Annotated in this window: 217 protein-coding genes, 2 tRNA genes and 5 pseudogenes (1 of these 224 only partly in view); 127 read left to right on the top strand and 97 right to left on the bottom strand. The window is 59.2% G+C overall.

Annotation, left to right across the window (positions count from 1 at the left end):
• The 3 genes in view from ATI14_RS23140 to ATI14_RS23130 are tightly spaced (at most 23 nt apart) and all read right to left on the bottom strand, a layout consistent with a single transcriptional unit that may run on beyond the window.
• A protein-coding gene (locus ATI14_RS23140) for an efflux RND transporter permease subunit (protein WP_016973995.1) crosses the window boundary here: on the bottom strand, positions 1–1,374 show its start. The gene continues 1,692 nt to the left of window position 1, outside the view; 1,374 of the gene's 3,066 nt are visible here — the first part of the coding sequence; its start codon is at positions 1,372–1,374; its stop codon lies off the left edge, out of view.
• Positions 1,375–1,383: 9 nt separating this feature from the next.
• Positions 1,384–2,553, bottom strand: a complete 1,170-nt coding sequence (locus tag ATI14_RS23135; RefSeq protein WP_016973996.1) for an efflux RND transporter periplasmic adaptor subunit — start codon at positions 2,551–2,553, stop codon at positions 1,384–1,386.
• Positions 2,554–2,576: 23 nt separating this feature from the next.
• Complete coding sequence (locus tag ATI14_RS23130; RefSeq protein WP_016973997.1) at positions 2,577–4,175, bottom strand: efflux transporter outer membrane subunit; 1,599 nt, start codon at positions 4,173–4,175, stop codon at positions 2,577–2,579.
• A 316-nt stretch (positions 4,176–4,491) separates the two neighbouring features.
• Here ATI14_RS23130 and ATI14_RS23125 point away from each other — a divergent pair, with 316 nt between their 5' ends.
• Complete coding sequence (locus ATI14_RS23125; RefSeq protein WP_016973998.1) at positions 4,492–5,448, top strand: ABC transporter substrate-binding protein; 957 nt, start codon at positions 4,492–4,494, stop codon at positions 5,446–5,448.
• A gap of 23 nt (positions 5,449–5,471) precedes the next feature.
• Positions 5,472–6,800 (top strand): LLM class flavin-dependent oxidoreductase, encoded by a 1,329-nt coding sequence (locus ATI14_RS23120; RefSeq protein WP_016973999.1) that lies wholly within the window; start codon positions 5,472–5,474, stop codon positions 6,798–6,800.
• Between the two features lie 58 nt (positions 6,801–6,858).
• On the opposite strand, the gene ATI14_RS23115 is transcribed toward ATI14_RS23120, so the two are convergent.
• Complete coding sequence (locus ATI14_RS23115; RefSeq protein ID WP_080520548.1) at positions 6,859–12,315, bottom strand: WGR domain-containing protein; 5,457 nt, start codon at positions 12,313–12,315, stop codon at positions 6,859–6,861.
• Positions 12,303–13,505, bottom strand: coding sequence for a M48 family metalloprotease (locus ATI14_RS23110; protein ID WP_016974353.1), 1,203 nt, complete (start codon positions 13,503–13,505; stop codon positions 12,303–12,305). Before ATI14_RS23110 ends, ATI14_RS23115 begins: the two co-directional genes overlap by 13 nt.
• Positions 13,506–13,757: 252 nt before the next feature.
• Between ATI14_RS23110 and ATI14_RS23105 the strand changes: the two genes are divergently transcribed.
• A complete protein-coding gene (locus ATI14_RS23105) occupies positions 13,758–14,690 on the top strand; it encodes a cupin domain-containing protein (protein ID WP_016974354.1) in 933 nt (310 codons plus the stop codon).
• A 1-nt stretch (position 14,691) separates the two neighbouring features.
• Here ATI14_RS23105 and ATI14_RS23100 read toward each other — a convergent pair whose 3' ends face one another.
• The 3 genes from ATI14_RS23100 to ATI14_RS23090 form a co-directional block, all read right to left on the bottom strand.
• Positions 14,692–15,597: a LysR family transcriptional regulator gene (locus ATI14_RS23100; protein ID WP_016974355.1), complete on the bottom strand. Its 906-nt coding sequence runs from the start codon at positions 15,595–15,597 to the stop codon at positions 14,692–14,694.
• A gap of 63 nt (positions 15,598–15,660) precedes the next feature.
• Complete coding sequence (locus ATI14_RS23095; RefSeq protein ID WP_016974356.1) at positions 15,661–16,791, bottom strand: alpha/beta fold hydrolase; 1,131 nt, start codon at positions 16,789–16,791, stop codon at positions 15,661–15,663.
• A gap of 48 nt (positions 16,792–16,839) precedes the next feature.
• On the bottom strand, positions 16,840–17,421 hold the full coding sequence (locus tag ATI14_RS23090; RefSeq protein WP_016974357.1) for an HD domain-containing protein: 582 nt from the start codon (positions 17,419–17,421) through the stop codon (positions 16,840–16,842).
• Between the two features lie 215 nt (positions 17,422–17,636).
• Between ATI14_RS23090 and gcvA the strand changes: the two genes are divergently transcribed.
• Positions 17,637–18,545, top strand: a complete 909-nt coding sequence (gene gcvA, locus ATI14_RS23085; protein ID WP_080520547.1) for a transcriptional regulator GcvA — start codon at positions 17,637–17,639, stop codon at positions 18,543–18,545.
• Between the two features lie 60 nt (positions 18,546–18,605).
• Here gcvA and ATI14_RS23080 read toward each other — a convergent pair whose 3' ends face one another.
• Positions 18,606–20,036 (bottom strand): aldehyde dehydrogenase family protein, encoded by a 1,431-nt coding sequence (locus ATI14_RS23080; protein ID WP_016971743.1) that lies wholly within the window; start codon positions 20,034–20,036, stop codon positions 18,606–18,608.
• 163 nt (positions 20,037–20,199) lie between these two features.
• Here ATI14_RS23080 and ATI14_RS23075 point away from each other — a divergent pair, with 163 nt between their 5' ends.
• Positions 20,200–20,814: a TetR/AcrR family transcriptional regulator gene (locus ATI14_RS23075; RefSeq protein ID WP_016971744.1), complete on the top strand. Its 615-nt coding sequence runs from the start codon at positions 20,200–20,202 to the stop codon at positions 20,812–20,814.
• Positions 20,815–20,841: 27 nt separating this feature from the next.
• On the opposite strand, the gene ATI14_RS23070 is transcribed toward ATI14_RS23075, so the two are convergent.
• Together ATI14_RS23070 and ATI14_RS23065 are read right to left on the bottom strand one after the other, a co-directional pair.
• Positions 20,842–21,501: a GntR family transcriptional regulator gene (locus ATI14_RS23070; protein WP_218166665.1), complete on the bottom strand. Its 660-nt coding sequence runs from the start codon at positions 21,499–21,501 to the stop codon at positions 20,842–20,844.
• A 69-nt stretch (positions 21,502–21,570) separates the two neighbouring features.
• Positions 21,571–23,154, bottom strand: coding sequence for an aldehyde dehydrogenase (NADP(+)) (locus ATI14_RS23065; RefSeq protein ID WP_016971746.1), 1,584 nt, complete (start codon positions 23,152–23,154; stop codon positions 21,571–21,573).
• A 352-nt stretch (positions 23,155–23,506) separates the two neighbouring features.
• On the opposite strand from ATI14_RS23065, the gene ATI14_RS23060 reads away from it, so the two are divergent.
• From ATI14_RS23060 to ATI14_RS23020, 8 genes are all read left to right on the top strand, one after another.
• Positions 23,507–24,265: an ABC transporter substrate-binding protein gene (locus ATI14_RS23060; protein WP_016971747.1), complete on the top strand. Its 759-nt coding sequence runs from the start codon at positions 23,507–23,509 to the stop codon at positions 24,263–24,265.
• A 300-nt stretch (positions 24,266–24,565) separates the two neighbouring features.
• Positions 24,566–25,231 carry an amino acid ABC transporter permease gene (locus tag ATI14_RS23055; RefSeq protein ID WP_016971748.1) on the top strand — a complete coding sequence of 222 codons (666 nt, stop codon included), beginning with the start codon at positions 24,566–24,568 and terminating at the stop codon, positions 25,229–25,231.
• Positions 25,232–25,241: 10 nt separating this feature from the next.
• The gene (locus ATI14_RS23050; RefSeq protein ID WP_016971749.1) at positions 25,242–25,892 is read left to right on the top strand and encodes an amino acid ABC transporter permease; all 651 of its coding nucleotides are present in this window, start codon (positions 25,242–25,244) and stop codon (positions 25,890–25,892) included.
• Positions 25,885–26,607: an amino acid ABC transporter ATP-binding protein gene (locus ATI14_RS23045; RefSeq protein ID WP_016971750.1), complete on the top strand. Its 723-nt coding sequence runs from the start codon at positions 25,885–25,887 to the stop codon at positions 26,605–26,607. Before ATI14_RS23050 ends, ATI14_RS23045 begins: the two co-directional genes overlap by 8 nt.
• A 115-nt stretch (positions 26,608–26,722) precedes the next feature.
• Complete coding sequence (locus tag ATI14_RS23040; RefSeq protein WP_080520546.1) at positions 26,723–27,658, top strand: dihydrodipicolinate synthase family protein; 936 nt, start codon at positions 26,723–26,725, stop codon at positions 27,656–27,658.
• 76 nt (positions 27,659–27,734) lie between these two features.
• Positions 27,735–28,772, top strand: a complete 1,038-nt coding sequence (locus ATI14_RS23035) for a trans-3-hydroxy-L-proline dehydratase (RefSeq protein WP_026083111.1) — start codon at positions 27,735–27,737, stop codon at positions 28,770–28,772.
• A 9-nt stretch (positions 28,773–28,781) separates the two neighbouring features.
• On the top strand, positions 28,782–28,976 hold the full coding sequence (locus ATI14_RS23030) for a tautomerase family protein (RefSeq protein WP_016971846.1): 195 nt from the start codon (positions 28,782–28,784) through the stop codon (positions 28,974–28,976).
• A 371-nt stretch (positions 28,977–29,347) separates the two neighbouring features.
• Entirely contained in the window at positions 29,348–30,004 is a 657-nt protein-coding gene (locus tag ATI14_RS23020) for a DUF3841 domain-containing protein (protein ID WP_016971847.1), read from the top strand.
• A gap of 186 nt (positions 30,005–30,190) precedes the next feature.
• Here ATI14_RS23020 and ATI14_RS23015 read toward each other — a convergent pair whose 3' ends face one another.
• On the bottom strand, positions 30,191–30,670 hold the full coding sequence (locus ATI14_RS23015) for a hypothetical protein (protein WP_080520545.1): 480 nt from the start codon (positions 30,668–30,670) through the stop codon (positions 30,191–30,193).
• Positions 30,671–30,897: 227 nt separating this feature from the next.
• On the opposite strand from ATI14_RS23015, the gene ATI14_RS23010 reads away from it, so the two are divergent.
• Entirely contained in the window at positions 30,898–31,146 is a 249-nt protein-coding gene (locus tag ATI14_RS23010) for a hypothetical protein (RefSeq protein WP_080520544.1), read from the top strand.
• Between the two features lie 99 nt (positions 31,147–31,245).
• On the opposite strand, the gene ATI14_RS23005 is transcribed toward ATI14_RS23010, so the two are convergent.
• The 8 genes from ATI14_RS23005 to ATI14_RS22975 all read right to left on the bottom strand — a co-directional run bounded on the left by ATI14_RS23005 (position 31,246) and on the right by ATI14_RS22975 (position 37,294).
• Positions 31,246–32,487: a type IV pilus secretin PilQ gene (locus ATI14_RS23005; RefSeq protein WP_080520543.1), complete on the bottom strand. Its 1,242-nt coding sequence runs from the start codon at positions 32,485–32,487 to the stop codon at positions 31,246–31,248.
• Between the two features lie 52 nt (positions 32,488–32,539).
• A complete protein-coding gene (locus tag ATI14_RS23000) occupies positions 32,540–33,577 on the bottom strand; it encodes a zonular occludens toxin domain-containing protein (protein WP_080520542.1) in 1,038 nt (345 codons plus the stop codon).
• A gap of 3 nt (positions 33,578–33,580) precedes the next feature.
• A complete protein-coding gene (locus tag ATI14_RS22995) occupies positions 33,581–33,868 on the bottom strand; it encodes a DUF2523 family protein (RefSeq protein ID WP_080520541.1) in 288 nt (95 codons plus the stop codon).
• Positions 33,869–33,877: 9 nt separating this feature from the next.
• Positions 33,878–34,948 carry a hypothetical protein gene (locus ATI14_RS31250; RefSeq protein ID WP_130886702.1) on the bottom strand — a complete coding sequence of 357 codons (1,071 nt, stop codon included), beginning with the start codon at positions 34,946–34,948 and terminating at the stop codon, positions 33,878–33,880.
• Positions 34,949–35,103: 155 nt separating this feature from the next.
• Positions 35,104–35,331: a hypothetical protein gene (locus ATI14_RS22985; protein ID WP_080520539.1), complete on the bottom strand. Its 228-nt coding sequence runs from the start codon at positions 35,329–35,331 to the stop codon at positions 35,104–35,106.
• A gap of 10 nt (positions 35,332–35,341) precedes the next feature.
• Positions 35,342–35,566, bottom strand: coding sequence for a hypothetical protein (locus ATI14_RS31245; protein ID WP_130886701.1), 225 nt, complete (start codon positions 35,564–35,566; stop codon positions 35,342–35,344).
• A 14-nt stretch (positions 35,567–35,580) separates the two neighbouring features.
• Positions 35,581–35,910 carry a DNA-binding protein gene (locus ATI14_RS22980; RefSeq protein WP_080520538.1) on the bottom strand — a complete coding sequence of 110 codons (330 nt, stop codon included), beginning with the start codon at positions 35,908–35,910 and terminating at the stop codon, positions 35,581–35,583.
• 94 nt (positions 35,911–36,004) lie between these two features.
• Positions 36,005–37,294, bottom strand: coding sequence for a phage/plasmid replication protein, II/X family (locus tag ATI14_RS22975; protein WP_080520537.1), 1,290 nt, complete (start codon positions 37,292–37,294; stop codon positions 36,005–36,007).
• A 138-nt stretch (positions 37,295–37,432) separates the two neighbouring features.
• On the opposite strand from ATI14_RS22975, the gene ATI14_RS22970 reads away from it, so the two are divergent.
• The gene (locus ATI14_RS22970; RefSeq protein WP_080520536.1) at positions 37,433–37,636 is read left to right on the top strand and encodes a hypothetical protein; all 204 of its coding nucleotides are present in this window, start codon (positions 37,433–37,435) and stop codon (positions 37,634–37,636) included.
• 840 nt (positions 37,637–38,476) lie between these two features.
• On the opposite strand, the gene ATI14_RS22960 is transcribed toward ATI14_RS22970, so the two are convergent.
• Entirely contained in the window at positions 38,477–38,956 is a 480-nt protein-coding gene (locus ATI14_RS22960) for a hypothetical protein (RefSeq protein ID WP_080520545.1), read from the bottom strand.
• A 227-nt stretch (positions 38,957–39,183) separates the two neighbouring features.
• Here ATI14_RS22960 and ATI14_RS22955 point away from each other — a divergent pair, with 227 nt between their 5' ends.
• Entirely contained in the window at positions 39,184–39,432 is a 249-nt protein-coding gene (locus ATI14_RS22955; RefSeq protein WP_080520544.1) for a hypothetical protein, read from the top strand.
• A 99-nt stretch (positions 39,433–39,531) separates the two neighbouring features.
• Here the strand turns inward: ATI14_RS22955 and ATI14_RS22950 are convergent, their stop codons facing one another.
• From ATI14_RS22950 to ATI14_RS22920, 8 genes and pseudogenes are all read right to left on the bottom strand, one after another.
• Positions 39,532–40,773 (bottom strand): type IV pilus secretin PilQ, encoded by a 1,242-nt coding sequence (locus ATI14_RS22950; RefSeq protein WP_080520543.1) that lies wholly within the window; start codon positions 40,771–40,773, stop codon positions 39,532–39,534.
• A 52-nt stretch (positions 40,774–40,825) separates the two neighbouring features.
• Positions 40,826–41,863 carry a zonular occludens toxin domain-containing protein gene (locus ATI14_RS22945; protein WP_080520542.1) on the bottom strand — a complete coding sequence of 346 codons (1,038 nt, stop codon included), beginning with the start codon at positions 41,861–41,863 and terminating at the stop codon, positions 40,826–40,828.
• A gap of 3 nt (positions 41,864–41,866) precedes the next feature.
• Complete coding sequence (locus ATI14_RS22940; RefSeq protein WP_080520541.1) at positions 41,867–42,154, bottom strand: DUF2523 family protein; 288 nt, start codon at positions 42,152–42,154, stop codon at positions 41,867–41,869.
• Between the two features lie 9 nt (positions 42,155–42,163).
• Entirely contained in the window at positions 42,164–43,234 is a 1,071-nt protein-coding gene (locus ATI14_RS31240) for a hypothetical protein (protein ID WP_130886702.1), read from the bottom strand.
• Positions 43,235–43,389: 155 nt separating this feature from the next.
• Positions 43,390–43,617: a hypothetical protein gene (locus ATI14_RS22930; RefSeq protein ID WP_080520539.1), complete on the bottom strand. Its 228-nt coding sequence runs from the start codon at positions 43,615–43,617 to the stop codon at positions 43,390–43,392.
• Positions 43,618–43,627: 10 nt separating this feature from the next.
• Positions 43,628–43,852, bottom strand: a complete 225-nt coding sequence (locus tag ATI14_RS31235) for a hypothetical protein (protein WP_130886701.1) — start codon at positions 43,850–43,852, stop codon at positions 43,628–43,630.
• A gap of 14 nt (positions 43,853–43,866) precedes the next feature.
• Entirely contained in the window at positions 43,867–44,196 is a 330-nt protein-coding gene (locus ATI14_RS22925; RefSeq protein WP_080520538.1) for a DNA-binding protein, read from the bottom strand.
• A 94-nt stretch (positions 44,197–44,290) separates the two neighbouring features.
• Positions 44,291–45,579: pseudogene (locus tag ATI14_RS22920) on the bottom strand (phage/plasmid replication protein, II/X family).
• A 138-nt stretch (positions 45,580–45,717) separates the two neighbouring features.
• Between ATI14_RS22920 and ATI14_RS22915 the strand changes: the two are divergent.
• From ATI14_RS22915 to ATI14_RS22895, 3 genes are all read left to right on the top strand, one after another.
• Positions 45,718–45,921: a hypothetical protein gene (locus ATI14_RS22915; RefSeq protein ID WP_080520536.1), complete on the top strand. Its 204-nt coding sequence runs from the start codon at positions 45,718–45,720 to the stop codon at positions 45,919–45,921.
• 871 nt (positions 45,922–46,792) lie between these two features.
• On the top strand, positions 46,793–48,001 hold the full coding sequence (locus ATI14_RS22905) for a tyrosine-type recombinase/integrase (protein ID WP_080520534.1): 1,209 nt from the start codon (positions 46,793–46,795) through the stop codon (positions 47,999–48,001).
• Between the two features lie 299 nt (positions 48,002–48,300).
• Positions 48,301–49,451 (top strand): IS3 family transposase gene (locus tag ATI14_RS22895; protein WP_086004055.1). Its coding sequence is split into 2 segments (ribosomal slippage): positions 48,301–48,535 and positions 48,535–49,451, totalling 1,152 coding nucleotides; the frame shifts between segments, so codons are not numbered across the junction.
• A gap of 15 nt (positions 49,452–49,466) precedes the next feature.
• Here the strand turns inward: ATI14_RS22895 and ATI14_RS22890 are convergent.
• On the bottom strand, positions 49,467–50,126 hold the full coding sequence (locus tag ATI14_RS22890; RefSeq protein ID WP_231124362.1) for an SDR family NAD(P)-dependent oxidoreductase: 660 nt from the start codon (positions 50,124–50,126) through the stop codon (positions 49,467–49,469).
• 104 nt (positions 50,127–50,230) lie between these two features.
• Here ATI14_RS22890 and ATI14_RS22885 point away from each other — a divergent pair, with 104 nt between their 5' ends.
• From ATI14_RS22885 to ATI14_RS22870, 4 genes are all read left to right on the top strand, one after another.
• The gene (locus ATI14_RS22885; RefSeq protein WP_080520443.1) at positions 50,231–50,590 is read left to right on the top strand and encodes a winged helix-turn-helix transcriptional regulator; all 360 of its coding nucleotides are present in this window, start codon (positions 50,231–50,233) and stop codon (positions 50,588–50,590) included.
• Positions 50,591–50,746: 156 nt separating this feature from the next.
• Positions 50,747–52,393, top strand: a complete 1,647-nt coding sequence (locus ATI14_RS22880) for an ATP-dependent nuclease (protein WP_080520444.1) — start codon at positions 50,747–50,749, stop codon at positions 52,391–52,393.
• A gap of 104 nt (positions 52,394–52,497) precedes the next feature.
• Positions 52,498–53,718 (top strand): multidrug effflux MFS transporter, encoded by a 1,221-nt coding sequence (locus tag ATI14_RS22875; protein ID WP_080520445.1) that lies wholly within the window; start codon positions 52,498–52,500, stop codon positions 53,716–53,718.
• 119 nt (positions 53,719–53,837) lie between these two features.
• Positions 53,838–54,116: a DUF2790 domain-containing protein gene (locus tag ATI14_RS22870; RefSeq protein WP_016974462.1), complete on the top strand. Its 279-nt coding sequence runs from the start codon at positions 53,838–53,840 to the stop codon at positions 54,114–54,116.
• Positions 54,117–54,122: 6 nt separating this feature from the next.
• Here ATI14_RS22870 and ATI14_RS22865 read toward each other — a convergent pair whose 3' ends face one another.
• Positions 54,123–55,037, bottom strand: coding sequence for a site-specific integrase (locus tag ATI14_RS22865; RefSeq protein WP_016974461.1), 915 nt, complete (start codon positions 55,035–55,037; stop codon positions 54,123–54,125).
• Between the two features lie 118 nt (positions 55,038–55,155).
• Positions 55,156–55,959 (bottom strand): M949_RS01915 family surface polysaccharide biosynthesis protein, encoded by an 804-nt coding sequence (locus ATI14_RS22860; RefSeq protein ID WP_016974460.1) that lies wholly within the window; start codon positions 55,957–55,959, stop codon positions 55,156–55,158.
• 473 nt (positions 55,960–56,432) lie between these two features.
• Between ATI14_RS22860 and arnC the strand changes: the two genes are divergently transcribed.
• The 11 genes from arnC (at position 56,433) to ATI14_RS22805 (ending at position 69,127) form a co-directional block, all read left to right on the top strand.
• On the top strand, positions 56,433–57,467 hold the full coding sequence (arnC, locus tag ATI14_RS22855) for an undecaprenyl-phosphate 4-deoxy-4-formamido-L-arabinose transferase (RefSeq protein ID WP_016974459.1): 1,035 nt from the start codon (positions 56,433–56,435) through the stop codon (positions 57,465–57,467).
• Entirely contained in the window at positions 57,464–59,455 is a 1,992-nt protein-coding gene (arnA, locus tag ATI14_RS22850) for a bifunctional UDP-4-amino-4-deoxy-L-arabinose formyltransferase/UDP-glucuronic acid oxidase ArnA (protein WP_016974458.1), read from the top strand. Before arnC ends, arnA begins: the two co-directional genes overlap by 4 nt.
• Complete coding sequence (gene arnD, locus ATI14_RS22845; protein WP_016974457.1) at positions 59,455–60,339, top strand: 4-deoxy-4-formamido-L-arabinose-phosphoundecaprenol deformylase; 885 nt, start codon at positions 59,455–59,457, stop codon at positions 60,337–60,339. Before arnA ends, arnD begins: the two co-directional genes overlap by 1 nt.
• On the top strand, positions 60,336–61,991 hold the full coding sequence (gene arnT, locus ATI14_RS22840) for a lipid IV(A) 4-amino-4-deoxy-L-arabinosyltransferase (protein ID WP_016974456.1): 1,656 nt from the start codon (positions 60,336–60,338) through the stop codon (positions 61,989–61,991). The genes arnD and arnT overlap by 4 nt, the downstream gene beginning before the upstream one ends.
• Positions 61,988–62,335, top strand: coding sequence for a 4-amino-4-deoxy-L-arabinose-phosphoundecaprenol flippase subunit ArnE (gene arnE / locus ATI14_RS22835; RefSeq protein WP_016974455.1), 348 nt, complete (start codon positions 61,988–61,990; stop codon positions 62,333–62,335). Before arnT ends, arnE begins: the two co-directional genes overlap by 4 nt.
• Positions 62,332–62,745, top strand: coding sequence for a 4-amino-4-deoxy-L-arabinose-phosphoundecaprenol flippase subunit ArnF (gene arnF, locus ATI14_RS22830; RefSeq protein WP_016974454.1), 414 nt, complete (start codon positions 62,332–62,334; stop codon positions 62,743–62,745). Before arnE ends, arnF begins: the two co-directional genes overlap by 4 nt.
• The gene (locus ATI14_RS22825) at positions 62,742–64,121 is read left to right on the top strand and encodes a UDP-glucose dehydrogenase family protein (protein WP_016974453.1); all 1,380 of its coding nucleotides are present in this window, start codon (positions 62,742–62,744) and stop codon (positions 64,119–64,121) included. Before arnF ends, ATI14_RS22825 begins: the two co-directional genes overlap by 4 nt.
• Before the next feature lie 3 nt (positions 64,122–64,124).
• Positions 64,125–65,747, top strand: coding sequence for an ArnT family glycosyltransferase (locus ATI14_RS22820; protein WP_016974452.1), 1,623 nt, complete (start codon positions 64,125–64,127; stop codon positions 65,745–65,747).
• 279 nt (positions 65,748–66,026) lie between these two features.
• On the top strand, positions 66,027–66,737 hold the full coding sequence (locus ATI14_RS22815) for an HPP family protein (RefSeq protein ID WP_031320457.1): 711 nt from the start codon (positions 66,027–66,029) through the stop codon (positions 66,735–66,737).
• A 131-nt stretch (positions 66,738–66,868) separates the two neighbouring features.
• A complete protein-coding gene (locus ATI14_RS22810) occupies positions 66,869–67,972 on the top strand; it encodes an enoyl-CoA hydratase/isomerase family protein (protein ID WP_016974451.1) in 1,104 nt (367 codons plus the stop codon).
• 3 nt (positions 67,973–67,975) lie between these two features.
• Positions 67,976–69,127, top strand: coding sequence for an acyl-CoA dehydrogenase family protein (locus ATI14_RS22805; RefSeq protein WP_031320456.1), 1,152 nt, complete (start codon positions 67,976–67,978; stop codon positions 69,125–69,127).
• A gap of 78 nt (positions 69,128–69,205) precedes the next feature.
• Here the strand turns inward: ATI14_RS22805 and ATI14_RS22800 are convergent, their stop codons facing one another.
• From ATI14_RS22800 to ATI14_RS22780, 5 genes are read right to left on the bottom strand one after another with little or no spacing between them, the layout of a single operon-like run.
• Entirely contained in the window at positions 69,206–69,979 is a 774-nt protein-coding gene (locus ATI14_RS22800) for an enoyl-CoA hydratase (protein ID WP_016974449.1), read from the bottom strand.
• A gap of 11 nt (positions 69,980–69,990) precedes the next feature.
• Positions 69,991–71,118: an acyl-CoA dehydrogenase gene (locus ATI14_RS22795; protein WP_016974448.1), complete on the bottom strand. Its 1,128-nt coding sequence runs from the start codon at positions 71,116–71,118 to the stop codon at positions 69,991–69,993.
• A 9-nt stretch (positions 71,119–71,127) separates the two neighbouring features.
• Complete coding sequence (locus tag ATI14_RS22790; RefSeq protein WP_165448255.1) at positions 71,128–72,318, bottom strand: acetyl-CoA C-acyltransferase; 1,191 nt, start codon at positions 72,316–72,318, stop codon at positions 71,128–71,130.
• Between the two features lie 6 nt (positions 72,319–72,324).
• Positions 72,325–73,092, bottom strand: coding sequence for an SDR family NAD(P)-dependent oxidoreductase (locus tag ATI14_RS22785; protein ID WP_016974446.1), 768 nt, complete (start codon positions 73,090–73,092; stop codon positions 72,325–72,327).
• 21 nt (positions 73,093–73,113) lie between these two features.
• Positions 73,114–74,757: an AMP-binding protein gene (locus ATI14_RS22780; RefSeq protein WP_016974445.1), complete on the bottom strand. Its 1,644-nt coding sequence runs from the start codon at positions 74,755–74,757 to the stop codon at positions 73,114–73,116.
• Between the two features lie 216 nt (positions 74,758–74,973).
• Here ATI14_RS22780 and ATI14_RS22775 point away from each other — a divergent pair, with 216 nt between their 5' ends.
• From ATI14_RS22775 to ATI14_RS22760, 4 genes are all read left to right on the top strand, one after another.
• Positions 74,974–75,867 carry a bestrophin family protein gene (locus tag ATI14_RS22775; protein ID WP_016974444.1) on the top strand — a complete coding sequence of 298 codons (894 nt, stop codon included), beginning with the start codon at positions 74,974–74,976 and terminating at the stop codon, positions 75,865–75,867.
• A 76-nt stretch (positions 75,868–75,943) separates the two neighbouring features.
• Positions 75,944–77,002, top strand: coding sequence for a HEAT repeat domain-containing protein (locus tag ATI14_RS22770; RefSeq protein ID WP_016974443.1), 1,059 nt, complete (start codon positions 75,944–75,946; stop codon positions 77,000–77,002).
• A gap of 145 nt (positions 77,003–77,147) precedes the next feature.
• Entirely contained in the window at positions 77,148–78,647 is a 1,500-nt protein-coding gene (locus ATI14_RS22765) for an ATPase domain-containing protein (protein ID WP_016974442.1), read from the top strand.
• On the top strand, positions 78,647–80,317 hold the full coding sequence (locus ATI14_RS22760; protein ID WP_016974441.1) for an ATP-binding protein: 1,671 nt from the start codon (positions 78,647–78,649) through the stop codon (positions 80,315–80,317). The genes ATI14_RS22765 and ATI14_RS22760 overlap by 1 nt, the downstream gene beginning before the upstream one ends.
• 25 nt (positions 80,318–80,342) lie before the next feature.
• Here ATI14_RS22760 and ATI14_RS22755 read toward each other — a convergent pair whose 3' ends face one another.
• The 5 genes from ATI14_RS22755 to ATI14_RS22735 all read right to left on the bottom strand — a co-directional run bounded on the left by ATI14_RS22755 (position 80,343) and on the right by ATI14_RS22735 (position 86,910).
• Positions 80,343–80,720: a response regulator gene (locus ATI14_RS22755; RefSeq protein WP_003217591.1), complete on the bottom strand. Its 378-nt coding sequence runs from the start codon at positions 80,718–80,720 to the stop codon at positions 80,343–80,345.
• Between the two features lie 78 nt (positions 80,721–80,798).
• Entirely contained in the window at positions 80,799–81,992 is a 1,194-nt protein-coding gene (locus ATI14_RS22750) for a hybrid sensor histidine kinase/response regulator (RefSeq protein WP_080520446.1), read from the bottom strand.
• Positions 81,986–82,585 (bottom strand): chemotaxis protein CheB, encoded by a 600-nt coding sequence (locus ATI14_RS22745; protein ID WP_016974440.1) that lies wholly within the window; start codon positions 82,583–82,585, stop codon positions 81,986–81,988. Before ATI14_RS22745 ends, ATI14_RS22750 begins: the two co-directional genes overlap by 7 nt.
• Positions 82,582–83,412 carry a CheR family methyltransferase gene (locus tag ATI14_RS22740; protein ID WP_016974439.1) on the bottom strand — a complete coding sequence of 277 codons (831 nt, stop codon included), beginning with the start codon at positions 83,410–83,412 and terminating at the stop codon, positions 82,582–82,584. The genes ATI14_RS22745 and ATI14_RS22740 overlap by 4 nt, the downstream gene beginning before the upstream one ends.
• Positions 83,413–86,910 carry a response regulator gene (locus ATI14_RS22735; RefSeq protein ID WP_016974438.1) on the bottom strand — a complete coding sequence of 1,166 codons (3,498 nt, stop codon included), beginning with the start codon at positions 86,908–86,910 and terminating at the stop codon, positions 83,413–83,415.
• A gap of 276 nt (positions 86,911–87,186) precedes the next feature.
• Here ATI14_RS22735 and ATI14_RS22730 point away from each other — a divergent pair, with 276 nt between their 5' ends.
• From ATI14_RS22730 to ATI14_RS22720, 3 genes are all read left to right on the top strand, one after another.
• Positions 87,187–91,002, top strand: coding sequence for a hypothetical protein (locus ATI14_RS22730; RefSeq protein ID WP_016974437.1), 3,816 nt, complete (start codon positions 87,187–87,189; stop codon positions 91,000–91,002).
• A gap of 278 nt (positions 91,003–91,280) precedes the next feature.
• Complete coding sequence (locus ATI14_RS22725; RefSeq protein ID WP_016974436.1) at positions 91,281–91,646, top strand: response regulator; 366 nt, start codon at positions 91,281–91,283, stop codon at positions 91,644–91,646.
• Between the two features lie 242 nt (positions 91,647–91,888).
• Positions 91,889–93,289: a DUF1254 domain-containing protein gene (locus ATI14_RS22720; protein ID WP_016974435.1), complete on the top strand. Its 1,401-nt coding sequence runs from the start codon at positions 91,889–91,891 to the stop codon at positions 93,287–93,289.
• Positions 93,290–93,341: 52 nt separating this feature from the next.
• Here ATI14_RS22720 and ATI14_RS22715 read toward each other — a convergent pair whose 3' ends face one another.
• On the bottom strand, positions 93,342–94,013 hold the full coding sequence (locus tag ATI14_RS22715; RefSeq protein WP_016974434.1) for a DUF3313 domain-containing protein: 672 nt from the start codon (positions 94,011–94,013) through the stop codon (positions 93,342–93,344).
• A 189-nt stretch (positions 94,014–94,202) separates the two neighbouring features.
• Here ATI14_RS22715 and ATI14_RS22710 point away from each other — a divergent pair, with 189 nt between their 5' ends.
• Positions 94,203–94,895 (top strand): aspartate/glutamate racemase family protein, encoded by a 693-nt coding sequence (locus ATI14_RS22710; RefSeq protein ID WP_016974433.1) that lies wholly within the window; start codon positions 94,203–94,205, stop codon positions 94,893–94,895.
• Here the strand turns inward: ATI14_RS22710 and ATI14_RS22705 are convergent.
• Positions 94,892–94,984 (bottom strand): annotated as a pseudogene (locus tag ATI14_RS22705) (GNAT family N-acetyltransferase); the annotation flags it as partial. The gene ATI14_RS22710 and the pseudogene ATI14_RS22705 sit on opposite strands and share 4 nt — an antisense overlap.
• A gap of 329 nt (positions 94,985–95,313) precedes the next feature.
• Between ATI14_RS22705 and ATI14_RS22700 the strand changes: the two are divergent.
• Positions 95,314–96,870 (top strand): alpha/beta fold hydrolase, encoded by a 1,557-nt coding sequence (locus tag ATI14_RS22700; protein ID WP_170290406.1) that lies wholly within the window; start codon positions 95,314–95,316, stop codon positions 96,868–96,870.
• On the opposite strand, the gene ATI14_RS22695 is transcribed toward ATI14_RS22700, so the two are convergent.
• Entirely contained in the window at positions 96,864–98,021 is a 1,158-nt protein-coding gene (locus ATI14_RS22695; RefSeq protein WP_016969618.1) for a glycerate kinase, read from the bottom strand. The two genes, ATI14_RS22700 and ATI14_RS22695, sit on opposite strands and share 7 nt — an antisense overlap.
• A 91-nt stretch (positions 98,022–98,112) precedes the next feature.
• Positions 98,113–99,219 (bottom strand): sugar diacid recognition domain-containing protein, encoded by a 1,107-nt coding sequence (locus ATI14_RS22690; protein ID WP_016969617.1) that lies wholly within the window; start codon positions 99,217–99,219, stop codon positions 98,113–98,115.
• Positions 99,220–99,380: 161 nt separating this feature from the next.
• Between ATI14_RS22690 and ATI14_RS22685 the strand changes: the two genes are divergently transcribed.
• The gene (locus tag ATI14_RS22685; protein ID WP_016969616.1) at positions 99,381–100,691 is read left to right on the top strand and encodes an MFS transporter; all 1,311 of its coding nucleotides are present in this window, start codon (positions 99,381–99,383) and stop codon (positions 100,689–100,691) included.
• Positions 100,692–100,942: 251 nt separating this feature from the next.
• Here ATI14_RS22685 and ATI14_RS22680 read toward each other — a convergent pair whose 3' ends face one another.
• Positions 100,943–101,647, bottom strand: coding sequence for an SDR family oxidoreductase (locus ATI14_RS22680; RefSeq protein WP_016969615.1), 705 nt, complete (start codon positions 101,645–101,647; stop codon positions 100,943–100,945).
• Positions 101,648–101,746: 99 nt separating this feature from the next.
• Here ATI14_RS22680 and ATI14_RS22675 point away from each other — a divergent pair, with 99 nt between their 5' ends.
• The 3 genes from ATI14_RS22675 (at position 101,747) to rarD (ending at position 104,827) form a co-directional block, all read left to right on the top strand.
• Positions 101,747–102,649, top strand: coding sequence for a LysR family transcriptional regulator (locus ATI14_RS22675; protein ID WP_016969614.1), 903 nt, complete (start codon positions 101,747–101,749; stop codon positions 102,647–102,649).
• Positions 102,650–102,730: 81 nt separating this feature from the next.
• Positions 102,731–103,741 (top strand): aldo/keto reductase, encoded by a 1,011-nt coding sequence (locus ATI14_RS22670; RefSeq protein WP_016969613.1) that lies wholly within the window; start codon positions 102,731–102,733, stop codon positions 103,739–103,741.
• Between the two features lie 204 nt (positions 103,742–103,945).
• Positions 103,946–104,827: an EamA family transporter RarD gene (gene rarD / locus ATI14_RS22665; protein WP_016969612.1), complete on the top strand. Its 882-nt coding sequence runs from the start codon at positions 103,946–103,948 to the stop codon at positions 104,825–104,827.
• A 45-nt stretch (positions 104,828–104,872) separates the two neighbouring features.
• On the opposite strand, the gene hppD is transcribed toward rarD, so the two are convergent.
• Together hppD and ATI14_RS22655 are read right to left on the bottom strand one after the other, a co-directional pair.
• Positions 104,873–105,949: a 4-hydroxyphenylpyruvate dioxygenase gene (gene hppD, locus ATI14_RS22660; protein WP_016969611.1), complete on the bottom strand. Its 1,077-nt coding sequence runs from the start codon at positions 105,947–105,949 to the stop codon at positions 104,873–104,875.
• Between the two features lie 242 nt (positions 105,950–106,191).
• Positions 106,192–107,115 carry a DMT family transporter gene (locus ATI14_RS22655; protein ID WP_016969610.1) on the bottom strand — a complete coding sequence of 308 codons (924 nt, stop codon included), beginning with the start codon at positions 107,113–107,115 and terminating at the stop codon, positions 106,192–106,194.
• A 75-nt stretch (positions 107,116–107,190) separates the two neighbouring features.
• On the opposite strand from ATI14_RS22655, the pseudogene ATI14_RS22650 reads away from it, so the two are divergent.
• The 3 genes and pseudogenes from ATI14_RS22650 (at position 107,191) to ATI14_RS22640 (ending at position 110,283) form a co-directional block, all read left to right on the top strand.
• Positions 107,191–108,059: pseudogene (locus tag ATI14_RS22650) on the top strand (LysR family transcriptional regulator).
• Positions 108,060–108,177: 118 nt separating this feature from the next.
• On the top strand, positions 108,178–109,719 hold the full coding sequence (locus ATI14_RS22645) for an EAL domain-containing protein (RefSeq protein ID WP_080520447.1): 1,542 nt from the start codon (positions 108,178–108,180) through the stop codon (positions 109,717–109,719).
• Positions 109,720–109,917: 198 nt separating this feature from the next.
• On the top strand, positions 109,918–110,283 hold the full coding sequence (locus tag ATI14_RS22640; protein ID WP_016969607.1) for a histone-like nucleoid-structuring protein, MvaT/MvaU family: 366 nt from the start codon (positions 109,918–109,920) through the stop codon (positions 110,281–110,283).
• Between the two features lie 111 nt (positions 110,284–110,394).
• Here ATI14_RS22640 and ATI14_RS22635 read toward each other — a convergent pair whose 3' ends face one another.
• The gene (locus ATI14_RS22635; protein WP_016969606.1) at positions 110,395–110,931 is read right to left on the bottom strand and encodes a DUF4946 domain-containing protein; all 537 of its coding nucleotides are present in this window, start codon (positions 110,929–110,931) and stop codon (positions 110,395–110,397) included.
• A 198-nt stretch (positions 110,932–111,129) separates the two neighbouring features.
• On the opposite strand from ATI14_RS22635, the gene gloA reads away from it, so the two are divergent.
• Positions 111,130–111,651, top strand: a complete 522-nt coding sequence (gloA, locus tag ATI14_RS22630; RefSeq protein WP_016969604.1) for a lactoylglutathione lyase — start codon at positions 111,130–111,132, stop codon at positions 111,649–111,651.
• A 50-nt stretch (positions 111,652–111,701) separates the two neighbouring features.
• On the opposite strand, the gene ahpF is transcribed toward gloA, so the two are convergent.
• The 3 genes from ahpF to ATI14_RS22615 all read right to left on the bottom strand — a co-directional run bounded on the left by ahpF (position 111,702) and on the right by ATI14_RS22615 (position 115,024).
• The gene (gene ahpF / locus ATI14_RS22625) at positions 111,702–113,267 is read right to left on the bottom strand and encodes an alkyl hydroperoxide reductase subunit F (protein ID WP_016969603.1); all 1,566 of its coding nucleotides are present in this window, start codon (positions 113,265–113,267) and stop codon (positions 111,702–111,704) included.
• A gap of 128 nt (positions 113,268–113,395) precedes the next feature.
• On the bottom strand, positions 113,396–113,959 hold the full coding sequence (ahpC, locus tag ATI14_RS22620; RefSeq protein WP_010210361.1) for an alkyl hydroperoxide reductase subunit C: 564 nt from the start codon (positions 113,957–113,959) through the stop codon (positions 113,396–113,398).
• Positions 113,960–114,091: 132 nt separating this feature from the next.
• Complete coding sequence (locus tag ATI14_RS22615; protein WP_016969602.1) at positions 114,092–115,024, bottom strand: site-specific integrase; 933 nt, start codon at positions 115,022–115,024, stop codon at positions 114,092–114,094.
• A 171-nt stretch (positions 115,025–115,195) separates the two neighbouring features.
• Between ATI14_RS22615 and ATI14_RS22610 the strand changes: the two genes are divergently transcribed.
• On the top strand, positions 115,196–116,203 hold the full coding sequence (locus ATI14_RS22610) for a DNA-binding protein (RefSeq protein WP_080520449.1): 1,008 nt from the start codon (positions 115,196–115,198) through the stop codon (positions 116,201–116,203).
• Here ATI14_RS22610 and gorA read toward each other — a convergent pair whose 3' ends face one another.
• Positions 116,204–117,562: a glutathione-disulfide reductase gene (gene gorA / locus ATI14_RS22605; protein WP_016969600.1), complete on the bottom strand. Its 1,359-nt coding sequence runs from the start codon at positions 117,560–117,562 to the stop codon at positions 116,204–116,206. It abuts the gene before it with no gap.
• Between the two features lie 100 nt (positions 117,563–117,662).
• Positions 117,663–118,502, bottom strand: coding sequence for a UTP--glucose-1-phosphate uridylyltransferase GalU (gene galU, locus ATI14_RS22600; protein WP_003173830.1), 840 nt, complete (start codon positions 118,500–118,502; stop codon positions 117,663–117,665).
• A gap of 306 nt (positions 118,503–118,808) precedes the next feature.
• Between galU and ATI14_RS22595 the strand changes: the two genes are divergently transcribed.
• From ATI14_RS22595 to ATI14_RS22540, 12 genes are all read left to right on the top strand, one after another.
• Positions 118,809–118,994, top strand: coding sequence for a hypothetical protein (locus ATI14_RS22595; protein WP_016969599.1), 186 nt, complete (start codon positions 118,809–118,811; stop codon positions 118,992–118,994).
• 512 nt (positions 118,995–119,506) lie between these two features.
• Entirely contained in the window at positions 119,507–120,016 is a 510-nt protein-coding gene (locus ATI14_RS22590; RefSeq protein WP_016969598.1) for a fimbrial protein, read from the top strand.
• Positions 120,017–120,065: 49 nt separating this feature from the next.
• A complete protein-coding gene (locus ATI14_RS22585; protein WP_016969597.1) occupies positions 120,066–120,620 on the top strand; it encodes a fimbrial protein in 555 nt (184 codons plus the stop codon).
• 19 nt (positions 120,621–120,639) lie between these two features.
• Positions 120,640–123,246: an outer membrane usher protein gene (locus ATI14_RS22580; RefSeq protein WP_151148662.1), complete on the top strand. Its 2,607-nt coding sequence runs from the start codon at positions 120,640–120,642 to the stop codon at positions 123,244–123,246.
• Positions 123,243–124,004 carry a fimbria/pilus periplasmic chaperone gene (locus ATI14_RS22575; protein WP_080520450.1) on the top strand — a complete coding sequence of 254 codons (762 nt, stop codon included), beginning with the start codon at positions 123,243–123,245 and terminating at the stop codon, positions 124,002–124,004. Before ATI14_RS22580 ends, ATI14_RS22575 begins: the two co-directional genes overlap by 4 nt.
• Positions 124,005–124,025: 21 nt before the next feature.
• The gene (locus ATI14_RS22570; protein WP_016969594.1) at positions 124,026–124,604 is read left to right on the top strand and encodes a fimbrial protein; all 579 of its coding nucleotides are present in this window, start codon (positions 124,026–124,028) and stop codon (positions 124,602–124,604) included.
• 10 nt (positions 124,605–124,614) lie between these two features.
• Positions 124,615–125,109: a fimbrial protein gene (locus tag ATI14_RS22565; protein WP_016969593.1), complete on the top strand. Its 495-nt coding sequence runs from the start codon at positions 124,615–124,617 to the stop codon at positions 125,107–125,109.
• 13 nt (positions 125,110–125,122) lie between these two features.
• On the top strand, positions 125,123–125,602 hold the full coding sequence (locus ATI14_RS22560) for a fimbrial protein (protein WP_016969592.1): 480 nt from the start codon (positions 125,123–125,125) through the stop codon (positions 125,600–125,602).
• A gap of 11 nt (positions 125,603–125,613) precedes the next feature.
• Positions 125,614–126,162: a fimbrial protein gene (locus ATI14_RS22555; RefSeq protein WP_016969591.1), complete on the top strand. Its 549-nt coding sequence runs from the start codon at positions 125,614–125,616 to the stop codon at positions 126,160–126,162.
• A gap of 74 nt (positions 126,163–126,236) precedes the next feature.
• The gene (locus ATI14_RS22550) at positions 126,237–127,193 is read left to right on the top strand and encodes a fimbrial protein (RefSeq protein ID WP_080520451.1); all 957 of its coding nucleotides are present in this window, start codon (positions 126,237–126,239) and stop codon (positions 127,191–127,193) included.
• 138 nt (positions 127,194–127,331) lie between these two features.
• Positions 127,332–128,288: a fimbrial protein gene (locus ATI14_RS22545; protein WP_026083018.1), complete on the top strand. Its 957-nt coding sequence runs from the start codon at positions 127,332–127,334 to the stop codon at positions 128,286–128,288.
• Positions 128,289–128,425: 137 nt separating this feature from the next.
• Positions 128,426–128,710 carry a hypothetical protein gene (locus ATI14_RS22540; protein WP_016969759.1) on the top strand — a complete coding sequence of 95 codons (285 nt, stop codon included), beginning with the start codon at positions 128,426–128,428 and terminating at the stop codon, positions 128,708–128,710.
• Positions 128,711–128,719: 9 nt separating this feature from the next.
• Here ATI14_RS22540 and ATI14_RS22535 read toward each other — a convergent pair whose 3' ends face one another.
• The gene (locus tag ATI14_RS22535; RefSeq protein WP_016969760.1) at positions 128,720–128,950 is read right to left on the bottom strand and encodes a hypothetical protein; all 231 of its coding nucleotides are present in this window, start codon (positions 128,948–128,950) and stop codon (positions 128,720–128,722) included.
• A 160-nt stretch (positions 128,951–129,110) separates the two neighbouring features.
• Positions 129,111–129,461: a hypothetical protein gene (locus ATI14_RS22530; protein ID WP_016969761.1), complete on the bottom strand. Its 351-nt coding sequence runs from the start codon at positions 129,459–129,461 to the stop codon at positions 129,111–129,113.
• A 214-nt stretch (positions 129,462–129,675) separates the two neighbouring features.
• Between ATI14_RS22530 and ATI14_RS22525 the strand changes: the two genes are divergently transcribed.
• From ATI14_RS22525 to ada, 4 genes are all read left to right on the top strand, one after another.
• The gene (locus tag ATI14_RS22525) at positions 129,676–129,978 is read left to right on the top strand and encodes a DUF1883 domain-containing protein (RefSeq protein WP_003191319.1); all 303 of its coding nucleotides are present in this window, start codon (positions 129,676–129,678) and stop codon (positions 129,976–129,978) included.
• A 26-nt stretch (positions 129,979–130,004) separates the two neighbouring features.
• The gene (locus tag ATI14_RS31470; RefSeq protein ID WP_016969762.1) at positions 130,005–130,172 is read left to right on the top strand and encodes a hypothetical protein; all 168 of its coding nucleotides are present in this window, start codon (positions 130,005–130,007) and stop codon (positions 130,170–130,172) included.
• 3 nt (positions 130,173–130,175) lie between these two features.
• Positions 130,176–130,841 carry a DNA oxidative demethylase AlkB gene (gene alkB / locus ATI14_RS22520; RefSeq protein WP_016969763.1) on the top strand — a complete coding sequence of 222 codons (666 nt, stop codon included), beginning with the start codon at positions 130,176–130,178 and terminating at the stop codon, positions 130,839–130,841.
• A 75-nt stretch (positions 130,842–130,916) separates the two neighbouring features.
• Positions 130,917–131,963 (top strand): bifunctional DNA-binding transcriptional regulator/O6-methylguanine-DNA methyltransferase Ada, encoded by a 1,047-nt coding sequence (gene ada / locus ATI14_RS22515; protein ID WP_016969764.1) that lies wholly within the window; start codon positions 130,917–130,919, stop codon positions 131,961–131,963.
• Here the strand turns inward: ada and ATI14_RS22510 are convergent.
• The gene (locus tag ATI14_RS22510) at positions 131,960–132,421 is read right to left on the bottom strand and encodes a GyrI-like domain-containing protein (RefSeq protein ID WP_016969765.1); all 462 of its coding nucleotides are present in this window, start codon (positions 132,419–132,421) and stop codon (positions 131,960–131,962) included. The two genes, ada and ATI14_RS22510, sit on opposite strands and share 4 nt — an antisense overlap.
• Before the next feature lie 13 nt (positions 132,422–132,434).
• Positions 132,435–133,028, bottom strand: coding sequence for a CGNR zinc finger domain-containing protein (locus ATI14_RS22505; protein WP_016969766.1), 594 nt, complete (start codon positions 133,026–133,028; stop codon positions 132,435–132,437).
• Positions 133,029–133,203: 175 nt separating this feature from the next.
• On the opposite strand from ATI14_RS22505, the gene ATI14_RS22500 reads away from it, so the two are divergent.
• From ATI14_RS22500 to ATI14_RS22475, 6 genes are all read left to right on the top strand, one after another.
• Positions 133,204–134,082: an alpha/beta fold hydrolase gene (locus ATI14_RS22500; protein WP_020372577.1), complete on the top strand. Its 879-nt coding sequence runs from the start codon at positions 133,204–133,206 to the stop codon at positions 134,080–134,082.
• 109 nt (positions 134,083–134,191) lie between these two features.
• Complete coding sequence (locus ATI14_RS22495; protein WP_016969768.1) at positions 134,192–135,256, top strand: NAD(P)H-dependent flavin oxidoreductase; 1,065 nt, start codon at positions 134,192–134,194, stop codon at positions 135,254–135,256.
• 120 nt (positions 135,257–135,376) lie between these two features.
• Entirely contained in the window at positions 135,377–136,135 is a 759-nt protein-coding gene (gene modA / locus ATI14_RS22490; protein WP_016969769.1) for a molybdate ABC transporter substrate-binding protein, read from the top strand.
• Complete coding sequence (gene modB / locus ATI14_RS22485) at positions 136,136–136,816, top strand: molybdate ABC transporter permease subunit (protein ID WP_016969770.1); 681 nt, start codon at positions 136,136–136,138, stop codon at positions 136,814–136,816.
• A 5-nt stretch (positions 136,817–136,821) separates the two neighbouring features.
• Entirely contained in the window at positions 136,822–137,901 is a 1,080-nt protein-coding gene (gene modC / locus ATI14_RS22480) for a molybdenum ABC transporter ATP-binding protein (protein WP_016969771.1), read from the top strand.
• Positions 137,902–137,978: 77 nt separating this feature from the next.
• A complete protein-coding gene (locus tag ATI14_RS22475) occupies positions 137,979–139,016 on the top strand; it encodes a DNA topoisomerase IB (RefSeq protein ID WP_016969772.1) in 1,038 nt (345 codons plus the stop codon).
• Between the two features lie 306 nt (positions 139,017–139,322).
• Here the strand turns inward: ATI14_RS22475 and ATI14_RS22465 are convergent, their stop codons facing one another.
• From ATI14_RS22465 to ATI14_RS22450, 4 genes are all read right to left on the bottom strand, one after another.
• A complete protein-coding gene (locus ATI14_RS22465) occupies positions 139,323–139,676 on the bottom strand; it encodes a hypothetical protein (protein WP_016969773.1) in 354 nt (117 codons plus the stop codon).
• Positions 139,677–139,848: 172 nt separating this feature from the next.
• Positions 139,849–140,160 (bottom strand): AzlD domain-containing protein, encoded by a 312-nt coding sequence (locus ATI14_RS22460; protein WP_016969774.1) that lies wholly within the window; start codon positions 140,158–140,160, stop codon positions 139,849–139,851.
• Complete coding sequence (locus ATI14_RS22455; RefSeq protein WP_016969775.1) at positions 140,157–140,852, bottom strand: AzlC family ABC transporter permease; 696 nt, start codon at positions 140,850–140,852, stop codon at positions 140,157–140,159. The genes ATI14_RS22460 and ATI14_RS22455 overlap by 4 nt, the downstream gene beginning before the upstream one ends.
• 71 nt (positions 140,853–140,923) lie before the next feature.
• The gene (locus ATI14_RS22450; RefSeq protein ID WP_016969776.1) at positions 140,924–141,139 is read right to left on the bottom strand and encodes a hypothetical protein; all 216 of its coding nucleotides are present in this window, start codon (positions 141,137–141,139) and stop codon (positions 140,924–140,926) included.
• 177 nt (positions 141,140–141,316) lie between these two features.
• On the opposite strand from ATI14_RS22450, the gene ATI14_RS22445 reads away from it, so the two are divergent.
• From ATI14_RS22445 to ATI14_RS22410, 8 genes are all read left to right on the top strand, one after another.
• Positions 141,317–141,673, top strand: a complete 357-nt coding sequence (locus ATI14_RS22445; RefSeq protein WP_016969777.1) for a metalloregulator ArsR/SmtB family transcription factor — start codon at positions 141,317–141,319, stop codon at positions 141,671–141,673.
• 19 nt (positions 141,674–141,692) lie between these two features.
• Positions 141,693–142,976, top strand: a complete 1,284-nt coding sequence (locus tag ATI14_RS22440) for an arsenic transporter (protein WP_080520453.1) — start codon at positions 141,693–141,695, stop codon at positions 142,974–142,976.
• 13 nt (positions 142,977–142,989) lie between these two features.
• Entirely contained in the window at positions 142,990–143,460 is a 471-nt protein-coding gene (locus ATI14_RS22435) for an arsenate reductase ArsC (protein ID WP_016969779.1), read from the top strand.
• A 73-nt stretch (positions 143,461–143,533) separates the two neighbouring features.
• Complete coding sequence (locus tag ATI14_RS22430; RefSeq protein ID WP_016969780.1) at positions 143,534–144,145, top strand: LysE family transporter; 612 nt, start codon at positions 143,534–143,536, stop codon at positions 144,143–144,145.
• Between the two features lie 320 nt (positions 144,146–144,465).
• Complete coding sequence (locus ATI14_RS22425) at positions 144,466–144,759, top strand: hypothetical protein (protein ID WP_016969781.1); 294 nt, start codon at positions 144,466–144,468, stop codon at positions 144,757–144,759.
• 235 nt (positions 144,760–144,994) lie between these two features.
• On the top strand, positions 144,995–147,709 hold the full coding sequence (mgtA, locus tag ATI14_RS22420; protein WP_031319579.1) for a magnesium-translocating P-type ATPase: 2,715 nt from the start codon (positions 144,995–144,997) through the stop codon (positions 147,707–147,709).
• Between the two features lie 63 nt (positions 147,710–147,772).
• A complete protein-coding gene (locus ATI14_RS22415) occupies positions 147,773–148,120 on the top strand; it encodes a DUF2493 domain-containing protein (protein ID WP_031319580.1) in 348 nt (115 codons plus the stop codon).
• Between the two features lie 18 nt (positions 148,121–148,138).
• Positions 148,139–148,960 (top strand): hypothetical protein, encoded by an 822-nt coding sequence (locus ATI14_RS22410; RefSeq protein ID WP_016969783.1) that lies wholly within the window; start codon positions 148,139–148,141, stop codon positions 148,958–148,960.
• Here the strand turns inward: ATI14_RS22410 and ATI14_RS22405 are convergent.
• Positions 148,957–149,649: a tellurite resistance TerB family protein gene (locus ATI14_RS22405; protein ID WP_080520454.1), complete on the bottom strand. Its 693-nt coding sequence runs from the start codon at positions 149,647–149,649 to the stop codon at positions 148,957–148,959. The two genes, ATI14_RS22410 and ATI14_RS22405, sit on opposite strands and share 4 nt — an antisense overlap.
• A gap of 124 nt (positions 149,650–149,773) precedes the next feature.
• On the opposite strand from ATI14_RS22405, the gene ATI14_RS22400 reads away from it, so the two are divergent.
• Complete coding sequence (locus ATI14_RS22400) at positions 149,774–150,301, top strand: DinB family protein (protein ID WP_016969785.1); 528 nt, start codon at positions 149,774–149,776, stop codon at positions 150,299–150,301.
• Positions 150,302–150,303: 2 nt separating this feature from the next.
• On the opposite strand, the gene ATI14_RS22395 is transcribed toward ATI14_RS22400, so the two are convergent.
• On the bottom strand, positions 150,304–150,762 hold the full coding sequence (locus tag ATI14_RS22395; protein ID WP_016969786.1) for a GFA family protein: 459 nt from the start codon (positions 150,760–150,762) through the stop codon (positions 150,304–150,306).
• A 184-nt stretch (positions 150,763–150,946) separates the two neighbouring features.
• Here ATI14_RS22395 and ATI14_RS22390 point away from each other — a divergent pair, with 184 nt between their 5' ends.
• On the top strand, positions 150,947–151,228 hold the full coding sequence (locus ATI14_RS22390) for a hypothetical protein (protein ID WP_017255126.1): 282 nt from the start codon (positions 150,947–150,949) through the stop codon (positions 151,226–151,228).
• Positions 151,229–151,236: 8 nt separating this feature from the next.
• Here ATI14_RS22390 and ATI14_RS22385 read toward each other — a convergent pair whose 3' ends face one another.
• Positions 151,237–151,602 (bottom strand): VOC family protein, encoded by a 366-nt coding sequence (locus ATI14_RS22385; protein WP_016970882.1) that lies wholly within the window; start codon positions 151,600–151,602, stop codon positions 151,237–151,239.
• 229 nt (positions 151,603–151,831) lie between these two features.
• Here ATI14_RS22385 and ATI14_RS22380 point away from each other — a divergent pair.
• Positions 151,832–151,918: transfer RNA gene (locus ATI14_RS22380), tRNA-Leu, on the top strand.
• Between the two features lie 124 nt (positions 151,919–152,042).
• Here ATI14_RS22380 and ATI14_RS22375 read toward each other — a convergent pair.
• The 3 genes from ATI14_RS22375 to ATI14_RS22365 all read right to left on the bottom strand — a co-directional run bounded on the left by ATI14_RS22375 (position 152,043) and on the right by ATI14_RS22365 (position 153,993).
• Positions 152,043–152,834, bottom strand: coding sequence for a pirin family protein (locus tag ATI14_RS22375; protein ID WP_016970883.1), 792 nt, complete (start codon positions 152,832–152,834; stop codon positions 152,043–152,045).
• Between the two features lie 114 nt (positions 152,835–152,948).
• Positions 152,949–153,359 carry a DoxX family protein gene (locus ATI14_RS22370; protein ID WP_016970884.1) on the bottom strand — a complete coding sequence of 137 codons (411 nt, stop codon included), beginning with the start codon at positions 153,357–153,359 and terminating at the stop codon, positions 152,949–152,951.
• A gap of 37 nt (positions 153,360–153,396) precedes the next feature.
• On the bottom strand, positions 153,397–153,993 hold the full coding sequence (locus tag ATI14_RS22365) for an FMN-dependent NADH-azoreductase (RefSeq protein ID WP_016970885.1): 597 nt from the start codon (positions 153,991–153,993) through the stop codon (positions 153,397–153,399).
• Between the two features lie 97 nt (positions 153,994–154,090).
• Between ATI14_RS22365 and ATI14_RS22360 the strand changes: the two genes are divergently transcribed.
• From ATI14_RS22360 to ATI14_RS22335, 5 genes are all read left to right on the top strand, one after another.
• Positions 154,091–154,489, top strand: coding sequence for a winged helix-turn-helix transcriptional regulator (locus tag ATI14_RS22360; RefSeq protein ID WP_016970886.1), 399 nt, complete (start codon positions 154,091–154,093; stop codon positions 154,487–154,489).
• A gap of 728 nt (positions 154,490–155,217) precedes the next feature.
• Entirely contained in the window at positions 155,218–156,102 is an 885-nt protein-coding gene (locus tag ATI14_RS22350) for a fumarylacetoacetate hydrolase family protein (protein WP_080520455.1), read from the top strand.
• A 28-nt stretch (positions 156,103–156,130) separates the two neighbouring features.
• Positions 156,131–157,126, top strand: coding sequence for an aldo/keto reductase (locus tag ATI14_RS22345; protein WP_016970888.1), 996 nt, complete (start codon positions 156,131–156,133; stop codon positions 157,124–157,126).
• Position 157,127: 1 nt separating this feature from the next.
• The gene (locus tag ATI14_RS22340; RefSeq protein ID WP_016970889.1) at positions 157,128–157,418 is read left to right on the top strand and encodes a DUF1330 domain-containing protein; all 291 of its coding nucleotides are present in this window, start codon (positions 157,128–157,130) and stop codon (positions 157,416–157,418) included.
• A 21-nt stretch (positions 157,419–157,439) separates the two neighbouring features.
• Positions 157,440–158,045, top strand: coding sequence for a cysteine hydrolase family protein (locus ATI14_RS22335; RefSeq protein ID WP_016970890.1), 606 nt, complete (start codon positions 157,440–157,442; stop codon positions 158,043–158,045).
• Positions 158,046–158,092: 47 nt separating this feature from the next.
• On the opposite strand, the gene ATI14_RS22330 is transcribed toward ATI14_RS22335, so the two are convergent.
• Entirely contained in the window at positions 158,093–158,485 is a 393-nt protein-coding gene (locus ATI14_RS22330; protein ID WP_016970891.1) for a tautomerase family protein, read from the bottom strand.
• Positions 158,486–158,601: 116 nt separating this feature from the next.
• Between ATI14_RS22330 and ATI14_RS22325 the strand changes: the two genes are divergently transcribed.
• From ATI14_RS22325 to ATI14_RS22315, 3 genes are all read left to right on the top strand, one after another.
• Positions 158,602–159,492 (top strand): LysR family transcriptional regulator, encoded by an 891-nt coding sequence (locus ATI14_RS22325; RefSeq protein WP_231124363.1) that lies wholly within the window; start codon positions 158,602–158,604, stop codon positions 159,490–159,492.
• A gap of 104 nt (positions 159,493–159,596) precedes the next feature.
• Positions 159,597–160,103: a lipocalin-like domain-containing protein gene (locus ATI14_RS22320; protein ID WP_016970893.1), complete on the top strand. Its 507-nt coding sequence runs from the start codon at positions 159,597–159,599 to the stop codon at positions 160,101–160,103.
• A 50-nt stretch (positions 160,104–160,153) separates the two neighbouring features.
• Entirely contained in the window at positions 160,154–161,026 is an 873-nt protein-coding gene (locus tag ATI14_RS22315; RefSeq protein ID WP_016970894.1) for a LysR substrate-binding domain-containing protein, read from the top strand.
• Here ATI14_RS22315 and ATI14_RS22310 read toward each other — a convergent pair.
• The 12 genes from ATI14_RS22310 to ATI14_RS22255 all read right to left on the bottom strand — a co-directional run bounded on the left by ATI14_RS22310 (position 160,999) and on the right by ATI14_RS22255 (position 176,260).
• Positions 160,999–161,859: an intradiol ring-cleavage dioxygenase gene (locus ATI14_RS22310; protein ID WP_016970895.1), complete on the bottom strand. Its 861-nt coding sequence runs from the start codon at positions 161,857–161,859 to the stop codon at positions 160,999–161,001. The two genes, ATI14_RS22315 and ATI14_RS22310, sit on opposite strands and share 28 nt — an antisense overlap.
• A 181-nt stretch (positions 161,860–162,040) precedes the next feature.
• The gene (gene treS, locus ATI14_RS22305; RefSeq protein ID WP_016970896.1) at positions 162,041–164,107 is read right to left on the bottom strand and encodes a maltose alpha-D-glucosyltransferase; all 2,067 of its coding nucleotides are present in this window, start codon (positions 164,105–164,107) and stop codon (positions 162,041–162,043) included.
• A gap of 294 nt (positions 164,108–164,401) precedes the next feature.
• Entirely contained in the window at positions 164,402–165,385 is a 984-nt protein-coding gene (locus tag ATI14_RS22300; protein ID WP_026083109.1) for a GlxA family transcriptional regulator, read from the bottom strand.
• Positions 165,386–165,455: 70 nt separating this feature from the next.
• A complete protein-coding gene (gene lepB, locus ATI14_RS22295; protein ID WP_016970488.1) occupies positions 165,456–166,124 on the bottom strand; it encodes a signal peptidase I in 669 nt (222 codons plus the stop codon).
• Between the two features lie 386 nt (positions 166,125–166,510).
• Entirely contained in the window at positions 166,511–167,533 is a 1,023-nt protein-coding gene (locus ATI14_RS22290) for a hypothetical protein (RefSeq protein ID WP_080520568.1), read from the bottom strand.
• Positions 167,534–167,742: 209 nt separating this feature from the next.
• Entirely contained in the window at positions 167,743–168,687 is a 945-nt protein-coding gene (locus ATI14_RS22285; protein ID WP_016970486.1) for an alpha/beta fold hydrolase, read from the bottom strand.
• 187 nt (positions 168,688–168,874) lie between these two features.
• Positions 168,875–169,339: a hypothetical protein gene (locus ATI14_RS22280; protein WP_016970485.1), complete on the bottom strand. Its 465-nt coding sequence runs from the start codon at positions 169,337–169,339 to the stop codon at positions 168,875–168,877.
• A 131-nt stretch (positions 169,340–169,470) separates the two neighbouring features.
• Positions 169,471–171,303: an ABC transporter ATP-binding protein gene (locus ATI14_RS22275; RefSeq protein ID WP_016970484.1), complete on the bottom strand. Its 1,833-nt coding sequence runs from the start codon at positions 171,301–171,303 to the stop codon at positions 169,471–169,473.
• A gap of 12 nt (positions 171,304–171,315) precedes the next feature.
• Positions 171,316–172,821 carry an argininosuccinate lyase gene (gene argH / locus ATI14_RS22270; protein WP_100217150.1) on the bottom strand — a complete coding sequence of 502 codons (1,506 nt, stop codon included), beginning with the start codon at positions 172,819–172,821 and terminating at the stop codon, positions 171,316–171,318.
• A gap of 6 nt (positions 172,822–172,827) precedes the next feature.
• On the bottom strand, positions 172,828–174,384 hold the full coding sequence (locus tag ATI14_RS22265; RefSeq protein WP_016970482.1) for an ABC transporter substrate-binding protein: 1,557 nt from the start codon (positions 174,382–174,384) through the stop codon (positions 172,828–172,830).
• 84 nt (positions 174,385–174,468) lie between these two features.
• The gene (locus ATI14_RS22260) at positions 174,469–175,236 is read right to left on the bottom strand and encodes an ABC transporter permease (RefSeq protein ID WP_231124374.1); all 768 of its coding nucleotides are present in this window, start codon (positions 175,234–175,236) and stop codon (positions 174,469–174,471) included.
• Between the two features lie 103 nt (positions 175,237–175,339).
• Positions 175,340–176,260, bottom strand: a complete 921-nt coding sequence (locus ATI14_RS22255) for an ABC transporter permease (protein WP_080520567.1) — start codon at positions 176,258–176,260, stop codon at positions 175,340–175,342.
• Between the two features lie 187 nt (positions 176,261–176,447).
• On the opposite strand from ATI14_RS22255, the gene ATI14_RS22250 reads away from it, so the two are divergent.
• Positions 176,448–177,371 (top strand): LysR substrate-binding domain-containing protein, encoded by a 924-nt coding sequence (locus ATI14_RS22250; protein WP_016970479.1) that lies wholly within the window; start codon positions 176,448–176,450, stop codon positions 177,369–177,371.
• Between the two features lie 46 nt (positions 177,372–177,417).
• Here ATI14_RS22250 and ATI14_RS22245 read toward each other — a convergent pair whose 3' ends face one another.
• Positions 177,418–178,119 (bottom strand): CerR family C-terminal domain-containing protein, encoded by a 702-nt coding sequence (locus ATI14_RS22245; RefSeq protein WP_016970478.1) that lies wholly within the window; start codon positions 178,117–178,119, stop codon positions 177,418–177,420.
• A gap of 99 nt (positions 178,120–178,218) precedes the next feature.
• Here ATI14_RS22245 and ATI14_RS22240 point away from each other — a divergent pair, with 99 nt between their 5' ends.
• From ATI14_RS22240 to ATI14_RS22225, 4 genes are read left to right on the top strand one after another with little or no spacing between them, the layout of a single operon-like run.
• Positions 178,219–179,328: an HlyD family secretion protein gene (locus tag ATI14_RS22240; protein WP_016970477.1), complete on the top strand. Its 1,110-nt coding sequence runs from the start codon at positions 178,219–178,221 to the stop codon at positions 179,326–179,328.
• Positions 179,321–180,883, top strand: coding sequence for a DHA2 family efflux MFS transporter permease subunit (locus ATI14_RS22235; protein ID WP_016970476.1), 1,563 nt, complete (start codon positions 179,321–179,323; stop codon positions 180,881–180,883). Before ATI14_RS22240 ends, ATI14_RS22235 begins: the two co-directional genes overlap by 8 nt.
• 2 nt (positions 180,884–180,885) lie before the next feature.
• The gene (locus ATI14_RS22230) at positions 180,886–182,310 is read left to right on the top strand and encodes an efflux transporter outer membrane subunit (RefSeq protein ID WP_016970475.1); all 1,425 of its coding nucleotides are present in this window, start codon (positions 180,886–180,888) and stop codon (positions 182,308–182,310) included.
• Complete coding sequence (locus ATI14_RS22225; protein ID WP_016970474.1) at positions 182,298–182,555, top strand: hypothetical protein; 258 nt, start codon at positions 182,298–182,300, stop codon at positions 182,553–182,555. The genes ATI14_RS22230 and ATI14_RS22225 overlap by 13 nt, the downstream gene beginning before the upstream one ends.
• Before the next feature lie 29 nt (positions 182,556–182,584).
• Here ATI14_RS22225 and ATI14_RS22220 read toward each other — a convergent pair whose 3' ends face one another.
• The 4 genes from ATI14_RS22220 to pvdQ all read right to left on the bottom strand — a co-directional run bounded on the left by ATI14_RS22220 (position 182,585) and on the right by pvdQ (position 186,018).
• Positions 182,585–182,878, bottom strand: coding sequence for a hypothetical protein (locus ATI14_RS22220; protein ID WP_016970473.1), 294 nt, complete (start codon positions 182,876–182,878; stop codon positions 182,585–182,587).
• A gap of 97 nt (positions 182,879–182,975) precedes the next feature.
• Positions 182,976–183,317 (bottom strand): hypothetical protein, encoded by a 342-nt coding sequence (locus tag ATI14_RS31230; protein WP_155773663.1) that lies wholly within the window; start codon positions 183,315–183,317, stop codon positions 182,976–182,978.
• Between the two features lie 135 nt (positions 183,318–183,452).
• Positions 183,453–183,526 (bottom strand) — tRNA-Cys (locus ATI14_RS22210).
• Positions 183,527–183,738: 212 nt separating this feature from the next.
• The gene (gene pvdQ, locus ATI14_RS22205; protein ID WP_016970470.1) at positions 183,739–186,018 is read right to left on the bottom strand and encodes a bifunctional acylase PvdQ; all 2,280 of its coding nucleotides are present in this window, start codon (positions 186,016–186,018) and stop codon (positions 183,739–183,741) included.
• Positions 186,019–186,255: 237 nt separating this feature from the next.
• On the opposite strand from pvdQ, the gene ATI14_RS22200 reads away from it, so the two are divergent.
• Positions 186,256–186,636: a fe2+ zn2+ uptake regulation protein gene (locus ATI14_RS22200; RefSeq protein WP_016970469.1), complete on the top strand. Its 381-nt coding sequence runs from the start codon at positions 186,256–186,258 to the stop codon at positions 186,634–186,636.
• Between the two features lie 7 nt (positions 186,637–186,643).
• Here ATI14_RS22200 and ATI14_RS22195 read toward each other — a convergent pair whose 3' ends face one another.
• Positions 186,644–186,838 carry a hypothetical protein gene (locus ATI14_RS22195; RefSeq protein WP_016970468.1) on the bottom strand — a complete coding sequence of 65 codons (195 nt, stop codon included), beginning with the start codon at positions 186,836–186,838 and terminating at the stop codon, positions 186,644–186,646.
• 325 nt (positions 186,839–187,163) lie between these two features.
• On the opposite strand from ATI14_RS22195, the gene ATI14_RS22190 reads away from it, so the two are divergent.
• Positions 187,164–190,670, top strand: coding sequence for a membrane-targeted effector domain-containing toxin (locus ATI14_RS22190; RefSeq protein ID WP_016970467.1), 3,507 nt, complete (start codon positions 187,164–187,166; stop codon positions 190,668–190,670).
• 10 nt (positions 190,671–190,680) lie between these two features.
• Here ATI14_RS22190 and ATI14_RS22185 read toward each other — a convergent pair whose 3' ends face one another.
• Genes ATI14_RS22185 through ATI14_RS22165 form a run of 5 tightly spaced genes read right to left on the bottom strand, consistent with a single transcriptional unit; the run spans position 190,681 to position 195,090 of the window.
• Positions 190,681–191,430 (bottom strand): ABC transporter permease, encoded by a 750-nt coding sequence (locus ATI14_RS22185; RefSeq protein WP_177007944.1) that lies wholly within the window; start codon positions 191,428–191,430, stop codon positions 190,681–190,683.
• A gap of 11 nt (positions 191,431–191,441) precedes the next feature.
• Complete coding sequence (locus ATI14_RS22180; RefSeq protein WP_016970465.1) at positions 191,442–192,641, bottom strand: ABC transporter substrate-binding protein; 1,200 nt, start codon at positions 192,639–192,641, stop codon at positions 191,442–191,444.
• Complete coding sequence (locus ATI14_RS22175) at positions 192,628–193,431, bottom strand: ABC transporter ATP-binding protein (RefSeq protein WP_016970464.1); 804 nt, start codon at positions 193,429–193,431, stop codon at positions 192,628–192,630. The genes ATI14_RS22180 and ATI14_RS22175 overlap by 14 nt, the downstream gene beginning before the upstream one ends.
• A complete protein-coding gene (locus tag ATI14_RS22170) occupies positions 193,428–194,489 on the bottom strand; it encodes an acyl-CoA dehydrogenase family protein (protein ID WP_016970463.1) in 1,062 nt (353 codons plus the stop codon). The genes ATI14_RS22175 and ATI14_RS22170 overlap by 4 nt, the downstream gene beginning before the upstream one ends.
• A gap of 40 nt (positions 194,490–194,529) precedes the next feature.
• Positions 194,530–195,090, bottom strand: coding sequence for a carboxymuconolactone decarboxylase family protein (locus ATI14_RS22165; RefSeq protein ID WP_016970462.1), 561 nt, complete (start codon positions 195,088–195,090; stop codon positions 194,530–194,532).
• Positions 195,091–195,192: 102 nt separating this feature from the next.
• Between ATI14_RS22165 and ATI14_RS22160 the strand changes: the two genes are divergently transcribed.
• The 21 genes and pseudogenes from ATI14_RS22160 to ATI14_RS31870 all read left to right on the top strand — a co-directional run bounded on the left by ATI14_RS22160 (position 195,193) and on the right by ATI14_RS31870 (position 219,923).
• Positions 195,193–196,098 carry an AraC family transcriptional regulator gene (locus ATI14_RS22160; RefSeq protein ID WP_016970461.1) on the top strand — a complete coding sequence of 302 codons (906 nt, stop codon included), beginning with the start codon at positions 195,193–195,195 and terminating at the stop codon, positions 196,096–196,098.
• Between the two features lie 106 nt (positions 196,099–196,204).
• Positions 196,205–197,338, top strand: a pseudogene (locus tag ATI14_RS32025) (HAMP domain-containing protein); the annotation flags it as partial.
• A 312-nt stretch (positions 197,339–197,650) separates the two neighbouring features.
• Positions 197,651–198,199: pseudogene (locus ATI14_RS32110) on the top strand (methyl-accepting chemotaxis protein); the annotation flags it as partial.
• 90 nt (positions 198,200–198,289) lie between these two features.
• On the top strand, positions 198,290–198,748 hold the full coding sequence (locus ATI14_RS22150) for an SRPBCC family protein (RefSeq protein WP_016970460.1): 459 nt from the start codon (positions 198,290–198,292) through the stop codon (positions 198,746–198,748).
• 101 nt (positions 198,749–198,849) lie between these two features.
• A complete protein-coding gene (locus ATI14_RS22145) occupies positions 198,850–199,296 on the top strand; it encodes a DUF411 domain-containing protein (protein WP_016970459.1) in 447 nt (148 codons plus the stop codon).
• Between the two features lie 4 nt (positions 199,297–199,300).
• On the top strand, positions 199,301–199,744 hold the full coding sequence (locus tag ATI14_RS22140; RefSeq protein WP_016970458.1) for a YqaA family protein: 444 nt from the start codon (positions 199,301–199,303) through the stop codon (positions 199,742–199,744).
• Positions 199,745–199,787: 43 nt separating this feature from the next.
• On the top strand, positions 199,788–200,789 hold the full coding sequence (locus ATI14_RS22135) for an alpha/beta fold hydrolase (protein ID WP_016970457.1): 1,002 nt from the start codon (positions 199,788–199,790) through the stop codon (positions 200,787–200,789).
• A 26-nt stretch (positions 200,790–200,815) separates the two neighbouring features.
• Entirely contained in the window at positions 200,816–201,769 is a 954-nt protein-coding gene (locus ATI14_RS22130; RefSeq protein ID WP_016970456.1) for a D-2-hydroxyacid dehydrogenase family protein, read from the top strand.
• Between the two features lie 544 nt (positions 201,770–202,313).
• Positions 202,314–203,870 (top strand): glycogen synthase GlgA, encoded by a 1,557-nt coding sequence (gene glgA, locus ATI14_RS22125; RefSeq protein ID WP_026083284.1) that lies wholly within the window; start codon positions 202,314–202,316, stop codon positions 203,868–203,870.
• 19 nt (positions 203,871–203,889) lie between these two features.
• A complete protein-coding gene (gene treZ, locus ATI14_RS22120) occupies positions 203,890–205,635 on the top strand; it encodes a malto-oligosyltrehalose trehalohydrolase (RefSeq protein WP_016970454.1) in 1,746 nt (581 codons plus the stop codon).
• The gene (gene malQ, locus ATI14_RS22115) at positions 205,632–207,716 is read left to right on the top strand and encodes a 4-alpha-glucanotransferase (RefSeq protein WP_016970453.1); all 2,085 of its coding nucleotides are present in this window, start codon (positions 205,632–205,634) and stop codon (positions 207,714–207,716) included. Before treZ ends, malQ begins: the two co-directional genes overlap by 4 nt.
• The gene (locus ATI14_RS22110) at positions 207,713–210,457 is read left to right on the top strand and encodes a malto-oligosyltrehalose synthase (protein ID WP_016970452.1); all 2,745 of its coding nucleotides are present in this window, start codon (positions 207,713–207,715) and stop codon (positions 210,455–210,457) included. The genes malQ and ATI14_RS22110 overlap by 4 nt, the downstream gene beginning before the upstream one ends.
• A gap of 23 nt (positions 210,458–210,480) precedes the next feature.
• On the top strand, positions 210,481–210,735 hold the full coding sequence (locus ATI14_RS22105; protein ID WP_016970451.1) for a DUF2934 domain-containing protein: 255 nt from the start codon (positions 210,481–210,483) through the stop codon (positions 210,733–210,735).
• A gap of 177 nt (positions 210,736–210,912) precedes the next feature.
• Positions 210,913–213,072: a glycogen debranching protein GlgX gene (gene glgX / locus ATI14_RS22100; RefSeq protein ID WP_080520565.1), complete on the top strand. Its 2,160-nt coding sequence runs from the start codon at positions 210,913–210,915 to the stop codon at positions 213,070–213,072.
• Between the two features lies 1 nt (position 213,073).
• On the top strand, positions 213,074–214,072 hold the full coding sequence (locus tag ATI14_RS22095; protein ID WP_031319867.1) for an acyl-CoA dehydrogenase family protein: 999 nt from the start codon (positions 213,074–213,076) through the stop codon (positions 214,070–214,072).
• Positions 214,069–214,827, top strand: a complete 759-nt coding sequence (locus tag ATI14_RS22090; protein ID WP_080520564.1) for a PIG-L deacetylase family protein — start codon at positions 214,069–214,071, stop codon at positions 214,825–214,827. The genes ATI14_RS22095 and ATI14_RS22090 overlap by 4 nt, the downstream gene beginning before the upstream one ends.
• A complete protein-coding gene (locus tag ATI14_RS22085; protein ID WP_080520563.1) occupies positions 214,824–215,423 on the top strand; it encodes an SAM-dependent methyltransferase in 600 nt (199 codons plus the stop codon). Before ATI14_RS22090 ends, ATI14_RS22085 begins: the two co-directional genes overlap by 4 nt.
• A complete protein-coding gene (locus ATI14_RS22080; RefSeq protein WP_016971799.1) occupies positions 215,420–216,079 on the top strand; it encodes a glycosyltransferase family 2 protein in 660 nt (219 codons plus the stop codon). The genes ATI14_RS22085 and ATI14_RS22080 overlap by 4 nt, the downstream gene beginning before the upstream one ends.
• Before the next feature lie 179 nt (positions 216,080–216,258).
• The gene (locus ATI14_RS22075) at positions 216,259–217,020 is read left to right on the top strand and encodes a PIG-L deacetylase family protein (protein WP_016971800.1); all 762 of its coding nucleotides are present in this window, start codon (positions 216,259–216,261) and stop codon (positions 217,018–217,020) included.
• Between the two features lie 141 nt (positions 217,021–217,161).
• Complete coding sequence (locus tag ATI14_RS22070; protein ID WP_016971801.1) at positions 217,162–218,181, top strand: alpha/beta fold hydrolase; 1,020 nt, start codon at positions 217,162–217,164, stop codon at positions 218,179–218,181.
• 248 nt (positions 218,182–218,429) lie between these two features.
• Positions 218,430–219,923, top strand: coding sequence for a methyl-accepting chemotaxis protein (locus tag ATI14_RS31870; RefSeq protein ID WP_016971802.1), 1,494 nt, complete (start codon positions 218,430–218,432; stop codon positions 219,921–219,923).
• A 137-nt stretch (positions 219,924–220,060) separates the two neighbouring features.
• Here the strand turns inward: ATI14_RS31870 and ATI14_RS31225 are convergent, their stop codons facing one another.
• Complete coding sequence (locus ATI14_RS31225) at positions 220,061–220,294, bottom strand: hypothetical protein (protein ID WP_130886727.1); 234 nt, start codon at positions 220,292–220,294, stop codon at positions 220,061–220,063.
• 297 nt (positions 220,295–220,591) lie between these two features.
• Here ATI14_RS31225 and ATI14_RS22055 point away from each other — a divergent pair, with 297 nt between their 5' ends.
• The 4 genes from ATI14_RS22055 (at position 220,592) to ATI14_RS22040 (ending at position 224,536) form a co-directional block, all read left to right on the top strand.
• A complete protein-coding gene (locus ATI14_RS22055) occupies positions 220,592–222,703 on the top strand; it encodes a TonB-dependent siderophore receptor (protein WP_016971803.1) in 2,112 nt (703 codons plus the stop codon).
• A gap of 360 nt (positions 222,704–223,063) precedes the next feature.
• Positions 223,064–223,459, top strand: a complete 396-nt coding sequence (locus ATI14_RS22050) for a hypothetical protein (protein ID WP_016971804.1) — start codon at positions 223,064–223,066, stop codon at positions 223,457–223,459.
• A 62-nt stretch (positions 223,460–223,521) separates the two neighbouring features.
• Positions 223,522–224,142, top strand: coding sequence for a LysE family translocator (locus tag ATI14_RS22045; protein WP_016971805.1), 621 nt, complete (start codon positions 223,522–223,524; stop codon positions 224,140–224,142).
• Between the two features lies 1 nt (position 224,143).
• Positions 224,144–224,536: a hypothetical protein gene (locus ATI14_RS22040; RefSeq protein ID WP_016971806.1), complete on the top strand. Its 393-nt coding sequence runs from the start codon at positions 224,144–224,146 to the stop codon at positions 224,534–224,536.
• Here the strand turns inward: ATI14_RS22040 and ATI14_RS22035 are convergent.
• A complete protein-coding gene (locus tag ATI14_RS22035) occupies positions 224,502–225,740 on the bottom strand; it encodes an MFS transporter (protein WP_080520562.1) in 1,239 nt (412 codons plus the stop codon). The genes ATI14_RS22040 and ATI14_RS22035 overlap by 35 nt on opposite strands.
• Before the next feature lie 98 nt (positions 225,741–225,838).
• Here ATI14_RS22035 and ATI14_RS22030 point away from each other — a divergent pair, with 98 nt between their 5' ends.
• Entirely contained in the window at positions 225,839–226,789 is a 951-nt protein-coding gene (locus tag ATI14_RS22030) for a LysR family transcriptional regulator (RefSeq protein ID WP_016971808.1), read from the top strand.
• Positions 226,790–226,867: 78 nt separating this feature from the next.
• On the opposite strand, the gene ATI14_RS22025 is transcribed toward ATI14_RS22030, so the two are convergent.
• Positions 226,868–227,497 (bottom strand): helix-turn-helix transcriptional regulator, encoded by a 630-nt coding sequence (locus ATI14_RS22025; protein WP_016971809.1) that lies wholly within the window; start codon positions 227,495–227,497, stop codon positions 226,868–226,870.
• A gap of 128 nt (positions 227,498–227,625) precedes the next feature.
• On the opposite strand from ATI14_RS22025, the gene ATI14_RS22020 reads away from it, so the two are divergent.
• Positions 227,626–229,053: an MFS transporter gene (locus ATI14_RS22020; RefSeq protein ID WP_016971810.1), complete on the top strand. Its 1,428-nt coding sequence runs from the start codon at positions 227,626–227,628 to the stop codon at positions 229,051–229,053.
• Positions 229,054–229,061: 8 nt separating this feature from the next.
• Here the strand turns inward: ATI14_RS22020 and ATI14_RS22015 are convergent, their stop codons facing one another.
• A complete protein-coding gene (locus tag ATI14_RS22015; protein WP_016971811.1) occupies positions 229,062–229,841 on the bottom strand; it encodes a helix-turn-helix transcriptional regulator in 780 nt (259 codons plus the stop codon).
• Positions 229,842–229,904 lie beyond the last annotated feature (63 nt).

The raw sequence follows: 229,904 nt of genomic DNA, 5'->3' as shown, positions 1-229,904 counted from the left end.
CGCGCCGGTCAGGCCGCTGCGCAGGCCGATGGGCACATAAGCGGCAATCAGCACCACGGTCATCGCCAGGATCGGCCCGCCCAGTTCCCGCGCCGCCACCAGCGCGGCTTCCAGCACGCCTTTGCCTTCCTCCTTGATATGCCGGTCGACGTTTTCCACCACAATGATCGCGTCGTCCACCACCAGCCCGATGGCCAGCACCAGTGCGAGCAACGTCAGCAGGTTGATGGAGTAGCCCAGCAAGTACATGACGAAGAAAGTGCCGACCAGCGACAGCGGGATCGCCACCAGCGGCACGATCACCGCGCGGAACGAGCCGAGGAACAGATAAATCACCACCGACACAATGATCATGGCCTCGACCAGCGTTTTCACCACCTCATAGATCGAGGTGTTAATGAACGCGGTGGAGTCATACACGATATCGCCGCGCACGCCGCTGGGCAGTTGGGACTGCAACTCGGGGAAGGCCTCGCGCACGCTGTCCGCGACGGTGAGGATATTCGCCGTGGGCGCGACCTTGATGCCGATGAACACCGAGCGCTTGCCGGAAAACGCCACGCTGCTGTCGTAGCTTTCGGCGCCGAGGGTCACATTGGCCACGTCTTCGAGGTACACCAGCGCGTCGTCTTTCTGTTTGATGACCAGGCGTTTGAACTCGTCCACCGTGTGCAGATCAGTGCCTGCGGTCAGGTCGACCGTCACGGTTTGGCCACGGGTCGAACCGACGGCCGACAGATAGTTGTTATTGGCCAGCGCCGTGGCCACGTCCTGCGCCGTGACGTTGTGCGCCGCCAGCTTGTCCGGGTCCAGCCAGGCACGCAGGGCGAACTGGCGCCCGCCGAGGATTTCGGCGGTTTGCACGCCTTGCAGCGAATCCAGCTTGGGCTTGACCACGCGCACCAGGTAGTCGGTGATGTTGTTGGTGGGCAGGGTGTCGCTGTAGAAACCCAGGTACATGGCGTCGGTGGTCTGGCCGACGGCAATGGTCAGTACCGGCTCCTGGGATTGCGCCGGCAGTTGGTTCTTCACCGAGTTCACCTGGGTATTGATCTCGGTCAGCGCCTTGCTCGCGTCGTAATTGAGGCGCAGCGTGGCGGTAATCGTCGACACGCCGGTGATGCTGGTCGAAGACAGGTAATCGATGCCCTGGGCCTGGGCGATTGCCGACTCAAGCGGCTGGGTGATAAACCCGGCGACGGTGGACGCATCCGCGCCGTAATAGGCGGTGGTGATGGTGACCACGGTATTTTCGGTGCGCGGCCACTGGTTCACCGGCAATTCGAAGATCGAGCGCAGCCCCAGAATCAGGATGAACAGCGAGACGACAATCGCCCAGACCGGCCGCTGGATAAAGGTATCGGTAAGCTTCATGGGCCACCCTTAATGTTCTTGCGGCGTCGGGGCGGGGTCGTTCAGCGGCGCGGCGCTGTTGTCGATTTTCACCGGCGAGCCATTTTTGAGCTTCATCTGGCCGCTGGTAATCAACAGGTCGCCTTCTTTCACGCCGTCAACAATGGCCACCTGGTCGCCACGGGTAGGGCCGGTCTTGATGAAGGTCTGCTGCGCCGTGAGCACTTCCTCGCCCTTGTCGTTTTTGCTCGATGTGGCGATAAACACCGTGGTGCCGTAGGGGTTGTAGGTGACCGCCGTTTGCGGAACCGTGAGGTAGCGTTGCGGGCTGCCGGCACTCACCACCGCGCGGGCAAACATGCCGGGCACCAGGGTTTGCTTGGGGTTTTCGACGGTGGCTTCGACGGTGACGTTGCGCGTGGTGGCGTCGAACTGGGTATCGACGGTGCTGATGCGGCCCTTGAAGGTTTGATGGGACAGGCCGTCAGCTGTCACCGCGACGGTCTGGCCGATGGCGATGGCTTCCAGTTGGGTTTGCGGCACGCTGAAGTCGATGTAGATCGGGTCGAAGGTTTGCAAGGTGGCGATTTTGTCGCCGGGGTTGAGGTATTGGCCCGGGTTGACGCCGGTAATGCCGATGCGCCCGGCAAATGGCGCGCGAATCGATTTTTTCTCCACCAGCGCGCGTTGCTGCTCGGCGGCGGCGAGTTTGGCCTTGAGGTCGGCGGTGTCGGTATCGACCTGTGCCTGGGACACGGCATTGACCGCAAACTGTGCCTTGTCACGCTTGAGCACAATGGCGGCCAGGTCTGCCGTGGCTTCCAGCGAATGCAGTTGGGCGATGTCCGAGTCGGCATTCAGTTGCACGAGGAGCGCCTGGGCGGCCACTTCCTGCCCGGGCTTGAACCCGATCGTGCGCACGATGCCGCCCACTTCCGTGGTCACGTCCACGCCCCTGACCGCTTTCATCGACCCCACCGCGGAGACATTGGGCTGCCAATCCGCATACGGCACGTGCAAGGCCGTGACCACGGCAGCAGGCAGCGGCATTTTTGATTGGGCGATCAGCGCCGAAATCTGCACGAACTTAACCCCGGCGATGATCGCAACGATCACCAGCACCACCACGACCATGATGAGCATGGGCCGCCACAGCCGGCGCTTGCGCGGAGCACTCTGTTCAGTCTTGACGTCAGCCATGCTGTTCTCGCTGTTTCAATGGGTCAGTTCAGTCGCGTCGCCTGTTTGGGCGGCATGATTTCTTGCCACGACGGCAAGCCGAAGCGGTCCGGCGCACCTCTGGTGGCGGGGTCTACGTCCGCGCGGTTCCACCAGCCGCCACCCAAGGCCTGGAACAGCGCCGTGGTGTCGCTGTAGCGCGCGGCCTGCGCCCTGACCCGCGTGACCACGGTGTTCTGGTAGGTTTGCTGGGCGGTGAGCAGGTTGATGTACGCCACGGCCCCGAGCTTGAACTGCGCCTGCACCAGGTCCAGGCTGGCTTGCGCCGAGCGCTCGGCCACGACTTGCTGGTTGAGCGCATCGGCATCGGCTTGCAGCGCTCGCAGCGCGTTGGCGACGTCCTGAAACGCCGTGATCACCGTGCCGCGATACAGCGCCGCCGATTGGTCGTAGGCCGCCACGGCCGCACGTTTGCGATGCTCCAAGGCGCCGGCGTCAAAAATCGGCTGTGCGATGGCCCCGGCGAGGCTCCAAACCCCGGTGCCGGCAGAAAACAGGCGGGTGCCGCTTAACGCCGTGGAACCCAGTGACCCGGTAATGCTGAACTGAGGCAACTGATTGGCGACCGCCACACCTATATTGGCGCTCGCCTGGTGCAATTGGGCTTGCGCCGAACGCACATCCGGCCGCTGCCCGACCAACGCGGAAGGCAGGCTGACCGGCAGTTCTTCCGGCAGGTGCAGGGACGCCAGACTGAACGCTTCGCCCCGGTCCTGATTGGGAAAGCGCCCCAGGTAGGCCATCAATTGGTTGCGGGTCTGCGCCAGCTGTTTTTGCAGCGGCGGCAGGCTGGCACGGGTTTGCGCCAGTGCGGTCTGCTGGGTCAGCACGTCGGTGTCGGCGATGGCGCCCAACCGCCGCTGCGCTTGCAGCAAATCGAGCTGGCCGCTCTGCAGGCGGATGATTTCCTCGGTGGCGGCGATTTGATCGCGCACGGAGGCCAGGCTGATCGCGGTGTTGACCACGTTGGCGGTCAGGGTGAGGTAAGTCGCCTCCAGTTGAAACCGTTCGTACTCGGCTTGTTGCGTGGAGGATTCGATCTGCCGGCGCGTGCCACCGAACACGTCCGGGGCGTACGAAACGCTCAGTGATGCGGAACTGACGGTGAGAATCGGCGATGACGGCAGGCCGGTCTGCGCCCCGGATATTTTCTCGCGGGTTTTCGAAGCATTGGCGTTCACCGACGGGAACAACGAAGCCTGATCGGCGTAAACCAGCTCATTGGCCTGACGCAATGCGGCTTGAGCGGCGGTGACGTCGGGGTTGGCGCGCAAGGCCTCTTCGACCAGCGCGTTCAGTGGGGGCGAGCGGAACAGCGTCCACCATTGCCCCGGAATGTCCATGCCGGCCACCAGGCGTTGTGCCGCGCCGCCGGCGGGAATATCGGCGCTGGCAGTTTTGGTCAGGCTTTCTTTTGTGTAATCGGTATGCGTCGGCGCGTCTGGGCGCACAAAATCCGGCCCCACGGTGCACCCGGCCAGCGCGATGTACAGCCAGCCCAGGCGCGCAAGCGCTCGAAGAGGGGTAGGGGTGTGGACCACCCGATCGGGCGTTGAAGCACGCTGGCGAGACTGCTCTTTCATATTGCCCCTGATTCATCAGCGGGTTAACGGCATTTCGTGTGGAGCCATACGCGCGGGTGCCAACGCCCGGGCCGCTTTGGCGGCGGGGTTCAAATCAGTGTAGGTGGTGCTTGCAAGCGCGCAATGTACGCCGTGGTGCCGGAATAGGACGGTCAGTCAGTAAAAATGCATGGCGCGCATTATTGAAGAATTACGATATGCATTTTAGGTATTTTACTTGTGACAGCTCGGCCTTCATCGTGGCCAACCTGAGAAAATGCCGAGACCGCGCGTGCGGATCGACTTGCAATGCTTGAGAAGGCATCTGGAGACGAACGTGCGTTACCTGACAAAACTGGCGGCCGGTGTGGCCGCCACCGTGCTGAGCCTGGCCGTGCACGCGCAAACCCTGGTGGTGGGCGACCAAAGCTATAACGCCCAGGCCGTGATGGAAGCTGCCGGCGTATTGAACGATCTGCCCTACACGCTGGAATGGAAGCAATTCACTGCCGGCTCCCCGGTGGCTGAGGCACTCAACGTCAACAGCCTGGATATCGGCCTGCTCGGCGATGCGCCGGTGCTGTTTCTCGGCGCATTGGGCGCGCCGATCAAGGTGATTGCCATCAGCCGGCAAAACCTTGAGGGCGTGGCGATTCTGGTCAGCAAAGACTCGCCTATTCACAGCCTTGCAGACCTGAAGGGCAAACGTGCCGCCATCTGGAAGGGCTCGTGGAGCCAGCAATTGCTGCTCACTGCGCTGGATAAAGCCGGCGTCCCCAAGGATTCGCTGGAGCTGCGTTACCTCAGCGCGCTTGACGCTTCCCATGCATTGGAAGGCGGCTCGGTTGACGTAATCGCCACTTGGGAACCTTACGTGACGCAACAGGAACGCCAGGGCGCACGCGTGCTGGCGACAGCTGAAGGGCTGATCCCGGCCCAGAGCTTCGTGGCGGCCAGCAATACAGCGGTCGAGACCAAGCGCGCGCAGATCAGCGACTTCCTCCAGCGCCTGAAAAAAGCCCGTGACTGGACACGCCAAAGCCCGGCCAACACGGATGCCTACGCCGATGCGTGGGCCAAACGCACCCGCGCCGACGCCGGTATCGCCCGCGCCTGGTTTGCCCGGGCGCGCGCCACGGTTGAGCCGGTGACGGACCAATCGCCGCTGGAGGCGCAGAAGACCGTGGACTTTTTCGCCAGCCAGGGGCTGGTCAAGTCTTACCGCGCCGCCACGCTGTTTGATCCTTCATTCGCGGCGTCCTTGCAACCTGCCGTCGCCAAAAACCAGCCCTGAACGCGCCAAGGAACCCTATAGACATGACCCAAAGACAGCTCAAACTCGGCGCCCTGACCATGGGCTGCGGCGGCCCGGGTCGCCATAACCTGTGGCTCGACCCTGAATTGCCGGCCGACGCCAGCGTCAATGTGGACTGGTACATCGACATTGCACGCCAGGCCGAAGCGGCGCTGTTCGACCTGATATTTATCGTCGACAGCCAGTTCATCACGCCGGGTTCGCCTTCCCACTATCTGAACCGGCTGGAGCCGTTGACGCTGCTCTCGGCGCTGGCCGTGAGCACGCGGCATCTGGGGCTGGTCGGCACGCTGACCACTTCCTACAACTCGCCTTACAACGTAGCCCGCCGCCTGGCCTCACTCGACCTGATCAGCAAGGGCCGCGCCGGCTGGAACGTGGTCACCAGCGGCGACGCCGGCACGGCCGGCAATTACAGCCGCGATGAGCATTACGACTACGACACTCGCTATGGCCGCGCAGCCGAGCACGTCGAGGTGGTGCAAGGGCTGTGGCATTCCTACGAGGATGACGCCTTCGTGCGCGACCGCGCCACGGGCGAGTTTCTTGACCCGAGCAAGCTGCACAGCCTGAATCACAAGGGCGAGCATTTTTCGGTGGTCGGCCCGCTGAATATCCAGCGCTCGCCCCAGGGCCAGCCAGTGATCTTCCAGGCCGGTGACTCGGAGCAAGGCCGTGACCTGGGCGCCGCCACCGCAGACGTCATCTTCACCCACGCGGCGAGCATCGAGCAGGGCCAGGCGTTCTACCGCGATATAAAGGGCAGGGCCGCGCAACATGGCCGCAACCCGGAGCAACTGCTGGTGATGCCCGGTGCGGAAATCTACGTGGGCGACACCGACGAGCACGCCCGCGAAATCGAGCAGCATTACCACCAGGCCGACCATAGTTTTGAGCTGGCGCTGAAGGAATTCGGGCGCAATTTCGGTTGGCATGATTTCAGCCAGTACGACCTCGACGCGCCGTTTCCGCAGCAGAGCCTGGAAGCCGCGCGCAGCAGCTTTTTCACCAATGCCAAGCGCATTGCCGATCAGGCGCGGGACAAAGGATTTACTTTGCGCCAAGCGGTGGAGTTTGGACGCCAGTTAAGGCCGGGGGCATTTGTCGGTACGGCCGACACGGTGGCACAGAAAATGGCCGATTGGTTCGAGGCGCGGGCGGTGGACGGCTTCAATATCTACATCGGGCATCCGAGCCAGTTCAAGCGGTTTACCCAGGAAGTCATTCCGTTGTTGCAAGAGCGTGGCGTGTACCGCACGCGCTATGAAGGCACCACGTTGCGCGAGAGTCTGGGGTTGGATATTCCGAAGTTTGAGCGGCAAGGGCGATGAATCAAACGCCTGCCCTGATGGTTGTTGGCATCAGGGCAGGCAAGCGGGCGCAGCCTACTCAATCGGCTTGGCGTTGCCCCGTTTGTTCTTGATACCCCTTGCGAACTTTCTCCGCGATCAGTTTTTCCGCTTCACGCGCAGCCCGTTCGGGGCTTTCCAGGGCCTTGATCAGGGTCTGGCCTTTGGTACCGATGCGGCCGAAGTTCACCACCACCTCCGCGTCGGTGACCGCGATTCGCCAGAACTTGTTGGAGTTGCCTTCACCAAACGTGAACTCGCGCATCGCAAGCGTTGCTTCGGACGTTGGCGGCGGTGCGTCTTCAACCGGTTCCGGCTCCACTGCCGGCTCGGGCTCTGGCAGCACGGCGGTTTCCTCACCCCTTAGCAGCGCTTCGATGCGATTGAGCACATCTTGCGGTGCGCGCAGCCAGTCATGGCTGAGCACGTCGATGATTTTCCAGCCGAAGCTGCGCAGCACCGTCGGACGGAAGATATAGCGCTCACGCACGTCCGTGGCGATGGCGGCGTCACCGTCCAGCAAGATGCCGAGGTTGAAGTAGTCGCCGCTGGCATCGCTGATCGCCAGGTCGCAGCGGAACTGCGAGCGGCCGACGTATTCCTGCACCGTATGCCCGCGCTTGCGCAACTCGGCAGCCAGGGCGCTGCGCAGGCTGTCTTTGGGCAGGCTGACGGCAAAGGATTGCTTGGCGCCAGGGTTGAGGTTGGCGAGGATGCCCTGGGAGCGGGGCGCGTCGCCACCGGCGCTGGCCTGGGCGAATTGCAGGAACGCGCGCAGTGCGGCGGCGCCGTCGTTGTGGGTGTTGGTGATGGCTTCGGCTTCGATGCTGGAGACGATCGCCATGCGCTTGCGCGCGCGACTGAAGATCACGTTCAGGCGTTTTTCCCCGCCACGCTGGTTGATCGGGCCGAAGTTCATCAGCATTTTGCCGTTCGGGCCTGGGGCATAGCAGATGCTGAGGATGATCACGTCGCGCTCATCCCCCTGGACGTTTTCCAGGTTCTTCACGAACAGGCCGTTGAACTGCCCGGCATCTTCACGCACGTATTCGCGCTCAAGGCGAGTGGCAAACGCCGAATCACTGGCGGCCAGGTCTTCGAGAGCCTGCTCGATGGCACCCTGCTGGGCTTCGGAGAACGCCACGATGCCCAGGCTCAGCCCGGTCTCACGCTGCAGCAGTTCACGTATCAGTTGAGCGATGTAGCGCGCTTCGGCCAGGTTGCTGCGCGCCAGGTAGACGCCGTCGCTCATTTTCAGAAAGCTGATCGGGCTGTCGAGCAGCGTGTCGGCGCCTTGTGTCACCGCCTGGGCATCTGCAGAGTTCAGGGGCTCTTGAGCCGGCGCGGGGCGCTCGATCCGACGGTCTGGGATCGTGATCAAGCGGCCTTCGTAGAACGCCGCATTGGAGAAGCTGATCAACGCTTCATGGCGACTGCGGTAGTGCCAGGCCAACAGGGTCGCGGGCAGGTTGCGCGCAGCCTGGCTGAGCAGGCTGTCGGCATCGAGGTTGATCGCAATCTGTTCGCCGTCTTCCATGGCAATCAGTTCGTTATCTTCCTGGTCGCCTGCGCTGGAGAAGAAGTTGGTCGGCGGCAGTTGCATCTCGTCGCCCACCACGATGACCTGCTGCGCGCGGCTCAGGGCCGGTACGGCTTCTTCGCTGGGGATCTGGCTGGCCTCGTCGAAAATCACGACGTCGAACAGGTCCGGGGTCAGTGGCAGGGTGTCCGACACCGACAGCGGGCTCATCAGCCAGATGGGCTTGAGGTCGTTGATCACCCGGCCGCTGTCGCCACTGGCCATTTCCCGGATGGAGCGATAACGCATGGTCTTGCCCAGTTCATGTTCCAGCTCGCGGCGGCCCTTGGCGTAGGCTTTCTTGAACTCCCGGGCCTGGGCGTCCAGTTGGGTCACCGACATCGCCGATTGCTTCACGTGTTCCTGAAAGCGCTGATGCAGGGTGGCGCTGAGAACATGGGCGTTGTGTTTGAGCAGGCTGCTTTCTGCCGCGCTGACCTGATGAGCGGCCAGGCTCAGGGCCACGCCGTCGAAGCGCGCCAGTGGCGGGTTGGCGCGATACAGCCGAGTGAGGTTTTCCTGGGCGATCAGCCCTTCCAGCGCACGTTGGGGCAGCGCGTGCTGCTGCACGGCCAGCAAACAGGCGGGGTCGGCGTGATGAAGTTCATTGAGCAGGGGCAGGGTGTCCGGCAACTCGTCGAGTTCTTCACGCAGGTCGCGCAGGTACTCGGCCAACTGCCCCAGGCTCAGTGTCGGCTCGAACACACAACACTGAGCGACTTGCTCGGCCAGGCGTGCAACCGGCTGGCGCAGGCTGGCTTCGCGACGCACGCCGGGCAGTGCGTCCGGGTTGCCGCGCAGACCTTCGACCCATTGGCGCAGCAACGGTGAGGTGCCAAGTTGCTGCAGCAGGGCTTGCAGGTGTTGCACGAACAGGCCGATATCCTGGGTGCCGTAACGGGCTTGCAGGCGTTGCTGCTCGGCCTGCAGCGCGGCAGTGGCGGTATGTTCACGGGCCAGGTTGTCGAGCACGCTGAGGTAGCTGGGGCGAATGGCATGCTGGCTGAAGTCGTAGCGCCGCTGCAGTTCGCCACGCAGTCGCCACCAGGCGGGTTGCAACCAACGCAACGGCGAGCTTTCCAGGCGTTGCGCCAAGCCTTGTGCGGCCTGGGTGTCTTGAAGGCCAAGTTTGTTGCGCCAATGGCGGGTGGTTTCGCTGGCGCTATGCTGCTGCACGGCCAGCGCCTGCAGCGCAGCTTGTTCGGTGTGCAGCGCCTGGGAACCTGCAGAACCGGGCTCCAACAGGTCGAGGTGTTCTGCCAGATTGGCGCTGCTCAGTTCTTCGGCGGCCTGGGTCAACAGGCGCGCATCGGCCAGGCGGGTGTCAGTGGACAGCAGGCCTGACTCCGACTCCAGCAGCGCCTCGACACGGTCCATCAACCCACCGGCCTCATCCACAAAGGCCTTGAGCTGGCCATAGGCGTGTTCGTGGGTGATGAGGCTCGAGGCGAGATGGCTGAAAGGGTGACGCGCAAAGCTGTCGAGGCCGAAACGCTCGTTGACTGCCTGATACAGGCGCTGGGTCAGGTCGGTTTGCGCTTGCCAATGGCGCCATTCGGGCAGGCGTTCCAAAGCTTCGGGCGGCAGCGTGGCGGCCACCGCCGGGAGTTCGACAAGATGGCGCACCAGTTCGCGTACCGAGCAGGCCAAGGTGTCCGGCACACCGGCCATGGCTTGCTCAAAGTGTTCGATCAGGCCCAGTTGCTGGCCCAGGGTTGCCAGTGTGGCGCTGCGTCGGGTTTGCAATCGGGTCGATTGTGCATCGTCGGCGATCCAGCGTTCGTAACACTCACGCAGGTCTGCGACAAACGCTTTCTTGTCGGTCTGGGAGTCGTGGATCAGGCAGCACAAATCGCCCAGCTCACTCTGTTGCAGCCGGTGAAATACCACGTCCAGCGCGGCGCGCTTTTCGCATACAAACAGCACGCGCAGACCACGGGCGGCATAGTCCGCAATCAGGTTGGTGATGGTCTGGGATTTGCCGGTACCGGGCGGCCCCTGGATGATGAAGTTGCGCCCGGTGCGCGCCAGGCTCACGGCAGCATTTTGCGTCGCGTCGCCGGCGACCACGTTCCACTGTTGCGGCAGCGGAATCGGGTCCGGAGCCTGCACTTCGACGTCCCGCGGTTCGATGGAGAACATCCGGTCGAACGCTTCGTTTTGTGCCGGTTCGTCGATTAACTGTGCGTAGTCACGTACCAGCGACATCTTGCGGTAGTTGAAGTTGGCCAGGGTGACCTGGGTCAGGTCGATGTCCCAGGCATAGCGATGCCCCTGGTTCTCGGGCAAGGCATAGGTGCTGTTTTCGGCACTGCGGGCGACCATTTGCGGGTGTTGATCGCGCAGCGAAGGTTTGGCGCCGACCGCCAGTCGCAGCGGCAGCGCGCTGGGGAGAACCTTTTGCTGGAACAACTGCAGGCCCAGTGGACGGTAATCTTCGCGGTCGTAACTGAAGTCCGGCCTCACCAATGGCGAGGCCGAGCGCTGGCGCGCACGCCGGCGCTGAAAATGGTGCAGGTGCTGCACCGCTTTTTGATGGATCAGTTCGATTTGCGGTTTGCTTTGCAGGCGCAGTTCAACGCCGGGCTCGGTCAGTTTGATCTGGCGTGCAATATCAGCGTGGATGTCTTCCAGCGAGACCTTTTGCAGGTCGACGGTTTCCGGCAATTGAATATCGTAAAGCTGGCGCAGTTGATGGCGCAGCACCGGGTTGAATTCGGCCTCGGTTTCGTCGCACTGCAACATGAATTGGTCGCGTACACCCTTTTTACGGCTCAACTCAACCGGCAGCCACAGCAGCGGGGTGGCGATGCGCTCTTCAGGCGTGTCTTTCAGGTTGTGCCAGCGCATGAAGGCCACGACCAGCCGCAGATTGCTGAAGCCGAACTCGGCGCGGTCGCGACGGGTTTCCTGGATGATGCGTTCCAGTGATGCCTGCAGCCAGGTCTGGTCTTCAAACCTTAGCCATTGCTGCAACCCCACGGGCTTGCCGCTGAGGACCTGCTCGGAAAAACCGCCGAACGTCGGCTGCCAGGTGCACAGGGCTTCAGGGCGGATGCTTTCGACGCGCATCACCAACGGCACGCTGGCAACGGTCAGGTTGACGTTAGCCTGGGTCGGGCGGAAATACAGCAGACGATTACGCCGTGACAAGTCGAACAACCGGTTACGCAGGTGTTCCAGCACCACGGTACGTCGCGAAGCCGGGCCTTCGGCCTGGGCCAGCACGCGCTCGACGTCCAGGCTGGCCGGTTGCTCACGCCAGGATTCCAGGCGCCGCGCGAGTGAGCCGACGTCAGTAGCGCGCTCATGGCGGTTGAGCTCGGTCATCTCCACGATCAGGTTGGCCAGCACCGGGTTGAGCCGGCCATTGAGCTGGAACAGGTTGCGCCGGTGTCGGGCAAACGCCTTGAGGTCATTGATATCGGCAAAATCCAGCCCGCACGCCAGGCAGGCCAGCAACTGGCCAAGCTGGAAAATATCGGTGATTTCGTCGTGATGCCCCAGCGCGTGCTCCCAGCTGTGCAACTCCGTCAGGAATACCGGGTGGTCGATGGCCTGCTGCCGATCTTCCTGGACTTGCAGGTCGGTAATCGCTACACCCGTTTCCGAGTCCCGAGTCAGCCGCACCGTGCCAACGATATTCAGCGCCGACTCCGGGTTGGGCTGAACGCGCTTGATCGCTTCCAGCGCCAGGCGCGGCGTAACCCCGTCGGGGTGGCGTAATTGCAGGGTGCGCTCCGGTCCCTGGAGAACGTCGAGGTAGCTGATCTGAGCGACAAGCCCGCGCTCATGCAACTGCGCCACCTGACGCAGCAGCGGCAGCGCGAGGAACAACACGTCATCAATGGGTACGGCAGCGCCATCGTGGCTGTGCAGTAACTGAGTGAACGTGACGGGTTGGGTTATTGGGTCCATGTGTCGACCTCCGCTTTGAGCGCGCGAACGAGCGGGTCGAGCTCACGTTTGGGTAGTTTGATGTCGCGTTTGAGTACGCTGATAAAATCGTCGGCGCTGCCGAGCTTTCTCGCCATTCGCGCAGCATGCAGCAAGGCTTCATCACGCACGTCGCGATCCACCAGGGACAGATCGAGCATGATGAAGTGCAGGTATTCGTGAATGCTTGCGTCGATACGCTCGGCATTCAGCGTGCCCAGCTCCAGCGGCGTTTCGTTGCCCTGCCAGTCTGGGAAGAAGCCGCGCACCTGATTGAGGACCGCTTCGGACTTCAAGATATCGGTGTCGATAAAGCTGGCCATAAAGCCGCGGGTGAGGGCGGTCAGCTCCACTTGGTCCGTCACATCCAGGCGACTGAGCGACAACGGGCCGCGCAACCGCTTGTGCAGCCACGCATCCGTCTGCGGCAGTTGCTGCCACCAGCTGTCAACTGCCTGGGAGCGTAGAAACGTCTCGGGATGGGACACGCCCTGGGACAGTTGTGCGTTCTCGACGTCCAGCTCGCGGGCCTGCTGCAGATAATTGCCCGCGTCGACACTGACGATTCCGGTGTGAACCTTGACCAGCGAGGTGATCGACGCTTCAGGGCCGCCCGCCACCAGAGCAGCGCCGCGATCGGCATAAATTTCGGTGTGCAGGCTGTAGAGACGCGCGGTCTGCTCCAGGCTTGGCGGCGTATTCATGTCGGCCATGGCGTGGTTGAGAATACGTTCGGCCGTGAGGTAGTCGCCTTCGTGCTCCGACCACAAGCGGTAATGGGCCAGTTCGTGCCCCAGTAACGCCAGCAACTCCTGACTGTCGAGCCGTTCAAGGATCGGCCCGTAAAACACCACATGCACTTCACCAGCGAGGTAATAGAGGCTCGCATTCATCGCGCCGTCTGCGGCCTGATAAAGCGTGGCGGGTGCCCGAATCTGCAAGCGCTGCAAGGCCGTTTCACACGCCTGATAGGCTTGCGGGTGAGTCTCGGGGCTGAGGCGATAGGTGTCCCTGAGCAATTGCGCCCGAACATCCTGGGCGTGTTCTTGCTGAACCCCCAGGGATGAGGCCCAACTCCACACGGCAGGCTCATTGGCTTTGAGGTGATTGACCACCTGCTGGTGGTAGGGCAGTGGCGTCAGGCTGCTGATATCCAGCACGGGGGTACTCATGTTCAAACGTCCTTGAGGATACGGCTCCTGGGCGGCAGGGGCTCGGGCTGGCATCCCGGTGTCAGTGGTCGGTAGTGAACGCGGAGCATACCTAGGCGGCGGGGAAATTACTTGTGAAAGTGCGCTTCCCCGTTTCGCATAACTGCTGTGCAGGCCAGGGGCTTAATCCACTCACGCTGGCTGCCTATAGTCGACTCACAGTGCGGCGCTCAAGGGCGTTGCGCCATCCTCCCAAAGACTGAGGCAAGCCTGATGAACCGTGAATTCAACGCAGCACCGACCGACATCCTCCAATTAGACGCCGAGTATTTCGAATACAGCAAAGCAGCCAACCCCATCAGCGCGAACCTGATCTCGCGCATTCCTTATCACAGCTTCCCGGCCTCGCTGTACAGCAGCGGGCCTTCGCGCCTCGTGCCGCTGGATCTCAGCGACGCCCTGGGGTGTGAAGGGCCGGCGACCGGGCCGGGGCTGTGCGCGAACTTCATGCGCCTGAATGCGGGCGACACCCTCAGCCTGCAACCCAATGCCACGTCTCAAGTGTTCTACGTGATCGCCGGGGAGGGCGCGGTGGTTCAGGGCGAGCAGGAGATTCAATGGTCGAGGGGCTGTTTTATCGCGCTGCCGGGTTTGCAGGCGGCCCACTTCGAGGCCACGCAGGATGCGCGTCTTTACTATGTGCACGATGAGCCGCTGCTGCGATATCTGGGGGTGAAACCCGATGCCGACCGTTTTACCGCGACGCTTTACCCGGCGGAGCTTGCCAATTCAAAGCTGCGTGAGGCCGCCGATGATCCCCGCGCGCAAGACCGCAGTCGCATCAGCATCCTGCTGGGCAATCGCAACTTCCCGCAGACGCGCACCGTGACCCATGTGTTGTGGGCCATGTACGGGATATTGCCGGCGGGGTCGGTGCAGAAACCCCACCGGCATCAGTCGATCGCGCTGGATTTCATCATTGACTGCCCGGCGGGATGTTACTCACTGGTTGGCACGGAGCTGGACGCGGACGGGCAAATACGCAACCCGGTGCGGGTGGACTGGGCGCCCGGCCTGGCCTTCGTGACGCCGCCAGGGTATTGGCATGCGCACTTCAATGAATCGGACACCGAGGCATTCCTGATTCCGATCCAGGATGCCGGGCTGCAGACTTACCTGCGCTCACTGGATATTCGCTTCAGTTGATTCATTTCCAGCCAGGCGCCTCGCCCAGGCGTTCAACGATAAAGTCGATAAAACAGCGGACTTTGGACGACACAATGCGCTTGGGCGGGTAGACGAACCACACGGCAAACGCCCGCTCCGCGCTGTGGATGCGCCATTGCGGCAGCCAGACCACAAGGTCGCCGGCGTCGATACTGCGCGCCACCAGCCAATCCGGCAGCAACGCGAAGCCCAACCCCTGGCGCGCCGCGATCAACTGCGCGTCGAGGTCATTGATGCGGATGCAGCTGCCGTGTGCCTGCGGGTACACATGATCGGCGGATACGAAGGTCATGTCGCCAGTGCCTTGCGTACCGAGTATCGCTGGCAAGGCGGCCAGGTCTTGCGGTGAAGTCGGCGCCGGGTGCACGGTGCAAAATGCCGGGCTGACGACCAGGCGGTATTGGCTGTCGCAGAGCTTGCGTGCCTTTAAAGTGGAGTCGGCCAGTGTGCCAATGCGGATGGCCAGATCGACGCCGGCGTGGATGAGGTTGACCTGGTTGTTGTCCAGCACCAGTTCGACGCTGATTTGCGGGTAGCGCAGCAGAAAGTCGTTCAAGGCCGGGAGAATATGGTGGCGGGCAAAGGCGGGCGGCAGGTTGAGTTTCAGCACTCCGCGGGGGTGCTGGTTCAGCGCTGAGGTGGCTGCCTTGGCTTGCTCAAGCTCGTCCAGCACGCGGCGGGCGTGTATCAGGAACGTCTGGCCGCCTTCAGTCAGGTGCAGCGTGCGGGTGGAACGGTTGAACAGCGCAATGCCCAGGTCTTGCTCCAGGTCTTTCACGTAGCGTGAAACCGTGGACGCCTTGATGCCGAGCCGCTCGGCGGCGCGGGAGAAGTTATTGCCTTCGGCGGCCTCGACGAACGCGGTGAGGGCGGTGAAGTAATCCAAATGCAGTCTCCGTAGCCGAGCCAATGTTGGGTTGACGAGCGCGTCCGCAGCGTCGCGGCTTGCTCACGGGCTGCGAACCTTTCCCTTGAAAAACTTCAGGATGTGCCGCACGACCTCAGACGCTTTTTCTTGCTGAACCCAGTGACCGGCGCCGCAAATGGATTCGACACGCGGCATCGCCGAACACGCCGAGTCTTGCATTTTTTGCAGCGCGCCGGGAAGTTGAAAGGCCCCCCAGTCTTTCTCCCCGTAAATAAAGCATGAGGGCACATCTATCGTTCGCCCGGCAAACAGGCTCAGTTCACGTGCGTGATCGGCGAGGACGCTGCAGCGATACCAGTTCAAGCCGCCCTGAAACCCGGTTCGTTGAAACTCCCGGGCAAAGAAGTTCAGGTCTTCGGCTGACAGCCATTCACAATCAGCGGTGGGCGCGTAAGGCCTGACGGCCTCGGGCATGCTTTCCTGCAGCCCCATGATGTAGTACGACGGCATCCTGGCCAGTTCGTCGGGCGTCCACGCGCTCAACGCAGAGGGGGCGTTCCCCGGCCAGTCGCCACTTTTGACATGAAAATACGCGCGAAGGAAGGCGGGCAACCCTTCGGGGGCATTGACCAGGTCACCGTTGGCCTCGCGTGTGCAAAAGTAGTGTTGATAGTGTTTTTTGGGGGGCGAGAGGGCGGCAAGACGTTCAGCCATGACGGGTTCATCGACCGGGCCACTCACCAGCGGTGGCGGCCCATCGAATGGGGCACTCATCAACACGACCGAATGGAAAATATCGGGGCGCACCAGCGCACAGTACGCCGCCACGGGCGAACCGAAATCGTGGCCGACAACGGCCGCGATCGAGCGCCGGCCAAGGGCATTCACCAGGGCCATCACGTCCCGGACCAGGTTCAAGAGGTAGAAGGATCGCAGGTCGGCGTCATAAGACGTGCTCCATCCCGTGGTACGTCCATAGCCCCTCTGGTCGGGTGCAATGACGTGGAAGCCCTGTTCGGACAAGCCAATTAGGACATTGCGCCAGCTGTAGGCAAGCTCCGGAAAACCATGCAGCAGCACGATGCAAGGGCGATCAGGCGCCGAAAACCCCGCCTCGAGGACATGCATCGTTAAGCCGTTGACGCCTTCGATGTATCGGGCGCGAATGCCTGGCGGCAATGGGATTTCTTCCTGCACACCCACATGAGTCATGACACGCAATCTCCTGAACCAGGGCGCGTTCCTGCGCGGGAACGAACGCTATGCAAAGGCTTTTACACCACCAAAAGACGGGCGCCCGAAAATCCGCCGCACCATGGGCTCGAAGTGTTCCAGCGGTAATGTGTCGTAGTCGGGGTCGAAGGCGGTTTGATCCCAACGCTCGCAAAACCTGGCCGTGCGCTCGAAGGCAGGGTGGTCCCGGTACTTGTCCCGCTCGTTCCGGTCGCGCCCGATGTGGTGGAAATAGTAGTACCCCTGAAAAATCGCGTGTTTGCACAGCATCCAGTGGTTCTCGGGTGAGATATAGGGTTTGAGAATGGCGGCGACCAACTCGCCGTGGTTATAAGGCGCGATGTCATCACCAATGTCATGCAGCAGTACACAGACCACGGTTTCCTCATCGGCACCGTCGCGAAACGCCCGGGTTGCCGCTTGCAGGGAGTGCTCATAACGGTCCACCGGGAAGCCGAGGGTGCTGCCCTTGAGTGTTTGCAGGTTATTCAGCACCCGGTCTGCCAGGCCGCGTTCATACGCGTCGCACAGTTTCTCGATCCTGTGCCAATCCTGTGCAGTCGATTCGGCAAAAGAAGTGAAGGTGGGTAGGGATTGATTGCGCTGCATGTTGAAAGTGGCTCGCTGTGGGTTGTGAGGACGCGTTTGGGGTCACTGGCGCGAACGTTTGTATAACGTCTGCTAATCCATCAAGGACGGGAACCCTGCCTGATGGTTGTTTTCAGGCGGGTTGCATTGAGTTAGTTTCAAGCTCATGCACCGCGGCTGACAAACAACCAATTTTCATTCGATGCATCATCTGACCTTATTCATGGAGCTGCGCCATGCCCCCGCGTCTTCCTCCGCTTAATCTGTTGCGTGGTTTCGAGGCCGCAGCCCGGCATTTGAGCTTCACCCGTGCGGCCGATGAGCTGCATATCACGCAGGCAGCCATCAGCCACCAGATCAAGTTACTGGAGGAGCATCTGGGGGTACTGCTGTTCGAACGCATGATTCGCAAGTTGCGGCTGACAGAGGAGGGCCGCCTGCTATTGCCGGTTATCCAGACAGCCTTCGAGCAGATCGGCGAAACGGTCACGGCCCTGCGTGCGAAACAGAGCAGCCATGCCTTGACGGTAGGCCTGGAGTCTTCTTTTGGTGCCAACTGGATGTCACCCCGGCTGGGGCGGTTCTGGGCGCAGCATCCCGGCGTGGATCTGCGCCTGCACCACTCGGTGCAAAAGACTCAGTTCGCCCATGAAACGGTCGACCTGGCGGTGCGCTGGGGAGATGGTGACTGGCCGAACCTGAACGCCGAGCGCCTGATGGGGCTGGCCTTCACGCCCGTTTGCAGCCCCGAGCTGCTGGCCAGACTGCCTGCCTTGCTGACGCCCACCGATCTGGGCCGCCACACATTGCTGCACGACTACGACCACGAAGGCTGGCGGGAATGGCTCGCCAGTTCGGGGGCCGTGGGGGTCAAGCCGGAAAGCGGAATGGTCATAGACGACACCAATGTGTTGACCCAGGCTGCCATTGACGGCCAAGGGGTCGCCTTGTGCGGTCTTGCGTTGGTGGCGGGCCACCTGGCGGCCGGGCGTTTGGTCAGGCCTTTCAAACACACGATTGCCACGCAGTCGGCCTATTACGTGATTTACCCTCCCGCGGCGATCAAGCGTGCGCACATCGCGACATTCATTCGTTGGCTTCATGAAGAGGCGGCACGGGATGAGATAGCCAGTCAGTACGCTTAAGGCGCGACGGGGAAGGCGTGAAACCGGGAGCGCATTCATTGGGCTCCCGGCCTGCGTGCCTCACGCCGACAGAGGAGCACCGACGATGGTTTTGACTTCCATGAAGTCGGTGATGCCGTATTTGCCGCCTTCCCGGCCGTTGCCCGACTGTTTGTAACCGCCGAACGGCGCAGCCCCGACACCTCGCCACGTGTTGATCGTCACCAGGCCTGCACGCAGATGCGGCGCCACTCTGGCCGCTTCGGCAGGGTCACCCGAAATTACCGCTGAAAGGCCGTAGACCGTGTCGTTGGCCATTTCGATCGGGTCATCGGTGTCGGTGTATTGGGTGAGGGTGGCCACCGGGCCAAACGTTTCCTCCCGGTAGATGTGCATGTCTGGCGTGACGCCTGCGAGCACCGTTGGTTTTACAAAATAGCCGACGGTGTGGCCATCAGGGCGGCCCACACCACCTGTGACAAGCGTCGCGCCTTCATCGAGCGCCGACTGGATCAGGCCCTGGATCTTTTCAAACTGGGCTTTGTTGACGACGGGGCCAATCTGGTTGCCCGGCTGCGCCGGGTCAGCCACGGGCGTCGACTCCATGATGTTCTTTACCGCTGCAATGGCGTCGCCGAGCTGGCTTTCATGCACGAGCAGGCGCGTCGGTGCGATGCAGCTTTGGCCGCTGTTAACCAGAATTCCCGCGACCGTTGGCGGCAGCACCTCATCGAGATTGGCGCCCTTGAGCACCAGGTTGGGGGCCTTTCCGCCGAGTTCCTGGTGAACCCTTTTGACCGTCAGCGCGGCCGCCTGCGCCACGGCGATGCCTGCGCGGGTTGAGCCGGTGAAGCTGACCATGTCCACATCCTTGTGGCTGCTGATGGCCGCGCCCACGCCAGGGCCGTCACCGTTGACCAGGTTGAACACCCCGGCGGGCACGCCGGCGGCGTCGAGAATCTCGGCAAGGATCACCGCACAGCCCGGCGCTTCTTCGGAGGGCTTGAGCACGATCGTATCGCCGGCGGCCAATGCAGGCCCGACCTTGGCGCAGATCTGATTGAGCGGCCAGTTCCAGGGCGTGATCATGCCGACGACGCCGAGGGGTTCGTGCACCACGCGGCTGTCACCGATGCGCTCTTCGAACGCGTATTCCTTCAGCGCCGCCAGCGTGTTGACGAAGTGCCCGAGCCCGACCGGCACCTGAGCCAGGTTGGCAAAAACAATCGGCGCGCCCATCTCTTCGCTAAGGGCCGCGGCGATGTCTGCCGACCTTGCCTTGTATCCCTCGATAATGCGCTCAAGCAGCGCAATGCGGTCGCTCACGCTGCTCTGGCGGTAGCTGCGAAAGGCTTTTTTTGCGGCTGCGACGGCTTTGTCGACGTCTACCTGGCTTCCCAGGGTGATCTCGCTGACGGGCTGCTCGTTCGCCGGGTTGATGACGGCGTGGCGCTTGCCACCCTCACTCTCGACCCATTTACCGTCGATATAGTGCTTCAGATAGCGCTTCATCTTTGAACCTCTGCTTCAGTCTGTTGGGGTGGTCAAAACGGTTATTCGGGTTGTGAGTCGAGTGACTCACTTTACGCTATCAGCGTGTCCGAACGGATGTCAAGTTGAGTGACTTATCATTTATCGCTCGCTAGACTTCGGGCAGCACGGAGCCCGAGACGATATGAACGACCACGGTTATCACCAGACCCTGAAAGAAACGAAGCGCAAGGCAATTGTCTGCGCCGCGATGGAGCTGTTCCTGGAACAGGGCTATGAACGCACCTCGTTACAGCAGATAGGCAAACGGGCGGATGTGTCGACCGCCACGCTGTTCAAGCGATTCCCGACCAAGGCAGCTTTGTTTGAAGCGATGATCGAAGACTTCTGGGCCGTACCGCCGCCGTGTCCGGAAAAAGCGCTGAGCGAGGATCCTGCCATTGGCTTGCGATTTATGGGCGTGGGCTATGCAATGTTGTTGCGAAGCCCGGACATGCAGGCCGTGTACCGCCTGATCATCGCCGAAGCGCCGCGTTTTCCGGACCTGGGGCACATGGTTTACGGGAAAGCCAAGGGCCCATTCCTGGCACGCCTGGAGGAGTACCTGCGCATTCAAGCGGACGCCGGGCGAGTAAAAATCGACGACTTTGCGAAGGTGGCCAACCAGTTTCTGGCTGTTATTACCGGCCAGGTTTTTTGGCCGGAACTGATCGGCGTCGGCTGTGGCGGAAGGGATGAAGACGTCGGTGAAATTGTCGAAGAGGCGGTGAGCCTGATCCTCGCAAAATATGCCACCTGAGGTGGCATGTCTTGCGGTCTCCAGGCGTCAACGTGACTTGGGCAGGTGCTCGAACAGCGTGGAACACACGCCATGGATGTGTTCTTCAATGAGCTTGACCGCCAATTCCACATCCCTCGCCTGGCAGGCTTTGACGATGGCGCGATGCTCGGCATCGGCGGTGGCCTTGCCGTCGGACAGCACGATTTGCATGCGCAAGTAACGTTCGATCTTGTCGTGGATCGAGCGAATCAGGTTGAACATAAACGGCCGCTGCGCCGCTTCGTAAATGCACGCGTGAAACGCCCAGTTCATTTCTGCCCACCGGCCCGCATCTTCACCTGTCAGAAAGTCATCGAGGATGGCATAGGCACGGGTGAAATGTTCTTCCGTGAGATTGGGAATTGCGTAGCGGGTGATTTCTGCCTCAAGCAACACCCGAACTTCGAAAATCTGCGCCAGTTCCGCCTCGCTGATACGCGTGACCATGGCCCCGCGATTGCGTTGGAACTCCACCAGGCCTTCGGCTTCCAGGCGCTTGAGGGCTTCGCGCACCGGGATCTTGCTGACGTTGAAGGATTTGGCAATGTCGTCCTGACGAATCGGATCATCTTCGGCAATTTCCCCGGAGATGATCGCGTTTCGCAGGTATTTGGCGATGACTTCCGACGTCGAGGGCGCCACACCGAGGTTCGGGGCATTGGACAGGGATAGTGACACGGTGGCTCTCCTGAGCAGGCGAATACGTATATGTTATACGAATGTTTACAGGCGCCGCTATTGCTCCGCCAAAGCACCCTCGGTGAAGTGCCCGTCCACCAGCCGTCGAATGTTCAACGGGTTCGCATTCTTGAGTGCATCCGGCAGGGCGAAATCCGGAAAGTTCTGGAAACACACCGGGCGCAAAAACCGCTCGATGGCCAATGTACCCACCGACGTCCCGCGGGCATCGGAGGTGGCGGGGTAGGGGCCGCCATGAACCATGGTGTCGGTGACTTCCACTCCCGTGGGGTAGCCATTGACCAGCAGGCGACCGGCTTTGGTCTGCAGCAGCGTGACCAGGTGCAAGAAGTCCTGAAGGTCTTCGGGCTCGGCCAGCAGCGTGATGGTCAGTTGGCCCTGCAGGTTTTCTAGCGCCTCAACCAAACGCAAGGTGCTGGAGGCGGTCACCACGATGCTGGCAGGGCCGAAGACTTCTTCCTGCAAAATGGCTTCCCCGCCGATCAACAGCTCTTCATCGGCGCTGAACAGTTGCGGTTCGGCGAGGGTGGTAAGCGCGCGCCCGCACAGGTGGGTTAAACCAAAGCTGTTGTGCAGGCGCTCCACCCCCGCGCGATAGCTGGCGAAAGTGCCCGCGTTGAGCATCGCCTGCGCCGGTTTTTGCGCCATGTGCAGCGTGAGTGCCGCCGTCAGTTCGGAGAACGCCGGGCTGGCCAGGCCGATGATCAGGCCGGGATTGGTGCAAAACTGCCCGCAGCCGAGCACCACCGAATTGGCCAGCTCTTCGGCGATCTTCTGCCCGCGCAACCTGGCCGCGTGCGGCAGGATGATCACCGGGTTGATGCTCGACATCTCGGCAAACACCGGGATCGGTTCGGGCCGCGTCGCCGCCAGGTCACACAGCGCGCGCCCGCCTTTGAGCGATCCGGTAAAGCCCACTGCCTTGATCGCCGGGTGTTTGACCAACTGCGCGCCTACGCCGCCGCCGTAAATCATGCTGAATACGCCGGCAGGCAGAGCGGACTTTTCCACGGCGCGGCTGATGGCGCCGGCCATGAGTTCGCTGGTGCCCATGTGGCCGCTGTGCGCCTTGAACACCACCGGGCAACCGGCGGCCAGTGCCGAGGCTGTGTCGCCGCCGGCAGTGGAAAACGCCAGCGGGAAGTTGCTCGCGCCGAACACTGCCACGGGGCCAAGGCCGATTTTCATCTGTCGCAGATCGGGACGCGGCGCGGGCTGGCGCTCCGGCAACGCGGTATCGATGCGCGCGCCATAAAAGTCGCCACGACGAAGCACGGTCGCGAACAGCCTCAGTTGATGCGTTACTCGCCCGCGTTCGCCCTGGATGCGGGCGCTGGGCAGAGCGGTTTCGGTGCACACCCACTCAATGAAGTCCGGGCCCAGGGCATCGATTTCCTGCGCAATGGCGTCGAGGAAGTCGGCTCTTTGGGCGCTGGAGGTATCGCGAAACACTTGAGCGGCGTTCTGCGCCGCCAGACAGGCGGCGTCCACTTCAGCCTCGGTGGCCTGGAAAAACGTGTAGGGCAGGGCGTCCCCGGTACTGGCGTTGTAGCTCAGCAAAGACGTGCTCCCCAGCGCACTGCGCTGACCGGCAATAAAGTTGTGACCGAGGATGTTCATGGCTGGAGCTCCGGGCGCGGTGACGAAAAGTTACTCAAAGTATTTCGTATACCATATAGCACGACTTATTTTTCTGTCGACGGTTTTGTGTGCTTACCTGCAATGACATGAAACCGCCCGAATTTGGGTCGTTTACGGCTTTTGCGCTCCATTTCGTAACACCTCGAGCGCAACCCGGAAATATCTTAACGTCGAGGAAACCCGTTCCAGAGCGGTGTGCCAGTGATTTGAAATCACGGCATGCTTAATGCTTATACCGTATACGAAATCCCAACCACGTAACGTTCCGAGGTTTTCCGTGAATAAATCCGCCTTAACGATCGCTTTGCTGGGCTGCCTTGCCGCTGGGTTCATGAGTGCCGCCCAAGCTGACAAGCTCGATGACATTATTGATTCCGGCAAACTGCGTTGCGCCGTCACCCTCGACTTTCCACCGATGGGCATGCGTGACGAAGCCAATAACCCGGTGGGCTTTGACGTTGACTACTGCAACGACTTGGCGAAGGTCTTGGGTGTGACCGCGGAAATCGTCGAAACGCCTTTCCCCGACCGCATTCCGGCGCTGGTCTCCAACCGCGCAGACATCATTGTGGCGTCCACCTCCGACACGCTGGAACGTGCCAAAACCGTGGCGATGACCATTCCGTACTTCGTGTTCTCGGTGCAGGTGATGACCCACGAAGGCACCAACATCAATAAGTTCGAAGATCTCAAAGGCCACACGCTGGCGGCCACCACCGGCTCTTATGAAGCCAACGCCCTGGGCAAAACGCTCAAGGAGTGGGGCACCGGAACAGTGCAAACGTACCAGTCGCAGAACGACACCCTGTTAGCCGTTTCTCAAGGTCACGTCGACGCAACCATCGTGACCAGTGCCGTGGGCGCCTCGGCGATCAAGTCCGGCAAATATAAAGGCCTGAAACTGGCCGGTAACGCGCCGTACACCCCCGACTATGTGTCGCTGGCGGTCAAGCGCAGCGAGCTGGGACTGCGCGACTACCTGAACCTGTTCATCAACCAGCAAGTGCGCAGCGGCCGTTATGCCGAGCTGTACAAGAAGTGGCTGGGCGGCGAGCCGCAATCGCTGACCGTACCGGGCGTGTATTACTAAGCTTTGCTTCAACACGCGAACCGGAACGCCCGCTGATGCGGGCGTTTTTGTAAGCAACGCATGGTTATTGCAAAGGCAGGTAACGCTACATTTTGGGGATCGGCCCCAAAAAATGTTCCCGAATGTAGCAGCGCCCAGCGTCGCGACTGCCGAGCTACAGGGCTGCAACCCTGCGCGGCACCTTGCGGGACAGGGCTTGGTAGCAGTTTGGCGCCCCTACGCACAATGTGGCATCGCTATTGCTTTGTATAACGTATACGAAATCTGATAAGCCTGATTTAGTCTGATGAGGTGCCCTTGATGCTCGACTACACCTTCCACTGGAGGAGCGCCTTCAACGCGCTGCCCGACATGCTAGCAGGGGCTTGGGTCACGTTGCAGACGGCCGTGCTCGCCATGGTGCTGGGCATGCTGCTGGCGTTTCTGCTCACGGCCATGCGCGGCATGAAAAACCCGCTGTTGCGCGGGTTTGCCGAGGGCTGGGTCTCGATTGCGCGCAACACGCCGTCGCTGTTTCAGATCTACATCCTGTATTTCGGCCTGGGCTCTTTCAACATTCAGGTGAGTTCCTGGGCTGCACTGGTGTTTGGCATCACCTTTAACAACGCAGGTTACCTGGCCGAGATCTTTCGCGGCGGCCTCAAGGCCATCCCGCACACCCAGGTGCGCGCCGCGCGCTCACTGGGCATGAGTGCCTTCCAGGCCTACCGCCTCATTGTTGTACCGCAACTGTTGCGCGTGGTGTTCCACCCGTTGAGTAACCAGATGGTCTGGTCTGTGCTGATGACCTCGGCAGGCGTGGTGGTGGGCCTCAACAATGACCTCACCGGCGTCACCCAGGAGCTGAATGTGCGCACGTTCAGAACATTCGAGTTCTTCGCCATGGCGGCGGCGCTCTATTACCTCATCGCCAAAGCCATCGTGATCGGCGCCCGCATCGTCGGCTGGCGCCTGTTCCGCTATTAAGGGTGCACCCATGTTCAACACAAGCTTGACGCAAAACGACCTGCTGTACCTGCTGCAAGGTGCCTGGACCACCCTGGAGTTGACCTTTGCGGCCATCGCCGTGGGCACGCTGGTGGGGGGGATCTTTGGCTGGCTGCGCGCGATGGCCCCGCGCATCACCTTGCCGCTGGCGCTGATCCTGGATGTGTTCAAAAGCGTGCCGCTGCTGATTCAGTTCGTGCTGTTCAACTCGATGAAAAGCATGGTTGGCCTCAACTGGAGCGTGTTCACCATTGGCTGCCTGGTGCTGGGCATCTACGCCGCTGCGTACTGCACCGAGATCGTCCGCGCCGGCATCCTCGCCGTGCCGCCACAGGTACGCCGCGCCAGCCGTTCGCTGGGCATGAGCTACTGGCAGGATTTGCGCTGCATCGTGATACCGCTGGCCAGTCGCGTGGCGTTCCCGGGTTGGTTGAACCTGCTGCTGAGTTTGATGAAAGACACCTCGCTGGTCATGTGGATCGGCATCGTCGAACTGCTTCGCGCCTCCCAAAGCATCGTGACCCGCATTCAGGAGCCGCTGCTGGTGCTCTGCATCGTGGGCCTCATTTACTACGTCATGAGCTGGGTGATTTCCCGTATGGGCGCACAGCTGGAAAAAAGGTGGCAGGAAAATGATTGAGATCAGCAACGTTCATAAATCCTTTGGCGACCTTGAAGTGGTCAAGGGCGTCAGCCTGACGGTGCAGAAGGGTGAGGTGGTGTCCATCATCGGTGGCTCGGGCTCGGGCAAGTCCACCTTGCTGATGTGCATCAACGGCCTGGAACCCATCCACAAAGGCAGCATCCGCGTGGACGGCATCGAGGTGCACGACAAGCGCACCGACCTGAACAAGCTGCGGCAAAAGGTCGGTATCGTGTTCCAGCAGTGGAATGCTTTCCCGCACCTGACCGTGCTGGAAAACGTGATGCTGGCGCCACGCAAAGTGCTGGGCCTCAGCAAGGCAGAAGCTGAAGCGATTGCAGTGCAGCAGTTGCGCCATGTGGGCCTGGGCGAAAAGCTCAAGGTGTTCCCCGGCAAGCTTTCGGGCGGCCAGCAACAGCGCATGGCCATTGCCCGCGCTCTGGCAATGTCACCCGATTACATGTTGTTTGACGAAGCCACTTCAGCCCTGGACCCGCAACTGGTAGGCGAGGTGCTGGACACCATGCGCATGCTCGCCGAAGACGGCATGACCATGGTGCTGGTGACCCACGAGATCCGTTTTGCGCGGGATGTTTCCGACCGCGTGGCGTTCTTTCGCAACGGCATCGTGCATGAAATCGGCACGCCGGAGCAGGTGATTGGCAATCCGCAAAAGCCCGAGACGATTGAGTTCCTCAAGTCTGTGGTGTAAGCCCATGCAACGGGCCGGCATGCCGGCCTGTATGGCGCGGGCTCACGCTTGAATTTCACCGTATACCATATCCAATAAACCGTTTGATTCCACACTGCATCCTGTAGGAGCCCACATGAGCGACAACATTTTTTCCGGCTGCATGCCAGCCCTGATGACCCCGTGCACCGCCGACCGTCAGCCGGATTTTGACGCGCTGGTGGCCAAGGCCCGCGAGCTGATCGACATCGGCATGAGCGCCGTTGTCTATTGCGGCTCCATGGGCGACTGGCCGCTGCTCACCGAAACCCAGCGCCAGGAGGGCGTTGCACGTCTGGTGGCCGCGGGCATCCCGACCATTGTCGGCACCGGTGCGGTGAACTCGCGTGAGGCGGTTTCCCACGCGGCGCATGCGGCGAAAGTGGGCGCGAGCGGTTTGATGGTGATTCCACGCGTATTGTCGCGCGGTGCCTCGGCTTCCGCGCAAAAAGCCCATTTCGCGGCTATTTTGAACGCAGCTCCGCAGTTGCCGGCGGTGATCTACAACAGCCCGTACTACGGTTTTGCCACACGTGCCGACCTGTTCTTTGAACTGCGTCGCGAGTTCCCGAACCTCATCGGCTTCAAGGAGTTCGGCGGCGCGGCAGATCTGCGCTACGCGGCGGAATTCATCACCTCCAAGGATGATGCCGTGACCCTGATGGTGGGCGTGGACACCCAAGTGGTGCACGGCTTCGTCAACTGCAACGCCACCGGCGCCATCACCGGCATCGGCAACGCCTTGCCGCGTGAAGTGTTGCATTTGGTGCAATTGAGCAAGGCCGCCGCCAAAGGCGATGCCAAGGCGCGTCAACAGGCCAAAGAGCTGGAAGCGGCGTTGGCGGTGTTGTCTTCCTTCGATGAAGGCACCGACCTTGTGCTGTATTACAAGTACCTGATGGTGCTCAACGGCGATCTGGAATACACCTTGCATTTCTACGACACCGACGCGCTGAGCGACTCGCAGCGCCGTTACGCCGAGACCCAGTACGCCTTGTTCCGCGCGTGGTACGCGCAGTGGTCCGCAGCTTAGGGCGGGCAGGGCGGCGCACCGGCGCCGCCCCAACGCGCCATTTACCCAGCCAGCTGAATCGAGAGGGAAACATCCCGTGAGATCGACAAAAATTGTGCACGTTGTAGGCTGCCACGCCGAGGGCGAAGTAGGCGATGTGATCGTCGGCGGGGTCATGCCGCCGCCGGGCGATACCTTGTGGGAGCAGTCGCGGTTTATCGAGCGCGACAACGTGCTGCGCAACTTCGTGCTGAACGAACCCCGTGGCGGCGTGTTCCGCCACGTCAACCTGCTGGTGCCGGCCAAAGACCCGCGCGCGCAAATGGGCTTCATCATCATGGAACCGGCCGACGTGCCGCCCATGTCCGGCTCCAACTCGCTGTGCGTGGCCACCGTGCTGCTCGATAGCGGCATTGTGCCGATGGTCGAGCCCATCACCCGTTTAGTGCTTGAAGCACCGGGCGGTGTCATTGAAGCCACCGCGCATTGTCGCGACGGCAAGGTGCAGCGCGTGGAAGTGAAAAACCACCCCTCATTTGCCGACAAGCTGGGTGCGTGGATCGAAGTGGAAGGGCTGGGCTCGATTCAAGTCGACACGGCCTACGGCGGCGACAGCTTTGCCATTTGCGACTCGACAAAGCTGGGCTTTGCGCTCACCTCCGACGAGGCGGCGGACCTGGTCGCCACGGGGCTCAAAATCACCAAGGCGGCCAACGACCAATTGGGCTTCACCCACCCGCTGAACAAAGACTGGAACCACATTTCGTTCTGCCAGATTGCCGCGCCGCTGTCCCGTGAAGGCGGCGTGGCCAACGCGGCGAATGCGGTGGTCATCCGCCCGGGCAAAATCGATCGTTCGCCCTGTGGCACCGGCTGCTCGGCGCGCATGGCCGTGCTGCATGCAAAGGGTGAACTGGCAGTGGGCGAAACCTTTATCGGCCGCTCCATCATCGGGTCGGAATTTCATTGCCGCATCGACAGCGCCACCGACCTGGCTGGACGCCCGGCCATCGTGCCGATCATCTCCGGCCGCGCGTGGATTACCGGTACCGCTCAATTGATGCTGGACCCGAGCGACCCTTACCCCGAGGGTTACCAGCTTTCCGATACCTGGCCGCGCGGCCTGGTGCTGTGAGGAGGGCGTATGCCTATCGTGAAAATCGAGTTGTTTGCCGGGCGTAGCGACGAACAAAAAGCCCGGTTGGCCAAGGCGATTACTCAGCAGTTCGTGGAACAACTGGCGTCGAGACCTGAGGAGGTGACCGTGCTGTTCCAGGACGTGCCACCGACAGACTGGTTTGTTGCCGGGTGCTCGCTGGAGAAGCCGGTGGTGGATTAAACGGAGCGGACACAGTCTGTGACGCCCGGGACGACTACGCCCGTGCCATTGTTGCACTCTCGCTGTTCATTTTTGGACGGGATTGAGCATGGGCTGGAGTGATAGGCGAGTTTTCCTGGCGATTGCACGCCAATCTGTTGGGCGTAAGCCATCCGACGGTGGGGCGGCGCTAGGCGCCTTGCAAGGGAGAGCGCACAGTCCGAAGGGCTGTTGCGCATTTCTTCGGCCGACTGGTTCGCCTGCTATGTACTGGGCCCGGTTATGGGTCGTCTACAGCCTCGGTTTAGATACATTGGCGATTCAAATGTCAAAAATCCCGCTTGGTGTCTGTCATAGTTGATCGCTCCTCGTCGGTTCATGAGTTAACACAGATGCTGCATTCGTCACTGACATTCGACATTCAAAAATGGCAAATGAAGCTCTCCAAAAAGGGGCGAGTAACATGCTGGACACTAATGGAACGTTCGACTTGGCAACTGCTGGAGACTGAAGGCGTGCTCACATGCCCCATCAGTGCAGCCAACGACGACCCGATCTTCCAGGACGCATATGCCTGGATGAAGGACTCGATGGCCAGTGCCGGCATACTCGCACCGGAGCCGGGCTTATCTCCTTGGTGGTGCTGGGTAAGGTCTGGTGAGAATCATCCTGAACCTTACATTGAGGACGCAGAAGGATTGCATGATCCGGTCGTGCTTCAGCTTTCTGTTCCCGCAGAACAAATTGTGTTGTCGTGCTTCGATCTTTGGCATTTTGTACTCAACAAATGCTATGTCTGGACATCGGAGCTTGATGAGCAAGATTTTGATCGAGCTATGGAGAATGCTGAGGAGGGTTCAGATACTGCGCTGCAGCTCCAACGGAGGATGCAAAAGTCCTGGTCGGCGATATTTGAACTTGATCAAACTGCCGTGGACATGGGCCCATTTGAAGCCAAGAGTATCCAAGGATGTTTTTGGACGCTGAGATTGGCCGACGTCACAGCCGTAATCGAGCGGGATGCTCTGACGTCCCACCACCAAGCTTGAAAGTCGCAACGCACCCAAATTACGTTCACCAAAATGGGGCTAATGCGAATTCAGCGGCTTACGTGGCTTATGAACATTTCTGACATGGCACCTCGTTTAACATAATATACATTATGCGAACCGTCCTATACGGGACTGGGGGGCTCTGGCGGCCAGATTTGAAGCCAGTGCCCCGCAAAATTGCTGCTATGAAAATGACGATACATTCTCTGAACCAAAATCCCCGTCCCTGAGAATTGGCTCAAGAAAATTCTGATACTCCTGCCACGTACCGAAAACCTTAACGTCAGCTGATGGAGCATCTTGCTCCCCCATGAGCGTGAGCAGAAAAACACCGCCGCCGTCAGTCAAAATCTGCCGTGCTTTTGCACCGAAAGAATGACGATAAATTAGATAACTGAGGGACGCCAAGCCTAAAACAGAACCCTTTTGTGCAGCGGATGCTTTGAGCAACGGATCTTCAGGCACGTCTGACAAAAGCAACATTAACGCAGCCAAATGCTGACTATCATCATCAAAACCATCGGTGATTTGTTTACCCATTTTCAAAGCTTCAGCTGCACGAGCCTTAGGCATTTCGTTTTCGTGAGCAAGAGATCCGTAAGACGTCAGCAGAATGGTGCCAACTTTTGGAGGGTTTTTTGGATAGTGCCGGCTGATTTGCATTATGAGATTCCTAGGGTTTTGATGATCCATCAGAGAGTTGAGATTTTACCGAATCTGCACCAATGCTGGTCGGAAAAAGCTACCTGGTGAGAGTTCTTCATCACGGCCGGCGCTGGGAGTTCTTCATCACCAGGCGATGCCTGGGAGTTGTTCATCACACCGGCGCTGGGAGTTCTTCATCACCAGGTGCTGCTTGGGAGTTGTTCATCACACACTGAGGACGTTTTGTGAAAGACAGAAACTGGACAGAGTTGACGCAGGTTGAATGGCTGCTTGAAATGCAAATAGCTCGGTTTGCAGAGCTGATCAGTGCAGAGAGAAAACGGGAAATTCCCGACCAGGAAAAAATTGACACTTGGCTAAAAACCCAGGCAGGTGCAGACGATTTGCACAACCAGGTTAGTTTGATGAGCACAGAAAAAGTAGCTGAGCTGCTGGAGCATTTGAAGCTCAAGAAGGATGAAAATGGATTTTGAGCACCCTCTCACCTATCACGACGATAATAACCAAAAGTAATAACTATACTAAATATCTATTTAGTATAGTTATATGTGGAATTGACCTAGAAATGGTGCTCAAAGCTTGTCGACCATAACAGGAGTCAGAAAAAGGACAAGCTCAGTGCTATTCGAAACCGTGGATGTACTTGTGAAAAGCCATTTTAGGCCGGGGATGCTGCCAAAAAAAGGAACGCTTTTTGTGACAGTGGTATCAACGTTTGAATAAACGCCGCCCAGGGCAACGGTCTGTCCAAAACCAGAGAAAACCCGGGAGGTCAAAGACGTTGTGTTAATTGGTGGAACACCATTCATTGCATTGGAATAGTCGGGCTCATCTTTAGAAAGAATTACATCAAGCAAAACGCCTTTCTCATTTACAAAAGGTGTGACATCTAAGGACAAAGCCGCCTCTTTAAAAGAAATTGATGTTGCACCCTCCCCCGCAGATTGCTGGTAAGGAACCTGTGACCCCTTAATGATCTTGGCCTGATGACGATCAGAGGTATAGACGCGGGGCCGCGAAATAACCCTTCCTTTTCCACGCTGCTCCATGGCATCGAGCGCGGCATCAAGGTTGACTGCCTTTGAGACTATGCCCAAACCAGCAGCTGCAGAAGCTGGAAGGCCGAGAGGAACAGAGCCAGCGAGAGTTATAGCACCGCTGCCAGCAGATCCGGCCCAGTTGACTCCGAGAGATTTGGAATACGAGCGATCGACCTCAACAATACGCGCCTCGATCATGACCTGCTTGCGAGAATAATCAACAGCAGCCAGGTAAGCGCGAAATTCAGAGAGACGAGGGTCAGCCATTCTGGCGACAATAACAGATGAGCCATCTTCAAAATTAAGGCTCTCACCTTGATCCAGGGGAAACGCCTTAATAGCCTCAGACGACAAGATGTTATGAACTTTAAAGATAGTTACTTTAAACGAAGATTTAACAATAGATTGAGCCAAGTCAGATTGAATAAATGATCCATACGCCTGAGAGGTATGCTCGCTTTGGCGATCCAAAGAACTAACACGAAGGAAATTCCCTTCAACAGTATAAAGAAGGCCTTTAGAAGAACTGACGTACTCAATAGCCTCTTCCCAGGTAACATTCTTCATTCGCATTGAGAGCGAGCCAGGAATGGTTTCATTCATTACAAGGTTCAAGCCGCGATAATCAGCAAGAAGTTGCAAGGCCGAAGAAACCTGTATGGTCTGAAAATCAAAGTTTAACGTTTGAGTGCTGTCATCAGCATGAGCGATAGAGAAAAAGACAGAAAGAAAGAAAACAGCAAATAGGCGATTCAAGTTATTAAAGGCATGCATAGAGTAATTCCAAATAGTTGGTGAATTGATTAGGCGCGTCGTTCTCGCTACGCTAAACGCCGCTCCCAATCAACCCACCTACAATCGGGATAGGTTTTTTGAGCGACCAATTAGTAATCTTGAAACCGTCTACTATGCAGAACGCCTCAGTGCGATCAGGAAAATAGCGACAGTGAGTGAAAGATATATATCTGCTATTACCATTATTATCAGAGATTAGGGCCAAAGCTTCTGAAACAAAATTGGAAGAAGGATCTGGCTTAGCAGGATGAATGAACCCAACCAGACGCCAAGTAGTAGAAATAGGAGGCTCAGGGGCCTTCACAGGGGCAATAGAAACAGAGGAAGTAGATGAATCATGCTTAACAGCTGGATTACTGCTAGCAAAAAACCGTTTAACACCAAAAATGCCTAGCGAAATGCATACAACAAAGAAAATGATAAGCGACCAAAGGCCAAAAGAACGAAAAATACTAGCCCTGCCATCTGCAGCTGACTCATCACCAACAGAGCCAGAAACTGACTGAGTAGCAGACTTATAAAATGAGTAGACATCTCTTTTAAAGGTTCCTGCAGTAGTCCTGACCAACTTGGTTTTTGAAGGAGAGTCTCCAGTGACGGCACCAGTATAGATATCAACCTTAAATGTTTTCTTGCTAAGCTTTCTAATTCTGTAAGTTGTCTCGATTAATACGCGAACCCAAGAAGATATTTGGGCAAGGTCCTGGGTGACAAGAACAACACGCATTGAGTTGTTTTTATCATCAACACGGTGACGATGCTCTGCCAAGAGTTTCTGATCAATCTTGTTTGCATGATTTGAGTTCTGCCCTGACGGCCATCGTCTCCAACACTCGTCTATTATCGCTACAGAGCCTGGTGGAATAATTGAGGAAAGGTCGTCGAGTTCATACCAGTCAGAGGGCAGCTGCGTAACTTTACCACCATAAGTAGAAAGAAGATCATCAATAGAGAGCGGGATGTTAGTAACAACATGCCTGTCTTGCTTCAAAGAAGGGATGACAACATGCTCAACGACACCATAACTTTTGCCATGCCCGGGCTTGCCAACGTAAGCATGAATAGCCATATATCACCCGACGATAGGAAGGCGGCGAATAAGGAATCGAATCAGATAACCGCTAAGAACAAAAGTGATACCTAGAGGGATCTGAAAAACATTCATGAAATACCAAACAGAAGCAGGAATAGCAGAGAACAAGGATGAAGCTTGAGTAACCGTGCTGGCAATTGGAAGAGTATCTAAGAGGCCAATGAAAGCTGACCAAATCCAATCAAGGATATTGAGGAACATATCAATGAAAAATTGGGCAATATCGCTTATTACATCACGCAGCCAAAAAGCAAAATCACTAAGCATATCTATCACCTATGCAGAAAGAATTATAAGTACAGCCAGGAGAGCCCATGCAGCCATAAACACGAAAGACAACGTAGGAGCTATTGACTGAAAAATAACGCAGTGAGAATCAAAGGTTATATTTGTACCCAATATGTCAATAGTGGCGACAGGACAAGCCGCTGATGGATCACCAATGTTTTGAAACGCAGTGCTAATAGTTGTATACGTATTAGATTGCTGAAGAGTTGAATAAAAACCTAAATACTGTCCAGAAATACGAGCTTTTCGCTGCCCTTCGCGGGGGTCAAGGTCAGGTTTTCCGGGTGTTGAGAAGCCTTCGCCAGAGCCCGAGCCAGAGCCGTCACCACTACCCTCCCCCGTGCCATCACCACCACTACCATTGCCACCACCACCACCAGGAACGTCACATGTGTTTCCAGGAACTGTCTTATCGCAAGGTTCATCACCACCTGAGCCAGAACCGTTAAGACTGGAGCCAGTTTCATACGGGACAGAATTATTTAAATCGCAGCTTGTGCCGTCAGCATTTTCATCAGTAACAAGAGTGAAAGCGTAATTACAAAAACCAGTTTGAGCATCTGTGGCAAGAACAAAGCAATCCTTAGTATTGGCAGTCTCAGGCTTTTCATACAGGCAGTTGTTAGAACAAACAGAAACGGGAGACGTACCTACCACATAGTTATTTCCATCACTGCGAACTACAGCAGTGTAAGGGCCACGACTAACAATGGCAGAGGGAGCAGACGAGCAAGCATTGGGAACATGCGGGAGATCAGCCTGGCCTTTTCTATAAATAGGTGTTGGATGTCTTTTTATAGAGACCTGATCCCATTTATCTGTACGGTTGTAAAAACAAAAGCCAGTTCCGCTAATAGTAGCGTCACCATCTGTTGCAGTAGCCCAATGACTGAACGTAAGGTTTTTGTAGCCAAGATCGGTGTAAGTAGAAAGGAGTAGTGAACAAGCTGAATCAGGCGAAGAGTACTGCACACTACCGTCTGAAATAGTGTAATAGTAAGCAGCTGATACATGCGAACTGAGAAGCAAGGAAAACAAAGTAAAAAGTATGGCTCTCATATCACCACCCCGTAAAGGTAGCAAAAGAGCAACCACAACCAATACAAAACATAGCAAAGTAATAAAGCTGATCCATGTAGAGAGCCTCAGTACGAGTAATTAAATTCCAAAAAAAAGGGCGCCCGAAGACGCCCAGGACAACAGTGTCGGGAGGCTTAGCCGCGCAAGAAGCCCAGGACGATCTTGGCACCCTTGATACCGGCGTAAACAGCAGCGAGGATGCCAGCGACAGCGAGAACACCGACAGAGATCGTGCTGAAGTCGATAGAGGAAGTGAGCCCAGTATAATCCCAGCCGCCAGTTGCATCAGCTGCAAAAACGGAAGGGGCAGAAGCAGCTACAAAACCAGCGAAACCAACGGTAGCAACAGTTTTTTTGAACATTGATAAATCCTCAGGATTGTTTGATGAAGTTTAAAAACGCACGAATACCCATAGAACCGACCATAAAGAAAGCTACCAGGGTAAATCCGGCCCCAAATGCCTGAGCCAAAATTGTTGGATCAAGCTGAGATGGATCAAAAGGAGGTTTATAAGGAACAACCTCCCAAGTTGAAGAGCAAACCGGCACGCCACTATCAGTTGAAATTTCAGATGAACAGTAAAGAATGCCGGTCATGGAGTTAACAGCCATTAAGCCTTGGGCAGAGTAACTTCGAGATTTTGAGGCTTACCATCACCAGAAAGGTAGAAATCAAAACCGGCATTGCCAGCTTTCGAAGCCCAGGCAGCTACGAAGACAGGAACAGCCACAGCCTTACCTTTGCACTGGTTCCAGACGTTATTAAGCCCCTGCTCCATATTCTTCTTGGAGAGTTTGACCTTGAGCGTTTTCACTTCTGGCAGGCCGTACTGATTAACGTCCTGAACTTCAAGCAAAATAAGGTTCTCAGTGAACGTGTTCTGGCCAACGGTACGATTGTCAGTGTGAAAGCCGTGGCACAGGCCAGTCAGAGTAAGCATGGTTTACCTCACAGGATCATAATTTGGGCGACTGCCCGGTTCTAGAAATGGCCAGCTAAAGGAAGCGGCGTTAAACTGCGATATGGACAATGCATTAGGCGGCCTCGACGGATGGTTCGATGTACCAGCCAGGACGCTGTGCATTGAAATCGACCTGCACAAACCGAAGAATCGGTACGACGTTATTTTGCTGGTCCGACACTTTGAGTTTCTGTAAAGCGGCCTTTGAAATTCCACATTCACAGATGTCTCTAATGTGGTTGTAAAAACTGGCCCGATTCATCGACGCCTGGGTTTCTTCCCAGCCGTAATCTTTCAAGCTACGGTACGTACGAAACAGGCTACGAGCGTAAGCGTCAGAGGTTTTACCAGGGACAAAGATCGGCGGAACCAGAACTCCAGCAACAATTTTTTCCTTGGTATGACGACCTTTGCCTTGTTTAGTGTGTTTTTCAAGAAGTGCGGCCAGCACTTTTTCATCGTTAATAATTCGCATCTGGATTCCCTCAAAGGCCGCAAAAAGGTCTTTAGTAACTTGCTCCCAACACCACTGAATAAAACAAATGCCCTGCTCTGACAGCGCTTGCTGATGACGAATCAGGTCATTAAGTAAATTTGAAATTCCGCGACGATTGAGCCATCGCTTGGCAACTGTTACTTCAAGACGAAGTAGATTTTCTGACCATGCTTGCAAGTGCGGGTTACTGAGAATTTTCACAGTCCTTGCAGCGGACAGATCGCCGCGACCAGCTTTCTTTGCCTCATCCAATTGCTTCATAAACTCTGGATGCTTGAGGTAAATCTTAAGCCGTCTTAGGCGAGAATCTTTGGCTCCGAAATAGGCCGTAGTTTCATAATCGTCTCCCCTACCCTTCATTTGGCCGTTGGAAACACCACGAATGGCCTGAATAGCCTGTCTTGCCGTGCGTTCATCAGGGAGCCTGCTGGAGTACGTACAGTCAATGTCGTAAACCTCGCAGCAGTCCACGGCGAGCATTTCAAAAAGCTTTGGATACGTGCCTGCAAGCCACTTGAGCATGGTCAACGCACCCTTCTCGATGCAGGTCGGACCAAAAACGTTGTGCCCTTGCAGCAGCTTTGCGGGAGAAGCTTTCAGCTCAACACCTGGCATCAGGCGTTTGCCCATGCTTTCGTGGAAAACTTTCATGGCCATCGGGGTGAAACCAGTCCCTAAAGACTCCCAAGGATGACGCAGGTAATCAGCGTGTTCCTTGCCCTCTTCATCCACGGTAATTTGAGCTGCAAGTGGAACGCCTAGCGACTTGATATCAACCAGGTGCACGGGATCAACTCGACCATCAACACCCAGTAAGGTGATGTGCTCAAGCTTGAACGGCACAAAGAGGTGAATTCTATCGAGCATTTGTATACACGCAACAAATCACAATTCAGGCAATCGTATGCGAGTGACAAGTAACGTGTCAATACGCAACTTGTATACATGCAACTGTTGAGCAAGAATCAGTGCTTACGTGATTGGCACCGGCATACAGGAAACGCGATGAGCACCGTCAGAATCGATCAGGAACGCTGGGAGCGGCTGGAGAAGAAGGAAGTAGAATTCACCCTGAAACGCAAGAAACTGACCAAAAAGTCAGAGATAATTAACATCTTGTTGGACAGGGTTTTGGACAAGGTAAAAATGAATGCCGATGGAGAAATCTACATCGAGCAGGATGATGGGAAGCCACCAGTAAAAGTCTAACCGTTAGACAAGAGTCCACCATTAGAGATAGTGGACCCTGCTGCGCAGGGAGAGCGAATTCCGCACCGCCACCTCCGCCTAAAAGGTCGCTAAAAAATCGGACCTACCGGGACCTGACCGGCGACAGCGCTGGCCGTCACGGGACCGTGTAGAGGCAGTAGCAGACGGGGAAAAAGGAAGCAGAGGAACAGGGCGCGAAGTGACGGAAAGGCGCTCAGACAAGCCTTGAACGCGACAGAGACCCCCGGTGATTTCAGGATCGCCGGGGGTTTTTTGTTAGGCGGAAAACCGGCCGGCCTTGCCGGGTATCGGCGCTGATGCTGATGAGCCTGGCTGATGATCTGCGAGGCGCCTAATGCCCTTCGGGCAGGTCAAGGTATGACCAAGATATTTTCGCGCGCGAGAAAATAAGTAACCTGATCGAACGCTAAAAGCCGGTTTTTTCGCGCGCGCGAAAATAATCAAAGGTCCAAGATTGAGCGGCAAGCGTCCTGCAGGACAGCCAATCGAACATCGAGGTCAGCCGATTCAGCATCGAGCTGCTGCAGCCTGGATCGCGCCTTGCGAAGCTCGGAAACGACCTTTGGATAGTCATCCAAAACGTAGCAGACAGCATCGAGCGGATCACGAGAAGGCGCATAAAGGGTGGCCATTTTGACCAGGTGCGTAGGCAGATCGAGGGGGCTTCGCATAATCGACGTTACATTAAACCAGCCGCGGGGCCAGGGCCAGTATCCGCAGCAGGCTCAACGTAACGTCAGTCCATTATGCGAACCGTCCTATACGGGACTGGGGGGCTCTGGCGGCCAGATTTGAAGCCAGTGCCCCGCAAAATTGCTGCTATGAAAATGACGATACATTCTCTGAACCAAAATCCCCGTCCCTGAGAATTGGCTCAAGAAAATTCTGATACTCCTGCCACGTACCGAAAACCTTAACGTCAGCTGATGGAGCATCTTGCTCCCCCATGAGCGTGAGCAGAAAAACACCGCCGCCGTCAGTCAAAATCTGCCGTGCTTTTGCACCGAAAGAATGACGATAAATTAGATAACTGAGGGACGCCAAGCCTAAAACAGAACCCTTTTGTGCAGCGGATGCTTTGAGCAACGGATCTTCAGGCACGTCTGACAAAAGCAACATTAACGCAGCCAAATGCTGACTATCATCATCAAAACCATCGGTGATTTGTTTACCCATTTTCAAAGCTTCAGCTGCACGAGCCTTAGGCATTTCGTTTTCGTGAGCAAGAGATCCGTAAGACGTCAGCAGAATGGTGCCAACTTTTGGAGGGTTTTTTGGATAGTGCCGGCTGATTTGCATTATGAGATTCCTAGGGTTTTGATGATCCATCAGAGAGTTGAGATTTTACCGAATCTGCACCAATGCTGGTCGGAAAAAGCTACCTGGTGAGAGTTCTTCATCACGGCCGGCGCTGGGAGTTCTTCATCACCAGGCGATGCCTGGGAGTTGTTCATCACACCGGCGCTGGGAGTTCTTCATCACCAGGTGCTGCTTGGGAGTTGTTCATCACACACTGAGGACGTTTTGTGAAAGACAGAAACTGGACAGAGTTGACGCAGGTTGAATGGCTGCTTGAAATGCAAATAGCTCGGTTTGCAGAGCTGATCAGTGCAGAGAGAAAACGGGAAATTCCCGACCAGGAAAAAATTGACACTTGGCTAAAAACCCAGGCAGGTGCAGACGATTTGCACAACCAGGTTAGTTTGATGAGCACAGAAAAAGTAGCTGAGCTGCTGGAGCATTTGAAGCTCAAGAAGGATGAAAATGGATTTTGAGCACCCTCTCACCTATCACGACGATAATAACCAAAAGTAATAACTATACTAAATATCTATTTAGTATAGTTATATGTGGAATTGACCTAGAAATGGTGCTCAAAGCTTGTCGACCATAACAGGAGTCAGAAAAAGGACAAGCTCAGTGCTATTCGAAACCGTGGATGTACTTGTGAAAAGCCATTTTAGGCCGGGGATGCTGCCAAAAAAAGGAACGCTTTTTGTGACAGTGGTATCAACGTTTGAATAAACGCCGCCCAGGGCAACGGTCTGTCCAAAACCAGAGAAAACCCGGGAGGTCAAAGACGTTGTGTTAATTGGTGGAACACCATTCATTGCATTGGAATAGTCGGGCTCATCTTTAGAAAGAATTACATCAAGCAAAACGCCTTTCTCATTTACAAAAGGTGTGACATCTAAGGACAAAGCCGCCTCTTTAAAAGAAATTGATGTTGCACCCTCCCCCGCAGATTGCTGGTAAGGAACCTGTGACCCCTTAATGATCTTGGCCTGATGACGATCAGAGGTATAGACGCGGGGCCGCGAAATAACCCTTCCTTTTCCACGCTGCTCCATGGCATCGAGCGCGGCATCAAGGTTGACTGCCTTTGAGACTATGCCCAAACCAGCAGCTGCAGAAGCTGGAAGGCCGAGAGGAACAGAGCCAGCGAGAGTTATAGCACCGCTGCCAGCAGATCCGGCCCAGTTGACTCCGAGAGATTTGGAATACGAGCGATCGACCTCAACAATACGCGCCTCGATCATGACCTGCTTGCGAGAATAATCAACAGCAGCCAGGTAAGCGCGAAATTCAGAGAGACGAGGGTCAGCCATTCTGGCGACAATAACAGATGAGCCATCTTCAAAATTAAGGCTCTCACCTTGATCCAGGGGAAACGCCTTAATAGCCTCAGACGACAAGATGTTATGAACTTTAAAGATAGTTACTTTAAACGAAGATTTAACAATAGATTGAGCCAAGTCAGATTGAATAAATGATCCATACGCCTGAGAGGTATGCTCGCTTTGGCGATCCAAAGAACTAACACGAAGGAAATTCCCTTCAACAGTATAAAGAAGGCCTTTAGAAGAACTGACGTACTCAATAGCCTCTTCCCAGGTAACATTCTTCATTCGCATTGAGAGCGAGCCAGGAATGGTTTCATTCATTACAAGGTTCAAGCCGCGATAATCAGCAAGAAGTTGCAAGGCCGAAGAAACCTGTATGGTCTGAAAATCAAAGTTTAACGTTTGAGTGCTGTCATCAGCATGAGCGATAGAGAAAAAGACAGAAAGAAAGAAAACAGCAAATAGGCGATTCAAGTTATTAAAGGCATGCATAGAGTAATTCCAAATAGTTGGTGAATTGATTAGGCGCGTCGTTCTCGCTACGCTAAACGCCGCTCCCAATCAACCCACCTACAATCGGGATAGGTTTTTTGAGCGACCAATTAGTAATCTTGAAACCGTCTACTATGCAGAACGCCTCAGTGCGATCAGGAAAATAGCGACAGTGAGTGAAAGATATATATCTGCTATTACCATTATTATCAGAGATTAGGGCCAAAGCTTCTGAAACAAAATTGGAAGAAGGATCTGGCTTAGCAGGATGAATGAACCCAACCAGACGCCAAGTAGTAGAAATAGGAGGCTCAGGGGCCTTCACAGGGGCAATAGAAACAGAGGAAGTAGATGAATCATGCTTAACAGCTGGATTACTGCTAGCAAAAAACCGTTTAACACCAAAAATGCCTAGCGAAATGCATACAACAAAGAAAATGATAAGCGACCAAAGGCCAAAAGAACGAAAAATACTAGCCCTGCCATCTGCAGCTGACTCATCACCAACAGAGCCAGAAACTGACTGAGTAGCAGACTTATAAAATGAGTAGACATCTCTTTTAAAGGTTCCTGCAGTAGTCCTGACCAACTTGGTTTTTGAAGGAGAGTCTCCAGTGACGGCACCAGTATAGATATCAACCTTAAATGTTTTCTTGCTAAGCTTTCTAATTCTGTAAGTTGTCTCGATTAATACGCGAACCCAAGAAGATATTTGGGCAAGGTCCTGGGTGACAAGAACAACACGCATTGAGTTGTTTTTATCATCAACACGGTGACGATGCTCTGCCAAGAGTTTCTGATCAATCTTGTTTGCATGATTTGAGTTCTGCCCTGACGGCCATCGTCTCCAACACTCGTCTATTATCGCTACAGAGCCTGGTGGAATAATTGAGGAAAGGTCGTCGAGTTCATACCAGTCAGAGGGCAGCTGCGTAACTTTACCACCATAAGTAGAAAGAAGATCATCAATAGAGAGCGGGATGTTAGTAACAACATGCCTGTCTTGCTTCAAAGAAGGGATGACAACATGCTCAACGACACCATAACTTTTGCCATGCCCGGGCTTGCCAACGTAAGCATGAATAGCCATATATCACCCGACGATAGGAAGGCGGCGAATAAGGAATCGAATCAGATAACCGCTAAGAACAAAAGTGATACCTAGAGGGATCTGAAAAACATTCATGAAATACCAAACAGAAGCAGGAATAGCAGAGAACAAGGATGAAGCTTGAGTAACCGTGCTGGCAATTGGAAGAGTATCTAAGAGGCCAATGAAAGCTGACCAAATCCAATCAAGGATATTGAGGAACATATCAATGAAAAATTGGGCAATATCGCTTATTACATCACGCAGCCAAAAAGCAAAATCACTAAGCATATCTATCACCTATGCAGAAAGAATTATAAGTACAGCCAGGAGAGCCCATGCAGCCATAAACACGAAAGACAACGTAGGAGCTATTGACTGAAAAATAACGCAGTGAGAATCAAAGGTTATATTTGTACCCAATATGTCAATAGTGGCGACAGGACAAGCCGCTGATGGATCACCAATGTTTTGAAACGCAGTGCTAATAGTTGTATACGTATTAGATTGCTGAAGAGTTGAATAAAAACCTAAATACTGTCCAGAAATACGAGCTTTTCGCTGCCCTTCGCGGGGGTCAAGGTCAGGTTTTCCGGGTGTTGAGAAGCCTTCGCCAGAGCCCGAGCCAGAGCCGTCACCACTACCCTCCCCCGTGCCATCACCACCACTACCATTGCCACCACCACCACCAGGAACGTCACATGTGTTTCCAGGAACTGTCTTATCGCAAGGTTCATCACCACCTGAGCCAGAACCGTTAAGACTGGAGCCAGTTTCATACGGGACAGAATTATTTAAATCGCAGCTTGTGCCGTCAGCATTTTCATCAGTAACAAGAGTGAAAGCGTAATTACAAAAACCAGTTTGAGCATCTGTGGCAAGAACAAAGCAATCCTTAGTATTGGCAGTCTCAGGCTTTTCATACAGGCAGTTGTTAGAACAAACAGAAACGGGAGACGTACCTACCACATAGTTATTTCCATCACTGCGAACTACAGCAGTGTAAGGGCCACGACTAACAATGGCAGAGGGAGCAGACGAGCAAGCATTGGGAACATGCGGGAGATCAGCCTGGCCTTTTCTATAAATAGGTGTTGGATGTCTTTTTATAGAGACCTGATCCCATTTATCTGTACGGTTGTAAAAACAAAAGCCAGTTCCGCTAATAGTAGCGTCACCATCTGTTGCAGTAGCCCAATGACTGAACGTAAGGTTTTTGTAGCCAAGATCGGTGTAAGTAGAAAGGAGTAGTGAACAAGCTGAATCAGGCGAAGAGTACTGCACACTACCGTCTGAAATAGTGTAATAGTAAGCAGCTGATACATGCGAACTGAGAAGCAAGGAAAACAAAGTAAAAAGTATGGCTCTCATATCACCACCCCGTAAAGGTAGCAAAAGAGCAACCACAACCAATACAAAACATAGCAAAGTAATAAAGCTGATCCATGTAGAGAGCCTCAGTACGAGTAATTAAATTCCAAAAAAAAGGGCGCCCGAAGACGCCCAGGACAACAGTGTCGGGAGGCTTAGCCGCGCAAGAAGCCCAGGACGATCTTGGCACCCTTGATACCGGCGTAAACAGCAGCGAGGATGCCAGCGACAGCGAGAACACCGACAGAGATCGTGCTGAAGTCGATAGAGGAAGTGAGCCCAGTATAATCCCAGCCGCCAGTTGCATCAGCTGCAAAAACGGAAGGGGCAGAAGCAGCTACAAAACCAGCGAAACCAACGGTAGCAACAGTTTTTTTGAACATTGATAAATCCTCAGGATTGTTTGATGAAGTTTAAAAACGCACGAATACCCATAGAACCGACCATAAAGAAAGCTACCAGGGTAAATCCGGCCCCAAATGCCTGAGCCAAAATTGTTGGATCAAGCTGAGATGGATCAAAAGGAGGTTTATAAGGAACAACCTCCCAAGTTGAAGAGCAAACCGGCACGCCACTATCAGTTGAAATTTCAGATGAACAGTAAAGAATGCCGGTCATGGAGTTAACAGCCATTAAGCCTTGGGCAGAGTAACTTCGAGATTTTGAGGCTTACCATCACCAGAAAGGTAGAAATCAAAACCGGCATTGCCAGCTTTCGAAGCCCAGGCAGCTACGAAGACAGGAACAGCCACAGCCTTACCTTTGCACTGGTTCCAGACGTTATTAAGCCCCTGCTCCATATTCTTCTTGGAGAGTTTGACCTTGAGCGTTTTCACTTCTGGCAGGCCGTACTGATTAACGTCCTGAACTTCAAGCAAAATAAGGTTCTCAGTGAACGTGTTCTGGCCAACGGTACGATTGTCAGTGTGAAAGCCGTGGCACAGGCCAGTCAGAGTAAGCATGGTTTACCTCACAGGATCATAATTTGGGCGACTGCCCGGTTCTAGAAATGGCCAGCTAAAGGAAGCGGCGTTAAACTGCGATATGGACAATGCATTAGGCGGCCTCGACGGATGGTTCGATGTACCAGCCAGGACGCTGTGCATTGAAATCGACCTGCACAAACCGAAGAATCGGTACGACGTTATTTTGCTGGTCCGACACTTTGAGTTTCTGTAAAGCGGCCTTTGAAATTCCACATTCACAGATGTCTCTAATGTGGTTGTAAAAACTGGCCCGATTCATCGACGCCTGGGTTTCTTCCCAGCCGTAATCTTTCAAGCTACGGTACGTACGAAACAGGCTACGAGCGTAAGCGTCAGAGGTTTTACCAGGGACAAAGATCGGCGGAACCAGAACTCCAGCAACAATTTTTCCTTGGTATGACGACCTTTGCCTTGTTTAGTGTGTTTTTCAAGAAGTGCGGCCAGCACTTTTTCATCGTTAATAATTCGCATCTGGATTCCCTCAAAGGCCGCAAAAAGGTCTTTAGTAACTTGCTCCCAACACCACTGAATAAAACAAATGCCCTGCTCTGACAGCGCTTGCTGATGACGAATCAGGTCATTAAGTAAATTTGAAATTCCGCGACGATTGAGCCATCGCTTGGCAACTGTTACTTCAAGACGAAGTAGATTTTCTGACCATGCTTGCAAGTGCGGGTTACTGAGAATTTTCACAGTCCTTGCAGCGGACAGATCGCCGCGACCAGCTTTCTTTGCCTCATCCAATTGCTTCATAAACTCTGGATGCTTGAGGTAAATCTTAAGCCGTCTTAGGCGAGAATCTTTGGCTCCGAAATAGGCCGTAGTTTCATAATCGTCTCCCCTACCCTTCATTTGGCCGTTGGAAACACCACGAATGGCCTGAATAGCCTGTCTTGCCGTGCGTTCATCAGGGAGCCTGCTGGAGTACGTACAGTCAATGTCGTAAACCTCGCAGCAGTCCACGGCGAGCATTTCAAAAAGCTTTGGATACGTGCCTGCAAGCCACTTGAGCATGGTCAACGCACCCTTCTCGATGCAGGTCGGACCAAAAACGTTGTGCCCTTGCAGCAGCTTTGCGGGAGAAGCTTTCAGCTCAACACCTGGCATCAGGCGTTTGCCCATGCTTTCGTGGAAAACTTTCATGGCCATCGGGGTGAAACCAGTCCCTAAAGACTCCCAAGGATGACGCAGGTAATCAGCGTGTTCCTTGCCCTCTTCATCCACGGTAATTTGAGCTGCAAGTGGAACGCCTAGCGACTTGATATCAACCAGGTGCACGGGATCAACTCGACCATCAACACCCAGTAAGGTGATGTGCTCAAGCTTGAACGGCACAAAGAGGTGAATTCTATCGAGCATTTGTATACACGCAACAAATCACAATTCAGGCAATCGTATGCGAGTGACAAGTAACGTGTCAATACGCAACTTGTATACATGCAACTGTTGAGCAAGAATCAGTGCTTACGTGATTGGCACCGGCATACAGGAAACGCGATGAGCACCGTCAGAATCGATCAGGAACGCTGGGAGCGGCTGGAGAAGAAGGAAGTAGAATTCACCCTGAAACGCAAGAAACTGACCAAAAAGTCAGAGATAATTAACATCTTGTTGGACAGGGTTTTGGACAAGGTAAAAATGAATGCCGATGGAGAAATCTACATCGAGCAGGATGATGGGAAGCCACCAGTAAAAGTCTAACCGTTAGACAAGAGTCCACCATTAGAGATAGTGGACCCTGCTGCGCAGGGAGAGCGAATTCCGCACCGCCACCTCCGCCTAAAAGGTCGCTAAAAAATCGGACCTACCGGGACCTGACCGGCGACAGCGCTGGCCGTCACGGGACCGTGTAGAGGCAGTAGCAGACGGGGAAAAAGGAAGCAGAGGAACAGGGCGCGAAGTGACGGAAAGGCGCTCAGACAAGCCTTGAACGCGACAGAGACCCCCGGTGATTTCAGGATCGCCGGGGGTTTTTTGTTAGGCGGAAAACCGGCCGGCCTTGCCGGGTATCGGCGCTGATGCTGATGAGCCTGGCTGATGATCTGCGAGGCGCCTAATGCCCTTCGGGCAGGTCAAGGTATGACCAAGATATTTTCGCGCGCGAGAAAATAAGTAACCTGATCGAACGCTAAAAGCCGGTTTTTTCGCGCGCGCGAAAATAATCAAAGGTCCAAGATTGAGCGGCAAGCGTCCTGCAGGACAGCCAATCGAACATCGAGGTCAGCCGATTCAGCATCGAGCTGCTGCAGCCTGGATCGCGCCTTGCGAAGCTCGGAAACGACCTTTGGATAGTCATCCAAAACGTAGCAGACAGCATCGAGCGGATCACGAGAAGGCGCATAAAGGGTGGCCATTTTGACCAGGTGCGTAGGCAGATCGAGGGGGCTTCGCATAATCGACGTTACATTAAACCAGCCGCGGGGCCAGGGCCAGTATCCGCAGCAGGCTCAACGTAACGTCAGTCCATTATGCGTATGACGAGCATGTTCGTGAGTGTTGCGTTACACAGGAAATTACCTAGGCTCAACTGCAACGCGTCCTACCATAAGGAGCAACTTCAGCTGTTACGCTTATGCCCATTGTTCGTTTGAAAGACAATTCCGTGCCATCCGGACTCATTGGTTGGTTGCTGACCGATGACCGTGGACGACCGCGCTATTGGTCGACAGTCTGGTCTTCACTGGACGGTGCCAGCTTGGCGCCGTCCACACTACGAACCCAGCTGTCCGTCATCGAACAGCTGTACCAGTCTGCCAAACGGCTGTACCAGGCTGACTGCCTTGATCGCTTGATTGCGGAGCTCAAATTCGATGAGCTTGAAGCCTGTCTTGAGACGTTTTTCATCACGGCAAGGAATCATGGCGCCCAGACTGCGGCCAACTACCATCCCAACTGGCGTGTGGCCTACGTTTTCGTCAAAAGTTGTGTTCAACGCCTGGTGAAGAGTCATGCCGATCCCGACATGCTTTGGCGGCTGAGCATGCGTCTGGAGCGCCTGGAGAAGCTGTTTGACTCGCTGGGGATGGCGCCCGCACCGCCGGCTGAGATTGTCCGAGCCTTGCCAAGCCCGGTACTGGACGAGTTTTACCAGATCATTGATCCGTACTCGGCGCGTAATCCTTTTAGAAACAACACGTTACGCTGGCGTAACTACGTATTATGTCTACTCATGTTGCATCTTGGATTACGTCGCGGTGAAACCCTGGTGCTGCCGATGGATGCATTAAAAAGTGAAAAGCGCTTCACCCCAACTGTGGGAACCGTGAACTGGTTGAATGTCGGCGACAATCCGTATCAGCGAGATCCACGCCCGGAACAACCTAGCCTAAAAAACAACAATGCCGCCCGGCAGCTACCCGTACCGCCAGCGTTGGCCAGCCTGATCAGGACCTTTGTCGAAAGCTACCGACCCTCGACCCGACACAGTTACTTATTTTCCTCACTGGAAGGCAATCCACTATCATTACGCCAGGTCAATGGTATTTTTGTCACGATCACACGTGAGCTCACCGCCGAGGCACGCCAAACACTTCAGCAGTATCGCGGGGCCGGTTGTATTACACCGCACGACATGCGGCATACGTGTGCGACCATTAGGCTTCATCAATTTGTAGAAAATGGCGATGACCTCGAGATGGCAATCCAGAGACTGCGAGCTTTTTTTGGCTGGGCCCGCACCTCGGATATGCCACGACGGTACGCACGAGCTTTTTTTGAGGATCGCTTAGCCACCGTTTGGAATCATGCATTTGACGTCCATGTCAGCCATCTGCGCTCCTAAAAAGGGCAGATGAAGGAGCAGCGCATGCAGCGGAGTCAGTCGGGCTTTCCTGGACACGCGAGACTGTTAGAGGCGTTGGCCTCCCTGCCTCCCCTGCCCTCCGTAATCCGTTATTGGGATGATTTTGCAGACTGCTGGAAAACCATCAGAAATCCCGAGGAAAACGCATGGTCCTTTGAAGTTAATGGTGAGTTCCTAGAGTTTGATTTCAATTCCTTTGACGTAGAATTGATACACTGAATCGCCCCGGGTTTCCTAGACACCTCTTTGCCTTAAACTGAGGCCAATTAGGAGGTGCCATGAGCAACCCGCGTTACCCCGAAGAATTCAAAATACAAGCGGTCAATCAAGTGACCGAAAAGAAGCTGCCTGTCGCTGATGTGGCGGCCCGTCTCGGCGTGTCGACGCACAGCCTCTATGCCTGGATAAAGCGCTACAGCAAACCTCAAGAAGAACGGCAGCAAGACGATGATCAGCACGCTGAATTGCGTCGTCTGCGAGCCGAACTAAAGCGTGTTACTGAAGAGCGAGACATCTTAAAAAAGGCCGCCGCGTACTTTGCCAAGGAGTGCGGTTGAAGTACGCCTTTATCAAGCAGCGAGCCGGCGACTATTCCATTCGACGGCTTTGCCTGACGCTGAAAGTCCATCCCAGCGGCTATTACGCCTGGTTGTCTGAGCCGCAATCTGCGCGCGCTAAAGACGACCAGCGACTGCTGGGTTTGATCAAGCATTCCTGGCTGGAGAGCGGCGGCGTTTATGGCTATCGCAAAATCCATGACGATCTGCGCGAGGTCGGTGAAGTTTGCGGGCGCCATCGTGTGGCAAGGCTGATGCGTCTTGAAGGGCTGCGCTCTCAGACAGGTTATCGACGCCGCCCTGGAAAGTACGGCGGTAAGCCAGCGGTCGCCTCACCCAATTTGCTGAAGCGCCAGTTCGATGTCGTAGAACCCAACAAGGTTTGGGTCACCGACATCACCTACATTCGTACGTATGAAGGCTGGTTGTATTTGGCGGTGGTGCTGGATCTGTTTTCTCGTCAGGTCGTTGGCTGGTCAATGAAGGCGCAGATGACCAGTGATTTGGCTATTGATGCGTTGTTGATGGCGGTTTGGAGGCGTAAACCGAAGCAAGAGGTGATGGTTCATTCCGACCAGGGCAGCCAGTACAGCAGCTCCGATTTGCGCAGTTTTTTGAAGGCAAACAATTTGGTTGCAAGCATGAGTCGTCGAGGCAACTGTCATGACAACGCCGTGGCCGAGAGCTTTTTCCAGCTTCTGAAACGAGAACGGATCAAGCGGAAAATTTACACCAGACGGGAAGATGCTCGTAGCGATGTGTTCGATTACATCGAAATGTTCTACAACTCAAAACGTCGACATGGTTTCAACAATCAGCTGTCACCGGTAGAGTTTGAAAAGCGTCACGCAATGAGCTTGCAAGGTGTCTAGAGAACCCGGGGCGATTCATTCTTCCGGCTTGCCAATGCGACTCAGCGGAACCTGCGCAGTCATGTCATCGATGATCGCTTCCTTTTGACCTGTGCCCGATAACGCCAGGTCCAGACCCGGTGTCGAAATCGGGCCTGGTGAAAGTACGTTGACGCGAATGCCGGTGCCTTTCAGATCCAGCGCCCAGCTTCTGGCGAAATTACGCAGTGCGGCCTTGGTGGCGCTGTACACGCTGAACGCCGGCGTGCCCATGGTGCCTGTCGTCGAACCGGTCAGAATCACCGAGCTGCCACCACTCATCAATGGCAAAGCCTTTTGCACGGTGAACAGCGTGCCTTTCACGTTGATGCCGAAGGTGCGATCAAACGATTCTTCCGTAATCGCCCCGAGTGGCTGGAAATCTCCGAGACCTGCGTTGGCGAACAGCACGTCCACTCGACCTGTATCGGTTTTGATTTGAGTGAAAATGCGCTCCAGATCGTCCAGATTTGAAATGTCCCCCTGGATAGCAACGGCTTCAGGGCCTATCAACCGCAGCGCCTTGTCGAGTTCTTCCTGCCGACGTCCCACGATGACAACATGTGCGCCTTCAGCCGCAAAGCGGATGGCGGTTGCCAAGCCGATGCCACTGTTGCCGCCGGTAACCACTGCAATTTTTCCGTTGAGCCTGCTCATGATGAACTCCGAAGAATAACGTTGAGCCTCAACTGTAGATCTACGCTATTCTTTTAAATAGTATGCACCTTTTAGTAAGTACCCTAAGTGGAGCTGACACAATCATGGCCAACAACTCATTCAATTGCGGGCTCGAGGCCGCCCTGGCGGTGATTGGTGGCAAATGGAAGCCTTTGGTATTGTTCAATCTGGCGCAAAATACCCATCGCTATGGTGAATTACGGCGCGCGATTGGCGGCGTGACTGACAAGGTGCTGATCCAGCAACTCAAGGAGCTGGAGCGCGACGAGATCATCTTCCGCGTGGATTTTCAGGAGATCCCCCCCAAGGTCGAGTACTCGCTGACGCCTTTTGGACGATCCTTGGCATCGGCGTTGGGCGCGTTGTGTCAATGGGGCACGGAGCATATGCAAACGGTTGAGCGCATCGCGGAGAGACGTACGTCTGCCCTCTCCCTACCCTGATCCATTGTTCTGGATTCCAACTCAACTAAATGACTATTTAGTTGAGTTATATATTGATTTTCTACATGGATAAACATTTAGAATCAAGGGTCGATGTTTGACTGGGTGCCCTCCCCAGCAGCACTCACAAGGCTCTAACGTATAAGGTCATCTTTCATGAAACTTAAAAGTATTCGTTATCGCGGTATTCGTGCACTCAATGCCAGCATCCACCCTTATAAAGCCGATATTCCAAAAGGCACCACCGACTTCGTGATCCCTTTTGCCGAGTTTGACGTTGGCGATGTTAATCTAATCATTGGCGAAAATGGTTCTGGAAAGTCCTCTGTCATTGATATGGTCCGGGCTTGCGCCTTTCCCGAGATACTCGCTACCCTCGTTAGAGAAAATCCGATTGGATATTGCCCGCCCGCCTACAGCTTGAACTTCCAAAATGGCCACCGCGCCACTTATAGCTTTCCGTATGTTCCGTTCGACTTGGATCTGAGTATCGACTTCGCTGGTTGCGAGACCTCTTTTTTTCGAGGGGGGGCAATTGAGCAAACCGAACAGGATTTGCACAAATATGATTCCGCCAAACACAGGAAACTTCCCCCTCCTTTTCTGCGCGCGGACCAACTGCACTATCGACACTGTGGGCACGTGGCACCGGTTATCGACACGCAATGCGTAGAAGAGCTCAATCGAGTCCGGGCCGACCTTGCGGGGCTCGCAGACCGAAGCAAAGATTTCAAGGATTCCGAACTGCGTTATGTGGATGGAAATTCTTTGATCGACTGTGGTGACGGCTCTGTAAAGATATGTCTGGGTGACGATAGCGATGTTTTCAATCGTATCCCGGCACAATCTTTCCCGTCGGGATGGCAATCGTACGCCGCAACGGCAGCTTGGCTGGTTACGCGCCCCAAGTACTCCATATGCTTGATTGAAGAACCAGAGGTTCACCTGCACCCCAAACTGCAGCGCCTGCTTTTACGTCGTCTTTTGGCCATTGCCGAGGAAAACGGGCTTCAACTGTTTATCAGCACCCATTCCGCGGCGCTTATTAATAGTCTTGGCAATGACGTGCATCACAAGATGAGCGTGAAGTTATTTAAAACTACAAATGGTTTCGTTGTGACGGCACTTGATTTGGCATCTACGCTCGACGCGTTAGGCTATAAGGCTTCGGACATTCTGCAGAGCAACTGTGTCATTTGGGTTGAAGGTCCTTCCGACAGGATTTACCTCAACTATTGGATAAAGGGACACAACGGTGACCTGGTGGAAGGTGTCCACTATACGATCATGTTCTTCGGCGGGCGGTTGTTCCGCCACATCTCCGGGGCTGAGTTTGTTGAGGGCGCACAAGAAGATGCGGAATCAGTCGACGATCTCATTTCGCTTATACGTATCAACCGGAATTCCGCTATTGTTTTTGATAGTGACAAATCTAGCGCCAATGCGACTCTGTATAAAACAAAGCGCCGATTGCAGAACGAGTTCGGAAGCCAGGCGTGGGTCACCCAAGGACGAGAAATAGAAAATTATCTGGATGAACGGTTACTGTTCAATAGCATCAAAGCTACTCACAAGCACGCAATGAACATGCTTCAGACGGGCCAATGGGCAAATCTGCTTGAATATGAAATTGCAGCAGTACCGAATCAAACCAGTCAGAACATACGCACTGCCAGCAAAGTAAAAGTTGCCCGGGACTACGTTAAAACCCATACACGGGTAGACTTTTCTGCACTCGACTTACGTGAGCGCATCACCCACCTCTGTGATTTTATCGTTAGGTCCAATCATTACGACTTATAAAAACTGGCGCTTGGAGGCTGATCCACGGGGCACTGAAATCTGCCTTGTATCCCCGCACACCACTCTCTAAGCTGGCCGATCTTTCGTCGTGTTCCGGAATACCCATGTCTCGAAGTATCGCCCACCTCGCCCTGTTGCTGGGGTTGATCACCGCCATCGGCCCATTCGCCATCGACAGCTATCTGCCCGCCCTCCCCACCCTTGGCGCCAGCCTGCAGGCATCGCCGGCGGCAGTGCAGATGAGCCTCACGGTGTTTTTCATGATCATCGGTGTGTGCCAGTTGTTTTATGGGCCAATCAGCGACGTGTTCGGGCGCAAGCCGCCGATCTACGCGGGCCTGGTGATTTTTGCCGTGGCCAGCATCGGTTGTGCGCTGGCACCGACGATTGAGGTGTTGATCGGCTTTCGGGCCTTGCAGGCCTTTGGTGCCTGCGCGGGTATGGTGATTCCCCGCGCCGTTGTGCGCGACCTGTACACCGGCCATGAAGCCGCGCGTCTGATGGCCTTGCTCATGCTGGTGATGAGCGTGTCGCCCATCCTCGCGCCGTTGGCCGGCAGCGTGATCATTTCAATCTGGAGCTGGCGCGAAGTGTTCGCCGCCCTGGCGATCGTGGCGTTGCTGTGCCTGGTAATGACCGCCGTACAACTGCCGGAAACCCATCCCGCCGAACGCCGTCTGGGCAAGACGATCGGGTCGGCGATCGGCAGCTACGGCACCTTGCTGCGTGACCCGGTCTTCATCGGCCTGGCTGTCGTCAGCGGATTTGGCCTGGCGACATTTTTTGTTTTTATTGGCAGCGCGCCGTTTGTGTACATCGAATACTTTGGCCTGACACCCACCCAGTTCAGCCTCTGTTTCGCCCTGAATGCCGCCTCGTTCTTCACCATGAACCAACTGACCGCGCGCCTGAGCCGGCGGTACGGGTTGGCGCGGGTCATTCTCGGGTCGGTGATCGCTACGGCAAGCGTGATGACCGTGCTAGGGGTGACCACCTTCTGGGGCAGCCATCTGGCGGTGATGATGACATTGCTGTTTATCGGTTTTGGCTTTCTCGGTCTGCTGCTGCCGGCTGTCGGGGTGCTGTCCCTGGAGGACCATGGCGCCGTGGCCGGCTCCGCCTCGGCGTTGCTGGGCGCCATTCAAATGATCACCGCCGCGCTGTCCATGAGCCTAGTCGGCGTGTTTGCCGACCACACACCCGCGCCGATGTTGATCGGGATCGCGCTATGCGCCGTCGCGGCGATGCTGATCAGCCTGTGGACACTGCACCGGTTACAGGCTCGTCCGTCCTCCGGCACCCCGAACACGCCTCCAGCCGACTGAAACCTGCCCATTGTTTTCGCTGATATCGGCTATTGGCCGTAATACCTTCTGGCCCAGGGCACGGCTTTATAAGATGACGACCACATTCAAACCATTGCCCAAAGGTGCTGGAGGTCGTCATGCGTTACTTGCTTATTGCCATGCTGAGCCTGTTCAGCACCTTGGCCGCCGCCCAGGGTGAGCCAAACCCAGGCGTGAGCGCGCCCGTGACTCAAACCGATGATTACACCGAAGACCTCGACATTGCCAAGGCCGTGCGCAATACCGCCACGCAGGATACCAAGGCCGCGTCGAATGCCTGCGGGCCGGTCAAAGGGCATGTGGTTTATGTCGACAGTCAGGGCGTGCGCCACGAACTGGATTACGTGCAAGTGGGCGATCCCTGCTCGCACAGTTGACCTTTCCTACAAATCAAACCGGTCTACCGCCTTCCGGCGCTCATTGTCGTCGCGCACGTCGTAACTGGCAGTCGTTTGGATGTTGGTGTGGTGCGCCAGTTTCTGCGCAATCGACAGGTCATGCTCCTCAATCACCCGTGTGATGAAAGACCGGCGGAAGTCATGGGGCATGATCTTCACCCCCACCTGTTCACCGCGCTGACGGGCGATGTAATAAATCGCATGTTTGGTGATGCGTTCACGGGTGATGTGACTGCCGCGTCGAATACGGTTGAACAAAAACGCGTCGTCCTGCTCACCTTCCTTTAACTGCTCCCGGCGAAAATCCAGCCACGCTTGCAGCTTGGCAAATGCCCAGGCCGGGGCATATTTGATCAGTTCCTTGTTGCCCTTGCCGATCACCCGCAAGCTGCGCTCGTGGAAATTGACCTGTGCGAGATCGAGGTTGACCGATTCCGACTTGCGCATGCCCGAGCCATACAGAATGCCAATTACCGCCGCGTCCCGCAGGCCCTGGGGGCGCGGGTCGGCAGCACAGACTTCCATCATTTCGCGAATCAGCGTGCGACGCAGATTACGACCATTGCCCAACCGCGCGCCGGACGCCGCCTTGACCGAACGCATCTTGAGCAAGTGATCCTGGCTGATCAGGCTCAAGCGCCAGGCCTCGTTCATCACGCCACGCACAGCGTTGACATACAGCGACGAGGTATTCGGTGCGTAGCCGTCTTTGCGCAGCGCCGCCACCAGCGCAATCACCTGTTCGGGCTGCAACAGGTGCCAGTCGATTTCTTCGAGGTTGATGTCTTCAAAGCCCAGGCGGTCGGCAGCATCTTGCAGCACATAGCGCATGGTCAGTTGGCTGGATGGAGCCAGGCGGGTCAGGTAGAGGGTCAGCGGGTTGCGAATAGACTCAGTCAAGGTAGATCAGCCTTTGGATTAAATACCTCTAGCAACTCATTGTTTAGTCGAGGTATTTAGTGAATTGGCAAGGCCGAGTCTAACCCAGGATCGGCCTTGGCACAAAATCACTGGCCATCTATTCTTCGTCGTCGACCGGATCCTGCGGCTGGGTTTGAGTCTGGCTCCAGTCGCTGTCCTGCTTCTGCATCAGGGCGAACCAGTGCTGGCGCATGAACGCCAGGTAGCTGTCCGGCGCCTTGGCAAAGTCATCCTCATCACGATAACAACCGGGCAGCGGCAGCTCGGTGCCCTGCTCCTTGTATTGGCTGACCAGCGCCTGTTGCGCCGCAACGCTGCAATCCTTCGGCAACGGCATGCCGCGCAGCGCGCCGGCCTCTTCATCCCACCAGCTGGCGCCGACACGGTCTACGCCGCGCAGGCGGAACTTGCGGGATTTGCCCGCGTGCATGATCAGTTTGAATTCATTGGGGCTGACATCGCTGGTGCAGGTGCGCGAATACCCCACGGTTGCCTGGGTAACGCCGTCGCCGGCCAGGTCGGTGACTTTGGTCGCCGCCATGTCAAAGCGCAGCGCAGCGTCGAACTGGCAATGCTGAACGTCGTCGTACAGCATCCATACGCGTTTGGGGTGATCACCGTCCAGCAGGTACTGAGCGGCGTAGACGAAGGCTGACTGAGTGCCGTCATCGTCCCGTTCGCTGACTTGTTCAGCCAATACCAGCAGGTTTTTGCCCTGGTGGTCGTCCCAGGTGTAGGCCGCCACCTGTTTGCCGCGTACTTCCACGCCTTCCGGCACCTGCTCGATGCTCGTGAGCGCGACGCCGTCGTCGGCGCGTACAGTGGTCACACAGGCCACCGCCATCAACAATCCCATCAAAGCAGGCCGTATCTGGCCGCGTAAAAGCTGCACGCTGTTCATCCGAGTACCCTGGCAAGAGATGGCTTACTTTACCGGCACTTGAGAGGCAATGCAGAGAAGATTGTTGAATAAAATCGGTGGCTGGTGGCACTCTCGAAAAAAACGCGAGGATTTTCCCGGATTTGGGTATCCCTCGGCAGGTCAGTCACTTAGCTGAACCCTAGCTGTCTACCTGTCAAATAAACGAGTTTTTCATCAGCCTTTCATATTCGTTCAACATTTTTCCGCTTAATCTTGGCCGCAGGACCTGAGAACAAACCGCGTGTTCTACGACTAACCTGTTGATTACGCTTTACCTTTCACACTTTTCGGCTTTACTACGATCAACCATGGAAGAAACCATTGCCCGTCCCAGGAACGTCGAATGAATATCGCAAACCCACGCTGTGTTTAATCAGTGTTACTGAACCTTCAGCCGCTGATTACTGCTGTTTTCACGCTCCAACCTGCTCTTGCCCCGAGGTCATGAATCTTTGAAACCCTACCCTATTCATTGCGTGTCGATCGTCATCCCGGTCTACAACGAACAAGAGAGCCTGCCTGAATTGCTGCGTCGCACGACGGCAGCGTGCAAGCAACTGGCCTACGAATACGAAATCATCCTGGTGGATGACGGTAGTCGCGACAATTCGGCCCAATTGCTGGAAGACGCCGCCGCTGAAGCAGGCAGCCACGTAGTTGCGGTGATCCTGAACCGTAACTACGGCCAGCATGCGGCGATCATGGCCGGCTTCGAGCAGTCCCGTGGCGAAGTGGTAATCACCCTGGACGCCGACCTGCAAAACCCGCCGGAAGAAATCCCGCGCCTGGTCGAACAAGCCGCCCTGGGCTACGACGTGGTTGCCACCGTGCGCAACAACCGCCAGGACTCGGCTTTCCGCCGCTGGCCGTCGCGCCTGATCAACCTGGCCGTGCAACGCTCCACCGGCGTGGCCATGAGCGACTACGGCTGCATGCTGCGTGCCTACCGCCGCACCATCGTCGACGCCATGCTCGCCTGCCGCGAGCGCAGCACGTTCATCCCGATACTGGCCAACGGCTTTGCCCGCCACACCACCGAGATCCTGGTGCATCACGCCGAGCGTGAACACGGCGAATCCAAATACAGCGCCATGCGCCTGATCAGCCTGATGTTCGACCTGCTGACCTGCATGACCACCACCCCGCTGCGCCTGCTGTCCATTGTCGGTTTCAGCCTGGCCGCCCTGGGTGTGATATTCGCCCTGGCGCTGATCGTGCTGCGCCTGGCGTTCGGCGCCCAATGGGCCGGCGACGGTATGTTTGTGTTGTTCGCGGTGCTGTTCATGTTCACCGGTGGCCAGTTCATCGGCATGGGGCTGCTGGGTGAATACCTGGGCCGCATGTACAGTGACGTGCGCGCCCGCCCGCGCTTCTTTATTGAAAAAGTGCTGCGCAACCAACCCGCAGCACCGGCACCGGTCGTCGTCGTTGACGGCCTGCCAACGTCTCACTCTTCCACTTCTCCTTCCGATCAGGTTTCGTCATGAATTCAAAAGCTGTTGTCTTCGCTTACCACGATATTGGCTGTGCAGGCATTGAAGCCCTGCTGACCGCCGGCTACGACATTGCTGCCGTGTTCACCCATGCCGACGACCCCAAGGAAAACAATTTCTACGGTTCCGTCGCCCAACTGTGCGCACGCAACGGCATTCCGGTCCACGCGCCGGAAGACGCCAACCACCCGCTGTGGGTCGAGCGCATCGCCAAGCTGAACCCGGACTACATCTTCTCCTTCTATTACCGCAACCTGCTGAGCGAACCCCTGCTGGCCACCGCGAGCAAAGGCGCGTTCAACCTGCACGGCTCCCTGTTGCCGAAATACCGTGGCCGCGCACCGGCCAACTGGGTCCTGGTCAACGGCGAAACCGAAACCGGCGTGACCCTGCACCGCATGGTCAAGCGTGCCGACGCCGGCGCCATTCTCGCCCAGCAAAAAGTCATCATCGACCGCACCGACACCGGCCTGACCCTGCACGCCAAACTGCGTGACGCCGCTGCCAACCTGCTGCGCGACGCACTGCCGCAACTGGCTCAAGGCAAACTGGCCGAGCACGCTCAGGACGAAAGTCAGGCCACCTATTTTGGCCGACGCACCGCTGCCGATGGCAAGCTCGACTGGAACAAGCCGGCTGAAGAGCTGTTCAACCTGGTTCGCGCCGTCACCCAACCTTACCCGGGCGCCTTCTGCGCCGTGGGCGAGCACAAACTGATCGTGTGGCAAGCCGAGGTGGTCAAGGGCAACGAAGGCCTGGCGCCGGGCCGCGTGATCAGCGTCAACCCGCTGCGCATCGCATGCGGTGAAGACTCCCTGGTGGTCAAGTTTGGCCAACGCAACGCCGATGGCCTGTTCCTGGCCGGCCCTGCCCTGGCAGATGTACTGGGCCTGGTAGACGGCTCCGTGCTGCGCGGCGCCGAGTCCGGCCGCAAGCCACGCCGTACCCGCGTGCTGATCCTGGGTGTGAACGGCTTCATCGGTAACCACCTGTCCGAGCGCCTGCTGCGTGACGACCGCTACGAAATCTACGGCCTGGACATCGGTTCCGACGCCATCGAGCGCCTGCGCAGCCACCCGAACTTCCACTACGTGGAAGGCGACATCAGCATCCACACCGAGTGGATCGAGTACCACATCAAAAAATGTGACGTGGTCCTGCCGCTGGTGGCCATCGCGACCCCGATCGAATACACCCGTAACCCGCTGCGTGTATTCGAACTCGACTTCGAAGAGAACCTGAAACTGGTTCGCTACTGCGTCAAGTACAACAAGCGCGTGATCTTCCCGTCGACCTCCGAAGTCTATGGCATGTGCCAGGACCAGTACTTTGACGAAGACACCTCCAACCTGGTGGTTGGCCCAGTCAACAAACAGCGCTGGATCTACTCGGTTTCCAAGCAACTGCTGGACCGCGTGATCTGGGCCTACGGCGACAAGGGCTTGAAATTCACCCTGTTCCGTCCATTCAACTGGATGGGCCCGCGCCTGGACCGCCTGGATTCGGCCCGTATCGGCAGCTCCCGCGCCATTACCCAGTTGATCCTGAACCTGGTGGAAGGCACCCCGATCCGCCTGTTCGACGGTGGCGAGCAAAAACGCTGCTTTACCGACATCGCTGACGGCATCGAAGCCCTGGCCCGCATCATCGACAACGAAAACGGTGTATGTGACGGTCAGATCGTCAACATCGGCAACCCGGAAAACGAAGCCAGCATCCGCCAGCTGGGCGAAGAGCTGCTGCGTCAGTTCGAAGCTCACCCGCTGCGAGGCAACTTCCCTCCGTTTGCCGGTTTCCGCGACGTGGAAAGCAAGGCGTTCTACGGCACCGGTTACCAGGACGTGGCGCACCGCAAACCAAGCATCGAAAACGCCAAGCGCCTGCTGAACTGGGAGCCGACCGTTGAGATGAGCGAAACCATCGGCAACACCCTGGACTTCTTCCTCAAGGAAGCCATGCTAGAAATCGCGGACAAAAAGTAATGCAGGCAGGCTTGCGAATCGACGTCGACACCTACCGCGGCACCCGTGAAGGTGTGCCACGGCTGCTCGAGTCCCTGGATGAAGCCGGGGTTAAAGCGACGTTTTTCTTCAGCGTCGGGCCGGACAACATGGGGCGCCACTTGTGGCGCCTCATCCGCCCGCAATTTCTGTGGAAGATGCTGCGTTCCAATGCAGTAGGCCTGTATGGCCTGGACATCCTGCTGGCCGGCACCGCCTGGCCAGGCAAGCCAATCGGTCGTGACCTGGGGCACTTGATGCGCCAGGCCAAGGCTGCCGGCCATGAGGTCGGCCTGCACGCATGGGACCATCACGGTTGGCAAGCCAACACCGGGCGCTGGAGCGACGCACAGCTGATCGAACAGATCCGCCGTGGCGTCGACACCCTCAGCGACATCCTCGGTGAACGCATCGACTGCTCGGCGGCCGCCGGTTGGCGCGCCGATGAGCGCGTGGTGCAAGCCAAGCAAGGTTTCAACTTTCGCTACAACAGCGATTGCCGGGGCACCGGCCTGTTTCGTCCAACCCTGGCCGATGGCAGCGCGGGCACCCCACAAATTCCGGTAGACCTGCCGACCTTCGACGAAGTCGTCGGGCCGGTGGTGGCTGCCAAAGACTTCAACAGCTTCATTCTTGACCGGTTCGCCGAGTCGAAGCTGAACGTCTACACGATCCACGCAGAAGTAGAAGGGATTCTGATGGCCAATGATTTTCGCCAGTTGCTTGCCCAGGCCGGGCAGCGCGGCATCGACTTCAAACCCTTGGGCGAGCTGCTGCCCGCCGATGTGAACACCCTGCCCCAACAAAAGCTGGTGCGCGGCGTGTTGCCTGGCCGTGAGGGTTGGCTCGGAGTGCAACAGGCATGATCCGGCGCCTGGCGTTGCCCCTGCTCCTGCTGGCGTTTGGCGTGTTTTACCTGCTGCCGCTGGCCAGCCACGGCCTGTGGATTCCCGATGAAACCCGTTACGCGCAGATCAGCCAGGAAATGCTGCTGACCGGCAAATGGGCCTCGCCGCACTTCATGGGGATTCGCTACTTCGAAAAACCCGCCGCCGGGTACTGGATGATCGCGCTGGGCCAGGCGATCTTCGGGCAAAACCTGTTTGGCGTGCGCTTTGCGTCGGCGCTGAGCACCGGGCTGAGCATTCTGCTGGTGTACCTGGTGTCACGCCGCCTGTGGAATGACCCGCAGAAAAGCCTGGTCAGCACCGTGCTGTACATGAGTTTTGTCAGCGTGGCCTTGCTCGGCGGCTATGCCAACCTGGACCCGCAGTTCACCTTTTGGGTCAACCTGACCGGTGTTGCGCTGTGGTATTGCTTCGACAGCACCACGCGGCGTGGGCGCCTGTGGTCCTGGGCGCTGCTCGGTTTCGCCTGCGGCCTGGGCTTTATGACCAAGGGTTTCCTCGCCTGGCTGTTGCCGGTGCTGATCGCCCTGCCCTACGCCGTCTGGCAGAAACGCTTTCGCGAACTGCTCGGCTACGGCATGGTGGCAGTGATCGTGGCGATTGTCGTCAGCCTGCCGTGGGCCCTGGCCGTGCACTTGCAGGAGCCGGATTACTGGAACTTCTTCTTCTGGCACGAGCATATCCAGCGTTTTGCCGGCGAAGATGCCCAACACGCCGAACCGTTCTGGTTTTACCTGCCGCTGCTGGTCGCGTTCACGTTGCCGTGGATTGCCCTGTTGCCCTCCACCCTCAAGCAGGCCTGGGTTGAAAAACGCCTGCCGAAAACCGCGTTTGTATTGCTGTGGCTGCTGATGCCGCTGGCATTTTTCAGCCTGGCCAAAGGCAAGTTGCCCTCCTACATCATGCCGTGCCTGCTGCCGCTGGCATTGCTGATGGGCTCCACCCTGAGCGACAAACTGGCGCAGGGCCGCGGCCGCGTCCTGCGCTTCAACGGCTGGCTGAACCTGGTGTTCGGGGTGCTGGCATTGCTGGCAATTACCTGGTTCCAGTTGAAGAAGCCGGTGTTTGAACACGGTGAGGAAACCTTCAGCCTGGTACTGGTGTTTGTGTTCCTGATCGGCTGGATCATCGCCAACCTGCTGCAAGCCGCGCGCCCGCTGAAGTTGTGGGCGGCGCCGGTGGTCGGCAGTTGGCTGCTCGTCGCCCTGGTGCCGGCCGCGCTGCCCCATTCGGTGGTGTACAACAAGATTCCTGACCAGTTCATCATCGATCATCAGCAAGAATTGCAGACCACCGCGTCACTGCTCAGCAATGACCTGGGCGCAGCATCGGCCCTGTCGTGGCGCCTGGGGCGGCCGGACATTGCGCTCTATAACACCGTTGGCGAAGTGAAATACGGCATTGCCTACCCGGACACCGCCCATCGCCGCATCAATACCGACCAAGTCCAGCAATGGATGACCGATGCCCGCAAACGCGGTTCGGTCGGCGTGGTCATGCGCGTCAAGGGCGATGACGAAGTCGCCGAAGTCAACTTGCTGCCTCAGGACGGCAAGCGTTACGAGCAAGGCAACCTGGTGATTCTGATCTTTCCACAGGTCACGCAATGATCACGTTGTTTCTCTTGCTGGGCGCTTGCTTGCTGACCTGCATGGGTCAGGTCTCGCAGAAATTTGCCGTGGAAAGCTGGCGCGAACAGCCGCAAGGCTGGGCGCCGAAGCTGCGCTCGCCGTGGTTGTGGTCGGCGCTGGTGTGCCTGGGCCTCGGCCTGCTTGTCTGGCTGCTGGTGCTGCAACGCCTGGAGGTGGGCATCGCCTACCCCATGCTCAGCCTGAATTTTGTGCTGGTCACGCTGATGGCGCGCTTTGTATTCCATGAACACATCGATGGCCGTCACTGGTTTGGTGTCGCGCTGGTGATCGGCGGCGTGGTCTTGCTGGGGCGGCACGTATGAGCCGTGCGCGGGGATTTGCCCTGGCGCTCGGCAGTGTCGGCCTGGTCAGCGCAGCCCAGTTGGGCATGCGTTGGAGCATGACGCGTTTGCCGTTGCCCACCGAATGGCTTGATGCCTTTAACGGCAACAGCATCGACTTTGGCGCCCTGGGCGTGGTGATGCTCGCCATCCTCGCCTATGCCCTGTCGATGCTGTGCTGGCTCGGCGCGCTCAAACATTTGCCGCTGGGGCGCGCTTACTCGCTGCTCAGCATCAGCTACGCCCTGGTGTACCTGCTGGCTGCCAGCCTGCCGGTATTCAACGAACACTTTTCGCTGTCAAAGACTGTGGGGGTGGCATTGGTCATCCTCGGAGTTCTGGTTATTAACTCTCGCCGTGCTAGCACCACAAGTCCCAGGAATGCCCCATGAAAATCAGTGTATTTGGTAGTGGTTACGTCGGTCTGGTGCAGGCCACCGTATTGGCCGAAGTCGGCCACGATGTGATCTGCATGGACGTCGACAAGAACAAGGTCGAGTCGCTGCAAAAAGGCCATGTGACCATCTTCGAGCCGGGGCTGGCTGCGATGGTGAAAGAAAACCTGGAAAGTGGTCGCCTGCACTTCACCCACGACGAAAAGCTGGCTGTCGAGCACGGCGAAGTGCTGTTCATCGCTGTGGGCACGCCGTCCGATGAAGACGGCTCGGCCGACTTGAAATACGTGCTGTCGGTGGGTGACGCGGTCTCCCGCCACCGCGTGGAGCCGGTGATTCTGGTGGAAAAATCCACCGTGCCGGTCGGTACCGGCGACACCCTGCGCGCCCATATCGAGAAAAACCTGCGCGTGGCCGGCCGTCACCTGGAGTTCGATATCGTCTCCAATCCGGAATTCCTCAAGGAAGGTTCGGCCGTTGCCGACTGCCGCCGCCCGGACCGCATCATCATCGGCTGCGAGCGCGAAGAAGTGCGTGAAGTGATGCGCGACCTGTACGCGCCGTTCAACCGCAACCACGACCGCATCATCTTTATGGACCTGCGCAGCGCCGAACTGACCAAGTACGCCGCCAACTGCATGCTGGCCACCAAGATCAGCTTCATCAACCAGATCGCCGAGCTGGCCGAACACCTGGGCGCAGACATCGAAGCCGTGCGCCTGGGCATCGGTGCCGACTCGCGCATCGGCTACCACTTCATTTACCCGGGCTGCGGCTACGGCGGGTCGTGCTTCCCCAAAGACATGCGCGCCCTGATCCACAGCGCCAAGGAAGCCAACTGCAACAGCGACCTGCTGCAGGCGGTGGAAGCCATCAACCAGCGCCAGAAGAGCAAGCTGTTCGAACGCATCAACGCCTACTTCAAGGGCGAGCTCAAAGGCAAAACCTTCGCCTTGTGGGGCCTGGCCTTCAAACCCAACACCGACGACATGCGCGACGCGCCCAGCCGTGTGTTGATGGAAGCCCTGTGGGCCGCCGGCGCCAATGTGCGCGCCTTTGACCCGGAAGCCATGCAGGAAACCCAGCGCATCTACGGCGACGAGTCGCGCCTGACCCTGCTGGGCACGCCGGAATCGGCCCTGAGCGGCGCCGATGCGCTGATCGTGTGCACCGAGTGGCAGCAATTCAAGGCGCCGGATTTCGACCTGATCCACGACCGCCTGAAAAACGCGGTGATTTTCGACGGACGCAACCTGTACGACGGCGAACGCCTGGCCCGCAAAGGCTTCAAGTACTTCCCGATGGGCCGTGGTGACTCCTGTGAACTGCCGATTCCTCAGCAAAACTGGGCGTCGCAGGCGAAGGAAGCCTGATACGTGAACAAACTGCATCCGCCCCTGCTCACTTCAAGCATCCGTCACCAGTCGCTGGGGCTCGGGCTCCTGGGGCTGGTGCTGTTTATCGTCGGCAACTGGCACCAGGCGATTATCGGGTTTGACTCGCGTTTCGTGGTTTTCGCCCAGGAAATGCTGCGTCATGGGCCAAGTTTCTTCCCGACGACCTACGGCCAGCCCTACGCCGACTATCTCGCGACCTCGACGCTGCTGACCTGGTTGTTCTCCTTGCCGGTGGGCGAAGTGAACAGCTTCACGGCGTGGTTGCCCACAGCCATTGCCTCGGCGTTCATCGTGACGCTGGTGTACCGCCTCACGGCGCCCTACTCCACGCGTTGGGGCCTGCTGAGCATCGCCATGCTGTTGCTCAGCAGCACCTTTATCAGTGAGACCCGCGCGGTTTCACTCGATCAGATGCTTGCGGCAGTGGCCCTGGCGGTGTTTTACCTGGGCTACGCCCACGACCATTTCGGCAGCCCGAAACGCCTGCACTGGCTGTTTTTGCTGCTGATCCTCGGGTTTGCCATTCGCGGGCCCATTGGGCTGGTGATCCCCACGGGTGTGCTGTGCAGCTACTACCTGCTCAATCGCCAGTGGCGCCAGTTGTTCACCTTTGGCCTGTTGGCGCTGGCGCTGCTGGCGGCGTGTGTCGGCTTGCTGCTGCTGTTGGCCAAGCTCAGCGGTGGCGAGGAGTTCATGCAGGATGTCATCCGCATGCAATTCCTGGGGCGCATGGACGGCACCGAAGGCTCCAGCGGCGTGCTGTATTACTTCACCAGTTCCCTGGGCAATTACGCCCTGGCCTACCCGTTGGCGCTGTTGGTGCTGCTGGCCGTAGCCATTGGCGGGCGCCGTGCGCCGGGCCCCTCGTTGCAGCTGGTACTGTATTGCGCGGCGGCGGGTGTGCTGGTGATGGTGGGGCTTTCCGTGCCTCAGGCAAAAAAGGCGCGCTACATCCTGCCGATGCTGCCGATGGCGGCGATCATTGCAGCCTATCCGTTCCAGGTTACCCAGGGCCGGTTCTTCGCGTTTTTGCGTGGCTTGATGCTGACACTCTGGACGTTGTTTCCCGCACTGCTGGTCATCGGGCTGGTGGTCGCACGCAAGCGTTACCCGGAACAGTTGAGCAGCCTCGGGCTGATCTTCACCCTGCTGGCCGTATTGCAAGTGATTGCGCTGCTGGGCCTGCTGAAATCCCGCTGGCGCCCGCTGGCTCCGGCATTCGCTGCGGTGCTGGCACTCTGGTCGACGTACATCGTGGTGGTCGAACCGTTAGAACGTTCGCTGTACGACACCCGCACCTTCACCCTGGCGGTCAAAGCGAAAATAGCCGAGCAACCTGCGCCCGTTGTGCTGCATGGCTTGGGCAAAGATGCGAAAGCCATCAAGTTCATGGTGAACTTCAATTGCGACAAGGTGCCATTGTTTACTCAGACCACGGCCGACCTGGCGCCGCTGCAGGCGCCCGTCTGGCTGGTGATGAGCGCACAGGACTTCGAGAAGGTGCAGGATCCGCGACTGCGTGGGCTCACGCCCGCACTCAGCGGCGAGTTCGATAAAGACCCTTATGTATTGCTGCACCTGGTAAAAGCCCCGGCACCTTGAGTACAGGCCCGCAGAGCGTGTAAGAAACGACGCCCATTCCCCGAGGAATGGGCGTTTTTTATTGTTTCCCCAGAAACTGCCTGCAACGCAGTGCGAGGTTGCGACGGGAATGACTCCATTATTTTTGTATTTAACCTTCATTAATATGCATTTGCGCAGCATCTTTATCGTCGGCACACTGCGCGGGTTCCTCCCCCAACTGTTGGAACTTTCAAAGGGCTGTTCCGGGCAACCAGGCAGGCCTTTTTTTTCGCCCGCTGTTTCAGGACCCTTTCCAGAATGCTCGCTCGCCTCATTCCCGCCGCCATCAATACCCGCCCCGCCGAATGGAGCCGCGCTGCCATCGGCATGGCGCTGGGCACCCTGTTCAGCGTGTGGTTGTGCGCTCAAGTCTTCGGTTTGGAGGTCGCGTTGCACCTGCTCGGCCCGCTGGGCGCGTCTGCCGTGTTGCTGTTTGCGGTTTCGTCCGGTGCGCTGGCTCAGCCGTGGTCGATCATCGGCAGCTACTTGTGCGCGGGCGTGATCGCACTGCTGATCGCTCGGGTACTCGGGCGCACCCTGGGCAGTGCGTGCCTCGCGGCGGGCATGACGGTGGTGCTGATGTGCTGGCTGCGCTGCCTGCATCCGCCCGCGGGCGGCCTGGCCATGACCCTGGTACTCGCCGACCCCGCGTCCATCGCGCTGGGCTGGCAAGAACTGGCGCCGGTAATGCTCGGCGCCGCGGCGCTGCTGGCCTGCGCGTTGGCCTACAACAACGCTACACGCACGCGTTACCCCAAGGGCGTCGCCGAGTCGCCAACCGTCGTGATGGGCAACCCGCCGCCCGCTACCGACCCGACAATTACGGCCGCCGATCTCAAGCTGGCACTGGCGGATATGGAACGGTTCTACGATGTCGAACCCGGCGAGCTGGAGCAATTGATTCACGCCGCTGAAGGCCATGCGCGACGTCGCAGTATCGGTGAAGTCCTGGCCAGCCGCGTGGCGTGAACCGCGCTGCATAAATGCAAAAACGACCTGCATGATTCCGGGTTGTACTGGGCAAATTTGCACTGGTACGATCGCGAGATGGTTCGCCCGCGAACATCTTGATAAAGAACAATAAAAGCAGGGAGTTAGAGATGACTGCTCAGGTTTCATCCGAAGCAAGCCAAGCCGCCATTTTGCAGGACGACGTAGTGGCCGAGGTTCGCAACCACATCGGCCACCTCACCCTCAACCGCCCCGCCGGCCTGAACGCGATCACCCTGGACATGGTCCGCAGCCTCACCTCGCAATTGCAGGCCTGGGCGGATGATCCGGCCGTTTACGCCGTGGTCTTGCGCGGCGCCGGTGAGAAAGCCTTCTGCGCCGGTGGCGACATCCGCTCGTTGTACGACAGCTTCAAAAGCGGCGACACCCTGCATCAGGACTTCTTCGTCGAGGAATACGCGCTGGACCTCGCCATTCACCATTACCGCAAACCCGTGCTTGCGTTGATGGACGGCTTTGTATTGGGCGGTGGCATGGGCCTGGTGCAAGGCGCCGACCTGCGGGTGGTCACCGAGCGCAGCCGACTGGCGATGCCGGAAGTGGCCATCGGGTATTTCCCGGACGTGGGCGGCAGCTACTTCCTGTCGCGCATTCCTGGCGAGCTGGGCGTTTACCTGGGCGTGACCGGCGTGCAGATTCGCGCCGCCGATGCGTTGTACTGCGGCCTGGCGGACTGGTGCATCGACAGCGCCAAACTCGCCGAGCTGGACCAAAAGCTCGACCGCCTGCAATGGCAGGATTCGCCCCTCAAAGACCTGCAAGGCGTGCTCGCCAAACTGGCGGTGCAACAATTGCCCGACGCGCCATTGGCCGCCCTGCGCCCGGCCATCGACCATTTCTTTGCCCAGCCTGACGTGCCCGGCATCGTCGAGCAATTGCAACAAGTCACCGTCGCTGACAGCCACGAATGGGCACTGACCACTGCCAACCTGATGCAAACCCGCTCGCCGCTGGCCATGGCCGTGACCCTGGAGATGCTTCGCCGCGGGCGCCGCCTGCCGCTGGAGCAGTGCTTTGCGCTGGAACTGCATCTGGATCGCCAGTGGTTCGAACGTGGCGACCTGATCGAAGGCGTTCGTGCGCTGATCATCGACAAGGACAAAGCCCCGCGCTGGAACCCGGCCACCGTCCATGAACTGGATGCAGTCCACGTTGAAAGCTTCTTCCATCACTTCAAGCAGGTTGCGAGATAAGCCATGCAAGATCTTGAATACACAGAAGAACAAATAATGATCCGCGACATGGCCCGCGACTTTGCCCGTGGCGAAATCGCGCCCCACGCCCAGGCTTGGGAAAAAGCCGGCTGGATCGATGACGCCCTGGTTGCCAAGATGGGCGAGCTCGGCCTGCTGGGCATGGTGGTGCCGGAAGAATGGGGCGGCACGTATGTCGATTACGTCGCCTACGCGCTGGCCGTGGAAGAGATTTCAGCAGGCGACGGCGCCACCGGCGCACTGATGAGTATCCATAATTCAGTGGGTTGCGGGCCTGTTCTCAACTTCGGCACAGCTGAGCAAAAGCAAACCTGGCTGGCCGAGCTTGCCAGCGGCCAGGCCATCGGCTGTTTTTGCCTGACAGAGCCTCAGGCCGGTTCCGAAGCCCACAACCTGCGCACCCGGGCCGAACTGCGCGACGGCCAGTGGGTCATCAATGGCGCCAAACAATTTGTCAGCAACGGCAAACGCGCCAAGCTGGCCATCGTGTTCGCCGTGACCGACCCCGAACTGGGCAAAAAGGGGATTTCGGCTTTCCTCGTGCCCACTGAAACGCCGGGGTTCGTGGTGGACCGCACCGAACACAAGATGGGCATCCGTGCCTCGGACACCTGCGCCGTCACCCTGAATCAGTGCGCCATTCCCGAAGCCAACCTGCTGGGCGAGCGCGGCAAAGGCCTGGCCATCGCCCTGTCCAACCTTGAGGGCGGCCGTATCGGCATTGCCGCTCAGGCGCTGGGCATTGCCCGAGCCGCCTTCGAGGCGGCACTGGCCTATGCGCGGGACCGCGTGCAATTCAGCAAGGCAATCATCGAGCATCAGAGCGTGGCCAACCTGCTGGCCGACATGCAGACCCAATTGAACGCCGCCCGCCTGTTGATCCTGCACGCCGCGCGCCTGCGCAGTGCTGGCAAACCGTGTTTGTCGGAGGCGTCACAAGCCAAGCTGTTTGCTTCTGAAATGGCCGAAAAGGTCTGCTCCTCGGCGATGCAGATTCACGGGGGCTATGGGTACCTGGAGGATTACCCGGTGGAGCGTTACTACCGGGATGCGCGGATCACGCAGATTTACGAAGGCACCAGCGAGATTCAGCGGATGGTGATCGCCAGAGAACTCAAGAACTATCAGCTTTGACGGGGACACCACAAAACCAAATGTGGGAGCAGGCAAGCCAGCTCCCACAAATTGATCTCCAGTGTTTTTGAGATCGGGTTACTTGTCCTTGAACTCCGGCGCGCGCTTGGCCACAAACGCCGCCATGCCTTCCTTCTGATCTTGCGTCGCAAACGCTGCATGGAACACCCGGCGCTCAAAACGCACGCCTTCGGACAGGCTCACTTCAAACGCACGGTTCACGCTTTCCTTGACCATCATGCTGATCGGCACCGACTTGCCGGCAATCAGCGTGGCGACTTTCAGCGCTTCATCCAGCAACTCATCGGTGGGCACGATGCGCGCGACAATCCCGCAGCGCTCCGCTTCCACCGCGTCGATAAAGCGCCCGGTCAGGCACATTTCCATGGCCTTGGCCTTGCCCACGGCGCGGGTCAGGCGCTGGGTGCCGCCCATGCCCGGCAGCACGCCGAGGTTGATTTCCGGCTGGCCGAACTTGGCACCGTCACCGGCCAGGATGAAATCGCACATCAAGGCCAGCTCACAGCCACCACCGAGGGCGAAGCCATTGACGGCGGCAATGATCGGCTTGCGGCGGTTGGCCACGCGATCACTGTCGCTGAACAGGTCGTCGAGATAGATCTGCGGGTAGGTCAGCTCGGCCATTTCCTTGATGTCAGCACCCGCGGCGAAGGCTTTTTTCGAGCCGGTGAGCACAATGCAGCCGATTTCAGGGTTGGCTTCCAGGCCGTCCAGCGCCTGGTTCAGTTCGCTGACCAGTTGGGCGTTCAAGGCGTTCAGGGCTTGCGGCCGGTTCAGGGTAATCAGCCCGACGCGGCCCTGGACTTCGAGCAAAAGGGTTTCGTAACTCATGTATCGGCTCCTTAAAGATTGCGTGAGATGACCATGCGCTGGATATCGCTGGTGCCTTCGTAGATCTGGCAGACCCGCACGTCGCGGTAGATGCGCTCCAGGGGGAAGTCGCTCAGGTAACCGTAACCGCCCAGGGTTTGCAAGGCGGCCGAGCAGACTTTCTCGGCCATCTCCGAAGCAAACAACTTGGCCATGGAGGCTTCTACCAGCGCCGGCTGGCCGCTGTCGCGCAGGGCGGCGGCGTAATGCACCATCTGCCGGGCCACGGCAATCTGTGTGGCCATGTCGGCCAGACGGAAGGCCACCGCCTGATGCTCAATGATTGCCTTGCCAAAGCTCTCACGCTCCCGGGCATAGTCGCGGGCGGCTTCAAAGGCGGCACGGGCCATGCCCACCGATTGCGAGGCGATGCCGACGCGGCCACCTTCGAGATTGGCCAGGGCGATCCTGTAGCCTTCGCCCTCCTCGCCCAAACGATTGGCCAACGGCACCTTCACATCCTCAAACAGGATCTGGCAGGTGTCGGAAGCATGTTGGCCGAGTTTGTCTTCCACCCGCGCCACCGAGTAGCCCGGCGAGTCGGTCGGCACAATAAACGCGCTGATCCCGCGTTTGCCGGCAGCCGGGTCGGTGACCGCAAACACAATCACCGCCCCGGCGTTTTGCCCGGACGTGATGAACTGTTTGCAGCCGTTGAGCACGTAATGGTCGCCGTCGAGGCGCGCGCGGGTTTTCAGGCTGCTCGCGTCGGAACCGGCTTGCGGCTCGGTCAGGGCAAAGGCGCCCAGCATGGCGCCGCTGGCCAGGGGCTTGAGGAACTGTTCTTTCTGCGCATCGTTGCCGAACTTCAGAATCGGCACACAGCCCACCGAGTTGTGCACGCTCATGATGGTCGAGCAGGCACCATCACCGGCGGCAATTTCTTCAAGCGCCATGGCGTAGGCCAGGTAGCCGGTGTCGCAACCGCCCCATTGTTCCGGCACCAGCATGCCGAAAAAGCCCAGCTCGGCCATTTCGCCGATGGCCTCCCTGGGAAAACGGTGTTCACGGTCCCATTCGGCGGCGAAGGGTTTCAGGCGTTCCTGGGCAAATTGCCGGGCGGCCTCGCGGATTTGCAGTTGTTCGTCATCGGGCAGCATAAAAATTCCTTAATACACGCATTCGACGGCCATGGCCGTGGCTTCGCCGCCGCCGATGCAGATGGCGGCAACACCGCGCTTGAGCCCCTTCTGGCGCAGGGCCGACAGCAAAGTCACCAGAATGCGCGCGCCGGACGCGCCGATCGGGTGCCCCAGCGCACAGGCGCCGCCGTGCACGTTGACCTTCTCATGGGGGATTTCCAGCTTGCTCATGGTCACCAGGCTGACCACGGCAAAGGCTTCGTTGATCTCGAACAGGTCGACTTCACCCAGGTTCCAGCCGGTTTTGCTCATCAGCTTGCGAATCGCGCCCACCGGCGCCACCGGAAACAGCCCCGGCTCGTCGGCAAAGGCCGCGTGGCCATGGATTACCGCCAGGGGCTTGAGCCCGCGTTTGTGCGCTTCGGACTGACGCATCAACAGCAGCGCCGCCGCACCATCGGAAATCGAGCTGGAGTTGGCCGCCGTCACGCTGCCGCCCTCGCGGAAGGCCGGTTTGAGACTGGTGATTTTGTCCAGCTTGGCCTTCGGCGGTTGCTCGTCGTGGAGGATTGTCTTCTGCTCCTTGCCCACGGTGACCTGCACCGGAACGATCTCGGCGGCAAAGCTGCCGTGGTTGATGGCTTCCTGGGCGCGGGTCAGCGAGGCAATGGCGAAGGCGTCCTGGGCTTCACGGCTGAAACCGTTCTGCTCGGCGCAGTCCTCGGCAAAGGTGCCCATCAGACGACCTTTGTCGTACGCGTCCTCAAGGCCGTCAAGGAACATGTGGTCCAGCACCTTGCCGTGGCCCATGCGGTAGCCGCTGCGTGCACGGTCCAGCAAATACGGCGCGTTGGACATGCTTTCCATGCCGCCGGCAATCATCACATCGGCGCTGCCGGCGAGTAGCGAGTCGTGGGCCACAATTGCCGCCTCCATGCCGGAGCCGCACATTTTGTTCAGGGTGGTGCAGCGCGTGGCTTTGTTCAGCCCGGCGCCCAGAGCCGCCTGACGTGCAGGCGCCTGGCCGAGGCCCGCCGGCAGCACGCAGCCGAACAGCACTTCATCCACGGCGTCGGGGGCGATCCCGGCGCGTTCGACGGCGGCGCGAATCGCAGCAGAACCCAGCTGCGGCGCGGTGAGGCCTTTAAGGTCGCCCTGGAAGCCGCCCATGGGCGTGCGAACGGCACTGACGATAACGATTGGGTCATTCATGGTCATTTCTCCTTACTTGGCCGCCATGCGCAGCGCGCCGTCGAGACGGATCACCTCGCCGTTGAGCATGCTGTTTTCGATGATGTGGCGCACCAGCGCGGCATATTCGGCAGGCTTGCCCAGGCGTGGCGGAAATGGCACGCCGGCGGCCAGCGAATCGCGCACTTCGGGCGTCATGCCGGCCATCATCGGGGTTTCGAAAATGCCGGGGGCGATGGTCATCACCCGAATGCCAAAGCGCGCCAGTTCACGGGCGGCGGGCAAGGTCAGGCTGGCGATCGCGCCTTTGGACGCTGAGTACGCCGCCTGGCCGATCTGCCCGTCAAATGCCGCCACCGAGGCGGTGTTGATGATGACACCGCGCTCACCGTCGGCGTTCGCTTCGGTTTCGGCAATGGCCGCTGCAGCCAGGCGCAGCAGGTTGAAGCTGCCGATCAGGTTGACGTTGATCACTTGAGCGAAGCTGGCCAAGCCGTGAGGGCCATTCTTGCCGAGGATTTTCTCGCCACGCACTACACCGGCGCAGTTCACCAACCCGTGCAAGCCGCCAAACGCAGCGACGGCGGCTTGTACGGCAGCCTCGGCCGCGGCTTCCTGGCTGATGTCCGCCACGGCGCTGCGGGCGTTGTCGCCCAGCTGCTTGGCTTTGGCGGCCACCGCGTCGGCGTTCAGGTCCACCAGCATCACCTTGGCGCCCGCCGCCACCAGCATTTCAGCAGTGGCGGCGCCCAGGCCCGAAGCACCGCCGCTGACCAGGAATACCTTGTTTTCAATCTGCATCATTGTTTCCTTAAAAGTGGATCAGGCCACCGCCGCCTTGGCGATTTCCTGGTTACGCAAAATAAAACGCTGCAGCTTGCCGCTCGGGGTTTTGGGCAAGTCACTGACGAATTCGATTTCTCTTGGATAGGCATGCGCGGCCAGACGCTTGCGCACGTGCAGGCGCAGTTCTTCGGCCAGCTCCGGGGTGGCGCGGTATTGCGGGTTGATCACCACAAACGCCTTCACCAGTTCGGTGCGCTCCGGGCACGGCTTGCCGACCACCGCCGCCTCGATCACTGCGGGGTGTTCCACCAGCGCGCTCTCCACGTCAAACGGGCCCACGCGGTAGCCGGAGGTGGTGATCACGTCGTCACTGCGCCCGACAAAGCTGATGCTGCCATCGGGGTTGAGCTCCACGGTGTCGCCGCTCAGGTAGTACTTGCCGACAAAGGCCTTGGTCTTCACGCCGTCGTAGCCGGCAAACCAGCACATGGGCGATTGCTCACGGTCGATGGCGAGGATACCGGGCTGGCCGGCGGGCAGTTCCTGATGGTCATCGTCGAGCACCACAATACGGTGCCCCGGCGAAGCGAACCCGGCCGAGCCCACATGCACCGGATGCTCGAGGCCGTGGTGGTTGCACAGCACCATGCCCAGCTCGGTCTGGCCGTAATGGTCGTGAATGGTCACGCCGAGGTTGTCGGCGAACCAGCGAATCACTTCAGGGTTTAACGGCTCGCCGGCGCTGCTGACAATGCGCAGTTTGCCCTTGATCGACCGGGCAAACTGCTCGCCGCCGGCAATCAGCAGGCGGTACGCGGTCGGCGAGCCAGTGAGGTTGGTAATCCCGTATTTGTTAATCACCCGGCAAGTGCTTTCCAGGGTAAACGGGCCATCGTAGAAGGTGATCGGATGGCCCATGGACAGGGGCCCGGTCACGCCGAAGTAAATGCCGTAGGCCCAGCCGGGGTCGGCGACGTTCCAGAACGCGTCTTCAGGGCGCAGGTCCACCGCATCGCGGGTGTAGCTCTGGAACGCGACGATGGCTTTAAGCGGCACCGACAGCGCTTTGGACGGGCCGGTGGTGCCGGAGGTGAACATCAGCAGGAACGGGTCATCCGCGCCGAGCATGACCGGCTCGCAGATATTCGAATGGTTGGGCAGTTCGGCCCAAAAACTGAAATCGCCACGCACAATGCCTTCGCCCCTGGCACCCGCCACCGTGACGATGGTCGGGCAGCCGTCCACTTCAGCGAGTTTGGGCCGGTTCACCGCATCGGTGACCACCAGCGCCGCGCCGGAACTGTTCAGGCGATGCTCGATGGCCTTGGGCCCGAAGGCGGTAAACAGCGGCTGGTAAACCGCACCGATGCGCCAGGTGGCAAAAACCACCACCAGCAATTCGGCGGTGCGAGGCAACAGGCCGGCGACTTTGTCACCCCGTTTGACGCCCTGAGCCAGCAGGAAATTGGCGAAGCGGGCGGCCTGGTCCTGCAGTTCGGTAAAGGTCGAGGTGGCGCTGCGCCCATCCTTGCCTTCCCAGAACAGCGCGATGCGCCCCGGCAGCGCGTGGCGGTCGCAGCACTCCACGCAGGCATTGAGCGCCTGCAGGTTTCCGGCCAGAGCGGCGTCGACAGTGTGCTGGTAATCAAACCCGGTCGTGGCAGCCAAATACTCACGCATCGTTTCAAATCCTTCTGTGTTTTTTATTTTCAGGACGCAAACCACGGAAATAGTCGCCCCAGAGCGGCGCGCCAGCAATGGTCAAAGCCTTCAACCTCGCTGACTGGTTTGGCCAATCATTGACTGCGCCGATCAACCGGTCGGCCCAAGTGATTGGACGCCCTGCGCCGCAGCTTCTAACCTTGAGGCCTGCGCCACAGAAGAAGCCCCCTCCCGATGATCGTCCGCCCCAAGCCCAATCTGCTGGGCATCCTGTTCTCTCTCAAAGGCTCGATTGCCAAGCGCATTGCCCTGCGCAGCCTGCTGGTAACCTTGCTGGCGTCGGTGATCGTGCTGGTGGAAACCTGGCACCCGGCGTATTTCTCCAAGGTCAACGCCACGCCTTTCACCCTGCTCGGGTTGTCGTTGTCGATCTTTATGAGTTTTCGCAACAACGCCTGTTACGACCGCTGGTGGGAGGGCCGCAAGCAGTTGGGGCAGATGATCATTGAGGTGCGCTCTCTGATTCGCGAAACCCAGGTGCTCGGCGACTCGCCCGAGCGCGCTGGCCTGCTGCGGGCTTTGTGTGGCTTTGCCCATGGCTTGATCGCGCGTTTGCGCCATGAAGACGAAGCCCTGGCGATGGAACGGTGGGCAGCCGTGAACAACGGCCACCCCAACCTGCCGGACTGCGTGCTGCAACACGTCGGCGCGCGGTTCTCCGAGCTGGCCGAACGGGGCCTGATCAGTGAATGGCGCTATACCCAGCTGGAAACCCGGCTGGTCAGCCTCAGCCAGGTGCAGGCATCCTGCGAGCGGATCAAGCACACGCCGCTGCCCTTCCCCTACACGTTGTTATTGCATCGCACCATTTACCTGTTTTGCATTCTGTTGCCGTTTGCCATGGCCGAGCCGCTGGGCTGGTTGACGCCCGTGTTCACCGCCATCGTCAGCTACACCTTCTTTGGCCTGGATGAAATCGGCGATGACCTGGAAGACCCGTTCGGTTTCGATGAAAACGACCTGCCGTGCAATGCGCTGCTGCGTACCGTAGAGCGTGAAGTGCTCGCCGCCCTGGGCGAAACCGACTTGCCGCCGGCGCTGGAGCCCGTGGAGTACGTGCTGACCTGAAGCGGGTTTGACACTCGCGATGGTCTGACCGAAGCTGATGGCTTTGCGATAGCTGCCCTAGCTTTTGGACGCCTGCATGTCAAAGTCACGCCGTTACGCCCTTATCGGCCTGTGCGCCCTGCTGTTGATTGTATTGGTCACCTGGTTTTTCTCCCGTCCTGCCCCGGTGGCTGTGCCGCCGGCCATTGCCCATGGCTATGCCAAGGCACTCAAACAGGCGCATAACGGCGAGCCGGGCGCTGCGCGAGTGCTGTATCAACAGTTGGGTCGGCCGGACCTCTCGCCCGAGCGGCGGGCCGCCCTGCATGCCGAACTCCCCAACTATCCCAGCCCGCAGGCGCTGAAGCTTGCGGATAAAGACCTGGCCGATGAGTCACCGCTGGTGCGTGAAGCGGCGATCCACAGCATTGTGGGCCTGGTGCCCACCGGCCAACGCACCTTGTTGCTCGGCCCGGCCCTGGATGACCCGGAGCAGGAAGTGCGCTTTGCTGCCGCCAATGCCTTGCTGGGCCTGTCCCCCGACACCCTGGGCTTGTATTTCGGCCCGTTGCAGCAAGTGCTCGACGAATTCGTGAAAAAGATCAAGGCCGAGCCCGAGTCGGCGCAGAACTGGATTCAACTGGCACGGTTGTACATTCACAGCGCCTTGCTGGCGGACGCGCAAAACGCCCTGGAGCAGGCCATACGCCTGCAGCCGGACAACCTGCAAGCGGTGGTGGCGCAAATCGAGTTACTCGACAAACAAGGCAAGTCGGAAGAGTCCCGTCAGTTACTCGCACGGCAATTGGCCGCGCACCCGGAATCGGCCTATCTGCAACACGCCCTGGGCATGTGGTTGCTGCACCATGGCGAGCGCCCGTTTGCATTGCTCGGCCTGTCCAAGGCTGTGGAACTGGAGCCGGACAATCAGGATTACCGCTATGACCTGGCCACCACTCTGCACGCCCAGGAGGAACTCGAGGCCGCTCAGCGCCAACTCGAAGAAATCATCCAGCGCCACCCTGCCAACCGCAAAGCTCGCGTGCTGCTGGTCAATTACTGGAAAGAAAGCGGCCAATTGCAGAACGTGCAAGTCTTGCTTGCCCAGCTTGAGCAGCAGAACCCTGATGACCCGGCACTGCAACAAGGCCTCTAGCCCAGCTACAAAAACTTGTAAAAAACCTGCCCTTTTGTACAAATATTACAAAGCGTTGAACCGCTACAGGCCGCCACGGTCAAGTAAATATGGCGCGTCTCGAGCGGGCGCGCACCACCATTTGTACGTGATCTGAGGGCACTCCTTGTCTACATCCAATACGCTGTTCAGTGAGAAGGCAGCCACCGGCATCGAAGGTCTTGATGACATTCTTTCCGGTGGGCTATCGCGCAGCCACCTGTTCCTGCTGGAGGGTGAACCGGGTACCGGCAAGACCACCGTCGCCCTGCACTTCCTGCAGGCCGGCGCGCAAAACGGCGAGCGCTCGCTGTATATCACCCTGTCGGAGACCGAGCGCGAATTGCGCCAGGGCGCCAAGTCCCACGGTTGGGACCTGGACGACAATATCCATATCTTCGAACTCACCCCGCCGGAAAGCCTGCTCAACGCCGAGCATCAGCAAAGCCTGCTGTATTCCTCGGACCTTGAACTGGGTGAAGCGACGCGGCAGATCTTTGAAGTGGTCGAGCGCGTCAAGCCGACCCGTGTGGTGGTCGACAGCCTGTCGGAGATCCGCCTGCTGGCGCAAAGCTCGCTGCGCTATCGCCGGCAGATCCTCGCGATCAAGCACTACTTCGTACGTTATGACGCGACAGTGTTGCTGCTGGACGACCTGACCACCGAATCCCTCGACAAGACTGTGCACAGCGTGGCCCACGGGGTGATTCGCCTGGAAGAACTGACCCCCAACTACGGTGCCGAGCGCCGCCGGGTGCGGGTGGTGAAATACCGCGGGCAGAAATACCGGGGCGGCTTCCATGACTTCACCATTTTGCAGGACGGCGTGCATGTGTTCCCGCGCCTGGTGGCGGCCGAACATCGTGGCGGCTACGACCGCCAGACGTTGACCAGCGGCATTAAAGAACTGGACCTGCTGTTGGGCGGCGGCATCGAAACCGGCTCCAGCAGTTTGATTCTAGGCCCGGCCGGTACCGGCAAATCGCTGATCTCGATGATCTTCGCCGCCGCAGCCGTGACGCGCGGAGAAAAGGCCGCGCTGTTCATCTTCGACGAAGAACTGGGGTTGCTGTTCGAACGCATGAAAAACATGGGCATCGACCTTGAAGCCCTGCAGGCCACCGGCAACCTGTTGATCGAACAGGTAGACGCCGCCGAGCTGTCGCCGGGTGAGTTCTCCCACCGCGTGCGGCGTGCGGTGGATGAGCGCGGCATCAAAACGGTGGTCATCGACAGTATCAACGGCTACCAGGCCGCGATGCCGGAAGAAAATGCGCTGATCCTGCACATGCATGAGCTGTTGCTGTACCTCAACCGCCGGGGTGCCGCCACCTTTATGACCGTCGCCCAGCATGGCCTGGTCGGCGACATGCAGGCACCGGTCGACATCACTTACCTGGCCGACACGGTGATTCTGCTGCGTTACTTTGAAGCCATTGGGCAGGTACGCCGGGCCATTTCGATCATCAAGAAACGCACCGGCTCCCATGAATCGACGATTCGCGAATACCGTATCGGCAGTCGCGGCATGACCGTCGGCGAGCCCCTGGCCAACTTCCAGGGCGTGTTGCGCGGTATCCCAACCTACATGGGCGCAGGCTCCCCATTGCTCAAGGATGAGGGTTAGTGACCGATCTGGCCCCCACCTTCGAGCGCGCGATCATTCTCGCGCCGTTGGGACGTGATAGCACCCTGGCACTGATGATGCTCAACGAGGCCGGCTACAGCGGCATCGTAGCCAATAGCCTGGCGTCGCTGTGCGAGATGCTGGAAGACGGCGCCGGCGTGCTGATTGTTGCCGCCGAGGCGTTGCACGGTGTCGATCTGGAGCCGTTGCTGGAACACTTGCATCAGCAGCCGGCCTGGTCCGACCTCCCTATCGTGTTGATGACTCACCATGGTGGCAGCGAGCAGAGCGGTTCGTCCTATCTCAGCGGGCTGTTGGGCAACGTCACATTTCTCGAGCGCCCTTTCCACCCCGTGACGCTGATCAGCCTGGTGAGTGCCGCCCTGCGCGGCAGGCGACGCCAGTATGAAGCGCGCGAGCGTCTGGTCGACCTCAGCCAAAGTGAATTGCGCCTGCAACGCACCCTGGAAACCCTTGAGCAGCAGGTCGAGGAGCGCACCGCGCAACTGCGCAACAATGAAGACGCCCTGCGCCAATCGCAGAAAATGGAAGCCGTCGGTCAATTGACCGGCGGCATTGCCCATGACTTCAACAACATGCTCACCGGCATCATCGGCAGCCTGGAATTGCTGCGCCGGCGCATCGCGCGCGGCAAGCTGGATGACCTCGACGGTTTGATTGACCTGGGCGTGACCTCGGCCAACCGCGCCGCGGGCCTGACTCACCGCTTGCTGGCATTCTCGCGGCGCCAGTCGCTGGACTCCAAGCCGGTGGAGATCAACCAGCTGGTCAGTTCCATGGGCGAGCTGTTGCAGCGCAGCATCAACGAAAGCATCGACCTGGACATGCGCCTCGCCGACGCACTATGGACGGCCGAAGCCGACCCCAACCAACTGGAAAGCGCCCTGCTCAACCTGGTGCTCAACGCCCGGGACGCCATGCCCAACGGCGGCCGCCTGGTAGTGGAAACCACCAACCGTCACCTCGACAGTGTGTTTACCGCCGCCTACGGCACTCTCGAACCCGGTGATTACGTAGAGCTGAGCGTCAGTGACAACGGCTGCGGCATTCCGGAAAGCGTGATGGGCCGAGTGTTCGACCCCTTTTTCACCACCAAACCCATTGGCCAGGGCACCGGGCTCGGACTCTCGATGATCTACGGGTTTGCCCGACAATCCCATGGGCATGTGACGATCCACAGTGAAGTCGGCAAAGGCACCACCGTCAGCCTGTTCCTCCCCCGCTTTATGGGTGAAATGCAGGTGGAAGAATCGATCAACCCGGCGCTGCTGCCGTTTGCCAATGCGGGCGAAACTGTGCTGATCGTCGAAGACGACCCTGCCGTTCGGGTATTGGTGAGTGCCGTGTTGAAAGAATTGGGCTATGGCTTTGTTGAAGCCGGCGACGCCAATGCGGCGGTGCCGATCATCGAGTCCGAGCAGCGTATCGACTTGCTGATCAGTGATGTGGGGCTACCCGGCATGAATGGCCGGCAACTGGCGGAGATTGGCCGGCAGATACGTCCGGGCCTGAAGGTGCTGTTCATCACCGGTTACGCCGAACACGCGGCGGTACGCGGCGGTTTCCTTGATCCAGGCATGCAGTTGATCACCAAGCCGTTCACGTTTGACCTGTTGACGGCAAAAGTCAGAGAGATGATCAGGGACTAGGGCTGCAGCGCAGCCCTCAAACGTATCAGGCCAACAGGCGCTGGATATGCTCTTGCAGCGTATCCAGGTCGAACGGCTTGGCCAGGATCGGCGCGTTGCGCGTGATCGGGCTGTTGCAGTCGAGAATTTCCTGCGGGTAACCGCTGATAAAGATCACTTTCAATTCCGGACGCAGCTTGATCGCCGGCTCGGCGATCTGCACCCCGGAAATACCGCCCGGCAGACGGTAATCGGTGACCATCAGGTCCAGGTGCGGCTTGGTCGCCAGGATTTCAAAGGCCTGCTCACCGTCAATCGCTTTCAAGACCCGATAGCCCAGGCCAGCCAGGTATTCACCCAGCACAAACATAATTGATTCGTCGTCTTCGACGATCAGTACAACATCTTGTGCATCTTCACTCATGGGAAGCCTTTGTCCGGTCAATAGCTGCAATTACGACCATGGGGTCACGCAGAGGTTGCGTCGGGGTGACGATTGATTTCATGCCGACGCGGCCAGGGGCAGGCACACCCGGAACAGGGCGCCCTCGCCTATCCGGCTCTCGACCTCAATGGTGCCACCATGGGCGGCCACGATCTGCTCGGAAATGAACAGTCCAAGGCCCAGGCCAGCTGCGACCTGGCTGGCGGAAACCCGCTCGAATTGCTGGAAAATACGCTTCTGGTTCTCTTCGCTGATGCCAATGCCGCGGTCACGCACCTCGACCCGCGCCTCGCCGTGCTCGGTGTACACCCGCACGTCCACCGGGCTTTTGGCGCCGTAGCGCAAGGCATTGGTCAGCAGGTTGGTCACCACTTGTTCGATACGGAACTCATCCCAGTTGCCCTCCACCGGCTGCTCGGCAACAAGCTGCATGGATGAGTCCGCCGCCGCCACCTGCGGCGCGAAGTTTTCCACCAGGTTGCGCACCAGTTGAGCCAGGTCGAACCGCGCCGGGCGAATCGACAGCTTGCCGGTGCGGATGCGCGACACATCGAGCATGTCTTCGATCAGGCGGATCAGGCTCTGGATCTGGCGCTCATCGCGGTCGACCATGGCGTGCATCTTGTCCAGGGTAAACGCCGCAGCGTTATCGCGGGCCAGGTGCATCTTGCGCAGTTGGGTCTCCAGAATCAGCCCGTTAAGCGGCGTACGCACTTCATGGGCAACAATGGACATGAAGTCGTCACGCATGCGCACCGCTTGCTCCAGCTCGGCCTGGGTGGCCTGCAGGCGGTTGAGCAGCAACTCCTGCTCGCGGCGGCTGCGCTCCAGGGCTTCGACCTGCTGCTTGACGGCCTTGCTCTGGCGGTACAGGTCGACGAACACATTGACCTTGCTCTTGACCGCGTGGATATCCAGCGGCTTGTGCAGGAAGTCGACGGCGCCGCTCTCGTAGCCCTTGAAGGCATAGTTGAGCTCGCGGCCGGCGGCGCTGACGAACACAATCGGGATGTTTTTGGTTTTTTCGGTGCCGCGCATCAACTCGGCGAGTTCGAAACCGTTCATGCCGGGCATCTGTACGTCGAGAATCGCCATGGCGAACTCGTGTTCCAACAACAGGGACAACGCCTCATCGGCGCTCAATGCCTTGAAGACCTGGCGATCCTCGCGCTTGATCAGCGCTTCGAGGGCCAGCAGGTTTTCCGGCAGATCGTCGACGATCAGCAGTTTGGCCTGGACATTACTTAACATGGGGAGTTTTCCAGGGAAGCCAGCCATGAGCCGATCTGGCTCAAGGTGAGAATATGATCAGGTGTGTGCAGGGCCAGGGCCGCCAGCGGCATCACGGCGATGCGTGCTTCCTTGGGGTCCTGTACCACGGTGGTACCGCCTGACTGTTTGACATGAGCCAGTCCACGTGCGCCATCCTGGTTGGCGCCGGTCAACAAAATCGCAAGCAGGCCGTGGCCGTAGGTATCGGCCGCCGAGGCGAACAGATAATCGATGGCAGGCCGCGAATGGTGCACGCGGTCTTCCTGGCTGAGGGACAGGCTGCGGTCGTGCTCTACCGACAGGTGATAACCCGGCCCGGCAAAATACAGAGTGCCCGCCTCGATCACTTCCTTGTCCCGCGCTTCCCTGACCGGAATGCGCAGGCGCCGGGCAAACACTTGCGCCAACTGGCTGCGGCGCTCATCGGGCAAATGCAGCACGGCAATGATCGGCAACCCGAAACCCTCGGGCAGCTCGCCAAAAATACTCAGCAACGCCTCTACACCGCCGGCGGAGGCGCCGACGACGATGGCTTCAATCCCGTGAATCGGGCTGGCAGGCGCGTCGCTCATGATTTGCGGTAGATCCGTTCTTGCTTGACCAACGGTTCGAATTGCTTGCTGTAGGCGGAAAAATCCAGGGTTTCCTTGCTGCCCAGCACCAGAAAGCCGCGATGACACAACGACTCGTGGAACAACCCAAACGCTCGGTCCTGCAACTTTTTATTGAAATAAATCAGTACGTTGCGGCATGAAATTAATTGAGTTTCCGAGAATACGCTATCCGTCGCCAGGCTGTGATCGGCAAAGGTCACATTCTCGCGCAGCGTCTTGTCGAAGATGGCGTAATCGTATGCCGCCGTGTAGTAGTCAGCAAATGAACGTTGGCCACCGGCCTGCTGGTAGTTGGCGGTGTAGGCGCGCACGTTCTCCAGCGAGAAAATGCCCTGCTTGGCTTTGTCCAGCGATGCCGGGTTGATGTCGGTGGCGTAAATGATCGTGCGCTCGAGCAAACCCTCCTCGCGCAGCAGGATCGCCATGGAGTACACCTCCTCGCCCGTGCTGCAGCCGGCGATCCAGATCTTGATCGAGGGGTACGTCTTGAGCAGCGGCACGACTTCCTGGCGGATGGCCAGGAAGTGCGAGGGGTCACGAAACATCTCGCTGACCGGAATCGTCAGAAATTGCAGCAATTGCATGAACGCTGCCGGGTCGTGCAGCACCCGTTCCTGCAGCGCGGAAATGGTCGCGCAGTCAAACTGGCGCAAGGCATGGGCCACACGGCGCTTGACCGACGCGCCGGAATAATCGCGAAAGTCATAGCTGTACTTGAGGTAAATCGCCTCGATCAACAGGCGCAGCTCAATATCGCTGCTTTTGTCCAAAAAACTGCGCTCCACTTAAATGCGTTCCATCTTCGGCAGCCATACGCGAATCAGTGAAAACAGGCGATCCAGGTCAATCGGCTTGGCCAGGTAATCGTTGGAGCCCGCCGCGAGGCAGCGCTCCTGATCGTCCTTCATGGCCTTGGCCGTCACCGCGATAATCGGCAGCTTTTTCCAGCGCGGGTCCTGACGAATCAAGGCCGTGGCCTCGTAACCGTCCATCTCCGGCATCATCACGTCCATCAGCACCAGATCGATATCGTCGACTTCATTGAGTTTATCGATGGCTTCACGGCCGTTACGCCCGATCACCACCACAGCGCCTTTGTGCTCCAGGGCACTGGTCAGGGCGAAGATGTTGCGCACATCGTCGTCCACCAGCAGAATTTTGCGCCCCTCGAAAACCTTGTCGCGGCTGCGCGCGGTCTTGAGCATCTTCTGGCGGTCATGGGACAGCTGGGATTCGACTTTGTGCAGAAAGAGTGTGACCTCATCCAGCAAACGCTCCGGCGAGCGGGCGCCCTTGATGATGATCGAGCGCGAATACTTGCGCAGCTCGGCTTCTTCGTCGCGGGTCAGGTTGCGCCCGGTGTAGACGATTACCGGCGGGAAGGAACAAATATCCTCGGTGGCCATGCGCTTGAGCAGCTCGTTGCCGAGCATGTCCGGCAGCTTCAGGTCAATGATCATGCAGTCGTAGATGTTGGTACGCAGCAGGTCCAGCGCCGCCTGGGCGTAGCCGACATCGGTAATTTCAATGTCATCGTCGCCAATCAGGCGGGCAATGCTGTCGCGCTGCAGGTCGTCGTCTTCCACCAGCAACACACGCTTGACCTTCTGGGTCAGCTTGGCTTCGAGGCGCGCAAACACATCCTTGAGCTCTTCGCGGGTGGTGGGTTTGACCGCGTAACCGATGGCGCCCATGTGCATGGCGGCTTCGACGCGGTCTTCCACGGAAATCACATGCACGGGAATGTGGCGGGTGTTGGCGTGCTCCTTGAGGCGTTGCAGCACGGTCAGCCCGGAATGATCCGGCAGGCGCATGTCCAGCAGGATCGCGTCGGGGATGAACTCTTCGGCCAGGCTGTAGCCCTCGTCCGCGCCATGGGCCACCAGGCAGTGGTAGCCCAGCTCATGGGCCAGGTCGAACAGGATGCGAGCGAAGTTCGGCTCGTCTTCCACTACGAGGATGCAGCGCGTGGTAAACGGCGCCTTGTCACGGTCGTCGGCGAAGCGCGGGATCAGGGTGGTATCGGCCACGGGCAATGGCGAAATGGCAACGGGCTTGGGTGCCGGCGCAGAAACGGCCTGGCGCGGCTGTTCGATGGGCGCCGTATCTTCCTCACGTTCCACATACTGTTCAGGCAACACCAGTGTGAAAGTACTGCCCTTGCCGGGCTCGCTGGTCACACTGATATAGCCGCCAAGCAAGGTGGCAAGGTCTCGGGAAATCGACAGGCCCAGCCCGGTGCCGCCGTAGCGGCGGTTGGTGGTGCCATCGGCCTGGCGGAAGGCCTCGAAGATGCTTTCCTGCTGATCGGGCGCAATGCCAATGCCGGAATCGCGCACGCTGAAGGCAATGCCCTCCCCCGGCGCGCGGGCCACGGACAGACTGACTTCGCCGTGTTCGGTGAACTTGACCGCGTTGGACAGCAGGTTCTTGAGGATCTGTTCCAGACGCTGGCGGTCGGTAAACAGCATGGCGGGCGCATCGCTCTGCACTTCAACCTGAAAGCCCAATTTGCGATCGGCCGCCAGCGGCTCGAACATGCCGCGCAGGCCGTCCACCAAGCGGGCCACACTGGAGTTCTCGGGGCGCATTTCCAGCTTGCCGGCCTCGACCTTGGAAATATCCAGAATGTCGTTGATCAGGTTGAGCAAATCATTGCCTGCCGAATAGATCGACTCGGCAAACTTGACCTGTTCGGCGCTCAGATTCTCCTGCGGGTTCTCGGCCAGCAGCTTGGCCAGGATCAGCGAACTGTTGAGCGGCGTGCGCAGCTCGTGGGACATGTTGGCGAGGAATTCGGATTTGTACTTGCTGGAGCGTTGCAATTCTTCGGCGCGGTCTTCCAGTTCCAGTTGGGCCTGGTTGAGTTCGACGTTCTTGCGATCCATGGCATCGCGTTGCTCGGCCAGGGTCTGGGTTTGCTCGGCCAATTGTTCGTTGGTCTGCTCCAGCTCAGCCTGCTGGGTTTCCAGGTGGGCCTGGGATTCCTTGAGGATGCGTGACTGTTCCTCGAGTTCTTCGTTGGCGGTCTTGAGTTCTTCCTGCTGCACTTGCAGCTCTTCGTTGAGCTGCTGGGTTTCGGCCAGCACTTCCTGCAGACGCTGGCGGTAACGGGCGGCTTCGATGGAGGTGCCGATGTTGCCGGCGATCAGCTCAAGCAATTCCACGTCGCGCTCTTCCAGCGAGCGCAGGAAACCCAGCTCGATCACGCCGTTGACGCGGTCGTCGTCGCTGGTTGGCATCACCAGGACGCTGCGGGTTGAACCTTCGCCCAGACCGGAGCTGACCTTGAAGTAGTCCACCGGTACGTCGTCCAGGCGAATCAGGCGATCAAGCTGGGCGGCCTGCCCGACGATACCTTCGTCGCTGTAGATCGACTGTTCCTGTTGTTCCTGTTCACGGGAGAACCCGTAGGTGGCCACGCGCTTGAGGCCGCCGTGCTCTTCACGCACATACAGCGCGGCTACGGCCGAGCCCATGTATTGAGCAAAAAATTGCAGGATGTTGCGGCCCAGCAGGTTCAACGTTAGTTGGCCAAGCACCTGCTCCGCCAGCTCAGTCTGGCCGTTACGCAGCCAGGCCTGCTGTTCGAGGCGTTTGGCAATTCGCTGTTGTGACGCGATGTTTTCGTCATAACTCTCGGAAAGAGAAAGCAGGTTCTTCCTGCCGATGTACGCCAGAAAACCGCTCAAGCCGAGCACAAACGCCAGGTAAAGCGTGACGCTGATCACCGTGGTACGGGTGACGTCTTCATTGCGGCTGATACGGAACTGTTGCTCCATTGCGACTGCGTCGTCGTATTCCTTGCGAATCTCGTCGGTCAGACGCTTGCCTCGCCCAGCCTTCACTGCGCCTCGGTAATCGCCACTGGTGCGCTGCAACTCAATCATCGAGGCAGCGTAGTTGTTCCATTCGATTTGCAGGGCTTCCAGGCGCTTGAGGCGGTCGACCTGCTGGGTGTTATCCGCCACCAGCTCCTGCAGGTTGCGCAGGTCGGCAATGATGCGTGGCTTGGCCACTTCGTAGGGGTCTAGGAAATGCTCATCGCCGGTAATCAGGAAACCGCGCATGCCGGTTTCCAGGTCCACCGTCAGCTTGGACGACTCATTGAGGTTGTTGATGACCCGGTCGGTGTGCTCCACCCACTGAATCACCGAGAGCAAATAGGTGATCAGCACGACAAAAAACACTGCGCTGAGCACACCCACGCCCAACGGCAGGGCCACGTTGCGGCTCAGGAGTTTACGAAAGCTCTTTTCATCGACGGACGAAGCGGGAGTCATGGGCGTGCCTTGGCCAGATGCGGAAAAAGGGGGAGTTTGCCCGAATGTCAGGGGTCAGGGCTACGTTTCTGCGCCGATTTGACGCAAAAGCCTACGTATAGCCGGCCAATTACACGCTGATTCAAGCCGATTTCGACAACACATTTACACAAATGAAAACACATACCTGAAGGACGCCTGGAACGCGATCCAGTCCTTGATCACTCACGGTGGCGCCTCAGGAACATGGAAGATCATTTTGGAAGGTGCCTTTCTGATTTATCAAAGGTAAGCCACATGACCATGAATATTGTGACATCGCGCCAAGTTGGTTTTTCCCCTGCCGTACCTCAAACCGCCTCAGCACAAGTGGCTGAAGTACCGGTACCGTCAGACAGCCAGCGAATCGGCGACGTTGTTAAAGCAACACCCACCCCCCTGTCTCGTTTGCTCGCCGACAGGGAAAACGTAGAAAATCTGGCGTTGCGCCTCCGTGGGATCGAACCATGGTTTGACAGTCACTCTTCAGCGTGGGTGGACGACACCATGATCGGGGTGCTTCAAGGCTCGAGCTATGCTTCAACGGGTGGAACATCGGTAAAGGTGAGCACCTTTATCACAGACCTCGGCTACAAAATCCCCACCACGAAACAGGAACTCAGCGACCTGGCCAGCGCATTGGAACAACGGGTTTTAAAACACCCCCTGGGCGACTTGGGTGGTGGGCTAACCTGGCCGGTTCCGATGTCACAAGCCGATCAGGATAAACTCAAACTTTTTCTGGGTTCTCCCCATCCATCTTTCCCGGACTTTCCGCTGCATATCCACAAGAACACGTTGAGCTACTTGTTGAGTGGAAGTTCGGTTACATCCGAGGATCTGAAACACCCGGTCGATGCGCTGCAAAAGTTGCTGGATTCACCTAAAGCTCAGGCATTGGGACAAGCGCTACAAACGCATTTGAACGGCGTTGCCTCGGATACCAGTGTTTACGACTATCTGTTGGCAGCACTGAACATTGGATTCAACCTGAGTAGCATCGCCGCGCCAGCACGAAATGAGATAGTCGCCTTCAACCTGCAGAAACCTGATCACTGGGGAAAAAAACCTTCCGAAGTGGTCGCAGGCCTCAAGCATTGGCTTGTCGAAATAGATCGCGCAACATCCACGACTGCCCCCCTCGCGGCTCGGCTGCTGCTAGGCGTCAGCGCCCCGCAATACCAGATCAAAGACATTCCCGACAGCGTGACCATCGGCAGCCTGGCCTGGGTCAACCTGTCAATTGCTGCGGCGACTGTGGAGGCTGAGCAGCCGGGGGCTGTCGCCAACATGAGCTACGCCCAGGTCATGAGTTATGCAAAGACCACCGAAGGTCAACCGCACGCCATTGCATCGGCGCAAAGGAACGCGCTGGTGGACTGGGCAGTCATCAACGGCGTCATTGAGAAAAGTGCCGATGATATCTACAACCCTGCACAGCTCGAAACCATCAGGAAGTCATTCAACCGGCAAACCAATGAGCGGCTATTGGCCTCGCAGGCATTGGACAAGCCGATACCGACCCGAAAAGAACTGGCCCTGGAAAAACTGAAGGAGCGCTTTGGCGATTTGGGGGCGCTTTTCGAAGAAAAGCTGCTGGGTACCGATGAATATCAAGGCGAGCCGGGGCAAGTCGGGTTGGGCGGCATGCACTCACTGCTGGACATCGCCATGATGGACTTGCCGAACTCCAGGCCTTTTACGTCGAGTGACCCGCGCATTCCTTTGGAAACATTGAACAAAGACCGAACGTTTGGCGTCGCGCAAGCATTCGATCAGCAGTTCGCCCACTCGATTGAAGAAAAAAAGAAGGCCGTCATTACGACGGTGCAGCACATGATTGCTCAGCTCCCGTTGGAGGACCGGAAAAAATTCGACTTTGGGAAACTCACTTTTTTTCAATTGGGCTCTTACGAGTTAGGCGAACAACTGTGGGGCAGCACCCCGAATGCAAATGAACCGGAGTTGTTGGTTAAAGCTGAACTTAATGGTGAAACCCAAGCGTATTCAATCAATTTCAACCGCGGCACGATCGAGAAAACGTCGCTGCACAGGATAACCAAGCCCAAAGAGAGGTCGGCCAACACGGTATTTACGGTCAAGGAGTTCAATCCCGGTGGTGAAGCGGGGCATGTCAGTAATCAAAGACAGCTGGATGACAAACCCCTGGATAGTTTCAACAGCGGCCGTTCTTACCAGGTGGGCAGAATATTCGCCGAACACCTCAACCTCGACGACCCCGCCATAAAAGAGAACGCACGCGGGCAGACTACCCTGGACAAGCTGAACGGAGGGCCCAAGCCATTGGGTGATTTCTTGTTGAACCTGATTCCTTTCCGTTCAGCCATTGTCAACTTTCAAAAAGGCAACTACGGCGATGGGGTGTTCGACCTCACACTGGATATTTTCGGGTTTCTTACCGCCGGTGCGGCGACTGCCGGAAAACTGATCAAGCTGGGCGGCTCCGCGCTCTCCAGCGGAGCGAAGGCGTTGCAAGCGGGCAAAATCATCGGGGTCGCAACCATCGGTGTACTCAACCCGGTGAGCGGCCTGGGCGATTTGGCTGCAACAGGCGGTAAATTACTTGGCAAGGGCGTAAGTAAACTGCTGTCCAAAGGCAGCGAAATTGTCAACACCCTCAAGGGTGCGACGGGTAGTTATGATTTGCTCAAGGCGGCCAGCAAAAACCAGGGAATCATGGCGACCGGCACTTACACCTTCGCTGAACAGACTATCGAAGGGGGGGCCGTGTTTCGAGACGGCAAATGGTACGGCTATGACCCTGTCGGCAAGCGCCCATACGGTGCTGAGATCAAGGGCTTCATTCCCAATGTCGTGGCGTTTGAAGGCGAAGTCAGAGCACTCACCGACACTTGGATCGGAAAGATGATTGGTTCGGTGCTCGCGCCCCCGGCGCCCAACCCCTATTTCCGGCGGGACTATCGACTGGCAGTGCAAAACGCTCAAACGGTGGATAAGGCCGCCTTCATACGTGGCCAGAACACCGCAACGCCGCCAACGATCTATGGCTACTCTTCAGCGATGAAACAGGATGATTTGAAACGCTTGGCGGTGGCCGAAGCGCGCACGCCGCAAGAGCTCGGCAGCCTGGAAAGACGAATCTCGGAACTTGACGTTCTCCCGGACCGCTTAAAGACGGCCCGGGAAACAGCCGAAATCGTTGACCTTGATGCTTATCAGAAAGGGTACAACTCAGGAAAACCCACTGCCATCAGTGGTTTTTCAGAGGGCTTGACCAATAACCAGCTTGCAGAACTTGCCGTCGTCCGCGGACGCACGCCCGAAGAAGTTGGTCAATTGGTCAGGTATATCGAAAACCAAAGAATCAACACCAGCCTGGAAAACTTCAGGGTTTTCAGTGAGGAAGTGACGGCTGCGGGCGGCAAGGTGACACCGCTTCCACAAGGTTTTTACCTCAGTCAAGTTGCACTGCTCTCGGAAGGTGAGTGCGCGGCGCTCTCCAACGCGTTTGCAGCGGCCGTGAAACAGGGTAAACAGGATATCCTCATAAAAAACCTTTACACCGCGATGGTACCGACGCTAAGCCCGCTGCAAATTTCCGAATTGCGCAAAGTAGACCCTGCCAAAGCGTTGCTTGAGCAAAATCGGGCGACCAAAGCCAATCAGTTCCGTGAGCACTTGAATGAGCTTCAGAGCCTATTGCAAACCCAATTCCACCACGGGATGCAATCCCGGCAAATTACCCACACGGCGATCATTGCAGAACTGGCCAATGCCACGAGCTCGAAAGCCTTGCTGATAGAGGCGCGTGGGCACGGCATTACCGCTGGGGTCGTCATCAAGGGAGGGAAAAAGGAATGGTTTTATTTCGACCCTAATTTCGGTAAAGCCACCTTTACGAGTGAGGCGGCAATGAGCGCGGGTCTGGAAAGCACATTGAAGACGGGCAGAACCAAACAGTTGTTGCCTGACTTCGGAACCAAGCCCGGAGTACCCGAATACAAAGTGTCAACGTTTCAAGAAGTGGAATTGAACACTATCACCCGATCCGTACCGGGCGATATTTCGGATTTGTTCAACACAGAATTGTAACGCACACTTCTCCACCCGCCGTGGCACGACGGCCGATGCAACAGTGTGGCGTGGCAATACACGCTCAGGTTGCGTCCGCCGATCGTGTCGGCATCCCGACCTATTTCATGAGTCCTGTCGAGGGTTGCACTTTAAATCCTTCGTCCCTCGGGACATTCTTCCCGCCAAAGGTCACAATGCCAGCAATTGTTCGGAACTTGCTGGCGCCTCCAAGACTCATTATTGAGTTATCTCTACCCGCCAGGCTTCACCTCCCCCTTTTTTCAGGAATGTTTTCTATGCCCTCCACCGCCTCCACCATCCTTGTAGTCGAAGACGATGCCATCGTGCGCATGCTGATCGTCGATGTACTCGAAGAGTTGGAGTTCTCGGTGGTAGAAGCCGCGGACGCTGAAGAAGCCCTCAAAGTCGTTGAAAACACCCGCCAGGCCATCGACCTGATGATGACCGACGTCGGCCTGCCCGACATGGATGGCAAGCAATTGGCGACCAAAGTGCGTGTACTGCGCCCCGCCCTGCCTATCCTCTTTGCCAGCGGCTATGCCGAGAACATCGACGTGCCACCCGGTATGCAGGTCATTGGCAAACCCTTCTCCATTGACCAACTGCGCGACAAGGTCAAATCGATGTTGCCGGACGCCTGAAAAGGCATGCGGGCAACTGCACGATTCGAGCAATTCCTTCGTTAAACCGGCAAAAATCGGCTTAACTGCACCTCAGTCTATGCAGGTGCTGCAACCTGTGCCCGCCGAAAAGTCATCGCGCATCAAGGCTCACGATTTGCCCCCTATTGCAGGGATTAACGTGACGTTCGGCCAATAAAACAGGAAACTCGGCGCTTTGACTCCCCCGCCCGTTTAAACGAACTCAGGAAGGACGCAACAACATGATTGGAAAACCGACGCGCCTGCTGTTGGCGAGCCTCTCGATACTCATGAGTACCGGCGCCTGGGCCGACTTCACGGCCACCCCCGCCGAAGCCCGGGCCATTGCCAAGGAAGCCTATTTGTACGGCTACCCGGTGGTGGCAATGTACAAGACGCTCTACACCCAGGCCGTTGACAAGGGCGGCGCCAACTTCAAGGCGCCGTTCAACCACATCGGTAACACGGCGCAAGTCTTCACCCCCAAAGACACCGCATTCGTCACCCCGAACGCTGACACGCCCTATTCGTTCGTGTGGATGGACCTGCGCAAAGAGCCTCTGGTGCTGACCCTGCCCAAGATCGAAGACAACCGTTACTACTCGGTGCAGTTGATCGACCTCTACACGCAAAACATTGCCTACCTGGGGACACGCAGTACCGGCAACAACGGCGGCCACTACATGATCGCCGGGCCCGATTGGAAAGGTCAGCAGCCGGTGGACATCGACCGCGTGGTCTACAGCGAAAGCAACATCGCTTACGCCCTGTACCGCACGCAGTTGTTTGACGAAAAGGACCTGAGCAAGGTCAAGCAGATCCAGAGCGGCTACAAAGTGCAGCCGTTGAGCAGCTACGTAAAACAACCGGCGCCGGCCAAAGTGCCGAAAATCGAGTGGCCAAAGCCCATGGCCACCATGACCGAAGGTCCGCAGCTGTTCCGCTACCTCAACTTCATGCTGAGCTTCGCGGCGCCCCAGGACAGCGAAAAGGACGTGCTCGCGCGCTTTGCCAAAATCGGTATCGCGCCGGGGGCGCCGTTCAAGGTTAAAGAGCTGACAGCTGAGCAACGCAAGGCCCTGGAAGACGGTATCGCCGACGCCCGCGCCGAATTTGCGGCGTTCAAGAAAGACAAGATCGACACCCACCTGGTCTCCAGTGGCGATCTGTTCGGCAGCCGTGACCGCCTGAAAAACAATTACCTGTACCGCTACGCGGGGGCCGATCTGGGGATTTTCGGCAACTCCACCGACGAGGCGATCTACCTGACCTACTTTGTCGACAGCGAAGGCAAACCGGCCAACGGCGCGCGCCACAGCTACACCGTGCACTTTGCCAAGGACCAATTGCCGCCAGCAGACGCCTTCTGGTCGCTGACCATGTACGACGCCAAGACCAAGTTGCTGGCGCCGAACCTGAAGAAACGCTACCTGATCAATTCGCGCATGCTGCCCAACCTCAAGCTGGACGCCGACGGCGGCCTGACCCTGGCGTTGCAGCACCACGAGCCGCCGAAAGCCGAACAGAGCAATTGGCTGCCTGCGCCTCCCGGCCCGTTTTATGCCGTGCTGCGTATTTACCTGCCCAAGCCTGAGGTGGTGAATGGTCAATGGAAATTGCCGCCATTGATTCCGCTCAAGTAACGCCACGTGCCCGGTAAGTCACGGTGAGGGTCGGCCCTCACCGTGGCGCGCCTTACCTGCCTTTGAGCTTCATATACGATTGGTGCAAGTCCTGCGCCCAGCCGTCGATAACACCCTTCACATCATCCGCCCTCATCACCTGCGCGTCATTCGACAGGGGTTTGCCGGTGCCCTTGCGCACCACCTGGGCGAGCACCTTGCCGCTGGCGCCGTCGAGAAACTGCGCTTCAGTGCCCAGTGTGGTTTCCTGATCACGAATACCGGTGCCGGTACTCACCGCCGCGGCAACCAGCGCAACAGGAATGTATTCATACGGTTTGAGGCTTTCGGTCTTGCTGCTGACGGCGGTGATCGCCGCGCGCACCACTATCACTCCAGGGCCTGGAGCATTGGCCAGCGGCAACGATTTGGCCAGTTCCCGCTGCAGCGCCTGGCTGTAGTAGGCGTTGATGCCATTGAGCGTGCTGTCCGGAATCTTCGTGGTGGCCTGCGGCCTGGGGTAAAACTGGGTCGGCTCGATGAACACCGCTTTGTAGTTGTTAAGGTTCAGACCGGGGTCAACCCAGCGCATGACATCTGCGCCTGAAGGCGACTTGGCCTCTCTGAGCTGGCTGTAGTCCGACAGGAAACCGGAGTATTCGTCCGGCTGAGTCACCTTGCCGGCACAGCCGGCCATGGCGAGTGAGGCAACGCACAGCGTGCTGATCATGAGCCTTTTCATCATTGAACTCCCTGGCGATCGTCATCGAAACACTGAGTGGTAGGTATAGCCAACTTTGTCGAACCACCCACTATTTCGTGCCGTGCGTTGGGGGGCGCCTGGAACTGCACCGGTCATTTGGCGGGTAACTGCCTCTGACGAATCTGTCACCGATGGGTAAGGTGTGGCGACATTCCTTGTCCGGAGCATCGCATGCGCACCATCGGCCTGATCGGCGGCATGAGCTGGGAGTCCAGCGCCGAGTATTACCGCATCATCAACCAGCGCGTGCGCGATCAACTTGGCCCGCTGCGCTCGGCGCAATTGCTGATGTACAGCGTGGATTTCGGCCCGGTGGAACAGGCCCAGCATGCCGGGCGCTGGGATGATACGGCGCTGATCCTCGAAGACGCCGCGCGCCGCCTGCAAGCCGGTGGCGCCGAGTGTGTGGTGCTGTGTACCAACACCATGCATTTGGTAGCGCCGCGCATTGAGGCGGCGGTGTCGATTCCCTTCCTGCATATCGCCGACGCCGCCGGTGCGGCCGCCGTGGAAGCCGGAACGCTCACCGTAGGTTTGCTGGGCACCGCGTTCACCATGGAGCAGGATTTTTTGACGTCACGCCTGACCGCCCAGGGCTTGACCGTGCTGGTGCCTGACGCCGAAGAGCGCCAGGCCGTGCACCGGATCATCTATGACGAATTGTGTGTAGGTGTGATCAGCGAGACGTCACGCAAGGTCTATCAGCGGGTGATCGAATCCCTGGCGGCCCGTGGTGCGCAGGCGATCATTCTGGGGTGTACGGAAATCGGCCTGCTGATCAAGCCGGAACACAGCGAACTACCGCTTTTGGACACCACCGAGCTGCATGCGCAGGCTGCGGTGGCGTTTGCTCTCAAGGGTTAAACCGGTTTGCGCAGGCGCGCCATGCTCACGGTGTCGACGTATTGGCCATCACGCACGGCGTAGTCGCGCAACCGGCCTTCGGCTTCGAAGGTGTGCACGGCCGGTTCGTTGTAGAGCGCTGGATGACGGTGTGAGGTTCAGGTGGATGGATTGTGTTTCATCTCATGAAACAGATGGTCACTTCAGGGACAAAACCTCCGCGATTGCGCCCCGCCCTCCCTGCTACTGCCGGCCCGAAAGGGCCTGGAAAAAAAACTTCAGCGTTTTTCGGACGTTGCTGCATACCATATCCACGCCCTCCTGCAGCCTCAATCAGCCGTCACTGCAATACTCGACAGCCTCCAGTTACAACCAGAGCCTGTCTGTACAAATGATGAAAAAAACGTTGATTGTAAGATGTATGTGTGTGGCGCTTTTTATGGCTGTCGGTGCCTGTGCGACGAAACCACAGTCTCGATTGGGCGTTAAATGGAAGCCTGATTGCGAGGGACGGTCCATCCCGAAGTTGCCACTCGAGTTTTCCGCCAGGATTCAGTGCGGCATCGTCACCGTGCCGCTGGATCATTTCGATCCTGCACGCGGCACCCTTGACCTCGATATCACGCGTATCGAAGCCCTGCAGCCGAAAAAGCGTGAGGGCGCAATTTTTACCAACGATGGAGAGCCGGGCGACGATGCCAGTTGGGGCGCCGTCTATCTTGCGTGGGTTTGGACACCTGATGCTGAAGAAACAAGAACCGAAGGCTATCGGCATCTCGCCAACCACTATGACGTGATCGGCATAACCCTACGGGGTGCGGGCAGTACGCCCAGCTCTCAATTGGTGTGCCAATCCAGTGAGGTGATTGTTGCGCAAAACGACATCACCGAAGACCGCAGCCCTGCCAACATCAAGGCGATACAACACAACGTCGGCGTGTTGGCCCGAGGCTGCGCCAGCCAGCCGTTGGCGCCTTACATCAACACAGAGCAAGCTGCGCGTGACATGGAGTTCGTCCGCATTCATCTCAAGGAAGAAAAAGTCAATTATCTCGGTTATTCCTATGGCGCGTGGCTGGGCGCCTGGTACGCAGGGTTATTTCCAGAGAGTGTCGGCCGCATGGTGCTGGACTCAGGCATGCACTGGACCTCTACATTCCAGAATGCTTCGTTGGCGCAGGCTCCGGAAAAGGAGCGAATCTTCGCTCGGTTTGTCGAAAACGTAACGGCTGCCAACCCGCACGCTTACAAAATGGTTGATGATCCAGAGTCGATACGTGAGATCTTCCAGGGGCTGCTGCCGGAGGTAAAGGTGGCCCTGCGCTCAATTACCGACGAATTCAGTTATGCCTATTACCTGATGGCTGCCAAAGCGCTCAGTGACTGGTCGCGTAATTCTGCAGACCTAAGCGACGCCCAATTGCAGGCAAAAGCGAAGGCCTATCGGTTCAGCCCGGACGCCAACACTGAGAAGGCCGCACAACTGGCATTTACTCACCTCCTTCATATCGTGCGCAATCCTGCGCCCTGGAATGACATCGCCCCCGGCGCCTTGAAACTCACGGCCCAGCAGTCTGTGCGCAGTACACTGATATGCAACGACTCGGCATCGTCAGGTGACGCATTCTGGATTGAAAAGGAAAACCAATACGCTACGCAGTATCCGGTGGGTGGCAGTTTTTTCCCGGCCCGACATTGCGCGGCGTGGCCTGCTAAACAATTGACCGGAGTACCACAACGAAACCTCGCGCAAGTAGACAGTATTCTGATGATTCAAGCCGAATACGACGATCGATCGCCTGCCGCCAGTACCATCGCCGCGTTCCAGAGCCTGCCCAATACCTATTTGGCAGTGTTCAAAGACGTTTATCGGCATGAAATTTCTTTTTCCAGTGACAACAACAGTTGCATGAACGACAAGGTAGTTGACTACCTGGCGTACGGGCGAAAGCCTGAGCGAATTTCGACGTGCACTGCCTCAAGCGACAGTCAGTAACGCAATTGCGCAGCGACGCTCAAGGCGCAGCGCCACAACCGCGCAGTATCTGCCGCACGCTCACGCAACAACCGTGGTGCTTCGCTACATGCCTGCTCCAGGCTCATCGGGCCGGATGGCAACGCAAAAGCGGCGTCCACTCCGTGGGCGTACATTTGCTCGTAACCGTCACCCAATGTGCCGGCAATCACGATGACCGGCACGTTATGTGTCTGCGCGATGCGCGCCACGCCGAACGGGGTTTTGCCGCGCAAGGTCTGGGCGTCGAAACGGCCTTCACCGGTAATCACCAGGTCAGCGCCGCGTACGGCGGCGTCCAGCCCAACCAGCTCGGCCACAACCTCCACGCCCGCGCGGAACTGCGCGCCCAGAAACGCCTTGGCCGCAAAGCCCAGGCCGCCGGCCGCACCGCTGCCGGGTTCGTCGCGTACGTCTTTGGGTAGCACCTGGGCGCAATGGTCGGCGAAGTGGCGGAGGGCCGCATCCAGCTGTTGGACCTGCTCGGGATTGGCGCCTTTTTGCGGGCCGAAAATCGCCGAGGCGCCATGGGGGCCGCACAGCGGGTTATTGACGTCGGCGGCGATTTCGAACCGCACCTGAGCCAAACGTGAATCGAGCTGCTCAAGGTCGACACGTGCAAGACGCGACAGGGCCAGACCGCCCGGTGGCAATGGTTGACCCTGCGTGTCGAACAGTTGCACGCCGAGGGCTTGCATCGCCCCTGCCCCGCCATCGTTGGTGGCGCTGCCGCCGATCGCCAGGATGATGCGCCGAGCGCCTAGATCCAGCGCTGCGCGGATCAACTCGCCGGTGCCGAACGTGCTGCTGGAGCAGGCGTCGCGCTGGCCCGGCGGTACCAATTGCAGGCCGCTGGCTTCAGCCATTTCAATGATCGCGGTGTGGCTGTCGGCCAGCCAGCCCCAGCGCGCCTGAACCGTACCGCCCAACGGCCCACGCACGGTTTGGCGGCGCAGCTCGCCGTTGCACGCGGCAAGCACCGAATCCACCGTACCTTCGCCCCCATCCGCCATAGGGCACTGAATCAACTGTGCATCCGGCCACACCTGCGCCAGGCCTTCGGCGATGGCACGGGCAACGCCTTCGGCACTCAGGCTGTCCTTGAACGAGTCGGGGGCGATGATGATTTTCATGGGCTTTCTCCGGTTTTTATAACGCCCATGCTGCCAGTTGGCTTCGGCAATGACGCCGGTCCGATGCACAAGTGCGCATCAGGTTTGTTGTTCATTCCGACAAAGCCTGGGGCAACAGCTGCACGCCGAGGTAGAGCGCAAGCATGCCGTCCAGGGTTAAAGGGTCGACGCCGCTCAGCTCCGCGATGCGCTCCATGCGGTAGCGCAAGCTGTTGCGGTGGATGCCCAGGGCGTCGGCACACGCCTGGCTTTGACCGTCGTGTTCGCACCAACTGCGCAAGGTGGTGAGCAGTTGGCCGTTGCCGTCTTTGGCCAGTACTTTGCGCAACGGGTTGAGCAATTCGTCGAGAGCATCATCGTTTCGATGGCGCCAGAGCATCACGGGCAGGCGGTAGCGGTTCAGGGTCAGCAGCCGTGAGCCGGGCAGAATGTCACGGCCGTAGGCCAGCAAGTCGCCCACCCGGCGATAACAGCGCCGCAACCCGGCCAGGCCATCCGCCTGCCCGCCAACCGCCACGCGCAGAATGTTCCAGCCAAGGCCGGCGAGTTTTTCCAGCAGCTTGGGGTTATCGACCTGCATCGCTGACGGGCGGCACCACAGCAGGGAATACTGCGCCGAACTCACACACCAGCTGTCGGGATAGCGGCTGGAGAGCCAGGCGCTCAAAGCCTCCGCCGACTGCCCGGCGCCCAGTTCAAACAGGTAGGGCGTGCGCGCCAGGTGCGGTTTGAGCCCCAGTTGCTGCGCTTCGTCGACCAGGCGCGGTGAGTCGCCGCTCTCGGCCAGCAGCAGCGCGAGCAAATCATCACAGCGCTGGCGCCGCCATTGTTGCTCGACTTGCTGGTGGCGATGGCTGACGAGCATTTCGGCGGTCATGCGCACCAATTGCGCGTAAGTGCGCAGCAATTCGGGCTCGCCGGTGATGCCCAGCACACCGATCAGGCGCTGGTCGTGCATCAACGGCAAGTTGATGCCGGGTTGCACGCCCTTGAGGTGCTTGGCGGTCTGGCCGTCGATTTCCACCACGCGCCCGTTAGCCAGCACCAGTTGCGCACCCTCGTGACGGGTGTTGATGCGTTCAGGCTCGCCGCTGCCGAGGATCAGCCCCTGGCTGTCCATGACATTGACGTTGTAGGGCAGGATGGCCATGGTGCGATCGACAATATCCTGCGCCAGGTCATGATCGAGCTCGAACATGAAGCTAACTTCCTTAAAAGGCGGGGTTGGTCATCGGCACAGCGTAAATCATGCTTCACTGTGCGCGAGCACAAAGACAGCGCCCTGCAAGGTGGCCGAGACTCATCGGGCGATCAACGTTACCCTCGCATCGCGAAAAATCATAATAAAGAGAGACTGCCATGTCACAGAGCGCCGCTGCCACACTGGCCACCGATGACGATAAAAACGCCATCTACAAGCGCATTACCCTGCGCCTGATCCCCTTCATTTTCATCTGCTATCTGTTCAACTACCTTGACCGGGTAAACGTCGGCTTTGCCAAGTTGCAGATGCTCGACGCCTTGAAATTCAGTGAAACCGTCTACGGCCTGGGGGCCGGGATTTTTTTTATCGGCTACGTGTTGTGTGGCGTACCGAGCAACCTGGCGTTGACCAAATTCGGCCCACGGCGCTGGATTGCCTTGATGATGATCGTGTGGGGCACGCTCTCCACCTGCCTCTTGTTCGTCACCACACCGACACATTTCTACACCTTGCGCCTGCTCACCGGTGCGGCGGAAGCGGGCTTCTTCCCGGGCGTGGTGCTGTACCTCTCGCAGTGGTTTCCGACCTTCCGCCGTGGGCGGATCATGGCGTTGTTCATGTCGGCGATTCCGGTGTCCGGCCTGCTCGGCAGCCCGTTTTCCGGCTGGATCCTCAACCACTTCGCCGCCGGCCAGCACGGTCTGGCGGGTTGGCAGTGGATGTTTCTGCTGCAGGGCATTCCTACCGTCATCCTCGGCGCCCTCGCCTACTTCCTGCTCAGCGACAGTTTTGCCCACGCCAAGTGGCTCAAGCCCCACGAGCGGGCGGTGCTGGAAGCTGACCAGGCGATGGACCTGGCCAACAAGCCGAAAACCACCAGCGACTCCCTTGCCGAAGTGTTCAAGAACCCGGCCATCTGGGCCTTCGGCCTGATCTACTTCTGCATCCAGAGTGGCGTGTATGCCATCAACTTCTGGCTGCCGTCGATCATCAAGAACCTGGGCTTCAGCGATAACCTGGTGATTGGCTGGCTCAGTGCGATTCCTTATCTGCTGGCGGCCGTGTTCATGTTGCTGGTGGGGCGCTCGGCGGACTTGCGCAAGGAGCGTCGCTGGCACTTGGTGGTGCCCATGCTGATGGGCGCCATTGGCCTGGTGATCGCGGTGAACTTCGCCACCACCCCGGCGATTGCGATTCTCGGCCTGACCCTAGCCACGATGGGCGCCCTCACAGGCCTGCCGATGTTCTGGCCGGTGCCCACGGCCCTGCTCAGCGCTGGCGCGGCGGCAGGTGGTCTGGCACTGATCAACTCCATGGGGCAGATGGCCGGTTTCCTCAGCCCGTACATTGTCGGCTTTGTGAAGGATGCGACCGGCTCCACGGACGTGGCGCTGTATCTGCTGGCGGCGGTAATTGTGGCCGGTAGCGTGTTGGCGCTGCGCATGACCCGTACCTTGAAGGTGTAACACGAGCAATGTGAGGCTTGCCTGCGAAGGCGGTGGCACTGCCAACTAATGTGCCGACTGACCCACCGCCTTCGCAGCCTCGCTAAAGCTCGACAGCTCCCACAGGGAACCGCGTCCATCCGTTGAAATGCGGTCGAATGTGGGAGCTGGCTTGCCTGCGAAGACGGCGGCACTGCCAACAAACATGCCGCCTGCCTCACCGCCATCGCAGCCTCGTTAAAGCTCGACAGCGCACACATTTTTCTCAGTGTTTACAACAGGCCGCCGCCGTCGATGTCGATGATGGCGCCGGTGATAAAACCATTCTCCATGGCCAGCACATAGCCGGCCGCCACTTCCTCTGCTTGCCCCACGCGACCTACCGGCAACGCCCCGCCCGCCTTGGCATACATGGCTTGGCGCTGGTCTTCAGCCAACCCGGCATACGCCGGAGTATCGATCACCCCCGGGCTGATCACGTTGACCCGCCGCGGCGCCAGCTCCTTCGCCAGTTGCTTGCCGAGCGCTTCGGTGGCGGCATTGATGCCGGTCTTGATGAACTGGCCAGGCACGCATTTACGGCCCAACTGGCCTGACGTCAGGCTGATGCTGCCGTCTTCGGCGAGAAACGGTAACGCCAGCTGAATCGCTCGCAATGAGCCCCAGAGCTTCACGTTGAAGTTGTCCTGAGCCTCGGCCAAGTCGGTTTCGATCAGCGGTTTGGCGCGTACAGAAGGGCCGGAGGTGTACACCAAGTGGTCGAAGCGCCCTACCGTCTCGAACAAACGCTGCAACGAGGCGCTGTCGGTGGCGTCGACCGGCTCGCTGCGCACGCCGTTTTCAACTCCTGAAGCCAAACGGCGTCCGGCCAGTACCACCTGCGCGCCACGCGCTGCCGCCGCCTTGGCCACCGCCGCACCAATGCCACTGCTGCCGCCGATCACGATGACGGTTTTACCGCTGAGGGAAGCTGTCATGAGAGGAACCCTATTGAGAAAGTGAGTGTTCATCTTCCCAGCTTGGCAATCGGCGAAAAATCCCGGCAAAACGACAAGATCTTTAAAGGATTTTTACAAATGAGCTCGATTCTGGATCTGGAAGTGTTTGTGCGCACCGCAGACACGGGAAGTCTTTCCGCCGCGGCCCGCGGGCTCGGCCTGACGCCCGCCGCCGCGAGCATTGCCCTCAAACGCCTGGAAACCCGCCTGGGCATGCGCTTGCTCGCCCGCTCCACGCGCAGCATGCGCCTTACCGAAGAAGGCCGGCGCTACCTCGACAGCGTGCGCATCGCGCTGGAAGCCCTGTCAGAAGGCGAACACGCCATCAAGCAACAAGGGCAAAGCCTCAGCGGCTTGCTGCAGTTGGCGGCACCGTCGGACTTCGGGCGCAATGTGCTGCTCGGCTGGCTGGATGAGTTCAAGCTTGAGCACCCGAATATCCGCCTGCAACTGCTGCTCAACGACAGCAATGCCGACCTGTTTCGCGACACCGTGGATATTGCCCTGCGCTTTGGCGTGCCGAGGGACTCAAGCCTGGTGGCGCTTCCGGTGGTGCCGGGCCATCACCGCATCCCTTGCGCCAGCCCCGACTACCTGGCGCGGCATGGCACGCCGCAAACGCCGGCGGATCTGGCACACCACAGCACGCTGCGCTACATGCGTCGCGGGCAGGCCAACAGCACCTGGTATTTCCGTCAGGGCGCGCTGTTGCAGGAGGTCGAGATCAGCGGCGATTACCTGAGCGACGACGGCGAAATCGTGCGCCGCTGGGCGTTGGCCGGGCATGGCATCGCCTACAAAGCCCATCTGGATGTGGCCCGTGATATCAAGGCCGGGCGGCTGGTTCCCCTGCTGCCGGGCTGGCAAGGCGAACCCACCCCGTTCAACCTGATGTGCCCCCATCGCCTGCAGGTGTCGGAGCGGGTGAAAGTGCTGCACGGATTTTTACAGGCGCGCTGTGAGGCCTTGCTGCATGAATGAAGAAATCGTCACAGGGGTTGTTCCAGAGCGGTTCAGTCTGGTATTGCATAGCTCACGTTTCCCAGCTTCGAGGAGCTTTGCATGATTTATCGCACATTGGGCCAGTCCGGTTTGAAGGTCAGCGCGCTGACCCTGGGTACCATGATGTTCGGCGAGCAGACCAATACCGAAGACTCGCTGCGCATCATGGACAAGGCCTGGGACCAGGGCATCAATTTCATCGACACTGCCGACGTTTACACCGGCGGGCGCTCGGAAGAAATCGTCGGCGAGGCGATTGCCCGTCATCGTGAGGACTGGGTGGTGGCCTCCAAGGTTGCCATCGGCCCCACCGACGGCCTGCCCAACCGCAACGGCCTGAGCCGAAAGCGCATCTTCAATGCGCTGGAAGCCAGCCTGACCCGGCTGGACACCGACTACCTGGACATCTATTACCTGCACCGCGAAGACCACGACACACCGCTGGAAGTCACGGTGTCGGCAATCGGCGACCTGATCCGGCAGGGCAAAATCCGTTATTGGGGGGTGTCTAACTACCGTGGCTGGCGCATCGCTGAAATCATCCGCGTGGCCGAGCGCCTGGGTGTGGACCGCCCGGTTATCAGCCAGCCGCTGTACAACATTGTCAACCGTCAGGCCGAGGTCGAGCAGATCACCGCTGCGGCTGCTTACGGCCTGGGCGTGGTGCCTTACAGCCCGTTGGCCCGTGGCGTGCTCAGCGGCAAATATGCGCCGGATGTAACCCCCGAAGCCGGCAGCCGTGCGGCACGCCAGGACAAGCGCATTCTGGAAACCGAATGGCGCGTTGAATCGCTGCGCATCGCCCAGCAGATCCAGCAGTACACCCAAGGCCGTGGCGTGGGGATTGTGGAGTTTGCGATTGCCTGGGTGCTGAACAACGCGGCGGTGAGTTCGACCATTGTCGGGCCGCGTACCGAGGCGCAGTGGGATGCCTACACCGGCGCACTGGATGTGAAGATTACGACCGACGATGAGGCATTTATTGATTCGCTGGTAACGCCGGGGCATTCGTCTACACCGGGGTTCAATGATGTGGGCCATTTTGTGTCCGGGCGTCACCCTCGCACCTGAACCATGACGAGCGGGTTCATTGTGGCTGGCAGGCTTGTTGTGGCAAGCCCGCTCGCCATTACAAGCCCTTTGGCCACACAAAAGGTGCAAATCGGCTCGCGAGCGTAATTTTCCACAAATACGCCCCAAAACAGCGCAACGTTCCCCCGCCAAAACCACCATAATCCACACTCTTCTGAATCAATCGTTTCTCGTGAGGACAGTGTGTCTAAAGGTGTTGTGTTATCGGTCCTGGCCTCGGTGTTGTTTGCCGTGATGTATTACTTCACATCATTGTTGACGCCACTGAGCGGTCTGGAAATTTTCGGCTGGCGCATGCTGCTGACCGTGCCGTGCATGACGGTCTTCATGATTGTCAGCGGCGAATGGCGGCGCGTGTGGGAGCTGACAAGAATGCTCGCAGGCAAGCCGCGCCTGATCGGCGGTGTGCTGTTGTCATCGGCCTTGCTGGGTGTGCAGTTGTGGTTATTTATGTGGGCACCGCTCAATGGCCGTAGCCTGGACGTGTCGGTGGGGTACTTCCTGCTGCCTCTGACGATGGTGCTGACCGGACGGCTGGTATACGGCGAACGCTTGTCGCGTTTGCAGCAAATCGCGGTGTTTTTCGCGGCGCTCGGCGTATTGAATGAGCTGTATCAGGCCGGCGGCTTTTCCTGGGCCACCCTGGTGGTGATCATCGGTTATCCGATCTACTTCGTTGTGCGCAAATACCTGACCACCGACCACTTGGGCGGCCTGTGGCTGGACATGGCGCTGATGCTGCCGGTGGCCTGGTGGTTCGTGCAACACGGCGAACAAGGCTTTGCAGTGATGGATATCCATCCGAAACTGTATGCGTTGATTCCTATGCTCGGCGTGATCAGTGCGTCGGCGCTGGTGAGTTACATCGTGGCCAGCCGTTTGCTGCCTTTCAGCCTGTTTGGGCTGCTCAGCTACGTCGAACCCGTGCTGCTGCTGGCGGTAGCGTTGATCCTGGGGGAAGGCATCAAGGGTGGCCAGTGGCTGACCTACATTCCGATCTGGCTGGCGGTGATGGTGCTGGTGTACGAAGGTTTCAAACATTTGGTGCGTCAACGCAAGGCCTGAGTTTGCGGCAATAAAAAGCCCGGCCGAAGCCGGGCTTTTTTGTACTCAGTCGGCGGTCAGCACACCTCGACGCACCTGGTCACGTTCAATCGATTCGAACAAGGCCTTGAAGTTGCCCTCGCCGAACCCATCGTCACCCTTGCGCTGGATGAATTCGAAGAACACCGGGCCCATCAGGGTTTCCGAGAAGATCTGCAGCAGCAGGCGCTTGTCGCCTTCGATCGAGGAACCGTCGAGCAGAATCCCGCGCGCCTGCAGTTGGTCCACCGGCTCGCCGTGGTTTGGCAGGCGGCCTTCGAGCATTTCGTAGTAGGTGTCCGGTGGCGCGGTCATAAAGCGCATACCGATCTTCTTCAACGCATCCCAGGTCTTGACCAGGTCTTCGGTGAGGAACGCCACGTGCTGGATGCCTTCGCCGTTGAACTGCATCAGGAACTCTTCGATCTGCCCTGCGCCCTTGGACGATTCTTCGTTCAGCGGGATGCGGATCATGCCATCCGGGGCGCTCATGGCCTTGGAGGTCAAGCCGGTGTACTCGCCCTTGATGTCGAAATAGCGCGCTTCACGGAAGTTGAACAGTTTCTCGTAGAAGTTGGCCCAGTACACCATGCGCCCGCGATAGACGTTATGGGTCAGGTGGTCGATGACCTTGAGGCCGGCGCCCACGGGGTTGCGCTCAACGCCTTCGAGGTAGACAAAGTCGATGTCGTAGATCGAGCTGCCTTCGCCGAAACGGTCGATCAGGTACAGCGGCGCGCCACCGATGCCTTTGATCGCCGGCAGGTTCAATTCCATGGGGCCGGTCTGGATATGGATCGGCTGGGCGCCCAGCTCCAGCGCACGGTTGTAGGCCTTTTGCGAATCCTTGACGCGAAACGCCATGCCGCACACCGACGGGCCGTGTTCGGCCGCAAAGTAGGACGCGAGGCTGTCGGGCTCGTTGTTGAGGATCAGGTTGATCTCGCCCTGACGGTACAGATGCACGTTCTTGGAGCGGTGGGTTGCGACTTTGGTGAAGCCCATGATCTCGAAGATCGGCTCCAGAGTGCCGGGGGTTGGCGATGCGAATTCGATGAATTCAAAGCCCATCAGGCCCATTGGGTTTTCGTATTGGTCGGCCATTTTGGCGCCTCATTCCTGTAGTCAATAAAGTGTTATTTACGGGCAAGGATGAGGTTGCGGGGTGGCGCACAGGACAGGCCTCGCACGCTGCGGGCGAGGAAGTCACCGAAAATGAGGGGGGAGCCGAGTAGCTTCATGGTGTCATCAGTCTCTGACGGCCGAGGCTTGCGTGAGCGCAAGTCCATATTCTTGTATGCGTAAATCGATTCTACACAGCGTAACAGCGTTTGTCCGTACTCTTATCAAATCCCCATTGCCCTGGCCCGTGCAAGGGGTTTGTTGCACTGGTAGATGCCCAGCAGAATCAGGACACCGCCCAGTAACATGGGCACCGTGAGTGGCTCTCCCAGCAGAGCGGCGCCACAGACGACGGCGGTCAGCGGATTCAGGGCGATAAACACGCCCGCCCGGGTCGCCCCGATGCGGCGGATGCCGTCATACCAAAGAATGTAGGCCACAGCGGAACCCAATACGCCCAGATAAAGCAGGCTCAACCATTGTGGCCATTCAATCGCTTGCACGGCAGCAAGGGTTAACCGGCCACTCAGGGCAGTGGTCATCGCCAGCATCAATGTGCCCAGCAGGATTGACCACGTGACTGTCTGCAATGCGCCCAACGTTTGATTGAGGCCGCGAGAAAACAGCGAGTAGGCACCCCACCCCGCCACACACCCGAAAATCAGCAAATCGCCCAGCCAGGCATTGGCAGTGCCGTCCAGCAGTTGGGGGTTGCGACTGACGATAACGACCCCCGCACCGGCGAGGCATAGGCCGATGCCCAGCCATTTGAATGCTCCCAAGCGTTCCTTGAACACCCACCACGAAGCCAGTGCGATGGCGGCGGGGTTCAGCGCCACGATCAACGAAGCGCGTGAGGCATTGGTGTACTGCAGCCCGTAGAAAAAACACAGGTTGTAGAAGTAGATGCCGCAGAAACCCAGCATCGCCAGTTGTAACAGTTGGCGGGCGCTGGGCCGCACCAGGCGCACCCGCGCCAGAGCCATGAATACCAGCAGTGCCGCGCTGGCCAGCATAAAGCGCAAGGTTGCGGCCAGCAGCGGGTCTACGCTTGCGGCCAGGTAGCGGCCGGCGACGAAGGTCGCGCCCCAGATCATGGTGACTGCGGCAAGCTTTATATAGGTCAAATGGTCACGGGAAGACGTCATGGATGGGGCTCATTGGCGGCGGGATTGACGTATCCTGATGTTCATGACTGATCATCGTAAAATGAGCCAATACTCATGACTCTTACACAGCTGGAGATCTTTTCGCAGGTGGCCGAGCTGCAAGGTTTCACCAGCGCGGCTCACCGCCTGGGAATCACCCAATCGGCGGTGTCTCATGCCATCAAAGCCCTTGAGCAGGACTGGGTGTCGAATTGTTTCGCCGGCATCAGTCTCAAGTCGAACTCAGTGATATTGGCCAGCAATTGCTGGTGCGCGCACGCACCTTGCTGGGGGTGGCCAATACCATGCAGCAGGAAGCCTCCGATGCCAGAGGCATGAAGCGCGGCACGCTGCGCATCGGCTCTTTCGGCCCGACGTCATCGAATCGTTTGCTGCCACCTATTCTCAAAGCTTTCCGCCACAGGCATCCCGGCATTGAAGTTCACGTGGATGAAGGCCCCGACCGCCAGGTCGTCCAGTGGCTCGAGGAACGCCGAATTGACGTTGGGTTTGTCGTGTTGGAACAGGAACGTTTCGACACCGTTGCACTGTTCAAAGACCAGATGGTCGCCCTGTTGCCCGCCGCGCATGCCCTCTGCGCCAAACCTGACGTGACGTTACAGGCATTGTGCGACGACCCGTTCATCCTCACGGAAGCCGGCTCGCTGGAGCTCGTCTCGCGCTTGTTCAGTACGGCGCGGCTGACACCGAATGTGCGTTATCGCTGCTCGCAACTGCTCAGCACCCTGGAAGCGGTGAGCCGGGGCGATGGCGTCAGCGTGGTGGCCCAGGCCTCGTTGCCGCAAACCCCGGACCCGCGCTATCAAGTGCGTCCGCTGTCGCCTCCGGTCAGTCGTGAAATCGGACTGGCCGTGCTGGATCTGCGTGAGTCAACCCCGGCGACCCTGGCGTTTATCAAATTGGCGCAACGCATTGATTTTTAGCCGTGCAGGCTAACCAATCGGCCAGGTACGGCAAGCTTATTTCCTGCGGGCCATCTATCATCGAATCATCTGGCTGGCCCTTCGGCGTTCTCCCACCCTGCAACAGGCCGTTATTCCTATGCCCCTGACCGTCAACGGCCCGCGAAAACGCGCCACCCGCTATTTGATCACCACCCTCAGCGGCCTGCTGCCGTTCGCGCTGGGCGTGGTTATCCTGCACTGGCAGGCCGAACGAACCCTGCAACAGAGCACTTCGCAAACGGCCCGGGAAGCGGTGCGTCAGTTCGATCTGATGCTCAACAATACCGCCCTCGCCGCCCAGGCATTGCTGCCGCTGGCCGGCCAACCCTGCGACAACGGTGCCCAACTGGCACTGCGCGAACAGGTGACACGCCGACCTTTTGTGCGAGCAACAACGCTGTCCTGGCAAAAGAACATCTATTGCAGCTCGCTGTTTGGCGACCATTACCAATCGCCGGTCAACCCTGACGATTACGTGGATGGCAAGCTGTGGTTAATGAACGGCAACCCGGTGACGCCGGACACGGCGCTGCTGGTTTATCGCCTGGTTGAAGGCGACAAGGCGGCGTTCGCCTCCATCGACGGCTACCACTTGACCAACGCATTGCGCCTGATCAGTCGGTATGCGCACTTGGTTCTGCAAGTCGGCCCCAACTGGCTGGATGCCGATGGCAAGGTGCACTACACGGCGGTGCCGGCGTTCCCTGTGGCGCATCATCGCCTGATATCCGAGCGCTATCACTACAGCGTCGAAGCCGGCATGCCCGCTGGTGAGGTGTGGCGGTATATGGAGGCCCGCTACCCGGCGCTGTTCAGCCTGCTGGTATTTTTTGGCGTGCTGGCGGCGGTTCTGGCGCACTGGCTGCAAAAGCGCTCATCTGCACCGACTCACGAATTGCAGCGTGCATTGGGCGCCAATGAGTTCATCCCCTATTTCCAGCCGGTGGTGCGCGGCGACACCCGAGAATGGGCCGGCTGTGAAGTGTTGATGCGCTGGCAGCATCCCAAGGAAGGCCTGGTACGCCCTGACCTGTTTATCCCTCTGGCTGAACATTCCGGGCTGATCGTGCCGATGACCCGCGCCTTGCTGCGCAAGACGGCTGCTCAACTGGCGCCGCATGCTTCGCGCTTCGCGCCAGGCTTTCATATCGGCGTGAACATCACCGCTCGCCATTGCCAGGACCTCGCCCTGGTCGATGACTGCCGCGAATTTCTGGCGGCCTTTGCCCCCGGCCAGGTCACGCTGGTACTGGAGTTGACGGAACGCGAGCTGATCGAGCCGACCGACATCACCCGCCAGTTGTTCGAAGCCCTGCACCAGTTGGGTGTGATGATCGCCATTGATGACTTCGGCACCGGTCATTCCAGCCTGGGTTACTTGCGCAACTTCAATGTGGACTACTTGAAGATTGACCAAAGTTTTGTCGCCATGATCGGCGCTGACGCACTCTCGCGGCATATTCTGGACAGCATCATAGAACTGTCCGGCAAGCTGGACCTGGGCATTGTGGCCGAGGGCGTCGAAACACCCGAGCAATGCGAATATCTTGCAACACAAGGGGTGGCTTTCTTGCAGGGTTACCTGTTTGGCCGGCCGTTACCCTGTGCCGAGTTCATTCAATCTTTGAGCAGCCATTGAATAGCCATCTACCGCGGGTGATGAAATATCTTGTTTAGTCAAAAGACGTGATTTACTCGTGGCGCATTAACTACTACAATTTTTCGTGCCTGAGCAGACTCGCAGAACGGCCTCTTTTTTTGAGTTAACTTATAAGCGACTGGCTTATAGCTTTGTCTGCAGTTGATATCAGCAAACACCATTATTGGAGTACAGATTTTGTCCAGACTCGCCGAATTTCGCGCAGCAGAAAAAGCCCTTCAAGAGCAGCTGGCCCAGCTGGAGTCCTTGAAGAACGACGCCGGCCTGAAGAAGGAAATCGAATTCGAAGAAAAGCTTCAAGCGCTGATGAAAAGCTACGGCAAAGGCCTGCGCGACATCATCTCGATCCTTGATCCAAACCCTGGCAAGGCCGGTGCTTCGGCTGCCGCCGCTCCGAAACAGCGTCGCGCGCGCGTGGTCAAGGTTTACCACAACCCGCACACCGGCGAGCTGATCGAGACCAAAGGCGGCAACCACCGCGGCCTGAAAGCCTGGAAAGAACAGTACGGCGCCGCCACTGTAGATTCCTGGCTTCGCGGCTGATCAAAACGCACTAATAAAAAGCCCCGCATCTGCGGGGCTTTTTTTGTTCAGGGTTCGAAAACGAACTTAACTAACATTTCACTTTGTTCAAAAGCGAGGGTGCTGACACACTCAAAGTTTAAGGCTGTCACGCACAGCACTCACTTCGTCTTTGCTGGCTTCGTAGGCATCGGCCTGGCCGGCGTATGAAAAAACATACGCTTTATCCGCATCAACAGCGCCCACCAATGTTTGTGACAACACATGGCGCCCGTTCTCGGTAATCACGCAAGTAGTTTCCAGCGCGTCGAGCTGACTTAACGTCGCGGGATGCATCTTGCTGCACACGCTTTGATATCCGCCACCGGCAAAATCTTTCTGAATGGACTTGCGCATCTCCAGCAACACACCCTGAAGATTAACTTTATGCCCGGCTTCAATCGGTGTGCCGGTCAACTCCATGACCATCACGGTATTGCCATTTTCATCGTTCTTGATTGCGCGCTGCCGTGACACCACCTGAGTCACAGCCGGCGCCTCGCCGTCAGGCACAACTTCTTCGACTTGCCAGCCACTGGGCCAATGAATTTCCGGGTCGGCCGCCCACACAAACGGGCTGCCCAGCAACACACATACGGCACTCAACAGCGGCTTACGAAATTCAATCATTGCAAGAAATACCCAAGGTTCAAGCGACAAAGTTTGAGCCGGAGCACCCGCCAGTCGCAAGGCCTGTGTGACCTTTTTCATTTGGCGCGGCGGGCGGGCCTTGCGTATCATGGCCTGGCTGCATGGACGCTTGCCGCAAGCCAACGGACCGCGCCGCTTTTTCACGTCGCGTTTGCCCCATTTTTTTCTGGAGGGCCCATGAGCCTGCACGAACTGAACACCTTCCCGGGCGTCACCGCCCAGCCTGACACCGCTACCACGAACTTTGTGTTCAACCACACCATGTTGCGGGTCAAGGACATTACCAAGTCGCTGGATTTCTACACCCGCGTACTGGGTTTCTCCCTGGTTGAAAAGCGCGACTTCCCGGAAGCCGAATTCAGCCTCTACTTCCTGGCCCTGGTGGACAAGGCGCAGATCCCTGCCGATGCCGCCGAGCGCACCCAGTGGATGAAATCGATCCCCGGCATCCTGGAACTGACCCACAACCATGGCACCGAAAACGATGCCGACTTCGCCTACCACAACGGCAACACCGACCCGCGCGGTTTCGGCCATATCTGCATTTCGGTGCCGGATATCGTCGCGGCATGCGAACGTTTCGAAGCGTTGGGTTGCGACTTTCAGAAGCGCCTGACCGATGGCCGCATGAAAAGCCTGGCGTTCATCAAGGACCCGGACGCGTACTGGGTTGAAATTATCCAGCCGGCGCCGCTGTAACGAAAAAACCCCATGATGACTCATGGGGTTTTTCATTTCCGGTCCTGCATTTACGCCGGGGCGGAAGTCCGAATCAGGTGATCGAAGGCGCTCAGGGAAGCCTTGGCGCCCTCGCCCACTGCAATCACGATCTGCTTGTATGGCACCGTGGTCACGTCACCGGCAGCAAACACGCCGGGCAGCGACGTTTCGCCACGCGCGTCGACAATGATCTCGCCGCGCGGTGTCAGTTCAACGGTGCCTTTGAGCCAATCAGTGTTGGGCAGCAAGCCGATCTGTACAAAGATGCCTTCCAGATCGATCGTCTTGAACTCGCCACTGTCGCGATCCTTGTACGCCAGGCCGGTGACTTTCTGGCCATCGCCTTTCACTTCACTGGTCAGCGCGCTGGTGATCACGTCAACGTTCGGCAGGCTGTAGAGCTTGCGTTGCAGCACGGCGTCGGCACGCAGCTTGCTGTCAAACTCCAGCAAGGTGACGTGGCTGACGATACCGGCCAGGTCGATGGCCGCTTCAACGCCGGAGTTACCGCCGCCGATCACCGCCACACGTTTGCCCTTGAACAGCGGGCCATCGCAGTGTGGGCAGAAGCACACACCCTTGGCCTTGTATTCCTGCTCGCCCGGCACACCCATTTCGCGCCAGCGGGCACCGGTGGCCAGAATCACGGTCTTGGATTTGAGCGTCGCACCACTTTCGAAGCGAATCTCGTGCAAATCACCGGCGTTTTTCGCCGGAATCAAGCTGCTGGCGCGCTGCAGGTTCATGATGTCCACGTCGTATTGACGCACGTGAGCTTCAAGGGCGCTGGCCAGTTTCGGCCCTTCGGTTTCCTGCACCGAAATAAAGTTTTCGATGGACATGGTGTCCAGCACCTGGCCACCAAAACGTTCCGCGGCAACACCGGTGCGAATGCCTTTACGGGCAGCGTAGATGGCCGCCGACGAACCCGCTGGGCCGCCACCGACAACCAGCACATCAAACGCGTTTTTGGCGCTGATTTTCTCGGCGGCTTTTTCGATGCCGCTGGTGTCGAGCTTGGCGAGGATTTCTTCCAGGCCCATACGGCCCTGGCCGAAGTTCACACCGTTAAGGTAAACACTCGGTACCGCCATGACCTGGCGCTCATCGACTTCAGCCTGAAACAGCGCACCATCGATAGCAACGTGGCGGATATTGGGGTTAAGCACGGCCATCAGGTTCAGCGCCTGGACCACGTCCGGGCAGTTCTGGCAGGACAGCGAGAAGTACGTCTCGAAGCTGAACTCGCCTTTAAGGGCGCGGATTTGTTCAATCACTTCGACACTGGCCTTCGACGGGTGGCCACCGACTTGCAGCAAGGCCAGCACCAGCGAAGTAAATTCATGACCCATGGGAATGCCGGCAAAACGCAGGCTGATCTCGGCACCCGGGCGGTTGATGGAGAACGATGGCTTGCGCGCATCATTGCCATCGGTTTTCAGGGTAATCAGCGTGGTGAGGCTGGTCACGTCCTGCAAAAGGGCAAGCATTTCCTGGGATTTCGCGCCGTCGTCGAGGGAGGCGACGATCTCGATCGGCTGGGTGACCCGTTCCAGGTATGACTTCAACTGAGCTTTAAGATTGGCGTCCAACATACGGGCGATTTCCTGTTCATTCGGTTTATTGCAGACAAAAAAACGCCCGAGCGAATCTCGCCCGGGCGTTTTTGAGGGCGGTTGCAGCTTACTTAGGTGCGGAAACCCGCCCTTGAGACTTCACAGACTTAGATCTTGCCGACCAGGTCCAGAGACGGAGCCAGAGTAGCCTCGCCTTCTTTCCACTTGGCTGGGCACACTTCGCCCGGGTGGGCAGCGACGTACTGAGCGGCCTTGATTTTGCGCAGCAGCTCGGAAGCATCACGGCCAACGCCGCCGTCGTTCAGTTCAACGATTTTGATCTGGCCTTCCGGGTTGATCACGAAGGTGCCACGGTCTGCCAGGCCAGCTTCTTCGATCAGCACGTCGAAGTTGCGGGAGATGGTCAGGGTCGGGTCGCCAATCATGGTGTACTGGATTTTGCCGATGGCTGGCGAAGTGTTGTGCCAGGCAGCGTGAGCAAAGTGGGTGTCGGTGGAAACGCTGTAGATTTCGACGCCCAGTTTCTGGAATTCGGCGTAGTTGTCAGCCAGGTCTTCCAGCTCGGTTGGGCAAACGAAGGTGAAGTCGGCCGGGTAGAAGAATACGACGGACCATTTGCCTTTCAGGTCAGCGTCCGACACGTCTACGAAGTTGCCGTTTTTGTACGCGGTAGCTTTGAACGGTTTTACTTGGCTGTTGATGATAGGCATCGTTGACTCTCCGTCAGGGTTAAGAAGTTGATGAAGTGAATCCTACCCACTCTTTCCGGCGATGGCTCATTGGCAAACCTGATGCTGGCGATTGGTTTTCCCTATCAGGTAGCGGTATTAATAGAAGAAATCTCAAATCAACGGCGGGCTGGCCAAGGTCATGCCGAGAAAAGGCGTCGCTTCAACATAGCGCATGGCTGATTTCATGTCGCTCCAGCCGACATAACTCATTAATGACTTCAAATCCCAGCCGCTGCGATGGGCCCACGTGGCGAAGCCGCGGCGCAGTGAGTGGCTGGTGTATTGATCGGCCGGGATGCCGGCGCGTTCCAGCGCCTGACGCAACAGCGGAATCACACTGTTGGGATGCAGCCCCTCCTCGCCCAGGTTGCCCCAACGGTCTATCGCTCTGAATACCGGGCCGCGCACCAGCGCCGAGGCGCTCAGCCATTCGCTGTAGGCCTGCACCGGGCACAAGCGCAGCAGCGCGGGGGTCTGGTAAGTTTTGCCGAGGTTGTCGCGGTCGCTTTTGCTGCGCGGGAGATACAGGCTGATCCCGGCGCCGGGCACCGCTTGAACATGCTGGATGTCCAGGCGACACAGCTCGTCGCTGCGAAACCCCCGCCAGAAACCCAGCAGGATCAGCGCCGTGTCGCGTTTGGCGCGCAATAAGCGGGGCTGGTCCTGAGCGTCATTCGCCCGTTTCGCTTCCGCTTGCAACGACGCAACGATCTGCTCCAGATGCTTGAGCTGCAACGGCTCGGCCTGTTTTTCCCGTGCCGGATGCACAGCTCGAATGCCCTTGAGCACCTTGCGCACGATGGGTGCTTTGGTGGGGTCCGCAAACCCCTGAGTGGAATGCCATTGCGCCAGCGCCGAAAGCCTCAGCTTCAAGGTGTTGACCGCCAACACGCCTGCATGCGCGACCAGGTAGCGCGCCACGCTGTCCCCCGTCGCCGGCAGAAACCCGCCCCAGCTCACTTCGAAGTGCTCGATGGCCGCACGATAGCTGCGCCGCGTGTTGTCGCGGGTGGCCGCGTTGAGGTAACGATCCAGATCGCTCATGAGTGGGTCCATTCGTACTGCTACAGCGTGTTTGGGTGATTAAAACAGGTATCACACGGGATAATACGCCAATATCCCATCTGTTAAATCATGAATTTAAGCGCATTTTTATTCGTGTTACAGTATGTATTTACATACCACGTACCACAGTACTAAATCGATGGAGACACCATGGCTCGCGGCGGCATAAACAAAGCAGTAGTTCAAACAGCACGCCTGGCGATCCTCGCCCGCGGCGAAAACCCCAGCATTGATGCGGTACGCATCGAGATGGGCAACACCGGCTCGAAAACCACTATTCATCGCTATTTGAAAGAGCTGGACGAGAGCGAAACCCGCCTCACCATCACCGAAGCGCCGATTGACGACGAGTTGGGCGAGCTGGTGGCGCGCCTGGCGCAGCGCTTGAAAGAGAAAGCCCAGGAGCCGATCGATCTGGCGCAACAGCAGTTCGAGCAACATAAGGCCGCCCTGCTCGCCCAGGTATCCGCGCTGGAAGAAGCCCACAGCCAGCTCAAGCAACAGTTTGATATCCAGGCGGCCGCACTGACTGAAGAAAGCGCTGCCCTGCAAACCGCCAGCACCAGCCTGCAAACCGAGCAAACCCGAAACGCCGGGTTGAGCCAGGCGTGCAGTGATTACGAGCTGAGAATCAACGACAAGGACGAGCAAATTCGCTCACTGGAAGACAAGCACCTGCACGCCCGTGACGCGCTGGAGCATTACCGCAACGCGGTCAAGGAGCAGCGCGAGCAGGAACAACGACGCCACGAAGGCCAGCTGCAGCAGCTTCAGGCCGAGCTGCGCCAGGCCCAGCAAAGCGCGATGGTGCGTCAGGATGAGATCACCCAATTGCATCGCGACAACGAGCGACTGCTGATTGAGCAGCGGGTAGCAACAAAGGAGTTGGCGACTGCACAGGAACAGGCCCGCAAGGATCATGCACAGCAACAATCGCTGAGCGAACGGCTCAATCAGGCTGAAAACGAGCGCACGCTGCTGCAGGAGCGCTTGCGTGTTGCGGCGCTGGACAATCAATCACGCCAGGAGTCACTGGAGGCCCAACAACAGGCAAGCAAGGCGCTGGAACTGGACCTGATCAAGGCCCAGTCCAGCATTGAGGCCCTGCGTCTGGCCGCTGCCATTGCAGCAGCGCCAGAGGCAAAACCTGAGACCTGATCAGTCGGCTTTCGGCGTGCGCATCGTGACGAACTCTTCCGCCGCTGTAGGGTGCACGCCGATGGTTTCGTCGAAATGCCGTTTGGTCGCGCCGGCTTTGAGCGCGATCGCCAGGCCTTGCACGATTTCGCCGGCGTCAGGGCCCACCATATGACAGCCGAGCACTTTGTCGGTATCAGCGTCGACCACCAGTTTCATCAGGGTCTTTTCCTGGCACTCGGTCAGTGTCAGCTTCATCGGGCGGAAGCGGCTTTCGAAGACCTGCACCTTGTGGCCGTTCTTCTTCGCTTCTTCTTCAGTGAGACCGACGGTACCGATATTCGGCAAACTGAACACCGCTGTCGGGATCATCGCGTAATCCACCGGACGGTACTGCTCCGGCTTGAACAAGCGACGCGCCACTGCCATGCCTTCGGCCAGCGCAACCGGTGTCAACTGCACACGGCCAATCACGTCACCGATGGCCAGGATCGAGGATTCAGCGGTTTGGTATCTGTCGTCAACCTCCACGAAGCCGCGCTCATCCAGTTTGACCCCGGTGTTTTCCAACCCCAGGTTATCCAGCATCGGGCGGCGGCCGGTAGCGTAGAACACGCAATCGGCTTCCAGCACGCGGCCGTCTTTCAAGGTGGCCTTGAGGCTGCCATCGGCTTGTTTGTCGATGCGCTCGATGTCGGCATTGAATTGCAGGTTGAGGCCGCGCTTGGTCAACTCTTCCTTCAGATGGGTGCGCACCGAGCCGTCAAAACCGCGCAGGAACAGGTCACCACGATAGAGCAAGGTGGTTTGCGCGCCCAGGCCGTGGAAAATGCCGGCAAATTCAACCGCAATGTAGCCGCCACCCACCACCAGCACGCGCTTGGGCAGTTCTTTCAGGAAGAATGCTTCGTTTGAGCCAATCGCGTGCTCGCGCCCCGGAATTTCCGGAATCTGCGGCCAGCCGCCGGTGGCGATCAGAATATTTTTGGCGGTAAAGCGCTCGCCGTTGATTTCCACCTCATTGGGACCCGTCAGGCGAGCATGCCCTTCGTGCAGGGTCACGCCACTGTTGACCAGCAGGTTGCGGTAGATGCCATTGAGGCGGTTGATTTCGCGATCCTTGTTGGCAATCAGCGTTGCCCAGTCAAAGTTGGCCTCGCCCAATGACCAGCCAAAACCACTGGCCTGTTCGAAGTCTTCGGCGAAATGCGCACCGTACACCAACAGTTTTTTCGGCACACAGCCGACGTTTACGCAGGTGCCACCCAGGTAACGGCTTTCAGCCACCGCCACCTTGGCACCAAAGCCCGCTGCAAAGCGCGCTGCACGAACACCGCCGGAACCGGCGCCAATCACATAAAGGTCAAAATCGTAGGCCATTTCACTCTCCTCGGCAGGCAACCAGCATACCGACTTACATGGGGCTGAAAAACGAAAAAGCCACCCGAAGGTGGCTTTTTCACAGCGGGGTTACTGTGGATCAGTAAGCCTTGCCGGTTTTGTAGAAGTGCTCGTAGCAGAAGTTGGTGGCTTCGATGTAGCCTTCAGCGCCGCCGCAGTCAAAACGCTGACCCTTGAATTTGTAGGCAATCACGCAGCCGTCTTTGGCTTGCTTCAACAGGGCATCGGTAATCTGGATTTCGCCGCCTTTGCCTGGCTCGGTTTCTTCGATCAGCTTGAAGATGTCCGGCGTCAGGATGTAACGGCCAATGATCGCCAGGTTCGAGGGAGCATCTTCCGGTGCTGGTTTTTCAACCATGTCACGCACGCGGATCAGGCCGTCGCCGATGTCGTCACCGGCAATTACGCCATACTTGTTGGTTTCGGTCGGGTTGACTTCCATGACCGCGACAATGGTGCAGCGATATTTCTGGTACAGCTTGACCATCTGGGTCAGTACACCATCGCCTTCCAGGTTAACGCACAAGTCGTCCGCCAGTACCACGGCGAACGGTTCGTCACCGATCAACGGGCGACCGGTCAGAATCGCGTGGCCCAGGCCTTTCATCTGAGTCTGACGGGTGTACGAGAACGAGCACTCGTCGAGCAATTTACGGATACCGACCAGGTATTTTTCCTTGTCGGTGCCCTTGATCTGGTTTTCCAGCTCGTAGCTGATATCAAAATGGTCTTCCAGTGCGCGCTTACCGCGACCGGTCACGATGGAGATTTCGTTCAGGCCGGCATCCAGTGCCTCTTCGACGCCGTACTGAATCAGTGGCTTGTTCACCACCGGCAGCATCTCTTTGGGCATGGCTTTGGTCGCTGGCAAGAAGCGAGTGCCGTAACCGGCTGCTGGGAACAAGCATTTCTTGATCATATGAGTCCTTATAAAGGGCTGTGCGTACGGAATTCGGCGCAGTCTAATCAGGCCGCAGTCACCTTACAATGGGTCCTGCTGGCGTTGCGATGTCATGATAGAGAAAAAATGTCGGCGTAAGTTCCGCAAATCCTGCACATAGCATTACCGACGGCTGTGCATCCCACGCCCAGCCCTTCTTGTTTAACAGGGCCTCCAACGTTTTAGCACGGTTTTCCCTGCCGGGCACGGGTCTGCAACAACTTGCCCGCCTGCAGCGCATTTGGCGCTATCATGATCCGCTGAACCACACCACGAGACTGATAGATGTCGGAACCAAAAGGCGTAAACGGCTACCTGATCACCCAGCGAGCAGATGGCTGGCACCTGATCAACTTTCATGGCGACAGCGTTGCCGGGACCTTCGCGACCGAGCGCGAAGCGATTGCAGTGGCTGAGGTGTTCGTGGACGAAGCCGGCCATGCGTCGAGCAAACGGCCGAAAGGCAAATAAGCCTCCCGGCACTTACAAAAGCCCCGTTGATCGGGGCTTTTTTTTGCGCGCTTAGTTTTACCGGGCCCGCGCACTTCATTAGTTACATCAGCCAGTATTGCCTTGGCGCAAATGTAATCCCATTCTTACAGTCATTGTGCAGCCTGAAACATTCTCATTACTCGACGTGTAGTTATTATCCTACAGTCGCATATCGAATTTTGGCAAAAAGCCATAACACTCTTACACAACTCGAAATAACCCGGCTACGCAACTAAGCGAATCGGGAGACTTACTTTTTCATGTGCAGACCACACAATGGCCTCGCTTCGAACAATTAACGATTTGGCAATGCAAATAGTTGGAAAAGATCAAACTTTTTCACGCAGAAGCCCTGAACAACTCGAAGCCGTAACAACAGGTTCGGAATGACACGGATCGTTGTTATATGCCTGGAACCCCCCTCGCACAACGGTGAGAGGGTTTCCGTATGACTTTTACTAATAGATAGGTCTTTGCAAATGAAAACTGAAATGAAAACTGCGCTGTTGGCTATCAGTCTGCTCGTGGGTTCGATGTCCACTGCTCAGGCCGCGGATGGAACGGTGACGTTTCTGGGGTCGGTTCATTCGGGTGCCTGCTCTATCAAGCCTGAGTCCGTGGACCAGTCAGTCCACTTGGGGGCAATCGCAAAACACCAGTTGCAAAACGGCGGCAAATCCAATGCCCGGCCAGTGCGTATCGAACTCGAAGGCTGCGATTTGACCGGCCTTACCGATAACACTGTCACCACCACCTTCACGGCTGCCCCCTCCACCGTCGTTCCTGGCGCCATCGGAACCGTGGGCGGCGCGGGCAATATCGGCGTCATGGTGACGCATGGCAGCACCCCTGTTGAACTCGGTGTACCGACAACCCCGCAGGCCATCGTTGCCGGTGACAACACGCTGCAATTCGGTGCCTACGTACAAGGCGCCGCCACCGGCACCATTGTGCCGGGTGATTTCACCGCAGTAACCAACTTCACCCTGGCTTATCAGTAAGTGTTTCCCCGCCACTTAAGGTGGCGGGGAATTCTGGCGGGAGATTACGGTGAAAACATTCATGAACCTCGCTATTACCAGCTCACTGATGACGCTATTGAGCCCCTGTGTGCTGGCACAGGATCAGGGCGATGGAGTGCTCACACTGGGTGGGCAAATCATTGATTCGGCTTGCGGGCTGGAATTGTCCAGTGTTGATCAAACCATCGAGATGCCTGCAGAGCCCATCGGCCGGTTTATACGCAATACGCTGGGCGCTCCCCATCCCTTTCAGCTGCGACTGATCAATTGCTCATTGAGCCGCCCCGACCCGAGTCGTCCGGGTGAGAGCCTGCCCGACTGGGAGCACCTGCGTGTGACGTTTGATGGCCCCCGAGACAGGCAGGGCCGGTCGTTCGCTGCCTCCGGTCTTTCACAAGGCGTTGCCTTCCATATATGGGACTCGACGGGCCAGGAAAGTATTCCGGGAGAACAAATGGCTCCCCATCCATTGAATGAAGGTGACATGACGCTGAACTACACATTGCGCCTGGTCGGCAACGGCCTGCAGATATTACCTGGCGACCACCGTGCGGCGGTGCGGTTTAAGTTGGAATACTTTTGAACAGTGATGGGTTGCTTTCATGCTGAATGCATCGAAGATAAAAAATACATTCCGCCCCGGTTGGCTGGCGAGCGGATTGATATCTGTAGCGGGAACCGCATTGGCGGCCGGAGATATCGAATTTAACACCGACGTGCTTGATCTTAATGATCGCTCGAATATTGATTTATCGCAGTTCGCGCGCAGCGGTTTTATTTTACCGGGCACTTATTCAATGGTAGTGCAAATCAACAACCAGCCGATTTCCGAACAATCGGTGACCTTTTACCCGCCGGAGGATGATCCAAAGGGAAGCCAAGCCTGCGTGTCGCAAAAACTTGTGGAACAGTTGAGCCTGAAGGCCGCCGGCAACGGGGACATTAGTTGGTGGAAAAACGGAGAGTGCCTGGATATCCGAAGTTTGCCGGGCATGGAAGTCATTGGCGATCTGGCCACCTCTACCTTGAGCGTTAACATTCCCCAGGCCTATCTGGAATACAGCGCGATCAATTGGGATCCGCCCTCTCGCTGGGATGATGGGGTGCCAGGGTTGTTGATTGACTACAACCTGACTGCGCAAAGCAGCCACCAGAGAAATGACAAGGCGCGTAATGACATCAGCGGTAACGGTACGCTCGGAGCCAATGCCGGCGCATGGCGTCTGAGGGCGGACTGGCAAGGCCGTGTCGACCAGGACCGCGAGGCATCGTCCAGGCGCCGGCAACTGGAGTGGAGCCGTTATTACGCTTACCGCGCCATTCCTGAATTACAGGCACGCCTGGTGGTGGGCGAGAACTACTTGTATTCGGACCTGTTCGACAGTTTCCGCTTCACCGGCGCGGCGCTCAACTCGGACGAAAGCCAGTTGCCGCCCAACTTGCGTGGGTACGCACCGGAAGTGGTGGGCGTGGCCAAAACCAACGCAAAGGTCATCATCAGCCAACAGGGCCGTGTGCTCTACGAAACGCTGGTGGCAGCAGGGCCCTTTCGCATTCGGGACCTTAACGACGCGGTCACCGGTCGGCTGGATGTGCGGGTTGAAGAGCAGGATGGCTCGGTGACTACCTTCCAGTTCGATACCGCAGGCGTGCCCTATCTGACGCGCCCCGGGCACGTTCGCTACAAGCTGGCAACGGGGCGCCCGTCCAATCTGCATTACGGTGCCGACGGCGATTTTTTTGGCACGGGGGAGTTTTCCTGGGGCGTCAGCAACGGCTGGTCGCTGTATGGCGGTGGCATCACCGACAACAACTACCGCGCGCTGTCGGTCGGGGTGGGCCGAGACCTGCTGGCATTCGGTGCGATCTCGCTGGATGCCACTCAATCGCGCGCAACCGTATGGAGTGAGACGCTCTCGGGCAAGTCGTACCGTGTTCAATATTCCAAGCATTTCGAAGAGTACGACAGCCAAATCACCTTTGCAGGCTATCGCTTTTCAGAAAAGAACTACTTGAGCATGAGCGAATACCTCGACGCTCGACATTACGGGATAAACGGCGAACTGGCCGATCGCGACGCAAACGGCGACCTGCCCAGGGACTGGAGGCCGATCGGCGATAGCAAGGCACTGTATACCGCGACCATCAACAAACAGTTTCGTGATTTGGGTGCCACGGTTTACGCCAGCTACAACAAGCAAACCTATTGGGGGCGGCCGGCCACACAGCGCTGGAACCTGGCCGTGTCGCGCTACTTCAATGTCGGCACCGTGAAGAACTTGAATGCGTCCCTGAACATGCATCGCACACGGGAATACAACTATCAGGACAACGGTGTTTCGCTGACGGTCAGCCTGCCGTTTGGGCGCACCGGCACATTGTCGATGGACGCCAACCGGGCAGCCGGCAGCAACAGTTTGAGCACGCGTTACAGCGACCGGCTTGATGAACGCAACAGCTACCAACTGAGCGCCAGTGACAAGTCAGCCAGCGGCTATTTGAGCCACATCGGCGACCAGGCGGACTTTGACCTCGCCGCCAGCCGGCAACAAGGCGGCTATACCAGCCTCAGCCTGTCGGCCCGCGGTGGTGGCACGCTCACGCCCCACGGCGCGGCCTTGCATCGCACCAACAGTACCGGCGGTACCCGGTTGATGGTTGACACCGGCGGCGTACCCGATGTGCCGGTGCGTGGTTATGGCAGCCCTTCGCGCAGCAACGCCTACGGCAAAGCGGTGATTTCCGATATCGGCAGCTATACGCGCACGGCAGCCAGTGTCGACCTGGAGAGCTTGCCGAGCAATGTCGAAGCCACCCAATCGGTTACACAACTGACATTGACCGAGGGCGCCATTGGCTACCGGTCTCTTTCGGTGATTGCCGGAGAAAAAGCCATGGCGGTCCTGCGCCTGCCGGATGGCAGTTCCCCCCCTTTCGGCGCGACGGTAAAAAACGTCAAGCAACAGGACACCGGCATCGTGAACGACGGCGGCAATGTCTATCTGAGCGGTATTCAGCAGGGTGAAAAAATGATCGTCAGTTGGGGCGGCTCGGAGCGCTGCGTGCTCACGCTTCCGGCCGTATTGCCCGCTGACCGGCTGACAGACGCGCTGCAACTGGGCTGCCAACGGGTAGCCACTGACCCATCCCTGCCAGGCCCCGCCACCGTGACCGGCACACGAACTGATATGGAGAAATCTTCCTCATGACACTCAACACTCGCCTCACACTCCCGACCTTCACGCTGCTGCTTTTAGGCTTGAGCCAGAACGGCTACGCCGCCGTCGGCCTGGACCGCACCCGTGTGGTTTTTGATGGCGCAAAAGAAGCCACCAGCGTGAATATCACCAACAACAACACTCAACTGCCGTATTTGGCTCAAGGCTGGATTGAGGATGAAGACGGCGCAAAAATCACCTCTCCCCTCATCGTGCTACCCCCCGTGCAACGCCTGGAGCCCGGAAAACAAAGCCAGTTGAAGGTGCAGGCTTTACCGGCGGCCAAGTCGTTACCGCAGGATCGGGAGACGGTCTACTACTTCAACCTGCGGGAAATCCCGCCACGCAGCGACAAGCCCAATACCCTGCAAATTGCGCTGCAAACCCGGATCAAGTTGTTCTACCGGCCGCAGGCTATAGCGCCAAGCCAGCAAGACCTGTCCAACCCCTGGCAGGAAAAGCTGACGCTGACCCTTGATGGCGAGCGCTACCAGGTGAACAACCCGACGCCCTACTACGTCACTCTGGTGGATGCGCGCAGCGCCAAAGAAGGCAAAACCGTAGCAGGCTTCGAGCCGCTGATGATCCCGCCCAAAGCCTCGCTGACGTTGGGGCCTACCGCCAAGGCGCTCGGCGCAACCCCGCATTTGGCCTACGTGAACGACTATGGCGGACGCCCGTTGATGGCTTTCACCTGCAGTCACAACACCTGCAAGGTCAGCGCCCAAGCCTCAACGCCCAACAAGTAGTGTCTGCTGCTGGAGAACGTCATGAAGTCGCACAACGTGAAGATCCTGGGCGCACTGCTGCTGGCCTCAGTTGGAGAGGTTCAGGCGCTAGAGGATGATGTCGAGGGCATGAGCGGCATGTTGAACATCAGCGGTTCCATGCACGAAACCCCGTGCAGCCTGGAAATGACATCGCTGCATCAAACCATTGATCTGGGTGTGGTCTCGACCAGCCACTTGCAACAGCCAGGGGATCAAGCCAGCCCGATCGCTTTTCAATTGCGGTTTTCCGATTGCCAACGCAAAGCCGGTGGAATTCGCAACGAGCGTACCGGGAACCTGGTATGGAGCGCGTTCCAGCCGGTGGTGTCGGTAGCTTTTTTGGCGCCCGCCGATGACGACGATGCACGGCTGGTCAAGGTGCAAGGCATTACCGGCATGGGCCTGCACCTGACCGATGCGTTGGGGCGTGATGTTCAACTGGGCTCAAGGGGCGAACCGCTGTTTCTGCCTCTAGGCAGCAACACCCAGACCTGGAAAGTCCAGCCCACGCGCACCTCGGCTCAATTGACCAGCGGGGCATTTCGGGCCGTGGTCGATTTCAGGCTCAATTATGAGTAAGGACAGAACAATGGCGAAGTCAACCGGCTCCCGAGCCATTCTTTTAGGGGGCGGCCTGTTGTGGGCTGCAAGCCAGGGTGCACTGGCTGAGACCAGTCTGACCATCCGCGCAGTCATCATTGCGCCCCCGCCGTGCGTCATCAACAGCGGTTCCACACTGGACGTACCGTTCGGAAATGACCTGCTGACGTCGCGGGTAGACGGCGTCAATTATCGTCGCAGCGTGCCGTACACCGTCACATGCGACTCGCCGTTCAGCAACGCTTTGACGCTGGAGCTCAAGGGCACGGGCGCAGCGTTTGACAGTGCCGTGCTCATGACGCGCAAAGCCGACCTGGGGGTAAAACTCTTCGTCAATGGTGCTGACTGGCCCCTGAATCGGGCCGTGAATTTTACCTATCCGAACTTCCCGGTGGTGCAAGCGGTACCGGTCAAACGCGCAGGCAGCAAGCTGACGGGAGGGGCATTTGATGCGGCCGCCACGCTGGTGGTCGAATATCAATGAAGAGGAATCAACAATGAAACGTTGGCAGCAGCGAGCATTGCTCGCCATGTGCTCCCTCGGCCTGTGCAGCGGTGTATCCGCCAACCTGACATTCAGCGGAACACTCAACGAGCCTCCGCCCTGCACCATCGATGCGGGCAATACGATTGAAGTCGACTTCGGTGACGTCGGGGTAAAACGGGTGGACGGTGTGAAATACCGCCGAGGCGTCGGCTACACCATCAGCTGTGGCCCGGCCACCCTGCCCTGGGAACTGAAACTGAGTATTAACGGCACCGCTGCAGCCTTTGACGGCGCAGCCGTGCAAACCAGTGTGCCGGCTTTAGGCATTCGCCTATTTCAAAACAGCGTGCCGTTTCGACTGAATACGCCCCTGGACATCAGCTTGTCGTCACCGCCGGTATTGGAAGTCGTGCCCGTCAAACAGCCAGGCGCAGTGTTGCTCCCCGCGAGGTTCACCGCGGTGGCCACGCTGTTGGCTGAATACGAGTAGGAGTGAACGCGATGCGACAGCAAACAGTTGAAAGGAATTGGACCGGTGCCTGGCTGGTGGCGCTACTGGCAGCCAGCCTCGCCCCAGCAGCACAGGCAGCGGACAACCTCAGCTTCAAGGGCAACCTGGTTGAGCAGGCCTGCACCATTCGCCCCGGTGACGAGGCGATTACGTTTGAGCTCTGGGACGTGACCAGCAAGCATCTCTACATCAACACTCGAACTCAGGGCCGGGCATTCAAACTGCACCTGGAAGCCTGCGATACCACAATCAGCGATGCGGTCATCATCACACTGGGCGGCCGGGAAAACGGCGCATTGCCCGGCTTGTTTGCACTGGATGGAGGCAGCAGCGCTACCGGCATCGGGCTGGGGATCGAAACGCCCGATAACAAGCCCTTGCCCGTCAATACCGCCAGCGACGAACAAAAGTTGAGCAATGGCAGCAACGTCATTGAACTCAAGGCCTATGTGCAGGGCGAACCGGATGCGATCCGGGACCAAACCATCGGGCACGGCAGCTACACGGTGACCTCGACTTTTACGCTGGACTATCCCTGACAGCCCCGGACAAACCTCACCTTTTCTCCCGGGTGGCTTTGGCCGCCTGGGCAGAGGAGCAACGAGAGATAGAAATGAAACCACTCTATGCAAGCATGATGCTTCTCGCCCTCATGGGAATGACTACCCTTGCCCAGGCGGTGGATTGCCGCGTCAACGGCGGCCCCTGGCAAAATGGCAACCCCAACCTGAGCGTTCCTGTGAAGGTTACCCTGACCGCAGATCGCTCCCGAATCATGCTCGAAGGAGCAAGGCTGGAATGCCGATTTACCCCGGATGGCGGACCGGGCTGGCGTGAAGACTATTGGACAACCGGAAGCATTGCAGGCACTCCCTGGACCCCCGGGCCGAAATTCGGCAACGAAAGGGCCGGTTTGCGAATCAACGGTGCGTTCTACAACACGCCCGTTCCGACCGGGATACGGATCATCACCATCCCCAACAACACTGCGTTCTATCCGATCGATGTCACGCCTTATATTTTGATGCGAAATACCCCCTCCAACCCAATTGATATTCGAATAGGAGATCAACTTGGATTTTTACGCATGACGGCCACCAACAACTACGACACGCAAATTGCGTACTTGACGGTGACCTATACCGCCGCTAACAACTTCACCGTTTCCCCTTCAACGTGCGCGATCAATAACAACAACCCGATCGTGATTGATTTCAGTACCGTCCACCAACGCGCAATAGGCACCGACCCGCTGACCAGTTCCATTCGTAGCAATCGCAGGCTTAACTACTCCTGCCCGGATGGCGGAATTACCACTCCCATCACGATCACCTATAAAGGCACACCCTCCTTGTTTGATTCCCGGCTGTTGAGCATGTCCAATCCAGACGTCGGCACGGCCATGATCCGTGCAGGCTCTGCGGTTCAGGTCAACGGTAAATTTCTGACCCAGATCACCAACAGTACAGGGGGCGACGATGTGACGTTTTCGCTGGTTCGGCGCAACGGCTCCCTGCCTGCCGCCGGCGCTGTCAGCGGCAGCGGCGTGCTGGTTATGGGCGTGCCGTAATACGTACCAAAAGTCACGCCGAAGTCCGATCGGGCTTCGACTATCGGCACCACACTCCCCTCTCATCTCTGCCGGGCGGCAGCAAGTTTGCATTGCGCGCAAGTTCAGTCGCATCCGGAAAAAACAACGAGAAGCAGAATGAAGTACCTTTATGGAAGCATGTTACTTCTTGCCCTTATAGGCGTGACAACGACCGCCCAGGCGGTGGATTGTCGCGTCAACGGCGGCCCCTGGCAAAATGGCAACCCCAACCTGAGCGTTCCTGTGAAAGTCAGCCTGACCGCAGATCGCTCCCGGATCATGCTCGAAGGAGCAAGGCTGGAATGCCGATTCACCCCGGATGGCGGCCCGGGCTGGCGCGAAGACTATTGGACATCCGGAAGCGCAGCCGGCACACCCTGGACCCCGGGGCCGAAATTCGGCAACGAAAGGGCCGGTTTGCGAATCAACGGTGCGTTCTACAACACGCCCGTTCCGGCCGGGATACGGATCATCACCATCCCCAACAACACTGCGTTCTATCCGATCGATGTCACCCCCTTCATCTTGATGCGCAACGATCCGACCAATCCCATCGATGTCAGGGTCGGAGACAACCTGGGTTTGTTACGCCTCACCAGTTCAAACAATTATGACGGCACCCGACCACAGCTCACGGTGACCTACACCGCCTCAAACAACTTTACCGTCAACCCTTCAACCTGCACGATCAACAATAACAATCCGATCGAAATCAACTTCGGAAACGTCCATCAACGGGCAATAGGAACGGATCCGTTGACGACAGCCATTCGCGCCAACCGCCGACTCACCTATTCGTGCCCGGACGGCGGCATCACCGTGCCCATTACCATTACCTACAAAGGCACGCCCTCCGCCTTTGACTCACGCCTGTTGCGCATGACCAACGGGGATGTCGGCACGGCGATGGTGCGTGCCGGTGCCGCCGTTCAAGTCAACGGTTCGTTCCGAACCCAGATCACCAACAGCACTGGCGCAGACGACGTGACGTTTTCGCTGGTTCGTCGCAACGGCTCCCTGCCCGCTGCCGGGGCTATCAGTGGCAGCGGTGTGCTGGTGATGGGCGTGCCGTAAAGCCGGGCCACGAATAAAGCCGCGCAGCCCGGGAGATTATTCCCCGAGACTGCGCAGCTGGCAGATGGCTATAATCTCGCGCAACCGCCCCACGACAGTGTCAGCGCCCTCCCACACCCTCGACGACGACCCCCACCATGAACAAGATCCTGGCACTGGCTGCAGCAGTGGTACTGATGACCGGCTGTACCACCACCTCCGACACCTACCTCAAAAATGGCGAGCAAGGCCTGACCATCGATTGTTCAGGCGAGGCCAACTCATGGGCCAGTTGCTATGAAAAAGCCGACGCTTCCTGTGCGGGCACGGGTTACCGCATCGTCGGTACCGAAGGCACGCCAGCGTTGAAAGAAGACGACAAAACCCTGGGCAAGGACGTAGGTAACTACAAAAGCCGCAGCGTCGTGGTGGTTTGTAAATAGGCCGCCAGGTTAGAGGTGGATTTCGGCGAACTTGATGCCGAGTCCACGCAGGATTTCGATCAGGTCATCCAGACGTGGAAATGACTCAACTTCGTCCTGCTCGTCCACGAGGAAGTAGCTGCGCCCTTCGCTCTTCTTGAAAAACACAATCCACTCGCCCAAGTCGGCGGGATTTTGAATGACATGGGTGGCCGAAATTTGCCCTTCGGCGTAGCGGGCTTTGACAACTTCACGTTTCATCAGCGTATTCCAGAAAAAGACAAATGCCGCGCAAGCCCAGGCTCGCGCGGCATTTTTGTGCATTTTACACCAACGGGCCGGGCATAAAAAAAGCCTGGCACTGCATACGCAGGACCAGGCTTTTCATCGGATGGGAGTGCGTAACGTGAACCTTGCAGGTTCAACCTGAAATGCAATCCTCGGCGGCTTTCTTGATGTCGCCCGGGCGGATCGGCACGTTGGACATGCTTTCATACAGCTTGATGCTGCTACCGCTGGAGCGCTCTTCAATTTCGAAAATCGCGGAAGGGTCGGCCGAGAATTTCTGCGGCACGATCACCTGAATACCATCCTTGTGCGGCTCAATCTGCGGCGGACGACGGGTGTCAGCGAGTTTACGCACCACACACGCGGCGTATTCCGGCGGTTTCTTCCCTGAGATGACCACCAAGGTGGGCGGGGTCTGCTTGATATCTGCAACCGAAGCACATCCACCTAACGCCAGGGCCAGAACCAACACACTCCACTTCATACTTAAACCTCCGATAAAGATCCTACGACAGCGCAGAGGGTAATTTTCTCCCGCCAATGTAGGATTTATCTGTGAAAACTGAGTGAATAACTGTTTTAAATTGTCGACGTCATCGACGACGGCGCGATAATAAACGCGCTGGGGCTGATAAACTCCATCTTATCCTACGTATTGTTCTGATTTTTCAGAAAAAAAGCCCTTCTGGAGACACCCCATGAAATTCATCCACCAGCGCGAGCACCTCAACGAGGGCGACATCGTTGTTATCGAGTGCTCGCAGACCTGCAACATTCGCCTGATGAGCGATGCCAACTTTCGCAGCTTCAAAAACGGCGGCCGTCACACCTACCATGGCGGCGCTTTTGACAAATTCCCGGCCAAAATCACCGCACCCAGCACCGGTTTCTGGAACATCACTCTGGACGTGGTCACGCGCCGCGCCATCAGCGTTACCCGCAAACCGGCGTTGTCCCACAAGATTCGCATCGTTCGCCGCACCAGCTCCAAACTGAGCTGACCCGCGCACCTGACAGGAAAACCGCAGTGACCACAACCACCAAATACGTCATCAAGTACAAGCTCAACGGCGAACGCCGCTTTGAATTCGCTCAACTGCACAGCAACAGTGTGGAAGAAGCCAGGCAAGCCCTGGCGAAAATACACGATGCCAGTGACGAAATTACTGACATCAATGTGAGCAAGGCGTTGTAAGCCATGCAGGGCCCGACTGCCGATCTTTTCGCGGATGCTGCCTTGCAGCAGCCCGAGGGGCGCGAACAGATTGGCGAAGAATCCTACGTGCTACGCGCTTTTGCCCTCCCCTGGATTGACCGTCTGTTACCCGAGCTGCGGCGAATTTTGGCCCAATCACCTTTTCGGCAGATGGTCACGCCCGGCGGTTTCACCATGTCAGCAGCGCTGAGCAGTTGCGGTGCGCTGGGCTGGACCACGGACAGCACGGGTTACCGTTACAGCGCCCTTGATCCGCGCAGCCAGCGACCCTGGCCGGCCATGCCGGATACCCTGCGCCAGCTTGCGATTCTCGCCGCTGCAGAGGCCGGGTTCCCCGCCTTCTCTCCGGATGCCTGTCTGATCAACCGCTACGTGCCCGGCGCAAAGATGTCGTTGCATCAGGACAAAAATGAGCGTTGCTACAGTGCTCCTGTGGTTTCCGTATCTTTGGGGTTGCCTGCAATTTTTCTATTCGGTGGCCATGAGCGCAGTGACAAGACCCGCAAGATTTCACTGTTTCACGGCGACATCGTCGTCTGGGGCGGCGTTGATCGCTTGCGCTTTCACGGGGTACTGCCTATCAAGGACGGCGTGCACTCGGTCATGGGGCCTCAACGCATCAACCTGACGTTTCGCACTGCCGGTTAATTTGACCGCAAGCTTCAGAGTGCCGGGAGCATTGAGCGCAGATATTCTGCCGGTGAATCCCCAGGAGTGCAGGCCGTGAACAATGAATCCGATCCCCGCTGGGCCGCCATCGTCGCCCGCGATGCCAAGGCCGACACTTTGTTTGTGTATGGCGTGAAAACCACCGGCGTTTACTGCCGCCCCAGCAGCGCCTCACGCTTGCCACGCCCGGAAAATATCGAGTTTTTCGACAGCCCCGCACAGGCCGAGGCCGCCGGTTACCGGCCCAGCAAACGTGCCGCCGGCGATCAGACGCAGTTGGCTGCACACCATGCACAGCTGGTGGCCAGCGCCTGCCGCCAAATCGAACAGGCCGAGACGCCGCCCCATTTGGAAGAACTCGCGCGCACGGCCGGGTTGAGCCCGTTCCACTTTCATCGCGTGTTCAAGTCCGTGACCGGCCTGACGCCCAAGGGCTACGCCAGCGGCCTTCGCTCGCGCAAGGTGCGTGACGGCCTCAAGAGCGCACATTCGGTAACGGACGCCCTGTATGACGCAGGCTTTAACTCCAACAGCCGCTTTTACGAGTCCGCAGAACAATTGCTCGGCATGAAACCACGCGATTACAAAGCCGGCGGCGCAAACAGTGAGATCCGCTTCGCCGTGGGTCAATGTTCATTGGGTGCAATCCTGGTGGCGCAGAGTCAAAAAGGCATCTGCGCCATTTTGATGGGCGATGACCCGAACGCCTTGTTGCATGATCTGCAGGACCAATTCCCCAAAGCCGAATGGGTTGGGGCAGACCGGGATTTCGAACAGTTGGTCGCCCAGGTTGTAGGCTTTATCGAAGCGCCCGCCATAGGCCTGGATTTGCCCTTGGATCTGCGCGGAACAGCCTTTCAAGAAAGGGTGTGGCAGGCGCTGCGCGACATTCCCGTGGGCAGCACCGCCAGTTACGCGCAGATTGCCGAGCGCATCGGCGCACCCAAATCCTTTCGGGCCGTGGCCCAGGCCTGCGGGGCCAACAGCCTGGCGGTGGCGATTCCCTGCCACCGGGTGGTTCGCAGCGATGGCGAACTGTCGGGCTACCGCTGGGGCGTGGAGCGCAAGCGGCAGTTGCTGGAACGGGAAACCAATGGTTAACGGATGCCGATATACACCTCGGCCTGGTTGTCTGCCTGGTACAGCTCAAAATCGGTGACAAACGCACGCGTTTCCACATCCGGCTGTTCAAAATACGCCCAGACCCGCTGCCAGGCCTGGATGATTGCGTCCGGCATCGGCCCGCTGGCCTCAAACACCAGGTAACGCCCGGGCTCGATCACCAGGCTTTCAAAGCCTTGCGCCGGGGCATGGGTCGAAACACCGGCGGTGACATCAAACAGCCCATGGGCGTCGGATTCATAACCGCTGTAAACCCCGTAAACCGGTGATTCGGCCTGCTTGCCGGGGATCTTCGCGTAAATCTCCTCACCGAAAAACTGCTGCCACATCGGGCCGATTTTCGCGCTCGACGCCTGCATCTCGTCGGCATTGCGCGTACGCACCTTCAACCCGGACACCCGGATCGCCGCCACGGTTTGTTCCTTGATGGTTGGCAAAGCCCCTCTCCTTTTAAAGCTTCAGTTTGCGTTTTCGAAATTCGGCGACCTTATGCCGGTTGCCGCACAGCGCCATGCTGCACCAGCGGCGCTTGTGGGCCTTGGTCCGGTCATAAAACCACAGGATGCATTCCGGGTGTTCGCAGCGGCGAATCAAGCTGAAATCCCCGGCCACCAATAAATTAGCCGCTGCTTCGGCAATCGGCGACAAAAATTGTTCGGCGGTCTGCTGTTTGCGCTGACGCTCCAGTTGAGGTGCGCCAGATGTCGGCCACACCAATTGCGGGTGGCTGACCGCTTTGCGCAAAAAACCGTTAAGTGCTGCAGGGTTGCCAGGCTCTCCGGCCTTGCGTGCGGCCACCAGTTCGCGCACCACTTCACGCAGCGTCCGGGCAGCGCCGAGCAACTCGCCTTCTTCGAACGCTGGAACACTGCCCTCCTTCGTCCACTCCAGACGAACCAGCCAGCGTTCGACATCCGCGTCGGTTTTCCAGAAATCCCACGGCACATTGTCGACATTCGCCAGGGTGTTGAGCATGTCGAGCACCGGGTCATCGGCCAGTACATAGGGTTCCAGCGGCGCGGGTGGGGTGATGGGCGTGGTCATGGCGTGTCCTCTTGAACGTCGGCAGATGGTAACCGCTATTTACATATATGAACAGTTACCCAGTCGAGAAAGCTAACCACTTAAATCCAGTTGACAGGTTACATTTTTCAGCGCAGCTTTTAAAAACGGTAACCCGTAACCACTAATTTTCAAGTTACTAAAAGGTGCGTAAATCATGTCTGCCCAAGCTCCAGTCGTTCGCTACCACCACGTCAATGTTGATGGCGTGAACATGTTTTACCGTGAGGCCGGCGACCCTGCGGCGCCCGTCATGTTGCTGTTGCATGGTTTCCCCAGCTCTTCGCACATGTACCGCGACCTGATCCCGCTGCTGGCGACGCGCTTTCGGGTTATTGCCCCGGATTTACCGGGTTTCGGCTTCACTGAAGTGCCTGCCGAGCGCAATTACCACTACAGCTTCGATCACCTGGCGATCACCGTCGGGCATTTTGTCGATGCACTGAAGCTCACACGCTACGCGCTGTATGTTTTCGATTACGGCGCGCCAGTGGGCTTGCGCCTGGCGGTGGCCCATCCGGAGCGCGTCAGTGCGCTGGTCTCGCAGAACGGCAATGCCTACCTGGAAGGGTTGGGCGATGCCTGGGCGCCGATCCGCACTTACTGGGCCGACCCAAGCCAGGCCAACCGCGAAGTCATCCGCAATGCTGTGATCAGCCTGGAAGGCACGCGCTATCAATACTTGCACGGAGTGAGCCAGCCAGAGCTGGTTGCGCCGGAGTCCTACATGCTCGATGTGCTGCTGATGCAGCGCCCCGGCAATGACGAAATCCAGCTCGACCTGTTCCTTGACTACCGCAACAACCTCACGCTCTACCCGGCATTCCAGGCGTTCTTCAAAACCACTGAGGTCCCCACGCTGGTGATCTGGGGCCAAAACGACCCGTTCTTCATTCCACCTGGCGCCCTCGCCTATAAAAACCACAACCCGAACGCGGTGGTCGAATTGCTGGACACGGGCCACTTCGCCCTGGAAACCCACGCCGCCCACATCGCCGAACGCATTCATGCCGTGCTCGGTACGGCAATCAACTGACGTCGCACCACGAAACATCCCTGTCGTCCAGTGAATAAAACAGACTGGCCGGGTGCCAGGGGCCCTGTTAAAACAGCGAAACGCCTTACTAACGCTGGAGACGGATCCCATGAGCACCTGGCCAGACACCCGAATTCTCGACCTGCTGGGCATTGAAGTACCCATCATTCAGGCTCCGATGGCCGTGGGCACCACCACGGACATGGTGATCGCCGCCAGCAAGGCCGGTGCCCTCGGCTCACTGCCGGCGGCTGCGCTGACCCTCGACCAGTTGCGCGACGCCTTGACTACCCTGCGCGAGGCCGGCGCCAAGCCTCTTAACGTCAACTTCTTCTGCCATCAACCGCCCGCCCCGGACGCAGCACGCGAGCACCGCTGGAAAGCGTTGCTCGAACCTTATTACCGCGAACTCGGCGCCGACTTTGACGCGCCGACGCCGGTATCCAACCGCGCGCCTTTTAATGAAGACGCGTGCAAAGTGATTGAAGAGTTCCGCCCCGAAGTGGTGAGTTTTCACTTTGGCCTGCCGGAAAAAGCCCTGCTGGACCGGGTAAAGGCCACGGGCGCCAAAGTGCTGTCGTCGGCCACCACCGTGGAAGAAGCCATTTGGCTGGAACAACACGGCTGCGATGCAATCATCGCTATGGGCATCGAAGCGGGCGGCCACCGTGGGCTGTTCCTCACCGACGACCTCAATACCCAGATCGGTTTGATGGCGCTGGTGCCGCAAATCGTCGATGCCGTCAGCGTGCCGGTGATTGCCGCCGGAGGCATTGGCGACGCGCGTGGTATTGTGGCGGCCTTCGCGCTGGGCGCCTCGGCCGTGCAGATCGGCACCGCGTATCTGTTTACACCCGAAGCCAACGTCACCGCTTCCCATCACCATGCACTGCGCAACGCCCAGGCCAGCGAAACTGCGCTGACCAACCTGTTCACGGGCCGCCCGGCACGGGGCATCGTCAACCGGGTGATGCGTGAACTGGGCGCGATCAACCCCGCCGCACCGGCATTTCCGACCTCGGGCGGCGCGCTGCTGCCGCTCAAGGACAAGGATGAGGCGGGGTTCAGCAACCTGTGGTCGGGCCAGGCGCTTCGCCTGGGCAAAGACATTTCAAGTTATGACCTGACACGCCAACTGGCCGAGCAGGCGCTGGCCAAGCTCAAGCCGTTCTGACACGGGGGGCAACTTTAGGCTGTACCGGGGATGGCCAACCGCTATATATTCCCATACATAGCGGTTAAGCCTTCTCTCTATAACAAGCCATAACAAGCCCACCCCCCAAGGAGCTGCTTCATGAAGATTCACGCCTCACGCCTGGCCATCCTGGTCGCCGCCCTCGCCTTTGGTTCAGCCCACGCCGATGAAGTCCAGGTGGCCGTGGCCGCCAACTTCACCGCGCCGATCCAGGCGATTGCCGCTGACTTCGAAAAAGACACTGGCCACAAGCTGGTCGCGGCCTACGGCGCCACCGGCCAGTTCTACACGCAGATCAAGAACGGCGCGCCGTTCGAGGTGTTCCTGAGCGCCGACGATACCACCCCGCAAAAGCTTGAAACCGAAGGCGACACTGTCAAAGGTTCGCGCTTCACCTATGCCGTAGGCACCCTCGCCCTGTGGTCGGCCAAAGAAGGTTACGTAGACGCCAAAGGCGATGTGCTGAAGAAAAACGACTTCAAGCACCTGTCCATCGCCAACCCGAAAGCCGCCCCGTACGGCCTGGCCGCCACTCAGGTTCTGGCCCGGGAAGGCTTGACCGACAAGGTCAAGGACAAGATCGTTGAAGGCCAGAACATCACCCAGGCCTATCAGTTCGTCTCCACCGGCAATGCCGAGCTGGGGTTTGTGGCCTTGTCGCAGATCTACAAGGACGGCAAAGTCACCAGCGGTTCGGCGTGGATTGTTCCAGCCTCCATGCACGACCCGATCAAGCAGGACGCGGTGATCCTCAACAAGGGCAAAGACAGCGTCGCCGCCAAGGCGCTGATTGAGTACCTCAAAGGGCCAAAAGCCGCTGCTGTTATCAAGTCCTACGGTTACGAGCTGGCCAAGTAAATGCCGTTATCGAGTGCCGATTTTTCCGCTATCTGGCTGACCATTAAACTGGCGTCACTGACCACCGTGATCCTGCTGGTCATCGGCACTCCGATTGCCCTGTGGCTGTCGCGCACCCGCTCGTGGTGGCGCGGCCCCATTGGCGCAATCGTCGCCTTGCCGTTGGTGTTGCCGCCAACGGTGATCGGCTTCTATCTGTTGTTGACCATGGGTCCCAATGGCTACTTCGGCCAGTTCACCCAATGGCTGGGCCTGGGCACCCTGACCTTCAGCTTCGCCGGGCTGGTGATCGGCTCGGTGATCTATTCCATGCCGTTTGTGGTACAGCCGTTGCAAAACGCCTTCTCCGCCATCGGCACCCGCCCGCTGGAAGTGGCCGCGACCTTGCGCGCCAATCCATGGGACACCTTCTTCAGCGTGGTCCTGCCGCTGGCGCGCCCGGGCTTTATCACCGCGTCGATCCTCGGCTTCGCCCATGCCGTCGGTGAGTTTGGGGTGGTGCTGATGATCGGCGGTAACATTCCGGACAAAACCCGTGTGGTTTCGGTGCAAATCTACGACCACGTTGAAGCCATGGAATACGCGCAAGCCCACTGGCTGGCTGGCTCCATGGTGGTGTTCGCATTCCTCGTATTGCTGGCGCTCTACTCCAGCCGTAAAACCAAGATGGGCTGGAGCTGACTGCGATGATTGATGTACGCCTGCACCTTAACTATTCCGGCTTTGCGCTGGATGTCGACCTGCAGCTCCCCGGCCGTGGCGTGACGGCGTTGTACGGGCACTCCGGCTCGGGCAAAACCACCTGCCTGCGTTGCATCGCCGGGTTGGAACACGCCCCGGACGGGTTTATCCGGATCAACGACGAGGTCTGGCAAGACAGCCGCAACGAGCTGTTTATGCCACCGCACAAACGCGCGCTGGGTTACGTATTCCAGGAAGCGAGCCTGTTTCCCCATCTGTCGGTGCGTGCCAATTTGGAGTTCGGCCTCAAGCGCATTCCACGGCAACAACGGCGCGTGGACATGGCCCAGGCCACCGAGTTGCTGGGTATCGGCCATCTGCTGGAGCGCCACCCGCAGCATTTGTCCGGTGGCGAGCGCCAGCGTATCGGCATCGCCCGCGCACTGCTCACCAGCCCGAAACTGTTGCTGATGGACGAGCCGCTGGCGGCACTGGACAGCCAGCGCAAAAGCGAAATCCTGCCGTACCTTGAACGCCTGCACGATGAACTGGATATCCCGGTGCTGTACGTCAGCCACGCCCAGGATGAAGTGGCGCGGCTGGCCGATCACATCGTGTTGCTCAGCGATGGCAAGGCACTGGCCAGCGGCCCTGTCGGCGAAACCCTGGCGCGGCTCGACCTGCCCATGGCGCGGGGTGACGACGCCGGTGTGGTGATCAATGGCAGCGTCAGCGCTTATGACGAGCACTATCAATTGCTCACCCTTCAACTGCCGGGCTGCCCGTTGCAGATTCGTGTGGCCCATGCTCCGCTGGCGCTCGGCAAACAATTGCGTGTGAAAATTCAGGCGAGGGATGTGAGCCTCAGCCTGCAAGCCGAAGAACACAGCAGCATCCTCAATCGGTTGCCGGTGATGGTCACTGAAGAAATGTCGGCGGAAAACAACGCTCATGTGCTGGTGCGCCTGGACGCTGGCGGCACGCCATTGCTGGCACGCATCACCCGCTTCTCCCGCGACCAGTTGCAACTGCACCCCGGCCAGACGCTGTGGGCGCAGATCAAGGCGGTGGCCGTGCTGGCATAGAAACCTTTTGGCACGACCGCACACCGCTGCGGTCAATCAGACATACCGGCTTGATTTGTTGCCAAGGAATTCGCCCCATGCCTGACTCTGCGCTGCCCCGCGACCTGCACTATGTAGACGACACCCGGCCCGGCATCAGCCGCAAACTGTTGCGCGGCAAGTTCCAATACTTCGACACCCAGGGCAAGCGCATTACCGATGCCGATGAAGTCACGCGGCTGAATGCGCTCGCGGTCCCGCCCGCCTACACCGACGTATGGATTTGCGCGGATGCCCACGGCCATCTGCAAGCCACCGGCTTTGACGCCCGGGGCCGCAAGCAATACCGCTACCACCCGCGCTGGCGCGAAGTGCGTGACACGGATAAATACGCGCGCTTGCAGGCGTTCGGCAATGCGTTGCCCAAGCTACGCAAAAAACTGGAGGTGCAGATGGCCGAACCCGGTTTTACCCGCGAAAAGGTGCTGGCCACCGTGGTGATGCTGCTGGACGCCACGTTGATTCGCGTGGGCAATTCCCAGTACGCCCGTGAGAACAAATCCTACGGGCTGACCACCCTGCGCACGCGGCATGTCGATATCAAAGGCAGTGAAATCAAATTCCAGTTCCGAGGTAAAAGTGGCGTGGAGCATCAGGTCAGCGTCAAGGACCGACGCCTGGCCACCGTGGTCAAGCGTTGCCTGGAATTGCCGGGGCAAGACCTGTTTCAGTACCTGGACGAGGACGGCGAGCGGCACACCGTCACCTCCTCGGACGTGAACGCCTACCTGCACAGCCTTACCGGCGCCGACTTTACTGCCAAGGATTACCGTACGTGGGCCGGTACCGCGATGGCCCTCGCCGTATTGCGCGAGCTGGAGTGGCAGCCGGAATCGGATGCCAAGCGCCATGTGGTGGCGATGGTCAAGGATGTGGCCAAGCAGTTGGGCAACACCCCGGCGGTGTGTCGCAAGTGCTACATCCATCCGGCGGTACTGGAGCATTTCAGCCTTGGTGAGCTGTCCAAACTGCCCAAGCCCCGGGTGCGCAAAGGCTTGAAAGCCGAAGAAGTTGCCCTGGCCATGTTTCTCGAACAACTGGCCGCCGATTTGCCGAAGAGCGCCAAGGCAAGTTAGCCCTTCCCGCGTCTGAATCACTAGTCAAGGGTGAGCGCAGTACCTGTGGCGAGGGAGCTTGCTCCCGCTGGAGTGCGAAGCGCTCCCAGGATCGTGGGGCCGCTACGCAGCCCAGCGTGAGCAAGCTCCCTCGCCACAATGCCAGCTGAAGTCGTGTGGGGAGTTAGGGAGGATGCCCGCCCGACGATTCGGCCTCGACGTCCGTGTACTGGTAAAGAGCCATCACGTCGAGCGAGCGGAAGAATGATAAGCCAATGCCCGGCGGCTGTCGTGCCGGGCGTTTCCGAATATGACCCAAGCAGAGGCCTACAGGCAGGTCGCCAGCGCCGCCTGGCGACGCTTGGCCGGCAGGTTGTCTTCGTGAGCGTAGTATTTGACGGTGGAACCGGCGCCCGTACTGCGCACGTCGGCAAAGTAGTCGCCGCCCGTGGTGTACACCGTGAAACCACTGCCTTCGAGCGGCTCCTTGAAGCCGCCGGCATCAACGCCAAACACGGTTTCGTCCTGCCAGCCGAACTGGATGCACTGGGCAACCAACAGCGGGGCCTTGTCCGAGGCGAGGGTTTTGTAGGGCGTGCCTGTGCGCGCCTCTTTCATCTTCGAGCCCGCACAGCCGCTCAGAACTGCCAGGACCAACGCGCCAATGACGACCTTCCGCATGCCATTACTTCCTTGGAAAAAACGCGACTTTACCACCGCTGAGGCACCGGCTGACGCATGCATGAACTTTCTTTCACTGTGACGGCAGACCCTGGCGCCTATAGTCGACAAGCTCATTTTTAAGAAGTCTCCCTTCTGCCCGCTCTCCCGCGGGCTTTTTTTCGCCTGCGCATCACAGCCACCAGCGAAACAGATAAAACAGCGCCATGCTCAGCAGCACGGTGATCAACACACTGCGTGTCCAAAACATCAAGGCGACTGCGCAGATCCCCGCCAGCAGGTAAGGGTTGGCCGGGCTCAGGTTCAGCTTGTGCTCGGCAAGGAAGATAATTGGCCCGCAAATCGCCGTGAGCATGCCCGGCACCGCAAAGCCCAGAAACTCCCGTGCGCCACGGTTCAGGCGCACCGGCAGGCGCGGTTCGATAAACAGATAGCGGTTGAAAAACACCACCAGGCCCATGGTCACAATCATGATGAAGATCATTGCTGGCCCACTCCCAACCGTTTGCAGGCATAACCTGCGCTCATGCCCAACACGCCCGACACCACCACCGCCGATTCCCAGTGCAGGTAACTCAGCCACACCGAGAACAGCAAGGACACGGCCACGCACACCACCGTGGGCACATCACGCACGACGGGGGTGATCAAGGCAATAAAGGTAGCGGCGATGGAGAATTCCAGCCCCAACTGATCAAGCCCGGGGATGCTTTTGCCAAGTACGATGCCGGCCAGGGTGAACAGGTTCCAGGCGATATAAAACGTCAGACCCACGCCCAGGGCGTACCAGCGGTTAAAGGTCTCGCGATCGTAATGATTGACCAGTGCAAAGAATTCGTCGGTCAGCAAAAAGCCCAGGCTGATGCGCCAGCGCGCATTCAGCGAGGACAAGGTTGGGCGCATGTGCATGCCGTACAGCAAATGCTGGGAAGTCAGCAGCAACGTGGTCAACACAATAGAAATCAGGCTTGCGCCGCTTTTGACCATGCCGATGGCCACCAATTGCGCAGCGCCGGCAAACACGATGGCGGACAAACCCTGGGCCTCCAGCGGGCTGAATTGCGCATCGATGGCCATGGAGCCGGCGAGCAGCCCCCACGGCGCGCAGGCCAGGGATAATGGAATAACGGCAATCGCGCCGCGAGCGAAGGCTTGATAAGGGACAGATGTAGACATGGAGACGGCTCATCGACAAACAGTCGACAAGCATGCCAGCGTCACACGGGGGTTGTCTTGAACGATCGTGCTCAGGCGAGCTTGACCGACACCTGCTCCACCGCATCACGGGCTTCGCGCAGTTCGTAGGCGTCCTGGTTCAGCCGGTGAATGGTATTGAGCAGGCGTTGGCGCAACACCTCATCGCCGAGCTTTTCGACAGCGCGCATGAGATCAAACGCAGCGGTTTCGTTGTTGTCCGCGACGGAATCGAGGGTCTTGCGCAGGTTGCGAGTGGCACGGGTCACGCGGTTACTTCCTATATCACTGATGGCGGGCACTTTAGGACATTCATGTTTCATTTTAATTTCAAACACTTGTGGCGGATTTGCCGAGGTTTGATCCAGATCAACCGAATTCAGGATTTGACCTACATATATGCATATCCGTATATTCGGATTTCAATATATTTCAAGACCTCGGCTATGTCAGACCTTTTCTCCCCGCCCACCCTCTTCAAATGCCTGGCCGATGCCACTCGCGCTCGGTTGACACTTCTGATTCTGCGCGAAGGCGAACTTTGCGTGTGCGAACTGATCCATGCTCTGGACGACAGTCAGCCCAAAATTTCCCGGCACCTGGCGCAATTGCGCAGTTGCGGGCTGCTGCTGGACCGTCGTCAGGGTCAATGGATCTACTACCGCCTCAATCCGGCGCTGCCCGCTTGGGTCACTCAAGTGCTGGAAACCACCCTGCAAGCCAACCAGCCATGGTTGCACAGCGACGCACAACGTCTTGATGCAATGGGCGACAGACCACAACGGGCCAGCACCTGCTGCTGAGCCATCGGAGCGTTTATTCATGCTTGTCGCAATCGCCATTTTTATCGTCACCATCGTACTGGTCATCTGGCAGCCCAAGGGGCTCGGCGTGGGCTGGAGCGCCACGCTGGGCGCCATATTGGCTTTGGCGTGTGGTGTGATCAGCTTCACGGACATTCCCGTGGTGTGGCACATCATCTGGAACGCCACCGGCACCTTCGTCGCGCTGATCATCATCAGCCTGCTGCTCGATGAAGCGGGGTTCTTCGCCTGGACGGCGCTGCACGTCGCGCGCTGGGGTCGTGGACGCGGCCGGCAGTTGTTTGCCTATATGGTGCTGCTCGGCGCGCTGGTCTCGGCGCTGTTCGCCAACGATGGCGCAGCGTTGATCCTCACCCCGATTGTGATGTCGATGCTGCTGGCCTTGCGCTTTTCCCCTGCCGCCACCCTGGCGTTCGTGATGGGAGCGGGGTTTATCGCGGACACCGCGAGCTTGCCGCTGGTGGTGTCGAACCTGGTCAATATTGTCTCGGCGGACTACTTCAAGATCGGTTTCAACGAATACGCCGCCGTCATGGTCCCCGTGAACCTGGTCAGCGTGGCGGCAACGCTCGCGGTGCTGTTGTGGTTTTTCCGCCGCGATATTCCGCACACCTACGACCCCGCCGACCTCGAAGACCCGGCCAGCGCCGTCCACGATTGTGCGACCTTTCGCGCCGGCTGGTGGGTACTGGGCATTTTGCTGGTGGGTTGTTTCGCCCTGGAACCGTTGGGCATCCCCATCAGCGCCATTTCCGCCGTGTGTGCGGTACTGCTGTTGGTGATCGCCGCCAAGGGTCACAAGATCTCCACACGCAAGGTTCTCAAGGAAGCGCCGTGGCAGATCGTGGTGTTTTCCCTCGGGATGTACTTGGTGGTCTACGGCTTGCGCAATGCCGGGCTGACGAATTATCTCGCCACCTGGCTCGACACCTTTGCCTCCTATGGCGTGTGGGGCGCGGCGATGGGCACCGGCGTGCTGACGGCGCTGCTCTCTTCGGCGATGAACAACCTGCCGACCGTGTTGATTGGCGCATTGTCCATCGAGTCAAGCCATGCGGTGGGCGTGATCAAGGACGCCATGATTTACGCCAACGTGATCGGCAGCGACCTGGGCCCGAAAATCACCCCCATCGGCAGCCTGGCTACGTTGCTGTGGCTGCATATTCTGGCGCGCAAAGGCATCACCATCACCTGGGGTTACTACTTCAAGGTCGGCATCGTGCTGACCTTGCCGGTGCTGTTGATCACCCTCGCCGCCCTCGCCCTGCGCCTGAGCTTTTGAAGGAGTTCGCGCCATGAAAGTCCTGTTCATGTGTACCGCCAACAGTTGCCGCAGCATCTTGTCCGAAGCGGTGTTCAACCACCTCGCGCCGCCGGGTTTCGAGGCGATCAGTTCCGGCAGCTTCCCCAAGGGGCACGTGTTGCCCCGCAGCCTGAGCACGTTGCAGGCCGCGGGCATCAGCACCGAGGGGTTGTACAGCAAAGGCAACGAGGCATTTGAAGGCAGCCCGCCGGATGTGGTGATCACGGTGTGCGACAAGGCCGCCGGCGAAGCATGCCCCGTCTATTTCGGGCCGGCCACGAAGGCGCATTGGGGGCTGGAAGACCCGTCGGAGATAACGGGGGACGATGCCAGCATCAGGGAGGCCTTCAATGCGACACTGGGCATCATTGCCACCCGCTGCCAGGCGTTTTTTGCGCTGCCTTTCGCCCGTCTCGACACTGCCGGCTTGAAGGCCGAACTCGACCGCATCGCGTTGTTATAAAGCGGGTAATCAACACTCGATCTGCACACCCCGGCCAGCGTATGCTCGTGCCCTTTCTCGAAGGGACGCGGGCATGTTGACGATTTTTTTCTACGCACTGGTTTTCGGTTTTGTATTTTGCCTCTCGCCTGGCGCGGTGCTGGCCGAGACTCTGCGCCGAGGCCTGCTCCACGGTTTTACGCCCGCGTTGCTGGTGCAGTTTGGCTCGTTGGTGGGCGATGCGGTCTGGGCCATCATTGGCCTGACCGGTATCGCCCTGCTGATCCAGCACGATACGGTGCGCGTACCGCTGACCATCGTGTGCGCCGTGTACCTGGCCTGGCTGGGCGTACGCAGCCTGATTGATGCATGGCATTTGCCCGAGGCCAACAGTGCGCCTGCAGGCACCGGTCAAAACGCATTGGCGGTCGGTGCCGCGATCTCCCTGGCCAACCCGAAGAACATCGTCTATTGGGGCGCACTGGGCAGTGCTTTGTCCGGCATCGTTGGCGCCACGCCCAGCCACGGGCAAACCCTGATGTTTTTTGCGGGCTTCATGCTGGCGTCGGTGTTGTCCTGTTTCCTGATCGCAGCATTGGTCAATCTATTGCGCAAGAACGCTTCCCCCGTCTGGCAGCGCATCAGCTATGGCGCCTGTGGGTTGGTATTGTTATATCTTGCTGTTCTGGCCGCTCAGGGGATATGAAGTTATATATCGCCGACAACTAATTCATGCAGCTTGTCTGAATGAACTCTGAACACCGGCGTTTTTAATTAATCATGCGTTGACATTTTGTAACGGTCTGAGTAGATTGCCCGTGCCCGCAACTGGGGCCTTTTTTAAACCTCACAAAAGAAGCCAATGGACACAGTATCTAGTCGCTGTCCGAGCACCGCGTTTGCGGGCATCGGGCGCCAAACCCAGAATATGACAGGACTCGCCTCCCCGGTCCGGTAAGCTGCGCTAGAGCTCGATGCTCCACCGTAACTGCCTCGCCGGATGCCTGTCCGGTCCCGAGGTGTGTTATGACCTTTCAACTGATTGTTTTGCCTGATATTCGCACGCTCGCCGCAGCCTTGCGCGCCAAGCTGTGCCGCGAGCCCGTAGGCTTTTCCCCTACCCGCTCGGCCTTTGCTGCACCCTCCCTCCCCGTGCGCCCGGCTCCCCCGCTGGCGCACTGGCGTGTCTGCCCCGACAGCGGCCAACTGCTGCAACACTGGGACCACGCCGACCCTCAAGACCCGCAGAGACCGAACGTTTCCATGCTGGCTCAAGCCAGCCTGATGTTCGCCTTGTACGTGAACGCTCGGGCCGCTTAAACCCGCTGGAAACAGCAACTTTCCTATCAATACCCTGGAGTTCTTTATGAACAAGTCCAGTCGTAGCCCGCTGCGCGCCAGTTAATTAACACGCCAGTAGCGGGCGCTGTAAAAGTTATAGAAATACCTTATTTAAACCGATCGCGAAGTCCGCGGCTCGGCATGCTTTCGCTCGCCTGTATTCAGGTAAGTAACGGGTATGTTTTGTCGAGAATTGGCGACAGGAGTACAGACAATGAGCGCCGTAAAAAACACGCCACTGCACAACAAAAATGGCACCGACACCGACACCAAACTGTCGATGCGTGCCGCCCGCGAAGCCCAGAACGGCCTGTCGGCCACTCTCGCCAACGTGCGCGCCACCCAGGACGGCCTGACCGAACTGGACGCTTCGGCGCGCCTGGCCCGCGAAGGTTACAACGAGGTGGCCCATGACAAGCCGCCTCACGCCATCGTCCAGTTCCTGCAGGCACTGAACAACCCCTTCATCTATGTGCTACTGACGCTGGGCGGCATCAGTTTCGTGACCGACTGCTGGCTGCCGATGCAGGCCGGCGAAGACGCTGACCCGACCAAAGTCATCATCATCATGACCATGGTCCTGCTCAGCAGCCTGCTGCGCTTTTGGCAGGAACACCGCTCGGCCAAATCCGCCGAGGCCTTGAAAGCCATGGTGCGCACTACCGCCACCGTGCTGCGCCGTGAGCAAGTCGGCGGCCAGCCGACGCTGCGCGAAGTGCCGATGCGCGAGCTGGTGGCCGGCGACATCGTGCAGCTCTCGGCGGGTGACATGATCCCGGCCGATATCCGCCTCATCGAGTCCCGCGACCTGTTTATCAGCCAGGCCGTGCTGACCGGCGAAGCCTTGCCGGTGGAAAAGTACGACACCCTTGGCGATGTGACGCAGAAGTCGGCGTCTTCCATGGCCGCCGACCAGGGCAACCTGCTCGATCTGCCCAACATCTGCTTCATGGGCACCAACGTGGTCAGCGGCCGGGCCAAAGCCGTGGTGGTGGCCACCGGGCCGCGCACCTATTTCGGCTCGCTGGCCAAGGCGATCGTCGGCTCACGGGTGCAAACCGCCTTCGACCGTGGGGTGAACAGCGTCAGCTGGCTGCTGATCCGCTTCATGCTGGTGATGGTGCCGATCGTGTTTCTGCTCAACGGTTTCTCCAAAGGCGACTGGGGCGATGCCTTCCTGTTTGCCCTGGCGGTTGCCGTAGGCTTGACCCCGGAAATGCTGCCGATGATCGTCAGCGCCAACCTGGCCAAGGGCGCCACCGCCATGGCCAAGCGCAAAGTGGTGGTCAAGCGCCTCAACGCGATCCAGAACTTCGGTTCGATGGACGTGCTGTGCACCGACAAGACGGGCACCCTGACCCAGGACAAGATCATCCTCGAACACCACGTCAACGCGCTCGGCCAGCGGGATGACGCGGTGCTGTCCCTGGCGTGGCTGAACAGCTACCACCAGAGCGGCATGAAAAACCTGATGGACCAGGCGGTGGTGCAGTTCTCGGAGCAAAATCCGAAGTTCCAGGTGCCGTTTGCCTACAGCAAGGTCGATGAGCTGCCCTTCGACTTTGTACGCCGTCGCCTGTCGATAGTGGTCAAGGACGCCGCCGGCGACCAATTGCTGGTGTGCAAGGGTGCTGTGGAAGAGATGCTGAGCATTTCCACGCACATGATGGAAGCCGGCGAAGCGGTGCCGCTGGATGACCGCCGCCGTGACGAGTTGCTGGCCCTGGCCAACGACTACAACGAGGACGGCTTCCGTGTGCTGGTGGTCGCCACGCGCAACATCCCCAAAGCACTGGCCCGTCAGCAGTACACCACCGCTGATGAGCGCAACCTGGTGATCCAGGGCTTCCTGACGTTCCTGGACCCGCCAAAGGAAACCGCGGGCCCGGCGATTGCCGCGCTGCAACAGATTGGCGTAGCGGTCAAAGTGCTGACCGGCGACAACGCCGTAGTCACCAGCAAGATCTGCCGCCAGGTCGGCCTGGAGCCGGGCACGCCGCTGTTGGGCGTGGAAATCGAAGCGATGGACGACGCCACCCTGCTGCGCCGCGTGGAAGAACGCACCGTGTTCGCCAAGCTGACGCCGCTGCAGAAATCCCGTGTGCTCAAAGCGCTGCAAGCTAACGGCCACACCGTGGGTTTCCTGGGTGACGGCATCAACGATGCGCCGGCGCTGCGGGATGCCGACGTGGGCATCTCGGTGGACACCGCCACCGACATTGCCAAGGAATCGGCTGACATCATCCTGCTGGAAAAAAGCCTGATGGTGCTGGAAGAAGGCGTGCTCAAGGGCCGCGAAACCTTCGGCAACATCATGAAGTACCTGAACATGACCGCCAGCTCCAACTTCGGCAACGTGTTCTCGGTGCTGGTGGCGAGTGCGTTCATTCCGTTCCTGCCGATGCTGTCGATCCACCTGCTGTTGCAAAACCTGATGTACGACATCTCCCAGCTCGCCCTGCCATGGGACAAGATGGACAAGGAATACCTGGCCAAGCCGCGCAAATGGGACGCCAAAAACATCGGGCGCTTCATGATCTGGATCGGGCCGACGTCGTCGATCTTCGACATCACCACCTTTGCGCTCATGTGGTACGTGTTCAGCGCCAACAGCGTGGAAATGCAGACCCTGTTCCAGTCCGGCTGGTTTATCGAGGGCCTGCTCTCGCAAACCCTGGTGGTGCACATGTTGCGCACCCGCAAGATCCCGTTCTTCCAGAGCACCGCCGCCTGGCCGGTGTTGATGATGACCTGCATCGTGATCGCACTGGGGATCTACGTGCCGTTCTCGCCGCTGGGCACCCTGGTGGGCCTGCAACCGCTGCCGCTGGCGTACTTCCCTTGGCTGGTGGGCACCCTGCTCAGCTACTGCTGCGTGGCCCAACTGATGAAGACGATCTACATCCGCCGCTTCAAGCAGTGGTACTGATCTCCCGCCGTTCAAACGGTGGCGGCCGCCCGGCCGTCACCGTGCACTACAAGGATTTGACCCATGCGCGTGCTGATCTGTGCAGGTCGTCATTACGCCGACACCAAAAAGTCCCGCCAAGTGCTGGACGCTTACCACCGCCTGCGCCCGGTGCAGGTATTGATTCACGGCGGCAACCAGTTCCTGGGCAGCGACATCGAGGAATGGGCGCGGGAAATGAGCATCGACGTGGTGCGCTACCCGCCCAACTGGCAACGCCACGGCAAGCAGGCGGAACGCCAGCGCAACCATTTCATGTTGACCGACAGCCGCCCCGATGTGGTCATCGCCCTGCCCGGTGGTGACGACACGTCCGAGCTGGTCTGCCAGGCCAAAGCCGGCGGCATTTCGGTGCTGACCGTAGAAAGCTGAATTCAAGCGAGGTGCATCATGCACAAAAAACACACCCCACACCGTCAGGACGGGTTTGCCAAATACCGCGCGCGTCACTATCGCGGCGCTCGCCACACCTTGTTGCTGTTGCCGCCGGCCAAACGCCGGGCATTGCAACGCAACCTGATCTTTATCGGCCTGACTTTGGGCTTTATTTTGCTCGTCGCAGTGTTCTCCAAGGTGTATGCGGCGGGCGGTGCCTATACGGTCGACGATGGCGCGGTGAATGATCCGGGCGAGTGCAACGTGGACGCCTGGTACACCGCTAACCGGCATCAGGGCAACCTTCATAACGAGACACTCAACCCGGCGTGCACGTTTAGCGCATTGCCTTCGGTGCAATGGAGCGCGGCGCTGTCGCGGGCCAGCAACGCAGGAAATGCCGAAACCCAGGTCAGCCCGCAAGTGAAGGCGCAGGTGTGGGCACGGGAAGACCTGGGGCTGCAATTGGCCGTGTCGGGCACCAGCCATTTCGCACTCGACCGCCACCATGCGTTCGATGGCGCCGACCTGAATATTCCGCTGACCTGGCAACCGATGCAGGCGCTGCGCCTGAACCTCAACGGTGGCTGGACCCACGCCTACAACGGCGGCGAGCAAAACCACCGCCTGACGTGGGGCACGGGGTTCGAGTATCAGCTGATGGACGCGCTCACGCTGATCGGTGAGCGCTACGGTCAGAAGGGTGGCGAACAGGCGTGGCAAGCCGGGCCGCGCTTCCATTTGGGCAAACTGATTGATGTGGATGTGGTGGCCGGACAGAGCCTGACCGGCGATCGCAATCAGTGGCTGACCACCGGCGCGACCGTGCGCTTCTAGGCCTTGGCTTGCTGTTCCAGGTGCAGTTGCAGCTGCGGGTCGATCTGCAACTGCGCCGCCAGCTCATCCAGGTAATCGCGCTCGGCGCCTTGCTGGTCATTCACCAGCATCACGCTTGCCAGGTAGATTTCCGACGCCAGCGCCGGGTCACCGGCGTATTCGGCAAAATCCGCGGCATTCAGGGGTTTGGCGACTTCGGCGTCGAGCCATTGTTGTAACCGGGGGTCATCGGTGTGACGGCTGATTTCCGCGCTGATCATGCGTTGTTCTTGCTCATCGATCTTGCCGTCGGCCTTCGCGGCAGCGATTAATGCGCGCAACACGCCATGACTGTGGGCCTCGGCTTCCGGGCCGTCCAACTGGTCAACCGTTTGAATCGCCTGCTGCGGCGCACTGGCTTGCTGGCGTTGCCAGGCCTGGTACGCCTGAAAGGCGGCCATGCCCAGCGAGGCCAGTGCTGCATAGTTCATCCCGCCCGAAGGCCGTTGTTGTGTGCCGCCGGCAGGTGCCCCCCCGAGCAAACCGCCCAGGCCACCCAACAACCCTCCCAGCCCACCACCGGCCGAAGCATTGCCGGTGCCGGTGCCTTTCAGTAAGCCGCCCAACAGGCCGCCCAGGCCACCGCCCGCCGCGCCGCCGCCTTGCTGGCCGGCGCGCAGCAATTGTTCGAGTAGATCGCTGGTGTTCATGGTGTCACCCTCCTGGGCGCAGTATTGGCGTTAAACAACCATAGCCCGCCGCCACGGGAACACCATGACCGCCGGGCGGGCGCGCCTTATGATGGCGGCATTGCGCCTTTGAGGGAGAAAACAGGTGAACCGCATCGAACACGTGGTATTGCTGGCACGCTACAACCAATGGATGAACTGCAAGGTCTACGACGCCGCCGGCAGGCTGACGGATGCGCAACTGGTGGAAGATCGGCAGGCGTTTTTCGGCTCGATCCTCGGTACGCTGAATCACCTGACGCTGGGCGACACCGTATGGCTCAAGCGTTTTGCCATGCACCCGGCAGGCTTTGAGGCGCTGAGGCCGCTGAGCGCCATCGAGACGCCGACAGACCTCAAACGGCTGGCATTCAACGACATCCGTGAACTGTCCCTGCGCCGCACCTGGCTGGATCAGCTCATCATCGACTGGGCTCAAAGCCTGCGCGAATCAGACCTCGACCATCGCCTGCACTATCAGAACATGCGCGGCGTCGCGCACGACAAACCCTTCTTTGGCCTGCTGGTGCATTTTTTCAACCACCAGACCCACCACCGCGGCCAGGCCACGACACTGCTGACCCAGGCGGGCGTGGACGTGGGCGATACCGACTTGCTGGCGCTGATTGACTGAATTCAGCGCGCGCTGAACTCGGCGTAGGCCTGCATCAGGCGCGGGAAGTCCTGAGGCTGAGGCAACTGCTCAAAGCTTTCAACCGCCGGTGTCGTTGCCCAGGGCAGTTTCTCGCGGGTCCAGGTTTCCATGAACGGTGTGTAGCTCTGGGCGTTGTCCAGCAACGCGGCGCGCACGTTGACGAACTCATCGATGCCATGGGGGCGGGTAAACAGCCAGCTCATGCAATGCGGGCAGCAATAATGGCGATCCACGCCGTGCAATCCGCCGATGACCGGGCAGCCCTGGATGACGGTAAAACCACTGGCAGGAATCAACGCACTGAGGGAGAACGCGCTGGACGTCATTTTCCGGCAGCCGCTGCAATGGCATGCCATGGTAATCACAGGAGGCAAGCTGACGCTGAAACGCACCCGGTTACACCGGCAACTGCCTTCCAGCACCTGGTTTTCGACGCTCATCATTCATTCCTTTTTTATGATTGTTCGTGCCACAGGTTAACGTGAACCCCCTCGAGAATAAAACCGAACGCTGCGACCTGTGTGGGGTCACAACCGTAAGGCGTCGGGGTTGACAGCCCCGCCCTGCTCGCGCGACTCGCCTGCCGGCGGGGTGCGCGTATTCCCATAAGAAGGAGACGCTTACATGGTCACTCACTTCAAGGTCGCCGGGCATTTGGCCTGCGGCCACCACGGCAAGAACCTCACCTCCAGCACCGAGCTGAACCGGGTCAAATGCCGTACCTGCCGCAACACCGAAGCCTATAAAGAAGCCCGCCGCACGCAGCGTAACGCCGCCCGCCGTGCTGCGCGCAAGGCCAAGACCCACACCGCCGCCGATTGGCGCAGCGCGTGGACGCAGCGCCTGACCGACCTGCCCGGCCTGCAGCGCTTGCCACGCGGCTTCAGCGGGCAGCCCTTTGTTTGATGGCCGTCTTATTCAGGCTTTGAAAACAGATTAACCAGGTTCCCATCGGGATCGCTCAGCAGCGCGGACGTATTGCCCCACGGCATTTTCGTCACGGGCATCACCACCTCCGCGCTGCTGAACCGCCGCAACACAGCCTCAACTTCCGGCACTTGAAACTCCAGAATCGCCGAACGGTTACTGGCCGCAACGGCCAAGCCGTTGTTATACAGACGAATCAGTGCCTCATCACTGATCGCTAACACGACGCCCTCGAAGTGAAGCTCGGCGAAGCCCGGCGCAAGCTGTCGCGGCTCTATGCCGGAAAGGTTTTTGTAGAACTGCACGAGTTGCTCAAACTGTTGGGTGACGAGGCGAACGGAGGCGAATTTCATAAAGAGTCCTGGTCGGAAAGTGAAAACCCACTCTAATCCCGAGGGGTGTCAGTTTCTGACAGGAGCGTTTTACAAAGGGGGACAACCTCACGGTCGCGCCAGGTTTGCTGTGTAGATCACTGATCTGACAAGCTTTTTAGGCGCGCAGCTGGCGTGAGAAACCCAGGCTTTAACCTTGCATCCCGGCGCCTGGGTCTATATATTCCCAACCCTGCTGCACCGCGCTACCGCCCGAATGGCGAAACTGGTAGACGCATGGGACTTAAAATCCCCCGCTCGTAAGGGCGTGCCGGTTCGATTCCGGCTTCGGGCACCATCTATATAAAGGGCTTGCATGATGAACTTCATGCAAGCCCTTTATGCTTTCACTCCGCAATTTTAAAGCTTGCGCCACAATTGGCTTGGCGCTTACGCGGCTTGAGCCTTAGTTGATGTACCCATCAACGAAATACCGGAACAGTGCCGGTAGCCGTGCGCCGATCTCCCGCTTCCTTTAGCTTTTCACCCAACTGCGCGATACGACTCTCTCCGGCTTCAAGGGCTTTCGCAGACGTGTGAACCGAGTAATAACCCAAGTGCAGCGAATAGGGATGCGGCACGGCTGACCCGAGCACAAATACTGCTTCTCCCTCGCGGCCGGCTTCGAGCGTAATAGGTTGTTCGCCGCTCTCGAATATGACCATTTCCCCCGCTCCGATGACGACGCCAGCATCAAGCTCACCCGTCGCGAGTGCGAGCCACCCGACGGTATGGCCGGCCGGAGGTTGGTATGTCCAGCGCTCCCCGGCACGCAATGTGACAAGCAGGTAGTTGACACCTGCCGGAGCTGGAACGGGGCTTTGTGTGCACTCATGATTGCCGACAATCACATGTGCCGGGCCCTTCTGCAGCATGTCTGTTGATTCGATATAGCACGAGACGGGCTCACCATTTTCAAGGTCTGCCGGCAACGCTAGCCACAGCTGAAAGCCTTGTATATGCGGGACGTTATCAACCGTAAGTTCTTTTCCATGCCAGACCCCGCCCCCCGCACGCAACCATTCGACCCCTCCGTAGGTGAGCGTGCCCACGCCTGCTCCAGGAGCGTCATAACGCATGCGCCCCTCGGTCAACACCGTTACGGTAGCCAGCCCCGAATGAGGATGGATGGGCATATCGCCCATTTTTCGTATAGCTGGCTGCTTTGCGTCGAACAGATCGAGAAACACGAATGGTTTGACGATTTCACCCAAGTCAGCAGGGCTCATCAGGCGGGTGATTGGGCCATGTCTTACCCCGTGTGTGCGATGTGTAATACCGCGAAATCCTGAGAGAGATGGAATAGTAGTCATACATTTATCCTCTAGTTAGATTCGGCTTAAGCGGATAAACAACGTAACGAAGTGGTTACGGTGTAGCCAGCCAATGGTTGCCGACATGGCGAACAGTACAATGGCGGGAACAGGGCTGCCGTCAATGACGAATAAATGGGCCAAAGTTGCAAATAGCATCGTCGTGGCAAGTAACAAACCGCCCACCCCGGCAGATACCGGCACCAATAGCGCGAAAGCTCCGCCAATTTCGATCAGGGCAGTCAAAATGCGAAACCATTGACCCATACCAATCTGCTCAAATACCAATACCGTTGACGGGACCCCGGCAAATTTTGCGAGACCCGCGGTAAAAAATGCGATTGACGTAAAAATGCATAACGCCCAATAAAGAACTTTTTCAGTTTTGGACAGTGCAGCCGGATTGACCGAAGAGTATTTGCTCATGTCATATTTCTCCTGAATATTTGAACAGTCCGTTGGGTCAAGCGACCAACTTCTCGATTTGCGCCACAGCGGATTCGATTGCCGCGTTGCGTTTGTCCGGCCCAAATGCCAAACCTTCTGCCCTGATGAAGGTGATGTCGGCGATACCCAAAAAAGCAAAGAAGCCTCGAAGATAGGTTTCCTGGTGGTCAAGTGCCCCGTTGTTATAGAAACCGCCGCGCGTAGAGGCCACGATCACCCGCTTGCCCCTCGCCAGCCCTTCAACTCCGTTCTCGGTGTAATGAAAGGTCTTGCCGGCGACTGCAATTCGATCCAGCCACGCTTTAAGCTGTGAAGGCAGAGAGAAGTTGTACATCGGCGCGCCAACGATAATTACATCTGCTGCCAGGAAATCGCAGAGCAACTGGGTGTTCCGCGCAACTTCCCGTTGTGCAGCAGCGTCGCCGGGCTCGACGCCCTTAAAAGCTAGAAATTCAGCGGCGGACAAGTGGCCGATTGGCTCAGCACAGAGGTCATAATGAATGGCCTCAATACCTGTTGTTATGTGTATCAAATGCTTGGCGATGGCCACTGTTAATTGGCGGCTGGCCGATTGTTCTTTCAGAATGCTCGAATCTATGTGGAGAAGTTTCATTGCAGGTCCCCCCGGTATAAAGTTGTGACCCTGAGTTAACAATGTAACTATCACTTGAGATGCCTACAATAAGGCACATAAAGGGAACCAAGGTGCAATGAAAGTAACTACTCACATCCAAAAACTGGAGCCTTCGGACTGCCAAAAGGTCAGCCAGGTGCTTGCTCGCATAGGTGAAAAATGGAGTGTTTTAATCATTATGTTTCTGGCAGCAGAGCCTCGGCGATTCAGCGAAATCAAACGGGCTATTGAGGGTATTTCACAACGAATGCTCACACTTTGCCTGCGAGGTCTGGAGCGCGATGGGCTGATCAAGAGAACGGTAATTGCAGTGATGCCGCCCCATGTGAAATACGAACTCACCCCGCTTGGGCAATCACTTACGGTGCCTGTCATCGCACTGGGCAGTTGGGCGCACCAGCACATTTCCGACATCGATACCGCGAGAGCTGAGTTCGATGCTCAAGAGGATGGCGAGGATAGCGCGCCGCTTTGACCAACATAGCCCTGCATGTCGGCCCGTTGAAACGCTTGAACCTGAGAGCCCGCAAACGCGGTCCGACGTGCATTCGCCCCTCTCAGCTCAGGGGCGTGGACGGTATTCAAGTGGTGTGATCAGTACTGTGGCTGGCCGTGACGGTGTCGCGGCAAGTTGATGAAAAGAATGCTCTGCTCGACCTTCTTCACCTGTAACCATTTGTCGATTTGGCTGCATTTTGGAGCAGACGCGCAAATGCTGTTCTTTCTGGCTACCGGCTGCAAAACAGTACGCTCAAAATCTACGCGGGCTTCCCGCACGGAATGCCTGCCACGCATGCGGACACGGTTACGCGGACCTGCTGACTTTGCTTCGCAATTAAATGCCCAGGGATGGACCCCGTCCATTTCCTCATGGGCCCAGACGGCTCGGAGTTCTCGGCGGACGAGTAGTCAACCTCATGTCTTTGCGAAAAACCACATCACAAACGCGACGGCAGTTACCCAGCCCAGCGTCAGCAAAAATGACAGTCCTGCAAGTCGCTTGTCCATGTCTCTCCAACAATAGATTGGCCCTGAGCTAGCGTAGCTCAGCCAGGTCCTGCGCACAGGCGGATACTTCAGTTTTACTTCAGTCAGGCGTTAATAGATTTCAACTAAACTCTATTTTATAGATGTTTCCAATCATGTATGTTCAACCTCCTCCAGGCGATTCCCTTGTTGCCTGATCCATGTCGAGGTTTTGCAATGAAATTCACCCAAATTTTGAATGCCGACGGCGAATCGTTGCCCGTGCTTGTCGACGCGGATAAACAGCAATACTGGCCATTGAGGGATCTGGTCACGCCGTTTTCCGGCAGCCTGGAACAACTCATTGCCCGCTGGGATGAACTCAAGGCCGGGCTCGCCGCACAGGGTCACGGCACGTCCCTTGAAGGCGCGACGATCCTCGCGCCGCTGTCGCCTGTACGAAATATCTTTTGCGTGGGCAAGAACTACCATGCCCATGCCGCTGAATTCAGCAAATCAGGCTTTGATCACAGTGCCAAAAACGGGGAAATCGCCCCGGAATTCCCGGTGATCTTCACCAAAACCCCGCAAACCGTGATCGGCCATCAGGCGCTGATTCCGTTGCACGCCAACGTTACCCGCCAGTTGGACTATGAAGCGGAACTGGGCGTGATCATCGGCAAAGGTGGCCGGGGCATTTCCCGCGAAGACGCCTACGCTCACGTGTGGGGCTACACCATCATCAACGACATGACCGCCCGTGACCTGCAGAAAGACCACCGCCAGTGGTTCCTCGGCAAATCCCTCGACGGGTTCTGCCCGATGGGGCCGTGGGCAGTCAGCGCCGATGAATTCAACCCTCACGACGCCACGATTGAATGCTGGGTGAATGGCGCGCTGCGCCAGCAAGCCAATGTGAAAGACCTGATTTTCGACATCCCGGCGCTGATCGAATGCCTGTCGGCAGGCATCGAGCTCAAACCAGGGGATGTCATCAGCACCGGCACGCCGGTCGGCGTCGGCATCGGCTTCACCCCGCCGCGTTTCCTGCAGGCCGGCGACAGCGTGCGCATCCGCATCGAAGGCCTCGGCACCCTGGAAAACCGGGTTGCCCAGCACTAACCATCCCTTTCATAACGGAGAAAACGCAATGAGCTTGAAAGACAATATTATCGGCCAACTGGGCTTCGGTACCGCGCCGTTGGGCAACATGTTTCGCACCCTCGACGAGGATGAAGCCGCTGCCACCGTTGCCGCCGCGTGGGACCAGGGCATTCGTTTCTTTGACACTGCCCCCCTGTATGGCGCCGGTTTGTCCGAGACCCGGCTGGGCAAAGCCCTGGCTCACCACCCTCGGGACGCCTACACGCTGTCCACCAAGGTGGGGCGCCTGGTGTCCGATGAACTCCACACTGCACCGGGCTCGGGTCCGTTCAGTCAGGGCAACCCGAACAAGATGCTCAGCGACTACTCCGCCGACGCCACCTTGCGCTCCATCGAAAGCAGCCTGCAGCGCCTGGGCACCGACCGCCTGGACATCGTGTTTGTGCACGACGTGGCCCAGGATACCCACGGCGACGAGTGGATCGACCACTTCGCCGTTGCCCGCAAAGGCGCATTCAAGGCGCTGACTCGCCTGAAGGAAGAAGGTGTGATCAAGGCGTGGGGCCTGGGCGTGAACCGGGTCGAACCCTGCGAGCTGTTGCTGGATCTGGAAGAGTTTCAGCCGGATGGTTTCCTGCTCGCCGGTCGTCACACACTGCTGGATCATGAGCAGCCGCTGCAACGCCTGTTCAGCAAAGCCCAGGCCCAGGGCGCCGAGTTTGTTGCCGGCGGCCCGTACAGCTCAGGCGTGCTGGTGGGTGGTAAACATTTCGAGTACCAACCGGCCTCCGCCGCGATGCTCGACAAGGTTGCGAAAATCCACGCCCTCGCCCAATTGCATCACGTCGACATCAAGGCCGCCGCCCTGCAATTTTCGCTGGCCAACCCGCTGGTGGCTGCCGTCATTCCCGGCGCCAGCAGGCCTTCGCGCATTACCGAAGACACCCAGGCAATCAAGGCTATTATTCCTCCAGCGTTCTGGCAGGCCATGAAAGCCCAGGGCTTTATCGCCGCCAACGCGCCCACCCCGGACAGCCACTGATATGCCGACGTTTATCGTGTTTACCAAGGAACACACCCACGACCAGGCGGAGCTGGATCGCTACCAGAGCCAGGTGGGCGACTCCTTTGCCGGCCACCCCGTCAAGCTGCTGGCCAAGGGCGCGCCATTCGCGCTGGAAGGTGCGCAGGCAGAAGGCATGGTGATCCTGGAGTTTCCCACCCCAGCAGCCGCCCGTGCCTGGTACGACAGCCCGGCGTATCAGGCCGCCGCCGCACATCGCTTCAAAGGTGCGACCTACCGCGTCGCCCTGGTTGAAAGCAGCCCTGCATAACCCACGTTTAGGAGAGCTACCATGCACGCGCACAACACTGCGATTGTCTTGATCGAATACCAGAATGACTTCACCACCGAAGGCGGCGTGTTCCATGATGCCGTCAAGGACGTGATGACAAGCTCCAACATGCTCGCCAACACCGCTGCCACTCTGGAACAGGCACGCGCACTCGGCGTGACCATCATTCATATGCCGATCCACTTCGCCGACGGCTACCCCGAACTGACCACCCGCTCCTACGGCATTCTCAAGGGCGTGGCCGACGCTGGCGCATTTCGCGCCGGCTCCTGGGGCGCGGCGATCACTGACGCCCTGCCCCGTGGCCCCGGCGACATCGTGATCGAAGGCAAGCGCGGGCTCGACGCGTTCGCCAGCACCGGCCTGGACCTGGTGCTGCGCAACAACGGCATCCAGAACCTCGTGGTGGCAGGCTTTTTGACCAACTGCTGCGTCGAAGGCACGGTGCGCTCAGGCTATGAAAAAGGCTACGACGTGGTGACCCTCACCGATTGCACGGCTACGTTCAGCGATGAACAGCAACACGCCGCTGAAAACTTCACGCTGCCGATGTTCTCCCAAACGCTGAAACACACACAGTTCCTTGAAGCCTTGAACGCAAAATAAAAAAGGGGCGACTCAGTCATGAGTCGCCCCTTTTCTCGCAAGGTGTGTCACTCGGTGGGCGCGTACTGCATTTCACCGTTACCGAACGACCAGTCTTCGCGTTTCACGTCCACCAGGCTGATCCACACATCTTCCTTGCGCAGTCCGGTCTTGGCGTGAATGCCGTCGGCGATGAATTTGTAGAACGCCTTTTTCACCTCGATGCTGCGCCCGGCGTTCCAGGTCACCTGAATGAATACGATTTTCGGCGTGTAGGAGACACCCAGATAACCCGCCGCCGGGTACACCAACTCGTCCTTGGCATGGCGGTTGATGATCTGGAATTTGTCGTGCTCCGGCACATTGGCCACGGCGGTCATCGCGTTGTACACCACGTCGCCGATGGCGGCGGCGGTTTCAACCGAGGTGTCGGCAGAAAGATCGATTCGAACTAAAGGCATGGTGAAATCCTTGGAGGGTCAGTGGCCAATCCACGCGGCGGCCGGTGATGTAACGCTAGTCTCGACGCAAAGATTCATCAAGCGCATAATTTTCTAAATAATGATGAGTAATGCGCATGCTATTTCAAGACTTGAAGGCGTTTGTCACCGTCGTTGAAAGCGCCTCGCTGACCAAGGCCGCCGATACCCTGTGCCTGACTCAGTCCGCGGTGTCGCGGCGCATTCAGCACCTGGAAGAAACCCTCGGTGAAGCGCTGTTTGACCGCAGCACGCGGCCGCCTTTACCCAATGCCCTGGGCCAGCGTATTTATGAAAAAGCCGTGGAATTGCTCAAGGACGCCGAGCACCTGTTGAACATTCCCAGGCAGGACGCCCTGCCCAGCGGCCGGTTTCGCGTGGGGCTCACCCAAATTGTTGCCGACGCGGTGGTGTTTGACGTGGTGACACGCATGCGTGCGCAATTGCCCGGCCTGGAATTGCAAATCGTCACTGACTGGAGCTCCGAACTGGAGCGACGCATGCTGCTGGGCGAGCTCGATGCCGCCACGCTGATGCTGCCGGCGGCCACCAGCCCGTCCGTTACCCTCGCCTCCGAACTGATCACGACCCTCGACATTCTGGTGGTACAGAGCAAACGCCACCCGCTGGTCAGCGCACCCATCGCGATCAGCCGGCTGGCGGCCTGTGAGTGGGTGCTGAACCCCAAGGGTTGCGGTTATCGCGCGGCGCTGGAAGCCGCGATGGGCGGCCAGGGGCACCCACTGAAACTGGCGGTGGACACCCATGGGGCGTCGGTGCAGATGCGCATGGTGGCGGCGGGCATGGGCCTGGGGCTGATACCCGCCAAACTGCTGCCAGGCATCACGCACGCAGAAGACCTGGCCATCGTCAGCATCAGCGACTTCCAGCTGAAAATGGGCGTATGGCTGACGCACTCACGCCAACCGGGCAACCTGCGCCTGGCCAATGAACTGCTCGCGGCGAGCATGACCGACGGTTTGCGCTGATGCTTCACTTTTTCTAAAGCCTCACGTTCGTACTATCCGTTAGTCCGCCGGTGACGCCGTTGCTAGGCTCAGGCTCCGCAATCAACCATGAACTGGAGCAAGACATGAGCGCTGCACACAAAATGACGGGGCTGCTGGTTTGCCTGTTGCCCCTGGCGTTACCCGCACACGCGGCTACCGACAATAGACAACTGCTGGGCACCTGGACGCTCACCGCGTCGGACAACGTCAACCCGGACGGCAGCCGCCTCCACCTCTACGGCGATGACCCGCAAGGCACACTGAACTTCGACGCCACCGGCCACTATTCCCTGCAAATCATGAGCAAGGTCCGCCCCAAATTTGCAGCGAATGACAAGAGCAAAGGCACGCCCGAGGAATACCGCGCCACCGTCGTCGGCACCCAATGCCACTTCGGCACCTACACCATCAACGAGAAGGACCACACCATCACGATGCATGTGGAACACGCCACCTACTCCAATTGGGAAGGCGCCAACCTGACCTGGCCCTACACTGTAGACAGTGAACGCGCGACCTTCACCGTGCCGCATCCGTCCATCGGCGGCCCCGGCGTTTACGGCGAAATCGCCTACGTGCGCACCCACTGATCCTGCGCCCACACCGCCAGGGACTCGGCGGTTACTCCCCGGAAAACACCATGCCGATCGATCTTGACCTCACCGTACTCCGCACCCTGATTGCTGCCGAACATTTGGGTGCCATGAGCCGTGCCGCCGATAAGGTCGGGCGCTCGCAGTCTGCCGTCACCCAGCAAATCCAGAAGCTCGAGCAACGCATCGGCCAACCGCTGTTTCGCAAACAGGGGCGCGGCCGGGTGTTGACTGAAGCCGGGGAAATTTTGCTGACCTACGCACAACGCATGATTGAACTCAACGACGAAGCCGTGGCCGTGCTTGGCGGTATCAAGGTCAATGGCGTGGTGCGTTTCGGCTTTTCCGCAGACTTCGCCCACACCTGGCTGCCCGTGGTGCTGGAACAGTTCAAGCGCACCTATCCCAATATCCGCATTGAAGCCATGGTCGACCGCAATGCCGCGCTCGCCGAGCGCCTGGAAAAAGGCCAGCTCGACCTGACCGTATTGCTCAGCGGCAAGGTGAACGTCGAGGCGCAAATACTGGCGACACTGCCCATGGCCTGGATCGGCCGCCCCGGCGACACGTTCAAGCCTGGCGAACCGGTGCAGCTGGCACTACTGGAGGCGCCGTGCTTCTTCCGTACGGCCGCCATCAATGCGCTGGATGAGGCCGGCATTCCCTGGGAAATCGCCTTTACCACGCCGAATGTGTCCGGGCTCTGGGCGGCGGTCAACGCAGGGCTGGGCATCACCGTGCGCACGCCCGTGAGTGCCCCGGCCGGCTCCGGCGCGATCGCCCTGAGTGAAGGGCTGGCGCCGCTACCGCCCGTGCATGTGTTTCTCAGCAGCGCAGGCCGCACGCTGACGCCCGCGGCGCAGTGCCTGAAGGAAGTGCTGCTGCAAACCCGTCATTCACTTTCCAGCACAAATTCGTAATACGCGCGCTTGAACGGCAGTGGCATACCGACCCGCTCGGACACCGCATCGTGGGTCGAACAGTCCTCATACGCCACCTGCAATGACTCTTTGACGCCGAACACGGCATCGGAATCGAGGTAAGGGTCATCCTGAGTAAACAGGTGGGTCACCAGTTTGCGGTAGCCTGGCAACTCCAGAATGAAATGCACATGCCCAGGCCGCCAGGAATGACGGTTGGCTGCGTCCAGCATGCGCCCCACCGGCCCGTCGGTAGGTATCGGGTAGCACACCGGCAAAATCGTGCGCATCGCAAAATCGCCATTGGCATCGGTGCGATAACGCCCGCGCAGGTTGCCCGACGGCTGCTCCACATCCTGACCCGAATACATGCCGTTTCCGGCGGTCTGCCACACATCCAGCAGTACGCCGGCCAAGGGTTTGCCATCCGTGTCGAGCACACGCCCATGAATCAATGTGGCCTCCCCCGGCGTCAGCGCCATGTTTTCGCCGTAAGCCCGGTCCGGCATGCCGTCGATGTAAAACGGGCCAAACACCGTGGTCTCGGTGGCGCTCGGCACCTGCCGGTGGTTGATCGCGTCCACCAGCATTGACAGGCCGAGCGTATCCGACAGCAAAATGAATTCCTGGCGCACAAACCCGTCGCACATGTGCCCGGTGTCGGTCAGGAAACGAATACCTTCAAACCACTCCTGCTCGGTCAATTCGACCTCACTGGCAAACGCGTGCAGGTGGCGCACCAGGCTGTGCATGATCTGCTTGAAGCGCGGGTCTGGTGTGGCTTCAAAGCTGTTGAGCGCCTTTTCGGTGATCAATGATTCGACAGGGTTCATGGGCTGCGCTCTGACAGGGTGTGGAAGGGTTACTTGGGTAACGTTCACGCACACACGTTTATTCCCGCCCCCGTTTCAATCTCATCAGTAAAACAGGCAATAACCAGCGTGTGGCGAGCCCGCTCGCCACAGGCAGTGTTTGCTCTCTATGAGGGGCCGGTATTTATTCCCTGAGCAGCGGCTAGAGCATGGGCGTACTGCTGACGATTCGCAGCGCCAGCCCTTCATACGCATCCAGCGTGATGGTGAACTCGCCCTCGGCAGTGAGATCGCCCTCGACCCGTTCATTAATGATGTCCACCACCGGCCCCGGCGCGATATTGGGCAGGTGCAGGGTTTCCGTGATGGGCGTGGCGCCAAAGTTCAGCGCAGTGATTTGCGTGCCCTTCCCGGCCGGCAGTTCGTGGACCATGACCAACAGGCCCGGGTGCTCAACGTCCGGCACCAGAATCTGGCGGCTGGCGGCAATTCCGTAGGCGCTGCGTACGGCGAGGATTTTCTGCAACTGGGACGCGAACGACTCCGGGTCCTGCAGTTGGCTGTTCAGGCTGCCGTACAAGGTCCTGGAGCGCGGCATCCTTCCTGCCGACAGCTCGGCGCCGGGGTTCAAATCCACCAGGTCGTAGGCGCCGCGATGAATCCAGCGGGTATCGCCGTCCGCCATCAAATGCGCGACCTCATCCGCCGCCAGCGGCAATGCGCCAACCAGATCCCAACCCGACAAGGCGAACACGCCGGGCTGCATGGCGTTGAACATCACCAGCAACACATGCATCTGGCGAATCTGCCGGATGTCTGCCGGCGTGATCGTCTCCAGATCCCGAATACCCAGCGCCGCCGTGATGATGCTGGCGGTGGTGCAAGACACGCCATTGGTCACGAATTTGAGGTTGTACGGCGCGTGCTCGCCGGCCAGCCGCTCGTACATCTGCTCGCGGATATGCTCGCGCAAGCTGTTGCCGGGGAAGGTCTGGCCTTGATAGAGGTAACTGTCGTGGGCATGCAGAGTCCAGAAGTGCACCAGTTCCAGGGTCAGTTCGTCGTGGTTCTGCAAGGCATGGATCAGCGAGCCGGGGTCGATACCCTGGCTGTGCATCTCACGCAGCATCAGGCGCAGAAACTCGGTGTCGCCCATCAGCAGCGCGTGCTGGTACGCGGGGCGCGTGATGAAGTCGTAGGAAAGGTCCGCACCACCGTGGGACATGGCAGCAATGTCATCCACAGTGAGGTTCAATTCCTGAAAACTGAAGCCGCCGGCCTTGCGAATGGCGCCGCCGAGCAACTGGTTGCCGGTGATCGACAGTGGATGGCTTTCCGACCATGCCGTGCCATCCAGCGTGCGCTCCACGCCGAGAAAACCGTTGGCGTCGAGGCGCAGGATCTTGGCGCCCATCACGTCGATGGCATGCAAGGCGTCGCCGATGATCATCTGCTGCGCGGCAAAGGAAGGGTCCAGCCAGTTCAATGACGGCTGGCCTTCCTTGAAATAATGCAGGTACACCCAGCGCCGCGGTTTGCCGTCCACGCCCACCACCACGGGGGTGGTACTCCAGTCGGTTTCCTTCACGCCGGGTTCGAAGAAAATCACCCGTTGCAACTGGCCGACGATGTAGTGCTTGTCACGCAGCGCATCCACCTGCGCCGGGCTCAGGTTCTGTGCGTCACGCCCTTGGGCGACGTCGGGCAGCAGCGGCCAGTCTTCTTCGCGGATCTCCACCATATGGTAAAGGCCGGGGTAGTCCTCATACGCCATCTCGGCCAGGCGAAAGTCCGCGCCCTTGCCGGTGTGGGACGGGATCACGTCGTCGATGATCACCGAATTGTGCGCTGCCGCCATGCGGGTTAACGCCTGCAACTGCGCCTCGGTACCCAGTTCCGGGTCGATGTCGAAGCTTATACGGTCAAAGTTGCCGTCGATGGTCGGTGTGTGCCGTGTGCCGCAGAGCCCGCCGGACTTTTTCAGCGGGCCGTTGTGAATGCCCTGGATGCCGATCTTCGACAGCGCCTGCCACAGGCTTTCATCCCCCAGCGCCTCCAGCACCGTGCCGCCTTCGCGGGTTACGATCGAAGCCGGGTACGCGGTAAACCACACGGATGACAACGCAGACGCATCGCGGGGGCGGGTTTGCGCGTATGGCTGCTGCCACAAACGGCCTTGCCCTGAATACAGACGGGCCCGCTGGCGCGCCGCATACAGCATTGATTGCTCAACCAGCCAGTTCACATGATCCTTGTCCGCCGCCGTCATAAGCCCCTACCTGTCTCGTGAAAAGGTTACTCGTAAGCATAGGAGCGACGGCGGAGGGTATTCGTTGCATTGAAACGCATGCACAGGCTGCCTTGTAGCAAACAAGCTTGCTGTGTTGTGGCGAGCGGGCTTGCCCCGCGTTGGGCTGCGCAGCGGCCCCAAAACCAGGCACCGCGTTTTGCCAGAAAGAACCGTGGCGATCTCCATGGGGCTGCTGCGCAGCCCAACGCGGGGCAAGCCCGCTCGCCACAGTAAGCCGTTGCGCCACAATCAGGCGTTCAGTGGTGCTATGGGTTACTTGACCAACCGCTTCTCTTTCGAGGGGCGATAGCCGAAATACGCGCTGTAGCACTTGCTGAAATGGCTCGGCGACACAAAGCCGCAAGCCACCAGCACGTCCACCTGCGACAGCTCGGTGTGCTGCAGCAAACGCCGCGCCTCGGTCACGCGCAGTTCCATGTAATAGCGCTGCGGCGTGGTGCCCAGTTGCTCCTTGAACAGCCGCTCCAGCTGGCGACGGGAACGGCCGGCGTAGACCGCCAACTGGTCGAGCTCCAGCGGCTCTTCGAGGTTGGCGTCCATCAGCTTCACCACTTCGCGCAGGGGTGCACTGACGCAGACGTTTTCCGTGGGTTTGATGCGCCGGTAGCGCGACTCCTCGAAGGACAGAATGTCTTCGATGCCTTCGACGAGTGCCTTGCCATGCAGGCTCTTGATCCAGTCCAGGGCCATATGGAACGAGCCGGACGGGCTGGAAGCCGTGAGCCGGTCGCGGTCGATCACATAAGGCTCGCTGGTCACTTGCGCGGCCTTGGACACCTCCGCAAGCGCCGGGCGATGTTCCGGGTGAATGGCACAGCGGTAGCCCTGCAGCAGGCCTGCGCGACCAAGAAACCAGGAACCGTTCCACAGCCCGGCCAGGCCAATGCCTTGTTCGGCAGCGTGGCACAACACTTGAATCAGCTCGTCCGTAGCTTTGAGTTCGGTGCGAAAACCGCCACAGACCACCAGCAAATCCAGCTCCTTGAGCGCGCTGGTATCGAGAGCCGCATCCGGGCGGATCACCAGGCCGAGGTCGCTGATCACCTCACCCTCGCTGCAGCCGAACGTGCGCGTGGCGAACAGGTCGGGGCGCAGCAGGTTGGCCGTGATCAGTGTGTCGAGGGTTTGCGTGAAAGCCGGCAGGGAAAAATGTTCAAGCAGCAGAAAGCCGACGCGGGTCACCGGCGTCGGCTGTGAGGAATGGTCGTTGAGGTAGCGCAGGTTCTTGCCTTGCATGCCACCACTGAACTGGCGTCTTTCCATCGAGGGTCAGCCCACTCTTATTGTCTATGCAGTGGGCGCCATCTTAGAGGATTGCCGAGCCGAATCGGCGAAAACGTGGCATCCAGTTATCCAGGATCTGCGCCGAGGCCAGGATATGGTGAGCGCGCCCGATCAGCAGATGCCGGGGCACAAAGCCGATGTAACGCGAGTCGGCGCTGTTGTCGCGGTTATCGCCGAGCATGAAGTAGTTGTCGGCCGGCACCACCACCGGGCCGAAATCGCGCAGCGCGCGCACTTCAGGCATGAACTGCACCGTGCGCCGGCTGTTGCTCGCCAGTTCGGTCAGCTTGATGCCGGGAAGGGTCTGCCCGGCCACGAACGGTTCGCGAATGTCCTGCGCATCCGCGTAGGTGGAAGGCGTGCCGTTGATCCACAGCACTTCGTTCTTCATTTCCAGCGTGTCGCCGGGGATGCCGACAATGCGCTTGATCAGGCGCACGCCGTCCTTGGGTGAGGTAAAGGTGACCACGTCGCCGCGCTGCGGGTTATCCAGCTTGACCAGCGAAATATCGGTAAGTGGCACCTTGAGGTCATACGCCACCCGGTTGACCAGCACCACGTCGCCTTCCACCAACGTTGGGCGCATGGAGCCGGAGGGGATGGGGTTCCAGTCGGCCAGGGAGGTGCGAAACACGCCAAAACACAGCCAGAAAATGATGGCGTAACGGTATTTGCTCAACCAGCGTTGCATACGTCCTACTCCGCCCAGGCTTGGGAAATTTTTCGTAACAGTTACGCTTGCCCATGAAGATTACATTAAGCCCACGGCCTAAAGCTGCAGAAGCCTTGATTGCACGCTGATCTTCATAAAGCCCGCGCTCGCCCAAGCCCCCAGCCTGCGAGCCGAAGCCTCATCTGATACGGTTTTTTCTTTTCTATCTGCGTCTGTATCGAAATCTGCATGCGGCGGACAATAGCCCCATTCCCGACACCCTTGTCGAGCGCGGCAGGAAGGTTCCTGCCGTCCCCTTCCCTTCGGAGGCCTTATGACCAAGATGGCAATTTTCCTGTTCGGCTTTTTGGTGCTGACCATCGGCATCGGCCTGTTGGCAACCATCTCGCCGGTCTGAGCCCGACTTACCGGAACGTCACCATTTCGAAATCCGCACCGGTGCCTGCGGCCTGCGAAGCCAGGTCGCTGATGGCGATGGTGCGCACCTGTTTGCCCTCGTTCCAGGGGTTGGTGTAGCTGAGCACGCCAGTGGCCGGGTCGATATGGATAACTGCGAAGGCATGCCCGTCACCCTTGGACCAGTCGCCATTGCGCGCTGGTTTGCCGCCGAACACGATGGCGGCGCGGCTGCCGACCACACTGGCGTTGCTCAACAGAAACCGGGTGATGTCCTGGGCTGAGCTGTGTGAGTCGGCCAGACGCAGGTGGTCGCCGTATTCGCCGGCCAGCAGTTCCATGACCTTGTTGGTCGGCAACGAGCCCTTGGCCGGGTCGAGGTGGAAATACTGGAACATCGCCCCCACCACCGCCGCCGCCGGCGCATCGCCCGTGCCGTATTGGTCAAGGTCGCCGGGCTGCAAATGGAACACCGCGCCGGCGGCGCCCGGCAGGCTCACGTTGAAACTGCCATCAGCATTCTGCGTCACGCCACGCTTGAGGATCTCGTTGCCCTTCTGGGTATTGGAGAACGCCCTGACCACGGAAATCCCTACGCAATCGCCTTCGCTGGTCTGGTTCAGGTGCGTGCCGAACGGCTCGCTGATCGGGTTGCCGGCCAACGCGGGTTTCCAGGGGCCGGCGTCGATCACGCTGCCTTTGGCGTCACGCTGCAACGCGCGAATGCTGCCGTCGGCGCTGTAGCTGCCGTCGCTGAGGGAGGCGACGATATTTTTCACGTCGGTGTTGAGGTTGTCGCGGGCGCCGCCGTCGCGCTGCATCGCGCCCTGGAGCGCCTGGGCCGCGGTGGTGATGCGCTGGCGGGTCGGGCCGTCCGGGCGACCGCCACGGCTGTGGTCCAGCTCGGTGAGCAATTGGTGGTAGGTGGTTTCGATGGCGCGGATGCCGACCTGATTATCGGCAGAATCGTTGGCATGGGCCGTGGCAACGGACGCCGCCAGAAGTGCAGCAAGGATGAGAGGACGCTTCACGCTCGGGTATCTCAAAGGAAGGTTGTGAAGCGATTCTGCGAACCCGACGCCCGTTCGATCGCTTCGTGCCGCAACATCCCGTAGCAGGCCTGACACACAGCGGCGAGCATGCCGTAGCGCGTCAAATGGCGTCAATGGCGGCACGCTGACGTGGCACATAAATAACCTGTGGCAAGCCCGCTCACCACAATGAAAGTCATCGTCTGCCTTCACGGGCGGATTGCGGCATACACCCTGGCCCTGTCCAGCAGCTCGCGACAGTACGCCACGGTCTGTTCAGGGCTTTCAATCATCGGCAAATGGCCCACGCCCTCAAGGATTTCCAGGCGCGCATGGGGAATGCCTTCGTGCCAGGTGTGCGCGCTGGCAACGGGCAGCATGCGGTCCTCCCTGCCCCACAGAATCAGGCTCGGCGCCCGCACTTGCGGCAGCCAGGGCTCCATGCGCGGGCTGTCGGAAAAGTTGGCGAACATTTCCGCCAGTTCTTCCCGACGCTTGATGTAGGTGTGCGCCTCGGCAGCCAGCAGCACTTCGGGAATGAACGGCGGCGCGGCCATGGTCATGGCGAAGAACCGGTCGAACTGCGCACGGTTGCGGATCAGGAACGGGTTGTCGCCGCGGTTGACCAGTTCCTCCACCTCATTGGGCTGCGGCAGGTTCACCCCCGCCGCTCCGATCAGGCCCAAAGACAACACGCGTTCCGGGTAATGGGCGGCGAGCCAGCTGGCGACATAAGCCCCCATGGAACTGCCAATCACATGCACCTTGTCGAGATGGCAGGCATCCAGCAAGGCCACCATGCGCCGTGCCTGGGCCGCAATACTGTAGTCGCCGCCGGGCACAAAGGGGTTTTTACCGTGGCCGGCGAGGTCGGGAATGATCACGCGATAATCTGCGGTGAAGTGCCGGGCAAACCCCAGCCACACACCCTTGTCGGCGCTGAAACCGTGCAGCAGCAACAGCGCTGGCGCATGGACGTCGCCGCCCTGGCAGGTCGCCAGGGTCATGCCTTTGATGGGGACGGTGACGGCTTTGAGCCGGGAGCGTCGTGCTTCTACCCAATTGATCAGCTCGAACAGCACGTTGCCGACGCGTGGATACGTCCACCAGACCCACAAGGCAAGCATAGCGATCACGACAACGGTCACAAGCATCAAGGCGTCTCCGGGCACGGGGGCAGACGTGCATAGTTGCTCACGCCGCTTGAATCTGTGCTGAACGCATTGCGAAAGGTTGGCAGTTCCACCTATAAAAATTGGCGCTGAAAAGAAAGGCCGGCGCCGACGGGCAATGCCCGTGTCGGCGGCCGGAAATGACGTCTTCAAACAACCCGCAGTGAACTCAGTTTTGTGGCCGTTGCTTGGTCGAATCCAGCTCGGCCTTTTTGGCGGTACTGATTTCAGTGATCTGCGCCGACTTGGCAATGGCCAGGTCAAAGGTGTCCTGCATTTTGGCGATGGCGTCGGTGGGCGTGCCCTTCAAGCCGCCGTTGGCTGCCCAATCGAAGTTCCACACGCCGGACAGGTTGTCGGCGCCGGCCACGTCGTGGGTTTCGATGGCGGTGAATACGTCCGGGTGGCGCTCCATGTACTTGGCTGCGTCAGAAACGTTCGCCGGCACCTTGCCTGAAGCGTTATTGGCCAGTTGCGTCAGTTCCTGCTTGGTAATGGCCGACTTGCCCGACTGGCGCATGTAATCGGCGATCACCTTGCTCGACTTGGCAATGTTCAACTTGTCATCAAACGACGACGGTGAGGACTTTGGAGTGTTCGGCCCGCCGGCCGCGGGCGTTACGGTAGTAGACATCGGCGCTGCTCCTTCAATGGAACGAATGAAATCGTCGTGCTGACGATACCCCGACGCGGACGTTAGCATGGGCAAAGGGCCATTCCATGGTGCTTCACAACATTTCACAACGCCCGGCCGGCGGCACGCCCTTACGCAATGGCCGCATCGGCGACAAAGTGTCCCGGCCCCACCTGCCGGTAACGCATCGCTGCCGCCTGGTGGTTCACATCATAAATACGGCTCGGCACCGTCTCCTCCATCAGGCTGAACGGCGTTTTCGGTGCGTTGAGGTCAGCCGAAGGCACGGCGCTCAACAGCTTTTGCGTGTAGGCGTGCTGAGGATTCTCGAACACCGAGCGGCGCGGGCCGATTTCAACGATACGCCCGTGGTACATCACGCCCACCCGATGGCTGACCCGCTCGACCACCGCAAGGTCATGGGAAATGAACAAAAATGAAATACCCAGCTCCCGCTGCAAGTCCTGCAGCAGGTTGATCACCTGCGCCTGAATCGACACGTCCAGCGCCGACACCGCCTCATCGGCGATGATCAGCTTTGGCGACAACGCCAGCGCACGGGCGATGCAGATACGTTGGCGCTGACCACCGGAAAACTCATGGGGGTAACGCTGCGCATACGCCGCGGGCAAACCCACGCGCTCCAGCAGCGTGCGCACGATTTTGCGTGCGGCCTCGCCCCGGGCAATGTCGTGCACCAGCAGCGGCTCCAGCAGGCTGTCTTCGATCGTCAGGCGCGGGTTCAGCGAGGCATACGGGTCCTGGAAGACCATCTGGATATCCCGCCGCAGCCCTTGCATGTCCCGTGAGTTCAACCCGACGAGGCTGCGCCCGCCAAACACAATGTCACCGCCCTGGGTGGTCATCAGCCCCGCCACCGCGCGAGCGCTGGTGGACTTGCCGCAGCCGGACTCCCCCACCAGCGCGAGCGTTTCGCCCGCATAGATATCAAAATCGATGGCCTCGACCGCGTGCACCCGTCGCTTGACCCCGCCCAACAGACCGCCGCGTATGTCGTAGCGGATGGACAAAGACTTCACGCTCAGCAACGGCGTGCTTGCGTAGTCCGGCGGGTTTGCGGGCAGTACTTCCGCCGGAATGGCCTGTTCGTCGAGCAGTGCAAATTTGGCCGGCAAGTCGGTGCCGCGCATGGAGCCGATCCTGGGTACGGCGGCCAGCAGTGCCTGCGTGTACGGCTCGCGGGGGTTGAGCAGCACTGCCTGGGCTGTGCCATGTTCAACCGTCTCGCCCTGTTTCATGACCATGACCTGGTCGGCAACTTCCGCCACGACGCCCATGTCATGGGTAATGAAAATCACGCCCATGGCCAGGTCGGCCTGCAGCTCCTTGATGATGCGCAAGATCTGCGCCTGCACCGTCACATCCAGCGCCGTGGTGGGTTCGTCGGCAATCAGCAGGGTCGGCTCGCAGACCAGCGACATCGCAATCATGATGCGCTGGCGCATGCCGCCGGACAGCTCATGAGGATAACGGCCCATGACTTGTCGGGCGTCGGGAATGCGCACCAGGTCAAGCATGCGCAACGCCTGTTCATAGGCGACCGCGCGGGTGCAACGTTTGTGCAACACAATCGCCTCGGTGAGTTGGGCGCTGACCTTGAACACCGGGTTAAGCGAGGTCATCGGCTCCTGGAAGATCATCGACATCGAGGCGCCCCTGAGATGGCGCATCACCGACTCGGGCGCGTTGACCAGATCAATCCGGCGGTTGTCCCGGGTCTGCAGTTGCATCGAGCCTGACAGCACCCGCCCGCCTGCACGCTTGATCAAGCCCATCATGGCCATCGACGTCACCGATTTACCGGAGCCGGACTCGCCGACAATGGCCAGTGTCTGGCCGCGCCGCACATCAAACGACACGTCGCGCACCACCGGCGTCTCAAAGCCCTTGGGGCCAAAGCCGACGCTCAGGTTCTGCACGCGGGCTACCAAATTGTCATCCATTGGGTGGCTCCTTCAATCGACAATTCTGGACACGGCGCAGTCGAGGTCTGCACGTGAGCGGGCGAGTTGCTCGCGGTGTTGGGCGACCCAGTCGCGGTCCTGCTGCAACTCGCTGTGGGCGACTGCCAACATACGACGCACCTCGCCAGGGCCAACGCCTCCGGTGGAGGTGCGGGTTTGCACAAACCGTTGCGGGTTCAGGGCATCTCGCACCTGCGCGTCGTCATACCCCAGCGCCGCACCCGTGGTTTCCAGTGCGGCATGGTCCAGCGCCGCGCCGGTCACCTTGCCGGGCGAAACACCGTCGGCCAGACAATTGCGCACCAGCCGCGCAACGATGTGATGCACCTGGCGGAACGAGATACCCCTGTCGCGCACGATGATGTCCGCCAGGTTGCTTGCCGTGCACCAACTGCCGGACAACAGTTGCGCCATGCGATCTTCATGCACCACCAGCGTTTCGATGATGCCGGTGAACAGGTCGAGCATGCCTTCGGTGGTGGAGAGTGCCTCGTGAATTAGTGGCAGGTCGCGCATGGCCTGGTCCCCGGTGCCTTCGGACCTGAAGGTTGCCAGGGCCGTGCTGAGCCAGGTCACCGAACCGCCCGCCGCTTTTTTGATGGTTTCCAGGCCGCTGGGGTTTTTCTTTTGTGGGAAAATGCTGCTGGTGCCGCAATAACCGTCATGGCTTTCGACCGTGGCGAACTCCACGCTGGACCAGATGTGCAGGTCGGTGGCCAAGTCGTTGAGGTCAGCCATGACAAACGACAGCGCGCCGATGGTTTCCGCGGCGTACCATGCCTCGCGGCCTAGCTTGGAGTTGTCCACCAGGCTGTCGAACCCCAGCAGATGCGTGGTGCGCTGGCGGTCCAGCGGCCAGGACGTACCTGCCAGCCCGACCGCACCCAGCGGGTTGCGGTTGACCCGGCCGTAGGCGTGCATCAAGCGGCTGAAACTGTCGTGCAGGCGAGAGGTAAAGCTCAGCAAGTAGTGGCCGAACACCCAAGGCTGGGCGTGCTGCATATGGGTGTAGCCTGGCATGATGGTGTCGGCGTGCTGCGTGGCTTTTTCGATCAGTGCAACCTGGAATTCATTGATGCGATCCAGCACGGCGAGAATGCGCGTGCGGTCATACAGCCGGCGCACCGTCGCGCCCTGGTCGATACGGCTGCGCCCGGTGTGCATCTGGCCGGCCGAGTCTTCACCAATCCGCGAAAACAGGTAGGACTCGACCTGAAGCAGAAAGCTGCCTTTCTTCACGTCGAAGGGGAAATCTGCCGGTTTCATCCCGCGGATGCGCCGCAGTTCGGCGAGGATGGCCTGGCCCACCGGGACGGACAGGATCTTCTGTTCCACCAGCATCACCGTGTGCGCCAGGTCCACTTCAACGAACTCATGGAACTGGCGTTTCTCGGTTTCCAGCGCCGGCACATCATGGTACTTGACCATGCGTTCGGCAGGCGGTGCGCTCAAACGCGCATCGGTTAACAACACTTCACTGGCCTGTGCATTAGACATTTTCATTCACCGCTCAATCAGTTCTACATGCTTTAAATCGGTGGTCCCGTCGTAGTCCACGTCGAGGCCGGTTAAACCTTTGCGCACGCCAATCAACTGCTCCTGATCAAACAGCGGCAGGTTATCGGCGTCTTGTTCCCAGAGGATTTGCTGGATCTGCCCGTAATAGGCCATGCGCTTTTGCGGGTCCAATTCACGCGAAGCCAACTGGAGGTAGTTGTCCACCCGGGCATTGCTGTAGCCGGTCAGGTTTTGCGGGTCACCGCTGGACAACTTTCGGCGCAGGCGTATGTCCGCATCGGAAATGCCGGTGCCCAACAGCCACAAATTGGCGTCGTTGGAGCCCTTGCCCGTGCCCTGCCCCGGCTCGGCGCGGTACAGGTTTTTCTGGTAGGTGGCCCATTCCCACACTTTGAATTCGGTCTTGAGCCCGACCGCATTCAAGTAGCCCTGCACCACTTCAGCCACCTGGCGGTCTTTGGTGTAGCGGCCGGAAGGCGTCCATAGAACAATCGTGCCGGGGTAGCCGCCTGGGTAAACCTCGTTGATCAGTTGGCGTGCGCGCTCAGGGTCGTAGGGTATTGGCGCAAATTTGCGCCGCGCCTGGGTGCCTGGCGGAAATGGGCCGGTCGGCACTTTGGCGTAGCCGAGCAACACCTTGTCGACAATGGCCTGACGGTCGATGGCCAGGCTGACGGCGCGGCGTATGCGCGGGTCGTTGAACGGCGGCTTGGTCAGGTTCAGTTCAAAGAACACCTGAAAGGTACTGGGCACACGCAACAGGCTGGATGTCTTCTGTTCAGCCAGTTCGATGGCGGCTTCCGGTGACAGGTTGCCGGCAATCTCGGCGTTGCGCGTTCTCAGTTCGATAACGCGCGAGGCGTCTTCCTTGACCGGGCGAAAGATCAGGGTCGAGGGCTTGGCCGCCTCGCCATAAAACGCCGGGTTGCGCTGGATAATCACCTGGTCATTGGGCACCCAGCTCTCGAAGACATAAGGCCCGGTGCCCACCGGGTGGTGCCCGTACGCTCGCCCGTATTTAGCCACAGCCGCCGGGCTGTTGATGGATGACGACTGTTTGGCCAACAGTTCCAGCATGGTCGGCGAGGCGTGCTGTGTGCTGATGCGAACCTCATAGGGAGAAACGACCTCCACCGAGTCAATATCGGTGTAATACGATCGGTGCGCCGAACCCAGTTTCGGGTCACGGATTCTGTCGAGGTTGAACTTCACCGCCTCGGCATTGAACGGGGTACCGTCGTGAAACTTCACACCCTGGCGCAATACAAACGTCCATTGCCTGCCGTCAGCCGTGCGCGTCCATGATTGCGCCAGAGCGGGAACAAACCCTTCGTGTTCCTGCCCTTTCCAGTCGACCAGCCGATCAAACATGTGATCCATGACGTTATAGGACGGCACACTGCGGGACATGGCCGGGTCCAACGTATCGACGTCAGAACCTTGTACGAACGTGATCCGGCCCGGTTCTTTGGCACTGGCCGCGCTGGCCGAACCGAGGGGTAATGCGGCAATGTTGAGGGCGCAAAAACCGCTTATCAGCATTGCGAGGACTCTTGAGCGTTGCATTGTCTTTCTCACCTGATGATCGGTGTATGTAACGGGCCGTTGGAGCGGCGCCGCAACCCGTCAAACCTTTCGCGATTTCGGGTCGATATAGTCCCGCAGCGCGTCCCCCAGAATGTTGAAGCTCAGGATCGTCAACACGAGGGCACAACCGGGGGCCAGCAAGATGTACGGGTGGGTGGTCAGCAATGGCCGCGATTCGGCAATCATCGAGCCCCACTCCGGCGCGGGCGGCGGTGGGCCAAGGCCGAGGAAGCTGAGCCCCGAGCCGATCAGGATGGCCTCTGCCAGCGACACGGTGGCCTGGATGATGATCAACGAACCGATGTTGGGCAGGATGTGCACCCGCAGGAGCCGCACGTTGCCGACGCCGATGGATTTTGAGGCCAGCACGAATTCCCGGTGCCTCAATGCCGCAACCGGCCCGGCGAAGAACCGCACGTAAATCGGAATACTGGAGATGGCAATGGCCAGCGTCAGGCTGAGGATGCTGTTACCGACCACGGTGATCACTAGAATCGCCACCAGGGTTCTTGGGAAGGCGATCATCGCGTCCATGACCCGCATGACCAGGCTGGCGATCGCGCCATTGTAATAACCACACGCGGCCCCGACCGAAACCCCCACCACCATCGCGATGGCAACACTGGAAATCGCCACGGTCAGGGTGATCCGGGCGCCCCACAGGACACGGCCCAGCAAGTCCCTACCCATTTGATCGGAACCCAGTAAAAAGCCGGAGCCCGGACTGATCAAGGAGCTGGACAAGTTGATTCGGGTCACCGCATCCCAACTGAAGACCAACGGCGCACACACAGCGGCCGCGACCATAAGTGCAATCACCACCAGGGCACTGAGGGCAAACCATCGTTTGTTTGAGATCAGGAAACTGACAAATCCGAAGCCGCGTCTTTTTGTATTAAACATAGCAGCCTCAGTTGTAGGTGATGCGAGGGTCGAGGACGCCATACACAAGATCCACCAGTAAGTTAATAATGACCACCAGCGAGGCAAACACTAAAACGGTGCCTTGAACCACATAAATATCCCGCGCCATGATTGCATCAATCAAATAGCGCCCCATGCCCGGCCAGGCAAATACGGTCTCAACAATAACGGCACCTCCCAATAACCGACCAAAGTCCACTCCGAATACGGTCACCAATGGAATAGCCGCATTGGAAAGTGCATGTTTGATCACCACTTTGTAACTGGGCACGCCTTTGGCATAAGCAGTGCGCACATAATCTTCCTGGAGCACATCCATCATGGTGGAGCGTGCCAATCGTGAGAACGTTGCGACATAAGGCAGGCCGAGTGTCAGGGCCGGCAACAACAGGTGCTGCCAACTGCCACGCCCTGTGGGCGGTAACCAGCCGAGATAGGCCGAGAATATGGACATCAAGATGAGGCCCAGGAAAAAGCCCGGCACCGAAATGCCCAGTACGGCGAACGTCGTCAGCGCGCTGTCCAGCATTCCACGAGGCCGCAACGCCGCCAGCACGCCTAAAGGCACTCCGACAACCACGGCCAGCAGCATGCCCGCCAGCGTCAATTCCAGCGTGGCGGGAAGTGTGCGGGCGATGCCGTCGAGTACCGGCGTGAATGTCTGGAATGACTCACCAAAATCCCCACTGGCAATCTTTTTTACATAAATGAAGTACTGGGTAACCAGTGGTTTATCCAAACCATAATTAGTGCGTATTTGTGCAACATCTTCTTCTGTCGCCTCAGGGCCGGCAGCAAGTTGCGCCGGATCACCGGGTATAAAGTGCATGACCAGAAATATCGCAATGGATACTCCCGCCAGCATGGGAAGCAGGAGTAACAACCTGCGCAAGGTATAATTAAGCACGCGCCTTCCTCTTGTTATTTTACGCCCGCATCAAAAGTATTAACATCGGGCCGTTACCGGTTAAAACTACGCAACTAAATCATCGCCCGGTTACAATCCGATAGCAAACCGGTAACTTGTTGGACGCACATAACAAAATGTTATAGCCTCGGCCAAAGCTCACTCGCTATCCCTTTCGAGAACTACGATGAAACTCAACCCTCGTCAATTGGAAGCTTTCCGCACCGTGATGCAAACAGGCAGCATGACCATCGCCGCAGAAACACTGCAAGTCAGCCAACCCGCCATCAGTCGGCTGATTCGGGACCTAGAGGTCACCCTTTCCATCCGCCTGTTTCGGCGCGAAGGCAACCGCCTGATTCCCGGAGCGGAAGCGCAGGTGCTGTATGCCGAGGTCGACAAGTTCTACCAGGGCATCGAACGCATCGAGCGTGTCGCAGAAGACCTGGTGACCCTGCGCACGGGTACCTTGCGCATTGGCGCCATGAGCACACTGGGCTTGAGCGTGGTGGCGGAAGGCGTATGCCGGTTTGCGCGCCGGCACCCGGAGGTGCGCACGTCGCTGGACGTACGCAATTCCCTGGGGATTCTTGAACTGACGTCGGCGAACCAGCTGGATATCGGTTTTGTGCAGATTCCCTCAGGCGAGTACCCCGGCATTCAGGCCGTCGCCCTGCCCCCCATCAGCGCCGTGTGCGTCATGCCGGCGGATGATGCGCTGGCGGCAAAAACCGTGGTATCTCTGAACGATTTGCACGGGCGCAGGCTGGTATCGATGAATGCAAACAACCCGTTGCAGCGTCGCATCACCGCGGCCATGGAGGCGCGTGGTGTGGCGGGTATTTCGTCGGTTGAGACCACGGCCGCCCACTCGGCCTGCGGCATGGTGTCGGGCGGCTTGGGGCTGACGGTCTGCGACCCGTTCACGGCGTCTTACACCAAGTACCCCGGCATTACTTTCAGAAAGCTCGATCAGCACATTCCTTTTGAGGTGTCGATCGTGTTTCCCAGTCATCAGCAGCGCTCACAACTGGCCTCGGATTTCATGCGGGTGATGGAGGCACTGTTCAAGTCTGAATTCATTTCAATGATCCCCCGCGACGCATATTGATTGCCGCTCAAGGGTCAGACCCTTCACCGCCGCGAGTGGGAGTGCCTTACTCGACCCGCTGATTCGCCAACCCTTCCAGCGTAAACCGCGCCTGCATCAGCACCACATCGCGCACCTGTTCCATTTCCTTCTGGTTGACCTCGGTCCATTTCAGCGCCTCAAGCAGCTTGGGCTTTTGCACGCGAAAGGCCAGGCCCTGGGTGAAGAGCGCCATGGAATGGATCACCGTTCGCTCATCCTCCACCGCGAAGCCGGACAAGCGCGATATCAACTGGCGAATCACTCGGCCGATACGTGCCTTGAAACGCTCGTCGAACGCAGTGGTTGCGATGGCGGGGCACAGGCCTGCCTGATGGCGGTCCATGAACGCGCGCATGGTGCTGGTTTGCGGGCTGTCCTGGATGGTCGAAACCACCGTGCCCAAAATGCCCAGCGAGGCCACGATCATCGCTTCATCGCTCGCATCGGCGTCAGCCAGTACGCTTTCCGCAGCCCCCACAGGCGCACCCATCTTGCTCCACAGCAGCTCGATCAAGTGCTCGACGCACGCCAGGTACACGCCTTCCTTGCCGTCAAAGTAATACTGGATCGCCGGCGCGTTCACCCCGGCAACCGTGGCGATGTCGCGCGTCGACGCACCGTCATAGCCGCGTTCGCCAAATACGGCGATGGCCGCCTCGACAATGCGTGCGCGGGTTTCTTCGCCGCGCTGATAACCGCCTTCGGCGGCCGGTTTGTGTCGTGCCATGTGCAACTCCCTTCCGATACCGGACCAAAATATACCAGTTGACAAAAATTCGCGAAAAATAGAATTTATTCCAACCGATATAAATCTGGAGTGACCTCGATGTCCGCTGCACCTCCCTCGCCTCAGGTCGTTCCTGAAGACACCGTCAACGGCCAGCGCGGCAAAGCTCGACGCGTCCTCCTGACGGTGGGCATTGTTGCGCTGTTGATCGGCCTCGGCTGGGGCACCTGGTGGTGGGTCCACGGGCGGTTCATCGAAACCACCGACGACGCCTACCTGCAGGCCGACAGCATCAGCGTCGCGCCGAAAATCAGTGGCTACGTGGCCGACGTGCTGGTTAGCGACAACCAGAACGTCAAGCGCGGCGACGTGCTGGTGCGTCTGGATGCGCGTAAATACCAGGCCGTCAGCGACGAAGCCAATGCCACCATCGCCGCACGCAACGCCGATTTCGCCAAAGCCCAGGCCGACCTGGTGCAGCAGGATTCGACCATCGCCGAGGCCCGCGCCCAACTGCAAGGCGCCGAAGCCGACGCCCGCCACGCGCAAACGGAAGTGGCGCGTTACGCTCCGCTGGCCCGCTCCGGCGCCGAGCCGGAAGAACACTTGGCCCAACTCACTAACCAACTGGCACAAGCGCGCAGCACAGTCGCGGCCAAACAAGCGGCGCTGGCGTCCAGCCAGACCCGCTACGGCACGCTCCAGGCCCAACTCAAACAGGCACAGGCCCAGCTCGGCGTGGCAAAGGCCAGCGAAGCGCAAAGCCAGCTCGACGTGGACGACGCGGTAATTCGCAGCCCGCTGGACGGTCGCGTCGCCGACCGTGGCGTACGCGTCGGCCAGTACGTGCAGCCGGGCACACGCCTGCTGACCGTGGTGCCCATCAGCGCGATCTACCTAACCGCCAACTACAAGGAAACCCAGATCGGCGAGATGCGCCCCGGCCAGACCGTGACCGTGCATGTCGACGCCCTGCCCGGCCGCGACCTGCAAGGCCATATCGACAGCCTGTCTCCCGGCACCGGCGCGCAATTCGCGTTGCTGCCACCGTCAAACGCCACCGGCAACTTCACCAAAATCGTGCAGCGTGTGCCGGTGCGCATCGCCCTGGATATACCCGATGACGTGCGCGTGGCATTGATGCCGGGCCTGTCCGCGACTGTCGAGGTCGACACCCGCACCACCGCCGCAGACGCCCATCATGGCTGAAGCGTTGATGGCCGACGTGGCCGCCGAGAAACCGCGCAACGCCTCGCTGACAGACTGGATCGCCGTGGCCGCCGGCGCGCTGGGCGCCTTGCTGGCGACGCTGGACGTGTCGATCACCAACTCGGCCTTGCCGCAGATCCAGGGCCAGATCGGCGCTACAGGCACCGAAGGCACCTGGATTGCCACCGGCTACCTGATGTCGGAAATCGTCATGATCCCCCTCGCCGCCTGGCTGACGCGGGTGTTCGGCCTTCGGCGATTCCTGATCGGCACGGCCATGATGTTCACCGTGTTTTCAATGTTCTGCGGCCTGTCTTCCAGCCTGGGCATGATGATCGCCGGGCGCATCGGCCAGGGTTTTGCCGGCGGTGCGATGATCCCGACCGCGCAAACCATTGTGCGCACCCGCCTGCCGCCGCACCAATTGGCAATCGGCACCACGATGTTCGGCATGACGGTGATTCTCGGCCCGTTACTGGGCCCGGTGATCGGCGGCTGGCTCACGGAAAACATCAACTGGCGATGGTGCTTTTTTCTCAACCTGCCCATCAGCATTGCGCTGATTACCTTGTTGATTACCGGCCTGCCCACCGAGCGCATGAACCTGCAGCGCTTTATCAGCGCCGACTGGCTGGGCATTCTCGGCCTGGCCATGGGCTTGAGTTCGCTCACGGTGGTGCTGGAAGAAGGCCAGCGTGAACACTGGTTTGATTCGTTGATGATCACCTGGCTGAGTATCGCCACCGTGGTGGGGTTCTTCCTGATTGCCGTGGGGCAATTTCGCTCGAGTACGCCCATTCTGCGCCTGCAATTGGTGCTAAACAAAAGCTTTGGCAGCGTGCTGTTGATTGGTACCGCCGTCGGCGCGGGGATCTACGGTACGGCGTACCTGGTACCGCAATTTCTTGGCATTTTGTCTGGCTACAACGCACAACAATCCGGTTCGATCATGCTGCTCTCGGGCATTCCGGCGTTTTTGCTGATGCCCGTTTTACCGAGAATGCTCGGCCGCTACGACCTGCGCTGGATGGTCGGCGCTGGCCTTCTGCTGTACTGGGCCAGTTGTTATGTCGATACCGCATTGACGGCCGATAGCGTCGGCCATGACTTCATCTGGTCACAGCTGCTGCGCGGCTTCGGGCAAATTCTGGTGATGATGCCCCTCAGCCAATTGTCGATGCGTGCCGTCGAAACCCAGCACGCCGGTGATGCGGCCGGGCTGTACAACATGTCGCGCAACCTGGGCGGCACCATCGGCCTGGCCCTGCTTGGCGTGCTGATGGACCGGCGCAGTCATTTTCATGACGACAGGCTGCGCGAAGGCATTCTGGCCAACAGCCAATTGACGCAGGACCACATCGCAAGCAGTACCGCCAGCTACCTGGCGCAGGCGGGCGACCCTTCCAGCGCGCCGATGCAGGCACTGGCGCAGATGGCCAATGACATCGCGCGGCAGGCCTCGGTCATGGCCTACAACGACTCGTTTTATGTACTGGGCCTGGCAATGCTCGCGTGCCTGCCCCTGATTTTCATCCTGAAAAAACGCAGGGTATAACCATGATTGTTCGCTCCTTTCCCCTGCTCCTGACCGTCGGCCTGCTGTCCGCCTGCACGGTTGGCCCGGACTACAAGGGCGCGCCGGATGTTGCGCCGAAAACCCTGGCAGCCGGGCAACTGCCCCACGCTGACAAGGCCGCGCAGGTCGCGCCCGCCGTCGCCCAGTGGTGGCGGACCCTCGGCGATGCGAAGCTCAACGAATTGGTCGACCACGCCCTGCAAAACAGCCCGGATATCGCCACCGCCCAGGCACGCTTAAAACAGTCCCGCGCCAGCCTCAGCGGTGCCAGCGCCAACGCAATGCCCAAAGTCACGGGTGACGCGGCGATGCTCAGGCTGCGTTCGCCCGACACCTCTGCGCTGGGCGGCGGCAACAGCGGTGGCGGGCGCGGCCCGTTGAGCCTGTACCTCGCCGGTTTCGACGCCAGCTGGGAAGCCGACCTGTTCGGTGGAACCCGCCGCGCCGTCGAGGCCGCGCAGGCAGAGGCCGACGCCTCACAGGCCCAACTGGCAGACGCCCAGGTGCAACTGGCGGCCGAAATCGTCCAGGCCTATACCGATCTGCGCGACCAGCAGGCGCGGTTGGCGCTGGTGGACGCCAGTGTCGACATCGAAAACCAGGCACTGGACCTCACTCAGCAACGGCGCAGCCGTGGCGTCGCCTCACAACTGCAGCTTGAACAGGTGCTGACCCAGGCGGAAAACACCCAGGCTCAACGCCTGCCTTTGCAAGCCGCCATCGTTGAATCCCTCGACCAGCTCGGCCTGCTGTGTGGTCGGGAGCCCGGCGAACTGGATGGTCAACTCGCCACCGCCCGTGCCCTGCCCTCAATCCCCAGCCAAGTCCCGCTGGCCGACCCCGCTGCGCTGCTCAAAGCCCGCCCCGACATCCGCATGGCCGAGCGCAAACTGGCGTCCGCCAACGCCCAAATCGGCGAAAAAACCGCCGACTGGTTCCCCAAACTCAGCCTGATGGGCGACCTCTCCTTCTCCGCCGGCGACCCTGGCCACTTGGCGCGCAAAGACAACGGCACCTGGCTGATCCTGCCGCGCCTGTCCTGGAACGCCCTGGATTTCGGGCGCGTCGCCGCCAGCGTAAAAGGCGCCGAAGCCGGCCGCGATGAAGCGCTCGCGCAATATAAAAGCACCGTGCTGACGGCCTTGCGCGATGCCGACGTGGCCTTGGCGCGCTACGGTCACCAGCGCCAGAACGTGGTGCTGCTGCGCAACGTGGAAGCCTCGGCCATCCGCGCCGCAGACCTCACCCGCCAGCGCTACCGGGCCGGCACCGCGAGTACACTGGACTGGCTGGATGCCGAACGCACCCGTTATCAGGCCCAGGAAAGCCGGATTTCCGGAGATGCAGAGCTACTGAAAGATTTTGCGTCGTTGCACAAGGCGCTGGGACTGGGGTGGACGCTGTGATACGAGATCTCGATGGCCCGAGAACGGCCCAACAAGCACTGTTTTACGACCTGGAAGATGCCGCGGCCGTGATCGGCTGGTCAGTGGTTGAACTGACGGCGATGGCAAGCGCCGGCAAGACGCCGGATGAAGTGGCGGCGTTGATGAAGGTGTGCGGGTTGTTGGTAGCGCAGCAGGAGAAGCTGGCTGACTATGCGCGTGAAGCGAAAGAGCAACGTATCGTCAGGGCCGGGCTGGAGAACTGAACGTTGCTCGCATTTTATGAGTTCAACGTTCAATCGAACTGGGCGTAAAACGCACCTGTAATCAAGTCGTCAAGAAAGGCTTTCTGTTCTTCGGTCACTTGGCTTCTTCGACTGAAACCATGCTCATCCGGCGGCGCCAGCCACCGCGCCTGCCGCGCCTTGGCTACCTCGGCAAGCGCCGCTTTTTCCTCTTCGGTCATGGCATTTACGTACTCCCCCAGAGAAGACAACCAACGCGTGGCGAAATCCAGTTCAAGGTAGTCTTCCTCGGTAAACATCAGATGCCAGATGAATTCAAAGGAGAGTTCTGCGAGGGCTTTCATTAATCGATGTCCTTATTCGATGAAGTGTTAGGGGCAGTATTGTTATGTGATCTGACCTGGTTTTTTCGGTCCTTGAAATCGAGAGAAAAGGTGAAATTCATCGTTGATCGATTTCAATTTTTTGCGTTGGATCAGGGCTGTAGCTTTGGCGTTTCAATTGCGGGTCACCTTTGGCCATACAGAAGAAAAATATCTCTGCCTCACCACAGCCGCCATGCAACGCACATTCGCTCGCCTGCATGTGATCAAGCAGAATTTCACGCCCCTGGGACTCGCAAAATACATTCGCCTCTTTCAGCGCCTGACCTTTCGCTGAAGCAGGCCCACCCAAGGGAACGCGAGTTGAAATAGTGTAAGTATCGGGCCCGACTTTTATCGGTCCGCTGTCGGCGCAAGCCGTGAGCAGGGTTGCAACTAAAATCACCAAGCCGATTTTCATATCCGTCTCCCGGAAAATGGCAACTCTACAGTCACTTGGCCAGCTTACGGAATGCATGTCAAAAGTTGCGGAACTATTCTTAAATCACAGGCAATAAAAAACCCCGTAGACGCTAATCTACGGGGTTTTCAAGAGTGGAGGCCGAGGTCGGAATCGAACCGGCGTAGGCGGATTTGCAATCCGCTGCATAACCATTTTGCTACTCGGCCTCAAACGATCAATGTCCTGACTGCTGACATTCACCGCATATGAACTTGAGTGGCTTCGTGAAGCCTGCCTCTACTCTAACTCATTGAATACATTGAAGTTTTTAATGCTTCGTTGCGTTCGATGGGCGCCATTATGTACTCATTTGCTTTTGCCTGCAACCCCTTGATTTCAAAAATATTTCGTATTGGCATCAAGGGGTTGCGTGGCTGCCCTACTCCTTGATGAGCTGGTGGCTGTATTGCGGGTCGGCCTTGATTTGAGCCTCCGTGAACGGCAGCGGGCGCAGTTTTTTCTCGGAGAAGGCCTGGGTCTCGTCCCTGGAATATTTCGATTCGGGGTCGCTGGATTCGGAGAAGGCCAGCACGCCGATCGCTTGAGGGCCTTTGTCGTCGAAGGTGACGATTTGCAGGTAGCTGCTGCCGCTGACCACTTCACGTTTGCCGTCGGCGCGGGGCACGGTTTGCATGGCGTTGTAGATGCCCAGTTCCTGCGGGCCGCCGTGGATGGGGATTTGGCCGGAAACCTGGATGTCGCCCCATTGTTTGGCGTCAAGCTTGGCGACGTCTGCGATGGAAGCCAGCATCGCCTGGCGCAATGCTTTGGCTACGGGTTCGCGGTCGATGGCCAGGCCATTTGGCGTGGTCAGGGGCTGTGCCGGGTCGAAGGCCACGCGCCAGGCGTCGGGGATTTGCTGCAGGTGCGCCACCAGATTGATGAAATGCACCAGACCCAAGCCGCTGTCGAGGTTCGCGCGCTGGTCCCAGTTTTTCAGGCTGGTGCACAGAGGCTGCAAAGTGGCGGCGTCAGCGCCAAGGTGTTTGGTACAGAACGCCAGGAGGTCGGGCATGACCTGGCCTGCGAGGTACACCTCGTTGTCCATGACCATGTTTTGCAAATCCGCCACGTTGATCGGCTGCTTTTCCAGCGCCTGCAGGCGCTGCACGGCAAAACGTGCACGCGGGCCGAGGCCGATGTGATCCTGGCTGATCACCGGAGAGAAACCGGTCAGCGGCGCCTTGGGGTTGGCCAGCCACGCCGAGTCGTTGGAGTGCTGCACATAATCGGTGCGCTCCAATTGCGGCAGCTGGTCGGCCGGGAAAATACCGGGTTGCGCGGCACGCGGGTCGATATCCCAGGCGCAGGCACTGTGGGCGCCATCGAGCATGATCATCTGCAGGCCCGCACGTGGGTCGCCGCATTGCGCGAGTTTGGCGGCGCTAACGTTGGGCACCACCGACAGGTTCATATACAGGCTCTGGCCCGTGTCATCGGCGGCCAGGGTGTTGACCCACGGGATGCCTTGCAGCGTGTGCACCGAGGCTTGCAGCTCCTTGAGGCTGGCGGCGCGGTTCATCGCGTACCACTGTTGCAACACGCGGTCATTGCCGAGGTTGGCATCCCGCAGGCTGAAGGCGTGGTGGCTGTCCCAATCCAGCTTGCCCGGCCATTGCACCACAGGGCCGAATTGCGAGCTGTAAACGGTATGGGTGACGTCTTTAAGGCTGCCGTCCGGCTGCTTGACCTGCACCTTCACCGGGGTTTGCTCCATGGCGATGGATTTGCCGTCCAGCAGGTAGTGGGTGGCGTTTTTGGGATCCAGTGTCAGACGGTACAGGGTGAAATGCTTCGAGGTGTCGACAGTGTGGGTCCAGGCCACGTGCTGGTTGAATCCGATGTTGATCACCGGCAAGCCCGGCAATGCGGCCCCCATCACGTCGAGCTGGCCGGGAATGGTCAGGTGCATTTCATAAAAACGCATGCCGCCCACCCACGGAAAATGCGGATTGGCCAGCAGCATGCCACGGCCGTTGAATGAGCGATCACGGCCGACCGCAACGGCATTGCTGCCTCGATCAAGGGTGAAACGCTGTTGATGGGCGGCAGCCAGTTCAAACGCTTTCGCATCGGGCTGCACAGCTGCAGTCGCTTGGGGTGGTGTTGCGCCGACCAACGCTTCGGCGAATTGGCCTACGCCGCCCTCAACCAGAAGCCGACGAGTCAACTTCACCAAATCCTCAGCCACCAGTGGCCGCACCCACGCCGCCTGGCAGTGCTTCGGCGCGCCCTGCTCTTTCAGATAGCGGTTATAGCCGGCCACATAGCCTTCAATGCGCTGCTGCATCTGCGGCGTCTGGGCCTTCCAGAACGCAGCGACGGCTTCCGGGGTGTTGAGCCAGGTAAAAAACACATCGCTGGCAAGGTTGTTGCGCTCTTCCAGGGTCGCCTCGTCCGGGCCGAAGTACCTGGCGCGCTCGCCATTGACCGTGACTACTTCATTGGCCAGCAGACACAGGTTGTCCTGGGCATAGGCGTAACCGATACCGAACCCCAGGCCCCTCTCGTCGTTGGCGCGGATATGCGGCACGCCGAACGTGGTGCGGCGAATGTCCGCCGATGCCTGTGCCACCTGTTCCCGCGCCGAGGCGGCAAGGCTCAAGCCCAGCAACACCCCGACCACACCTGCTCTGGACAACCCGTTGGAAATAATCACGCAAGCTCCACAGTCAAATTGAACACCCTCACAAGGGGTAGCTACCCCACCGTAAGAACGCAAACAACCGGGAATAATTTAGGCGCGCAATGCGTTTGATCAAGGCGGCAGGGCTGTGACAAAACCGATACCGACAAAATTTCTACATCCGGCACTTCATGATTTTGCTCGTTCGTTCGTCTTATTAAACAAGAGCGCCATCATTTTCCTGATCAGGCTCTGATAAGGAGTTTTTGCATGTACAACCCGAGACTGCCCATGGACGGACATTCACCGGCTGCCGACGCGAACTTTGGCAGCGGCCCACAAGCGTTCGGCAAAGCGCCCGAACAGCAAGGCAACCAGCGCATCCGCCATTTGCTCAAGTGCTTTGGCCTACGCACCAGCCTGATACGGCTGAAAGTCATCGATGCCCTGCTTACCGCAGCCGACAACAAGCGCACCCTGGGAGTACGCGGCGTGCACAGCCATTTGCTGGAGCTGGGCATTCCATTGTCGTTTCTCAGTGTGCGTGAAGTGCTCAAGCGTCTGTGCAGCGAGGGCGTGATCATTCTCAATGCCGACAAAAGCTACAGCCTCCATGAAGAGGCTGCGAAAGTACTCGACGGGTATGCCTGACGCGCGATCAGAAGTTCGGCTTGACCTTGCGGCGCATGATGCCGTTGATCACCACTACGATCACCGCCACGGCAATGGCGATGTACTGGAACGTTTTCTCGCTGATAACCCCGGTGTTCTGCAGATAGGACAGGCCGAACATTGTCGCCAGTACGGCCAGGGCAATCAGAATCGAATATTTCAAGCGTTGCTTTTGAGTCATGACGGGTTCCTGAACCTGAAGATTGTTTTCACGCTGCGTGATCAGTTGCTGTAAGTAGATGCCTGTAGCAGCCGGACATTATGTTACAGGCGATGGCCGGTTTTGGCTTGTCCAACACAGGTTCCAACCGCTGCCCCACCCGCAACCCCCTATGTTTGCTGCCCGGCGCCGGGGCCGCCGTCCACACCTGCAGATTTTTACTTACAGTTGGCCTGCTCTCCTGAAAGGAACGGCTTGCACTGATTCACACACGCATGGGTGCGTTTTAAGGCATCGCCGTCTGGCTTTGCGCGCGCTTACTCATGAACTTTTAATCAGGCAAATCATGACTATTACAGCCAATGTCCAACAGCCCTCAGCCTACTCGCCGCCCCTCATTCCAGTCACTGTTCCGTCATCTGCGCAACAAAAACCTGCAACCCCTGCGCCTTCACTGCCGGATGGCCGTCAAACACTCAAGGCAGCCCTTGGCGACCGAAGCAACCTGGAAAACCTGGCGCAGGCGCTGACCACACTCCTTGCAAACCTGCCCGAGAATGCCGAGGCACAGACTGTTGCCACCATGCTGCAGCAAAACCAGATGTCGATCGCGCGCGAATCGACCTTTATGCCCATGAGCACGTTGAAACCCGCGACGGTCAGCCTTGAAGCGTTCATCAAGCATCAGGGCATTACAATGCCCCATTTCGTTGCCGACGTGAAAGCATTGGCCAGCGGACTCCGCGAAGACACATGGGTGCATCCGCTGGGCAATTTCGCTGGGGCCCTGGCCTGGCCGATCCCCTTGGATATAAAGATCCAACACGAAGTGTTCAACGTGGTGGCGTGCAATAGCGCCAACCTGGAAGGGTTGCCGCTGAGCAATGTCCAATGGGGGGCGCTGGACTACTTGGCCGATGGGCACTCACTGTCGAAACCCGAATTTCAAGACCCCGCCAAAGCAATGGAGAAACTGCTCGATTCCCCCCGAGCGCAAGCACTGGGTGAAGCCATCCAGCTCAAGGTTGACGGTATTGCTACGGATCGCAGCGTCAACGATTACGTGCTTGCCGCCGTCCATCTGGGTCTTGACCCGGAGTCGATCGACGCAGCCAAGCGAAACCAGGTCGCAGGTTTTGATCTGGCGGCGCTCACTCATTTTGGCAAACGACCGGCTGAGGTCGTCAGTGCGCTCGCAGCGCACCTGATCACCACCGGCAAGACCTCCAAAGGCACCGCCGAACTGGGTGCACGCCTGTTGCTGGCACGTGTCGCCCCACAGTTTCTGATCACGGATATTCCTGCCGGCGTTAGCATCGGTAGCCAGGCCTGGGCTAACCTTTGCCTGGCCGTGGCAGGCATCGAAGGCGAAACACCCGGCAAGACGGCCCGGATGAGCTTCAGCGCAGTGATGCAGGCTGGCGAAGATGTGCCTGCGGTCAGCGAGGCCAACCAAAAAGCTATCTTGATCGATTGGGCGGTTGCCAATCAGGTCATCGATAAAAGCGCGGATGACATATACCCGGCTGATGAAGTCGAAAATGCACGAGATGCATTCAACAAGCAGCTGAACGATCTCAAGGCCGCGTCCTCGAAACTCGAAGCTCCCCTGCCCAATCGCAAAGCAATGGCACTGGCGCTGCTGAAGAAAAGATTCGGCGACGATATCGACTTCGAACGCAAAGTCCTGCGCATCCACTACGGCGCCGAAATCAAGGGCCCGCGCTTCAGCGATCCCTACTCTCTGCTGGATATCACCATGCAGGGGCTGACAGTGTGGGACAGCTGGCAGATACACGGGAATTACAGCATTGATATACAGCAGATAATCGCCTTCACCCGAAGCGCCGAGTTCAATGTTCCCGAAGCCTTCGACAAAGCCTTCAGTGAGGTCACTGGAAACTATAAAAGCATCAAGCAAGACTTGATGATGAATGCCATCACCCATCTGCCACTGGAGGACCGCACGGCACTGAACTACGGCGAGCTCAGGTTCTTCAAGGAGAACTCGTACAGAAGGTCACTCATACCGTTCACCGCCGACAGTTTGTTCCACTCAAGCATGACGATACTGGTGCAGACCGAGCATGAAGGTAAAACACGGTCATATGCCTTCGATACAGTGAAGGGCTCCATTAGCAAGATCCTGTCGCCCCCCTCGAACCGACAGCCGGAATATATTTCCAACGAAGTCACCAGGGTCGACGAGTTTTCCCCGCCCGCTGAAGCCTATTCCTTGAAAGACAACTCCACTCGCTATCGACGGCCCAACCTCTTTCAGACCCCACGAATTCGGGACGTCGCAGCGACCGTCGTCAAGGGCCTGGGAATCGACGATGACTCGGTCAGACGCCAGGCTGAAGGCAGGACATGGAGTGAAAAGCGCACTGACACCTTGAACTCGATTGGCAATTTTTTACTGGACCTCATCCCTCTCCGATCAGCCATCGTGAACTTGAACAACGGCAACTACAAAGACGCGGCGACCGACTTGGCTTTTGACATTTTCGGTTTTGTCACCGCTGGCCTGGGCATGGCGGGAAAACTCACCAAAGTGGCGGGCAAAACAGGCAGCACGATCAGCAAAGCGGCTCAGGGCAGCCGAATAATAGGTGCGACCGCATTCAGCGCCTTCAACCCCCTGGGCGGCTTGGGCGACATCACCGTCGGCGCCGGCAAACTTGCGCTGCAGGGACCCCATGCGGTGGCTTCCGGCGTTCAACAACTGCGTGGTATGGCAAGCGGTGTTGACCTGGCTCAGGCCAGCACTCGCTTTGAGGCGGCGGCCACTGGAGCGCTCAAAGTGGGTGACCAGACCGTGACGGGCAGTGCCGTCAAACACAACAACAAATGGTATGCGTTCGATGCCGGCAGCCAACAGCCTTATGGGCCGCCGCTGGGGAATTTCGACCCCGTGGATACGCTGATGCCGCCGCCCCATAAAATGCACACCCACACACCGCAACGTGTTCAGCCTTACCCTGTGCGCCCCCCTCACCCCCATGTCGGCGCGACTAAGCTGCCCCTGCCTGCCGGGGACTATGTGGACAATACGCTGGGCAAACTGGTACCTGGACACTTCATTCCAGGTAACGGAATGGATCAGACAAAAGCCCACTTCACCCAACAAATGGAGAATTATCACAACACGGTGAAGGCTGGCGGCGTCTTGCCGGCAACGCCGACACTCCCACCCCTGCCCAAACAAATGCCGCCGGGCGACCTGATCACCGAAGCCTTGAAGGTCTCTCAGGGCGTGGTCTTTGGAGAGAGCCACTCACAAATGGCCAGTTTCAAGCTGCTGATGGCCAACATGCAGACATTCAAGGCCCAAGGCGTGAAGAAGGTCTACTTCGAAGGGGTGATTGACCTCCCGCCCTTTGGTGCAGTGGACGACGGCATCAGCAGTTTGGGAAGCACGAAGAACGTTCGAACCAATCCGACGTTTAAAGAACTTAGAGACGAATTCAGGAAGAACGGCATCGACGTCATGCCACTGGATCATTATTACCTGACCCGGCACAAGGATGAGCGCCCCTTCCGGGCGCGTACGGTCCAGGGTATCAATTCCGAAATACGGTTGAAGGAATTCAATTACTTTGCCGCCGAGACGATCCAGGCCAATTCCGGCACGGAAAAGTGGATCGCGCTGGTGGGCAACGCCCACATGAATACGTCTGAAGATGTGACTGGCCTGGCGGAGCTGACCGGGACACTGGGCATCGGTGTGTTTGACAACGCCAACGTGCCCGCCTCCGTGGGGTTCAAGGACACGCGACACGTCCCTGACCCCAAGCTGCCACTCAAGCGCGGCGACCTGCCGGGAAACCTGCACATCTACATGAAGCCCTAGCCCTGTCGCGTTAATGCACCCAGCGCTGGTACAACCAACGTGCCAGCGCATCCAGGGCAAACCCCAACAGCCCGATCAATAGCACCATTGCCATCAGTTCCGAGTAGGCCAGCCGATCACGGGTGTCCAGGATGTAATAACCCAACCCCGCACTGACCCCGAGCATTTCGCACGGCACCAGCACGATCCACAGAATCCCGATGGCCAGGCGCACGCCCGTCAGCACGTGCCCGACCACACCGGGAATGATCACCCGGCGCAGGGTTTCCCAGCGCGTGGCGCTCAGGCTTTTACTCAACTGCAGCCAGCGCGGGTCCAGTTGCCGCACACCGGCGGCGGTGTTGAGCATGATCGGCCACACGGCCGCAAAGGCCAGCAGGAAGTAAATCGGCTGGTCGCCCACCCCCATCAACATCACCACGATGGGCATCCAGGACAGGGGCGAAATCATCCGCAAAAACTGAAAGGCCGGCGTCGTCGCGGCCTCCAGGTTACGCGAACTGCCCACCAGCAACCCGAGCGGCACGCCGACCAATAGCGCCAGGAACAAACCGACGAAAATGCGCTTGAGGCTGACAGCGATGTGCAGGTACAGCTCGCCACGCCCGAGCAACTCCCACAGGCTGCTGAAGGTGGCGCCCAGCGAAAAGCGCGCCGACAAGCCATCGGCATCGCCAAACACTTTCACACCCAGCCACCACAGCACCAGCAGGCCCGCCAGCCCACTGATGCCCAGCAGCCAGCCCGGCCATGAAGCGATTTTGCCGTTGCTCAAGCGCCAATCTCCTCGTGCCGCTCATAACCGTCCGGCAAGCCGAAGGTCTTCATACCGCCGACGGCCTCGATGGCGTTGCGCACAAAGCGGTCGTCCACCAGATCCCTGGCGACGAAGGCCGGGTCGAGGTCGGCGAGGAATTTCTTGTCGCCCTCGATCAGGGTGTCCTTCAGGCGCCGCACCAGTTCCTCGGTATAACTGGGGAATGGATAGGGTTGGAAGTCAATGCGGTGCTCATCCCAGTTGGCGTGCTGAATCGCGCCGTCGGCCAGGTACGCGGCACGGTCACCGGCGGCGGGCGCCAGCACTTTGCTCAACACCGGCTCGGCGTGCGGCGTATAGCGGTTGGGGCCGTCCTTGGACAGCAGTTTCACGGCCTCTTCGCGGTTGTCACGGGTCCACACCTGGGCCTTGACGATGGCGTTCACCACTTTTTGCGACCATTCCGGGCGGTTGGCGAGGTCGTGCTCGTGCATGAACACCACGCAGCACGCGTGGTTGCGCCACACGTCGCCGGTAAAGCGTTGCACGCGACCCACCTTGAGGTTTTCCGCCAGGGCATTGAAGGGCTCGGCGACGATATAACCGTCGATGCGCTTGCTCGCCAGGGCTGGCGGCATATCCGACGGCGGCAGCACGATCAGGTTGACTTCGTTGGCCGCAATGGCGCTGCCTGCAGCCCGCGCGACCGGCGTCAGGCCGTTGTCGCGGAACAGTTGCTGCACCACCACGTTGTGGATCGAATACCAGAACGGAATCGCCACCGACTTGCCGCCCAGCTGCTTCACGTCGGTAATACCCGGCGCCACCGTCAGGCCCGAACCGCCCACATGATTCCAGGCTACAACCTTGGCCGGAACCTTGCTGCCATAGCGTGCCCACACGGTCATCGGCGACAGCAGGTGAATCACATTGACCTGCCCCGAGATAAACGCCTCGATCACTTGCGCCCAACTGCGCAACAGCACCGGGCGCTCGGCCTTGATGCCTTCGGCCTCGAACAGCCCATTGTTGTGCGCCACCAGCAGTGGCGTGGCGTCGGTGATCGGCAGGTAGCCGATGCGCACCGGGGCGTCCGGTTCACTGGCGGCACGGGCTTGCAGGCTGCTCAACAGAGGTAAGGCGCCGGCGGCGCTGAGCACCGCCGAGAGTTTGAGAAAATCACGGCGCGAGTGGGTCATGTCATCCAGACACATGGCTTGGCTCCAGCAATTCAAGGGGGTTGGGTTGAGGGCGGCTCGCCTGCCGTAAGGTTTTCAGAATGTCGATACGCAAGGCGCCGATGGCCTCCACCTGTTCTTCGCGCGGTTGCGGCAGGTCGATGTGCCATTCGCCGAGCGTGCGCGCCGGGCGATTGCCCAGTAGCACAATGCGGTCGGACAACAGCAACGCTTCATCGATATCGTGGGTGATCAGCACGGCAGCCGAACCAATCTCGCGGTTGACCTTGAGCAACAGGTGCTGCATGTCGGCGCGGGTCACTTCATCCAGCGCGCCAAAGGGCTCATCCAGCAATAGCACTTGCGGTTGACGCGCCAGGCAACGGGCCAACGCCGTGCGCTGGGCCATGCCGCCCGAGAGCTGTGCCGGAAATTGTTGCCGCGCGTGTTCCAGGCCGACAGCAGCAATGGCGTGATCCACACGGCGTCGTCGTTCTTCCTGGCTCAGATGCGGCTGACGGGCGAAATCCAGGCCGAAAGCGACGTTCTTTTCAAGGCTCAGCCAGGGCAACAGGCTCGGGTCCTGAAACGCCACCGCCACCCGTGGATGCGGGCCATTCAACGCTTCACCGAGCACTTGCACGCTTCCGCCTTGAGGTGCCTGCAAACCGGCCAACACACGCAACAGGCTGGACTTGCCGACGCCACTGGGGCCGAGAATCGACACCACCTCGCCGGGCTGCAGGTTCAGGTCAAACCCTTGCAGCACCGGGCCACTGGCATACCCCAGGCAAATCTCCCGGGCAATGAGCACCGCCTGGCTCATAAGTTGGCCTGGCGATGCAGCTCGGTGCGCAGTTGCACCAGGCTTGGCGTTACGATCGGCACGAACGCCGACTCGCGCCAGCGCCGCGCAAAGCCGCTGCCGTGGGCAGTGAGGTACGCCTTGCCGCCACTGGCTTGCAGCTCAAGTTGCACAGCACTGGCCGCGGTTTCCGCCAGGGCAATGCGCAGTTTGAACAACGGCACCGGCTCGGACGCGAAACGCCCGGCCAACAGGCCTTTTTTCAGCTCGGTGACCAAGTGGTCCAGAGTCACGCGCAGCGCTTCGAGCTCTTCACGCAGCACGGTCCGGCTGGCGCCCAAATGGTTGGCCACCTCGGCCAGCGAACGCCGCGCCAACCCTATCGACATACCGCATTGCAACCCGAGGAACGCCGGGCGCACGGCCGGCAGAAACTTGCGCGCATCCTCATGCAGCAACCAGTCGCGGCTCAGCTCTACGCCTTCGAGGCCGAGCGCCGCCGTATTGCTCGATTGCAACCCCAACAGTTCAAGGTCACGCGAGCGCTGTAAACCCGCCACCGAGTCCGGGATCGCCAGGATAAACGGCGCACCGCCCGCGGCATGCTCGATGGCGGCCGCTGCGACAAAGCCATTCTTGCGCAGGTTGGTCACCCAATGCAGGCGGCCGTTGAGGATCCAGCCGTCGTGCGTCGGTTCGGCGCTGATTTGCAGCGTCTCGATGCCCGACAGGTATTTCATCGCATTCGACAGCCCGGTCGCCCCGGCCAGCTTGCCGCTGAGCAAATCCGGCATCAATTGCTCGCGCAGGCGCTCATTCGGGCTTTGCAGCAAATATTCGATAAACGAGCGCTGGCCCCAGCATACAAAAGCCGCCGCCAGGGAATGGCTGGCGACATTGGCGATGGCTTCGACCGCGCCGGCTACATCGCCGCCCAGCCCGCCGAGGGATTTCGGCACCCCGATGCGCAATACGTTGGCTTCTGCCAGCCGTGGCAGCACTTCCTGTGGATCGCAACTGCCCACGTCCAGGGCCTGCGCTTGAACATCGAGCCAACGGCTCAAGATTGGGTCAAGCATTGATGTTTCTCCTTTTTACAGCAGGTAGGCCAATGCCCGTTCAGCTTGCCGGTTTTTCCCAACGGTATTGCGCCAGTTCCGGGTTCAACGGCGTACGGGCAAACACGTTAGCGAAGTTGCACAGGGTTGCCAGGCTCACGCCCAAAATAACTTCCAATGCGTGGCCGTCGGTGTAACCGGCGGCGCGGAAGGCCTCGAAACCTGCATCGCTGACGTCTCCACGGGTGGCGATCACTTCGCGCGTGAAGGCGGCGAGTGTCTCATAGCGCGCGTTCGGCAATTCACCTCGCTGGCGCAGCGCGTCGATCACGTCTTCCGGCAGCTTGGCCTTGTTGCGCGCCACGGCGGTGTGGCCGGCCACGCAGAAATCGCAACCGTGGGTGGTGGCGGCAATCAGTTGCACCACTTCGCGGTCGGCCAGGCTCAGGTCGGATTTGCCGTTGAGACCGGAAACGGTGATGTAGGTTTCCAGCGCAGCCGGCGCATTCGCCAGCACGGCGAGCAGGTTGGGAATGAAACCCGAGGCTTTCAGCGCGTTTTCCAGGAAGGGTTTGGCGGCTTGCGGCGCTGTTTCAGGGGTGAGCAACGGTACACGGGACATGGAGTGGTCTCCTGATGGGTTCGTGCATCCAGTCTGTTGGTTATAAAAAAACGCCTCAATAGGCTAAAGTAGCGATTACTTGCTCTTGAGTCTTTCCATTAGATGAATTCGTCCAGTTCACTTGTCGATTGGTTATTAGACAGCCTCGAACTCAACACCAGCCTGTTCCATGTGGGCCGCTACTGCGGCGACTGGCATGCGAGCACACACGGTTTGGCCAGTGCGAGTTTTCACCTGGTGGTGCAGGGCGAATGCTGGCTGCATATCGACGGCGAATCGACCCCGCATCACTTGAACAATGGTGACGCGGTGTTTCTGTTGCGTGACCTGGCCTATCGACTGTCCGGCGAAGCCACGGCCGCAGGTGCCCAGGAATGCCCGCGTCGCCCGATGCTGCCGCTGGACACCCAGGCGAGCGACGGCGTGGGCCTGGTTTGCGGTTTCTTCCATTTCCAGTCCGGCCTGTCGGCGATGATCGTCGACACCCTGCCCGCCTGGATCATCCTGCGGGCCGGCGACCCGTCGCTGACCGCCGCGCGCAACCTCTTCGAACTGATCCTGCAGGAGTGTGAACGCACCCCGGCACCTTCTTCTGCCTTGCTCGAACGTCTTTGCCACCTGTTGTTTCTGTATGTGTTGCGCCAACAAGTGCTCGACAACGCAGACCTCGGTGGCCTGGCCGCCCTGGGCCGGCAGCCAGCGTTCGCCAGCCTGCTCGAACAACTGATCGCCCGCCCGGAAGAACCCTGGACACTGGAAAGCATGGCGGCCTGCACCGGGCTGTCGCGTTCGGCGTTTTTCAAGCGTTTCAATGAACTGTGTGGCCAATCCCCGGGCCAAGTGCTGCTGATGATGCGTATCCGCCATGCCTGCCGACTGTTCAAGGACGACCAAACCGTGGCCGAGGTAGCGCTGGCGGTGGGCTACCAATCGGTGGCGGCGTTTACTCGCGCATTTCACAAGGTAACCGGGCAACAGCCGGGCGCTTATCGTCGTGCGCAAACCTGACATTTTCTTGGACGATAGTACCTAAAGCTCTCTCTGCCTGCGCCGATAGCCCTACGAAGCTCCAAAAAAGCCGCGTTCATAATAAACGCTTCGTAAGGACGACCCCATGCCCCCACTGCGCTCCATCCAAGCCCGCTATACCCTGTTCCTGGTGCTGTTCGTCCTGGTTTTACTGGTGCTGACCGTCGTCGGTATCGGCCAACTGGTCGCGCCCACCTTGCGCCACACCGAAGAGCAGGTGGTGCTCAACCGCGTCGCCGAGGTGGCCGAACAGATCAAGGGCGAACTGAACAAGGTTCAGGCCCAGCAACGCAGCATCACCCAAACCATTCCTTTGCTCGACAGCGATGCCATCGACAAGGTCCTGCCGGGCCTGGTGGACCAGTACGGCGAGCTGAAAGTGTTCGGCGGGGGCATCTGGCCGCTGCCAGGCCAGCGCACGCCGGGGCGCAACAAGCACAGCACGTTCTGGCACCGCGACGCCTCGGGCAAGCTGGCCGTCAACACCTTCTGGAACAGCGACGCCGCCCCCAATTACTACGACCAGAGCTGGTACAAGGGCGGCCTCGCCTCGCCGCGCGGCCAATGTGCCTGGGCCGCAGCGTACAAAGACGATGCCAGCCAGGAACCGCGCACCAACTGCGCCATGGCGATTGCGCGTGACGGCGCCGCCTACGGCGTGGCCACCATCGACGTGACCCTGGGTTTCTTCAACGACCTGGTGGCAGGCAAGGAAAAAGACATCGGCGGCCAGATGCTGATCGTCGAAGGCGACGGCAAGATCATCAGCAACAGCTCGCGGATCAACGGCCCGGTGGTGTTGAAAAACATCAGCGAACTGGCCGGCTCCTCGGCGTTTGCCGCCCAGGTCAGCCAGGCCCTGGCCCATCGTGACCAGGGCTTGCAGCGCAGCGAATTCGACAACGGCGGCGTGGCCAGCACCTTTTACCTGCGCCCCATTGAAGGCACACCGTGGTTTCTCGCCACCGCCCTGCCCACCTCGCTGATCACCGCGCAGCGCGATGATGTGCTGGGCACCCTGGCCCTGTTGCAAATTCCGATGGTGTTGTTGCTGGTGTTGCTGGCGGCCTATGCGATTCGCCAACTGGTGCAGCGCATGAAGTCCCTTAAAACCAACATCGACGCCCTGTCTGCCGGCGACGCCGACCTGACGCGGCGCATCACCATCCGCGCCGAAGACGAACTGGGCGCCATCGGGCATTCGGTGAACCGCTTTATCGTCTACCTGCAAAACATGATCGGCGAAGTCACCCAGGCCACCGGCGCCATGTCTTCGGGCCTTGCGCAGCTGCAGCAAACTTCGGCGCACACCAACCAGATTCTGGTACGGCATGCCTCGGAGACCGATCAAACCGTCACCGCCATCACCGAAATGAGCTCCACCGCCGACACCGTCGCGCAAAACGCTGCCGAAACTGCCGCCTTTACCCAGCGCGCCAACGAGCACGCCGATCGCTCCCGCGTGGTGGTGGGTGAAGCATCCACCAGTGTCAGCAACTTGATCGGCGAGGTGTCCAGCGCCACTCATACCGTGGAAAACATGCGCCAGGACGCCGCGCGCATCACTGAAACCTTGGGCGTGATCGGCGCCATTGCCGGCCAGACCAACCTGCTGGCGCTCAATGCCGCCATCGAAGCCGCCCGCGCCGGCGAGCAAGGCCGTGGGTTTGCTGTGGTGGCGGACGAGGTACGTGCGCTGGCCGCCCGCACCCAGGCCAGCACCTCGCAAATCAACGAGATGCTCGCGCGCCTGACCAGCGGCGTGAGTTCATCGGTCGCCGCCATGGAAAACACCCAGGCCAGCTGCCAATCGGCGGCAGACGCCACAGCCCGTGTGAATACGGGTTTGGACGAAATGGCCGGCTCCGTCAGCCATATCAACAACCTCAGCACCCAGATTGCCACGGCGGCCGAGCAGCAAAGCGCGGTCACCGAGGAGATCAACCGCAGCATGGTGCAGATCCGGCATATGGTCGAAGAACTGGTGGAAAGCGGCCACGCCACCGAAACCAACACCCGCAGCCTGCTGGACGCCAATGGCCGGGTCATCGCGCTGATGAGCCGCTTCAAGGTGCAGTGATAAATTAGTGAAACACTCCCGTGCAATGCGCGGGAGTGGGACTATTCTGACAGTTCCCAGGACGATATCTCGCCACACAGGAGGTGTGTCATGCACGCTGTCGAGCACCCAGTCCGCTTGGAACGGATCAGCCAGGAACGGTTTATCGAAGCCCCCATCGAGGCGGTCTACGACTACGTGACCCAGCCCGACCGCTGGCATGAATGGCACCCCACCTCCCTCAGCGCCGACACCGGCACCACCGGCTCATTGCCGGCCGGTACCCGGTTTACCGAAATCATCGACCTGCTCGGCGTGCGCGTGCCCATGAGTTACCGCGTCCAGGTGGCCAAGCCGCCGCGCGAATTCAAGACCGTGTTCACCTCCCTGGCCGTGGACGGCTCGATCCATTACTTCCTGCAACCGCACCGCGGCGGCACGCTGTTCAAACGTGTGCTGACCTACGAAACCGAACTGCAACTGGCGAGCTTGCATGAACGTATGGTCGAGCTATCCGCCATCGCCCTGGACCAGCTCAAGCACCGCCTGGAAACCACCCCCTTCGTATAATCTTGAAACATTCCTGACGCACCTCTGCCCCTGTGGAAGCTGGCTTGCCAGCAGTGAGGCCGTCATGATCGCGGCCTCTTTCGATTCGCGAGCCCCTTCCTATGAAGACCCCATTGCGACTGGCCCTGCTCACCGCCCTCTTCACCACCACGCTGGCCCAGGCAGCCGACTTGATTCCCATCGACGTGCACCGCGATGCCAACTGCGGCTGCTGCAAAAAGTGGATCAGCCATTTGGAAAGCAACGGCTTCAAGGTCAACGACCAAGTGGAAGCCGACATGAGCGCGGTCAAACAGCGCCTCGGCGTCGCGCCACGCCTGAGTTCGTGTCACACCGCCGTGATCGACGGCAAGTTTGTCGAAGGCCATGTGCCCGCCGAACAAGTCATGGCCTTGCGCAAGCGTGACGATCTGTCGGGCATTGCTGCGCCGGGCATGCCGCTGGGCTCGCCGGGCATGGAAGTCGAGGGCCGCCGTGATGCCTATCAGGTGATTGGCCTGACGCATGAAGGTCAAGACGTCGTGGTGGCCGACTACCCGGCGCACTGAATCCATGCTGGCGGGTTACCTCGGGTTGTTCGTCGCGGCATTTGGCGCCGCGACATTGCTGCCATTGCAGTCGGAAGCAGTGCTGGTGGGTCTGTTGCTCAGCGGGCACTACAGCCTGTGGCTGCTGCTGGGCGTGGCTACCCTGGGAAATGTGCTCGGTTCCGTGGTGAATTGGTGGCTGGGACGCTGGGTTGACCACTTCAAGGACCGGCGCTGGTTTCCGGTCAGCACCAGACAACTCGACAAGGCACGCAGGCATTACGAGCGCTGGGGGCACTGGACGTTATTGCTCAGTTGGGTGCCGATCATCGGCGACCCGTTGACGCTGGTCGCAGGCATCATGGGTGAACCGCTGTGGCGCTTTTTACTGCTGGTTACGTTCGCCAAAGCCGTACGTTACGGCGTGCTGGCGGCATTGACCCTGCGGTGGGTGTTAATCCCCACTTAATCCCCTCGCAACAGCATCCGGGCATCCCTTCAGGAGCCCACTTATGCCTCTACTCCGCGCTTTTTGCGCCGCGGGCCTGCTGGCCGCCAGCGCCGCGCCTGTGTTTGCCGCCACCTATGGCCCCGAACTGCAAGGCTTCAAATACCCTTACCCCGTCGAACACTTCAACTTCCAGTCCCAGGGCAAATCCCTGCAAATGGGTTACATGGACGTGCCGGCCAACGGCACACCCAATGGGCGCAGCGTGGTGTTGATGCACGGCAAGAACTTCTGCGGCGCTACGTGGGAGGACTCGATCAAAGTCCTCAGCGACGCCGGTTACCGGGTCATCGCGCCGGACCAGATCGGTTTCTGCACCTCCAGCAAGCCCGACCACTATCAATACAGCTTCCAGCAACTGGCGCTCAATACCCATCAATTGCTGGAAAAGCTCGGCATTCAAAAGGCCACGTTCGTCGGCCATTCCACCGGCGGCATGCTCGCGACCCGTTACGGGCTGATGTACCCCGCGCAAACCGAGCAACTGGCGTTGGTCAACCCCATCGGCCTGGAGGACTGGAAGGCGCTCGGCGTGCCTTATCGCAGCGTTGACCAATGGTACGAACGCGAGCTGAAGCTCAGCGCCGAGAGCATTCGCGAATACGAGCGCAAAACCTATTACGCCGGGCGCTGGGCGCCTGAACACGAGCGTTGGGTCGATATGCTCGCCGGCCTGAATAATGGCCCGGGGCATACCCAGGTCGCATGGAACTCGGCCCTGATTTACGACATGATCTTCACCCAGCCGGTGTACTACGAGTTCAAGGACTTGCAGATGCCCACCCTGCTGTTGATCGGCACGGCCGACACCACTGCCATCGGCAGCGATATCGCGCCGCCGGCGGTGAAAGCCAAAATTGGCCATTACGACGTGCTGGGCAAGCAAGTGGCCAAGCTGATTCCCCACGCCACACTGGTGGAATTTCCAGGCCTTGGGCATGCGCCCCAAATGGAAGAACCGGCCCGGTTTGATCAAGCGCTGTTGCAGGGGCTGAACGCCCTTTAATCCCACTTTTTGCGAGGCATGCGTGAATGTCGGTACAGATTGCAGTCATTGATGATTGGCAGGATGTGGCCAGCGGCGTAGTGGACTGGTCGGTCCTCGAAACTATTGGCAAGGTGCATTTTCTCCACGATTACCCGGCGGATACCGCCACGATGGTCGAGCGATTGCAGGGGTTCGACGTTATTTGCGTGATGCGCGAGCGCTCGACCTTCGACAAGGCCCTGCTGCAAGCCTTGCCAAATTTGAAACTGCTGGTGACCGGCGGCATGCGCAATGCCGCCGTCGACATTGCCGCCGCCAAGGCCCTGGGCATTCAAGTGTGCGGCACCGACAGCTACAAACAGGCCGCCCCGGAGCTGACCTGGGCACTGATCATGGCGTCGACCCGCAACTTGCTGGCCGAGGCCAACTCCCTGCGCGCAGGCGATTGGCAGGTGGGCTTGGGCGGCGATCTGTATGGCAAAACCCTCGGCATCCTGGGGCTGGGCAGCATCGGCCAAAAGGTCGCGCAGTTTGCGCAGGTGTTCGGCATGCGCGTGATCGCCTGGAGTGAAAACCTTACGCCGGAGCGCGCCGCCGAATCCGGGGTGACCTGGGTCAGCAAGAAAGAACTGTTTACGCAGGCGGACATCCTCACCGTGCATTTGGTGCTCAGTGACCGCAGCCGTGGGTTGGTGGACGCCGAGGCATTGAGCTGGATGAAGCCGACCTCACGGCTGGTGAACACGGCGCGCGGGCCGATCGTGGATGAGCAGGCGCTGGTGGCGGCGCTGTCTGCCGGGCGCCTCGCCGGCGCAGCACTGGATGTATTTGCCGAGGAGCCGCTGCCTGTCGATCACCCGTTCCGCCACTTGCCCAATGTGCTGGCGACCCCGCATGTGGGCTATGTGAGCGAGCAGAATTACCGACAGTTCTATCAACAGATGATCGAAGACATTCAAGCCTGGGCGAACAACGCACCCATTCGGGTGCTCGGCTAACGCACCAACGCAGGGCAAGCCGCACTATTGAGGTGAACACCCCCGCCCGTGTGGCGAGCAGGCTTGCCCTGCGTTGGGGTGCGAAGCAGCCCCAGAACCGACACGGGTGCACCGGGCGCCGATTTGGGAGCGCTTCGCACTCCAACGCAGGACAAGCCTGCTTGCCACAAGGCCACCGCCATCGCGCAGCGCGTGCGCTAATAACCAGGCTGATTATTGTTACAAGTATTTTGTCCTACAAAATATCCCTGGAAACCCTACAGGCTCTGGGATCTGTCCTAGACTCATGACCGATGGGTCCGTTCCAAAACAAAAACCCCGCAAAAAATCGAAACTTTCCAACTCTGCCGTAGGTCCAGTTTCAGGTAGGGCGTGCACGCGTCGTTGACGCCAAAATGCCGTCCATCCAATCTTTTTCCGCTTTGCGTGCAACTGGCATACGCCTTGCCAGATTGTGATAGCGCTTGTGCGTCTGGCCGCAGGATGTGGCCAATCGGAGCCGATGGCAGCGGGCCATTAGCCGACCAACAGATGGGAGTGAATTATGATCAGTGCCGCTGTAGATACTCAGGGAGAGCGTTTTAGTCAGCCGGCAGGGGGACCGACGTCGTTGGCCGACCTGCCCAATACTGTGCGGCCGATCGTGAGTCAGAACCCCAATCGTAAAAAGGTGCTGTTCGTCACTTCCGAATTCGCCGACCTGGTGAAAACCGGTGGCCTGGGCGATGTTTCCGCCGCCCTGCCCCGCGCCATGGCCCATTTGCATGATGTGCGTGTGCTGATCCCCGGCTACCCGCAGGTGATGGAAAGCGACAACCCGATCCACATCATCGGCGAGCTGGGTGGCCACGCCGCGCTGCCGCCGTGCAAAATCGGGCGTATGGACCTCAAGGACGGCCTGGTCATCTATGTGTTGATCTGCCCCGAGCTCTACGAGCGCGAAGGCACACCCTACGGCGCCAATAACGGCCGCGACTGGCCGGATAACCACATCCGCTTCGCCCGACTGGGCCTTGCCGCCGCCGACATGGCCGCCAACCTCGCCCAGATTCACTGGTGCCCGGACCTGGTGCACGCCCACGACTGGCCCGCCGGCCTGGCTCCGGCGTACATGCACTGGCGTGGTTCGCGCACGCCCACCCTGTTTACTATCCACAACCTGGCTTATCAGGGGGTGGTCAGCCTGGCTTCTACACCGGAGCTGGGCATTCCGCCCCATGCCCTGCAACAGGAAGGCATGGAGTTCTACGGCAAGATGTCGTTCCTCAAGGCCGGCATGGCGTATTCCAGCCATATCACCACCGTGAGCGCCACGTACGCCCAGGAAATCACCACCCCGGAATTCGGCTGCGGCCTCGACGGCTTCCTCGCCAGCAAGACACAACAAGGCCTGCTCAGTGGCATCCCCAACGGCATTGATGAAAGCTGGGAAACCTCCACCGACACGCACCTGACTCACAACTTCAACATTGGCGACTGGGAAGGCAAGGCCATTAATGCCGACCATGTACGCGAACTGTTTGGCCTGCACCCCTCTACCGGCCCGTTGTTCGCCGTGGTTTCGCGACTGGTTTATCAAAAAGGCCTGGACCTGACCGAGGCTGTGGCCGGCTTTATCGTTGAAAACGGTGGCCAGATTGCGATTATCGGGCGCGGCGAACCCGAGGAAGAACAGGCCATGCGAGAGCTGGCATTGCGTTTTCCCGGCCAGGTCAGCGTGCGCATTGGCTTCAATGAGGCGGATGCACGCCGCATGTTTGCCGGCAGTGACTTCCTGTTGATGCCGTCCCGCTATGAACCTTGTGGTTTGAGCCAGATGTACGCCCAGCGCTTCGGCTCGTTGCCGGTGGCGCGCAATACCGGCGGCCTGGCCGACACCATTGAAAACGGCGTCACCGGGTTCCTTTTCAACGAGTCCACCGTGGAAAGCTACGAAGAAGCCCTGAGCCGTGCCTTCCGGGTGTTCGCCAACCCAGGCTTGCTCAATGCCATGCGCAGCCGCGCCATGACCCAGCCGTTCAACTGGTGCCAGGCAGTGGAACCCTACGCCGAACTGTACGAACAACTGGTGGCCAAGGCCTTGGGGAAATCCGCTAAATAATCAAGGGAGGGCTTCATAGATGCCGTCACGGACTCTGGAAACCTGGCCCCACGGCGCAATCATGCCGGACGCGCAACACACCCGGTTCGCGTTGTGGGCGCCTGATGCGTTTTATGTCAGCGTTGAATTGGAAGACGGCAAATCCATCGCCATGCTGCCCCAGGCAGAAGGCTGGTTCGAAGTAGAGATCAAGTGCACGGCGGGCACGCGTTACCGCTACAACATCGACGGCGAACTGGACGTGCCCGACCCGGCGTCCAGGGCCCAGTCCCCGGATATTCAGGGCTGGAGCCTGGTCGTCGACCCGCTCGCCTATCAATGGCGGCACAGCAACTGGCAGGGCCGCCCGTGGCACGAGGCGGTCATTTATGAAGTGCATGTGGGCTCGCTCGGCGGCTACGGGGCGGTGCAAGCCCAACTGCCGCGTCTGGCCGAACTGGGCGTCACCGCCATTGAACTGATGCCGTTGGCGCAGTTTCCCGGCGAACGCAATTGGGGCTACGACGGGGTTTTGCCCTATGCGCCCCAGGCGTCCTATGGCACCCCCGAACAGCTCAAGCAATTGATCGACAGCGCCCACGAGCACGGCCTGGCGGTGATTCTGGACGTGGTCTACAACCACTTCGGCCCGGATGGCAATTACCTCGGTCATTACGCCAAAAGCTTCTTTCGCGAAGACGTGCACACGCCTTGGGGCGCCGGCATTGATTTCGATCGTCGCGAAGTGCGGGATTTCTTCCTCGATAATGCACTGATGTGGCTGCTCGAGTACCGCTTTGACGGCCTGCGCCTGGACGCCGTCCACGCCATCGACAACCCGGCGTTTCTCAAGGAACTGGCGCGACGGGTGCGCGAGCAAGCCGACATTGGCCGGCATGTGTGGCTGGTGCTGGAGAATGAATTCAACCAGGCCAACCTGCTGGAGCATGATTTCGACGCGCAATGGAACGACGACGGCCACAACGCCTTGCACGTATTGCTGACCGGCGAAACCGACGCCTATTACAGTGATTTCGCCAAAGACACCACGGCCAAGCTGGCGCGCTGCCTGGGCGAAGGTTTTATCTATCAGGGCGACACCACCCGCCACGGCCACACACGCGGCGAGCCCAGCGGGCATTTGCCGCCAAGTGCGTTCGTGTTGTTTCTGCAAAACCATGACCAGATCGGTAACCGCGCCTTTGGCGAGCGCCTGCACCAACTCTGCCCGCCCCAGGCGTTGAAAGCCGCCACCACACTGCTGTTGCTGTCACCGATGATTCCCCTGATGTTCATGGGCGATGAAGTCAATGCGCCCGAGCCCTTTCTGTTTTTCACCGATCACCATGGCGAACTCGCCCAGGCCGTGCGCGAAGGCCGGCGCAACGAGTTTGCCGACTTTGCCGCGTTTCAGGACCCCGAGCGGCGCGAACGCATTCCTGACCCCAATGCACTGCCGACGTTTCTGCAATCGGCGCCCACCTTCACCGAAAACGCGCATGCCCAGCTTTATCGCAAGCTGTTGAGCCTGCGCCACCGCCACATCGTGCCGCATCTACCGGGCAGCGTGGCACTGGGCGCGCAAGTGCTGGCCGACGGCGCCGTCAGCGCGCGCTGGCGCCTGGGCAATGGCAGCGTGCTGCAAATCGACCTGAACCTGAGCGACACGCCGCTGGATCATCCCGCACCGCTCCACCTGCTATTCGAGACGCCCGCCAGTGACGAGGCGCACCTGGCGCCGTTCAGCGCGCGCGTCGCCCTATTCCCTGTTGGAGAGCACCCTTGAGCGAAGCGAACCTGGAAATTCTCGCCAGCCGTGCGGGCCTGGCCGTCGATTGGATCGACGCAAACGGCCGCCCGCAACACGTGAAACCCGACGCCCTGCGCGCCGTTCTCAAAGGCCTGGGCCACCCGGCCGACACCGACGCCAAGATCGACGCCAGCCTGCTGGAACTGGAGCAGGTGCAACAAGACAAGCACCTGCCGCCCTTGATGACCATCGACAGCGGCGATGGCCTGGACCTTGCCCGCTACTTCGAGCCCGACACGCCGTGCCTAGTCAGCCTGGAAAACGGTGAAACCCTGGAGTTGCGCCTCGATGGCGATGGCGTGCTGCCCGGCGTGATTGCCCTTGGCTACCACCAGGTGCACATCGCCGCGCAGATCTTTACCCTCGCCGTGGCGCCGACTCACTGCTACAGCGTGGCCGAAGCGGTGGACAGCCGCCCTGCCCGCGCCTGGGGCTTGAGCGCGCAACTCTATGCCTTGCGCCGCCTGGGCGACGGCGGTTTTGGTGACACCCTGGCACTGGAACATCTGGCGCGCTCCGCTGCCGAGCGCGGCGCCGACGCCCTGGCCATCAGCCCGATGCACGCGATGTTCAGCGCCGACCCCGAGCGCTACAGCCCTTATTCGCCTTCCAGCCGCCTGTTCCTCAACAGCCTGTATGCCTCGCCGGCGTGCATTCTGGGCGAGCGTGAAGTACGCGGTGCCATCGAAGCGGCCGGTCTGGAAGATGAGTTGCACGCCCTGGAGCAACTGAACCTGATCGACTGGCCCGCCGCCGCCAAGGCCAAGCAACGCCTGCTGCGCGCCCTCTATGCAGACTTCCGCCACGGCGGGCACCCGCAACACGCCGATTTCCAGAGCTTCCGCCAGGCCGGGGGCGAAGCCCTGGAAAACCACTGCCGGTTCGAAGCCGTGCAAACCGTGCGCGCGGCCGCAGGTGACGACCTCGACTGGCGCCATTGGCCCGAAGAGTGGCGCAACCCGCAGAGCCCGGCACTCGCGCAATTCGCCGACGAACACCGTGAAGAGATCGGCTTTTTCGCCTTCAGCCAATGGCTGATCGCCCGTAGCCTGGAACGCGCGCAACAAGCGGCGCGCGGCAGCGGCATGGGCGTCGGCCTGATCGCCGACCTGGCCGTGGGCGCCGACGGCGGCGGCAGTCAGGCCTGGAGCCGTCAGGATGAACTGCTCGCTGACCTCACGGTGGGCGCCCCGCCTGACATTCTCAACCGCGCCGGACAGGGCTGGGGCATTTCCGCATTTTCGCCCGAAGGCCTCAAACGCAATGGCTTTCGGGCCTTTATCGAAATGCTGCGCGCCAACTTCGCCCACGCCGGCGGTTTACGTATTGACCATGTGATGGGCCTGCAACGCCTGTGGGTCATCCCCATGGGGGCTTCGCCGCGTGAAGGCGCCTATTTGTATTACCCGGTGGATGACCTGTTGCGCCTGCTGGCGCTGGAATCCCATCGCCATCAGGCCATCGTGCTGGGCGAAGACCTCGGAACAGTGCCGGATGGCCTGCGTGAAAAGCTGATCGCACGGTCCATTCTGGGTATGCGCGTGCTGCTGTTCGAGCAAAACCACGATGGCCAGTTCAAGCCTATCCTCGACTGGCCGGACAACGCCCTGGCGACCACCAGCACCCATGACCTGCCCACGCTCAATGGCTGGTGGCACAGCCGTGATATCGAGTGGAATATTCAGCTCGGCCTGATCGATGCGCCGACCGTAGAGCAATGGAGCGAGCATCGCCTGCGTGAACGCCAGGCGCTGCGCCAGGCGTTAAGCCAGGACCCGCAGAACTTTGTCGACGAGATCCGCAACGACACCGATCACATGATCGACGCCAGTGTGCGCTACCTCGGCCACACCCGCGCGCCACTGGTGCTGTTGCCGCTGGAAGACGCGCTGGGCGTGGAAGAACAGGCCAACCTGCCCGGCACCCTCGACACACACCCGAACTGGCGCCGCCGTTTCCCCGGTGAGGCGGCCAGCCTGCTCGACCATGAAAGCGCCGCGCGCCGCCTCGAACTATTGGCGGTTGCGCGCAACCAGGCCCACGAGCGTGACCGATGAAAACCCCAGCCTTACGCGCCACGCAACGCCTGCAATTTCATAAAGGTTTCACCCTGGATGACGCGGTGCCGTTGGTGCCGTATTTCGCAAAACTCGGCATCAGTCATATTTACGCTTCGCCCCTGCTCAGCGCCCGCGCCGGCTCCATGCACGGCTACGACGTGGTGGACCCGACCACGGTAAACCCCGAGCTGGGCGGCGAACCCGCGTTACGGCGTTTGGTTGCCGCGCTGCGTGAGCACGAGATGGGGTTGATCCTCGACATTGTGTCCAACCACATGGCCGTCGGCGGCGGGGATAACCCGTGGTGGCTGGACCTGCTGGAATGGGGGCGTTTGAGCCCTTACAGCGAGTTTTTCGACATCCAATGGCATTCTCCCGACCCGTTGCTCAAGGGCCAGCTGTTGATGCCATTTCTGGGCAGCGACTACGGTGAAGCCCTGCAAACCGGCACGCTGCCTCTGAAATTCGACGCAGGCCAGGGCGCCTTTTATGTCGAGCATTACGAGCATCGCTTCCCCATCTGCCCACAGGATTACGCGACGATTCTCGGTTCCGGCGAGTTGCTCAAGCCCCTCGCGGACCGTTTCACCGCACTCGCTTATCAGGACGACGCCCATGCCGAGGCCACCTGGCTGAAACACGCGCTGGCCGAACGAGCCACCGAAGTGCTGCCGGCCATCGAGCAACGGCTTGCCGAGTTCGACGGGCGCCAACCCGAGGGTTTTAACCGCCTGCATCAGCTGCTGGAACAACAGGCTTACCGCCTCGCCAGTTGGCGCACCGCGGCAGACGATATCAACTGGCGGCGCTTCTTCGACGTCAACGAGCTCGGCGGGCTGCGGGTTGAACGCACGGCCGTCTTCGAGGCCACCCATGGCAAGATTTTCGAGCTGATCCGCGAAGGCCTGGTGGACGGCCTGCGCATCGACCATATCGACGGGCTGGCCGATCCGCGCGGGTACTGCCGCAAGCTGCGGCGTCGCGTGGATTCGCTGTCACCCGGGCGGCATTTGCCGATCTTCGTGGAAAAGATTCTTGGCGAAGGCGAAACCCTGCGTGAAGACTGGCAGGTGGACGGCACCACCGGCTACGAATTCATGAACCAGCTGTCGCTGCTGCAACACGACCCGGCGGGTTTTGAACCACTGGCCGAACTGTGGAGCCGTCACAGCCAACGCCCATCGGCGTTTATCGAAGAGGCGCGGCTGGCGCGCCAGCAAATCCTCAATGGCTCCCTTGGCGGTGATTTTGAAAGCGTGGCCCATGCCCTGCTGCAAGTGGCCCGCGACGACGTCATGACCCGCGACCTGACCCTGGGCGCCATCCGCCGCGCGTTGCAGGAACTGATCGTGCACTTTCCGGTATACCGCACCTACATCAGTGCCCGGGGCCGCAGCACTGAAGACGATGTGTTCTTCCAGCAAGCCATGGACGGCGCGCGCAGCACCCTGGGCGAAGGCGACTGGCCGGTGCTCGACCATCTGGAAAACTGGCTCGGCGGCCAGCCGTGGCGTCACCGCCCGGTGGGCCGGGAGCGCAAGATCCTCAAGCATGCCTGCGTGCGCTTTCAGCAGTTGACGTCGCCTGCCGCCGCCAAGGCCGTGGAAGACACCGCGTTCTATCGCTCGGCGGTGCTGTTGTCGCGCAATGACGTGGGCTTCAGCACCGAGCAGTTCAGTGCGCCTTTGGTCGAGTTTCATTCGGTCAATCACCAACGCTTGCAGTCTTTCCCGGACAACCTGCTGGCCACCGCCACCCACGATCACAAGCGTGGCGAAGACTCGCGAGCGCGCCTGGCTGTGCTGAGTGAATGCGCGCCGTGGTACGTCGAACAGGTCGAGCACTGGCGCACCCTGGCGGCGCCTTTGCGCAGCGATGCCGACAGCCCGTCGGCGGGCGATGAGTTGATCCTTTACCAGGTGCTGCTGGGCAGCTGGCCGCTGGATGGAAACCTTGAGGGTTATCAGCAACGCCTGTGGCAATGGCAACAGAAAGCCTTGCGCGAAGCCAAGTTGCAAAGCAGCTGGAGCGCGCCGAACGAGGCGTATGAGCAAGGCGTTGAAACGTTTCTGTCACGCTTGCTGCTCAGTGATGAAGGCCGCCCGCTGCGCACCGCAATCGGTGACGCTGCCCACGCCCTCGCACCCGCCGGCGCCTTGAACGGGCTGGCGCAAACCTTGCTTCGTCTTACCGTGCCGGGCGTGCCGGATCTGTACCAGGGCGCCGAGTTCTGGGACTTAAGCCTGGTGGACCCGGACAACCGCCGCCCGGTGGATTTCGACGCTCGGCAGCGGGCGCTGAACACGCCACCGGACGTCGGCGAGCTGCTGTCCAACTGGCGTGACGGGCGTATCAAGCAGGCGCTGATTGCGCAAGGTCTGGCCTTGCGCAAGGCCGAGCCCGAACTGTTCCGCAACGGCAGCTATACCCCGCTGGAAGTGACCGGCCAACACGCGGATAACGTGGTTGCCTTCCTGCGCGAGTATCAGGGAAAACGGCTGTTGGTGGTGGTGCCGCGTTGGTCTCACGCCCTGCTGGAAAACGGTGATGTGCCTCATATCCCTGCGCCGGTTTGGGGCGATACACGGGTTAAATTACCGTTCGCCGTCACAACGCAAAACTGGAAGGGACTTTTTCACACAGGCGCAGTCACACCAGACAAGGAGCTGCTGATCAGCACTGCCCTGGGGGATTTCCCGGTCAATGTCTTTATCAATCCTGACGATCAAGAAAGCTGAAATTTTCTCTGAGGAGCATTGTGATGAGTACTGAAGACAAACGTATTCGCGAGTTGGCGCATCAGATCTGGGAATCTGAAGGCAAGCCCCATGGGGAAGATGCACGCCACTGGGAAATGGCGCGCAAGCTGGCGGAAGCCGAAGCCCTGACGCCGAGCAAACCCAAGCCTGCGGCCAAGCCCAAAACCGCACCCAAGGCGGCACCAAAGCCCAAACCTGCGGCGGCCAAACCTGCCGCGCCGAAAAAGCCCAAGGCTCCCCCGAAGCCCGCAGGCTAACCGCCTACCCCTGTGAGAGCGGGCTTGCCCGCGATAGCGATGCTGCATGTGCCGACGCTATCGCGGGCAAGCCCGCTCCCACAAAGGATTGCACTCCGAACTGACTAATCAACTGGCACGCAGCCAGCAAGGCCGCGTTCGGCCTGAAAAAAGACCCCTTGCAGGAGCAACTCAAGCATGAGCAAACCCGATAAAAGCCAAGCGGCGCCGGACAAAGAGCCGTCGCGGATTCGTGAAGGTTTGCCCTTCCCCCTCGGCGCCACCTGGGACGGCCTGGGCGTGAATTTCGCGCTGTTTTCGGCCAACGCCACCAAAGTTGAACTGTGCCTGTTCGATGACGCCGGCGAAGTGGAACTGGAGCGTATCGAGCTGCCCGAATACACCGACGAAACCTTCCACGGCTACCTGCCCGATGCCCACCCCGGGCTGATTTACGGCTATCGCGTATATGGCCCGTATGACCCGGCCAACGGCCATCGCTTCAACCCCAACAAATTGCTGATCGACCCCTATGCCAAGCAACTGGTGGGCGAGCTTAAATGGTCCGAGGCGCTGTTTGGCTACACCATCGGCCACCCCGATGACGACCTCAGTTTCGATGAACGTGACAGCGCGCCGTTCGTGCCCAAATGCAAGGTGATCGACCCGGCCCACACCTGGGGCAATGACCAGCCGGTGCGCGTGCCGTGGGACCGCACCATCATCTACGAAACCCACTTGCGCGGCATCAGCATGCGCCACCCGTCGGTGGGTGAGTCGGTGCGCGGCACCTGTGCCGGGCTGATGGAAGACGACGTGCTCAAGCACATCCGCCAGCTGGGCGTTTCCTCGGTGGAATTGCTGCCGGTGCATGCCTTCGTCAACGATCAGCACCTGCTGCAAAAAGGCATGACCAACTATTGGGGCTACAACAGCATCGCGTTTTTCGCCCCCGACCCGCGCTACCTGGCCAGCGGGAAGATCGCCGAATTCAAGGAAATGGTCGCGCACCTGCATGAGCAGAAGCTCGAAGTGATTCTGGACGTGGTCTATAACCACACCGCCGAAGGCAACGAGCGCGGCCCGACGCTGTCCATGCGTGGCATCGACAACGCCTCGTATTACCGCCTGATGCCTGACGACAAGCGTTTCTACATCAACGATTCCGGCACCGGCAACACCCTGGACCTCAGCCACCCCTGCGTGCTGCAGATGGTCACCGACTCCCTGCGTTACTGGGCCACCGAGATGCACGTCGATGGCTTCCGTTTTGACCTGGCGACCATTCTCGGGCGCTACCGCGACGGTTTCGACGAGCGCCACAGTTTCCTTGTGGCCTGTCGCCAGGACCCGGTACTGCGCCAGCTGAAACTCATCGCCGAACCCTGGGATTGCGGCCCCGGCGGCTACCAGGTGGGCAACTTCCCGCCGGGCTGGGTGGAATGGAACGACCGTTTCCGCGACACCGTGCGCGCGTTCTGGAAAGGCGACGACGGCCAGTTGGCGGACTTTGCCGGGCGCATGACCGCTTCGGGCGAGATGTTCAACCACCGTGGCCGACGTCCTTACAGCTCGGTGAACTTCATCACCGCCCACGATGGTTTCACCCTGCACGACCTGGTGTCGTACAACGACAAGCACAACGAGGCCAATGACGAAAACAACCAGGACGGCAGCAACAACAACCTGTCCTGGAACCATGGCGTCGAAGGCCCCACCGACGACCCGGAAATCAACGCGCTGCGCCTGCGCCAGATGCGCAACTTCTTCGCCACGCTGCTGCTGGCCCAAGGCACACCGATGATTGTGGCGGGTGACGAATTCGCCCGTACCCAGCACGGCAACAACAACGCCTATTGCCAGGACAGTGAAATCGGCTGGGTCAACTGGGACCTGGACGACGACGGCAAGGCACTGCTCAAGTTTGTCAAACGCCTGATCAAGCTGCGCCTGGCGTATCCGATCCTGCGCCGTGGGCGGTTTCTGGTCGGCGACTACAACGAAGACATTGGCGTCAAGGATGTCACCTGGCTGGCGCCGGATGGCAACGAGATGAACACCGAACAGTGGCAGGACAGCCATGGCCGTTGCCTGGGCATGCTGATGGATGGCCGCGCCCAGGAAACCGGCATTCGCCGCGCCGGTGCCGACGCCACCTTGTTGCTGGTGGTCAATGCCCATCACGACATGGTCAATTTCCGCTTGCCTCCCGTACCCGAAGGCGAATTCTGGACCTGCATGCTCGACACCAATGCGCCGGCGGTGCGTGGCCAGGAACGCTTTGAGTTCGACCACGAGTACGCCGTGACCGGCCGTTCACTGTTGCTGTTTGAACTGCAGCGCGACGACGAGGTGTGACATGGCCCTGCATGGATTCCTTCGTGGCAACCGGGGTTACGCGGACACGCAAGCGCTGGGAAATGCCCTGAAGGCTCTTCAGGAAGAAGGTCTGGACCAACTGCCGTTGCCTGGCGGCGGCCAGACACTGGAGCGGTTCAGCCGCCTGGCGCAGGTGGCCGGGCACGATCTGCGCCTGTGCAAACTGTTTGAAGGCCACACCGATGCGCTGGCGATTCTTGCCGAGTTGCATAGCCCGCTGCCGCCTGAGGGCAGCACGTGGGGCATGTGGGCCGCCGAGCCGCCCACCGCCAAAGTACGGGTACGCCACGACGGCCAGTGGTTGATCGTCGAAGGGCGTAAAGCCTGGTGTTCCGGGGCGGCGGTGGTGAGCCATGGTTTGCTGACGGCCTGGGACGAAGAAGACCGTCAGCAATTGGTCGCGGTGGACATGCACCAGCCCGGCGTGCGCGTGACCGACGAAGGCTGGAATGCCGTGGGCATGGCGGCCACCGGCAGTGTTGAAGTGGTGTTCGAGGCAGCTCGTGGCATTGCGGTGGGCGGACCCGGCGATTACCTGGCCCGCCCTGGTTTCTGGCAAGGCGGTATCGGCATCGCCGCGTGCTGGTACGGCGGGGCACAACGCCTGGCCGAGGCGTTGCGCGAATACTGCAGCAAACGCCCCGAGCCCCATGCCTTGGCGCACCTGGGCGCGGTCGACAGTGTGCTCAACAGCGCCGCCTGTGTACTGCGCGACAGTGCCGAACAGGTCGACCGCACCCCTCGGGCAGACGCACGCCAGCTCGCCCAACAAGCCCGGGCCTGCATCGAAGATACCGTCGAGCAGGTCATTCATCATGTCGGCCGCGCGCTCGGCGCGGGGCCGTACTGCAAGGACCCGCACTTCGCGCAGCTGATGGCGGACTTGCCGGTGTATGTGCGGCAAAGCCATGCCGAACGCGACCTGGCGGCCCTTGGTGAACAGGTCGCGAGTGAACCCGCAGGGAGGTGGCAGCTATGAAACCCAACCCGATTGTCGGCCAAGGCACGCCGCTGCATCAGTGGCAGGCCTCGTCCCATATGGCCGAACTGCTTGAGATAAGCGTCGAGCAACTGGTGCCCGAAGGGCATCGCGCGGTGATCATCGCGCCGCACCCGGATGACGAAGTGCTCGGCTGTGGCGGATTGCTGCAAGGTTTGGCGCAACTCGGTCGGCCGATTCAATTGATTTCGGTCACCGATGGCAGCGCCAGCCATCCAGGCTCGCAGCGCTGGCCGGTGGAGCGCTTGAGCGTGGTGCGCCCGCAGGAATCGGCCCAGGCCCTGCATCGCCTGGGCGTGCCGCTGCACAGTTTGAAATGGCTGCGGGCAGGCTTTGCCGACAGCCAGGTCGCCGCCAGGGAAAACCAGCTGAGCGCGTTTATTCAGCGCCATCTCAAGCCCACCGACGTGGTGTTCAGCACCTGGCGGGAAGACGGCCACTGTGACCATGAGGCCGTTGGGCGTGCCAGTGCGCGTGCAGCCGCGGCCGTGGGCGCTGCGTTGTTTGAGCTGCCGGTGTGGACCTGGCACTGGGCAACCCCGGAAGACAGCCAGGTGCCGTGGCATCGCGCGCGCAAGATCCTGCTGACTCCCGAGGCGGTGGCGCGCAAACGTCACGCCATCCACGCCTTTGCCAGCCAGTTGGAAGGCGACCCGCACATTGGCCTCCCCCCGGTGCTGGCGCCGTACGTGGTGGAGCGTTTGCTGCAACCCTTTGAAGTGGTGTTTGTATGAGCGTTGCGACGCCTTATTTTGATCAACTGTTCGCCGGCAATGACGACCCGTGGGCGTTCCGCCAGCGCTGGTATGAACGGCGCAAGCGCGCACTGACCCTCGCCGTGCTGACGCGCCCGCGTTACGCCTCCATCTTCGAACCGGGCTGCGCCAACGGCGAGCTGAGCGCCGAATTGGCACCCCGTTGTGATCGGCTGCTGTGCTGCGACACCGCCAGCGCTGCCGTTGCCCTGGCCAACGCCCGATTGCAGGGCTTTCCTCATGCCCAGGTGCTGCAAAGTCGTTTACCGGAGGACTGGCCCGCCGGCCCGTTCGACCTGATCGTGCTCAGTGAATTGTGCTACTACCTCGACGCCCAGGACCTCAATGCCTTGATTGACCGCGCCCTCGCCTCCTTGACCGATGACGGGCAAGTGCTCGCCTGCCACTGGCGCCCAGCCATTGACGGCTGCCCACACACCGCCGACGAGGTACATGCCCTGCTGCAGCAACGCCTGGCCATGCCCTGTGTTGCCAGGCATCACGACACCGATTTCCTGCTCGACCTGTGGAGCCGCGACGGCACCTCGGTCGCCACCCACGAGGGCCTGCGATGATTGGCATTCTGATTCCGGTGCATAACGAAGAGGCCTTGCTGGGCGAGTGCCTGAAAGCGGCGATGGTCGCGGCCAGCCATCCCGGCTTGCTCGGCGAAGCGGTGCAGATCCTCGCGGTGCTCGATACGTGCAGCGACGACAGCGCGGAAATTGCGCAAGCCTACCCGGTGCAGGTGTTGCACGTTCAGGCACGCAATGTCGGGCACGTGCGCGGTGTGGGCGCGCGGCATTTACTGAATCAGGGCGCACGCTGGATTTCCTGCACCGACGCCGACAGCCGGGTTGCCCCCGACTGGCTGGTGGCGCAATTGGCGCTGGGTGTCGATGCAGTGTGTGGCACCGTCACGGTCGACGCCTGGAGTGAAGGCTTCGACCCGGCAGCGCAAATCCGTTATCACCAGGCGTATCAGGCCTGCGACGGGCATCGCCATATCCATGGCGCCAACCTGGGCGTGAGTGCCGGCGCCTATGTACAGGCCGGCGGGTTTGAGCCGCTGGCCTGCCACGAAGATGTGCAACTGGTACGCAACCTTGAACGCTGCGGCGCATCGATTGCCTGGAGCCACGACCCGCAAGTGATCACCAGCGCCCGCCTGGATTGCCGTGCCGAAGGCGGGTTTGGCGATTATTTGAAGAGCCTGATGCAGGCAACCTGAAAAAACCCATGTTTCAACATGTAAGAACGCTGAAACCTTGTCTATGCTGAAGTCGCCTTGCTGGCACTCCAAGGGTTGGGGTGCCGCGCATCGCCGCAGCGGAGTCTGTGGCGGTTAAACGAGCGTCGTCCCGACAACGGGCCACGACCCGGCACCCATTGACAAGGATGTGACACCCCATGAAGCCTGCCTCCTTAAGCGAGGGCCGTCGCGGCCTCGCGCAAGTCTGGAACAGTGCGCCGCAGTTGGCGCAAATCCCCGCTATCACGCCCTCCTCGCTGGCGCCTTCGGGTTCGCGCGTGGTGGTGATTGCACCCCATCCGGGCGATGAAGTGCTCGCCTGTGGCGGTTTGTTGCAAATATTCAGCACCCTGCAACACCGCCTGCTGCTGATTTCGATCACCGATGGCAGCGCCAGCCACCCAGGCTCCAACGCCTGGCCGGCCAGCCGCCTGAGCGTGATCCGCCCCCAGGAAAGCGCCGAAGCCCTGCGCCGCCTGGGCATGCCCTTGCACAGCCTGAAATGGATTCGCGGTGGTTTTCGTGATGATGCGCTGGCGGCGAGCGAGCACACCATGAGCCAGTTCATCGCACGTTACCTGCAACCCGGGGACGTGGTGTTTACCACGTGGCGCAATGACGGCAACAACGACCATGACGCCGTGGGCCGTGCGAGTGCCAAGGCCTGCAGCCTGATCGGTGCACGACTCCATGAACTGCCGGTCTGGGCCTGGCATTGGCCGGCGCGCGAGGGTGGCGTGATCCCCTGGCAACGCGCGCGCAAAATACGTCTGGACACCTGGAGCGTGGCGCGCAAACTCCACGCCGTCCACGCCTACGCCAGCCAGTTGGTCGGTGACCCGGAAATCGGCCTGGCGCCGATGCTCGCCCAGGAACTGCTGGAACGCATGCGCGAGCCCTACGAGGTTGTATTGTCATAATTCCGAGCCAATGTATCGCAATGTGTACAGCGACCATTGCGATACACAGCGTTTAACCCACGCCATTCCTTGAAACACAGCCGATACACCGCAGCGGTCAACTGTGAGCCAGGCACACACCCAGCCCCCAGGAGACTCGCCATGCACCTTCCCTTTACCCGCCGCTCGACTTTTTTGGCCTTTGCATTGTTGCAATTCGGTGCCATTGGCGCCGCGCGCGCCGAGATGCCCGAGATCAATGTTCCCGCTATCGCCAGCCATGCTGCCTTCGGCGCGCTCAAGCATGTGAAAGCCGGACTGCTGGATGTGGCCTACGCAGAAACCGGCCCCGCCAACGGTGAGGTGGTTATTCTGCTGCACGGCTGGCCCTACGATATCGACAGCTACGCCAACGTCGCCCCGCTGCTGGCCGCCAAGGGCTATCGCGTGTTGATTCCTTACGCACGGGGCTATGGCGACACGCGTTTTCTGTCGGATAAAACCCTGCGCAACGGCGAACCCGCCGCGTTGGCGCAGGACGTGATCGATTTCATGGATGCGTTGCACATCAAGCAGGCGGTGCTGGGTGGCTACGACTGGGGCGCACGCTCGGCCGATATTGTGTCGGCGCTGTGGCCGGAACGCGTGAAGGCGTTGGTGTCGGTCAGCGGCTACCTGATCGGCAACCAGGCGGCGGGCAAAAACCCTCTGCCGCCCAAGGCCGAATTGCAGTGGTGGTACCAGTTCTACTTCGCAACGGAACGCGGCGCCGCCGGCTACCAGAAAAACACCCATGATTTCGCCAAACTGATCTGGCAAACCGCCTCACCGAAATGGGCGTTCGACGATGCCACGTTCGACCGCAGCGCCAAGGGCCTGAACAACCCGGATCATGTGGCGATCACCGTCTTCAACTACCGCTGGCGCCTGGGGCTGGTGCAGGGCGAAGCCCGTTATGACGCGCTGGAGCAAAAACTCGCCCAGTCGCCGTCCATCGGCGTGCCCACCATCACCCTCGAAGGCGATGCCAACGGCGCCCCGCACCCGCAGCCCGAGGACTATGCGAAGCGCTTCACCGGCAAATACGAATTCCGCTTGATCAACGGCGGCATTGGCCACAACCTGCCGCAGGAAGCGCCGGCGGCGTTCGCCCAAGCGGTGATTGACGCCGACCACCTGTAAAAGCAACTGACTGTGGAAGCAGTCAAGTGTGGGAGCTGGCTTGCCTGCGATGCAGGCGCCTCGGTGAGTCAGTCAGACCGAGGTGATGCCATCGCAGGCAAGCCAGCTCCCACAGGTTCAAGCCCGCACGCCGATAGTAATTTGCGACGCCTCAAGTCGCTCTCCATGATGCCGATACGCTATTACCCCGACCCGGGGTGGCACGCCCCATGCTTTGTTCCCGGCTCGACCACATGGAGTAAGAGTGAATGCCCGCACGCGCACGTTTTATGGAGCATTACCGCAAGGCCGACCGCATCATGCTGGCGTTGATCTGGCTGATGTTCGGGTTTTCGCTGGGCCTGGCGTTCTGGCACGACACCCTGCTGCAGGCAGTGGTCGTCGGGGGTGGCACCAGTGTGGTGCTGACCGCGCTGTACCGTGCCCTTGGCGGAACGCGCCTGATGCGTTGTTTGTTGGGTGCCGGGCTGATGGTGATGGCCGCGCTGCACATCAACCAGGCCCAGGGGGTGATCGAATCCCACTTCGGCATTTTCGCCCTGCTCGCGGTGCTGACGTTTTACCGCGATTGGCTGCCGATTCTGGTGGCCGCAGCGACCATCGCCGTGCACCACGTGGTGTTTCATGCCTTGCAGCATCAGGGTTTTCCGGTGTTTGTGATGGAACATCACGGCGGCTGGGCCATGGTGTTCGTGCACGCGTTTTATGTGGTGATGGAGACGATCGCCCTGCTCTACCTGGCCATTCACAGCCAGCGCGAAGCGGTCGAAAGCCAGGAAATGCTGGAGAAAATGCTCGCCGTGACGTCGCAATTCACCGCAGAGTCCGCCAAAGGTGAAGGCAAGGTGCATGTGCCTCTGGCCAAACGTTTCGATCATTTCCTTGAGCAACTGACTCACCTGATCGACGGCGTGGCCCGCGATTCCCACGGCCTGGGCCAGCTCGGCGACGAATTGGCCAGCGCCAGCGGCACCCTGGAAACCGGCGCGCGCCATCAACTGGCTGAAATCACCCAGATGACCGGCTCGATGCAACGGATGGAAGACGCCATGGGCCACATCACCTTGCACGTCGAACAGGCGGTGGAGCACGCGGACAAAGCCAGCCGGCAGATCGTGCGCGGCCAGGAAAGCGTTGGCCGCGCGCAGAACGAAATCACGCAGTTGGCCTCCCGCATCAACGGCACCAATGAGACGGTGCAAGGCCTGGCGATACAGGCCGAGCAAATCGGCTCGGTGCTGGAGGTGATCAACAGCATTGCCAACCAGACCAACCTGCTCGCGCTCAATGCCGCCATCGAAGCGGCGCGCGCCGGGGAACAAGGCCGGGGTTTTGCGGTAGTCGCCGATGAGGTGCGCAGCCTGGCCCAACGCACTGCCGTGTCCACTCAGGAAATCAAACAGATTATCGAAGGCTTGCAACACGGCAGCCGCCAGGCCGTGGAGGCCATGCATGACAGCCAGCAAGGCGTTGAGCGCTGCGTGCAAGACAGCCAAGTGGCCGTCGAGATGCTACAGGCGGTGGGGGCCGACATTGCGCACATCGATCAGCTCAACGGGCGAATTGTCAGCACCACCCGCGAGCAGTCCACGGCGAACCTGGAGATTGTCGGGCGCCTGCAATCGGTGCAGAGCATTGCGCAAAGCACCGCGGATGATGTGGAGACCCTGGCCCGCAGCAGCGAGCGCCTGCCGCCGATTGCGGTGCGCCTGGATGCGTTGGGGCGCAGGTTTCATCCCTGACGTCGTGCATGTTGTAGGGGCCAATGCGGGGGCGGAGAGTTTCCCGATGCAGACACCGGTCGAGCGTCGAAGCCGTTGCCTGGGACCGATCGCGGGCAAGACGCCCAGGCGCGTACCCAGCTCAAGTACCTCATCCATCATCTCGACACATAGACCGTGCACCAACGGTCGTCGATCAGTTCATCGGTGGTGCCGCCCACCAGCAGGCTAACCGGGTTGAAACAGGCGTTGCCTGGCCGTTTCAGCCAAATCCGTTCGCGTACGTTTTCGTCGGCATGGGCCTGATCACACCGGGGCTGAGTGCAGATGGCTTCAAGCGTCGCACCACCTGCGACCCGACTCAACTCATGGCCTGAGGCAACAACTTGCACGCCAGGAAGCCGCCTATGGCGTCTGCAGCTACAACGGTTACTCGCATGTGCATACCTCAAAAACAGGGGTGATGGGGTTGCACCGAGACTCCCGCAATACCTGTCGAACTGCAGGCGTTGAAAACGGTTGGCGTGCAACTTTTGGCACGCGCTGTTGTTTTGGCATGTCAATTCTTGCAATACTTATTGATAATGATTCGCATAATTACTATCAACAACGGACGTGCCATGCCCGCTTTCTCTACCCCGCTACGCGCTTTCACACCTTCTCGCGATCTCCTGGCCATGGCTATGTGCATGGCCACCCTGGCGCCCGCCTTTGCCGACGACAGCAGCGCTCCGCAGCCAGGCAGCCAGCCGACGACGCTGGAACTGGGCGCCACTGAAATCACCACCCACCAAATGCTGGGCAGCACCACCGAGGGCTCGAACTCCTACACCACGGGTTCGATGTCCACGGCAACCAAATTGCCGCTCACCCTGCGTGAAACGCCCCAAGCGGTCACCGTCGTAACGCGCCAGCGCATGGACGATCAGGCGATGACCAGCATCAACGACGTAGTCAAGGCCACACCCGGGCTGTTCCTGAACTTCTCCAGCGGCCCTGGCCGCCAGTCCTATACCTCGCGCGGCTTCGACATCGACAACCTGATGTATGACGGCATTCCAACCGGCTATAACGGCGTTACGGTTGGCGCGCAGCCGAACCTTGCGATGTTCGATCGCGTCGAAATCGTGCGTGGTGCGACCGGCCTGGTGACCGGCGCAGGCAACCCGTCAGCCGCCATCAACATGATCCGCAAGCGCCCGCTGGACGAACAGAAAGTCACCCTGACCGGCGCCGCCGGCAGCTGGGATGACTACCGTGGCGAGGTCGACGCCTCCAGCCCGCTCAACGACAGCGGTACCTGGCGCGGCCGTGTGGTCACGTCCTACCGCGACGCCAACAGTTTTATCGACAAAGCCGAGGAAGACCACGGCCTGTTCTACGCCGTCACCGAGGCCGACCTGAGCGAGGACACCACCCTCACCCTCGGTTTTTCGAATCAAAAGGACAAGACCAATTACTTTTGGGGCTCTTCAATGGTCGGCCAGGATGGCCATCACCTGAACCTGCCGCGCTCCTACAACCCCGGCACTTCATGGGAAAACAAGGATCAGGAAATCAACACGGTCTTCGCCGAATTGCGCCAGCGCCTGGCCAATGACTGGAGCCTGCAGGTCAACGCCAACTACGCCGCCCAGGACGCGTTGTTCTCCGGCTCCTATCAGTCGCGCTGGGTCAACAACACGCTGGCGCGCACGGTCTACCAGGCGTCCTACGACGAAAACCAGGCGGGCGTGGACGCTTTCGCGAGCGGCCCGTTCCAGGCGTTCGGGCGCACCCACGAGTTGGTAATCGGCGCCAGCAAGCGCATCTACGACATGACCACCCACAATTACAGCCCCTATGACCTGAACTGGCCGCTCAGTGCGGGCAAACCGAATTTCGTCCATACCAACAACCAGCGCGAGGTCACCACCCAGGACGGCGTCTACGTCACCACGCGCCTGAGCCTGGCCGACCCGCTGAAACTGATCCTCGGCGCGCGCCTGGACTGGTACGACTATGACAACCGCGACGGTGACGGCGACTACAAGGTCACCCGCAACCTCACTCGCTATGCCGGCCTGATCTACGAGCTCGATGACCATCATTCGGTGTACGTCAGTTACAGCGACATTTTCACCCCGCAAAGTGACAAAGGCACCTCGGGCACCCCGCTCAAACCCATCGTCGGTAAAAACTATGAGGTGGGCATCAAGGGCGAATACCTGGACGGGGCGCTGAACGCAAGCGTCGCACTCTTTCGTGTAGACCAGGAAAACCGGGCGGTCGCCGTGGTGGTGCCGAATTGCCCGCAGGCATCCTGTGCGGAAGCCTCCGGCGAGATTCGCAGCCAGGGCATCGACTTTGAGCTGCAGGGCGCGCTGACCGAAAACTGGCAGGTCGGCGGCGGCTACACCTACGCGCGCACCCACACGATCAAAGACGCCGCCAACCCGCAGAACGTCAACAAACAGTTCGACACCGACACACCGGAACACCTGTTCAAACTGACCACCCGCTACAACTTCCAGGGCCCGCTGGAAAAACTGCGCGTGGGCGGCAACGTCTCCTGGCAGAGCCGCATGTACAACGACCTCAAACTGGCGGACGGCAGCACCTATCGCCTGCAACAAGGTGGCTACGCCGTCACCGACTTGATGGCCGGCTACCGGGTCAGCAAACACCTGGACCTGCAGCTCAACGCCAACAACGTGTTTGACCGCCACTACTACCAGGCCATTTCGAACTCGGTGAGTTATGGCGGTGACTCGTACGGCGCGCCGCGCAACATGATGGTGACGGCCAAGTACACGTTCTAAAGGGTCTGCCGGGTTTGGCCAGTGAAACACCTTGATAGGCGGGACAATACCGAGCGCCACACCGGTTGATCTAACCCCTGTAACAAGGGCACTGTGGGCGTGGGTCATCCATGCCCGCAGTGGATGGCTTTATCGATAGCTGCACCCAATGAACAGTGTTTGCCAAAAGACTGAATAGAGCATGGAAGCAATGGAACACCCGTCGCCCGACAACACGCTAAAAAAGACAGCTGTAGCGCTGATGGTTATTTCAGCCTGTGTGGCGTGGGTCTTTTATATGGCCTGGTCCTCAAGAATTGCGATGCGAACCGCCATAATGCCGTCGCTTCCTGAACGCACAACCCCCTGGCAGTGGGCCTTGTGTTGGGGCTCATTTTCGCAGCCACGGTGATCTTCGGCAGCTCAGTGGGAAGAGACCTGAAAAAGATTGCCACGCAATTCGCGGTTGGCTTCGGCCTGGGGCTTCTGAGTTCCCTGCATATTTACGAGGTCTGCGTTTACCTCTTTCCAGGCGACACGGTCCAGTATGAAACGGACTATCAAATCGTGATCCCGGGACGGATCAGCGAAAATTCTCGCCGTTGTAAGGCCTGGTTGAAAATCAAGGACCCAAACACCCATCGCTGGATTGATATCTGCACCACCCCATCAGATCTTGATGCGCAACGAAAGCGCGGCATGAATGCCATATGGGTGAATGCATACACCAACACAGTAGGCTCCTATATCATTAATTATGCGTTCATCTATAAATAGCGGTTCATGAACGTTCAGACTTGAACCGCCCGTCATGACCACTGACCCCGCACGGAGCCACCATGGACATCGCCACCCTCGCCATTTTCCTGCCCGCCTGCTTCGCCCTGAACATGGCGCCCGGCCCGAACAACCTGCTGTCCGTGAGCAACTCCACCCGTTATGGCTATCGCACGTCCTGCCTGGCGGGTGTCGGCCGCCTTCTGGCATTTGCCGGGATGATCGCCCTCGCCTCCGCCGGCCTGGCGGTGGTGCTGCAAACCTCGGAGCTGTTGTTCTACGGGATCAAGATTCTGGGGGCGGCGTACCTGTTTTACTTGGCCTTTCAACTGTGGCGGGCAAACCCGCACGCGGAAGCTGAATCCAACACGAAGGAAGTGGGGCTGTGGGCCTTGGCGCGGCAGGAGTTCCTGGTGGCGGCAGGCAACCCGAAAGCCATCCTGATCTTCACCGCCTTCCTCCCGCAATTCGTGGTGCCCGGCCAACCCATCACGCCGCAATTCGCCCTGTTGGGCGCGCTGTTCCTGATCCTGGAGTGGGTCGCCATCAGCGCCTACGCCTACATGGGCCTGCACATGCGCCGCTGGTTTGCCGAGCCGCGTGGCAAACGGATCTTCAATCGCTGCTGCGCCGGGTTGCTGTCGGCAGCCGCGACGGTGTTGTTGCTGGCGCGCAGGGCTTGATATGAACGAAGGTTGGCAAAACGACGACTACCTTGTCCTCTTCACCCAGGATGAAAGCTTCGCGGCGATGAATGCCTACAGATTTGATCAGTACCTGCCGGGCTATACGCTGATTGGGCTAAGAGGCTGGGACGACTTCATCGTCATTAACCCTTCGGGCCTGGTTTTCACTGTGCCAACGCTGCCACTTGCTGCAGCGCACGCCGTGCCGTTTTCGCTTCCTCAACAGATTTCGCTGGAGCTTGACGAGCGCTTCACCGGAAAGATCAAGTGGTATCTGAAGCCGTTGGTCTTTGGTGGCGACCCGACAGATCAAACGAATATCGCGTGGGTCACTCATGAACAACACGCCGAGCTGGTTATCGGGTGGAACGAGCGGTACAGGAGCGCCTGAAAGCGTGCCGCTTGGTCATCGAGACAACCCACAACGCCGGCAGCAGCAACGCCAACACGACCCAGGGAATGGCGCTCGCCCCCCAGGTTTCCAGGAGAACGCCGCCGATGACTCCACTGCCTGCAAACGCCAGGTTAAAGACGGTGACCAGCATTGATTGCGCAATATCGGCGCCGTCACCGGCAGCATCAGCCAAGGCGGTTTGCAATAAGGTTGGCGCACCGCCGAAGCTCATCCCCCACACCACGATGCTGAGATAGATCGCACCGACGGGCAGGTCACTCAGCCCAAGGGCAAACGCAACCAGGGTGAATGCCGTCAGACTGAGCAACACCAGACCTCTAAGCCTGCCATCAATCAGCGTGCCGATCATCCATAGACCGACCAAGGCCGCAATTCCGAATGAAAGGAGGCCCCGATCAACCTGGTCGGCCAAGCCAACAGAAGCCAGGAACGCAGCAATGTAGGTATAGAGGGTGTAATGGGCCAGGATCCAGAGCATGACCACCGCCAGTACGGGCCGTACACCCGGGGCTTGCCAGACCTTGCGTAGCGGCAGGCGTCGGTCCAGGTCTTGGCCGGGATAATCTGGCACTTGCAGGTATACCCAGACCATCAGCAACAGGCTGAGCCCCGAGAGAGCTGCGAACACGCAACGCCACCCCAGTAGCTTGCCAAGCCAGGCACCCAGCGGCACGCCCATAGCAAGGGCCAAAGGAATACCGAGCATCGCCACCGCCATCGCGCGACCTTGCAATGGTGGAGTGACCATCCGTCTGGCGTAACCGGCCAACAGGCTCCAGGCCAGACCGGTTGCAATCCCCACCATGAAGCGAGTAGCCAGCGTCAATGCAAACCAGGGTGAGAGGGCTGTCACTGCATTACCGGTGCAAAACACTCCGACAGCCAGTAACAACACCAAGCGCCGTTGCCACGACTGCAACGCAATCGTCAATGGAATGGCCGCCAACCCTGAGCCCAGGGCACAGAGTGTCACCATCTGGCCGGCCCACGCTTGCGACACACCCAACGTCTCGGCGATTTGCGGTAAAAGTCCTGCTGGCAGCGTTTCGTTGGCGGTGGCGATGAAGCTACCCATTGTCAGCGCCAACAGAGCCGCCAGGGGGAGACGTCCGGCACTGAAGTGTTCGGTATTGCCCGATATTCTGATAGCGCCATTGTCAGCGTGCGATTTTCCGGTCATGACCTGTGCTCAAAGGAATGGGAGACAGGAGTGTGATGAGTTGCCGCCGTTTTGATAATTGGCCTACCATTTGATGAACTATCAAATTTGAATTGAATATGGCCACTGATCGATTGGGTGATATGCGGTTGTTCGTCGAGGCGGCAGCACTCGGCAGCTTGTCTGCCGCAGGACGAAAACTCGCGCTGTCGCCAGCCGCTGCCAGCGCGCGCCTTATCAAGCTTGAGGCGGCGCTGCGCACCAAATTGTTTGATCGCACCACGCGCCAGTTGCGCCTCACGGAAGAAGGCCGGTTTTATTTGCAACAGTGCTGGGTCGCATTGCGAGCGATCGATGAGGCGGAAGCAGGGCTTCAAGCCAGTCAAACAGGGGTGCGTGGCAAGGTGCGGATATCCGCGTCTGCCGATTTTGGTCGCAACCAGTTGAATGACTGGCTTGAAGCATTCAGTGCATTGCATCCGGAACTGTCAATCGCGCTGACGTTGTCGGATTCGGTGTCCAACCTGGTGCAGGACGATGTCGATCTGGCAATCCGGTTTGGGCAGCCACATGAAAGCTCGATGATCGCCAGGCAGTTGGCCCCTAACTGGCGAGTACTGTGCGCTTCGCCTGACTATCTGGCGCGATACGGTGAACCCCGGACCCCTGCTGACCTGGTTCACCACAGGTTCATCGTGCTGGTGACTGGTGCAGGGCCATTGAACACCTTTCACTTTGTGGTGGACGGTCAGGAATGGAACCACACCGTGCCCATGAGCCAGGCATGGGAAACCAATGATGGCGCACTCGCGCGCGCATGGGCATTGGCCGGGCATGGCATTGCGCGCAAGACCATTTGGGATGCGGCAGCCGATATCCGTGCCGGACGCCTGAAAGTCCTGTTGCCTGACTTTTGTGTTCGAGAGGCCGGCGTGTACGCGGTATTACATGGCAGTCGCTACCGGGTTCCGCGGGTGCGTGTACTGCTGGACTTCCTTATCGAGCACTTCGATCGCGCCAGCGACGAGCTGTTGCTGGATCTTCAAGTGCCTGATGCCAGGCGGACGTAACGCACGTCTTACCCCGGCGGATCAATCTGACTGGCTGCCAAAGTGTGCTCCCCGGGTCGATAACCACCCGCACAGCGTTCACCCCTGAACAACCCGATACGCACACCGCCGCGCCCCCAGCTGTATATGCTCCACCCGCTCGACCTTCGCCCGCAGCACCTGCTCGAACACCTGCAACTCGGCGCGGCAGAACCCCTGGCACGCCGTGGCGGCTGCGCAGATCGGGCAGTGGTTTTCCACCAGGATCAAGGCGCCGTCCGGCTGCTCGCTCCATTCGGCCATGTAGCCTTCACGGCTGCGCAGCGCGGCCAGGCGTTCTACTCGCCCTTTCAAATCAGGAATGCCGCCCATTTCGCGCTCGTACAACGCCTGGGTCTGACGTTCACGCACGTCGATCAGGCGGTCGATGGCTTCCTCGCCAAAGGTGTCGCGCACGGTCTGCAACAGCTGCATCGTCAATTCCGAATGGGTGTCCGGAAAACGCGCGTGGCCCGCCGCCGTGAGCTGCCACACCTGAGTCGGGCGCCCCACTCCGCGCACCTCGGAACTGGCATTTACCAGACCACTGGCGGCCAGTTTCACCAACTGCTGGCGCGCCGCTTCGCCGCTGGTGCCGAGGAACGCGCCCATGTCGCTGGCCAGTTGTGGTCCGCGCGTCTTGAGCAGATGCAATACACGGTCCGCCGCAGAAGATGCCGGATATTCCAAGTCATTTCTTGACAAAATAAAACGCCCCGCCGCAATATTCAAAGCAACTACTTGGCAAATTAACTCAAGCCTGATTTTCATGCAATTCGCCGTGCGCCACAGGGCGCAAGCATTACAAGGAAGCGTTGATGCACACCCAAGACAGCAGTTGGAGCGAATTGCTCCGTGGCAAGAACGGCGCCCGGTCGCTGGCCCTCTCAGGCGGCATTGCTTTGTATGCCACCAACACCTATATCGCCACGACCATCCTGCCGTCGGTCGTCGCGGAAATCGGCGGGCTGGCCCTGTATGCGTGGAGTACCACGCTGTACGTGGTGGCTTCGATCCTCGGTTCCGCGCTGACCTCACGGTTGTTGCAACGCACCAGCCCACGCCAGGCGTATGCCGTCGCGACGCTGATATTCATGGTCGGTGTGTTGATCTGCGCCGTGGCGCCGAGCATGCCGGTGATGCTGGTGGGGCGGTCCATCCAGGGCCTGGGTGGCGGCATGTTGCTCGCGTTGTGCTACTCGATGATTCAATTGGTGTTTGAAGAACGCCTGTGGCCGCGGGCCATGGCGTTGGTGTCGGGCATGTGGGGCGTGGCGACGCTGGTCGGCCCGGCCGTCGGTGGCGTGTTCGCCGAAATGGACGCCTGGCGCTTCGCCTTCGGCTCGATGGTGCCGGTAAGCCTGGCCTACATCGCCCTCACCAGCCGGGCACTGCCGCCACGGGACAGCACGACCGCCGCAAATACGCGGCTTCCGGTGATGCAATTGGTGTTGCTGGCCGCAGCGGTGCTGGCGGTGTGTGCAGGCAGTGTGTCGACGCTGCCGGGCTGGAATGTGCTGGGCATCGCGGCCTGCGCAGTGCTGGTGGCATTGCTGATTCGCAAGGAGTCCAGGGCCACGGTGCGCCTGCTGCCTCGGGATGCCTTGAAGTTCAGCACCCCGCTCTGCGCGTTGTACGCCACCACTTGCCTGCTGGTGATCGGCATGAGCAGCGAGATTTTCATGCCGTATTTCCTGCAGCACCTGCACGGTCAATCCCCTTTGATTGCCGGTTACATGGCGGCGCTGATGGCTGCCGGCTGGACGGTGTCGGAAATTCTCAGCTCCGGCTGGACCGGGCGGCGCGCCCATCATGCCATCCTCGCCGGGCCGCTGTTTATCGTGGCGGGCCTGGTGCTGTTGGCGGTCACCACACCGTCGGTCAGCCTTGGAGAATGGCAACGCCTGGCGCCCATTTGCCTCGGGCTGTTCATGGTCGGTTTCGGCATTGGCCTGGGCTGGCCGCACCTGCTGACGCGCATCCTGCAAGTGGCCTCGGCGCAGGACAAGGATACGGCCGCCTCCTCGATCACCACCGTGCAACTCTTCGCCATGGCCCTGGGCGCTGCGCTGGCGGGCGTGATCTCCAACATGGCGGGCATCAATGACGCAACCGGCAACCAAGGCGCCAGCCACGCGGCACTCTGGCTGTTTGCGCTGTTTACCCTGGCGCCGCTGCTGGCGTGGATGATGGCGTTGCGCGCAACACGTGCGACGACCAGCGCCGCTGAATTGACCACCCCTTAAGCGCGGTGTTACGCCGTCTGGTTGAACACCATCATCATCAAATCCGGCCGCCCTTCGACCAGAAAATGGGAAAACTCAAGGGTGATCGGCCCCAGCTGAGGATGGTTCAAGCGCTTGAGCCCGCCTGCGTACCCGGCCACGTCATTGCTGCGCCAGAAGGTATCGAAGTCGGGGCTGACGCCGGAAAGCTCTTGCACCAGTGCGTCAATCTCTTGCGATGGCCCAAGGCGCGCGGCGTCTGCGCGAAAGGCATTCACCACCAGGCGGGCCACGGCGTGCCAGTCGGCCTGCACGTCACGTACGCCAGGGTCGGTAAACAACAGCCGCAGAATGTTGCGCCGCTCGGGCGGCAGTTGCGCGTAATCCGTGAGTACCAGGGTGGCCGGGCGGTTCCAGGCGACAACGTCCCAGGCCGCCGTGCGCACAATGGCCGGCGTCGCGATACTGTCCAGCACCCGCTGCAGGCGCGGGGTGACTTCATCGCCGCCGGTTACACGTGTGTCCGGCGGATGACCGAACGCGAGTATCCATAAGTGTTCGCGCTCCGGCGCCGTCAGGCGCAGCCCTGTGGTAATGCGGTTCAGCACCTCCCGCGACGGCGCCCCGCCACGTCCCTGTTCAAGCCAGGTGTACCAGGTAGGGCTGATGTGGGCGAGTTGGGCGACTTCCTCACGGCGCAACCCGGCCGTTCGACGGCGCCCGGTCACGAAACCGAAAGAAACAGGGTCGAGCCGCAAGCGGCATGCCCGCAGGAAATCACCCAAAGGGTTATCGGAAAGAGTGGTCATCGCTAGCCTGTTGGAATCTATACCCTGATAAAGCCACTACTTTTATAGCAGTGCGCCCGACCT

It is taken from the genome of Pseudomonas tolaasii NCPPB 2192 (assembly GCF_002813445.1).
Lineage (GTDB): Bacteria > Pseudomonadota > Gammaproteobacteria > Pseudomonadales > Pseudomonadaceae > Aquipseudomonas > Aquipseudomonas tolaasii.
Note: the sequence above shows the minus strand (reverse complement) of the source record. Positions and strands in the feature narration are given on the sequence as shown.

Bases quoted from the DNA above. Each gene is read 5' to 3' on its own strand.
- ATI14_RS23135 (WP_016973996.1), bottom strand. From the start codon at position 2,553: ATGGCTGACGTCAAGACTGAACAGAGTGCTCCGCGCAAGCGCCGGCTG.
- ATI14_RS23130 (WP_016973997.1), bottom strand. From the start codon at position 4,175: ATGAAAGAGCAGTCTCGCCAGCGTGCTTCAACGCCCGATCGGGTGGTC.
- ATI14_RS23120 (WP_016973999.1), top strand. From the start codon at position 5,472: ATGACCCAAAGACAGCTCAAACTCGGCGCCCTGACCATGGGCTGCGGC.
- ATI14_RS23115 (WP_080520548.1), bottom strand. From the start codon at position 12,315: ATGGACCCAATAACCCAACCCGTCACGTTCACTCAGTTACTGCACAGC.
- ATI14_RS23110 (WP_016974353.1), bottom strand. From the start codon at position 13,505: ATGAGTACCCCCGTGCTGGATATCAGCAGCCTGACGCCACTGCCCTAC.
- ATI14_RS23105 (WP_016974354.1), top strand. From the start codon at position 13,758: ATGAACCGTGAATTCAACGCAGCACCGACCGACATCCTCCAATTAGAC.
- ATI14_RS23095 (WP_016974356.1), bottom strand. From the start codon at position 16,791: ATGACTCATGTGGGTGTGCAGGAAGAAATCCCATTGCCGCCAGGCATT.
- ATI14_RS23090 (WP_016974357.1), bottom strand. From the start codon at position 17,421: ATGCAGCGCAATCAATCCCTACCCACCTTCACTTCTTTTGCCGAATCG.
- gcvA (WP_080520547.1), top strand. From the start codon at position 17,637: ATGCCCCCGCGTCTTCCTCCGCTTAATCTGTTGCGTGGTTTCGAGGCC.
- ATI14_RS23080 (WP_016971743.1), bottom strand. From the start codon at position 20,036: ATGAAGCGCTATCTGAAGCACTATATCGACGGTAAATGGGTCGAGAGT.
- ATI14_RS23075 (WP_016971744.1), top strand. From the start codon at position 20,200: ATGAACGACCACGGTTATCACCAGACCCTGAAAGAAACGAAGCGCAAG.
- ATI14_RS23065 (WP_016971746.1), bottom strand. From the start codon at position 23,154: ATGAACATCCTCGGTCACAACTTTATTGCCGGTCAGCGCAGTGCGCTG.
- ATI14_RS23060 (WP_016971747.1), top strand. From the start codon at position 23,507: ATGAGTGCCGCCCAAGCTGACAAGCTCGATGACATTATTGATTCCGGC.
- ATI14_RS23055 (WP_016971748.1), top strand. From the start codon at position 24,566: ATGCTCGACTACACCTTCCACTGGAGGAGCGCCTTCAACGCGCTGCCC.
- ATI14_RS23050 (WP_016971749.1), top strand. From the start codon at position 25,242: ATGTTCAACACAAGCTTGACGCAAAACGACCTGCTGTACCTGCTGCAA.
- ATI14_RS23045 (WP_016971750.1), top strand. From the start codon at position 25,885: ATGATTGAGATCAGCAACGTTCATAAATCCTTTGGCGACCTTGAAGTG.
- ATI14_RS23040 (WP_080520546.1), top strand. From the start codon at position 26,723: ATGAGCGACAACATTTTTTCCGGCTGCATGCCAGCCCTGATGACCCCG.
- ATI14_RS23030 (WP_016971846.1), top strand. From the start codon at position 28,782: ATGCCTATCGTGAAAATCGAGTTGTTTGCCGGGCGTAGCGACGAACAA.
- ATI14_RS23020 (WP_016971847.1), top strand. From the start codon at position 29,348: ATGCTGCATTCGTCACTGACATTCGACATTCAAAAATGGCAAATGAAG.
- ATI14_RS23015 (WP_080520545.1), bottom strand. From the start codon at position 30,670: ATGCAAATCAGCCGGCACTATCCAAAAAACCCTCCAAAAGTTGGCACC.
- ATI14_RS23005 (WP_080520543.1), bottom strand. From the start codon at position 32,487: ATGCATGCCTTTAATAACTTGAATCGCCTATTTGCTGTTTTCTTTCTT.
- ATI14_RS23000 (WP_080520542.1), bottom strand. From the start codon at position 33,577: ATGGCTATTCATGCTTACGTTGGCAAGCCCGGGCATGGCAAAAGTTAT.
- ATI14_RS22995 (WP_080520541.1), bottom strand. From the start codon at position 33,868: ATGCTTAGTGATTTTGCTTTTTGGCTGCGTGATGTAATAAGCGATATT.
- ATI14_RS31250 (WP_130886702.1), bottom strand. From the start codon at position 34,948: ATGAGAGCCATACTTTTTACTTTGTTTTCCTTGCTTCTCAGTTCGCAT.
- ATI14_RS22985 (WP_080520539.1), bottom strand. From the start codon at position 35,331: ATGTTCAAAAAAACTGTTGCTACCGTTGGTTTCGCTGGTTTTGTAGCT.
- ATI14_RS31245 (WP_130886701.1), bottom strand. From the start codon at position 35,566: ATGACCGGCATTCTTTACTGTTCATCTGAAATTTCAACTGATAGTGGC.
- ATI14_RS22980 (WP_080520538.1), bottom strand. From the start codon at position 35,910: ATGCTTACTCTGACTGGCCTGTGCCACGGCTTTCACACTGACAATCGT.
- ATI14_RS22975 (WP_080520537.1), bottom strand. From the start codon at position 37,294: ATGCTCGATAGAATTCACCTCTTTGTGCCGTTCAAGCTTGAGCACATC.
- ATI14_RS22970 (WP_080520536.1), top strand. From the start codon at position 37,433: ATGAGCACCGTCAGAATCGATCAGGAACGCTGGGAGCGGCTGGAGAAG.
- ATI14_RS22960 (WP_080520545.1), bottom strand. From the start codon at position 38,956: ATGCAAATCAGCCGGCACTATCCAAAAAACCCTCCAAAAGTTGGCACC.
- ATI14_RS22950 (WP_080520543.1), bottom strand. From the start codon at position 40,773: ATGCATGCCTTTAATAACTTGAATCGCCTATTTGCTGTTTTCTTTCTT.
- ATI14_RS22945 (WP_080520542.1), bottom strand. From the start codon at position 41,863: ATGGCTATTCATGCTTACGTTGGCAAGCCCGGGCATGGCAAAAGTTAT.
- ATI14_RS22940 (WP_080520541.1), bottom strand. From the start codon at position 42,154: ATGCTTAGTGATTTTGCTTTTTGGCTGCGTGATGTAATAAGCGATATT.
- ATI14_RS31240 (WP_130886702.1), bottom strand. From the start codon at position 43,234: ATGAGAGCCATACTTTTTACTTTGTTTTCCTTGCTTCTCAGTTCGCAT.
- ATI14_RS22930 (WP_080520539.1), bottom strand. From the start codon at position 43,617: ATGTTCAAAAAAACTGTTGCTACCGTTGGTTTCGCTGGTTTTGTAGCT.
- ATI14_RS31235 (WP_130886701.1), bottom strand. From the start codon at position 43,852: ATGACCGGCATTCTTTACTGTTCATCTGAAATTTCAACTGATAGTGGC.
- ATI14_RS22925 (WP_080520538.1), bottom strand. From the start codon at position 44,196: ATGCTTACTCTGACTGGCCTGTGCCACGGCTTTCACACTGACAATCGT.
- ATI14_RS22915 (WP_080520536.1), top strand. From the start codon at position 45,718: ATGAGCACCGTCAGAATCGATCAGGAACGCTGGGAGCGGCTGGAGAAG.
- ATI14_RS22905 (WP_080520534.1), top strand. From the start codon at position 46,793: ATGCCCATTGTTCGTTTGAAAGACAATTCCGTGCCATCCGGACTCATT.
- ATI14_RS22890 (WP_231124362.1), bottom strand. From the start codon at position 50,126: ATGAGCAGGCTCAACGGAAAAATTGCAGTGGTTACCGGCGGCAACAGT.
- ATI14_RS22885 (WP_080520443.1), top strand. From the start codon at position 50,231: ATGGCCAACAACTCATTCAATTGCGGGCTCGAGGCCGCCCTGGCGGTG.
- ATI14_RS22880 (WP_080520444.1), top strand. From the start codon at position 50,747: ATGAAACTTAAAAGTATTCGTTATCGCGGTATTCGTGCACTCAATGCC.
- ATI14_RS22875 (WP_080520445.1), top strand. From the start codon at position 52,498: ATGTCTCGAAGTATCGCCCACCTCGCCCTGTTGCTGGGGTTGATCACC.
- ATI14_RS22870 (WP_016974462.1), top strand. From the start codon at position 53,838: ATGCGTTACTTGCTTATTGCCATGCTGAGCCTGTTCAGCACCTTGGCC.
- ATI14_RS22860 (WP_016974460.1), bottom strand. From the start codon at position 55,959: ATGAACAGCGTGCAGCTTTTACGCGGCCAGATACGGCCTGCTTTGATG.
- arnA (WP_016974458.1), top strand. From the start codon at position 57,464: ATGAATTCAAAAGCTGTTGTCTTCGCTTACCACGATATTGGCTGTGCA.
- arnD (WP_016974457.1), top strand. From the start codon at position 59,455: ATGCAGGCAGGCTTGCGAATCGACGTCGACACCTACCGCGGCACCCGT.
- arnT (WP_016974456.1), top strand. From the start codon at position 60,336: ATGATCCGGCGCCTGGCGTTGCCCCTGCTCCTGCTGGCGTTTGGCGTG.
- arnE (WP_016974455.1), top strand. From the start codon at position 61,988: ATGATCACGTTGTTTCTCTTGCTGGGCGCTTGCTTGCTGACCTGCATG.
- arnF (WP_016974454.1), top strand. From the start codon at position 62,332: ATGAGCCGTGCGCGGGGATTTGCCCTGGCGCTCGGCAGTGTCGGCCTG.
- ATI14_RS22825 (WP_016974453.1), top strand. From the start codon at position 62,742: ATGAAAATCAGTGTATTTGGTAGTGGTTACGTCGGTCTGGTGCAGGCC.
- ATI14_RS22815 (WP_031320457.1), top strand. From the start codon at position 66,027: ATGCTCGCTCGCCTCATTCCCGCCGCCATCAATACCCGCCCCGCCGAA.
- ATI14_RS22810 (WP_016974451.1), top strand. From the start codon at position 66,869: ATGACTGCTCAGGTTTCATCCGAAGCAAGCCAAGCCGCCATTTTGCAG.
- ATI14_RS22805 (WP_031320456.1), top strand. From the start codon at position 67,976: ATGCAAGATCTTGAATACACAGAAGAACAAATAATGATCCGCGACATG.
- ATI14_RS22800 (WP_016974449.1), bottom strand. From the start codon at position 69,979: ATGAGTTACGAAACCCTTTTGCTCGAAGTCCAGGGCCGCGTCGGGCTG.
- ATI14_RS22795 (WP_016974448.1), bottom strand. From the start codon at position 71,118: ATGCTGCCCGATGACGAACAACTGCAAATCCGCGAGGCCGCCCGGCAA.
- ATI14_RS22790 (WP_165448255.1), bottom strand. From the start codon at position 72,318: ATGACCATGAATGACCCAATCGTTATCGTCAGTGCCGTTCGCACGCCC.
- ATI14_RS22785 (WP_016974446.1), bottom strand. From the start codon at position 73,092: ATGCAGATTGAAAACAAGGTATTCCTGGTCAGCGGCGGTGCTTCGGGC.
- ATI14_RS22780 (WP_016974445.1), bottom strand. From the start codon at position 74,757: ATGCGTGAGTATTTGGCTGCCACGACCGGGTTTGATTACCAGCACACT.
- ATI14_RS22775 (WP_016974444.1), top strand. From the start codon at position 74,974: ATGATCGTCCGCCCCAAGCCCAATCTGCTGGGCATCCTGTTCTCTCTC.
- ATI14_RS22770 (WP_016974443.1), top strand. From the start codon at position 75,944: ATGTCAAAGTCACGCCGTTACGCCCTTATCGGCCTGTGCGCCCTGCTG.
- ATI14_RS22755 (WP_003217591.1), bottom strand. From the start codon at position 80,720: ATGAGTGAAGATGCACAAGATGTTGTACTGATCGTCGAAGACGACGAA.
- ATI14_RS22750 (WP_080520446.1), bottom strand. From the start codon at position 81,992: ATGTTAAGTAATGTCCAGGCCAAACTGCTGATCGTCGACGATCTGCCG.
- ATI14_RS22745 (WP_016974440.1), bottom strand. From the start codon at position 82,585: ATGAGCGACGCGCCTGCCAGCCCGATTCACGGGATTGAAGCCATCGTC.
- ATI14_RS22735 (WP_016974438.1), bottom strand. From the start codon at position 86,910: ATGACTCCCGCTTCGTCCGTCGATGAAAAGAGCTTTCGTAAACTCCTG.
- ATI14_RS22730 (WP_016974437.1), top strand. From the start codon at position 87,187: ATGACCATGAATATTGTGACATCGCGCCAAGTTGGTTTTTCCCCTGCC.
- ATI14_RS22725 (WP_016974436.1), top strand. From the start codon at position 91,281: ATGCCCTCCACCGCCTCCACCATCCTTGTAGTCGAAGACGATGCCATC.
- ATI14_RS22720 (WP_016974435.1), top strand. From the start codon at position 91,889: ATGATTGGAAAACCGACGCGCCTGCTGTTGGCGAGCCTCTCGATACTC.
- ATI14_RS22715 (WP_016974434.1), bottom strand. From the start codon at position 94,013: ATGATGAAAAGGCTCATGATCAGCACGCTGTGCGTTGCCTCACTCGCC.
- ATI14_RS22710 (WP_016974433.1), top strand. From the start codon at position 94,203: ATGCGCACCATCGGCCTGATCGGCGGCATGAGCTGGGAGTCCAGCGCC.
- ATI14_RS22700 (WP_170290406.1), top strand. From the start codon at position 95,314: ATGGCTGTCGGTGCCTGTGCGACGAAACCACAGTCTCGATTGGGCGTT.
- ATI14_RS22695 (WP_016969618.1), bottom strand. From the start codon at position 98,021: ATGAAAATCATCATCGCCCCCGACTCGTTCAAGGACAGCCTGAGTGCC.
- ATI14_RS22690 (WP_016969617.1), bottom strand. From the start codon at position 99,219: ATGTTCGAGCTCGATCATGACCTGGCGCAGGATATTGTCGATCGCACC.
- ATI14_RS22685 (WP_016969616.1), top strand. From the start codon at position 99,381: ATGTCACAGAGCGCCGCTGCCACACTGGCCACCGATGACGATAAAAAC.
- ATI14_RS22680 (WP_016969615.1), bottom strand. From the start codon at position 101,647: ATGACAGCTTCCCTCAGCGGTAAAACCGTCATCGTGATCGGCGGCAGC.
- ATI14_RS22675 (WP_016969614.1), top strand. From the start codon at position 101,747: ATGAGCTCGATTCTGGATCTGGAAGTGTTTGTGCGCACCGCAGACACG.
- ATI14_RS22670 (WP_016969613.1), top strand. From the start codon at position 102,731: ATGATTTATCGCACATTGGGCCAGTCCGGTTTGAAGGTCAGCGCGCTG.
- hppD (WP_016969611.1), bottom strand. From the start codon at position 105,949: ATGGCCGACCAATACGAAAACCCAATGGGCCTGATGGGCTTTGAATTC.
- ATI14_RS22655 (WP_016969610.1), bottom strand. From the start codon at position 107,115: ATGACGTCTTCCCGTGACCATTTGACCTATATAAAGCTTGCCGCAGTC.
- ATI14_RS22645 (WP_080520447.1), top strand. From the start codon at position 108,178: ATGCCCCTGACCGTCAACGGCCCGCGAAAACGCGCCACCCGCTATTTG.
- ATI14_RS22635 (WP_016969606.1), bottom strand. From the start codon at position 110,931: ATGATTGAATTTCGTAAGCCGCTGTTGAGTGCCGTATGTGTGTTGCTG.
- gloA (WP_016969604.1), top strand. From the start codon at position 111,130: ATGAGCCTGCACGAACTGAACACCTTCCCGGGCGTCACCGCCCAGCCT.
- ahpF (WP_016969603.1), bottom strand. From the start codon at position 113,267: ATGTTGGACGCCAATCTTAAAGCTCAGTTGAAGTCATACCTGGAACGG.
- ahpC (WP_010210361.1), bottom strand. From the start codon at position 113,959: ATGCCTATCATCAACAGCCAAGTAAAACCGTTCAAAGCTACCGCGTAC.
- ATI14_RS22615 (WP_016969602.1), bottom strand. From the start codon at position 115,024: ATGAGCGATCTGGATCGTTACCTCAACGCGGCCACCCGCGACAACACG.
- ATI14_RS22610 (WP_080520449.1), top strand. From the start codon at position 115,196: ATGGCTCGCGGCGGCATAAACAAAGCAGTAGTTCAAACAGCACGCCTG.
- gorA (WP_016969600.1), bottom strand. From the start codon at position 117,562: ATGGCCTACGATTTTGACCTTTATGTGATTGGCGCCGGTTCCGGCGGT.
- galU (WP_003173830.1), bottom strand. From the start codon at position 118,502: ATGATCAAGAAATGCTTGTTCCCAGCAGCCGGTTACGGCACTCGCTTC.
- ATI14_RS22595 (WP_016969599.1), top strand. From the start codon at position 118,809: ATGTCGGAACCAAAAGGCGTAAACGGCTACCTGATCACCCAGCGAGCA.
- ATI14_RS22590 (WP_016969598.1), top strand. From the start codon at position 119,507: ATGAAAACTGCGCTGTTGGCTATCAGTCTGCTCGTGGGTTCGATGTCC.
- ATI14_RS22580 (WP_151148662.1), top strand. From the start codon at position 120,640: ATGCTGAATGCATCGAAGATAAAAAATACATTCCGCCCCGGTTGGCTG.
- ATI14_RS22575 (WP_080520450.1), top strand. From the start codon at position 123,243: ATGACACTCAACACTCGCCTCACACTCCCGACCTTCACGCTGCTGCTT.
- ATI14_RS22570 (WP_016969594.1), top strand. From the start codon at position 124,026: ATGAAGTCGCACAACGTGAAGATCCTGGGCGCACTGCTGCTGGCCTCA.
- ATI14_RS22565 (WP_016969593.1), top strand. From the start codon at position 124,615: ATGGCGAAGTCAACCGGCTCCCGAGCCATTCTTTTAGGGGGCGGCCTG.
- ATI14_RS22560 (WP_016969592.1), top strand. From the start codon at position 125,123: ATGAAACGTTGGCAGCAGCGAGCATTGCTCGCCATGTGCTCCCTCGGC.
- ATI14_RS22555 (WP_016969591.1), top strand. From the start codon at position 125,614: ATGCGACAGCAAACAGTTGAAAGGAATTGGACCGGTGCCTGGCTGGTG.
- ATI14_RS22550 (WP_080520451.1), top strand. From the start codon at position 126,237: ATGAAACCACTCTATGCAAGCATGATGCTTCTCGCCCTCATGGGAATG.
- ATI14_RS22545 (WP_026083018.1), top strand. From the start codon at position 127,332: ATGAAGTACCTTTATGGAAGCATGTTACTTCTTGCCCTTATAGGCGTG.
- ATI14_RS22540 (WP_016969759.1), top strand. From the start codon at position 128,426: ATGAACAAGATCCTGGCACTGGCTGCAGCAGTGGTACTGATGACCGGC.
- ATI14_RS22535 (WP_016969760.1), bottom strand. From the start codon at position 128,950: ATGAAACGTGAAGTTGTCAAAGCCCGCTACGCCGAAGGGCAAATTTCG.
- ATI14_RS22530 (WP_016969761.1), bottom strand. From the start codon at position 129,461: ATGAAGTGGAGTGTGTTGGTTCTGGCCCTGGCGTTAGGTGGATGTGCT.
- ATI14_RS22525 (WP_003191319.1), top strand. From the start codon at position 129,676: ATGAAATTCATCCACCAGCGCGAGCACCTCAACGAGGGCGACATCGTT.
- alkB (WP_016969763.1), top strand. From the start codon at position 130,176: ATGCAGGGCCCGACTGCCGATCTTTTCGCGGATGCTGCCTTGCAGCAG.
- ATI14_RS22505 (WP_016969766.1), bottom strand. From the start codon at position 133,028: ATGACCACGCCCATCACCCCACCCGCGCCGCTGGAACCCTATGTACTG.
- ATI14_RS22500 (WP_020372577.1), top strand. From the start codon at position 133,204: ATGTCTGCCCAAGCTCCAGTCGTTCGCTACCACCACGTCAATGTTGAT.
- ATI14_RS22495 (WP_016969768.1), top strand. From the start codon at position 134,192: ATGAGCACCTGGCCAGACACCCGAATTCTCGACCTGCTGGGCATTGAA.
- modA (WP_016969769.1), top strand. From the start codon at position 135,377: ATGAAGATTCACGCCTCACGCCTGGCCATCCTGGTCGCCGCCCTCGCC.
- modB (WP_016969770.1), top strand. From the start codon at position 136,136: ATGCCGTTATCGAGTGCCGATTTTTCCGCTATCTGGCTGACCATTAAA.
- modC (WP_016969771.1), top strand. From the start codon at position 136,822: ATGATTGATGTACGCCTGCACCTTAACTATTCCGGCTTTGCGCTGGAT.
- ATI14_RS22475 (WP_016969772.1), top strand. From the start codon at position 137,979: ATGCCTGACTCTGCGCTGCCCCGCGACCTGCACTATGTAGACGACACC.
- ATI14_RS22465 (WP_016969773.1), bottom strand. From the start codon at position 139,676: ATGCGGAAGGTCGTCATTGGCGCGTTGGTCCTGGCAGTTCTGAGCGGC.
- ATI14_RS22460 (WP_016969774.1), bottom strand. From the start codon at position 140,160: ATGATCTTCATCATGATTGTGACCATGGGCCTGGTGGTGTTTTTCAAC.
- ATI14_RS22455 (WP_016969775.1), bottom strand. From the start codon at position 140,852: ATGTCTACATCTGTCCCTTATCAAGCCTTCGCTCGCGGCGCGATTGCC.
- ATI14_RS22445 (WP_016969777.1), top strand. From the start codon at position 141,317: ATGTCAGACCTTTTCTCCCCGCCCACCCTCTTCAAATGCCTGGCCGAT.
- ATI14_RS22440 (WP_080520453.1), top strand. From the start codon at position 141,693: ATGCTTGTCGCAATCGCCATTTTTATCGTCACCATCGTACTGGTCATC.
- ATI14_RS22435 (WP_016969779.1), top strand. From the start codon at position 142,990: ATGAAAGTCCTGTTCATGTGTACCGCCAACAGTTGCCGCAGCATCTTG.
- ATI14_RS22430 (WP_016969780.1), top strand. From the start codon at position 143,534: ATGTTGACGATTTTTTTCTACGCACTGGTTTTCGGTTTTGTATTTTGC.
- ATI14_RS22425 (WP_016969781.1), top strand. From the start codon at position 144,466: ATGACCTTTCAACTGATTGTTTTGCCTGATATTCGCACGCTCGCCGCA.
- mgtA (WP_031319579.1), top strand. From the start codon at position 144,995: ATGAGCGCCGTAAAAAACACGCCACTGCACAACAAAAATGGCACCGAC.
- ATI14_RS22415 (WP_031319580.1), top strand. From the start codon at position 147,773: ATGCGCGTGCTGATCTGTGCAGGTCGTCATTACGCCGACACCAAAAAG.
- ATI14_RS22410 (WP_016969783.1), top strand. From the start codon at position 148,139: ATGCACAAAAAACACACCCCACACCGTCAGGACGGGTTTGCCAAATAC.
- ATI14_RS22405 (WP_080520454.1), bottom strand. From the start codon at position 149,649: ATGAACACCAGCGATCTACTCGAACAATTGCTGCGCGCCGGCCAGCAA.
- ATI14_RS22395 (WP_016969786.1), bottom strand. From the start codon at position 150,762: ATGAGCGTCGAAAACCAGGTGCTGGAAGGCAGTTGCCGGTGTAACCGG.
- ATI14_RS22390 (WP_017255126.1), top strand. From the start codon at position 150,947: ATGGTCACTCACTTCAAGGTCGCCGGGCATTTGGCCTGCGGCCACCAC.
- ATI14_RS22385 (WP_016970882.1), bottom strand. From the start codon at position 151,602: ATGAAATTCGCCTCCGTTCGCCTCGTCACCCAACAGTTTGAGCAACTC.
- ATI14_RS22370 (WP_016970884.1), bottom strand. From the start codon at position 153,359: ATGAGCAAATACTCTTCGGTCAATCCGGCTGCACTGTCCAAAACTGAA.
- ATI14_RS22365 (WP_016970885.1), bottom strand. From the start codon at position 153,993: ATGAAACTTCTCCACATAGATTCGAGCATTCTGAAAGAACAATCGGCC.
- ATI14_RS22360 (WP_016970886.1), top strand. From the start codon at position 154,091: ATGAAAGTAACTACTCACATCCAAAAACTGGAGCCTTCGGACTGCCAA.
- ATI14_RS22350 (WP_080520455.1), top strand. From the start codon at position 155,218: ATGAAATTCACCCAAATTTTGAATGCCGACGGCGAATCGTTGCCCGTG.
- ATI14_RS22345 (WP_016970888.1), top strand. From the start codon at position 156,131: ATGAGCTTGAAAGACAATATTATCGGCCAACTGGGCTTCGGTACCGCG.
- ATI14_RS22340 (WP_016970889.1), top strand. From the start codon at position 157,128: ATGCCGACGTTTATCGTGTTTACCAAGGAACACACCCACGACCAGGCG.
- ATI14_RS22335 (WP_016970890.1), top strand. From the start codon at position 157,440: ATGCACGCGCACAACACTGCGATTGTCTTGATCGAATACCAGAATGAC.
- ATI14_RS22330 (WP_016970891.1), bottom strand. From the start codon at position 158,485: ATGCCTTTAGTTCGAATCGATCTTTCTGCCGACACCTCGGTTGAAACC.
- ATI14_RS22325 (WP_231124363.1), top strand. From the start codon at position 158,602: ATGCTATTTCAAGACTTGAAGGCGTTTGTCACCGTCGTTGAAAGCGCC.
- ATI14_RS22320 (WP_016970893.1), top strand. From the start codon at position 159,597: ATGAGCGCTGCACACAAAATGACGGGGCTGCTGGTTTGCCTGTTGCCC.
- ATI14_RS22315 (WP_016970894.1), top strand. From the start codon at position 160,154: ATGCCGATCGATCTTGACCTCACCGTACTCCGCACCCTGATTGCTGCC.
- ATI14_RS22310 (WP_016970895.1), bottom strand. From the start codon at position 161,859: ATGAACCCTGTCGAATCATTGATCACCGAAAAGGCGCTCAACAGCTTT.
- treS (WP_016970896.1), bottom strand. From the start codon at position 164,107: ATGACGGCGGCGGACAAGGATCATGTGAACTGGCTGGTTGAGCAATCA.
- ATI14_RS22300 (WP_026083109.1), bottom strand. From the start codon at position 165,385: ATGCAAGGCAAGAACCTGCGCTACCTCAACGACCATTCCTCACAGCCG.
- lepB (WP_016970488.1), bottom strand. From the start codon at position 166,124: ATGCAACGCTGGTTGAGCAAATACCGTTACGCCATCATTTTCTGGCTG.
- ATI14_RS22285 (WP_016970486.1), bottom strand. From the start codon at position 168,687: ATGCTTGTGACCGTTGTCGTGATCGCTATGCTTGCCTTGTGGGTCTGG.
- ATI14_RS22280 (WP_016970485.1), bottom strand. From the start codon at position 169,339: ATGTCTACTACCGTAACGCCCGCGGCCGGCGGGCCGAACACTCCAAAG.
- ATI14_RS22275 (WP_016970484.1), bottom strand. From the start codon at position 171,303: ATGGATGACAATTTGGTAGCCCGCGTGCAGAACCTGAGCGTCGGCTTT.
- argH (WP_100217150.1), bottom strand. From the start codon at position 172,821: ATGTCTAATGCACAGGCCAGTGAAGTGTTGTTAACCGATGCGCGTTTG.
- ATI14_RS22265 (WP_016970482.1), bottom strand. From the start codon at position 174,384: ATGCTGATAAGCGGTTTTTGCGCCCTCAACATTGCCGCATTACCCCTC.
- ATI14_RS22260 (WP_231124374.1), bottom strand. From the start codon at position 175,236: ATGGTCGCGGCCGCTGTGTGTGCGCCGTTGGTCTTCAGTTGGGATGCG.
- ATI14_RS22250 (WP_016970479.1), top strand. From the start codon at position 176,448: ATGAAACTCAACCCTCGTCAATTGGAAGCTTTCCGCACCGTGATGCAA.
- ATI14_RS22245 (WP_016970478.1), bottom strand. From the start codon at position 178,119: ATGGCACGACACAAACCGGCCGCCGAAGGCGGTTATCAGCGCGGCGAA.
- ATI14_RS22240 (WP_016970477.1), top strand. From the start codon at position 178,219: ATGTCCGCTGCACCTCCCTCGCCTCAGGTCGTTCCTGAAGACACCGTC.
- ATI14_RS22235 (WP_016970476.1), top strand. From the start codon at position 179,321: ATGGCTGAAGCGTTGATGGCCGACGTGGCCGCCGAGAAACCGCGCAAC.
- ATI14_RS22230 (WP_016970475.1), top strand. From the start codon at position 180,886: ATGATTGTTCGCTCCTTTCCCCTGCTCCTGACCGTCGGCCTGCTGTCC.
- ATI14_RS22220 (WP_016970473.1), bottom strand. From the start codon at position 182,878: ATGAAAGCCCTCGCAGAACTCTCCTTTGAATTCATCTGGCATCTGATG.
- ATI14_RS31230 (WP_155773663.1), bottom strand. From the start codon at position 183,317: ATGAAAATCGGCTTGGTGATTTTAGTTGCAACCCTGCTCACGGCTTGC.
- ATI14_RS22200 (WP_016970469.1), top strand. From the start codon at position 186,256: ATGTACAACCCGAGACTGCCCATGGACGGACATTCACCGGCTGCCGAC.
- ATI14_RS22195 (WP_016970468.1), bottom strand. From the start codon at position 186,838: ATGACTCAAAAGCAACGCTTGAAATATTCGATTCTGATTGCCCTGGCC.
- ATI14_RS22190 (WP_016970467.1), top strand. From the start codon at position 187,164: ATGACTATTACAGCCAATGTCCAACAGCCCTCAGCCTACTCGCCGCCC.
- ATI14_RS22180 (WP_016970465.1), bottom strand. From the start codon at position 192,641: ATGTGTCTGGATGACATGACCCACTCGCGCCGTGATTTTCTCAAACTC.
- ATI14_RS22175 (WP_016970464.1), bottom strand. From the start codon at position 193,431: ATGAGCCAGGCGGTGCTCATTGCCCGGGAGATTTGCCTGGGGTATGCC.
- ATI14_RS22170 (WP_016970463.1), bottom strand. From the start codon at position 194,489: ATGCTTGACCCAATCTTGAGCCGTTGGCTCGATGTTCAAGCGCAGGCC.
- ATI14_RS22165 (WP_016970462.1), bottom strand. From the start codon at position 195,090: ATGTCCCGTGTACCGTTGCTCACCCCTGAAACAGCGCCGCAAGCCGCC.
- ATI14_RS22160 (WP_016970461.1), top strand. From the start codon at position 195,193: ATGAATTCGTCCAGTTCACTTGTCGATTGGTTATTAGACAGCCTCGAA.
- ATI14_RS22150 (WP_016970460.1), top strand. From the start codon at position 198,290: ATGCACGCTGTCGAGCACCCAGTCCGCTTGGAACGGATCAGCCAGGAA.
- ATI14_RS22145 (WP_016970459.1), top strand. From the start codon at position 198,850: ATGAAGACCCCATTGCGACTGGCCCTGCTCACCGCCCTCTTCACCACC.
- ATI14_RS22140 (WP_016970458.1), top strand. From the start codon at position 199,301: ATGCTGGCGGGTTACCTCGGGTTGTTCGTCGCGGCATTTGGCGCCGCG.
- ATI14_RS22135 (WP_016970457.1), top strand. From the start codon at position 199,788: ATGCCTCTACTCCGCGCTTTTTGCGCCGCGGGCCTGCTGGCCGCCAGC.
- ATI14_RS22130 (WP_016970456.1), top strand. From the start codon at position 200,816: ATGTCGGTACAGATTGCAGTCATTGATGATTGGCAGGATGTGGCCAGC.
- glgA (WP_026083284.1), top strand. From the start codon at position 202,314: ATGATCAGTGCCGCTGTAGATACTCAGGGAGAGCGTTTTAGTCAGCCG.
- treZ (WP_016970454.1), top strand. From the start codon at position 203,890: ATGCCGTCACGGACTCTGGAAACCTGGCCCCACGGCGCAATCATGCCG.
- ATI14_RS22110 (WP_016970452.1), top strand. From the start codon at position 207,713: ATGAAAACCCCAGCCTTACGCGCCACGCAACGCCTGCAATTTCATAAA.
- ATI14_RS22105 (WP_016970451.1), top strand. From the start codon at position 210,481: ATGAGTACTGAAGACAAACGTATTCGCGAGTTGGCGCATCAGATCTGG.
- glgX (WP_080520565.1), top strand. From the start codon at position 210,913: ATGAGCAAACCCGATAAAAGCCAAGCGGCGCCGGACAAAGAGCCGTCG.
- ATI14_RS22095 (WP_031319867.1), top strand. From the start codon at position 213,074: ATGGCCCTGCATGGATTCCTTCGTGGCAACCGGGGTTACGCGGACACG.
- ATI14_RS22090 (WP_080520564.1), top strand. From the start codon at position 214,069: ATGAAACCCAACCCGATTGTCGGCCAAGGCACGCCGCTGCATCAGTGG.
- ATI14_RS22085 (WP_080520563.1), top strand. From the start codon at position 214,824: ATGAGCGTTGCGACGCCTTATTTTGATCAACTGTTCGCCGGCAATGAC.
- ATI14_RS22080 (WP_016971799.1), top strand. From the start codon at position 215,420: ATGATTGGCATTCTGATTCCGGTGCATAACGAAGAGGCCTTGCTGGGC.
- ATI14_RS22075 (WP_016971800.1), top strand. From the start codon at position 216,259: ATGAAGCCTGCCTCCTTAAGCGAGGGCCGTCGCGGCCTCGCGCAAGTC.
- ATI14_RS22070 (WP_016971801.1), top strand. From the start codon at position 217,162: ATGCACCTTCCCTTTACCCGCCGCTCGACTTTTTTGGCCTTTGCATTG.
- ATI14_RS31870 (WP_016971802.1), top strand. From the start codon at position 218,430: ATGCCCGCACGCGCACGTTTTATGGAGCATTACCGCAAGGCCGACCGC.
- ATI14_RS22055 (WP_016971803.1), top strand. From the start codon at position 220,592: ATGGCCACCCTGGCGCCCGCCTTTGCCGACGACAGCAGCGCTCCGCAG.
- ATI14_RS22045 (WP_016971805.1), top strand. From the start codon at position 223,522: ATGGACATCGCCACCCTCGCCATTTTCCTGCCCGCCTGCTTCGCCCTG.
- ATI14_RS22040 (WP_016971806.1), top strand. From the start codon at position 224,144: ATGAACGAAGGTTGGCAAAACGACGACTACCTTGTCCTCTTCACCCAG.
- ATI14_RS22035 (WP_080520562.1), bottom strand. From the start codon at position 225,740: ATGACCGGAAAATCGCACGCTGACAATGGCGCTATCAGAATATCGGGC.
- ATI14_RS22030 (WP_016971808.1), top strand. From the start codon at position 225,839: ATGGCCACTGATCGATTGGGTGATATGCGGTTGTTCGTCGAGGCGGCA.
- ATI14_RS22020 (WP_016971810.1), top strand. From the start codon at position 227,626: ATGCACACCCAAGACAGCAGTTGGAGCGAATTGCTCCGTGGCAAGAAC.
- ATI14_RS22015 (WP_016971811.1), bottom strand. From the start codon at position 229,841: ATGACCACTCTTTCCGATAACCCTTTGGGTGATTTCCTGCGGGCATGC.